Origin of the sequence: Kibdelosporangium persicum, from assembly GCF_013280595.1 — a bacterium.
In the GTDB taxonomy this organism is placed as follows: domain Bacteria; phylum Actinomycetota; class Actinomycetes; order Mycobacteriales; family Pseudonocardiaceae; genus Kibdelosporangium; species Kibdelosporangium persicum.
On the sequence record NZ_JAAATY010000015.1, the window covers coordinates 1 to 220,948 of the forward strand.

199 protein-coding genes are annotated in these 220,948 nt (G+C 69.0%); 118 read left to right on the forward strand and 81 right to left on the reverse strand.

The window, feature by feature from the left end; genetic code table 11:
• Nucleotides 1-163 precede the first annotated feature (163 nt).
• Nucleotides 164-1,633: a bifunctional phosphatase PAP2/diacylglycerol kinase family protein gene (locus tag GC106_RS25030; RefSeq protein WP_173135463.1), complete on the reverse strand. Its 1,470-nt coding sequence runs from the start codon at nt 1,631-1,633 to the stop codon at nt 164-166.
• A gap of 121 nt (nt 1,634-1,754) precedes the next feature.
• Here GC106_RS25030 and pafA point away from each other — a divergent pair, with 121 nt between their 5' ends.
• The 13 genes from pafA to GC106_RS25095 all read left to right on the forward strand — a co-directional run bounded on the left by pafA (nt 1,755) and on the right by GC106_RS25095 (nt 14,725).
• Complete coding sequence (gene pafA / locus GC106_RS25035) at nt 1,755-3,113, forward strand: Pup--protein ligase (protein WP_173135466.1); 1,359 nt, start codon at nt 1,755-1,757, stop codon at nt 3,111-3,113.
• Between the two features lie 147 nt (nt 3,114-3,260).
• Entirely contained in the window at nt 3,261-4,232 is a 972-nt protein-coding gene (locus tag GC106_RS25040) for a helix-turn-helix transcriptional regulator (RefSeq protein WP_173135468.1), read from the forward strand.
• Nucleotides 4,229-5,191, forward strand: coding sequence for a helix-turn-helix transcriptional regulator (locus tag GC106_RS25045; RefSeq protein ID WP_173135471.1), 963 nt, complete (start codon nt 4,229-4,231; stop codon nt 5,189-5,191). The genes GC106_RS25040 and GC106_RS25045 overlap by 4 nt, the downstream gene beginning before the upstream one ends.
• 19 nt (nt 5,192-5,210) lie before the next feature.
• Nucleotides 5,211-5,438, forward strand: a complete 228-nt coding sequence (locus GC106_RS25050) for a bacteriophage holin (protein ID WP_173135474.1) — start codon at nt 5,211-5,213, stop codon at nt 5,436-5,438.
• A 48-nt stretch (nt 5,439-5,486) separates the two neighbouring features.
• Nucleotides 5,487-5,849: a Sec-independent protein translocase subunit TatA gene (gene tatA / locus GC106_RS25055; RefSeq protein WP_173135477.1), complete on the forward strand. Its 363-nt coding sequence runs from the start codon at nt 5,487-5,489 to the stop codon at nt 5,847-5,849.
• 93 nt (nt 5,850-5,942) lie between these two features.
• Nucleotides 5,943-6,839: a twin-arginine translocase subunit TatC gene (gene tatC, locus GC106_RS25060; RefSeq protein WP_173135904.1), complete on the forward strand. Its 897-nt coding sequence runs from the start codon at nt 5,943-5,945 to the stop codon at nt 6,837-6,839.
• Complete coding sequence (locus tag GC106_RS25065) at nt 6,839-7,756, forward strand: diacylglycerol/lipid kinase family protein (protein ID WP_173135480.1); 918 nt, start codon at nt 6,839-6,841, stop codon at nt 7,754-7,756. Before tatC ends, GC106_RS25065 begins: the two co-directional genes overlap by 1 nt.
• A gap of 38 nt (nt 7,757-7,794) precedes the next feature.
• Complete coding sequence (locus GC106_RS25070) at nt 7,795-10,545, forward strand: DEAD/DEAH box helicase (RefSeq protein ID WP_173135483.1); 2,751 nt, start codon at nt 7,795-7,797, stop codon at nt 10,543-10,545.
• Between the two features lie 109 nt (nt 10,546-10,654).
• Nucleotides 10,655-11,341: a DUF4333 domain-containing protein gene (locus GC106_RS25075; RefSeq protein WP_173135486.1), complete on the forward strand. Its 687-nt coding sequence runs from the start codon at nt 10,655-10,657 to the stop codon at nt 11,339-11,341.
• Between the two features lie 45 nt (nt 11,342-11,386).
• Complete coding sequence (locus tag GC106_RS25080) at nt 11,387-12,607, forward strand: GNAT family N-acetyltransferase (RefSeq protein ID WP_173135489.1); 1,221 nt, start codon at nt 11,387-11,389, stop codon at nt 12,605-12,607.
• A 119-nt stretch (nt 12,608-12,726) separates the two neighbouring features.
• Nucleotides 12,727-13,533 (forward strand): SAM-dependent methyltransferase, encoded by an 807-nt coding sequence (locus GC106_RS25085; RefSeq protein ID WP_312872829.1) that lies wholly within the window; start codon nt 12,727-12,729, stop codon nt 13,531-13,533.
• A 158-nt stretch (nt 13,534-13,691) separates the two neighbouring features.
• Entirely contained in the window at nt 13,692-14,294 is a 603-nt protein-coding gene (locus GC106_RS25090) for an RNA polymerase sigma factor (protein ID WP_173135492.1), read from the forward strand.
• Nucleotides 14,294-14,725: a carboxypeptidase-like regulatory domain-containing protein gene (locus GC106_RS25095; protein ID WP_173135494.1), complete on the forward strand. Its 432-nt coding sequence runs from the start codon at nt 14,294-14,296 to the stop codon at nt 14,723-14,725. Before GC106_RS25090 ends, GC106_RS25095 begins: the two co-directional genes overlap by 1 nt.
• Before the next feature lie 192 nt (nt 14,726-14,917).
• Here the strand turns inward: GC106_RS25095 and GC106_RS25100 are convergent, their stop codons facing one another.
• From GC106_RS25100 to GC106_RS25120, 5 genes are all read right to left on the reverse strand, one after another.
• Nucleotides 14,918-15,259, reverse strand: a complete 342-nt coding sequence (locus tag GC106_RS25100) for a cupin domain-containing protein (protein WP_173135497.1) — start codon at nt 15,257-15,259, stop codon at nt 14,918-14,920.
• A 35-nt stretch (nt 15,260-15,294) separates the two neighbouring features.
• On the reverse strand, nt 15,295-15,567 hold the full coding sequence (locus GC106_RS25105) for a hypothetical protein (RefSeq protein WP_173135500.1): 273 nt from the start codon (nt 15,565-15,567) through the stop codon (nt 15,295-15,297).
• A 63-nt stretch (nt 15,568-15,630) separates the two neighbouring features.
• On the reverse strand, nt 15,631-17,208 hold the full coding sequence (locus GC106_RS25110; RefSeq protein ID WP_173135503.1) for a phytoene desaturase family protein: 1,578 nt from the start codon (nt 17,206-17,208) through the stop codon (nt 15,631-15,633).
• Between the two features lie 70 nt (nt 17,209-17,278).
• Nucleotides 17,279-18,208, reverse strand: coding sequence for a 5'-3' exonuclease (locus GC106_RS25115; protein ID WP_173135505.1), 930 nt, complete (start codon nt 18,206-18,208; stop codon nt 17,279-17,281).
• A gap of 10 nt (nt 18,209-18,218) precedes the next feature.
• The gene (locus GC106_RS25120) at nt 18,219-19,202 is read right to left on the reverse strand and encodes a LacI family DNA-binding transcriptional regulator (RefSeq protein WP_173135508.1); all 984 of its coding nucleotides are present in this window, start codon (nt 19,200-19,202) and stop codon (nt 18,219-18,221) included.
• Between the two features lie 172 nt (nt 19,203-19,374).
• Between GC106_RS25120 and GC106_RS25125 the strand changes: the two genes are divergently transcribed.
• Nucleotides 19,375-20,274 (forward strand): dihydrodipicolinate synthase family protein, encoded by a 900-nt coding sequence (locus GC106_RS25125; RefSeq protein ID WP_173135511.1) that lies wholly within the window; start codon nt 19,375-19,377, stop codon nt 20,272-20,274.
• A 70-nt stretch (nt 20,275-20,344) separates the two neighbouring features.
• Here GC106_RS25125 and GC106_RS25130 read toward each other — a convergent pair whose 3' ends face one another.
• Together GC106_RS25130 and araD are read right to left on the reverse strand one after the other, a co-directional pair.
• Entirely contained in the window at nt 20,345-20,482 is a 138-nt protein-coding gene (locus GC106_RS25130) for a hypothetical protein (RefSeq protein ID WP_173135513.1), read from the reverse strand.
• A gap of 151 nt (nt 20,483-20,633) precedes the next feature.
• Nucleotides 20,634-22,346, reverse strand: a complete 1,713-nt coding sequence (gene araD / locus GC106_RS25135) for an L-arabinonate dehydratase (RefSeq protein ID WP_173135515.1) — start codon at nt 22,344-22,346, stop codon at nt 20,634-20,636.
• A 124-nt stretch (nt 22,347-22,470) separates the two neighbouring features.
• Between araD and GC106_RS25140 the strand changes: the two genes are divergently transcribed.
• From GC106_RS25140 to GC106_RS25155, 4 genes are all read left to right on the forward strand, one after another.
• Nucleotides 22,471-23,709 (forward strand): MFS transporter, encoded by a 1,239-nt coding sequence (locus tag GC106_RS25140; RefSeq protein WP_173135517.1) that lies wholly within the window; start codon nt 22,471-22,473, stop codon nt 23,707-23,709.
• 9 nt (nt 23,710-23,718) lie between these two features.
• Nucleotides 23,719-24,855 (forward strand): M24 family metallopeptidase, encoded by a 1,137-nt coding sequence (locus GC106_RS25145; protein ID WP_173135519.1) that lies wholly within the window; start codon nt 23,719-23,721, stop codon nt 24,853-24,855.
• The gene (locus tag GC106_RS25150; RefSeq protein ID WP_173135521.1) at nt 24,852-25,310 is read left to right on the forward strand and encodes an Lrp/AsnC family transcriptional regulator; all 459 of its coding nucleotides are present in this window, start codon (nt 24,852-24,854) and stop codon (nt 25,308-25,310) included. Before GC106_RS25145 ends, GC106_RS25150 begins: the two co-directional genes overlap by 4 nt.
• Nucleotides 25,311-25,387: 77 nt before the next feature.
• Nucleotides 25,388-26,704 (forward strand): nucleobase:cation symporter-2 family protein, encoded by a 1,317-nt coding sequence (locus GC106_RS25155; RefSeq protein WP_312872830.1) that lies wholly within the window; start codon nt 25,388-25,390, stop codon nt 26,702-26,704.
• Here GC106_RS25155 and GC106_RS25160 read toward each other — a convergent pair.
• Nucleotides 26,699-27,766: a GDSL-type esterase/lipase family protein gene (locus GC106_RS25160; RefSeq protein ID WP_173135523.1), complete on the reverse strand. Its 1,068-nt coding sequence runs from the start codon at nt 27,764-27,766 to the stop codon at nt 26,699-26,701. The genes GC106_RS25155 and GC106_RS25160 overlap by 6 nt on opposite strands.
• A gap of 56 nt (nt 27,767-27,822) precedes the next feature.
• On the opposite strand from GC106_RS25160, the gene GC106_RS25165 reads away from it, so the two are divergent.
• A complete protein-coding gene (locus GC106_RS25165; RefSeq protein ID WP_173135526.1) occupies nt 27,823-28,338 on the forward strand; it encodes a GNAT family N-acetyltransferase in 516 nt (171 codons plus the stop codon).
• Here GC106_RS25165 and GC106_RS25170 read toward each other — a convergent pair.
• Complete coding sequence (locus GC106_RS25170) at nt 28,307-29,449, reverse strand: hypothetical protein (protein ID WP_173135528.1); 1,143 nt, start codon at nt 29,447-29,449, stop codon at nt 28,307-28,309. The two genes, GC106_RS25165 and GC106_RS25170, sit on opposite strands and share 32 nt — an antisense overlap.
• Nucleotides 29,449-30,534 carry a helix-turn-helix domain-containing protein gene (locus tag GC106_RS25175; RefSeq protein ID WP_173135531.1) on the reverse strand — a complete coding sequence of 362 codons (1,086 nt, stop codon included), beginning with the start codon at nt 30,532-30,534 and terminating at the stop codon, nt 29,449-29,451. The genes GC106_RS25170 and GC106_RS25175 overlap by 1 nt, the downstream gene beginning before the upstream one ends.
• A gap of 296 nt (nt 30,535-30,830) precedes the next feature.
• Between GC106_RS25175 and GC106_RS25180 the strand changes: the two genes are divergently transcribed.
• The gene (locus tag GC106_RS25180) at nt 30,831-31,460 is read left to right on the forward strand and encodes a nucleotidyl cyclase domain-containing protein (RefSeq protein WP_173135534.1); all 630 of its coding nucleotides are present in this window, start codon (nt 30,831-30,833) and stop codon (nt 31,458-31,460) included.
• On the opposite strand, the gene GC106_RS25185 is transcribed toward GC106_RS25180, so the two are convergent.
• From GC106_RS25185 to GC106_RS25195, 3 genes are all read right to left on the reverse strand, one after another.
• On the reverse strand, nt 31,442-32,194 hold the full coding sequence (locus GC106_RS25185) for a thioesterase II family protein (RefSeq protein ID WP_173135537.1): 753 nt from the start codon (nt 32,192-32,194) through the stop codon (nt 31,442-31,444). The two genes, GC106_RS25180 and GC106_RS25185, sit on opposite strands and share 19 nt — an antisense overlap.
• On the reverse strand, nt 32,191-32,910 hold the full coding sequence (locus GC106_RS25190; RefSeq protein ID WP_173135539.1) for a TetR/AcrR family transcriptional regulator: 720 nt from the start codon (nt 32,908-32,910) through the stop codon (nt 32,191-32,193). The genes GC106_RS25185 and GC106_RS25190 overlap by 4 nt, the downstream gene beginning before the upstream one ends.
• A gap of 76 nt (nt 32,911-32,986) precedes the next feature.
• Entirely contained in the window at nt 32,987-34,306 is a 1,320-nt protein-coding gene (locus GC106_RS25195) for a peptide ABC transporter substrate-binding protein (RefSeq protein ID WP_173135542.1), read from the reverse strand.
• A gap of 82 nt (nt 34,307-34,388) precedes the next feature.
• Here GC106_RS25195 and GC106_RS25200 point away from each other — a divergent pair, with 82 nt between their 5' ends.
• The 3 genes from GC106_RS25200 (at nt 34,389) to GC106_RS25210 (ending at nt 38,115) form a co-directional block, all read left to right on the forward strand.
• On the forward strand, nt 34,389-35,765 hold the full coding sequence (locus GC106_RS25200; protein WP_312872831.1) for an LVIVD repeat-containing protein: 1,377 nt from the start codon (nt 34,389-34,391) through the stop codon (nt 35,763-35,765).
• 131 nt (nt 35,766-35,896) lie between these two features.
• Nucleotides 35,897-37,750 (forward strand): SpoIIE family protein phosphatase, encoded by a 1,854-nt coding sequence (locus GC106_RS25205; RefSeq protein WP_173135545.1) that lies wholly within the window; start codon nt 35,897-35,899, stop codon nt 37,748-37,750.
• Nucleotides 37,751-37,815: 65 nt separating this feature from the next.
• A complete protein-coding gene (locus GC106_RS25210; RefSeq protein ID WP_173135548.1) occupies nt 37,816-38,115 on the forward strand; it encodes an iron-sulfur cluster biosynthesis family protein in 300 nt (99 codons plus the stop codon).
• 151 nt (nt 38,116-38,266) lie between these two features.
• Here GC106_RS25210 and GC106_RS25215 read toward each other — a convergent pair whose 3' ends face one another.
• Nucleotides 38,267-39,244 (reverse strand): acyltransferase family protein, encoded by a 978-nt coding sequence (locus GC106_RS25215; protein ID WP_173135551.1) that lies wholly within the window; start codon nt 39,242-39,244, stop codon nt 38,267-38,269.
• Nucleotides 39,245-39,291: 47 nt separating this feature from the next.
• Here GC106_RS25215 and GC106_RS25220 point away from each other — a divergent pair, with 47 nt between their 5' ends.
• The 4 genes from GC106_RS25220 to GC106_RS25235 all read left to right on the forward strand — a co-directional run bounded on the left by GC106_RS25220 (nt 39,292) and on the right by GC106_RS25235 (nt 41,601).
• Nucleotides 39,292-39,750, forward strand: coding sequence for a DUF1707 SHOCT-like domain-containing protein (locus GC106_RS25220; protein WP_173135554.1), 459 nt, complete (start codon nt 39,292-39,294; stop codon nt 39,748-39,750).
• Nucleotides 39,751-39,925: 175 nt separating this feature from the next.
• On the forward strand, nt 39,926-40,711 hold the full coding sequence (locus GC106_RS25225; protein WP_173135912.1) for a helix-turn-helix domain-containing protein: 786 nt from the start codon (nt 39,926-39,928) through the stop codon (nt 40,709-40,711).
• Nucleotides 40,708-41,067 (forward strand): VOC family protein, encoded by a 360-nt coding sequence (locus tag GC106_RS25230; RefSeq protein ID WP_173135557.1) that lies wholly within the window; start codon nt 40,708-40,710, stop codon nt 41,065-41,067. The genes GC106_RS25225 and GC106_RS25230 overlap by 4 nt, the downstream gene beginning before the upstream one ends.
• A 15-nt stretch (nt 41,068-41,082) precedes the next feature.
• Nucleotides 41,083-41,601 carry a methylated-DNA--[protein]-cysteine S-methyltransferase gene (locus tag GC106_RS25235; protein WP_173135560.1) on the forward strand — a complete coding sequence of 173 codons (519 nt, stop codon included), beginning with the start codon at nt 41,083-41,085 and terminating at the stop codon, nt 41,599-41,601.
• On the opposite strand, the gene GC106_RS25240 is transcribed toward GC106_RS25235, so the two are convergent.
• Entirely contained in the window at nt 41,525-42,784 is a 1,260-nt protein-coding gene (locus tag GC106_RS25240) for a GGDEF domain-containing protein (RefSeq protein WP_312872832.1), read from the reverse strand. The genes GC106_RS25235 and GC106_RS25240 overlap by 77 nt on opposite strands.
• Before the next feature lie 302 nt (nt 42,785-43,086).
• Here GC106_RS25240 and GC106_RS25245 point away from each other — a divergent pair, with 302 nt between their 5' ends.
• Nucleotides 43,087-45,948, forward strand: a complete 2,862-nt coding sequence (locus GC106_RS25245) for a carbohydrate-binding protein (protein ID WP_217280935.1) — start codon at nt 43,087-43,089, stop codon at nt 45,946-45,948.
• Nucleotides 45,949-46,006: 58 nt separating this feature from the next.
• On the forward strand, nt 46,007-47,113 hold the full coding sequence (locus GC106_RS49745; RefSeq protein WP_376777763.1) for a ThuA domain-containing protein: 1,107 nt from the start codon (nt 46,007-46,009) through the stop codon (nt 47,111-47,113).
• A gap of 103 nt (nt 47,114-47,216) precedes the next feature.
• Here GC106_RS49745 and GC106_RS25255 read toward each other — a convergent pair whose 3' ends face one another.
• From GC106_RS25255 to GC106_RS25265, 3 genes are all read right to left on the reverse strand, one after another.
• A complete protein-coding gene (locus GC106_RS25255) occupies nt 47,217-48,143 on the reverse strand; it encodes a trypsin-like serine peptidase (protein ID WP_173135565.1) in 927 nt (308 codons plus the stop codon).
• Between the two features lie 114 nt (nt 48,144-48,257).
• Nucleotides 48,258-48,932 carry a FadR/GntR family transcriptional regulator gene (locus tag GC106_RS25260; protein WP_173135568.1) on the reverse strand — a complete coding sequence of 225 codons (675 nt, stop codon included), beginning with the start codon at nt 48,930-48,932 and terminating at the stop codon, nt 48,258-48,260.
• A 109-nt stretch (nt 48,933-49,041) separates the two neighbouring features.
• Complete coding sequence (locus tag GC106_RS25265) at nt 49,042-49,521, reverse strand: YflT domain-containing protein (RefSeq protein WP_173135571.1); 480 nt, start codon at nt 49,519-49,521, stop codon at nt 49,042-49,044.
• 93 nt (nt 49,522-49,614) lie between these two features.
• Between GC106_RS25265 and GC106_RS25270 the strand changes: the two genes are divergently transcribed.
• On the forward strand, nt 49,615-50,583 hold the full coding sequence (locus GC106_RS25270) for an LLM class flavin-dependent oxidoreductase (RefSeq protein ID WP_173135574.1): 969 nt from the start codon (nt 49,615-49,617) through the stop codon (nt 50,581-50,583).
• Here the strand turns inward: GC106_RS25270 and GC106_RS25275 are convergent.
• Nucleotides 50,562-50,936, reverse strand: coding sequence for an SgcJ/EcaC family oxidoreductase (locus tag GC106_RS25275; RefSeq protein WP_173135577.1), 375 nt, complete (start codon nt 50,934-50,936; stop codon nt 50,562-50,564). The genes GC106_RS25270 and GC106_RS25275 overlap by 22 nt on opposite strands.
• A gap of 85 nt (nt 50,937-51,021) precedes the next feature.
• On the opposite strand from GC106_RS25275, the gene GC106_RS25280 reads away from it, so the two are divergent.
• On the forward strand, nt 51,022-51,648 hold the full coding sequence (locus GC106_RS25280; RefSeq protein WP_217280937.1) for a TetR/AcrR family transcriptional regulator: 627 nt from the start codon (nt 51,022-51,024) through the stop codon (nt 51,646-51,648).
• Here the strand turns inward: GC106_RS25280 and GC106_RS25285 are convergent.
• From GC106_RS25285 to GC106_RS25295, 3 genes are read right to left on the reverse strand one after another with little or no spacing between them, the layout of a single operon-like run.
• Nucleotides 51,645-53,579, reverse strand: coding sequence for an ABC1 kinase family protein (locus GC106_RS25285; protein ID WP_246366698.1), 1,935 nt, complete (start codon nt 53,577-53,579; stop codon nt 51,645-51,647). The genes GC106_RS25280 and GC106_RS25285 overlap by 4 nt on opposite strands.
• Nucleotides 53,580-53,637: 58 nt before the next feature.
• Complete coding sequence (locus GC106_RS25290) at nt 53,638-54,075, reverse strand: hypothetical protein (RefSeq protein ID WP_173135583.1); 438 nt, start codon at nt 54,073-54,075, stop codon at nt 53,638-53,640.
• Nucleotides 54,072-54,233: a hypothetical protein gene (locus GC106_RS25295; protein ID WP_173135586.1), complete on the reverse strand. Its 162-nt coding sequence runs from the start codon at nt 54,231-54,233 to the stop codon at nt 54,072-54,074. Before GC106_RS25295 ends, GC106_RS25290 begins: the two co-directional genes overlap by 4 nt.
• A 197-nt stretch (nt 54,234-54,430) precedes the next feature.
• On the opposite strand from GC106_RS25295, the gene GC106_RS25300 reads away from it, so the two are divergent.
• Entirely contained in the window at nt 54,431-55,678 is a 1,248-nt protein-coding gene (locus tag GC106_RS25300; RefSeq protein WP_312872833.1) for a sensor histidine kinase, read from the forward strand.
• A 10-nt stretch (nt 55,679-55,688) separates the two neighbouring features.
• Complete coding sequence (locus GC106_RS25305; RefSeq protein WP_173135592.1) at nt 55,689-56,339, forward strand: response regulator transcription factor; 651 nt, start codon at nt 55,689-55,691, stop codon at nt 56,337-56,339.
• Here the strand turns inward: GC106_RS25305 and GC106_RS25310 are convergent.
• The 3 genes from GC106_RS25310 to GC106_RS25320 form a co-directional block, all read right to left on the reverse strand.
• Nucleotides 56,336-57,775, reverse strand: a complete 1,440-nt coding sequence (locus GC106_RS25310) for an aminotransferase-like domain-containing protein (RefSeq protein ID WP_173135595.1) — start codon at nt 57,773-57,775, stop codon at nt 56,336-56,338. The genes GC106_RS25305 and GC106_RS25310 overlap by 4 nt on opposite strands.
• 172 nt (nt 57,776-57,947) lie before the next feature.
• On the reverse strand, nt 57,948-59,636 hold the full coding sequence (locus tag GC106_RS25315) for an EAL domain-containing protein (RefSeq protein ID WP_173135598.1): 1,689 nt from the start codon (nt 59,634-59,636) through the stop codon (nt 57,948-57,950).
• 33 nt (nt 59,637-59,669) lie between these two features.
• The gene (locus GC106_RS25320; protein ID WP_173135601.1) at nt 59,670-60,764 is read right to left on the reverse strand and encodes a lycopene cyclase family protein; all 1,095 of its coding nucleotides are present in this window, start codon (nt 60,762-60,764) and stop codon (nt 59,670-59,672) included.
• Between the two features lie 63 nt (nt 60,765-60,827).
• On the opposite strand from GC106_RS25320, the gene GC106_RS25325 reads away from it, so the two are divergent.
• Together GC106_RS25325 and GC106_RS25330 are read left to right on the forward strand one after the other, a co-directional pair.
• Nucleotides 60,828-62,381, forward strand: coding sequence for a deoxyguanosinetriphosphate triphosphohydrolase family protein (locus tag GC106_RS25325; protein ID WP_173135604.1), 1,554 nt, complete (start codon nt 60,828-60,830; stop codon nt 62,379-62,381).
• A gap of 234 nt (nt 62,382-62,615) precedes the next feature.
• On the forward strand, nt 62,616-65,432 hold the full coding sequence (locus tag GC106_RS25330; protein WP_173135607.1) for a S8 family serine peptidase: 2,817 nt from the start codon (nt 62,616-62,618) through the stop codon (nt 65,430-65,432).
• 36 nt (nt 65,433-65,468) lie between these two features.
• On the opposite strand, the gene GC106_RS25335 is transcribed toward GC106_RS25330, so the two are convergent.
• Nucleotides 65,469-66,680 (reverse strand): low temperature requirement protein A, encoded by a 1,212-nt coding sequence (locus GC106_RS25335; RefSeq protein WP_173135610.1) that lies wholly within the window; start codon nt 66,678-66,680, stop codon nt 65,469-65,471.
• A 279-nt stretch (nt 66,681-66,959) separates the two neighbouring features.
• Here GC106_RS25335 and GC106_RS25340 point away from each other — a divergent pair, with 279 nt between their 5' ends.
• Together GC106_RS25340 and GC106_RS25345 are read left to right on the forward strand one after the other, a co-directional pair.
• The gene (locus tag GC106_RS25340; RefSeq protein ID WP_173135613.1) at nt 66,960-68,588 is read left to right on the forward strand and encodes an ABC-F family ATP-binding cassette domain-containing protein; all 1,629 of its coding nucleotides are present in this window, start codon (nt 66,960-66,962) and stop codon (nt 68,586-68,588) included.
• Nucleotides 68,589-68,759: 171 nt separating this feature from the next.
• Complete coding sequence (locus GC106_RS25345) at nt 68,760-68,969, forward strand: helix-turn-helix domain-containing protein (protein ID WP_033391619.1); 210 nt, start codon at nt 68,760-68,762, stop codon at nt 68,967-68,969.
• Nucleotides 68,970-69,006: 37 nt separating this feature from the next.
• Here the strand turns inward: GC106_RS25345 and GC106_RS25350 are convergent, their stop codons facing one another.
• Nucleotides 69,007-70,266, reverse strand: a complete 1,260-nt coding sequence (locus GC106_RS25350) for a glycosyltransferase 87 family protein (protein WP_312872836.1) — start codon at nt 70,264-70,266, stop codon at nt 69,007-69,009.
• A gap of 80 nt (nt 70,267-70,346) precedes the next feature.
• Here GC106_RS25350 and GC106_RS25355 point away from each other — a divergent pair, with 80 nt between their 5' ends.
• Nucleotides 70,347-72,236 (forward strand): ABC transporter ATP-binding protein, encoded by a 1,890-nt coding sequence (locus GC106_RS25355; RefSeq protein ID WP_173135616.1) that lies wholly within the window; start codon nt 70,347-70,349, stop codon nt 72,234-72,236.
• Here the strand turns inward: GC106_RS25355 and GC106_RS25360 are convergent.
• From GC106_RS25360 to GC106_RS25370, 3 genes are all read right to left on the reverse strand, one after another.
• Complete coding sequence (locus tag GC106_RS25360; RefSeq protein ID WP_173135619.1) at nt 72,201-72,917, reverse strand: sugar isomerase domain-containing protein; 717 nt, start codon at nt 72,915-72,917, stop codon at nt 72,201-72,203. The two genes, GC106_RS25355 and GC106_RS25360, sit on opposite strands and share 36 nt — an antisense overlap.
• Before the next feature lie 140 nt (nt 72,918-73,057).
• Nucleotides 73,058-73,612, reverse strand: a complete 555-nt coding sequence (locus GC106_RS25365) for a nucleotidyltransferase family protein (protein WP_173135622.1) — start codon at nt 73,610-73,612, stop codon at nt 73,058-73,060.
• Nucleotides 73,605-74,441 (reverse strand): alpha/beta fold hydrolase, encoded by an 837-nt coding sequence (locus GC106_RS25370; RefSeq protein ID WP_173135625.1) that lies wholly within the window; start codon nt 74,439-74,441, stop codon nt 73,605-73,607. Before GC106_RS25370 ends, GC106_RS25365 begins: the two co-directional genes overlap by 8 nt.
• Nucleotides 74,442-74,639: 198 nt before the next feature.
• Between GC106_RS25370 and GC106_RS25375 the strand changes: the two genes are divergently transcribed.
• From GC106_RS25375 to GC106_RS25385, 3 genes are all read left to right on the forward strand, one after another.
• Nucleotides 74,640-75,260, forward strand: coding sequence for an alpha/beta hydrolase (locus GC106_RS25375; RefSeq protein ID WP_312872837.1), 621 nt, complete (start codon nt 74,640-74,642; stop codon nt 75,258-75,260).
• Between the two features lie 99 nt (nt 75,261-75,359).
• A complete protein-coding gene (locus GC106_RS25380) occupies nt 75,360-76,517 on the forward strand; it encodes an LCP family protein (RefSeq protein ID WP_173135631.1) in 1,158 nt (385 codons plus the stop codon).
• Nucleotide 76,518: 1 nt separating this feature from the next.
• Nucleotides 76,519-77,040, forward strand: coding sequence for a GNAT family N-acetyltransferase (locus GC106_RS25385; protein ID WP_173135634.1), 522 nt, complete (start codon nt 76,519-76,521; stop codon nt 77,038-77,040).
• Nucleotides 77,041-77,056: 16 nt separating this feature from the next.
• Here GC106_RS25385 and GC106_RS25390 read toward each other — a convergent pair whose 3' ends face one another.
• Together GC106_RS25390 and GC106_RS25395 are read right to left on the reverse strand one after the other, a co-directional pair.
• Entirely contained in the window at nt 77,057-77,413 is a 357-nt protein-coding gene (locus tag GC106_RS25390; protein ID WP_173135637.1) for an STAS domain-containing protein, read from the reverse strand.
• A gap of 9 nt (nt 77,414-77,422) precedes the next feature.
• Nucleotides 77,423-77,962, reverse strand: a complete 540-nt coding sequence (locus GC106_RS25395; RefSeq protein ID WP_173135640.1) for an ATP-binding protein — start codon at nt 77,960-77,962, stop codon at nt 77,423-77,425.
• A 154-nt stretch (nt 77,963-78,116) separates the two neighbouring features.
• Here GC106_RS25395 and GC106_RS25400 point away from each other — a divergent pair, with 154 nt between their 5' ends.
• Nucleotides 78,117-78,926 (forward strand): NAD(+)/NADH kinase, encoded by an 810-nt coding sequence (locus tag GC106_RS25400; RefSeq protein ID WP_312872838.1) that lies wholly within the window; start codon nt 78,117-78,119, stop codon nt 78,924-78,926.
• A gap of 99 nt (nt 78,927-79,025) precedes the next feature.
• Here GC106_RS25400 and GC106_RS25405 read toward each other — a convergent pair whose 3' ends face one another.
• The 3 genes from GC106_RS25405 to GC106_RS25415 are packed head-to-tail and all read right to left on the reverse strand — an operon-like array spanning nt 79,026 to nt 80,795.
• Complete coding sequence (locus GC106_RS25405; RefSeq protein WP_173135642.1) at nt 79,026-79,424, reverse strand: ChaB family protein; 399 nt, start codon at nt 79,422-79,424, stop codon at nt 79,026-79,028.
• Nucleotides 79,408-80,328, reverse strand: a complete 921-nt coding sequence (locus GC106_RS25410) for a glycosyltransferase family 9 protein (RefSeq protein ID WP_173135645.1) — start codon at nt 80,326-80,328, stop codon at nt 79,408-79,410. Before GC106_RS25410 ends, GC106_RS25405 begins: the two co-directional genes overlap by 17 nt.
• Nucleotides 80,325-80,795 (reverse strand): SRPBCC family protein, encoded by a 471-nt coding sequence (locus GC106_RS25415; RefSeq protein ID WP_173135648.1) that lies wholly within the window; start codon nt 80,793-80,795, stop codon nt 80,325-80,327. The genes GC106_RS25410 and GC106_RS25415 overlap by 4 nt, the downstream gene beginning before the upstream one ends.
• Before the next feature lie 147 nt (nt 80,796-80,942).
• On the opposite strand from GC106_RS25415, the gene GC106_RS25420 reads away from it, so the two are divergent.
• From GC106_RS25420 to GC106_RS25460, 9 genes are read left to right on the forward strand one after another with little or no spacing between them, the layout of a single operon-like run.
• Nucleotides 80,943-81,497: a D-glycero-alpha-D-manno-heptose-1,7-bisphosphate 7-phosphatase gene (locus tag GC106_RS25420; protein ID WP_173135651.1), complete on the forward strand. Its 555-nt coding sequence runs from the start codon at nt 80,943-80,945 to the stop codon at nt 81,495-81,497.
• Nucleotides 81,494-82,528, forward strand: a complete 1,035-nt coding sequence (locus GC106_RS48070; RefSeq protein WP_173135654.1) for a glycosyltransferase family 9 protein — start codon at nt 81,494-81,496, stop codon at nt 82,526-82,528. The genes GC106_RS25420 and GC106_RS48070 overlap by 4 nt, the downstream gene beginning before the upstream one ends.
• The gene (locus tag GC106_RS25430) at nt 82,525-83,445 is read left to right on the forward strand and encodes a glycosyltransferase (RefSeq protein WP_173135657.1); all 921 of its coding nucleotides are present in this window, start codon (nt 82,525-82,527) and stop codon (nt 83,443-83,445) included. The genes GC106_RS48070 and GC106_RS25430 overlap by 4 nt, the downstream gene beginning before the upstream one ends.
• A complete protein-coding gene (locus tag GC106_RS25435) occupies nt 83,442-84,659 on the forward strand; it encodes a glycosyltransferase (RefSeq protein ID WP_173135660.1) in 1,218 nt (405 codons plus the stop codon). The genes GC106_RS25430 and GC106_RS25435 overlap by 4 nt, the downstream gene beginning before the upstream one ends.
• The gene (locus GC106_RS25440; RefSeq protein ID WP_376777764.1) at nt 84,656-85,267 is read left to right on the forward strand and encodes a D-sedoheptulose-7-phosphate isomerase; all 612 of its coding nucleotides are present in this window, start codon (nt 84,656-84,658) and stop codon (nt 85,265-85,267) included. Before GC106_RS25435 ends, GC106_RS25440 begins: the two co-directional genes overlap by 4 nt.
• A complete protein-coding gene (locus tag GC106_RS48075) occupies nt 85,264-86,124 on the forward strand; it encodes a bifunctional heptose 7-phosphate kinase/heptose 1-phosphate adenyltransferase (protein WP_173135663.1) in 861 nt (286 codons plus the stop codon). Before GC106_RS25440 ends, GC106_RS48075 begins: the two co-directional genes overlap by 4 nt.
• Complete coding sequence (locus GC106_RS25450) at nt 86,121-86,801, forward strand: SDR family oxidoreductase (RefSeq protein ID WP_173135666.1); 681 nt, start codon at nt 86,121-86,123, stop codon at nt 86,799-86,801. Before GC106_RS48075 ends, GC106_RS25450 begins: the two co-directional genes overlap by 4 nt.
• Nucleotides 86,792-88,225, forward strand: a complete 1,434-nt coding sequence (gene rfaE2, locus GC106_RS25455) for a D-glycero-beta-D-manno-heptose 1-phosphate adenylyltransferase (RefSeq protein WP_173135668.1) — start codon at nt 86,792-86,794, stop codon at nt 88,223-88,225. The genes GC106_RS25450 and rfaE2 overlap by 10 nt, the downstream gene beginning before the upstream one ends.
• A 15-nt stretch (nt 88,226-88,240) precedes the next feature.
• Nucleotides 88,241-88,834 carry a flavodoxin family protein gene (locus tag GC106_RS25460; RefSeq protein WP_173135670.1) on the forward strand — a complete coding sequence of 198 codons (594 nt, stop codon included), beginning with the start codon at nt 88,241-88,243 and terminating at the stop codon, nt 88,832-88,834.
• Nucleotides 88,835-88,950: 116 nt separating this feature from the next.
• Here GC106_RS25460 and GC106_RS25465 read toward each other — a convergent pair whose 3' ends face one another.
• Nucleotides 88,951-89,514 carry a type 1 glutamine amidotransferase domain-containing protein gene (locus tag GC106_RS25465; RefSeq protein ID WP_173135672.1) on the reverse strand — a complete coding sequence of 188 codons (564 nt, stop codon included), beginning with the start codon at nt 89,512-89,514 and terminating at the stop codon, nt 88,951-88,953.
• A 72-nt stretch (nt 89,515-89,586) separates the two neighbouring features.
• Between GC106_RS25465 and GC106_RS25470 the strand changes: the two genes are divergently transcribed.
• Nucleotides 89,587-89,952, forward strand: coding sequence for a DUF6292 family protein (locus GC106_RS25470; protein WP_173135674.1), 366 nt, complete (start codon nt 89,587-89,589; stop codon nt 89,950-89,952).
• A 46-nt stretch (nt 89,953-89,998) separates the two neighbouring features.
• Here GC106_RS25470 and GC106_RS25475 read toward each other — a convergent pair whose 3' ends face one another.
• Nucleotides 89,999-90,526, reverse strand: coding sequence for a hemerythrin domain-containing protein (locus GC106_RS25475; protein WP_173135676.1), 528 nt, complete (start codon nt 90,524-90,526; stop codon nt 89,999-90,001).
• An 83-nt stretch (nt 90,527-90,609) separates the two neighbouring features.
• Here GC106_RS25475 and GC106_RS25480 point away from each other — a divergent pair, with 83 nt between their 5' ends.
• Nucleotides 90,610-91,605 (forward strand): LLM class F420-dependent oxidoreductase, encoded by a 996-nt coding sequence (locus GC106_RS25480; RefSeq protein ID WP_173135678.1) that lies wholly within the window; start codon nt 90,610-90,612, stop codon nt 91,603-91,605.
• Nucleotides 91,602-92,114 (forward strand): hypothetical protein, encoded by a 513-nt coding sequence (locus GC106_RS25485; protein ID WP_173135680.1) that lies wholly within the window; start codon nt 91,602-91,604, stop codon nt 92,112-92,114. The genes GC106_RS25480 and GC106_RS25485 overlap by 4 nt, the downstream gene beginning before the upstream one ends.
• 11 nt (nt 92,115-92,125) lie before the next feature.
• Here the strand turns inward: GC106_RS25485 and GC106_RS25490 are convergent, their stop codons facing one another.
• Nucleotides 92,126-92,524 (reverse strand): anti-sigma factor antagonist, encoded by a 399-nt coding sequence (locus GC106_RS25490; RefSeq protein WP_173135683.1) that lies wholly within the window; start codon nt 92,522-92,524, stop codon nt 92,126-92,128.
• Between the two features lie 206 nt (nt 92,525-92,730).
• Between GC106_RS25490 and GC106_RS25495 the strand changes: the two genes are divergently transcribed.
• Nucleotides 92,731-93,309 carry a DUF6328 family protein gene (locus GC106_RS25495; protein ID WP_312872839.1) on the forward strand — a complete coding sequence of 193 codons (579 nt, stop codon included), beginning with the start codon at nt 92,731-92,733 and terminating at the stop codon, nt 93,307-93,309.
• A 59-nt stretch (nt 93,310-93,368) separates the two neighbouring features.
• Nucleotides 93,369-93,896, forward strand: coding sequence for a hypothetical protein (locus GC106_RS25500; protein ID WP_217280941.1), 528 nt, complete (start codon nt 93,369-93,371; stop codon nt 93,894-93,896).
• Here GC106_RS25500 and GC106_RS25505 read toward each other — a convergent pair.
• The 3 genes from GC106_RS25505 to GC106_RS25515 are packed head-to-tail and all read right to left on the reverse strand — an operon-like array spanning nt 93,880 to nt 98,005.
• Entirely contained in the window at nt 93,880-94,602 is a 723-nt protein-coding gene (locus GC106_RS25505; RefSeq protein WP_173135686.1) for a DUF2306 domain-containing protein, read from the reverse strand. The genes GC106_RS25500 and GC106_RS25505 overlap by 17 nt on opposite strands.
• A 38-nt stretch (nt 94,603-94,640) precedes the next feature.
• Nucleotides 94,641-97,664 carry an ATP-binding protein gene (locus tag GC106_RS25510; protein ID WP_173135689.1) on the reverse strand — a complete coding sequence of 1,008 codons (3,024 nt, stop codon included), beginning with the start codon at nt 97,662-97,664 and terminating at the stop codon, nt 94,641-94,643.
• Complete coding sequence (locus tag GC106_RS25515; RefSeq protein ID WP_312872840.1) at nt 97,664-98,005, reverse strand: winged helix-turn-helix transcriptional regulator; 342 nt, start codon at nt 98,003-98,005, stop codon at nt 97,664-97,666. Before GC106_RS25515 ends, GC106_RS25510 begins: the two co-directional genes overlap by 1 nt.
• 82 nt (nt 98,006-98,087) lie before the next feature.
• On the opposite strand from GC106_RS25515, the gene GC106_RS25520 reads away from it, so the two are divergent.
• A complete protein-coding gene (locus GC106_RS25520) occupies nt 98,088-98,930 on the forward strand; it encodes an NAD(P)-dependent oxidoreductase (protein ID WP_173135692.1) in 843 nt (280 codons plus the stop codon).
• 70 nt (nt 98,931-99,000) lie between these two features.
• Nucleotides 99,001-99,594, forward strand: a complete 594-nt coding sequence (locus GC106_RS25525) for an alpha-ketoglutarate-dependent dioxygenase AlkB (RefSeq protein WP_173135931.1) — start codon at nt 99,001-99,003, stop codon at nt 99,592-99,594.
• A gap of 72 nt (nt 99,595-99,666) precedes the next feature.
• Here GC106_RS25525 and GC106_RS25530 read toward each other — a convergent pair whose 3' ends face one another.
• Nucleotides 99,667-100,476 carry a universal stress protein gene (locus GC106_RS25530; RefSeq protein ID WP_173135695.1) on the reverse strand — a complete coding sequence of 270 codons (810 nt, stop codon included), beginning with the start codon at nt 100,474-100,476 and terminating at the stop codon, nt 99,667-99,669.
• Between the two features lie 194 nt (nt 100,477-100,670).
• Here GC106_RS25530 and GC106_RS25535 point away from each other — a divergent pair, with 194 nt between their 5' ends.
• A complete protein-coding gene (locus GC106_RS25535; protein ID WP_173135698.1) occupies nt 100,671-101,618 on the forward strand; it encodes an NsdA family TPR-like regulatory protein in 948 nt (315 codons plus the stop codon).
• Here the strand turns inward: GC106_RS25535 and GC106_RS25540 are convergent.
• Together GC106_RS25540 and GC106_RS25545 are read right to left on the reverse strand one after the other, a co-directional pair.
• A complete protein-coding gene (locus GC106_RS25540) occupies nt 101,613-102,356 on the reverse strand; it encodes a DUF3800 domain-containing protein (RefSeq protein ID WP_173135701.1) in 744 nt (247 codons plus the stop codon). The two genes, GC106_RS25535 and GC106_RS25540, sit on opposite strands and share 6 nt — an antisense overlap.
• A gap of 19 nt (nt 102,357-102,375) precedes the next feature.
• The gene (locus tag GC106_RS25545; RefSeq protein ID WP_173135704.1) at nt 102,376-103,476 is read right to left on the reverse strand and encodes an ABC transporter substrate-binding protein; all 1,101 of its coding nucleotides are present in this window, start codon (nt 103,474-103,476) and stop codon (nt 102,376-102,378) included.
• 186 nt (nt 103,477-103,662) lie between these two features.
• Between GC106_RS25545 and GC106_RS25550 the strand changes: the two genes are divergently transcribed.
• The 6 genes from GC106_RS25550 to GC106_RS25575 are packed head-to-tail and all read left to right on the forward strand — an operon-like array spanning nt 103,663 to nt 107,986.
• Nucleotides 103,663-104,049 carry a hypothetical protein gene (locus tag GC106_RS25550; RefSeq protein WP_173135706.1) on the forward strand — a complete coding sequence of 129 codons (387 nt, stop codon included), beginning with the start codon at nt 103,663-103,665 and terminating at the stop codon, nt 104,047-104,049.
• Nucleotides 104,046-104,945, forward strand: coding sequence for an FAD:protein FMN transferase (locus GC106_RS25555; RefSeq protein WP_312872841.1), 900 nt, complete (start codon nt 104,046-104,048; stop codon nt 104,943-104,945). The genes GC106_RS25550 and GC106_RS25555 overlap by 4 nt, the downstream gene beginning before the upstream one ends.
• Nucleotides 104,942-105,481, forward strand: coding sequence for a ferric reductase-like transmembrane domain-containing protein (locus GC106_RS25560; protein ID WP_173135709.1), 540 nt, complete (start codon nt 104,942-104,944; stop codon nt 105,479-105,481). The genes GC106_RS25555 and GC106_RS25560 overlap by 4 nt, the downstream gene beginning before the upstream one ends.
• On the forward strand, nt 105,478-106,734 hold the full coding sequence (locus tag GC106_RS25565) for an NADH-ubiquinone oxidoreductase-F iron-sulfur binding region domain-containing protein (RefSeq protein WP_173135713.1): 1,257 nt from the start codon (nt 105,478-105,480) through the stop codon (nt 106,732-106,734). Before GC106_RS25560 ends, GC106_RS25565 begins: the two co-directional genes overlap by 4 nt.
• Nucleotides 106,731-106,937: a ferredoxin gene (locus GC106_RS25570; protein WP_173135716.1), complete on the forward strand. Its 207-nt coding sequence runs from the start codon at nt 106,731-106,733 to the stop codon at nt 106,935-106,937. Before GC106_RS25565 ends, GC106_RS25570 begins: the two co-directional genes overlap by 4 nt.
• Nucleotides 106,938-106,984: 47 nt before the next feature.
• On the forward strand, nt 106,985-107,986 hold the full coding sequence (locus GC106_RS25575) for a LacI family DNA-binding transcriptional regulator (RefSeq protein ID WP_173135719.1): 1,002 nt from the start codon (nt 106,985-106,987) through the stop codon (nt 107,984-107,986).
• An 83-nt stretch (nt 107,987-108,069) separates the two neighbouring features.
• On the opposite strand, the gene GC106_RS25580 is transcribed toward GC106_RS25575, so the two are convergent.
• Nucleotides 108,070-108,984, reverse strand: coding sequence for a glycoside hydrolase family 25 protein (locus GC106_RS25580; protein ID WP_173135722.1), 915 nt, complete (start codon nt 108,982-108,984; stop codon nt 108,070-108,072).
• 490 nt (nt 108,985-109,474) lie between these two features.
• Here GC106_RS25580 and GC106_RS48080 point away from each other — a divergent pair, with 490 nt between their 5' ends.
• From GC106_RS48080 to GC106_RS25640, 12 genes are all read left to right on the forward strand, one after another.
• A complete protein-coding gene (locus GC106_RS48080; protein WP_173135725.1) occupies nt 109,475-109,738 on the forward strand; it encodes a PqqD family peptide modification chaperone in 264 nt (87 codons plus the stop codon).
• Nucleotides 109,739-109,879: 141 nt separating this feature from the next.
• Nucleotides 109,880-111,340 (forward strand): benzaldehyde dehydrogenase, encoded by a 1,461-nt coding sequence (locus tag GC106_RS25590; protein WP_173135728.1) that lies wholly within the window; start codon nt 109,880-109,882, stop codon nt 111,338-111,340.
• A gap of 403 nt (nt 111,341-111,743) precedes the next feature.
• Nucleotides 111,744-118,229 carry a type I polyketide synthase gene (locus tag GC106_RS25595; RefSeq protein ID WP_217280942.1) on the forward strand — a complete coding sequence of 2,162 codons (6,486 nt, stop codon included), beginning with the start codon at nt 111,744-111,746 and terminating at the stop codon, nt 118,227-118,229.
• Nucleotides 118,217-122,158 (forward strand): beta-ketoacyl synthase N-terminal-like domain-containing protein, encoded by a 3,942-nt coding sequence (locus tag GC106_RS25600; protein WP_173135731.1) that lies wholly within the window; start codon nt 118,217-118,219, stop codon nt 122,156-122,158. Before GC106_RS25595 ends, GC106_RS25600 begins: the two co-directional genes overlap by 13 nt.
• Entirely contained in the window at nt 122,151-122,435 is a 285-nt protein-coding gene (locus tag GC106_RS25605) for an acyl carrier protein (RefSeq protein ID WP_173135734.1), read from the forward strand. Before GC106_RS25600 ends, GC106_RS25605 begins: the two co-directional genes overlap by 8 nt.
• Entirely contained in the window at nt 122,428-123,213 is a 786-nt protein-coding gene (locus GC106_RS25610; protein WP_173135737.1) for an alpha/beta fold hydrolase, read from the forward strand. Before GC106_RS25605 ends, GC106_RS25610 begins: the two co-directional genes overlap by 8 nt.
• Nucleotides 123,210-124,337 carry a glycosyltransferase gene (locus GC106_RS25615; protein WP_173135740.1) on the forward strand — a complete coding sequence of 376 codons (1,128 nt, stop codon included), beginning with the start codon at nt 123,210-123,212 and terminating at the stop codon, nt 124,335-124,337. The genes GC106_RS25610 and GC106_RS25615 overlap by 4 nt, the downstream gene beginning before the upstream one ends.
• Complete coding sequence (locus tag GC106_RS25620) at nt 124,334-126,139, forward strand: methyltransferase domain-containing protein (RefSeq protein ID WP_173135743.1); 1,806 nt, start codon at nt 124,334-124,336, stop codon at nt 126,137-126,139. The genes GC106_RS25615 and GC106_RS25620 overlap by 4 nt, the downstream gene beginning before the upstream one ends.
• A complete protein-coding gene (locus tag GC106_RS25625) occupies nt 126,136-127,011 on the forward strand; it encodes a GHMP family kinase ATP-binding protein (RefSeq protein ID WP_173135746.1) in 876 nt (291 codons plus the stop codon). Before GC106_RS25620 ends, GC106_RS25625 begins: the two co-directional genes overlap by 4 nt.
• A 79-nt stretch (nt 127,012-127,090) precedes the next feature.
• Complete coding sequence (locus GC106_RS25630) at nt 127,091-127,930, forward strand: SAM-dependent methyltransferase (RefSeq protein ID WP_173135749.1); 840 nt, start codon at nt 127,091-127,093, stop codon at nt 127,928-127,930.
• Between the two features lie 35 nt (nt 127,931-127,965).
• Nucleotides 127,966-128,817 (forward strand): RNA polymerase sigma factor SigJ, encoded by an 852-nt coding sequence (sigJ, locus tag GC106_RS25635; RefSeq protein ID WP_173135752.1) that lies wholly within the window; start codon nt 127,966-127,968, stop codon nt 128,815-128,817.
• Nucleotides 128,814-129,275 (forward strand): carboxymuconolactone decarboxylase family protein, encoded by a 462-nt coding sequence (locus GC106_RS25640; RefSeq protein WP_173135755.1) that lies wholly within the window; start codon nt 128,814-128,816, stop codon nt 129,273-129,275. Before sigJ ends, GC106_RS25640 begins: the two co-directional genes overlap by 4 nt.
• On the opposite strand, the gene GC106_RS25645 is transcribed toward GC106_RS25640, so the two are convergent.
• Both GC106_RS25645 and GC106_RS25650 read right to left on the reverse strand, forming a co-directional pair.
• Nucleotides 129,267-130,862, reverse strand: a complete 1,596-nt coding sequence (locus tag GC106_RS25645) for a monocarboxylic acid transporter (protein ID WP_173135759.1) — start codon at nt 130,860-130,862, stop codon at nt 129,267-129,269. The two genes, GC106_RS25640 and GC106_RS25645, sit on opposite strands and share 9 nt — an antisense overlap.
• A 2-nt stretch (nt 130,863-130,864) precedes the next feature.
• Nucleotides 130,865-131,224 (reverse strand): DUF485 domain-containing protein, encoded by a 360-nt coding sequence (locus tag GC106_RS25650; RefSeq protein ID WP_173135762.1) that lies wholly within the window; start codon nt 131,222-131,224, stop codon nt 130,865-130,867.
• 336 nt (nt 131,225-131,560) lie between these two features.
• Here GC106_RS25650 and GC106_RS25655 point away from each other — a divergent pair, with 336 nt between their 5' ends.
• The 10 genes from GC106_RS25655 to GC106_RS25700 all read left to right on the forward strand — a co-directional run bounded on the left by GC106_RS25655 (nt 131,561) and on the right by GC106_RS25700 (nt 142,445).
• Nucleotides 131,561-134,029 carry a nitrate- and nitrite sensing domain-containing protein gene (locus tag GC106_RS25655; RefSeq protein WP_173135765.1) on the forward strand — a complete coding sequence of 823 codons (2,469 nt, stop codon included), beginning with the start codon at nt 131,561-131,563 and terminating at the stop codon, nt 134,027-134,029.
• Nucleotides 134,026-134,457, forward strand: a complete 432-nt coding sequence (locus tag GC106_RS25660) for a roadblock/LC7 domain-containing protein (protein WP_173135768.1) — start codon at nt 134,026-134,028, stop codon at nt 134,455-134,457. Before GC106_RS25655 ends, GC106_RS25660 begins: the two co-directional genes overlap by 4 nt.
• Before the next feature lie 14 nt (nt 134,458-134,471).
• Complete coding sequence (locus GC106_RS25665) at nt 134,472-134,957, forward strand: DUF742 domain-containing protein (RefSeq protein WP_173135771.1); 486 nt, start codon at nt 134,472-134,474, stop codon at nt 134,955-134,957.
• A 178-nt stretch (nt 134,958-135,135) separates the two neighbouring features.
• Entirely contained in the window at nt 135,136-136,578 is a 1,443-nt protein-coding gene (locus tag GC106_RS25670; protein ID WP_173135774.1) for a purine-cytosine permease family protein, read from the forward strand.
• Nucleotides 136,575-137,282, forward strand: a complete 708-nt coding sequence (locus GC106_RS25675; protein WP_173135777.1) for a GntR family transcriptional regulator — start codon at nt 136,575-136,577, stop codon at nt 137,280-137,282. Before GC106_RS25670 ends, GC106_RS25675 begins: the two co-directional genes overlap by 4 nt.
• A gap of 102 nt (nt 137,283-137,384) precedes the next feature.
• A complete protein-coding gene (locus GC106_RS25680) occupies nt 137,385-137,792 on the forward strand; it encodes an HIT family protein (protein ID WP_217280943.1) in 408 nt (135 codons plus the stop codon).
• 1 nt (nt 137,793) lies between these two features.
• Entirely contained in the window at nt 137,794-138,807 is a 1,014-nt protein-coding gene (locus GC106_RS25685; protein ID WP_173135785.1) for a D-cysteine desulfhydrase family protein, read from the forward strand.
• A gap of 65 nt (nt 138,808-138,872) precedes the next feature.
• Nucleotides 138,873-139,775 (forward strand): hypothetical protein, encoded by a 903-nt coding sequence (locus GC106_RS25690; protein WP_173135787.1) that lies wholly within the window; start codon nt 138,873-138,875, stop codon nt 139,773-139,775.
• 461 nt (nt 139,776-140,236) lie between these two features.
• Complete coding sequence (locus GC106_RS25695; protein WP_173135789.1) at nt 140,237-141,784, forward strand: DHA2 family efflux MFS transporter permease subunit; 1,548 nt, start codon at nt 140,237-140,239, stop codon at nt 141,782-141,784.
• Nucleotides 141,785-141,878: 94 nt separating this feature from the next.
• Complete coding sequence (locus tag GC106_RS25700; protein WP_173135791.1) at nt 141,879-142,445, forward strand: DUF3558 domain-containing protein; 567 nt, start codon at nt 141,879-141,881, stop codon at nt 142,443-142,445.
• A gap of 5 nt (nt 142,446-142,450) precedes the next feature.
• Here GC106_RS25700 and GC106_RS25705 read toward each other — a convergent pair whose 3' ends face one another.
• Together GC106_RS25705 and GC106_RS25710 are read right to left on the reverse strand one after the other, a co-directional pair.
• On the reverse strand, nt 142,451-145,054 hold the full coding sequence (locus GC106_RS25705) for an ATP-binding protein (protein WP_173135793.1): 2,604 nt from the start codon (nt 145,052-145,054) through the stop codon (nt 142,451-142,453).
• On the reverse strand, nt 145,029-146,237 hold the full coding sequence (locus tag GC106_RS25710; RefSeq protein ID WP_173135795.1) for a DUF1015 family protein: 1,209 nt from the start codon (nt 146,235-146,237) through the stop codon (nt 145,029-145,031). Before GC106_RS25710 ends, GC106_RS25705 begins: the two co-directional genes overlap by 26 nt.
• A 67-nt stretch (nt 146,238-146,304) precedes the next feature.
• Between GC106_RS25710 and dprE2 the strand changes: the two genes are divergently transcribed.
• A complete protein-coding gene (dprE2, locus tag GC106_RS25715) occupies nt 146,305-147,033 on the forward strand; it encodes a decaprenylphospho-beta-D-erythro-pentofuranosid-2-ulose 2-reductase (protein WP_173135797.1) in 729 nt (242 codons plus the stop codon).
• 20 nt (nt 147,034-147,053) lie between these two features.
• Here dprE2 and GC106_RS25720 read toward each other — a convergent pair whose 3' ends face one another.
• Genes GC106_RS25720 through GC106_RS25740 form a run of 5 tightly spaced genes read right to left on the reverse strand, consistent with a single transcriptional unit; the run spans nt 147,054 to nt 152,096 of the window.
• Complete coding sequence (locus GC106_RS25720; protein WP_312872842.1) at nt 147,054-148,184, reverse strand: NAD(P)/FAD-dependent oxidoreductase; 1,131 nt, start codon at nt 148,182-148,184, stop codon at nt 147,054-147,056.
• Complete coding sequence (locus GC106_RS25725) at nt 148,181-149,716, reverse strand: aldehyde dehydrogenase family protein (protein ID WP_312872843.1); 1,536 nt, start codon at nt 149,714-149,716, stop codon at nt 148,181-148,183. Before GC106_RS25725 ends, GC106_RS25720 begins: the two co-directional genes overlap by 4 nt.
• A gap of 5 nt (nt 149,717-149,721) precedes the next feature.
• The gene (locus GC106_RS25730; protein WP_173135801.1) at nt 149,722-151,152 is read right to left on the reverse strand and encodes a flavin-containing monooxygenase; all 1,431 of its coding nucleotides are present in this window, start codon (nt 151,150-151,152) and stop codon (nt 149,722-149,724) included.
• Between the two features lie 9 nt (nt 151,153-151,161).
• Nucleotides 151,162-151,929: an LmeA family phospholipid-binding protein gene (locus tag GC106_RS25735; protein WP_173135804.1), complete on the reverse strand. Its 768-nt coding sequence runs from the start codon at nt 151,927-151,929 to the stop codon at nt 151,162-151,164.
• Nucleotides 151,926-152,096 carry a hypothetical protein gene (locus tag GC106_RS25740; protein ID WP_173135807.1) on the reverse strand — a complete coding sequence of 57 codons (171 nt, stop codon included), beginning with the start codon at nt 152,094-152,096 and terminating at the stop codon, nt 151,926-151,928. Before GC106_RS25740 ends, GC106_RS25735 begins: the two co-directional genes overlap by 4 nt.
• Before the next feature lie 49 nt (nt 152,097-152,145).
• On the opposite strand from GC106_RS25740, the gene GC106_RS25745 reads away from it, so the two are divergent.
• Complete coding sequence (locus GC106_RS25745; protein WP_173135810.1) at nt 152,146-152,649, forward strand: hypothetical protein; 504 nt, start codon at nt 152,146-152,148, stop codon at nt 152,647-152,649.
• Nucleotides 152,650-152,757: 108 nt separating this feature from the next.
• Here GC106_RS25745 and GC106_RS25750 read toward each other — a convergent pair whose 3' ends face one another.
• Nucleotides 152,758-152,979: an antitoxin gene (locus GC106_RS25750; RefSeq protein WP_376777765.1), complete on the reverse strand. Its 222-nt coding sequence runs from the start codon at nt 152,977-152,979 to the stop codon at nt 152,758-152,760.
• A gap of 253 nt (nt 152,980-153,232) precedes the next feature.
• Here GC106_RS25750 and GC106_RS25755 point away from each other — a divergent pair, with 253 nt between their 5' ends.
• Nucleotides 153,233-154,297, forward strand: a complete 1,065-nt coding sequence (locus tag GC106_RS25755) for a C40 family peptidase (protein WP_173135813.1) — start codon at nt 153,233-153,235, stop codon at nt 154,295-154,297.
• Here GC106_RS25755 and GC106_RS25760 read toward each other — a convergent pair.
• The gene (locus GC106_RS25760) at nt 154,294-155,478 is read right to left on the reverse strand and encodes an ROK family transcriptional regulator (protein ID WP_173135816.1); all 1,185 of its coding nucleotides are present in this window, start codon (nt 155,476-155,478) and stop codon (nt 154,294-154,296) included. The genes GC106_RS25755 and GC106_RS25760 overlap by 4 nt on opposite strands.
• A gap of 107 nt (nt 155,479-155,585) precedes the next feature.
• Here GC106_RS25760 and xylA point away from each other — a divergent pair, with 107 nt between their 5' ends.
• Nucleotides 155,586-156,755, forward strand: a complete 1,170-nt coding sequence (gene xylA / locus GC106_RS25765) for a xylose isomerase (RefSeq protein WP_173135819.1) — start codon at nt 155,586-155,588, stop codon at nt 156,753-156,755.
• A 47-nt stretch (nt 156,756-156,802) separates the two neighbouring features.
• On the opposite strand, the gene GC106_RS25770 is transcribed toward xylA, so the two are convergent.
• Complete coding sequence (locus GC106_RS25770; protein ID WP_173135821.1) at nt 156,803-158,002, reverse strand: cysteine desulfurase-like protein; 1,200 nt, start codon at nt 158,000-158,002, stop codon at nt 156,803-156,805.
• Nucleotides 158,003-158,052: 50 nt separating this feature from the next.
• Between GC106_RS25770 and GC106_RS25775 the strand changes: the two genes are divergently transcribed.
• Both GC106_RS25775 and GC106_RS25780 read left to right on the forward strand, forming a co-directional pair.
• Nucleotides 158,053-158,652, forward strand: a complete 600-nt coding sequence (locus GC106_RS25775; protein WP_173135823.1) for a TetR/AcrR family transcriptional regulator — start codon at nt 158,053-158,055, stop codon at nt 158,650-158,652.
• The gene (locus GC106_RS25780; protein ID WP_173135825.1) at nt 158,649-160,256 is read left to right on the forward strand and encodes an acyl-CoA dehydrogenase family protein; all 1,608 of its coding nucleotides are present in this window, start codon (nt 158,649-158,651) and stop codon (nt 160,254-160,256) included. The genes GC106_RS25775 and GC106_RS25780 overlap by 4 nt, the downstream gene beginning before the upstream one ends.
• Nucleotides 160,257-160,353: 97 nt before the next feature.
• On the opposite strand, the gene GC106_RS25785 is transcribed toward GC106_RS25780, so the two are convergent.
• From GC106_RS25785 to GC106_RS25795, 3 genes are all read right to left on the reverse strand, one after another.
• Nucleotides 160,354-160,590, reverse strand: a complete 237-nt coding sequence (locus GC106_RS25785; protein WP_173135827.1) for a hypothetical protein — start codon at nt 160,588-160,590, stop codon at nt 160,354-160,356.
• A gap of 156 nt (nt 160,591-160,746) precedes the next feature.
• Entirely contained in the window at nt 160,747-161,403 is a 657-nt protein-coding gene (locus GC106_RS25790) for a 4'-phosphopantetheinyl transferase family protein (RefSeq protein ID WP_173135829.1), read from the reverse strand.
• A complete protein-coding gene (locus tag GC106_RS25795; RefSeq protein WP_312872844.1) occupies nt 161,400-162,245 on the reverse strand; it encodes a metallophosphoesterase family protein in 846 nt (281 codons plus the stop codon). Before GC106_RS25795 ends, GC106_RS25790 begins: the two co-directional genes overlap by 4 nt.
• 121 nt (nt 162,246-162,366) lie before the next feature.
• On the opposite strand from GC106_RS25795, the gene GC106_RS25800 reads away from it, so the two are divergent.
• The 6 genes from GC106_RS25800 (at nt 162,367) to GC106_RS25825 (ending at nt 170,160) form a co-directional block, all read left to right on the forward strand.
• Complete coding sequence (locus GC106_RS25800; RefSeq protein WP_173135833.1) at nt 162,367-164,016, forward strand: glycosyl hydrolase family 28-related protein; 1,650 nt, start codon at nt 162,367-162,369, stop codon at nt 164,014-164,016.
• A gap of 103 nt (nt 164,017-164,119) precedes the next feature.
• Complete coding sequence (locus GC106_RS25805; protein ID WP_173135835.1) at nt 164,120-166,156, forward strand: HAD-IC family P-type ATPase; 2,037 nt, start codon at nt 164,120-164,122, stop codon at nt 166,154-166,156.
• Nucleotides 166,157-166,160: 4 nt separating this feature from the next.
• Nucleotides 166,161-166,757, forward strand: coding sequence for a hypothetical protein (locus GC106_RS25810; RefSeq protein ID WP_173135837.1), 597 nt, complete (start codon nt 166,161-166,163; stop codon nt 166,755-166,757).
• A gap of 103 nt (nt 166,758-166,860) precedes the next feature.
• Nucleotides 166,861-167,508: an acyl-CoA-like ligand-binding transcription factor gene (locus tag GC106_RS25815; protein ID WP_246366701.1), complete on the forward strand. Its 648-nt coding sequence runs from the start codon at nt 166,861-166,863 to the stop codon at nt 167,506-167,508.
• The gene (locus GC106_RS25820) at nt 167,505-169,067 is read left to right on the forward strand and encodes an MDR family MFS transporter (RefSeq protein ID WP_173135839.1); all 1,563 of its coding nucleotides are present in this window, start codon (nt 167,505-167,507) and stop codon (nt 169,065-169,067) included. Before GC106_RS25815 ends, GC106_RS25820 begins: the two co-directional genes overlap by 4 nt.
• 61 nt (nt 169,068-169,128) lie before the next feature.
• Nucleotides 169,129-170,160, forward strand: coding sequence for a CobW family GTP-binding protein (locus GC106_RS25825; RefSeq protein ID WP_173135841.1), 1,032 nt, complete (start codon nt 169,129-169,131; stop codon nt 170,158-170,160).
• Here the strand turns inward: GC106_RS25825 and GC106_RS25830 are convergent.
• Nucleotides 170,098-171,558, reverse strand: a complete 1,461-nt coding sequence (locus tag GC106_RS25830) for a peptide MFS transporter (RefSeq protein ID WP_173135843.1) — start codon at nt 171,556-171,558, stop codon at nt 170,098-170,100. The two genes, GC106_RS25825 and GC106_RS25830, sit on opposite strands and share 63 nt — an antisense overlap.
• A gap of 98 nt (nt 171,559-171,656) precedes the next feature.
• On the opposite strand from GC106_RS25830, the gene recD2 reads away from it, so the two are divergent.
• Both recD2 and GC106_RS25840 read left to right on the forward strand, forming a co-directional pair.
• Nucleotides 171,657-173,870, forward strand: coding sequence for an SF1B family DNA helicase RecD2 (recD2, locus tag GC106_RS25835; protein WP_173135845.1), 2,214 nt, complete (start codon nt 171,657-171,659; stop codon nt 173,868-173,870).
• Nucleotides 173,871-173,919: 49 nt separating this feature from the next.
• Nucleotides 173,920-174,312: a cold-shock protein gene (locus GC106_RS25840; RefSeq protein WP_173135846.1), complete on the forward strand. Its 393-nt coding sequence runs from the start codon at nt 173,920-173,922 to the stop codon at nt 174,310-174,312.
• 27 nt (nt 174,313-174,339) lie between these two features.
• On the opposite strand, the gene GC106_RS25845 is transcribed toward GC106_RS25840, so the two are convergent.
• Entirely contained in the window at nt 174,340-174,702 is a 363-nt protein-coding gene (locus tag GC106_RS25845; protein ID WP_173135848.1) for a DUF1304 domain-containing protein, read from the reverse strand.
• A 519-nt stretch (nt 174,703-175,221) separates the two neighbouring features.
• Between GC106_RS25845 and GC106_RS25850 the strand changes: the two genes are divergently transcribed.
• Nucleotides 175,222-176,145: an ArsR/SmtB family transcription factor gene (locus tag GC106_RS25850; protein ID WP_246366702.1), complete on the forward strand. Its 924-nt coding sequence runs from the start codon at nt 175,222-175,224 to the stop codon at nt 176,143-176,145.
• Here the strand turns inward: GC106_RS25850 and GC106_RS49435 are convergent.
• The 3 genes from GC106_RS49435 to GC106_RS25865 all read right to left on the reverse strand — a co-directional run bounded on the left by GC106_RS49435 (nt 176,049) and on the right by GC106_RS25865 (nt 178,556).
• Nucleotides 176,049-176,759 (reverse strand): AraC family transcriptional regulator, encoded by a 711-nt coding sequence (locus tag GC106_RS49435; RefSeq protein WP_173135852.1) that lies wholly within the window; start codon nt 176,757-176,759, stop codon nt 176,049-176,051. The genes GC106_RS25850 and GC106_RS49435 overlap by 97 nt on opposite strands.
• A 133-nt stretch (nt 176,760-176,892) precedes the next feature.
• Nucleotides 176,893-177,900, reverse strand: coding sequence for an inorganic phosphate transporter (locus GC106_RS25860; RefSeq protein ID WP_173135854.1), 1,008 nt, complete (start codon nt 177,898-177,900; stop codon nt 176,893-176,895).
• Nucleotides 177,900-178,556, reverse strand: a complete 657-nt coding sequence (locus tag GC106_RS25865; protein WP_246366703.1) for a DUF47 domain-containing protein — start codon at nt 178,554-178,556, stop codon at nt 177,900-177,902. The genes GC106_RS25860 and GC106_RS25865 overlap by 1 nt, the downstream gene beginning before the upstream one ends.
• Nucleotides 178,557-178,591: 35 nt before the next feature.
• Here GC106_RS25865 and GC106_RS25870 point away from each other — a divergent pair, with 35 nt between their 5' ends.
• Both GC106_RS25870 and GC106_RS25875 read left to right on the forward strand, forming a co-directional pair.
• Complete coding sequence (locus GC106_RS25870) at nt 178,592-179,965, forward strand: NADP-dependent succinic semialdehyde dehydrogenase (RefSeq protein WP_173135856.1); 1,374 nt, start codon at nt 178,592-178,594, stop codon at nt 179,963-179,965.
• A gap of 39 nt (nt 179,966-180,004) precedes the next feature.
• On the forward strand, nt 180,005-182,875 hold the full coding sequence (locus tag GC106_RS25875; RefSeq protein WP_173135858.1) for an AfsR/SARP family transcriptional regulator: 2,871 nt from the start codon (nt 180,005-180,007) through the stop codon (nt 182,873-182,875).
• Here the strand turns inward: GC106_RS25875 and dacB are convergent.
• Nucleotides 182,862-184,385, reverse strand: a complete 1,524-nt coding sequence (gene dacB / locus GC106_RS25880; protein ID WP_173135860.1) for a D-alanyl-D-alanine carboxypeptidase/D-alanyl-D-alanine endopeptidase — start codon at nt 184,383-184,385, stop codon at nt 182,862-182,864. The two genes, GC106_RS25875 and dacB, sit on opposite strands and share 14 nt — an antisense overlap.
• Before the next feature lie 177 nt (nt 184,386-184,562).
• Complete coding sequence (locus GC106_RS25885) at nt 184,563-185,426, reverse strand: peptidoglycan recognition protein family protein (protein WP_173135862.1); 864 nt, start codon at nt 185,424-185,426, stop codon at nt 184,563-184,565.
• A 227-nt stretch (nt 185,427-185,653) separates the two neighbouring features.
• Here GC106_RS25885 and GC106_RS25890 point away from each other — a divergent pair, with 227 nt between their 5' ends.
• The 3 genes from GC106_RS25890 to GC106_RS25900 all read left to right on the forward strand — a co-directional run bounded on the left by GC106_RS25890 (nt 185,654) and on the right by GC106_RS25900 (nt 190,731).
• On the forward strand, nt 185,654-186,442 hold the full coding sequence (locus GC106_RS25890) for a class I SAM-dependent methyltransferase (protein ID WP_173135864.1): 789 nt from the start codon (nt 185,654-185,656) through the stop codon (nt 186,440-186,442).
• 14 nt (nt 186,443-186,456) lie between these two features.
• Nucleotides 186,457-188,529 (forward strand): NACHT domain-containing protein, encoded by a 2,073-nt coding sequence (locus GC106_RS25895; RefSeq protein ID WP_173135866.1) that lies wholly within the window; start codon nt 186,457-186,459, stop codon nt 188,527-188,529.
• A 105-nt stretch (nt 188,530-188,634) separates the two neighbouring features.
• Nucleotides 188,635-190,731 (forward strand): transglycosylase domain-containing protein, encoded by a 2,097-nt coding sequence (locus GC106_RS25900; RefSeq protein WP_312872846.1) that lies wholly within the window; start codon nt 188,635-188,637, stop codon nt 190,729-190,731.
• Here the strand turns inward: GC106_RS25900 and GC106_RS25905 are convergent.
• The gene (locus GC106_RS25905; protein ID WP_173135868.1) at nt 190,724-192,298 is read right to left on the reverse strand and encodes an MFS transporter; all 1,575 of its coding nucleotides are present in this window, start codon (nt 192,296-192,298) and stop codon (nt 190,724-190,726) included. The genes GC106_RS25900 and GC106_RS25905 overlap by 8 nt on opposite strands.
• Before the next feature lie 104 nt (nt 192,299-192,402).
• On the opposite strand from GC106_RS25905, the gene valS reads away from it, so the two are divergent.
• Nucleotides 192,403-194,889 (forward strand): valine--tRNA ligase, encoded by a 2,487-nt coding sequence (valS, locus tag GC106_RS25910; protein WP_173135870.1) that lies wholly within the window; start codon nt 192,403-192,405, stop codon nt 194,887-194,889.
• On the opposite strand, the gene GC106_RS25915 is transcribed toward valS, so the two are convergent.
• Together GC106_RS25915 and GC106_RS25920 are read right to left on the reverse strand one after the other, a co-directional pair.
• Nucleotides 194,863-195,615, reverse strand: a complete 753-nt coding sequence (locus GC106_RS25915) for an EI24 domain-containing protein (protein WP_173135872.1) — start codon at nt 195,613-195,615, stop codon at nt 194,863-194,865. The two genes, valS and GC106_RS25915, sit on opposite strands and share 27 nt — an antisense overlap.
• A gap of 181 nt (nt 195,616-195,796) precedes the next feature.
• Complete coding sequence (locus GC106_RS25920) at nt 195,797-196,366, reverse strand: TetR/AcrR family transcriptional regulator (RefSeq protein WP_173135874.1); 570 nt, start codon at nt 196,364-196,366, stop codon at nt 195,797-195,799.
• Nucleotides 196,367-196,541: 175 nt separating this feature from the next.
• On the opposite strand from GC106_RS25920, the gene GC106_RS25925 reads away from it, so the two are divergent.
• From GC106_RS25925 to GC106_RS25935, 3 genes are read left to right on the forward strand one after another with little or no spacing between them, the layout of a single operon-like run.
• Nucleotides 196,542-196,994, forward strand: coding sequence for a (2Fe-2S)-binding protein (locus GC106_RS25925; protein WP_173135876.1), 453 nt, complete (start codon nt 196,542-196,544; stop codon nt 196,992-196,994).
• Entirely contained in the window at nt 196,981-197,931 is a 951-nt protein-coding gene (locus tag GC106_RS25930) for an FAD binding domain-containing protein (RefSeq protein WP_173135878.1), read from the forward strand. The genes GC106_RS25925 and GC106_RS25930 overlap by 14 nt, the downstream gene beginning before the upstream one ends.
• Nucleotides 197,931-200,102, forward strand: coding sequence for a xanthine dehydrogenase family protein molybdopterin-binding subunit (locus GC106_RS25935; RefSeq protein WP_173135879.1), 2,172 nt, complete (start codon nt 197,931-197,933; stop codon nt 200,100-200,102). The genes GC106_RS25930 and GC106_RS25935 overlap by 1 nt, the downstream gene beginning before the upstream one ends.
• 90 nt (nt 200,103-200,192) lie before the next feature.
• Here the strand turns inward: GC106_RS25935 and GC106_RS25940 are convergent, their stop codons facing one another.
• The 5 genes from GC106_RS25940 to GC106_RS25960 all read right to left on the reverse strand — a co-directional run bounded on the left by GC106_RS25940 (nt 200,193) and on the right by GC106_RS25960 (nt 204,839).
• Nucleotides 200,193-201,332 (reverse strand): epoxide hydrolase family protein, encoded by a 1,140-nt coding sequence (locus GC106_RS25940; RefSeq protein WP_173135881.1) that lies wholly within the window; start codon nt 201,330-201,332, stop codon nt 200,193-200,195.
• A gap of 34 nt (nt 201,333-201,366) precedes the next feature.
• Entirely contained in the window at nt 201,367-201,831 is a 465-nt protein-coding gene (locus GC106_RS25945) for a hypothetical protein (protein ID WP_173135883.1), read from the reverse strand.
• 201 nt (nt 201,832-202,032) lie between these two features.
• Nucleotides 202,033-203,040, reverse strand: a complete 1,008-nt coding sequence (locus GC106_RS25950; RefSeq protein ID WP_173135885.1) for a polyprenyl synthetase family protein — start codon at nt 203,038-203,040, stop codon at nt 202,033-202,035.
• 119 nt (nt 203,041-203,159) lie between these two features.
• Nucleotides 203,160-203,906: an SDR family oxidoreductase gene (locus GC106_RS25955; protein WP_173135887.1), complete on the reverse strand. Its 747-nt coding sequence runs from the start codon at nt 203,904-203,906 to the stop codon at nt 203,160-203,162.
• A 69-nt stretch (nt 203,907-203,975) separates the two neighbouring features.
• Nucleotides 203,976-204,839: an RNA polymerase sigma-70 factor gene (locus tag GC106_RS25960; RefSeq protein WP_173135888.1), complete on the reverse strand. Its 864-nt coding sequence runs from the start codon at nt 204,837-204,839 to the stop codon at nt 203,976-203,978.
• 187 nt (nt 204,840-205,026) lie between these two features.
• On the opposite strand from GC106_RS25960, the gene GC106_RS25965 reads away from it, so the two are divergent.
• Complete coding sequence (locus GC106_RS25965; RefSeq protein ID WP_173135891.1) at nt 205,027-206,034, forward strand: LacI family DNA-binding transcriptional regulator; 1,008 nt, start codon at nt 205,027-205,029, stop codon at nt 206,032-206,034.
• On the opposite strand, the gene GC106_RS25970 is transcribed toward GC106_RS25965, so the two are convergent.
• The 3 genes from GC106_RS25970 to GC106_RS25980 are packed head-to-tail and all read right to left on the reverse strand — an operon-like array spanning nt 206,012 to nt 209,680.
• Nucleotides 206,012-207,460, reverse strand: coding sequence for a flavin-containing monooxygenase (locus GC106_RS25970; RefSeq protein WP_173135892.1), 1,449 nt, complete (start codon nt 207,458-207,460; stop codon nt 206,012-206,014). The genes GC106_RS25965 and GC106_RS25970 overlap by 23 nt on opposite strands.
• Nucleotides 207,457-208,302 (reverse strand): SDR family NAD(P)-dependent oxidoreductase, encoded by an 846-nt coding sequence (locus tag GC106_RS25975; protein ID WP_173135894.1) that lies wholly within the window; start codon nt 208,300-208,302, stop codon nt 207,457-207,459. The genes GC106_RS25970 and GC106_RS25975 overlap by 4 nt, the downstream gene beginning before the upstream one ends.
• A gap of 58 nt (nt 208,303-208,360) precedes the next feature.
• Complete coding sequence (locus tag GC106_RS25980; protein WP_173135896.1) at nt 208,361-209,680, reverse strand: cytochrome P450; 1,320 nt, start codon at nt 209,678-209,680, stop codon at nt 208,361-208,363.
• A 104-nt stretch (nt 209,681-209,784) separates the two neighbouring features.
• Here GC106_RS25980 and GC106_RS25985 point away from each other — a divergent pair, with 104 nt between their 5' ends.
• The 3 genes from GC106_RS25985 (at nt 209,785) to GC106_RS25995 (ending at nt 214,494) form a co-directional block, all read left to right on the forward strand.
• Nucleotides 209,785-210,366: a TetR/AcrR family transcriptional regulator gene (locus GC106_RS25985; protein WP_173135898.1), complete on the forward strand. Its 582-nt coding sequence runs from the start codon at nt 209,785-209,787 to the stop codon at nt 210,364-210,366.
• A 172-nt stretch (nt 210,367-210,538) separates the two neighbouring features.
• Nucleotides 210,539-213,040, forward strand: coding sequence for an alpha-L-arabinofuranosidase family protein (locus tag GC106_RS25990; protein ID WP_312872847.1), 2,502 nt, complete (start codon nt 210,539-210,541; stop codon nt 213,038-213,040).
• 2 nt (nt 213,041-213,042) lie between these two features.
• A complete protein-coding gene (locus tag GC106_RS25995) occupies nt 213,043-214,494 on the forward strand; it encodes a family 43 glycosylhydrolase (RefSeq protein WP_173135900.1) in 1,452 nt (483 codons plus the stop codon).
• 58 nt (nt 214,495-214,552) lie between these two features.
• On the opposite strand, the gene GC106_RS47095 is transcribed toward GC106_RS25995, so the two are convergent.
• Nucleotides 214,553-216,994: a pectate lyase family protein gene (locus GC106_RS47095; protein ID WP_217280946.1), complete on the reverse strand. Its 2,442-nt coding sequence runs from the start codon at nt 216,992-216,994 to the stop codon at nt 214,553-214,555.
• Nucleotides 216,994-217,953, reverse strand: a complete 960-nt coding sequence (locus GC106_RS26010) for a pectate lyase family protein (RefSeq protein ID WP_246366704.1) — start codon at nt 217,951-217,953, stop codon at nt 216,994-216,996. Before GC106_RS26010 ends, GC106_RS47095 begins: the two co-directional genes overlap by 1 nt.
• 226 nt (nt 217,954-218,179) lie before the next feature.
• Here GC106_RS26010 and GC106_RS48920 point away from each other — a divergent pair, with 226 nt between their 5' ends.
• From GC106_RS48920 to GC106_RS26020, 3 genes are all read left to right on the forward strand, one after another.
• Nucleotides 218,180-219,166, forward strand: coding sequence for a WD40/YVTN/BNR-like repeat-containing protein (locus GC106_RS48920; protein WP_281368609.1), 987 nt, complete (start codon nt 218,180-218,182; stop codon nt 219,164-219,166).
• Nucleotides 219,103-220,449 (forward strand): WD40/YVTN/BNR-like repeat-containing protein, encoded by a 1,347-nt coding sequence (locus GC106_RS48925; protein ID WP_281368610.1) that lies wholly within the window; start codon nt 219,103-219,105, stop codon nt 220,447-220,449. The genes GC106_RS48920 and GC106_RS48925 overlap by 64 nt, the downstream gene beginning before the upstream one ends.
• 310 nt (nt 220,450-220,759) lie before the next feature.
• On the forward strand, nt 220,760-220,948 hold a 189-nt coding region (locus GC106_RS26020), incomplete at its 3' end, for a hypothetical protein (protein ID WP_217280947.1).

Below are 220,948 nucleotides of genomic sequence, written 5' to 3' on the forward strand. Positions count from 1 at the left end.
CCTCACGACCCGGTCCCGGCCGCCCCGCCGGGATACCCAACCACCAGCCCGCGCCACGCCACGACGTCCACACCATCACCAGCACAGACAAACAGAAACCCAACCACAGCAAGAAAACCAAATCCACCAACCCACGACCCCGCCGAACAGGTTAAAACTCAAGCTAGCGGTACACGCTGAGGGCCGCGGGCTGGGCGCTGAACCGGAACCTGTTGCCCAGCGGGCCGACTTCGCCGTCGGTGGCGATCCGGATCGGCCTGCCGTGCACGACCACGTCCAGCTCGCGGACCTCCCGGTGCCGGTACGTCTTGCTGCGGTGCAACGCGCCGAGCACGGCTCCGAGGACGAACCGCAGCCGGGAGAACGGCACGTCCGCCCGGATGTACCGGACGTCCATCAGGCCTTTGTCGAGCTCGGGCCGGGTCGTCGGGGCGAAGCCCTTCGGCCGGTAGGAACCGTTGCCGACGAACACCATCCACACGAGGTGCCGTTCGTTGTTGATGGTCAGCCGGAGCGGCATCGACTTGGCCAGCACGCGGACGAGCGCGATCGCCCCGGCCGGCCACTTGCCCCAGCGCTTCGTGAGCTTCTCCCGCAGCCGCACCATGTCGGGGTAGCCGCCGAGGCTCGCGGTGTTGAGGAACCAGCGCGGCCTCAGGTCGTCCACGTCGACGTGGCTGAGGTCGACGCGCACGCCGTCCCCCGAGGCCAAGGCGTCGGCGACGCTCTGGATGCCGTCGATCCCGACGTCGCGGGCGAAATGGTTCAGTGTCCCCGCGGGCACGAGGACCAACGGCAGTTGCCGTTCGGCCGCGACCGCCGCGACCGCCGCCACGGTGCCGTCGCCGCCCGCCACGGCGAGGGCTTTCGGCGGCACCTCGGCTTCGTCGATCGCCTCGTGCAACTGGTCGACCAGGTTGTCGCCGTCCGGATAGATCACCGTGGCCTTGGGCCAGTACGAGGTGATCTGCTCGGTCGGGTCCTGCCCGTCGATGCCCGAACCCGGGTTCACGAGCGCGAGCAGGCCGTCGCCGTTCTCGATCGCCGGGAGCGTCGAATGCGGGTGCGCGCTGGCAGGTTCGTCCGCGCCGGCCGGCCACCACCGGCGGGTGGCGAGACCCGCGGCGACACCGATCGCCGCGCCCGCGGCCACGTCCGTCGGCCAGTGCACGCCCGTGTGGACCCGGGAATACGCGACCGCTGCCGCCAAGGGCAGGACCGCGACGCCCAGCGCGGGGCTCTCCATCGTCAACGCGGTCGTGAACGCCATCGCGGACGCGGAATGCCCGGACGGGAACGACGAGGACGTCGGCCGTTTGGTCAGTCGGCGGTAGGTGGGCAACAACTCGGCGGCGGGCCGGCGCCGTGGAAAGAGCTGCTTGCCGATCAGGTTCGCGCTGAAGCTCGCGAAACCGATGGCGACCACTCCGCGTAACGCGGCCCGGCGTGTCCTGCCTTTCCGTACCGCGAGGACGCTCGCCACGCCGAACCACAACACGCCGTGGTTCGCCGATTTGGTGAGATCTTTCAGCGCCCGGTCGACCGTGGTCTCCGGCAACTCCGCACTGCGGCGGACCAGTCGTTTGTCCACCTGGCTCGCATCGCGCAGGGATCTTCGGACACGTCGGAACACGTGTTGAACGGTAGCGACAGAGCCGTCCGGGCGCCGATCGGATGTCTCATTTCGGGTAGTTGACCTATGTCGCCCCGAACGGCGCACGGTAGCCGGCGCCGAGACCGCCTAGGCTGAAGGGATGCAGCGGCGGATCTTCGGCATCGAAACCGAGTTCGGTGTGACCTGCACCTTCCACGGGCAGCGCAGGCTCAGCCCGGACGAGGTGGCCAGGTACCTGTTCCGGCGGGTCGTGTCGTGGGGACGTTCATCGAACGTCTTCCTGCGCAACGGCTCGCGCCTCTACCTGGATGTCGGGTCGCATCCGGAGTACGCCACGGCCGAGTGTGACGACCTCGTGCAGCTGGTCACGCACGACAAGGCCGGCGAGCGGATCCTGGAGGACCTGCTCGTCGACGCCGAGCGGCGTCTGGCCGACGAAGGCATCGGCGGCGACATCTTCCTCTTCAAGAACAACACCGACTCAGCGGGCAACTCGTACGGCTGCCACGAGAACTACCTGGTCACCAGGGCGGGGGAGTTCTCGCGGATCGCCGACGTGCTGCTGCCGTTCCTGGTCACGCGCCAGCTGATCTGCGGCGCGGGCAAGGTCCTGCAGACACCACGCGGCGCCGTGTACTGCCTCTCGCAGCGCGCCGAACACATCTGGGAAGGCGTGTCCAGCGCGACGACCCGCTCACGCCCGATCATCAACACCCGCGACGAACCGCACGCCGACGCGGAGCGCTACCGCAGGCTGCACGTGATCGTCGGCGACTCGAACATGTCCGAATCGACGACCCTGCTCAAGGTCGGCAGCGCCAACCTCGTGCTGGAGATGATCGAGGAGGGCGTGCAGTTCCGCGACTTCAGCCTGGACAACCCGATCCGGGCGATCCGCGAGATCAGCCACGACCTGACCGGCCGCCGCCTGGTCCGGCTCGCGGGCGGCCGGGAGGCCTCGGCACTGGACATCCAGCGCGAGTACTACGCCAAAGCGGTGGAGCACGTGGAGCGCAGGGGCGCCGACCCGGTCGCGCGGCGCGTGATCGAACTGTGGGGCCGCACGCTGGAGGCGGTCGAGCAGGAGGACCTCAGCCGGATCGACCGGGAGATCGACTGGGCGATCAAGCACCGGCTGGTCGAGCGCTACCAGGCCAAGCACAACCTGGAGCTGTCCAGTGCCCGGGTGGCCCAGCTGGACCTGGCGTACCACGACATCCGCCGTGGCCGCGGCATCTTCGACCTGCTGCAGCGCAAGGACCTGGTCGCGCGGGTGACCGAGGACGGCGAGATCGAGGCGGCCAAGGACACCCCGCCGCAGACCACCCGGGCCAAGCTGCGCGGTGACTTCATCGCCGCGGCCCAGGAAGCGGGCCGGGACTTCACCGTGGACTGGGTCCACCTGAAGCTGAACGACCAGGCCCAGCGCACAGTGCTGTGCAAGGACCCGTTCCGGGCGGTCGACGAGCGAGTGGAGCGGCTGATCGCCTCCCTGTAATCCCAGCTCAGTCCTCGTGAGTGGTTATCAGGGTTAGAACCCGGATAACCACTCACGAGGGGGGAAACCGTACGAACGGTCCGTTCGTACGCACTCGTTGGCGCGTTGAGTGTCAGGTGTGGCGGGGGTGGCGTTAAGGTCGGTGTCGTGTCCATCGCCCGTGCGGAACGCCTGGTGAACCTGGTGCTCTGCCTTCTGTCCACCCGGCAGTTCCTGTCCGCTGACCGGATTCGCGCGATCGTGCCCGGTTACGCCGACGCGCCGAACACCGAGGCCTTCTCCCGCATGTTCGAGCGGGACAAGACCGAGCTGCGCGAGCTGGGCATCCCGCTGGAGACCGGGCGCAACACCGGGTTCGACGGCTTCGACCCGGTCGACGGGTACCGCATCGCGCGCCGGGACTACGAGCTCGGTGACATCGACCTCGAGCCGGACGAGGCCGCGGCGGTCGCCCTCGCGGCCCGGCTGTGGGACTCGCCGGAGCTGACCGGCGCCGCGCACGGCGCGATCATCAAACTGCGGGCCGCCGGGGTGGACGTGGACCAGTCGTCGCCCGCGATCGTCGAGCCCAAGGTGCGCACGGCCGAGCCGTCGTTCAGCCCGTTGCTCGCCGCGGTCCAGGAAGGCAAAGCCGTCACGTTCTCCTACCGCCGACCGACTCCGGCCGAGTTGCGGACCCGCACGATCGAGCCGTGGGGCGTGGTGTCGTGGCGTGGCCGGTGGTACGTCGTCGGCCATGACCGCGACCGCAAGGCGCCGCGCTGCTTCCGCCTGTCGCGCATCGTCGGTGACGTCAGGATCATCGGCCGGGCCGAGCAGCCGCGTCCGGACGACATCAACCTGCTGGACTTCGTCGCCACGACAGGCAACGAGCCGATGCACACGGCCATGGCCAGGGTGTGGGTGGCCGAAGGCAAGGCCGCGGGCGTCCGGCGCCGGGCCAAGGTCCTCGGCAGCCGCCGGATCGGGCACATCCAGGGCGACGAGGTCGAACTGGAGCTGCGGTTCCCCGAGTCGGCCGCGTCCTGGCTGGCCGGGTTCGGCCCGGACGTCCTGGTCCTGGAACCGGAAGTGCTGCGCAAATCGGTGTACGAGCGGTTGCTGGAGGCGGCGAAATGAGCGACCGGCTGCCCAGGCTGCTCGCGCTGGTGCCGTACCTGCTGGCCAGGCCCGGCATCCGGGTCGAGGACGCGGCCGCGGACTTCGGGGTGACCGAGAAGCAGCTGCGCAAGGACCTCGAGCTGTTGTGGATGTGCGGTCTGCCCGGTTACGGGCCCGGTGACCTGATCGACCTGTCCTTCGAAGGCGACACGATCACGGTCGCGTTCGACGCGGGCATGAGCCGTCCGCTCCGGCTCACCGGCGCCGAGGCGACGGCGTTGCTCGTCGCGCTCAGGGCGTTGGGGGAGACCCCGGGCGTCGTGGACGGCGAGGCCGTGCGGCGCGCGGTGGCGAAGATCGAAGCGGCCGCGGGCCTGGCCCAGCCGGCCGGTGTGGTCGTCGGGCTCGGCGTGCGGGAAGGCGAGGACACCGCGGAGGTGCGGCGGATCGTGCAGAACGCGCTGACCGCCCGGAAGGCGTTGCGGATCACGTACTACACCGCGTCGAAGGACCAGATCACCGAGCGGACCGTCGACCCGATGCGGCTGCTGATCGTGGAAGGCCGCTCGTACCTCGAAGCGTGGTGCCGTCGTGCGGATGCCGTGCGGTTGTTCCGACTCGACCGCATCGACGAGGTGACCCAGCTCGACGAGCGCGCCGCGCCACCGCCGTACGCGGAACCGACAGACGTCTCGAGCGGCTTGTTCACACCGCAACCCGACCAGTTGGTCGCGACGCTGGTGCTGGAGCCGGACGCGCGCTGGCTGGCCGAGTACTACCCGGTCGAGAGCGTGGAAGAGCTGGAAGGCGGCCGGGTCAGGGTCCGGATGCGGTACGCCGACCGGGCGTGGATGGTGCGGCTGCTGCTCGGCCAGGGCGGCGAGGTGCACGTCGAGTCCCCGACCGACCTGGCCGAACAATTGCGGACACGTGCTCGTCAGGCACTTGAACTGGCCGGCAACCTCGCGTCAACCTGATGCGGTTACGCTTCCGCGCGTGCAATACATACCGGCCGTAGTGCTGCTGGTCATCGGCCTGGTGGTTCTCGTTCTCGTGCTGCTGAGGCTGGCCAGGTCGGCACGCAGGCTGGCCGTGACGCGTGGTCACGTGAGCGCCGAGGTGGGCGCCTCTCTGGGCATGCTGAAAGCCCGGAAGGCCGCGTTGCGAATCGCTGTCCGTGAGCGCTTCCGGCGCGCGGAGATCGATAAGTCCACGGAAGCGTGATGACAGGTAACATGCAGATGAGTTGTGCGACGCGTCAGGAGGAGTGCCGTGGGTAACCTCGGACCGACCGAGTTGATCATCATCGCGGTGGTGATCATCCTGCTCTTCGGAGCCAAGAAGATGCCCGACATGGCCAGGTCGCTCGGCCGCTCGATGCGCATCATCAAGGCCGAGACCAAGGGGATGAAGCAGGACGACCAGGAGGGGACCGCGCAGGCGGCCACCGCCACCACGGCCACCCCGGCTCCCGCCGTCCCGGCGCAGCTGCCGGAGGCCAAGCCGGTCGCCCCGGCCGCTCCAGCGGCCGCGCAGACGGACGTCGAGAAGATGCAGAAGCAGATCGACGACCTGCAGGCGCAGCTGAAGCCCAACAACCAGGCCGCTCCCACCCAGGCACCCAAGAACGCCTGACAACCCAGAGAGACGGTTCGCACGGTGGCGCGTGACCCGCACCGCCGGGAGTCGCGGCGGTCACGCAACCGCCGCCACAATCCCGACGGCACGATGAGCCTGAGAGATCACCTCTACGACCTCAGGTACCGGCTGACCCTGGCCATGGCCTTCCTGGCCATCGGAGCCATCTTCGGCTACATCTGGTGGAGCTGGGAGATCTGGCCGGGCGGTTCGCTGGGCAAGATCATGATCGCGCCGTACTGCGACCTGCCGGCGAGCGCCCGCCCGCCGGGGGAGTGCAAGTTGCTCCAGACCAACCCGTTCGAGAGCTTTCTCGTCCGGTTGAAGGTCGGTCTCGGCGCGGGCGCGGTGCTGACCAGCCCCTTGTGGCTCTACCAGATCTGGGCGTTCATCGCGCCGGGCCTGTACGCGAAGGAGCGCAAGTTCGCGCGCCGGTTCGTGCTGTTCGCCTCGGTCCTGTTCGTCGCGGGGGCCTTCCTCGCGTACTACGTCGTCCCGCAGGGCCTGCAGGTCCTGGTCGGTTTCGGCGGCGACGTGTTCACGACGTTCTTCAAGGCGGACGAGTACTTCTCGTTCATCCTGGCGATGCTGCTGATCTTCGGTGTCAGCTTCGAGCTGCCGCTGGTGATCATCATGCTGAACCAGACCGGCGTGCTGCCGTACGAGAAACTCAGGCACTGGCGCCGCGGGTTCTTCTTCGGCCTGTTCGTCTTCGCGGCCATCGCGACGCCGGGAACGGACCCGTTCTCGATGGTCGCACTGGCCGTGGCGATGGTGCTGTTGTTCGAAGTGGCGGTACAGGTCTCGCGAGTCCACGACAAGCGCAAGGCGCGGCTCGAAGCGGGCGGCGAGGAGGACTACTCCAAGCTCGACGACGACGACGTGTCGCCGTTGAACCTCGACAACCGCCGAGCCGAGGACGACCAGCCGAGCCCGACTCCGGCTTCGCCGCCCAAGGACAAGCCTGGCTACGACGATGTGACGTAATGCGGGCCGCCCTTGTCGTCTGCCCGGCATCGGGGCTGGGCACCGCGGCCCGTGTCGCGGGCACGGTCTCGGCGGCACTGCGCGATTCGGTCGATCACCTCGGCCAGCACGTGCCGACCTCCGCTGACGAAACCGTCGCGGTCCTGCGGAGCCTGGTGGCGGACGGGACGGACGCGGTGGTGGTGCTCGGCGGTGACGGGGCCGCGCACGCGGGCGTCCAGGCATGTGCCGGGACCCAGACCACGCTCGCGATCGTTCCCGCGGGTACCGGCAACGACCTCGCACGTGCTCTGGGGCTGCCGCCCAAGGACCCGATCGCCGCGGTGACAGAGGTGGCCCAAGCTCTGGCCGAAGGCCGGACCCACCGTATCGACCTGGGCAAAGTCGAGGACGGCGCGTGGTTCGCGACGGTGTTGTGCGCGGGTTTCGACTCCGCGGTGAACGAACGCGTGAACCGGACGCGCTGGCCGCGCGGCCCGCGCCGCTACGACATCGCGATCCTCGCCGAACTGGCCGCGCTGAAGTCCGCCCGGCTGATCGTGCGGACCGAGTCGGAGACCCTGGAGCTGGCCGCCAACTCCGTCGCGGTCGGCAACACGCCGTACTACGGCGGCGGCATCCCGGTCTGCCCGGACGCCGATCCGGCCGACGGCTGGTTCGACGTGACGGTCGTCGGCCAGGCCCACCGCCGTGACCTGGTGCGGATCCTGCCCGGCCTGCGGACTGGTTCGCACGTCGATCACCCGGCGGTGACCACGCTGCGGGCGAAGTCGATCAGCCTGGCGGCCGACGGCGGGTGGATCGGGTACGCGGACGGTGAACGAATCCGCGAACTGCCGCTCGACGTGCGGTGCGTGCCCGGCGCGTTACGCGTTGTCCCCGGCAGGTCGTCCCAGCTCAGAGGTCTTGACCAATAGATGCGACGACTGTCGTGGGTATTGGTTACTGTAGTGACGTGGCCGCACGCCCTTCGCGTACGCCGGCTGAGGCTTTCCAGGCGGCCAAGCGCCGTTCCGCAAGCCCCGAGCTGGCCGAATTCACCTCCGTGCTCTCCTTCGAGCTCGATCCCTTCCAGGTCCAGGCGTGCGAGGCGCTCGAAGCCGGGCATGGTGTGCTCGTCTGTGCCCCGACCGGCGCCGGGAAGACCGTGGTCGGCGAGTTCGCCGTGCACCTCGCCCTGGCCGAGGGCCGGAAGTGCTTCTACACGACGCCGATCAAGGCGTTGTCGAACCAGAAGTACGCCGACCTGGTGGCGCGCTACGGCGCGGGCAAGGTCGGTCTGCTGACCGGGGACACCTCGGTCAACGGCGACGCGCCGATCGTCGTGATGACCACCGAGGTCCTGCGCAACATGCTGTACGCGGGGTCGAACGCGCTCAAACGCCTGCAGTACGTCGTCATGGACGAGGTGCACTACCTGGCCGACCGGTTCCGCGGCGCGGTGTGGGAGGAGGTCATCCTGCACCTGCCGGACCACGTCCGCCTGGTCAGCCTGTCCGCGACGGTCAGCAACGCCGAGGAGTTCGGCGAGTGGCTGGTCGAGGTGCGCGGCGACACCACGGTCGTGGTCGACGAACACCGGCCCGTCCCGCTCTGGCAGCACATGATGGTCGGCCCGCGGATGATGGACCTGTTCGAGGGTGAGGACCCGCGGGGCGAGCCGCGGATCAACTCGCAACTGGTCCGCCGGATCGACGACACCACGCGGATGCACGCGTGGCAGTCGGCCGGCCGGGGCAAGCGGCGGCCGCCGGTGAACCGGACCCGGTTCAAGCCGCCGTCGCGGATCGACATGATCCAGCGGCTCGACGTGGCCGGGCTGCTGCCCGCGATCGTCTTCGTCTTCAGCCGCGCGGGCTGTGACGCGGCCGTTGTGCAGTGCGCGCGTTCCGGGGTGCGGCTCAACACCGACGCCGAGGTCACCGAGATCCGCCGGATCGTCAACGCCAGGACCCGTGACCTGCCCGAAGGCGACCTCGGGGTGCTGGGCTACTGGGAGTGGCGGGAGGCGCTGGAGCGTGGTTTCGCCAGTCACCACGCCGGCCTGCTGCCCGCGTTCAAGGAGACCGTGGAGGAGCTGTTCGTCCGCGGCCTGGTCAAGGTCGTGTTCGCCACCGAGACGCTGGCACTGGGCATCAACATGCCAGCGCGCACGGTCGTGCTCGAACGGCTGGTGAAGTACAACGGCGAGGCCCACGTCGACCTGACGGCGGGGGAGTACACCCAGCTCACCGGCCGTGCCGGGCGTCGCGGCATCGACATCGAGGGACACGCCGTCGTGCTCTGGCAGCCGGGGGTGGACCCCAAGCAGGTCGCCGGGCTGGCGTCGACCCGGACGTACCCGCTCAAATCGTCGTTCAAGCCCGGCTACAACATGGCGGTCAACCTCGTCGCCCGGCTCGGTTCGGAGGCCGCACGCGGCCTGCTGGAGCAGTCTTTCGCCCAGTTCCAGGCGGACCGCTCGGTGGTCGGCGTCTCCCGCCGGATCGACCGCAACCGCGAGGCGCTCGAAGGCTACGCCGAGTCGATGACGTGCCATCTCGGCGACTTCACCGAGTACGCCGAGCTGCGGCGCAAGCTCACCGACCGGGAGAAGTCCCTGGCCAGGCAGAACTCGTCGGCCCGCCGGGCGGAGGCGGCCGCGTCGCTGGAACGGCTGCGCAAGGGCGACGTGATCGCCGTGCCCAGCGGGCGCCGGTCCGGGCTGGCGATCGTCATCGACCCGGGGCTGGACCCGATGGGCGAACCACGCCCGCTGGTGATCACCGAGGACCGGTGGGCCGGGCGGCTGTCGGTCTCGGACTTCCCGCACCCGGTCGAGTCGCTGGGGCGGGTGCGGCTGCCCAAACAGGTCGACATCCGGTCGCCGCGGTCCCGCCGGGACCTCGCGTCCACCTTGCGCAGCACGGGAATCACCGCTCCCACACGTGGCAAGCGCCGGGCCGGACCGGACGACGACGCGGAACTGGCCGCGCTGCGCCGGGCGTTGCGCGCACACCCGTGCCACGGTTGCCAGGACAGGGAAAGCCATGCGCGCTGGGCTGAGCGTTACTACCGGCTGAAGGCCGAAACCCAGCAGCTGGAACAGAAAGTCGCGGCCACGACGCACTCGCTCGCGCGCAACTTCGACCGGATCCGCAAGCTGCTCACCGAACGGGACTACCTGGCGGGCAACGGCACGGAAGAAGTCACCGCGCACGGCCGCCGGCTGGCCAGGCTGTACGGCGAGTCGGACCTGCTGGCCGCGGAGTGCCTGCGGCACGGCGTCTGGGAAGGGCTCAGCCCGGCCGAGCTCGCCGCGGTCGTGTCGGCGCTGGTCTTCGAGGCGCGCCGGGACTCGCCGTTCGAGGCCCGCGTGCCGCAGGGTGCGGTGACCGAGGCGCTGGCGCAGACCGCGCAGCTGTGGGCGGGGCTGAACGAGGACGAGCGACGGCACAAGCTGGAGCGCACCCGGCAGCCGGACGCGGGCTTCGCGTGGCCGGTGTACCGCTGGGCACGGGGCGAGTCGCTGGAGCGGGTGCTCACCGCGGCCGAGTCGGCGGGCGCCGAGCTGACCGCGGGCGACTTCGTCCGGTGGTGCCGTCAGGTGATCGACTTGCTCGACCAGGTCAAGGACGTGGTCGGCGGCGACTCCGACATCGGCGCGACCGCGGCACAGGCCGTGTCGGACATCCGACGCGGCGTGGTCGCCGCGGGGACCACGTGACGTGTGTTCGGCCACGGCTCGGACAAGGTTGCCGGGTCGAGTGGGGAAATCACCACGACCTGTGGTTGGATCGCGCGGAATGGCTGCATAAGGACACCGGAGGCAAAGCATGAGCAGCCCGTACGGGCCCGGCGGGAACGATCCGCAGCAGTGGGGGCAGCAACCTCAGCAACCCTACGGCCCGCCGTCGGGCGGCTTCCCGGCCCAACAGCCAGGGGGCTACCCCCAGCAGCCGGGACAGCAGCCGCAGTACGGCGGTTATCCCCAGCAGCAACCGACGGCGCCGTATGGCCAGCCGCAGGAGCAGTCGCCCTACGGTCAGCCACAGGACCCCAACACGCCTGGCAGCGGCGGTTTCCCGGCGCAACAGTCGCCATACGGCCAGCAGCAACAGCAGTACCCGGGTTATGGCCAGCAACAGCAGCAGCCCTACGGCGGCGGCTACCAGCAGTACCCGGGTCAGGAGCCGCCGAAGAAGAAGTCCGGCGCGATGCTGTGGGTGATCGTGGGCGTGGTGGTGCTCGCGGTCGCGGCGGTCGGTGTGCTCGGGTTCGTGACCCCAGGGTTCTTCAACAAGAAGGTCCTGGACAACAAGGCGGTCCAGGACGGGGTCGTGAAGATCCTCAAGGAGCGCTACCAGGAGAACGCCACGGACGTGTCGTGCCCGGCCGACCAGGAGGTCAAGGCCGGTCACTCGTTCGAGTGCACCCTGAAGGTCGACGGTGAGTCCCGCAAGGTGACCATCACGGTGAAGTCCGAGGACAAGGCCGAGTACGAGGTCAGTCAGTCCAAGTAGAAATTCGGTCGATCGGCGAAGTCGGCCATGACACGATCCGCGGTCATGGCCGACTTCGCTGTCCGGGTCCTGACGCAGGATTCCGAGCTCCGCGCGGCGCATTCGTTGCTGCGCGTGGCACTGCACTCCCCGCCGATGACGGATTCGGACTGGGCGGCCACCAAGCCGACCTACAAGCCGGACCGCTTCTTCGGCGCGATCACCACCGACGGTGTCACGGTCGGCTCCGCGTACGTCTACGACTCCGAGGTGGCCGTGCCGGGCGGCAAAACCGTGCCGATGTCCGGGCTGACGCGTGTGGGCGTGCGAGCCGACCACCGCAGGCGCGGGGTGCTGACGGAGCTGATGCGCTTCCAGTTCGCCGACGCCAGGGCCAACGGCCAGATACTGTCCACTTTGAACGCGACCGAGACGGGCATCTACGGCCGGTTCGGCTACGGCATCGGCACCCGCGCCAGGGAGATGCACCTGATCAAGCCCCGGCTCCGGTCCGGCGTGCCGCAGTCGGGTCGTGTGCGGATGCTGAGCTCGGCCGAGGCGCTGGCGCTGACCGCCGCGTTGTACGAGCGGATCGGCTTGTACCGCACGGGAATGATGACCCGGGGACGTGACTGGTGGGCGGTCCACTTCGACCGTTCGATGCGGGAGGACGAGCCTTATCTCGTCGCCGTTCACTCAGGACCGGACGGCGGCGACGACGCGTACGTGATCTACAAGGCGAGCTCCAACGAGGACCATGTGAGCACTGAATACGGTGCCACGCTTCACGTTTACGACCTGCACGGCACGACTTTGGCTGCCCGTAACCAACTGTGGCGGTTCCTGATCGAAATGGACCTGGTCAACGAGATCCACGCGCACGATCGCCCGGTGGACGAACCCGTCGAGCTGTTGCTGGAGAACCCGCGCGCCTGCATCACCCGCAACATCGGCGACGACGCGTGGGTGCGTCTGGTGGACGTTCCGGCCGCTCTGGGCGCGCGGACGTACACGGACGCGGAACCCGTTGCCATCGCGGTGAACGACGCCTTCCTGCCGGAGAATTCCGGGACATACCTGGTTTCGGGTGACGGTGTCGTGCGCACGTCGGCGCCTGCCGACCTGACGCTCGGCGTGGACACGCTGGGAATGCTGTACTTCGGCGCGTGGACGCCGTCCGCGTTGGCGGCCGCCGGTCGCGTGCGGGTCAGCGACCCCGTGGCGCTCACCAGGGCCGACCGGTTGTTCCAGACCGATTCGATCCCTTGGTGCGGAACCGGTTTCTGACGTCGCCGCGTGAGACTGGTGCGATCGAGTCAATCCGCGGTCCGGTTGGTCTCGACTTGGCCTGACACCGCTAGTCTCACTCCCGACGGCTGTCCACGAGCACGGGGGTGAGCTTCGGCGTGACCGACGCGATGACCGATTGGGTACCGACCGGCGTTGACGAGGAAGTGCCCAGCGCGGCACGCGTCTACGACTACCTGCTCGGCGGCGGGCACAACTTCAGTGCCGACCGCGCGCTCGCCGAGAACCTGCTGAAAGTGCTGCCCGCCCGGGACATGGCGAGGCTGAACCGGCAGTACCTCGACCGTGCCGTGCGCTTCCTCGTCGGCGAGGGCGTCACGCAGTTCCTCGACCTGGGCTCGGGGATTCCCACGGTCGGCAACGTGCACGAAGTGGCGCAGAAGCTCAACCCGGCCGCCCGCGTGGTGTACGTCGACAACGAGTCAGTGGCCGTGGCGCACAGCGAGTTGATGTTGCGTGACAACCCGAACGCCGCCGCGATCGAGGCGGACATGCGTGACCCGGAGGGCATCCTCGGGCACGAGCGGGTCCGCGGACTGCTCGACTTCTCGCGGCCGGTGGCCCTGCTGATGGTCGGTGTCGTGCAGTTCATCCCGGACACCGACGACCCGTGGGGGATCGCCGAGACGTTCCGGGCCGCTCTCGTGCCCGGCAGTCACTTCGCCCTGTCCGCGTTCACCTGGGACAACGCTCCCGAGGGCATGCGCGCGGCGATCGAGGTGTTCAAGAACAGCCGTGACCCGATCTTCCCCCGCGGCCGCGAGGAGATCCTCCGGATGTTCGGCGACTTCACCCTGGTCGAGCCCGGCCTGGTCTACACCCCGGAATGGCGGCCCGATCGGGCCAGCGCCCTGGCCGACGCGTCCCGCTCCAACCTGTACGCGGGGGTCGCCCGCAAGAACTGACACGTTTGGACCGTTCTGCTGGTTCGTTGCTTCTTGACATCGTGACCGCACTAGGCTCCATTGGAGTCAGTGCGCATGGAGTCGGGGCGCATTCACGGCTGCCGGTGGGTGTTCCGGCAGGAGCTGGCGACGACAGTGGCCAGGTGAGGGGCGTAGTGGTGACCAGCGTTCGAACCACAGACGAAGACCCTCCATGGGAGGGCTTGCACGGCGCTGAGCGATACGCGGCATGTATGCGTGCGGCGCGGGCGGGCAACAGAGTCGCGCGCGCGACGCTGGTCAAGGACCTCACCCCGCTGGTCTGGCACGTCGCGCGAGGCCACGGCCTCGACCGTGCGCTGGCCGAGGACGTCGTGCAGACCGTCTGGCTCGCCCTGTTCAGTCACATCGATTCGGTGGCCGAGCCGAAGGCGCTGGCCGGCTGGCTGATCACGACCACCCGCCGGGAGGCTCAGCGGGTCCGTGGCAAGGCCACTGACCTGCCGTTGACCGACGAGATGGCCGAGCAGCTGCCGAGCACCCAGCCGCAGCCGGAGGACGAGGCGCTGCGGGCCGACCGGGACACCCGGTTGTGGCGTGCGTTCCGGGAACTGCCGGACAAGTGCCAGGAGCTGCTCCGACTGACCGTGCTGTCCGGCCGCAGCGAATATCGCCTGGTCGCCGAGGCCATGCAGATGAAGCGTGGCAGCATCGGCCCGACCAGGGGCCGGTGCCTGGACACGCTGAGGCAGCTCTTGGACTCCGAAGGGGGCGGGGACTGATGGACGACAAAAGGGTGCTCACCGAGCTCGACAGACTGATCGACGAGTTCGACCCGCCGCCCCCGGGCCTGGTGGAACGCGTGCAGTTCGCCGTCGAACTGGAGGACCTCGACGTCGAAGTGGCCCGCTGGGAACGCGCGGACGCGCTGACCGGCGTCCGCGGCGACCAGGGCACGATCACGTTCACCGTCGGCGACCTGATGGTGATGATCAACCTGACCCGGATCGGCGAATGCCACCAGATCGACGGCTGGCTCGTCCCTCCGGGCCAGCACGCGGTCGAGGTCCGCGTCGCCGGCCACGGCTCCCACGACACGACGGCCGACGAGGACGGCCGGTTCGTCGTGGACAACGTGCCGAGGGGGACGACACAGCTCGTCGTCCAGTTCGACGGCACTCGGACCGTCGTGACACCAACGGTTCTGCTTTAGGTCGTGTTTCGAATGTCCCGGTCGATGAGAGTCGGGATCGGGGCGGTTCCTGGCGTCGCCGCGGGATCGCCGCGAATACTGGTTGTCTTTGGGCGGTCCCGCGGTGGCGTCAGGGGCCGCATCCGGCCCGGCTATCGCGATCGGGCATTTGAAACACGGCCTAGTCGTCAGCGGGGAAATGCTGACGAAGGGTCAGTGAGCGGGCACCGAAACGCAGACCATCGTGGTGTCCTCCAACGCCTCGACCATCCCCGGCGCCTGCTCCGGGACGTGCACGAAGTCTCCCGCGCGCACCGTGACGGCCTCGCTCGCCGCGCCCACCCGAAGGGCGCCGCTGAGAACCACCCAGAGTTCCGCATAGGGCGCCGGCAGGTCGGCCCGCGCTCCCTTGCGGAAGAACGACGTATAAGCGCTCATCGCCTCGCTCTCGTGCTTGCCGAGAGCGGGCGCGATGACGATCCCGTCGCCGAAGCGGATGGCATCGGGGCCGATCGTCGAGGTGAACTTCCTGGCATGTGACGGCGGGACGGCCATGTGGGCACCTCTCCGTGCCGGGATGACGGATGTGATCACGAGTCGTACTCGGCCGCGGCCACAGCGTGCACGGGAGGCGCCACGAGCGCGAGCTTCCGTGCGATCGCCGGGATCTCAGGATCGGCGAGAAACCCGGCGTAGTCCTCCGCGTCCCAGTCGAAGACCGCCCACACCCGCTGGTGATCGTCGGGATCAAGGAACACCCGAGCGCCCCGGCAGCCGTGCTCCCGGCGCTTGACCTTCCCCTTGGTCGCGAAGACCGCCAAGAACTGGTCAAGGTCGGTGACCTTGACGACGGTGACAATCACGCCCTCTGCCCCCTTCCCGGTACGGACAGCATCAAGCTTTCAGCCTGGCACCTCAAGTCGACTTCAGGTCAAGGGCGGGTGTTCGAGCAGGCTCTGTGCGACGGCCCGGCCGGACGATCCGCTGACGCTGGCGCCCGGCCAGCTCGCGGCGCCGATCAGGTACAAGCCGGGGACAGCGGTCGCGTATCCACCGCGATGCGCGGGGATCGGCCGGTGCGTGAAGGCTTGGGACAGCGCGCCGTGGCCAGCCGTGTGGTCGCCTGGACCGGCATTCGGGTTGAGCCTGCTCAGGTCCGCGGGCGTGAGCACGTGCCGCGCCAGGATCAACTCCTCCAGGCCTTTGAAGTGCCTGCTCGCCTCGGCGACGATCCTGTCCGCGTAGCGCTCGGCGACCGATTCGGTCCACTGTCCGTTCGCGTCGATCTGTCCCGCGGCGTCGCCGATCGGAGCCAGGGGTGCCTCCATGATCTGCATGCGCACCACTGCCTTCCCGGCGGGTGCACGGCCGGGGTCCACCGCCGTCGCCTCGTGCCAGGAGATGGACGGGTGTTCCGGCAGATATCCGGTGTCCGCCTGGTGCACCGAGCCGAGCAGGTGGGCGACGCTCCGGCCGAGATTGATCGCACCGCCTTGATCCAGCCGGGAGTCCAGGAACTGCGGGCGTGCCGACAGCGCGAGGCTGATCTGGAAACAGCCGCGACGGTACCGATAACGTTTGGCTTGCTGGCGTACCGACTCGCTGACGCCGTCGGCATCGCGCAACAGGCGCCCGTACAACAGATCCGGCGTCGTGCTCGCGACGACGGTCGTGGCGGTGATGACTTCGCCATCCGAGGTTCGGACGCCGACGGCACGTCCGTCCTTGGTCAGGACGGCGTCCACATCGACCCCTGTCCTGATTTCGGCGCCGTGCTCGCGGACCAGTGCCGTGAGTGCCTCAGCCAGTTTGCCGCTGCCGCCGACCGGTTGCGGATTGCCGTGGGGGAGCAGCGCGGCCAGTACGGCGGTCCACAGCGCGCCGCCCGCGTCGAACGGGCTCATGCTGAAGTGCAGCAGCCAGGGCAGCAGCACCATCCGCAGTTCCTCGGCGCGGAACCGGTCGGTGACGAGGTCGTAGCCGTTGCCAGCCAGTAACGCGGAGAACGGTAACGCGGATGTCGTGTCCTGATGCAACTGCGCTAGTAGCTGAGCGGCCTCCGGTGTCGTCAGGTCCATACCCATCAACGGCAGCAGCGTCCCGATGAGCCCGGACACGTCGGTCAACAGGCCGTTCCACGCGTCGCGCTCACCAAGGCGGTCCAGTTCCTCTTGCCACGCCGCCGGATCCGTCTCGATCACGGCGGACTGTCCGTCCGAAAGGGACGAACCGGTGCTCACTCCGCCCTGGGTGTACCGCAGGCCGTGCCTGGTGAGATCCTCACGCAGGTCGGCGAAGACGGGACCGCCCACAAAAACGGGATGCACCGCGGAGAACTTGTCGTGCACGAAGCCGGGCAGCGTCAGTTCTTCGCTGCGCACGAAGCCGCCGGGGACGTCACTCTGGTCCAACAGGCACACGCTGCGCCCGGCTTTGGCGAGGTACGCCGCGGCCACGAGCGCGTTGTGCCCCGCACCCACGAAGACCACATCGAAGCTGATCATGACCGCAGGCTAGGCATGCCGGGCCGCGCCCGCGACGGAATTCCGGTCAGTGGACCATGCCGGCGACCGGTCAGCCGGTGATCGCCTTGAGCAGCCGGTCCACCGAGGCACCCAGGTCCCACTGCTCCTGCAGGCCCCTGACCCGGTCGAGGTCGGCTGCCGCCGAGGGCAGCTTGTCGTCACGGTCGAGCACGACGGGCGCGTCGACGGCCACCGCCACGACCGTGGGCGCGGCCGCTAGGTACTCCGCGGAGGCGAGCAGGTTCGTCTGTGCGCGCTTGGGGATGCGCTTGTCCCCGGCGGCGGCACCGGCGATCAGCGCGGGCAGTGAGCCGAACTCGCGGATCAGTTTGGCCGCGGTCTTCTCGCCGATCCCCGGCACGCCGGGCAGGCCGTCCGACGGGTCGCCACGCAACACGGCCATGTCGGCGTACCGCGGGCCGGTGTCCTCGCCCGGCAGGTCGTACTTCTCGGCCAGCTCGGCCGGGCCGACCACCTCCACCTTGTTCCACCCACGCCCGACGTACCAGACCGTCGCGGGCGTCGGCTTGTGCCGCACGACCTGGAACATGTCCCGGTCGCCGGAGATCACCTCGACGGGATCCGTGGTCTCCCGATGCACCAGCGCGCCGATCACGTCGTCGGCCTCGTAACCGGTGGCCTCCGCGGTGCACAGGCCGACCGCGTCCAGCAGGTCGAGGATGATCGGGACCTGCGGGGAGAGCAGGTCGGGCACGTCCTCCTCGATCCCGTCGCCCTCCTCGGCCACCCGGTGCGCCTTGTACGTCGGCAGTGCCTCGACGCGGAACGCGGGCCGCCAGTCCGCGTCCAGACAGGCCACCAGGCGCGTCGGTTTCCGGTCGGTGATGATGCGCGCGATCGTGTCGGCGAAGCCGCGCACGGCGTTCACCGCTGTGCCGTCGGGCGCCCGCATGGAGTCGGGCAGTGCGTAGAACGCGCGAAAGTACAGACTGGCGGAATCGAGCAGCGCGAGGGTCACGGGGAGCAGCTTAGGCCGGAGGTGGTGATGTGGTGGCGCGGACGATGAGCTGCGTGTCGAGATCGACGTGGCGGACCTCCGCCGAGTCCGAGTTCAGGCCGTCGAGCAGCAGGTCGACCGCCAGCGACCCGGCCGTCGCCAGTGGCATCGCCACCGTGGTCAGCGGCGGCGAGCAGAGCTCGGCGAACATGAGGTCGTCGAAGCCGGTCACGCTCACGTCGCCCGGCACGCCGATCCCGCGGTCCCGCAACCGGGCGAGCACGCCGAGAGCCATGATGTCGTTGTACGCCATGATCGCGGTCGATTTGGTGGCCAGCGCCAGATCGCACGCCTGCAAACCGCCTTCGTAGCGCGGCGGGAACGGGCCCAGTTCGATCAGCTCGACGCCGTGCTGCTGGGTCGCCAGTCGCAGGCCGCGGCGGCGTTCCCTGTTGGACCACGACGTCCGGGGACCGTTGAGGTACACGAGTTTGCGGTGCCCGAGCGCGACGAGGTGGTCGACCACCTGGCGCATGCCCGACGCGCTGTTCATCAGCGCCGCCGGGACGCCGCGCAGCCGCCGGTTCAGCATCACCAGCGAGGTGATGCCCGCTGCCTCGTAGAGCTGGGTGTCGTCGATGCCGGGGGAGCAGACGATCACGCCGTCCACCTGCTTGGCCATCGCGCGCACCAGTTGTTCCTCGGTCGCCCGGTCCTCGTCGCTGTCCGCGACGAAAACCGCGTAGTCGGCCTGCCGGGCGCGGGCCTGCACGCCTTTGAGCACGCCGGTGAAGAACGGGTTGTTCAGGTCGGGCACGACGATGCCCATGTTGCCGGTGCGGCCGGTGATCAGGCCGCGGGCCGCGCGGTTGGGCTGGTAGCCGAGCTGGGCGGCGGCCGTGAGCACACGCTCACGTGTCGCGGGCCGGACCAGATCGGGTGACGACAGCGCCCGCGAAACCGTGGCAACGGAGACTTGAGCCTCCCGCGCGACGTCGCGGATGGTAACCGCCACGGGGTGCACCTCCACTCGTCGCTTTCGCCAGATCGTACCGGCCGATGTAACGCGGGACCGGTACCGGGGCAACGGCGTGGCGGTTCCGACGTGCGACGCGTTGACCGCGCGGCCTGGCTGATGGAAACATGACGAAAACGTTTACATCTTTTTGTGGTGGAAGGGAAGACGTATGGACGCGCTCCGCTCGGTAGTGTTGATCAACGCGACGCCGTTCGACGACGACGGGGCGGTGGCCGCAAAGGAGTACGCGCGGGTCCTCGACCACGCGGTGACCGCCGGAATCGGCGTGGTCACCCCGAACGGCAACACGAGCGAGTTCTATTCCCTGACCCCGGACGAGCTGGACACCGCGCTCGCCGTCACCATCGAGACGGTCAAAGACCGTGCGACGGTCATCGCCGGAGTCGGCCACGAGCTCGACCGGGCGATCCGGATGGCCAAGTCCGCACAGGCCGCCGGTGCCGAGGCGATCATGGTGCACCAGCCCGTTCACCCCTACCTGACGGAAGAAGGCTGGGTCGCCTACCACCGTGCGATCGCCGACGCAGTGCCGTCCCTCGGTGTGGTGTGCTACCTGCGAAGCCCGCACATCGGGCCGTCTGCCGTGCACAAGCTCGCGGTCGGGAGCCAGAACGTGGTCGGCGTGAAATACGCGGTGCCGGACGCGATCGCGTTCGCCGACATCGTCACACAGACGGCATCCGGTGGTGCGGAACGGCTCGTCTGGGTGTGCGGGCTGGCGGAGTCCTGGGCACCGTTCTTCTGGGTCGCGGGCGCGGAAGGCTTCACGACCGGGCTCGGCAACGTCGCCCCCGAACTGTCGCTGCGGCTGTTCGGCGAACTCGCCGCGGGCAACCCGGGTGCGGCGATGCGGTTGTGGCGCAAGCTCAAGCCGTTCGAAGACCTGCGTGCCCGGCACGGCAACGCCTACAACGTCTCGGCTGTCAAGGAAGCGTTGGCGCAGTTGGACCTCTGCCGGCGTGACGTCCGCCCGCCGATCAGCGAGCTGCCGGAAGCGGAACGCGCGGAGGTCGGCGAGATCCTCCGCGAATGGGGGATCGGCGGCTGACCATGGCGAGTGGCCCGCCGCTCCCCCCAGGGGCGACGGGCCACTCGTGCCGTCTGTCCGGCGACCTGTGTCAGTGCCTGCCGATCTTGTTCCCGCCACGGCTGTCGATGCAGCCGTCGGCGAACCGCCCGCCGATCTTGCTGCCCATCACGTTGCCGCCGCGCATGTCAGCGGCCACCGAGCTGGTGACCGCGCATGGTGCCACCACGCCCGCCGATCTTGTTCCCCATCACGAGTCCGCCGCGCATTTTCGCGTCCCTCCCGGTTGTGCACCCTGTGTGCGGACGGAACGTTATTGGGGCGGTGAACCCTTGCCCAGCGTAGAAGTACTCAGAACTCGATGGTGCCTTCCCACCGGTTCAGGTCGCGTCGGGTTCCGGAATTTCCCCTGGCGCGGCGAGGAAGTCGAAGTCGCAGCCCTCGTCGGCCTGGGTGATGTGCCTGGCGTGCAGGGCGGCGTAACCGCGGGGGAACGGTGTTTCCGGCGGTGTCCACCCGGCCCGGCGCCGCTCGAGTTCCTCGTCGGAGACTTCCAGGCGAAGCGAGCGGCCGGGCACGTCGAGCGTGATCATGTCGCCGTCGCGGACCAGGGCCAGCGGCCCGCCGACGTGCGACTCCGGCGCGACGTGCAGGACGCACGTGCCGAAGCTGGTACCGCTCATCCGCGCGTCGGAGATCCGGACCATGTCACGGACCCCTTGCCGCAGCAGGCTTTTCGGAATCGGCAACATGCCGTGCTCCGGCATGCCCGGCCCGCCGAGCGGCCCGGCGCCACGCAACACCAGCACTGACGACGCGGTCACCGGCACCGAGTCGATCTCGCGCTGCATCTGCGCGTAGGAGTCGAACACCACCGCCGGACCCGTGTGCCGCAGCAACGAGGGATCCGCGGCGATCGGCTTGATCACCGCGCCGGACGGCGCCAGGTTGCCGTGCAACACGGCCAATCCGCCTTCCGCGGCGAGCGGGTTGTCCACCGGACGGATCACCTCCGGGTCGTATACCTCCGCTCCCGCAAGGGAATCCTCCAGTGTCGCGCCGGTCGCGACCGGGCGCGGCAGATGCAGCCACGGCTTGAGCCGGGCGAGCAACGCCCGCAGGCCGCCCGCGTAGTAGAAGTCCTCCATCAGGAACCGGCCGCTCGGCTGGATGTCCGCGAGCACCGGCACGGGCCGGTCGAAGTCCGAAAGCGACAGTGGCACGCCCGCCCGCCGGGCCATCGCGATCAGGTGGATGACGGCGTTCGTCGAGCCACCGAGGCCCAGGATCGTGACGACCGCGTCGGCGAAGGCCTCGGCGGTCAGGATCTTGGCCGGAGTGAGGTCCTCCCACACCATGCCGACGATCCGCGCACCGCTGGCGGCGGCCATCCGCGAGTGCGCCGAGTCGACGGCCGGGATCGACGCCGCACCGGGCAACGTCATCCCGAGCACCTCGGCGACCGACGTCATCGTGGACGCCGTGCCCATCGTCATGCAGTGGCCGGGGGACCGGGCGAGGCCCTCCTCCAGTTCGGTCAGCTGCCGGTCGTCCACCAGGCCCGCGCGCTTGTCGTCCCAGGCGCGCCACATGTCGCTGCCGCTGCCGAGAGTCCTGCCGCGCCAATGGCCGCGCAACATCGGCCCGGCCGGGACGAAGATCGACGGGATGCCTGCCGAGGTCGCGCCCATCAACAGTGCTGGCGTGGTCTTGTCGCAGCCGCCCATCAGCACCGCACCGTCCACCGGGTAGGACCGCAGGACCTCCTCGACCTCCATGGCCAGCAGGTTGCGGTAGAGCATCGCGGTCGGCTTCTGGAACGTCTCCCCGCACAACGCGCTGGCCGGCAGCTCGACCGGGTAACCGCCCGCCTGCCACACCCCGCGTTTCACCGCTTCGGCCCGCTCGCGCAGGTGCAGGTGGCACGGGTTGATCTCGCTCCACGTGTTCACGATCCCGATCACCGGCTTGCCGGTGTGCTCGTCCGCACCGATGCCCAGCTGCCGCGTACGGGTCCGATGGCTGAACGACCGCAGCCCTTCGCCGCCGTACCAACGGTGGCTGCGCAGCTGGTCAGGGGACTTGCGGGTCATCGCACCTCCACGAGAGAACAGTAAACCTTTTCAAGATTTCTGTAACACATAGTTGCATGACGAACGATCGTTGCCGAAGTCACAGCGCCGTGGTGCAGTGGATCGTTGGTCGTGAAGGAGGGAAATGGGACGGCGCCTGCCGCTGGTCGCCTTGCTCGGCGCGTTCGGGATATCGCACGCGGGATCGGTCATGACGTTGCTCGCGATCCCGTGGTTCGTCTTTCAGACCACGGGAAGCGGCGTCCAGACCGGTGTGGTGACGGCGGCCGAGACGGTGGGCCTGCTCGCGTCGTCCATTCTGTCCGGACCGGTGATCGACCGGGTCGGCGCACGCGGCATCAGCGTGCTCGCCGACATCGCCGCGGTGATCGCGGTCGGCACGATTCCGCTGGCGGACGCCACTGTCGGACTTTCGCTCCCACTGCTGACCGTCCTGGCCGGACTGGCGGGGCTGACCCGAGCGCCGGGCGACACCGCCAAACGAGTGCTCTTGCCGGGCGCGATCGCGTTGGCCCGCACGACACTGGAACGCGGGTCGGGCGCGGCCGACGCCATGATCCGCCTGGGCCGCACCCTGGGCGCCCCGCTCGCCGGCACGATGATCATGGTGATCGGCGCGCCGGGCGTACTGCTGCTCGACGCGGCGACGTTCCTGGTCGCCGCCTTGCTGATCGGCGTCTGTGTCCGTGTGGACGAAGCAGTGCTGACCGAATCCGGCGGGTACTTCGGCTGGCTGGCCACCGGTCTGCGGTACGTCCGGCGCGACCGGCTGATCCTGGCCATCATCGGCACAGTCACCATGATGAACGCGTTGGACGCCGGGCTGAACGCCGTCCTGCAACCGGCATTCGCCGCGACCGTCCGGGGCAGCAGCGTGCTGCTCGGTGAGCTGATGGGCGTTTTCGGGCTCGGCGCGGCGGCGGGCAGCGTGATCTACGGCTGGCTGGGCTCACGCTGGAGCCGGTGGCCCACGTTCGCGGTGTGCGCGCTGCTCGCGGGCGCGCCACGGTTCCTGCTGCTGTGGATGGAACCGTCCGTGCCGTTGCTGCTGTTCGGCTTCTTCATCTGCGGGCTGGCCGCGGGCAGCCTCAACCCGGTGCTGGTCACCGTCGAGCTCGACCGGATTCCGGCGCACCTGCGCGCCCGGGTGCTCGGTGCGGGGGAGGCGGGCGTGCTGGCGATGATGCCCGTCGGCGCGCTGGTCGCCGGTGTCCTGCTCGACGGGATCGGCCTGGAGGCGACGTTGCTGGCGTTCGCCGCCGTCTACGCGGTGACGACCTTGTGCCCGGTGGCGTTCCGGGTGTGGCGGCAGATGGACGAGCGCCCGATCCCGGCCCCGGCGCCACAACCCGTGGCGGTTTAGGCTCTCGCCATGTCGTCAACCGCCGCACCTGTGCCCGCACCCGAGATCCTCCGCAGCCGGCTGGAGCGCGCCGCCGCCGCGGCCGCCGACGCGGGTTTCGACGCCCTGTTCGTGACGCCCGGATCGGACCTGCGCTACCTGATCGGCGCGGTCGGCGGGTCGTTCGAGCGGCTGACGTGCCTGGTGTTGCCGGTGTCCGGGAAACCGACCCTGGTCGTGCCCAAGCTCGAACTGCCCGGCTACGAGAACGTGCTGGTCGACGAACTCGGCGTGCAGGCCGTGACCTGGGTGGACGGCGAGAACCCGGCCGCACTCGCGGCGGGGCTGCTCACGTCGCCGGCCCGGGTCGCGGTCAGCGACTTCACCCCGGCGCTGCACGTGCTCGGCCTGCGGGACGCGTTGTCCGGCGTCGAGCAGCAGCTGGCCGGACCGGTCATCCGTGAGCTGCGGATGCGCAAGGACGCCGGCGAGATCGACTCCCTGCGTCAGGCGGGCGCCGCGATCGACCGCGTGCACGCGCGGATGGGCGAGTTCCTGCGGGCGGGCCGGACCGAGAACGAGGTCGCCGCGGACATCTCCGCCGCGATCGTCGAGGAGGGCCACGCGGTCGCCGAGTTCGTGATCGTCGGCTCCGGCCCGAACGGCGCCAGCCCGCACCACGGCTCCTCCGACCGCGTCATCGAACAGGGCGACGTGGTCGTGATCGACATCGGCGGCCCGGTCGCCGAGGGCTACAACTCCGACTCCACCAGGACGTACGCCATCGGCACGCCGCGCGACGAGGACGTGGCCAGGACGTACGCCGTGCTCCAGGAGGCCCAGCAGGCCGCTGTGGACGCCGTCCGGCCGGGCGTCACCGCTCAGGACATCGACCGGGCGGCCCGCAAGGTGATCGACGACGCGGGCCTCGGCGAGTACTTCATCCACCGCACCGGCCACGGCATCGGCCTGGACGTGCACGAGGAGCCGTACATCGTCGAGGGCAACGACCTGCCGCTGGAGCCGGGCATGGCGTTCAGCGTCGAGCCAGGCATCTACCAGCCTGGCCGGTGGGGCGCGCGGATCGAGGACATCGTGGTCGTGACGGCCGACGGCGTCGAGTCGCTGAACAACCGGCCGCACGAACTGGTGGTGCTCGGCGAGTGAGCACACCCCAGCACCTGGAGCCGCTCGACCAGGCGATCGTGCGTGAGCTGTCCGCGGACGGCCGGTGCAGCTTCACCGACCTGGCCGAACGCGTCGGCCTGAGCGTGTCCGCGGTCCACCAGCGGGTGCGACGGCTGGAGCAGCGCGGTGTGATCCGCGGGTACACCGCCCGGCTGGACGCCGAATCGATCGGGCTGCCGCTGACCGCGTTCGTCTCGCTGACCCCGATCGACCCGGCCGCGCCGGACGACTACCCGCAACGGCTCGCGCACATCCCGGCGATCGAATCGTGCTATTCGGTCGCCGGGGACGAGTCGTACATCCTGCTCGTCCGGGTCGGCACGCCAGCCGAACTGGAGGACCTGCTGCGGCAGGTGCGGGAGGCCGCGAAAGTGTCCACTCGCACCACCGTGGTCCTCTCGACACCCTACGAAAACCGCCCACCGGCCCTCTAAACCCCTCGTGAGTGTTTATCAGTGTTAGAACACGGATAAACACTCACGAGGGGTGGGGGACCTGCGAAGATGCGCCGGTGTTCCGAATCAAACGTTCCGGCCACCCGGTGGACCAGGTGCCGCCGATCGGTCAGACCGCCGCGCTGGGCCTGCAGCACGTGCTGGCGATGTACGCGGGCGCGGTCGCCGTGCCGCTGATCGTCGGCAGCGCGCTGGGCATGTCCAAGGCGGACATCGGTTACCTGATCAACGCGGACCTGCTGATCTCCGGTGTGGCCACGCTGATCCAGTGCCTGGGGTTCTGGCGGTTCGGCGTGCGGCTGCCGCTGATGCAGGGGTGCACGTTCGCCGCTGTCACACCGATGGTGCTGATCGGCACGAGCGACGGGATCACCGCGATCTACGGCGCGGTGATCGTGTCCGGTGCGGTCGTGATCCTGCTGGCGCCGCTGTGGGGGAAGCTGCTGCGGTTCTTCCCGCCACTGGTGACCGGCACGGTGATCACGGTCATCGGGCTGGCGCTGATCCCGGTCGCGGTGAACTGGGCCGCCGGTGGCGTCGGCTCACCGGGTTTCGGTGCCCCGAAGAACCTCGCGCTGGCGCTCGGCGTGTTGCTGCTCGTGCTTGTGGTGCAACGGTTCGCGCCACCGGTGCTGAGCCGGATCTCGGTGCTCGCCGGCATCGTGCTCGGCACGCTGATCGCGATTCCGTTCGGCTTCACGGACTTCTCCGACGTCTCGGACGCGCCGGTCTTCGGCATCAGCACCCCGTTCCACTTCGGACTGCCGACGTTCGACGCCGCCGCGATCATCGCGATGGTCGTGGTCATGCTGGTCACGATGACCGAGACGACCGGCGACATCCTCGCGGTGGGCGAGATGACCGGACGCCCGGTCGACGGCAGGCGGCTGGCCGACGGCCTGCGGGCGGACGGGCTGTCCACTGTGCTCGGTGGCGTGTTCAACACGTTCCCGTACACCGCTTTCGGGCAGAACGCCGGTCTGGTCGGGCTGACCAAGGTGTACAGCAGGTTCGTCGTCGCGGTCGGCGGCGGCATCCTGGTGCTCCTCGGCCTGTTCCCGATCCTCGGCGAGATCGTCGCCCGCGTTCCCGCGCCGGTGCTGGGTGGCGCGGGCATCGTGATGTTCGGGACGGTCGCCGCCATCGGCATCACCATGCTGGCCAAGGTCGCCTTCGACAACAACGGCAACCTGATGGTGGTCGCCGTGTCGCTGGGCCTCGGCCTCATCCCGACCGCGGTGCCGAACATCTACGAGCACTTCCCGAACTGGTTCCGCACCATCATGGAATCGGGCATCACCGCGGGCGCGCTGTCCGCCGTCGTGCTGAACCTGCTGTTCAACCACTTCCGCGGCAGGCGCGAGGCGTCATGAGCCGACGGTCGGTGCCGCGTGCAGGTTGCCGTCCGGGCCGGCCAGGCAACTGGCCGACTGGGAGGCGATGGTGAGGAACTCGCCGAGGCACCGGCCGAACTGCTCGTGACCGGCGGCGTTGGGGTGGAAGGACTCCTGCAGCGCGTGGTTCGCCCGGTCCTGCGCGCGCAGGTCCGTCCACTGCACTGCCAGGCGCCGGAACCATTCCTTGTTCGGGTCGGTCGACGAACACGCCTCACGCCCGGTGCCCGCGCGGGACAGGTCCAGGAACCGGGCGCCGCCGTCCCGCGCGGCCCTGCGCAGACCGGCGGTGAGCGTGGGCACCGCGGTGTCCCTGACCCACTCCAGATCCTCTGTCCTAAAGGGACAGCCGGACAGGTCCTGCAGGCTGTCCAGCAGGTTGGGGGAGACCGGGGAAGCGTACGACTGGAGCACGAGCTGGTAGTCGCTGTCCTGGTATCCCGCGCCGGACATCACCTTCCTGATGTCGCTGAGGACCTTGGTGACCTTGGGCGTCATCGCGTCGATCCGGCGCTGCCAGTCCTTGCCGACGCCCTGGCTGCACGCCGGTTTGCCGCTGTCGAACCACGCCTCGACGCAGCTGTTGAGCGAGTTGGCGAAGGACGGGTCGTCGTTCGCGCCGGCCGCGACGACGACGGCGACCACGCGCTGCTGCCGTGCGACCACGGCCAGCCTGCCTGCCTGGGACGGCTCGGTGTACTGCTTGGCCTCGCCGAGCCCGACCTGCGCGCTGGACGCACCCGAACACGCCAGGCTGATCGTCATCGCGATGTCGGTCATACCGGTCTTGTGGATCGAGGCGTTGCGCGACCGGTGGCACCAGTCGCCGTTCTCGCCGTTCGTGCCTGGCTCGTAGTCCCCGGCACCTTCGCCCGAGATCGTGCTGTCACCCATCGCGACCAGCACACGCGGCGCGTTCTCCGGCGGCCGCAACCCCGGCTCGGGTGGTTGTTGCTGGTCCCCGCCGAGGACGAAGACCGCGACCAGCGCGACTGCGAGCAGTCCCGCGAGAGCCATGAGGTGCCAGCGCCACTTTCGCATCCCTGGTAAGTCTAGTGCGACGTTGACGAGCGTTCGCCCGCCCGGGAGGGGAGCCCATGAGCGACGTTGGGATCAGGCCGGCGGCCGAGGCCGACTTAGCCGCGCTGATCAGCACGTTCGGCGACGAGGACTTCTTCACCGACCGGTTCGCCAGGCAGGAACGCGGCGGCGGTGTCCTGCTGACGGCCTGGGCGTACGACAAGCCGATCGGGCACGTGTACCTGTGGCTGGAACGGGCGGAGGAGCCCGAGGTCCGCGAACACCTCCCCGGGGTCCCGCTGCTCAACCGTGTCGAAGTGCGCTCCGAGCACCGTAACCGGCGTATCGGCACCAAACTGGTCAGTGCGGCGGAGAAACTCCTGACCGGACGCGGCTACTCCCAGGTCGCCCTCGCCGTGCGGATCGACAACCCGGACGCGTACCGCCTGTACGAGCGCCTCGGCTTCGTGGAGTGGCCGTATCCGCCGGTCGAGTGCATGTACGAGGTGAGATTGCCGGACGGCAGCCGCAAACGCTGCTCGGAGACGTGCCACATGATGGTCAAACCGCTGCCGTCTGATAGCAGTGCATGAGACCGATGTCGGCCAGCAGCTTCTGCAGGCCGCCTCGCCGGTACCGGCCGGCGACCGAGACCACGTGCCGCTGCCAGGTCCTCCGGTCGGCGCGCCACGCGTCCAGGTAGTCGACGCAGAACCGCGGTTCGATGAGACGGTTGCGGCCCCTGGCCGCCTTCAGCGCCTCGATCATCCGGCTGCGTTCCGCCGGGGGCAGCGGGGCGCACGCGGCCATCTCGAGGACCTCGTCGATGAACGACCTGCGCTTGGCCAGGAAGTCACGCCAGTAGCCCGCGGTGGCGGCGGTCAGGTCCCTGCCGTGGCCCAGCAGACCGAACAAGCCTTCCGCCAGGGTGTCCCCGAACTCCTCGGACCGGGCACGGTCGCCGTCCCGGTACGGGTCGTACGGCGCCTGGATGACCCGGCCGGTCATCGCCGACGGCCGCAAGCCCTTGTCGTCCAGGAGGAAGAACCAGTCCTCGTTGTAGATGTTGGGGAAGAAGGAGCCGTACGCCTTCGGGCCGACGGCGAGCGCGCCGCCGCCGATGAACGTGTCCTGCGCGCCGCCGGAGTCGCGGAAAGCGTGGCACACCACCGAGTTGTCCCAGAATCCGTCGATCGACAGGCCCACTCCGGCGTAGTCGTCCAGCAGCCCGGCCGCGTCGTTGAGGTCCCCGACCTTGGGTACGCTGATGTCGTCGTCCAGGAACAGGATGCGTTCCCAGCCGGCCACCCTGGCCAGCAGCAGCCCGAGGTTGCGTTTCATGCTGGTGTCGGTGGGCCGGTGGAACCTGGTGCCCCGTAGCAGCGCCGAGGTCCGGAAACCGGGCAGCAGGCGGGCGTTCAGGTCGGGGACGTCGACCGCCAGCACCTCGGTGCCTTTGCTCTTCGCGAGCCGGAAGGCGGCCTCGGCCGACGCGCGTTTGCTGCACAGCGCGACGAGCACGCACCCCTGCGCTCCGGCCAGGTCCACCGCTGTCCGGAGGTAACCCAAGGTGCGGGCGGTCGGCACGATGATCGCGTTGATCGTCGCGGGCTTGCCGACCGCGTCCGCGGTGACCAGCTTGCGGTGCGAAGGGATGTGGTTGGCGGTCTCGCCGCCTGCCTCCGCGTCACCGGCGGCGGGCATCAGACGTCCTCCACCCATTCGTGCAGCCGGTGGTCCGGGTCGGTCCAGTCAGGAGTGAGCACCCTGCCGCTCACCACCGAGACCCGCGTGATGATGCTGAAGGCCGGCGCGTTCTTGAAGTGCTGGGCGAGGAACGCCTCGTTGCGGTCACGGAACCGGCTGTCGGTCAGCGCGCGGACGACGCCGTAGGTGCCCCGCCCGAACATGCCGTTGCAGATGGTGACGGTGCGCTTGGCGTTGAACGGGTTGGGGCCGCGGTAGAAGTGCCCGACGTCCTCGAGCAGCTGGCCGTTCTCGTCCAGCCGGGGAGCGATCAGCTCGCTCTGGTCGCCGCGCCGCACCTCGAAGCCTCCGATGTCGCTCTCGTCGGCTCTCGCCACCTGCTGGACCGGGAGCTCCACCCGGTTGAGCAGGTCGCGGGTGACGAAGTTCCAGTCGACGCCGCCGAGCAGCACCAGATGGGAGGTGTAGTCGTCCTCCGCCAGTTCCGGAGCGGTCTTGAAATGCACCTGCGTGGCCGGGTTGGCCGCACGGATGTGACCGTACAGTTCGATCAACGCGTCAAGATCGGCGTATGTATAGAGCGCCACGTAGTCCGGGCTGGTCCGGTCGGCGTAGCTGAAGCCGCGCAGCAGCGAGTCCGGCAGCTGCGCGCAGACGATGGTGACGATCTTCTTGTCGCCGAAGTGCCAGAAACCGGAGACCGGCGGCTCCGGCTCGGTGTCGGGGACGGCGGGCTCGGCCACCGCCTGCTCGCGCAGGCGCAGCAGTTCGTGCCGCAGCGTTTCTCGGTCCGCTCGTTCCGCGTCGGTGAGCTGGCTCGGCGACAGCAGGCGGTACGGGATGGTCTCCACCGACCGCATTGTCGCGAAGAAGGTCGCATACGCCTCAAGACGCCGGGGCGGAGGAACAGTGGGCTTCGTCAGGTTCTCCCACGAGGAGATCAGCGAGATGCTCAACGGTTTGCGCCCGGCGCCGAACGCCTCCGCCAGCTGTGACTGCGTGATTCCCAGGCCTGGCCAGTGTTCCTCGCGCAGCGATCGCAGGCGGCGGGCCAGTGCACGGCGCGGGTCATCGGGGAACACGGCACTTAACCTTTCAGTGAACTTCAGTTAAGTACTAAAGCAGTGAGTGTACCGCTGCGGTCATGAGGTCTGGGAACCCCTGTCTGTGGCAAGGGGAAGGCGGGTGGCGACGGATATTGTGGTTACCAGATGCAGGGCTTACGCTGAAGCTTAGCAAAATCGAGGCAACTTTACTGAAGTTTCTGAAATTCAGTAAGACGCGAGTCGGTCTCGGTTCGCGCACCTTCGCAGGCAGGGACGGAGGACACCAGCAGACACGCCGACCGGCGTGGCACAACGAACCGGAGGGGGTCGTCATGACGACAGCATCGCCACCTACCCCTGTGCTACCTCGTCACCGGGCGATAGTCGCGGTGGACATCGAGGGATCCACCACACGGACCAACAAGGCCCGTGCGTTGCTCCGCAACGCGATGTACGACCTGCTCGAGGAAGCACTGCTGCAAAGCGGGATCAAGGAACAGCACCGTGACATGATCGACCGCGGGGACGGGGCGTTCATCCTGATCCACCCGGTCGACGACGCGCCGAAGACCGTCCTGCTGACCATGGTGATCCCGACGCTGGCCGAGCTGCTGGCGCGGCACGAGCCCGAACGGCCCGACCACAGGTTCCGGCTGCGAGCCGCCGTGCACGCAGGCGAAGTGCACTACGACAACCGCGGTTGGTACGGCGAGGACCTCGACGTCACCGCGCGTCTGCTGGACGCGCCGCAACTGAAGCGCAAACTCCGCCAGACCAGGGCACGGCTGATCGTGGTCGTGTCACAGCACATCTACCGGTCGGTCGTGCTGCACGGCTACGACGGGATCGACGACACCAGCTACGAGCAGATCGTTCAGGTGCAGATCGGCAGGCGGCGGCAGCGCGGGTGGGTGCAGATCCCCGGCGCCACCGGCTACCACGGTCAGGACCTGACGGCCTGATCCGCCTCGATGTGCTCGGCGATCGCGCCGATCACCGCGTCGGCGTTGGTGTCGATGTAGAAGTGGTCGCCGGGGAAGCTGCGGAACACGAACCGCCCGGTCGTGTGCTCGGCCCACGCGCGGGCCTCGTCCTCGTCCACCTTCGGGTCCGCGGTGCCGGTGAACGCGAAGATCGGGGTGGTCAGCTTGGGTCCGGGGGTCCAGCGGTACGTCTCCGCGGCGCGGTAGTCACCGCGGATCGCCGGCAGCACCATGCTGCGGATGTCCTCGTCGTCGAGCAGGTGCGAACCCGCTCCGCCGAGCCGCTTCACCTCGGCGATCAGGCCGTTGTCATCGAGGGTGTGGACGCGTTCGTCCCGGTTGCGGCTGGGCGCGCGCCGGCCTGATGCGAACAGGGCCGTCGGCCGGACGCCCGCGTCTTCGAGCCTGCGGACCAGCTCGAACGCCACCGAGGCACCCATGCTGTGGCCGAACACCGTGAGCGGCTTGTCGGTCCACGGCTTGAGGGCGGCGAACACTCCGTCGGCCATCTTCTGGCACGTCTCCAGACAAGGTTCGGAACGCCGGTCCTGCCTGCCCGGGTACTGGATGGCCAGCACCTCCACCTTGGGTGCCAGCGCCTTGGCCACCGGCAGGTAGTAGCTGGCCGCGCCACCCGCGTGCGGCAGGCACACCAACCGGGCCGTCGCCTCCGGCGCTGGACTGAACCGTCGGATCCACCGGTCGTCGGTCATGGCTTCCTTTCCCACTCTCTGAGGTGCACGAGGCGTTGTTCGAGCCCGTCGAGACAGCGTTGCACGGCGTACTGGAACAGGTCGGTGAAGAAGTCGGCGACCCCGTGGGGATCCGCGGCCAGGTCCGCCACGAAGGTGCCGACCGCGGCCAGGCCCGGCAGGTCCGTGCGGCCCCGGAAGGCCAGGTACTCCTCGGCGTGCGCGCTACGCACGGCGGCGATCCGGCTCGGGTAGTCCTCCAGCGAGATGTACTGGCAGGCCGTCGTCATGACGACGTTGTACGCAAGCACGCTGTCCGCGCCGAACCCCGCTTCCTGTAACAGCCGCACACCCATGTCGATGATCGGCCCGCCACACGACGCCGGGGGACCGTGCATGGCCAGCCGGTAGGCGACACCGGGATAGCGGCGCAGCACATCGCGGTAGTCGTCCAGCAGCAGGCTGAACCATTCGCGCCACGGCAGCGTCTCCGGCGGCACCGTGAACTGGCGCACGACGTGGTCGAGGACCAGGCTGACGACCGCCTCCCGGTCGCCGACGTGGTGGTAGACCACCGCGGGCGAGGCCTCGATCCCGGCGGCGAGCTGCCGCAACGTCCAGTTGTCCAGTCCGTCCTGCGCGGTCAGCGCGACGGCCTGCGCCACGATCCGCTCAGCGGTGACCGCGGGCGGCCGTGTGCCGTTGCGCGAGCGCGCCCGCTGCCGCGGAATCCCCATGGCCCGACAGTAGCGTTTCGCACGCGCCTGGCCGGGCGGATCGAACAGACTCAGGGGTGGGGCCAGGCCTTCTGTCTCACACTGTGATCGAAGTGAGGTCGACGCCGTGGGCCGCGGTGGCGGTGACGTCCCGGACCCGTTCGGCCCAGACCGCGTGCCCGTGCTCCGTCCACAGTGGAAGAACCGGCAGTTCGCGCAGGATCTCGTTCTCGACCAGCCGGTAGTTCTCCGCCCGCACGACCGGGTCACCGGATGCCGCGGCGGCGTCGAGGAACGGCTTGACCGCCGGGAGGTCCAGGCCTTCGAACAGCTGGTGCGGACTGTCGAAGGTGAATCGCTGGTCGCGGATCTCGACCGCCGGGCCGTCACCGGTCGTGACGCCGAGGTGGGTGCGGACCTGGTTGTTCACCGCGTCCAGTTCGCCCTTGCCCCCGTCTGCGAACCGCACCGCCTTGAGTCCGGCCTGGTCACCCAGGGCCTTCGCGCCCCCCGCGTCGAAATTGCAGGCACGGCACACGTCCGCACGCTCGCCGGGTGCGACGGCCGGCGGGTAGAGCCTGGTCGCCGGGTCGAACTGGTTGTCCAGCGGTCCCGTCGCGACGGTCTTGCGGTCGATGGACAGGGCGATCGCGTACCGGGCGGCGGGATCGGGCAGGTCCGGGCCGAAGAGCAGGTAGCTGGCCCGTGGCTTCGGCCAGACCGCGTGCCGGTTGGCGAAGTCCTGGTGCATCGACTGGTGCCTGCTGCCCGGGAAGTCCACCACCAGATCCAGCCTGCCCGCCTTGACCTCGTCGAACGCGGCGGCGAGATCCTCGTGCACCCGGAGGTCGATCTGCCGCGCCTTGCTCCCGACCGGGTTGACCCGGACCAGCCTGCCGCCCTTCTCGTTGTCCCACGGGCCCTCCAGCCGGAACGGGCCGTTGCCGGCCAGCTCCTTGCCCGCACGGACGGGCAGCGCCCACACCGACGCCAGGAAAGCGGGCACGTAGCTCGCGGGCGACTTCGTGGTCAGCCGGATGGTCAGGTCGTCGACGGCATCGATCCGGTCGAAGGGGATCGGCTGCCCGGCCACCTTCCGCCAGGCGTCCACATAGGAGCCGGCGGTCACCGGGGCGCCGTCGTGGTACGTCCCCGGGCGCAGCTTGATCGTCCACGTGATCTGGTCGGGAGTGCCGGTCACCGACTCCGCGGCGCGCGGGGTGATCTTGCCGGTCGCCGGGTCGTGGTCGATCAACGGCGTGTACAGCGCGTTGCTGATCATTCGGTCCTGCCACGGTGACGCGACAGCACCGATGCCCACGCTCAGCACACCGGGTTGCGCGGGAGCGGGTTCCGGGGTGGTGCTACAGCCGGTGATCATGACGGCGACCGTGAGCAAGATCGGCGTGACGCGCATGCCCAGTTCCTAGCAGATGAGGGTCTTACCAGCGACGAACGGCCATTGTGTCCTGTTCGGTAAGGGCTTTAGGGTGACCGGGGTGCGTAGGTGGTTATACGGTTCTACAGTCGCAGTGTCCGCGGTCGCGCTGATGTTCGTCAGCACAGTGCCCGCTCAAGCTTGCGGTGACGAGGTTTTCGGAAACCCGTCCAGTGCCGCACATGCCGGCCATACCGGGCCCCGGGCCGAGGGAGTGGCCGCGACCAGCGCGGTCAAGAACGTCGAACAGGTGGCGAACCTGCCTGACGCGACCGGTGCCACCTCGGTGCGGTTCCTGAAGTACGGCCACAAGGACGTGCTGTTCATCTCCGGCAGGTTCGGCCTCAAGTCGTACGACGTCGACAACCCGCGCAAGCCCAAGCTGCTCAGCGAGGTCTCCCTGCCCGGGTTCTGGCAGGGCGAGGACACCGAGGTCGACGAGAAGCGCAAGCTTGTCTTCCTGGCCCGCGACCCGCGCGCGTACGGCGGCACCACGAACACCGGTGAGTCCGGCGTCTACACGATCGACGCCAAACGCCCGGACAAGCTCGAGCTGATCAGCTACGTGCAGGTCCCGGCGGGCCACACGACCAGCTGCGTCAACGACTGCCGGTACCTCTGGACCGGTGGCCCGGCCAAGGCCGACAACCAGCCCGCCGACTGGGGCGGCCGCCCGATCTGGGTGACCGACATGAAGGACCCGCGCAAGCCCAAGGTCTTCCCGAACCCGATCGACCTGTACCGCAACGACGGCAAGACCGACTACGCGCATGACGTCCAGGTCGACGCCATGGGCATCGCGTGGTCGTCCGGTCGTGGCGGTGTGCGTGGTTACTGGACCGACGGCTGGCACCGTGACCCCGTCGCGGGCAAGTTCCGCAAGGCCACGGCGCTCGACCCGGTTCCGTACGCCGGCGGCGGTGTGTCCGAGCTGACCGCCCCGTCGAAGTTCATGCACAACAGCTACCGCCCGGTCGGCTGGCGCTCGAAGGACGGCGGCGACCACGAGCGGTTCGGCCGCACCGGTGACCTGATCTACGCCACCGAGGAGTCGTTCATCCAGAACAGTTGCGCGGCCGACGGCATCCTCGTGATCGCCTCGCTCAAGGGCTCGTACAACGGTGAGGGCTGGCGGTCGACCCCGGAGAAGCCGTTCCGGCTCAAGACCATCGGCAGCTGGAGCGTGGCGGGCCAGGAAGGCAGCATCGAGAGTGACGACTGCTCGGCGCACTACTTCGACGTGCAGGGCAACGTCCTCGTGCAGTCGTTCTACGCGCAGGGCACGCGGTTCCTGGACATCAGCGACCCGACCAACCCGCGGCAGATCGCGTACCACCGTCCGGGTGACGGCCGGTCCTGGTACCCGATGTGGCACAAGGGCCTGGTGTACGTCGCGGACAACGTGCGTGGCGTGGACATCCTGAAGCTGTCACGCTGATCCGCCAGCAGCACGGCGCCCCTGGTGGATCCACCGGGGGCGCTTCGCGTGGCGAGGTTTAGGGCCACGTCGCCGGGGGTAGCCCGCTTCGGGGCGTGTGCATCGCCCAGGCAAGAGGGAGTGAGCCTCTCGTGGGACGTGCGATCGGGGGCGATCCGGCCGACGTGGCACGCGCCTTCGAGCACCTGCCGGCAGTGGTGTGGTTGCTCGAAGGCCCTGAACACATCGTGGTCGCCGCTAACCGTGCCGCTCGGGCGAGCGTGGGTGATCTGGATCTGATCGGGATGCCGATCCGGCTGGCGGGCAAGGCGCTGCCGGGTACGCGGCTGCTCGACATGCTCGACGAGGTGTACCGGGAAGGCCGGACCCTGTCGGTCCAGGAGCCGGACGCGCTGGTCACGGTACGGCCGTTAATCGACGCCTATGACGTCGTCACCGGGCTCGTGGCGCAGGTCGTGGTGCTGGCCGACCAGCCGCCTCCCTTTCGTCGCGACGAGCACGAAGTCGCGCTCGACTTGCAGCTGGCGGTGCTGCCGCACGGGCTTCCGGTGCTGCCGGAGATCAGCATGGCGGCGGTGTACCTGCCCGCGGGCGCCAACGACGCGGCCGGTGGGGACTGGTTCGAGGTGGTCCCGATGCCGGGCGGCAGGCTCGGGCTGATCGTCGGCGACGTCGTCGGGCACGGTCCACGGGCGTCCGCGATCATGGGGCAGCTGCGGGCGATCGTGGCCGAGCGGATGCTGCTCGGCGGCGAACTCAGGGACGTGGTCAACGCGTTGGACACGTTCGCCCGGAGTGCGCCCGAGGCCAGGGGCACGACGGTCTGTGTGGCCGTCCTCGACAGGCAGAACGGCTCGTTGGCGTACTGCACGCGCGGCCATCCGCCGCCCCTCGTGGTCGGCGCGAACGGCGACACGCGGGTGCTCCCGCAGCCGAGCGGACCGCCGCTGGCGTTCGGCGACGGCGAGTTCATGTTCGCCGACGACGTGCTGTGGCCAGGCGAGACGATCGTGCTGTACTCCGACGGCGCGGTGGAGCGGCCGGGCCGCACGATCGTCGAGGGAATCGGCGAACTGGCCGCGTGTGCGGCGCAGGTCGTCCGGGTCAACGGGACCGGGCAACGGGCCCTGGCGGACCGGATCTGCCAGAGCGGCCTGCAGCTGATCGAGGACGGCCACGCCCCGCACGACGACGCCAGCCTGCTGGCGGTGACCGTGCTGCTGCCGTTCGTCGACCCGCTGGTGATGGCGGTGCCCGCGAGCCCGGAGAAGCTCACCGACGTGCGCCGTGAACTGGGCCGGTGGCTGACCGACCTGCGGCTGATGGAGGAGGATCTGGTCGCGGTCGAACTGAGCGTGATCGAGGCCGTCACCAACAGCATCGAACACGCGTACGCCGAGCCGGGCGGAACCGTGCAGGTGGAGGCGTCACTCGACGACATCGGCCGGCTGCACATCGAGGTGTCGGACACCGGGACGTGGAAAAAACCGGACGACGAACCGGGTTTCCGCGGCCGCGGCATGCTGATGATGCGTGAGTCCATGGACGAGATGCGGCTGGCCACCACGTCGAAGGGCACCGTGGTGGAGATGTGCAAGACGGTGCGGCGCCCGGTGCGTACCGGCGCGACCCGGGTCGCGCCCGCTCGTGACGAGGACCTCGACGACCTGCGGATCGACATGATGAGCCTGCCGGACTCGCTGTGGCTGACGGTTTCCGGAGCACTGGACGGCAGCTCGGCCGCTCGGTTGCGCAGCGCGTTACTCGAAGCCGCACGCGGCGGCAGCAGGTTGCCGATCACGCTCGTACTCGACGACGTGACCGCTCTCGGCAGCGCGGGCCTGCGGGTTCTGACCGAACAGGGCAGGCGCCTCGGGGACGCTGGCCGTGTGCTTCGCGTTGTCGCGTCGCCGAACAGCCCAGCGGGGAACGTGCTGTCGATCAGCGGTGTGGACATGCTGTTGGACGTGCGCTCACACGCCTGATCTGCGGAGCGGCGCCGTAACCCATAGGTTGGGGACTTGCGAGAACCAAACCGGAAGGAGCGGACATGCTCGCGGTCACGGATGCCGCCGCCCAGGCGATCGAGGCACTGACGAGTCAGAACGACGAGTCGCAGGTCGAAGGCGGGCTCCGGTTCAGTTTGCAGTCCAGCGACGACGTCGGCGCGCAGCTGGCGCTCGCGGTGACCAAACAGCCGGAACAGGGCGACCAGGTCGTCACCGCCGACAACGGCGCGAATGTGTATCTCGAACGCGGGGCCGCCGAGTTCCTTGACGACAAGGTGCTTGACGTGCAACGCAACAGCGAGGGCGAGATCGCCTTCGCCCTGGCGCCGCAAGGGGTGTAGAAGGTCGGGCTGAAGGCGGGCGTGGCGGTCGCCTTCAGCCCGGCCACTCAGGTGCCCCTCTTCGCATACGTTTGCACCGGCTGTAGATCAAGGTATGACCCGCGTACCGGCCCGGCCATGACGAATATGACCTAGGTATGGCGAAGAACCCCTAGTGGTTCCGTGTCCGTCCGAAAGGGACTGTACACAACACGAACAGGGTCGCCGTGAACACGGGCAACCACGCCAGGCGCAGCAGTGGCCACATCGGATCATCCGGTGACGTGTGCAGACCGGGCACCACGCCGAAGGCCTGCGCGGTGAGCACGACGATCAGCAAAGCACTCTGGTGCACCAGGAAAAGCATGAGCGCCCGATCGTTGATCCATCGCGTCAGGCGCGAGTTGGCCCGCCTCACGGTGAGCGATGCCGCTCCGACCTGCGCGGCGGCCAACGCCAACGCCGCCGGTGAGGGCGGCGCGAGATTCGACCGCGCCTCGCCCGTTCCCCCGACCGCGCTGACCGGATAGCCCGCGTACCGGACGAGCAGGAAGTACGCCAGAGCCCCGCCCAGCAGCAACGGCAGACCCCACCGCAAACCCGCGCGGGCGGCGAGGATTCCCGCCTGCCACGGCGCCCACCAGACGGTGATCACGGTGATCTCGTTGACCGTCAGTTCGCCGACGACCGTGAGCACAACCGGGATCGTCAACGCCCATGCCCGGAGTTTCCCGTCCAGCCACGACATGGCAGGGGTGAGTGCTTGCAGGACGACGTAGACACCGAGGAACCACAGGGGAGAGGTCACCAGGTGGATGACTGTCTTCGAGGTCTCCCCGGGCATCCCGCTGACGACGATGATCAACGCCCACGCCGCGAGCAGAACGGCGACGGGGACGGCGAGCCTGGTCAGTTTGTGCCACAACCCCGTTTTCGATCGCGCCGCGGCGAACCCGCCGGCGAAGAAGAAGAGACCCAGCGTCTGCAGAACCCAGCTCAGCGGTGCGAGATCCGGCATGTGCCGCAGCGGACTGTCCACTGTGAGGCCGGCGGGACCGGAGACCAGCGCCGTCACCAGCCAGTGACCGGCGATGACGCCGACCACCGCGACGGCCCGGACGGAGTCGATGGTCGGGTCCCGGCCAGGCATGACCAGATTGTGACTCAGCGGGGTGAATCCGCTCATAGAATGCCGCCATGGGGAAGGGTGACGGCACCATCCGGATCAGCGACGCGGAACGGGAGGCGGCCGTCGCCACACTCGGCGTGCACATGTCCACCGGCCGCCTCGACCTCGCCGAGTACGAGGACCGCTGTGGCCTCGCCGCGGCGGCGCGGACCAGGGCGGACCTGGAGGCGTTGTTCGAGGACCTGCCCGCACCCCACCCGGACCTCAGCTCGGCGACCCGCCCGGCCGACCTGGTGAAGCGGACCGGTCAACTGGTCAGCCGGTCGACGGGCAGGCAGGCCGAGACTCCCGCCACCGCGGCACTGGACGCCGTTGCCGGGCTGGCGTTCATGCTCGGCATCCCGGGCGCCATCCTGTTGACGATCTTCCTCGGCATGTGGTGGGTGTTCATCCCGGTCGCCGCCGTGCTGGTGATCGCGGGCAGCCTCAGCGACGCCGCCAAGAAACGGTCCCAGATCTCCGAATAGGGGCGCCTCGGCAGGCTGATGATTCGGTGTTGATGTCCGGGCCGAAGACCAGCGCCTGAACCTGGGTCTCGTGGCCGGGCAGCAAGGCGTTCTGGCGGGGGAGTGAAGGGCCGGCCACGTCGAAGGCCCGGCGAGACTGTCGGACCCCTCGGCTACTGTCCGGGCTGTGCGGACGATGACTGTGCTGGCGCGGCGGCCCGGGTTCGGGGTCGACGTCGTGACCTGCGCGGATGACCACACCCGGTGGTCGAAGCCGGAAGTGCGGACGGGCTTCGGCTTCGTGCTGGCCTGGCGGGGGCGGTTCCGGTTGTCGTCGCGTGGCCGTGAGGTCGATGTGGACTCGACCGTCGGTTACGTGAGCGTTCCCGGTGCCGAGGAGCGGTTCTCCCATCCGGCGGGCGGCGACGTGTGCACGTCGGTGACCGTCGCGCCGGAACTCTGGCGTGGTTCGGATGGTCCCGCCCTGTACGTCGACGCCCGCACGGACCTGGCGCACAAGCGACTGCTCGCTGCCGTGCGGGGCAGGGACATCGACTACGAGGCCGCCGAGGAGTTACTGGACCTGCTGGCTGGTCGCGCACCCGTGCTCAAGGGGCCGAACGACGGCGCGATGCTGGCGGCCGCCCGTGAGGCGATCCTGACCGAGGACCCTGGCGGTCTGTTACCGCTTGCCGAGCGGCTCGGTGTCTCGCCGTACCGGCTGAGCCGGGCGTTCCCGCGTGAGCTCGGAGTCTCGGTGACCCAGTACCGCAACCGGGTCAGGGTGGGCAAAGCCCTTGACCGGATCGCCGAGGGGGAACGGGATCTCGCGGGGCTCGCGGCCGACCTGGGGTTCGCCGACCAGGCGCACCTGTCCAGGGTGGTCCGCGCGCACCTCGGGCGCACGCCAGGGGTGCTGAGGCGGCTCCTGCAAGAATCTTCAAGACCCGCGCGGCCGGGAAGCCGAGACTCGCCGGCATGAGCAGAACGTTGACGACAGTGGTGATCGACAGTGCCGCGCCGCCGACCCTGGCGAAGTTCTACCAGGCGGTGACCGGGTGGGAGCCGGCTTCCGGCACGGACGACTTCGCGAGTCTCACCGGCGGGCCGGTGGTGCTGGCGTTCCAGTACGTTCCGGACTACCGGGCCGCGGGCTGGCCGGACAACGGCAAGCACATCCATCTGGACTTCGAGGTGGACGACGTGGCCGCGGCCGTGCGGGAACTCGTGGCCGCGGGCGCGACCAAGCCGGAGTTCCAGCCCGGCGGCGACGACTGGACAGTCCTGCAGGACCCGGAAGGCCACGTCTTCTGCCTGGTGCCTGCCGCGACCGCATAGGGGAGAACAGACCGCATGATCGCTGTGGGTTCGCTGGAAACGCCGGTCGGCAGGCTGCACGTGGCCGTGACCGACGTCGGGCTGGTCGGCGTGAGCTGGGGCGAGCCCCGGGTCGATCTGCCCGTTGTGGACGATCCCGCGCGCGTCGAGCCCGTGCTCACGCAACTGGCCGAGTACTTCAAAGGCGAGCGCACACGGTTCGACGTCGCCATCGACTGGCGGCTGACCTCCTCGGTCCAGCGCGAGGTGCTGCGGACCCTTTACTCCACTGTGGACTACGGCTCCGCGGTCACCTACGGGCAACTCGCCACGCGCAGCGGGGATCGTGTGCCCGCGCGCGGTATCGGGTCGATCATGGGGTCCAATCCCGTCCCGATCGTCGTTCCGTGCCACCGGGTCGTCGCCGGCGACGGCCTGGGCGGCTACAGCGGGGGATCGGGACGGGACGGTCTCGCCGTCAAGCAGTGGCTGCTGATCCTGGAGGGGGCGTTGCCGCCCACGCTCGGCTGGGATCCCGAGCGTCTTGAGCTCTGACCACCTGGTTGCGGCCCTGGTTCTTCGCGCGGTACATGGCCCGGTCCGCGGCGGCGAGCACAGTGTCGAGCGTGTTGCCCGCGTCGGGGTGGACGGCCACACCGATGGAGACCGAGATGCTCCGGACGACCACGTCGGAGTGGGGCACCTCGAGTCGTTCCACGGCCTGGCGAATCCGTTCCGCGACCCGCACGGCGTGGTCGTAGGAGGCCGTGGGCAGCAGGACGACGAACTCCTCGCCGCCGAACCGGCCGACGAGGTCGAACGTGCGCACCTCGCGGCTGATGGTCGTCGCGATCGCCCGCAGCACGGCGTCGCCCGCGAGATGACCGTACGTGTCGTTGATCCGTTTGAAGAAGTCCGCGTCGATCATCAGCACGCCGCACGGCTGGTCCCCGCGCCCGAGTTCGGCGTCCGCGCGTTTCTCCCACTCGCCGCCGGTCAGCACGCCGGTCTTGTGATCGTGCTCGGACATCACCTGTAGCTGACGGCCCAGTTCGCCGCGCGGCAACGTCACCACCGGCAGCAACATCAGCGCGACCAGCGCGGGATGCTCGGTCAGCAGCACCGCCGTGATCCCGCCAAGGCACAACGTGGTCGCTTCGAGCACGTTCTCGGCCCACGAACCGAGCAGCGACTCGAACGTCCGGGACGGGTGGTGCAGCCGGAACCCGATCACCACGAGCACGCAGTTGACGACCATGTACGTCGCGCCGCTGGCCACGTACGACAACGATCCCAGCGGCAGCATCAGTACGGCTTGAGCGGCGGCGATGGACAGCACGACGGTGGCCGCCGAGCACACCGTCCGGTACAGCCGCACGCGCGGCACCGCCTGCCAGATCCGGAGCCACAGGTGCGCGTAGATCAGGACAGCCAAGACGCAGGCGATGCTGTACGGCAGCAACAGCGCCCCGGCGAACAGCCAGACCGACGTCATGTTGACATGCGGGTTGCTGGTGAAGAACCGGCGCATCCGCTCCACCCGCACCGACAACTCGGCCTGCAGGACGGCCGCCGCCAGCAATACACCGAACCAGCGCCAGTCCTGGTCGGTCACGGCACGTCCGGGCACCAGCAACGGCGACAGGACGGCCGCGAACTCGAGCGTGAGATAGTACGGCAGGACACCGCGTGGCGCGGTGAGCAGCCGGGCACCCCTGGAATCGCGTGAGGTATCCACCAGTCCTCCCCCGAGAGTGGATATCAGCCCAGCGTAGCCGATTCGCCACGCTCCGAACAGGTGAATCCGCCTACCGGCTGAGTCCAACCGGACCGGGCCACCGCATTTATTTAGTATGTGAACTATTTAAAGTCCTGTACGCACAACGGAAACCTGTCGTTGACATGAGCACGCACGCCGGGTGACACTCAGCCCGGGAGAGCGCTCCCTCACTGGATACCGGACCACGCCCCGCCGCCAGCGCTGGCCGGATCCGCCCGTGCCCACCCCTGCCCGCACGGGCCGATCTCGGAAGGAGAACCGTGAAATCCGGTTACTCTGGTCTTTCCGCGCGCCCAAAACGGCTGTTCGCAGCCGGTTTACTGGTCGCGGCAACCGTCACCGCCGGACCGCTGGCCGCCTCCGGCCAGGCCGCGCCGCCGGTCAACCCCGCTGACTACCAGCAGATCACGCTGGCCAAGGGTGAGCCGGAGATGGGCGAACCCATGTCGATGACCGTGCTGCCCGACCGAACTGTCCTGCACACCGCGAGAAACGGCACGATCCGGGCCACCGACGCGGCGGGCAACACCCGGATCATCGGCACCATCCCGGTGTACAGCCATGACGAAGAGGGCATGCAGGGCATCGCCGCGGACCCCGGCTTCGCCACCAACCGGTTCGTCTACGTCTTCTACGCGCCACCGCTGTCCACGCCGGCCGGGGACGCCCCGATGAACGGCACGGCCGCCGACTTCGCGCCGTTCAACGGCGTCAACCGGCTCGCGCGCTACACGCTCAACAGCGACCTGACCATCAACATGGCCAGTGCCCGCACCATCCTCGACGTTCCCACCAGCCGTGGCCTGTGCTGCCATGTCGGCGGTGACATCGACTTCGACGCGGCCGGAAACCTGTACCTGACCACAGGCGACGACTCCAACCCCTTCGTCGACGGGTACGCCCCGCTGGACGACCGGCCGAGCCGCAACCCCGCCGTCGACGCGCAGCGCAGCTCCGCGAACTCCAACGACCTGCGCGGCAAGCTGCTGCGGATCAAGGTCAACGCGGACGGCGGCTACTCGATCCCGGCGGGCAACATGTTCCCGCCCGGCACGGCCAACACCCGGCCCGAGATCTACGCCATGGGTTTCCGCAACCCGTTCCGGATGAACGTGGACAAGGCGACCGGCACGGTCTACCTCGGCGACTACGGCCCGGACGCGGGCACCACGACCAACCGTGGACCCAGTGGCCAGGTCGAGTTCAACCGGATCACGGGTCCGGGCTTCTTCGGCTGGCCGTACTGCACCGGCAGCAACACGGCGACCGAGACGTACGCGCAGTACAACTACGACACCGGCGCGGTGGGTGCCAAGTTCAACTGTGGTGGCGCGGTCAACAACTCGCGCAACAACACCGGTATCCGCACCCTGCCGCCCGCACAGCCCGCGTGGATCAAGTACGCCGGTGACAGCGGTTCGCCGCCGGAGTTCGGCGGCGGCTCGGAGTCGCCGATGGGCGCGCCGGTGTACCGCTTCGACCCGAACCTGCAGTCCGCGGTCAAGTTCCCGCAGTCGCTGGACGGGCACGTGTTCGCCACCGAGTTCGGCCGCCGCTGGATCAAGGACATCGAGGTGCTGCCGAACGGCACCCGCGGCACCATCCAGCCGTTCCCGTGGACCGGCACGCAGATCATGGACGCCCAGTTCGGCCCGGACGGTGCACTGTACATTTTGGACTACGGCACCGGCTGGTTCAACGGTGACGCGAACTCCGCCGTCTACCGGATCGAACACCGGCCGTCCGGCAGCCGTCCGCCGGTGGCCGCGGCCGGCGCCAACCGCACATCCGGGGCGGCTCCGCTCACGGTGAACTTCTCGTCCGCCGGGTCGTCCGATCCGGACGGTGGTCCGCTGGCCTACCGCTGGACCTTCGGTGACGGCGCCACGTCGACAGCGGCCAACCCGTCGCACACCTACACCGCGAACGGGACCTACACCGCGCAAGTCACCGTGACGGACAACCAGAACCTGACGGCGAACGCCAGCGTGATCATCAACGTCGGCAACACCGCCCCGACGGTCACGGTGGAACTGCCCGCCAACGGCCAGGTCTTCAACTTCGGCGACACGGTTCCGTTCCGTATCAGGGTGACCGACCCGGAAGACGGCACGATCGACTGCAACCGCGTCAAGATGACGTACATCCTGGGCCACGACAGCCACGGCCACGCGATCACGTCGCAGAACGGTTGCACGGGAAGCATCGCGACACCGTTGGACGGCGAACACGACACGTCCGCGAACCTCTTCGGTGTGTGGGACGCGGAGTACACCGACAACGGGGCGAACGGCCAGCCGCCGATCACCACGCACTCGCAGTCGGTGACCCAGCCGCGCACCCGCCAGGCCGAGCACTTCAAGGCCATGCAGGGTGTCGGCGTGATCGACAAGGCCGCGGCCAACGGCGGCAAGACGATCGGCAACATCGAGAACGGTGACTGGGTGTCGTTCGATCCCTATGTGCTGCAAGGAGTTCCGAACTTCACCGCCCGGGTGTCCTCCGGCGGCGCCGGTGGGCAGTTGCAGGTGCGGGCCGGCTCGCAGACCGGCGCCCTGCTCGGCGCGGCGACCGTGCCGAACACCGGTGGCTGGGAGACCTTCGTGACCGTGACCGCGAACCTGTCGAACGCCCCGGCCGGGACGACCAAGTTGTTCCTGGTGTTCACCGGCGGTGCCGGTGCTCTGTTCGATGTGGACGAGTTCACGCTCGGCGGGTCCGGCACACCGCAGCCCGGACTGCTGTCGGCAGGCCGGCCCGCGACCGCGTCCTCTTCGGAGAGCGCGACATATGGCCCTGGCAACGTGACTGACGGCAACGCCACGACTCGCTGGTCCTCGCAGTTCGCCGATCCCCAGTGGCTTTCGATCGACCTCGGCCAGGCCCGGTCGGTGTCGCGGGTCCGGCTGAACTGGGAGGCGGCGTACGGCCGCGCCTACCGGATCGAGACGTCGTCCGACGGAACCGTCTGGAACAGCGTGTACTCAACGACGGCGAGTGACGGCGGCATCGACGACGTCAGCTTCACCGCCACGAACGCGAGGTATGTCCGAGTCCACGGAATCGCCCGAGCCACGGCATGGGGCTACTCCTTGTGGGAGATGGAGGTCTACGGTGCATAACACTGTGCGCAGGGCCGGTCTGGGGATTGTCCTTGCGGTGTCACTTATGGTCTCTCTTGTGACAGGTGTCAGTCAGGCGGCCGACCCGCCATACCGGATCATGGTCTTCTCCAAGACAGCGGGCTTCCGGCACGACTCGATCCCGGCCGGAATCCAGGCGCTGCGGGAACTGGGCAGTGCCAACAACTTCACCGTCGACGCCACGGAGGACTCCGGGCAGTTCACCGCTGCGAACCTGGCCCAGTACAAGGTCGTGGTGTTCCTCAACACGACTGGCGACGTGCTCAACGCGACCCAGCAGACCGCGTTCGAGCAGTATATCGCCGGCGGCGGTGGATACGTCGGTGTGCATGCCGCGGCGGACACCGAGTACGACTGGGCGTTCTACGGCGGCCTGGTCGGTGCGTACTTCCACTCGCACCCGGCGATCCAGCAGGTGACCGTGCGCGTGGACGACCAGACGCATCCGTCCACAGCGCACCTGCCCGCGGCGTGGGTCCGTACCGACGAGCTGTACAACTACCGCACCAACCCGCGTGGGGCCGTCAAGGTCCTTGCCAGGCTTGACGAATCGACCTACTCCGGCGGCAACATGGGTGCCGACCACCCGATCGTCTGGTGCCAGAACTACCGTGGCGGCAAGGCCTGGTACTCGGGCCTCGGGCACACCCAGCAGTCGTACACCGAAGCCAACTTCCGGACCATGCTGCTCGGCGGAATCCGTTGGGTGGCAGGCATGGTCCGGGGCGACTGTGCTCCGGACACGCAGCCGGGGCCGACGTTGTTGTCCCGTGGCCGTCCGGCCGCGGCGTCCTCCGTGGAGAACGCGTCCTACGGCGCGGGCAACGCGGTGGACGGCAACACCGGCACCCGTTGGTCGTCGCAGTTCGCCGACCCGCAGTGGATCTCGGTGGACCTCGGCCAGACCCGGTCGGTGTCCCGTGTGCGGTTGCAGTGGGAGGCCGCTTATGGCCGCTCGTACCGGATCGAGACGTCGGCCGACAACGTCACCTGGTCCACTGTGAACACACAGTCGGCCGGTGACGGCGGCACGGACGACATCTCGTTCACCGCGACGAACGCGCGCTACGTCCGGGTCTTCGGTACCGCCCGGGCGACGGCGTGGGGTTACTCGTTGTGGGAGTTCGAGGTCTACGGCACCTGATCGGCAAGGAGACGAAGGGCCCGCTCGCCGCGGGCCCTTCGCCATGGTGCGGGCCCCGGACCAGCCCTCGCGGCAGGGACGGGGGCTGACCCGGTGCCGGGGATCAACTCGCCTGTGCGGAGTTGTAGAGGTTCTGGGCGTCGGTGCCGAAGTACGGGCCGAACATCCAGTTGGGGAAGAAGTTGTACTTGAAGCTGTTCACCGAGTTCTGCACACCCGTGCCGGTCGCCTCGCTGAACGACAAGAACCAGGGGCCGCCGCTCGAGCCGCCGGTCTGGTTGCACGTCATGCCGATGCCCTGGGACAGCAGGAAGTCGTTGAACACCTGGCCGCTGCAGTAGATCAGCTTCGAGCCGTCGTACGGCGCCGCGGCGGAGTAGCCGAAGGCGTACATGTTCTGGCCGCGCGGCTGGTTGAACGCGATTCCCTGGGAACCCACCACGTCGGTCAGGTTCTGGCCGTTGAGCGGGTTCACCACGGCCGCGCCGATGTCGTAGTTGATGTCCTCGCTGGCCGCCCACTGTGGGGTCGCGTGCGTGCTCTTCGCCGTCCACGTGCCGTACGGCGTATTGCCGCTGTCGTAGCCGGGCACGAACACCCAGTTGGTGTGGAACGCGCCGTCCAGCTTCACGCAGTGGCCCGCCGTCATCACGGTGTTCTTGTTCGCGCTGGTGACCGCGTTACCGCTGCACGAGGCGGTCCTGCCCTGGTAGGTGAAGAACACGCGGCCCGCGGTCCTGGTGACCGCGCCGCCGCCCGTCCACACGGCACCGCCGTTGGGGAAGGACTGCGGGACGATCGCCGGTAACCCACGGGCGACGTCCTTCAGCGACTTCGGTGCGACGTTGATCAGGTCAAGCGGCTGGGCGGAACGCATCCGCTCGGGCGTCCAGAACGCCGTCACGGCCCTCGCCGCGTCCGCGGTCGTCGCCGCGAGATGTGTCGTGGCCACGCTCTTCGCCTGTGCGGCGGGTGTGGTGAACGCGGCCACGGCCAATCCGGTCACGGCTAAGACGAGTACACGCTTCATAGCCAGCTCTTTTCCGGTGGGGAGCAGGGTTACTCGAAAGTAACTCGCGATCCGGCCGGAAACCAGCCTGAAACGGTTCAGTGCTGCTGAACGGGTGAATCAGCGGCGACCTGGTCAGCCCAGGTCGCGCAGCCACTGCTCGACGCCCGCGACGTGCACGGTGGCCCATGAACGAGCGAGCTCGGGCTGACGCGCCTCCAGCGCCGCCACGATCGCGCGGTGCTCGGCCACCGTCCGGTCGACCGCGCCGCCCTGGGAGATGCCGCGCCAGATCCGTACCCGCACGGTCGGGCCGGCCAACGTGTCCATCAGCTGGGCGAGGTAGTTGTTGCCCGCCGCCGCCACGATCCGGCGGTGGAACTGCAGGTCGTACTCGACTAGTTCCTCGACCGAACCGGCCTGCTCGGTGGCGTCGCACAGCTTGCGGAGGGCCTCGATGTCCTCGTCGCCGACCGACAGCGCGGCGGTCGCGGTGGCGGCGGGTTCGAGAATCCGGCGGACCTCCAGCATCTCCAGCACCGACTCTTCGCTGCGGTGCAGGTCCAGCACGAACGACAGCGCGCCCAGCAGTTCGCCCGCGCGCAGGCTGGAGACGTACGTGCCGTCGCCCTGCCGTACGTCGAGCACCCTGACCAGGGACAGCGCCCGTACGGCCTCGCGCAGTGAGTTGCGGGACAGACCGAGGCGATCGGCCAGGTCGGCTTCCCGCGGCAGCCGGTCGCCCGGCTTCAGCTCGCCGGACATGATCATTTCCCGGACCCGCAGGATCGCGTCGTCGGTTACCGCCACGCCTTACCCCTCATCAGACATCGGATGTCTAGAGGTCCAGTATGCGGCATGTCAAGCCTCGTGAGTGTTTATCAGGGTTAGAACACTGATAAACGCTCACGAGGGGCCTTCAGTCGAGCTGGTGGTATCGCGTGGCCGCTGAGGCGTGGGAAGCGTCGACGTAGACGTCATAGCGTTGTGCCCGCAAGGTCATGACGCTGCTGAAGTCCCGCCGTCCGAGCGTCGACCAGTGCGCCACGAAGCCGAAGACGGCTCCCCACACCGCGCCGATCAGCAGGCTGCCGAACAGCACCCACAACCATGCCGCGCTGACGGTGAACACGGCGAACAGCAAGCCGAACAACAGGCCGAACCACGCACCACCGGACGCACCCGCGACGGCGGCTCTGCCTCTCGTCATGCGCCCGGTGACCTGCTCGACCGTCCGGACACCGTCGCCGATGATCCGGACGTGCTCGACCGGGAACCCCTCGTCGGACATCCGGTCGACCAGTCGTTGCGCGTCGAGGTAGTCGGCGAAGCTCGCCAGCCGATGCTCGGCACCTGCCGGAGACGCCGCCGGGGTGGGCGTGAACTTGGGTTCTGTCATCGTTTCTCCAGAGGTGGGATGCGGTTAGAACCTGGCGTTACCCATCTCGTCACCGCGCGAAACGATTCCTGTCCCCACGGGACACTTGATCCCATGAGACTGGGTGTGTTCCTGCTGGCCGGTCGTTTCCCTGGCCAGGACGACCGTGACGCGCTGCGGCGCGCTTCCGACGCTGTGGTCTGGGCGGAGCGGGCGGGGTTCGACGACGCGTGGATCGCCGAGCACCACTTCATGTCGTACGGCGTGTGTCCCTCGGCCATCACGTTCGCCGCGCATGCCTTGGGGCGTACGGAAAGGATCACCGTCGGCACGGCCGTCAGCGTGCTGTCGACGACGCATCCGGTGATGCTGGCCGAACAGGTCACCATGCTGGACCAGATGTCCGGCGGACGGCTGCACCTCGGCGTCGGCCGTGGCGGGCCGTGGCGTGACCTCGAAGTGTTCGGCACCGGGCTGGACCGTTGGCAGAACGGCTTCGCGGAGAGCCTCGACCTGCTGATCGAGTGCCTGACCGAGCCTCAGGTCAAGAGCACCGGCCGGTTCGAGTTCCGGGAGGTGCCCATGGTGCCCCGGCCCGTCACCCGCCCTCGCCTGACCGTCGCGTGCACCTCGCCCGGCACGGTCGAGATCGCGGCCCGGCGGAACCTGCCGATGTTGCTGGGCATGGATCTGGACGACGCCGGGAAAGCCGCCATGATCTCGTCGTACGAACAGGCGGGCGGACAGTCGACCGAGCACATCGGCGCGGTGCTCGCCCATGTCGGCGACAGTCGGGCGCAGGCGGCCGACGAGCTCAGGGCGGTGCTGCCGCAATGGCTGGAGCCGGGCCTGAAAGGCTATGTGGCGGTGGACGATCGGCCGCGCAAGCCGCGTGATCCCGTGGAGTACGCCGAGCACCTGATCGGGATCAGCCCGGTCGGCACCGCGGAGGACTGCCTGGATCACCTGCGCCGCACCACGTCCGGCATCGGCCACTACATCCTCATGGTGGACGGGTGCGGCGATCCCCAGGTCACCCGTCGCACCATCGAGCGGATCGGTTACTTGACGGGCGTGGTCTGAACCGAGGCGATCAACCACTGCTCGTCCTGTCTGGCGAGCACGAACGTGACCGCGCCCTTGTCGGGCAACGGAGCGTTGGGCTCGGCCCGTTCGTCCGAGACGTGCTTGGTCGCGGAAACGACGGCGACGTCCGGTCGCACCAGCCACGCGTCGTGGATCTCGATCCTGGTCCGCACCTGAGCCAGCTGTGAGGCCATCGCCTTGCGGTAGGCGGCGCGGACCGTCTCGCGGCCGTGCAGCCGGTGGCCCGCGATGTTGACCAGGTTGACGTCCTCGGTGAGCAGGTCGGCGAAGCCGTCCGGGTCGTCCTGCAGTGTGTCGCTGTTCAGCACGACCTGCTTGATGTCGTCCATGACCGCATCCCTTCGTAACGGAGTGTTTCGCTCCGTTAGGCTAGGGCCGGAGCGTTTCGCTCCGCAACCCACTATGATCGGCGTCATGCCCAGGCAGGCCGAAGCCGAACGCAACGACCGCGCGCTGCTCGAAGCGGCGCGTGAAGTCCTCGCCGTGGACGGCGCGCACGCGTCCGTCGCGTCGATCGCCGCACGAGCGGGCGTCGGCATCGGCAGCCTGTACCGCCGGTACCGGTCGAAGACCGAACTGTTCCAGCACCTGGTGGAGATCGCGCTCGACCAGTGGACCGAGATCGCCGAGCGCGGCCTGGCCCACGACGACCCGTGGGACGGGCTCGTGCACTACGTCACCAGCGCGGTCGGTATCGGCTCGCTGGCGCCCTTGGCCGGGATGGTCACCATCACCGACGAGATGGCCGAGAAGAACGCCCGGTCCGACAAGGCTTTCGCCGCGCTGATCGACAAGGCGCACGAGGCGGGCGTGCTGCGCGCGGACGTCACCGCGATCGACGTGCTGCTGCTCGTCGAACAGCTCGGCAAGTCCCCGCTGATCGAGCAACTCCAGCGCCAGGGCCGGGAAGACCTGCTCGAAGCGGCCCGCGACGCGCGACGGCGGGTGATCGCCATCGCCTTGGACGGGCTACGTCCCAGCGATCACCCGTTGCCGGGAGACCCGCCCGGCATGGACCTCTTCAGCGAACGTTGGGCCTAACGCTGGTTGCGGAAGACGGTGAACAGCAGCCGCAGTCCGAGCAGGACGCTGATCACCAGCAGGTTGTAGCCCATCACCTGGTACAGCGTGATGTCGTTGATCAGCCGCGGGCCACCGGTCGTGCCGAGCAGCACCACGGCCATGATGCCGGTCGTCGCGCCGATGAACGCGAGCAGTCCCTGGTGCACGATGGTGGTGATCAGGCGCCGGTCCCGCTCGTCGGCGAACAGCCGGACGTTGACCGAAAGCCGGCCTTCCTCCACCGCCCCGCCGATCCGGTCGATCCGGCGTGGCAGCCTGCGCAGCACCGGCAGCAACGTCATCAGCTCGTCGGTCATCGTCTTGCGTAACGACGCCGGATCCATCTGCTCGGTCAGCCGGACCGAGGCGTACGCGCGGGACTCGACCACGATGTTGAAACCCGGTGCCAGCCCGGCCAGCGTGCCCTCCATTGTGGCCAGTGCGCGGAACACCGCCGCGATCTCCGGCGGCACGCTCAGGCCGTACGTCGTGACCAGCCTGAACAGGTCGGTGAACATCTCCACGTCCGGGGCGGCGCCGCCGGCGAAGTGCCGGGCGATGAACTGGCCGAGGGCTCGTTCGAGTTTCAGCTCGTCGATGTCGTCCGGCCGGGACACCACTTCCAGCAGCCCGTCCCGCAGTGCCGCCGCGTCCCCGCGGTCGATGGCCACCAGGAGGTTCTGCAGCCCGGTGCGCAGCGACCCGTCGAGCCTGCCGACCGACCCGAAGTCGAGCAGGCCGACTGTCCCGTCCTGCAACAGCATCACGTTGCCCGGATGCGGGTCGGCGTGGAAGACACCGTTGCGCATCACCTGACGCAGCAGGCAGTGCAGCAGTGACCGTGCCAGTTCCATGCGGTCGAGTCCGCGTGCGTCGATCTCGGCGCCCGCCGAACCCAGCGGCGTGCCCACGAGCCGGTCCATGACCAGGACCCGCGTGGTGGCCTGGTGGACGGTGGGAACGCGGACCGTCGTGTCGGCCGCGATGGCCTGGATGTTCTTGGCCTCGACCCGGAAGTCGAGCTCTTCCAGCAGGTTCTTGGCGAATCCGTCGGCGAGCGCGAGAACACCGAGCCGCTGGGCCCACTGGGTTCGTTCCTCCAGCGTGCGCGCCAGGCGGTACATGATGTCGAGGTCCCGTTCGACGATCGCGCGGATGCCCGGCCGCTGGACCTTCACGACCGCGTCGGTGCCGTCGATCAGCTTCGCCTTGTAGACCTGGGCGACCGACGCGCTGGCCAGCGCGGTCGTGTCAATCTCGGCGAAGACCCGGTCGACCGCACCGAGTTCGTCGGCGAGCACCTGGTCGATCTCGTCCCGTGGCGCGGGGGAGACCTGGTCCTGCAGCCTGCTCAGCTCCTCCACGAACTCCGGCGGCAGCAGGTCCGCTCGCGTGGACAGCACCTGACCGAGCTTGACGAACGTGACCCCGGCTTCTTCCAGCGCCTGGCGCAGGGACCTGGCCAGCTGCGCCCGCTTGACCGGATCACCGGTCCGCAGCCGGCCACGCAGGGCCGGGCCGAGCCCGTGCTTGAGCGCGATCCGAGTGATCCGCGAGTACCGGCGGGCCCGGCTGAACCGGCCGGGGATCGACCGCAGCCCGCCGACGAACCACATCCCGGTGCCGGACGGCTTCATCACCTCCAGCACGAACAGCATGGCGACCGCGACCAGCAGCGTCCCGCCGAAGATGGGGATGATGAACAGCAGGGCGATCTGCTCCTTGCCCTGGGTGACCGCGGGAAGCTGGCCCCCGATGAACCCGGCGACGCTCCACGCCGCCAGGGCCGCGATGATCGCCCGGATCGTGCCGACCCGTACCCCCAGAACTCTCCTGGCGCCCGCGATCAGAATCCACGCGGACAGTGCGAGCCCGATCAGGCCTACGATGCTGAACAGCCAGTACCCCATGCCGCAGACCCAACCAGACTCGCGCTCGGGCCGATCAGGGCCCCATGTCACCCGGTCGTCACGTGTACGGGTTGTCCACGCGCGGCCCCCAGGCGCAGGAGTTCGGCCCGGTGTGATCCGTGCACGCCTTCAGGCGCATGTCGGTCAACCGGGCGGTCCCGCCGCCGGTCCAGGAGATGTCGTTGAAATACCCGGTGTTCCCGCAGCCGCCTTCGTAATGCCGTTCCCCCACCTCGACTTCCGTGCCATTGGCGTATCGGACGTAAATCTCGAAATAAACCGACGCCTGGTCGCAGGACATGTCGGTCAGCCGGATGTCCATATCGGCGAACGACCGTGCCGACGTCCACGTGACGGTTCCGTTCGCGGACGCCCCGGCCTCGTTGGCGTAGATCGGCGTGTTCCCGGCCGACGCCGGACTCGCCAGTGCCGCGACTCCCACCACGGTCGCACCGAGAACGGCCGCGGCCTTCCGGCGGATCGATCGGCTGCTCATGCGCCCACCGCCCGCTTCGTCACCGGACGGGACGACAGATCGTCCCGCACGTCACCGGGAACCGCGTGCGCCGGAACCGCGGTCCGCGGACCGAATCCGACCAGCCCGGAAACGGCGACTGCCGTCAGCCGCCGGGCCCGGTTTCCGACCATGTTCACTTTTGTTCCTTTCCCTCGATTTCGCGTGCGGTCGCAGCGGCCAAGCTAGGTTCGGCGGGATTGTTCAGCAATGCCAGGCACACTGGACAAACAAAACCGCGAATGCCGGGTGGCGTGCCGGTGCCCGGCCTGGCGAGATGACCCGGTTCACTCCCGGGAGTGAACCGGGGACGTCCCGGACATGCCAGGATCGGGCTGTGGCGGGTGTGTTCAGTGCCGTGTTCGGCCCGGTGGGCCGGCGGCTGACGTATCGGCGCTGGACCTATCTGGTGCTGGGGGCGACCTTGATCGTCCCGTTCACGTTGGCGGCCGTGGCGATCGTGCCGCCGGTGTTGCGGCTGCTGCTGCCCGCCGACACCGCCGAGCAGCCGCTGGTCCTGGCGGCCACGATGGTCCTCGCGATCATCGCCTGGGCGGCGGGCACGTCGTTCATCCCGGCTGTGCGGGTCGTCGAGGGCACCGCCGCGCGGGAACTGCTCGGCGCCGGTGTGCCCGCGCAGGCGTCGGCGCGGGCGACGAACCTGGAGGCGCGCTGGAAGACGTGCCAGTGGTTCCTGGTGCACATCCTGATCGGCGCGGTGATCGGCGGGTTCACCCTGTATGTGCCGATCGGGCTGCTGCAGTCGTTCGCGGCGCCGTTCACGGGCGAGTGGCTCGTCATCGACGACACGCACGTCCGCGTTCCCACGGGTTGGCAGTCCGCATGGATCCCCGTGGTCAGCGTGGTGGCCACCGTCGTGCTGGTACACGTGGTCAACCTCGCCGGAGTGGGCCTGACCAGGCTTTCGCAGGTGTTGCTGGGCCCCACACCCGCGGACCATCTCGCGGAGCTGAAACAGCGCGCCGAACGACTGGCCGAGCGCAATCGGCTGGCCCGGGAGCTGCACGACTCCGTCGGGCACGCGCTGAGCGTGGTCACCATCCAGGCCAGCGCGGCCGGTCGTGTCCTGGAGAAGGACCCGACGTTCGCCCAGCGCGCGCTGACCGCGATCGAGGAGGCCGCGCGGGACGCGCTCGCCGACCTCGACCACGTACTGGGTCTGCTCCGGGAGGACGAGCCGGGCACGAAGCCACAGCACACGCTGGCCGACCTTGACGAGTTGCTCGGCACGATGCGGCTGGCCGGGGTGAACGTCGAGACCAGGATCACCGGCGATCTGCCCGGCCTGCCGTTCGCGGTGTCGACCGAGGCGTACCGGATCGTGCAGGAGTGCCTGACGAACGCGTTGAAACACGCGGGCAAGGTCACCGTGACGCTGGCGGTCAAGGCGGGCCACGACGCCCTGGAGGTCGACGCGGTCAATCCGCTGACCGGGCAGGCACGGACCGGCGGGGGTGGGCGTGGCATCGCGGGCATGCGCGAGCGTGCGACCGTCCTACGTGGACAGATCAACGCCGGCCCGCAGGACGGCGCGTGGCGGGTGAAGGCGAGAATCCCCCTGTGAGGTCGCAACTGTGAGTGTGAAGGTGCTGCTGGTCGACGACGAGGAGCTGATCAGGGCGGGACTTCGGGCGATCATCGACGCCGAGCCCGACCTGGAGGTGGTCGGCGAGGCCGAGGACGGCACCGAGGTGCTGCCGCTGGTCACCCGGCTCGCGCCGGACGTGGTGCTGATGGACGTGCGGATGCCCGTGGTCGACGGAATCCAGGCCACCCGGCACATCCTCGACCGGGTGCCGGCCGCGCCCAAGATCATCGTCGTGACCACGTTCGAGAACGACGACTACGTCTACGACGCGCTGCGCGCCGGTGCCAACGGTTTCCTGCTCAAACGGGCGAGGCCGGCTGAGATCGTGCGGGCCATCCGGGTCGTGGTGGCGGGGGATTCCCTGCTGTTCCCGGAGAAGATCCGGCTGCTGGCCGGGCGGCACGGGCTGGAGCCCGGCCGGTCCGGCCTGCGGGAGGCGGGGCTGACCGACCGGGAGGCCGAGGTGCTCCGGCTGATGGCCACCGGACTGTCCAATGTGGAGATATCGGAGCGGCTGTTCGTCAGTGTGCAGACGGTGAAAACGCACGTGGGCAACGTGCTGTCGAAGCTGCACGCCCGGGACCGCACCCAGGCCGTGATCACCGCCTACGAGTCGGGCTTCGTGACGCCCGGTTAACGCTTCGCTTCCGCCCAGGCCCGGCTCAGGCGGTTGACCAGTTCGGTGAGGATGTCGTCGGGGAACGCGAACGGCAAGCGGATGTGGTTGTCGTGCGCACCGGTCGGGTCGGTCGCGGCGCCGGGCACGACCTCGACGCCGTGCCGGAGCGCGACCTGGCCGAAGATCCGGGCGTCGGTGCCGGGCAGCTCGATCCACAGCGCGGATCCGCCATCCGGTGTGCGCCAACGCCATTCGGGCAGGTTCTGGGTGAGCAGCTCACGCACCCGGCCGAGCCGGTCCCGCAACTGCGTGACCCGGGCCGCGGCCAGTTCGGGCAGTTGCGGCAGCAGCCGTGCCGCCAGTGCCTGGTCCAGTACCGGGCTGCCGAGATCGGCCAGCGCCTTGTGCCGGGCCAGCCGTTCGGCCGTCTCGATCGACGCCCGTACCCAGCCGATCCGCAGGCCTGCCCAGACGGACTTGGCCAGCGAGCCGATCGTGAGCACTTCCGCGTTGCCGGTGGCGAAAGCGCCGATCGGCGGGGGAGCGCCTTCCGCGGCCCCGACGGTGTAGGCGTGGTCCTCCACGACCGGAACGGCGTACCGCGCGGCCAGTTCCACGATCCGGCGGCGCCGGGCCGTGGACATCAGCACCCCGGTCGGGTTGTGGTAGGTGGGCATGACGTACAGCAGGTCCGGCTGGTGCTCGGCCATCGCACGGGCCAGCTGGTCGGCCCGGATGCCCTCGTTGTCCAGCTCCACCCCGACCAGTCGGACCCCGGTCGCCCGGAACACGTCGAGACAGCCCGGCCAGCTCGGTGTCTCCACGACCGCCGTCCAGCCGCGCCGCAGGTACATCTGGGTGATCAGGCCGATCGCCTGCTGCGCCCCGGTGGTGATCACCACCTGTTTCGGTTCGGTGGGCAGCCCGGTGGCGGTCAGGTGCCCGGCGACCGCCGAACGAAGCTCGGGCAGCCCGGCCGGGTGGTAACCCGAGCCGTTGAGCAACGCGGGTAAGTCCGCGTGTACGAGGTCCAGCAACGCCCCACGCAGATGCGGCGCGCCCGGGTCGTAGGCCCTGGCCAGCGAGATGATGTCGCCTGCTCCGTCGTTGGTGCGGTTGATGATCGGTGCCGCCCGGCCAAACACCCTGCCCTCGACGCTCGGCCGGAACCCGGGTGGCCGCACCACCCGCGTGCCGCTGCCTCGCCGGCTGTCGACCAGGCCGATCGAGCGCAGTTCGTCGTACGCGGACACCACGGTCGCGCGGCTCACGGCAAGAGCCCGCGCCAGATCACGCTCGGACGGCAACCGCTCCCCGGCATGCAGATCCCCTGCGTGGATGGCTCGGCGCACAGCCTCAGCCAACCGCCGGTACAGCGGTGCCCGCCCGGCTGACGTGCTCGTCCAGTCGCCGAGAACCTCGACGAGGTCGGAGCCGTCGGTCAAACGGTCCATTGCTCCCCCTGAATGGCCCGCGATCCAGGCCAAAACTCCCTTTGCTCGTGCCAACCTTTTCCACACTGATCGGTTTTCTGGTGGCTTCGTTAGCACTTCACGAGCAGACTTCTCGTGCGTGTTTTGCCGGGTTCTGACCCGGCTAACCGCTCACGAGGGGTGACCAGGGGTTTCAGGCGACGGGCTGCTGGGCCTGGGTCTGCCCGCGCGCGGCCCGGCCACGCAACACGTCCACCCGTTCGGAGCCTGGACGGCCGAGTACCCAGCTCGAGCCCGGGACGGCCTTCGCCTGCTTCTTCAGCGGAGCCAGCCGGGCGGACGCCTCACGGTAGGACGAAACGCTGTTCACGCCGCAGACCAGGGCCGCCAGCGAGACGGTGACCGGCATGCCCTCGGCCGACCACTCGGTGTCCAGCAGCACCCCGGCCAGCGCGGAGATCTCGTCCAGGTCGGTGACCAGCAGGAAGTCGTCCCCGCCGACGTGCCCGACCAGGACGTTCGGCATCGCCGCCGCCGCCTCGCCGATCGCCCGGCCGAACATCCGGATCAGGTCGTCGCCCGCGGCGAAGCCGAGCGAGTCGTTGACGGCCTTGAACGCGTCCACGTCCAGCCAGGCGATGACGAACATCTCGCCGTCGGCGATCCGCCGGTCGACCTCACGCGCCACCGCGTCGGTGCCCGGCAGCCGGGTCAGCGGGTTGAGTGAGACCGCCTGCTCGACCTTCATGTCCGCGACGCCACGGATCACGTCGCTGGCCCGCACGACGCCGACACACCGGCCGCTCTCGTCGGTGACCACCACGTCGTCGCCCGTGCGTTCCCAGTCGGTGTCGCCGACGAGTTCGAGCAACTCCATGCCGGTCGCCTCACGGTCGATCAGCAACGGCTTGTCCGCGTGCCGTGCCGCCGCCCGCTTGGCGTGCAACGCGTGCCCGTACGGTCCGGCGACGATCAGCAGGAAGCGGCTGCGGTCGATCGACCACTGCGGCCGCCACATGTCGTCGACCAGCACGACACCGTTGACGTCCGGGCGTTCGGCCAGCGTCGCACGGACCTCTTCGGCGGTCGCGGTGTCCGGGAGCATCAGCGCGGGGTGCAGGAAGTCGGTGACCTTCGGCGGCTTGACCGCCGTGACGCGCCTGCCCGCGGCCTCGGCCAGTGCCTGGGTGCGTTTCGGGTCGGCGATCGACTCGGCGAGGTACTCGCCCTGGGCGACCCGGACGCCGAGCCGGCTCAGCGTGACGAGCTGGTTGTCGTTGGTCACGTTGACCGCGGCGATGCGTGACTCGGTGCGGGACGCCAGGGGCACCAGCGCGTCGAGCATGGCGGCGGTGACCGGGTCGTCGGGGTTCGCCAGCAGCTTGGAGTGCACCTTGAACATGTCCGGCGCGGCCTCGGCCAGCAGGGCGAGCGGTACGTCACCGTCGCCGATGCCGTCCAGCGCGATCCGGAACCCCTCGGCCCGCAGCTTGGCGATGCCCGCCAGCAGGTCCACCCGGCGGGCCTGGCAGAACGGCGTGCCGATCTCCAGCACCACGTCCCGGCTGTGCCGGTCGGTGTGCCGCAGCACGGGCAGCAGGTAGTGCAGCAGTTCGTCGGTGCGTGCCGCGGTCGACGCCAGGATGTTGACGTGCAGCGGGATGTCCGGGTCCTGGTCCTCGGCGGCGAGCAGGGCGTGCCCGGCCAGCGCGATGTCGGTCTGGGTCAGCTGCCCGGCCCGGCTGGCGGCCTTGAACAGGCTGTGGATGGTGCCGGAGGACGGCAGGGGCAGCGCCTCGACAGCGATGACTCGGCCAGTACGGGTACTGAGCAACGGCTGGAACGCGAAGCTCACATCTTGCGTCGCCGACACGCACTCCATACTGCCTAACGGGTTCCGGTTTCGGCAATTTCGTCACCCGTTGTTCATGTTGTGCGTGCGAATAATCACCGATTTGGCGCAGATCAGGCGCATCCGGCTGGACGCGGAGCGGAAGATCCGTATCATGGCGGCCATCGTCGCGGCCGGATCGTCCCGCCCGGAAAGATATCCACGCTGCGCGTCCGGTGGCAGGTCGAAAAACAACTCGAAGAACGCCCGCGTCTCGGCGGCGGACAACGACAACACCATTTCCAATCCCCAGTGCCGCAGGAAGTGCACCAGCCGCGCACGAGCCGGCCACAGCGCCGGCCACGCGTCCTCACCTGCGGCGATCGCCGCGGCGATGCGCGGCGCCAGCCGGAACGCCTCGCCGACGCTGTACCCGGACGCGGGGTGCACGAACCCGGCGGCGGCGCCGAACGGCAGGACCTGGTCCCTTTTCGGCCTCGGCACATCCAGTGGGAAACGCACACGTTCGGCATCCGTGTTGTCGATCTTTATCCCGTACGGAGCGAGGCGTTGCCGTAACGCTTCGCGCAGTGTCTGGAAATCCATCGCCGGGCGGCGCGCCAACGCGGTCTCCTCGAGCAGGACTTTGCCTTGGCCGAGCGGCATCGCGTACAGGAATGTGTTGTGCTCGGTCCGCCAGTCCATGAAGATCGCCTCGCCCGGCGCGACGATCGGCGCGGCGACTTCCTCGGGCACGATCACGCCGTACGCGGTCTGCTCGGCCGTGCCTCCGCGTGAGCCCATGGCGTTGACGACGGTTCTGGCCTTGAACGTGCGGCCGTCGGCCAGCTCCAGCCCGTTCTCGGCGGTGCCGGCCACCCGCCCGGTGATCACGGCGACGTTCTTGGCCAACGCCGCCAACAGCCGGTCGTTGTCGAGGATCGCGTACCGCCGGGCCACGACGTGGGGCTTGTTGGTGTAGGCCCGCACGACCTTCGGCTCCGCGGCCGTGACGTCCGGCGGCAGCATGGCCAGCTCGTCGCCCCACAGCCCGTAGGTCGCCGGCCAGGTCCTGAGGGGACGTGGCGCCACGACCGCGGTCTCCAGGCCGAGCCGGGCACAGTGCGCGGCGAGCGCCCACCCCGACGGCCCGGCGCCCGCGATCAGGACATCGGGCATATCCCGATTGGACCATGGTCGTGCCTGGCCACGGGCCGGGGGATGGCCGAGTACCGTGCTGCCATGAGTGATCCGAGGGAGGAGCGGCGTTCGCACGGAGCGCCGGCGGCAACGTTCGACCTGGCGGCGAGCCCGTTCCGGGTGGACCGGGACCGGGTCGCGGGATCGCCCTTCTTCGCCCGGCTCGGCGGCGTGACGCAGGTGGTGAGCGCCAGCGGCTCGGGCCTGCTGCACAACCGGCTGACCCACAGCGTGAAGGTGGCCCAGGTCGCCAGGGCCATCGCCGAACGGCTGTGCTCCTCGCCCGAGTACGCCGCGGTGATCGACGCCCTGGGCGGCTGCGACCCCGACGTGGCCGAGGCCGCGGCATTGGCCCACGACCTGGGGCATCCGCCGTTCGGGCATCTGGGCGAGCAGGTGCTCGACCGGCTGGCGCGGCACCGCTTCGGCCTGGCCGACGGCTTCGAAGGCAACGCGCAGTCGTTCCGGATCGTCACGACCACGGATGTCGGCGGTCCCTCGGCGGTCGGCCTGGACCTGACCGCCGCGGTGCGGGCCGCGATGCTGAAGTACCCGTGGACCCGGCTGCACCACCCGGAGCCGCATCCCCGGTTCATGGCCGAGCCGCCTCGCGGCGCCTCCGAGCCCGCGGACGCGCCGGGCACCGGGTCCGGCAAGTTCTCGGCCTACGTGACCGAACTGGACGATCTGGAACAGGCGCGTGCGCCGTTCGAAGGCCGCCTGGCCGACTGGCAGCAGACCATCGAGGCGTCCGTGATGGACACCGCGGACGACATCGCCTACGCGATCCACGACATCACCGACTTCCACCGGATCGGCGTACTGCAGCACGCGCCCGTGTCGGCGGAGCTCGGCCAGTGGCAGGCGAACTCGGCGACGCTGGCGTCGCTGTCCGATGAGGAGGTTCGCGGTCAGGAACGGCTGCCCGGGCGGTCCTTGGAGCTGTTGCGGCGCCGGATGCACGAGAAGGACTCGTGGATCGTCAACGACGACGCCTTCCACGCCGCCGTGGCCCGGGTCCGGGCCGAACTGGTGGACGAGCTGCTGGCGGCCCCGTTCGACGGCTCGGTCGAGGCGGAGCAGGCGGTCGCCCGGTTCTCCATGCGCTGGACGTCCCGTCTCGTCGAGGAGATGTCCGTGGTGCTGAAGCCGCCCACGCGGTCGGGACACGTGATGCTGGGTGGCGAACAGTGGCACGAGGTCCAGGTGCTGAAGTTCCTGCACCGGCGGTTCGTGTTGCTGCGGCCGGATCTCGCGTTGCACCAACGTGGTCAGGCCCGGCTGGTGTCGCAACTGGTCGAGGCCTTGGACCAGTGGCTCGGGGACCGCTACGAGGCCGACCGCCTGCCCCGCCGGCTGCATGACCTGGTGGAGCTGGCGACTTCGGAGTACGAGGCCCTGGCCCGCTCCGAGCCGGCCGTCCTTGTCGGCGCCACGGGAGACGCGCCGCAGGGCCGGGATGCCGTGCACGCCTTGGCCCGTGGCCGCGCTGTCATCGACTTCGTGGCTTCCTTGACCGACAAGCAGGCCGTGACGCTGATGGACGCGCTGTCGGGCCGTAGCGCCCAGCCGTGGTCTGACGCCTTTGTTCTTTGACGGGCATCGGGTTCGAAACAGTGTCGTAGCCGGGCGACCGCCGTCGTGAGTGCCGAAATCGGCCTACCGACGAAAGTATGGTGCTGTCAGCGAGTGACGGCTGTTGGTGACCGAGTCACTCATACGGCTGCTATTCCCTGAGTAGTCCCTGGCCATAACGTCTGCGCGATCCGGGGTCGACCCGGGCTCGTCCGCGTGTGTCGGGGCACGCGTTGAACCGCTGGGAGGGGACTAGTGCGTGCGCCCATTCGGCCGAATCGAAGATTGTTGGCCGCCTGCACGGGAGTTTTACTTTCGCTGAGCATCGTCACGCCTGCCGTGGCCGGACCGGATCCGGCGAGCAGGGCCGCTGACAACGCCGCCGCTCAGATTTCGGCGCTGCAGGAGCTCAAACGCTCGCAGACGCCGGTGGAAGCCAAGCTGGACACCACGTTGCTCGTCGCCAAGCGCGGCGCGGAAGCGGCCGGCCGGGGGCTGCGGGCCGCTGTTCCGGCGCTGCAGACCGGTGTCCCGGCCGACAAGGTCACTGTGGACATCCGGGGCAGCGCCTCGCCGGACCTGCTCGGTCATCTGCGCAAGGCCGGCGCCGAAATCCGGGCGGTGTCCGAACACTACGGCTCGGTTCGCGCCGAAATCCCGGTCAGCGCGATCGAATCCATCGCCGCCCGCAAGGACGTGAAGTTCGTCGAGCCCGCAGTCGGGGCGATGACGGCACGGCAGCTCGCCACGCCCGCGGACGACAAGGCCAAGAAGCCGGGCAAGGACGACAAGGCCAAGCAGGTCGCCGAGCGGACCAGGCAGGCCCTGTCGGTCAAGGCCGAACCCGTGGTCAGCGAAGGCGACCGCGCGCACAACGCCGACAAAGCGCGCCAGCAGTTCGGGGTCACCGGCGTCGGCGTGAAGATCTGCGCGCTGTCCGACGGCATCGACTCGCTCGCGGCCTCCCAGGCCGCGGGCGAACTGCCCGCTGTCGACGTCCTGCCTGGTGAAGCCGGTTCCGGTGACGAGGGCACGGCGATGCTGGAGATCATCCACGATCTCGCGCCCAACGCCCGGCTCGGGTACGCCACCGCGTTCCGGTCGGACGCCAGTTTCGCCGACAACATCCGGAAACTGCGGTTCGACGCCAAGTGCGACATCATCGTCGACGACGTCATCTACTTCAAGGAATCGGTGTTCCAGGACTGGATCATCGCCCAGGCGGTGAACGACGTGACCGCGGACGGCGCGCTGTACTTCTCCTCCGCGGGCAACGAGGGCAACGTCGGCGACGGCACGTCCGCGCACTGGGAAGGCGACTTCGTCGACTCCGGTCTGGCGGTCGGCAAGTGGGCGGGCACCGCGCACAACTTCGCGGGCGCCAACGGCGTGCAGATCTACCAGCCGATCTCGGACGCCTCCTCGCGCAACATCCCGGTCCTGCTGAACTGGTCCGACCCGATCGGTGCCTCGGCCAACGACTACGACCTGTACCTGTTGGACCGCAACGGAAACGTCGTCTCGGCCAGCCAGAACTTCCAGGACGGCACGCAGGACCCGTACGAGCGGGTGCAGACACCGCTGGCCGGCGGGACCGGCCTGCGGCTGGCGATCGTGAAGTTCAAGGGCGAGAACCGGTACCTCTCGCTGTCCGCGTTGCGCAGCCGGTTCAAGGACACCGCGGGCGTGCTGACCGCGTACACCACTCCCGGTGAGATCTTCGGCCACGCGGCGGCCAAGAACGCCTTCGCGGTCGCGGCGGCCCCGGCCGCCGACGCTTTCGGCCGTGACCTCGAGCCCGGCGACCCGGCCAACCCGGCGGGACCGTTCCCCGGCTCGTTCGGGCCCGGTTCCCAGGTCGAGCGGTTCACCTCGGACGGCCCGCGCCGGATCATCTACCACGCCGACGGAACCCAGATCACGCCGGGCAACGTCTCCTCGACCGGGGGTGAGGTGCGGCAGAAGCCTGATCTCACCGCGGCTGACGGCGTGGCCACGACAGTGCCGGGGTTCGAGCGGTTCTACGGCACCTCCGCCGCGGCTCCGCACGCCGCGGCCATCGCGGGCCTTGTGCTGTCCGGAAACCCGGGCCTCGCGCCGGCCGATGTCCGGGAGGCACTGATGAACACGAGTGTCGACATCGCACAGGCCGGGTTCGACAACCGGGCCGGTGCCGGAATCCTGGTGGCCGACCGGGTTCTCGGCTACACGGGCGCGAGCCCGCAGCCGCTGGCCAAAGCGCAGGCGCCTACCGTGCGCGCCAACGACGGCGGCAACTTCCTCGACCCGGGCGACACCGCGACGGTCACCCTGCCGGTGACCAACCGTGGTGACGGTCTTGCCGCGTCGACGAGTGTCGTGCTGACCTCGCCCACGGCCGGTGTGACGATCTCGCCGCGGTCGAAGTACTACGGCTCGATCGACAAGGGGCAGACCGCGGTCAACAACTTCACGCTGACCGTGCCGGCCGGCCACCCGCTGGGCACCCCGGTGGTGCTGGACGCCAAGGTGACCTTCGCCGGTTCGCAGTCGCCGACGACGGCCAGGTTCCCGGTGAAGATCGGCCAGCCGTCCACTGTGGTGCACGACTTCGCCTACACCGGTGGGCCACTGGCGATTCCGGACAACGACCCGACCGGCGTGACCGTGCCGGTCGAGGTTTCCGGCATCGGTCCGGCCAGCCGCGTGACGTTCTCGATCGACGGCACGCAGTGCACCACCGACCAGGGCGCGACCGGAGTCGGCATCGACCACACCTTCGTGGGCGACCTGGTCGGCACGTTGCGTTCACCGACTGGTGCCACGGCGACGTTGTTCTCCGGCAACGGGTCCAACGGCAACAACATGTGCAAGGTGGTCTTCGACGACACCGCCGCACAGGCGTTCCGCGGCGTCGTGGCCGACCAGGCGCCGTACACCGGCAGCTGGCGGCCGAACCAGCCGCTGGAGGGCGTGCTGGGTGCCGCCGACGGCACGTGGACGCTCCATCTGCGGGACACGGCCGGACAGGACACCGGCTCGCTGCGTGCGTTCTCACTGCACGTGTCGGGTTTCGTGACCGCCGGTAGCTGATCACCGGGTGGGGCCAGGTTTGTCCTGGCCCCACCCTCAGTGGTGTTCCGCGTGCCGAATCTCGTCACGAAGGTCGCGGTACTTCACCCATTCGTAGACGATCAGGCCGGCCATCAACGCCGTCAGCACAGCGAGGCTCGCCATGGCGGGCAGGTTCGCGACCAGTGGGACCAACGCCAGCAGCACCACACCGAGGATCACCCGCTGTGCCTTGAAGGTGCGGATGCACCGCCACGCCACGGCCGCGTAGCCGAACATGAACAGCGAGACGCCGCCGTACATCGCCCACAGCGGCGGTCCGTAGAGCGGATCGGCCAACGTGTGGCCGTTCTCGCCGCCGACGTAGCCGACAACCTTCTTCAGGCCCAGTGCGAGCATCACGATGCCGACCAGCAGCGGCAGGTGCAGGTAGGTGAACGCGGTACGGCCCATGCTCACCCGTTCTTCGCCCTGGGCATCGGACAGCGCGCGTTCGCAGATCATCACGTGCGTGTCGAAGTACGACCACCACAGCGACGCGGCGATGGTCAGGCCGAGGATCGCCGCCACGATGATCGGCCAGGAGATCGCCAGGTGCGTCACACCGACACCGATCGCGACGATCGACTCACCCAGCGCGATGATGATGATCAGCCCGTGCCGCTCGGCGAAGTGCTTGGCCGAGTTCAGCCGCCAGCCGGACGCGCCGATCAGGAACGTGCCGCCGTAGTCGGCCAGCACCGCGGCCGCCCACAGCGCCGTCTGGGCCGCGCCGGACAGTTGCGAGCCGATCGCGAGCAGTGCGGTGCTGCCGATCACAGAAGGCACGAACCGGACGATCTGGGCACGCAGGGCCGTGTCGTCGTCCGCGGCGATCCAGAACAGCCAGACGTGCACCGCGCGGACCAGCAGGTAACAGAACGCCAGCACCAGCGGGCCGTCCAGGCCGCCGGGCAGGTCGTCGAACGCCTCGGGGATGGCCAGCGCGAGCAGGAACATGGCGGCCATCGCGACGAGCATCGCGGTGCGCGCGGGCCCCTCGTCCGCCTTGACCAAATTGGACAGCCACGAGTAGCCGACCCACGACCACCAGATCACGCTGAGCAGCAGTGCTCCGCGCAGCAGCCCGTGCCACGTCGGCGTCTCCGCCATCAAGGCCGTGACCTGCGTCAACGCGAACACGAAGACCAGGTCGAAGAACAGCTCGAGATTGGTCGCGGTGGAACTCTCCTCGTTGCGTTCCATCCGGCGGCGCAGCGGCTTGTTCATGGCCGAAATAGTGACATGAACCGGATCAGTGCGACCTCCGGTGTGATGATCTCGGGACCCGCCGGGGCGGCGCGGTTCGCGCTCCGGGCAGGGGCGGCCGTGAACTCGCTGGCGCTCCGGCGGCCGGACCGATCTGTCCACTGTGGACGTTCTTGCTCCGGTGGTCGCTGTGACCTGGCCGGGGAGGTGCTGATCGTGGCCGGGGAAACTCGTTAGCCCGGGTCAGTACAATGGGACTGTGGTCGCCACCGCGTGCCACCCGTCTATGGAGCCTTACTGGTGATCACTGCTATCGATCTGGAGCTGCGTGCTGGCTCACGCATCCTGCTCTCGGAAACGACGCTGCGAGTCCAGCCTGGCGATCGGATCGGGCTGGTCGGCCGCAACGGCGCGGGCAAGACCACCTCGCTGAAGGTGCTCGCCGGCGAGGGCCAGCCCTACGGCGGCACGGTCCGGCGCACGAGCGAAGTCGGCTACCTGCCGCAGGACCCCCGTGAAGGTGACCTCTCCGTCACCGCCAAGGACCGTGTGCTCTCCGCGCGTGGCCTCGACCAGTTGCTGCGCGAGATGGAGAAGGCGCAGACAGCGATGGCCGAACTGGTCGACGAGCGCGCCAGGGAGGCGGCGGTCGTCAAGTACGGCAGGCTGGAGGAGCGGTTCGCCGCACTCGGTGGGTACGCCGCCGAAAGCGAGGCCGCGCGGATCTGCAGCAACCTCGGCCTGGCCGACAGGGTGCTCGCGCAGCCGTTGCGCACGCTCTCCGGTGGTCAGCGCCGCCGGGTGGAGCTGTCCCGGATCCTGTTCGCCGCCTCCGATGCCGGTGCGGGCGGCAAGTCGAGCACGATCCTGCTGCTGGACGAGCCGACCAACCACCTCGACGCGGACTCGATCACCTGGCTGCGCAGCTTCCTCAAGTCACACGACGGTGGACTTGTGGTCATCAGCCATGATGTAGAACTTCTTGACGCCGTGGTGAACAAGGTCTGGTTCCTCGACGCCAACCGCGGCGAGCTCGACCTGTACAACATGGGCTGGAAGAAGTACCTCGAAGCCCGTGCCACCGACGAGAAGCGCCGCCGCCGCGAACGCGCCAACGCCGAGAAGAAGGCCGGCGCGTTGCTCGCCCAGGCCGACAAAATGCGGGCGAAGGCAACAAAGGCCGTCGCCGCGCAGAACATGGCCAAGCGCGCGGAGAAGCTGCTGGCCGGTCTGGAGCAGGAACGGCAGGCCGACAAGGTCGCCAGGATCAAGTTCCCGGAACCCGCGCCCTGCGGCCGGACTCCGTTGACCGCCGAGGGCCTGAGCAAGTCGTACGGTTCGCTCGAGGTGTTCACCGGAGTCGATCTCGCCATCGACCGCGGCTCCAAGGTCGTCGTGCTCGGCCTGAACGGCGCGGGCAAGACAACGTTGTTGCGGCTGCTCGGCGGGATGGAGCAGGCCGACGCCGGGACTGTCCTACCGGGACACGGGTTGCGGCTGGGCTACTACGCGCAGGAGCACGAGACGCTCGATCACGACGCCAGCGTGTGGCAGAACATCCGGCACGCCGCCCCGGACACCCCTGAGCAGCAACTTCGTACGCTGCTGGGCACATTCCTGTTCTCCGGTGAGCAGTTGGACCAGCCCGCGGGGACGTTGTCCGGCGGTGAGAAGACCCGGCTCGCGCTGGCCGGCCTGGTGTCCAGCGCGGCCAACGTGTTACTGCTCGACGAGCCGACCAACAACCTCGATCCGGCCAGCCGGGAACAGGTTCTGGACGCGCTGCGCCGGTATTCGGGCGCGGTGGTGCTCGTCACCCACGACCCCGGCGCGGTCGAGGCGTTGGAGCCCGAGCGCGTGATCCTGCTGCCGGACGGCACCGAGGACCATTGGTCGGCAGACTATCTCGAGTTGGTCCAGTTGGCCTGAATCCCGCCCTGGTGCGCCCCGATCATCGGTGATCCACTCGGATGGAGTAGTGCGAGTGGGCGACTTCATGATGATTTTTCCAACTCGCCTGGCGTTCCGCGCTTCCGTGTTCGATCATTGCGGTCGCAGGGGTCGCTGTGACCCTAGTTACTCGCTACGGAAGGCGGAGACGTGGCTGACCTCAAGAAGGGCGCGCGCATTACTGGAAGTACGCGCGACAAGCTAGCCGCTGATCTGAAGAAGAAGTACGAAAAGGGCGCCAGCATCCGCGCTTTGGCGGAGTCGACGGGGCGGTCGTACGGATTCGTGCACCGGGTTCTGTCGGAGTCCGGGGTGCAGTTGCGTGGCCGAGGCGGCGCCACGCGTACCAAGAAGAAGTAGCGACTGTCTGGTTGTTCAGCCAGCGCACTCGTGTGTTTCACCGAGCCGGGACTGTGTCCACATCCCGTGGTTCGGCCGATCGGGACGCGGCCCGTTCGGCCACCGCGAACGTCATCGCGGCTCCCCACAACACGAGTGGGTAGACCAGGTAGCCATAGCGGCTGGCCGGGACCATCAGGATCGCGGCGCCGAGGCCGATCGCGGCCTTGAGCATCGTGGCCGAGCCGGTCGCCGGTGGGCGCACGAACAGCCAGATGGTCAGCGCCAGCGCGATGAGCCCGAGCAGGACGAGTGCGACCACGTGTCCCACTTGGCCGGTGCTCGCGATCAGATGACCAGGCAGCGGGCTCGCCGCTGGTGACGTGATCATACCCGTCCCGGACGGGAACTTGATCACGTGCTCGACGAAGGCTCCCGGGTGGACGATCAACACCGGGACGTTCAGCAGCGCGGTGACCCCGATGATCGCGGTGCCGAACCCGAGCAACGACGTGCGGCCGGCCCTGGTGGTGACCACGTAGAAGATGATCACCACCACGGCCGGCAGCGCGCTGAGTTTCATGCTCACCACGACCGCCAGCACGGCCGCGCACCAGAGGGACTTCCCGCGCACGGCCAGCGCGCCCGCCAGGACGATCAGCCCGATGATCGCCAGGTCGGGGCCCGCGACGGCGAAGGTCAACGCGGTGAGCGGGCTGACCACGGCCAGATGCGCCGCTCGGACCGGCACTCGCGGCCGGCCGAGCAGCCGGAGGCTGATCATGATCGTGACGAGGGTGACCAGCGCGAACATGATCCGCGCGTCGGTGATCGCGCCGGAGCCCAGCAGTGCCCTGGGGAAGCCGAAAACCGTCATCGCGGGCCCGTAGGGCGTGTAGTCGTTGACCTCGGGCGGCCTGGGCAGTGCCGCGATGTCCACATAGGGTGTTCCGGTGTCGAACAGCAACTGAGCCGACCGTTCGATCACCCAGACCTCCGGCTGGGCGGCCCACTGGAACGGTCTGATCACCCAGTCCGAGCCGGTCAGCCTGCGGAGGACCAGCACGACCAGCGGCGCGACCATGCCGACGCCGCCCACCACGCCGACCGGGATCCAGCGGGACCGCAGTCTGCCGCCCCGGGCGCTGGTCAGCAGGAAGATCGCGTGCGCGGCGCCGAACACATAGGCGACCGAGGCGAAATTGCCCCAGATCCGATAGCCGTAGAACTCCGACCACAGCGCCGTCGGGATGGCGAACGCGGCACAGCCCAGGTAGATGGCGATGTCCATCCCGAGCACCCTGCGCCGATCGCCCACAGCGAAAACTCTACCGATCCGGGAAGTGACGGCCGTTCACGGGTGTTGAGTCCGCCAGAGCAGCGTGAGGAGTGGGCGGCGTGGACGGAACCTGGGGTCTGATGATGGGCGCGGCACGCAGTGCCGACGCACCAAAGGGCGTTCGGAAAGGCACAGTACGGCGCGTCCTGCGTTTTGCGAAACCGCACCGGAAGCTGCTGATCGCGTTTCTGGCGTTCACCGTCGCCTCGGCAGTGCTCGCGGTGACGACGCCTTTGCTGGCCGGTCGTGTGGTGGACGCGATTGTCGGTGGTCAGGACGCTTCTCTGGTGATTTGGCTGGCCGTGGTGATTGCCGCGCTGGCGGTGCTGGACGCGGGCCTGGGATTGGTCGAACGGTGGCAGTCGGCACGAATCGGAGAGGGTCTCATCTTCGATCTGCGCCGGGCGGTTTTCCGGCACGTGCAGCGGATGCCGGTGGCGTTCTTCACGAGGACCAGAACCGGTGCCCTGGTCAGCAGGCTGAACAACGACGTCATGGGGGCGCAGCGGGCGTTCACGTCGACGCTGTCGGGCCTGGTGGCCAACGTCATCCAGCTCGTGCTCTCGCTCGGCGTGATGCTGACGCTCTCCTGGCAGGTCACCGCGCTGGCCCTGGTGCTGCTGCCGGTGTTCGTGCTCCCGGCGCGCCGGGTCGGCCGCAGGCTGGCCGACCTGCAGCGCGAGGCGTCCGGCCTGAACGCCGCCATGACCACGCAGATGACCGAAAGGTTCTCCGCGCCCGGCGCGACTCTGGTGAAACTTTTCGGGCGCCCGAAAGCCGAGGCCGAGGAATTCGGGACAAAAGCAGGACGAGTACGGGACATCGGGGTCAGGAACGCGATGGCCGCCCGGTGGTTCATGACGAGCCTCACATTGGTGTCCGCGCTCGCGCAGGCCCTGGTGTACGGCCTCGGTGGCTTGCTGGCGATCCGCGGTGAGCTCGCGCCGGGCACCGTGGTGGCGTTGGCCCTGTTGCTGACCCGGCTGTACTCGCCGTTGACCGCCTTGGCCAACGTGCGCGTCGACGTGATGACCGCGCTCGTGTCGTTCGAGCGCGTGTTCGAGGTGCTCGACCTGCCGCCGATGATCACCGAGAAGCCGGATGCCCGCTCGGTGCCCGCCGGTGGCGTCTCGGTCGAGTTGCGGGACGTGCGGTTCGCCTACCCGGCGGCCGAGAAGGTCTCGTTGGCCTCACTCGAGGACGTCGCGGCGCTCGACACCCGTGGCGGCAAGGAAGTGTTGCACGGCATCAGTTTCCGTGCCGAGCCCGGCCAGATGGTCGCGCTCGTGGGCTCGTCCGGCGCGGGCAAGTCGACCATCGCGTCGCTGGTTCCGCGACTGTACGACGTGGACAGTGGGACCGTCCGCCTGTCCGATGTGGACGTGCGGGACCTGTCGTTCGACTCGATCAGGGACACCGTCGGTGTGGTGACGCAGGACGGGCACCTGTTCCACGACACCATCCGGGCGAACGTGGCGTACGCCCGCCCGGACGCGACCGACGAGGAGATCACCTCGGCCCTTGAGCGGGCGCGGCTTTCCGAGCTGATCGCGTCGCTGCCGGACGGCCTGGACACGGTCGTGGGGGAGCGCGGCTACCGGTTGTCCGGCGGCGAGCGTCAGCGGTTGACGATCGCCCGGCTGCTGCTGGCCAACCAGCGCGTGGTGATCCTCGACGAGGCCACCGCGCACCTGGACTCGGAATCCGAGGCCGCGGTGCAGGAAGCACTTGTGCACGCGCTGGAAGGCCGGACAGCGATCGTGATCGCGCACCGGCTGTCCACGATCCGTGCCGCGGACCAGATCCTCGTGGTCGAGGACGGCCGGATCGTCGAACGCGGAACGCACACGGAACTGCTCAACCGTGACGGCCGGTATGCCGAACTGCACAACACGCAGTTCAACCGGGGTTCGTCAGAGTTGCGGGACCCGGGGGCCGTAGAGGTCTAGATAACGCTGGTTGGCCTCGTCACCGCCGGGCACGTTCGAACTGCGCCACAACGGGATCTCGACGCCTTTCGCGGCGCCCTTGTCGACCAGGCGAGCCAGGATGCCGGCCCACAGGAACGCGTTGGCCACAGTGGACAGCGCGGCGGTGACCGGGGCCTCCGGCGGGTAGCTGGAGTCCCCCGGTGCGACGAGGGTGTCGAGCACGATCGAGGCGTTCTCGGCGAGCGTGGTGTCGGCCCGGCGTGGCGCGACCGCGTTCGCCGGGCTCGAGGTGACCGCGACGACCGGCATGCCGGCGTTCTGGGCGGCGATCGCGAGCTCGACCGGGTACGGGTTGACGCCCGAGGTGGAGAAGACCACGAGCACGTCGTGGCCGCTGAGCTCGACCTTGCCGAAGACCTCGTCTGCCAGGCCGGTGAGCCGCTCGGCGCTGGTGGAGGCCCGGCCGCCGTGCAGCGGCTGGATCTGCGGGTGGTACAGCGGATACACGCAGGCCAGACCGCCCGCGCGGTAGAACGTCTCGGCGACGGCGGCCAGACTGTGGCCCGCGCCACCGCTCAGGATCAGCCCGCCCGCCTGGATGCTGCCGAGGAAGAGATCGGCGACGTTGTCCAACGCGTCGGCGTTGTGCTTCTCCACCTGGGACAGGTGATCCCTGACCAGGTTGCCGAATACGGCCATGCTCGCGGTACCTCCTCGGTTGACCTCGCAATGGTCTATACCACTGAGGAGGGGGCGTCAAGAGGCCACCTTCCGGGGCGGTCCGGGCCGTCCCGCGCCCCCTCGTGAGTGTTTATCAGTGTTAGAACACGGATAAACACTCACGAGGGCAGCTGGTCCGGCCTGTCCACATCGGAGCCGTCCGAAACGTCTTCGCACGCCACCAGTTCCGGCTTGTGCCTGCGCAGGTACTCCCTCGCGCCCGCGTCACCGGTCGCCAGTTCGTACACGCCGTCCCAGTGGTTGCGGCCGATCAGCACGGGGTGGCCCGGTTCTCCGTGGTAGCTCGCCCTCAGCAACGCGTCCGGGCTCGCCATCGCTCTCAGTCGCTGGATCGCCTCGGCGCGTATTCCCGGTGTGTCGACGGGGAGCACGATCACCGCGTCGCCCGTGATCGCCTTCAGGCCGACTCGCAGTGACGATCCCATGCCTTGTGGCCAGTCGGGGTTGTCAACGGCGTTGAGGTCCGGTGACTCCGCGCGCACGATGTCCGCGTCCGCTCCCAGCACTGCCAGCACAGGCGAGCAGCCGCCCTGTTCGAGGACTTGTACTGCTCGCTCGACGAAGAGCCGGCCTTGGAAACGGACCCGGGCCTTGGGCATGCCGTAGCGGCGCCCTGCTCCGGCCGCCAGGACCAGGCCCGCGACGTCAGCCATGCTGGGACAGGTGTTCCAGCAGGAGGCGGCTCAGGCCTTCGTCCGCCTGCTCGGGCAGCCAGTGGGAGATGTCCTGGAACATCTCGAAGCGGTAGGGGCCTTCCACCCACTCCCCGGTCGACAGCGCCGCCGTCGAGCCGAATGCCACGTCCTCGGTGCCCCAGACGTAGAGCGTGGGCACCTTGACCTTGTCGGTCCGGCCGCTGAACCTGATGCCTCGGTACCAGTTCAGTGCCGCGACGAGCGCGCCCGGTTCGGCGAGGCGTTCGACGTACTCCCTGACGTGATCACGGGGGACGACACCTTCGTACAGCTGCTTCAGCGCTGCCGCGTTGTTGGCGAGCAGCTGCTTCTCCGCGCCGCGGACGTTCTGCAGCGCCGGGATGTAGGAGGAGCGCTGCTGCTGGTCTTCGTCTTCCCGCACGGCTCTGGCGTAGGCGCCTGGGTGCGGTGTGGAGACCGCGGTCAGCGTCCGGACCCGCTCGGGATGTTCCGCCGCCGTGTGCCAGGCGACGTTGCCGCCCCAGTCGTGGCCCACCAGGTCGAACGCCGGCCAGCCCAGTTCGTCGGCGATCCGCAGCACGTCGCCGGTCAGGTCCTCGATGCTGTAGTCCTCCGGCCGTTCCGGGCGGACGTCGGGGGAGTAGCCGCGCTGGTCCGGCGCGATCGCCCGGTACCCCGCCGCGGACAGCGTCGCCAGCTGGTGTTCCCACTCCGTGGACGCCTCGGGGAAGCCGTGCAGCAACAGCACGCCCCGGCCGTCCTCCGGGCCCGCCGCCAACGCGTCGAACCGGCCCTGATCCGTGCTGATCCCGATGTGCTCGATCACACCCCGAGTATCCCGTACCCCACCCCCACCCCCGTGTCCACCTTTCCAGCACCCCGAGTTACACATTCCGGCACCCCGAGTTACACATTCCGGCACCCCGAGTTGCGCATTCCGGCACCCTGAGATGCCCGAGCCCGGCCGGAGGGGGAACTTCGGGGTGCCGGAAAGGTGGACACGGGGATGATTAGGGTGGCCAAGGTGTCCCGTCCTCACCTGCGTCAGCTCGGTTCCCGCACGCCACGTGCCGTTGTGCTGGTGCTTCACGGTGGCCGTGAGGTCGGTGAAGGGCCGGTTCCCGCGCTGGGCCTCGCCTATCTGCGGATGGTGCCGTTCGCCCATGACCTGGCTCGGCAGCGGGACCTGGCGGTGTTCCTGCTGCGCTACCGGGTTCGTGGGTGGAACGCGCCTCGGCTGGACCCTGTTCAGGACGCTCGCCGGGCGCTGGAGGAGATCCGCCGGCGCCATCCCGGCGTGCCGATCGTCCTGCTCGGTCATTCGATGGGCGGACGGGTGGCGTTCCACGTCGCCGACGACCCGGCGGTCACCGCCGTGTGCGCGCTGGCGCCGTGGTGCACGCCCACTGATCCGGTGGGGCAGCTGGCCGGGCGGTCGGTGTTCATCGCACACGCGAAGCAGGACCGTGTCACCGATCCGCGGGCGTCGCTGGACTACGCGCGGCGGGCCGAACAGGTCACCGAGCGTGTCGATCTGCGCTGGGTCGACGGCGAGACCCACGCGCTGCTCCGCAAGCCCCGGATATGGCATGACCTGGTGCGGAGGTTCGTCGTTGATCAAGTCGAACGTTCGCGCGAGGCGTGACCGTACAACTCCGTAGGGTATGACCACGCAACCTCGGCCTGCGGTCTCACGTCCTTGTGAGCATCCTTGACAAGTCGGGGGACGGATATGAGGACGAGGATGAGCTACGGGCAGCCGTACGGTTCCAGGGACGGTCAGACGCGCGCCTACCCGATACCCGGGCAGGCGCCGCCGGAGTACGACCAGCGTCGTGACCACCGGCAACAACCGCACGGTGGATACCGGCAGCCGCCGCCACCGTACGAGCCACCCGGCCAGCAGGTGCCGCCGCCCGGCGGCCGCCCGCCGCGCCGCAAGCGCAAGGCCGGCCGGATCCTGCTGATCATCCTGTTGGCGGTCGTGGTGCTGATCGCGGCGACGTGGATCTACCTGGAGTCGGCGTTCAACCGGGTCGCCGCGCTGGAGGACTACCCCGGCCGCCCCGCCGCGGGCGCGGGCACGAACTGGCTCATCGTCGGTTCGGACTCGCGGGCCGGGCTGGACACCGAGGACCAGGAACGACTGTCCACCGGCGACGCCAAGGGGCAGCGCACCGACACCATGTTGCTGCTGCACCTGCCGGACAACGAGGAGAAGCCGACGCTGGTCAGCCTGCTCCGTGACTCCTATGTGGACATTCCGGGCAAGGGCAAGAACAAGTTGAACGCGGCGTACGCGCTCGGCGGCCCGAAGCTGCTGGCGCAGACCGTGGAGAAGAACACCAACCTGCGGCTGGACCACTACATCGAGATCGGCTTCGGCGGGTTCGCCAGCGTGGTGGACGCGGTCGGCGGCGTGGAGATGTGCCCGGCCAAGCCGATCAAGGACCCGCTCGCCGGGATCGACCTGCCCGCGGGCTGCCAGGAACTCGACGGCGCCAACGCTCTGGGCTACGTGCGTACCCGCGCGACGGCGCGGGCCGACCTCGACCGCGTGGACCGGCAACGGGAGTTCATCGCGGCGCTGATGGACAAGGTCGCCAGCCCCGGCACGCTGATCAACCCGTTCCGGATGATCCCGCTGCTGGCCGACGCGCCGGACGCGATCACCCTGGGTGAGGACGACCACCTGCACAACCTGCCGGGCGTCGCCTTCGCCATCGCAGGCGCCAGTGACGGCTCGACGGTCAGCACGAGCGTGCCCGTCGGCGACACGCCCACCATCCCGAAGATCGGCTCGGTGGTCCGGTGGGACCAGAAGAAGTCCAAGACACTGTTCGACGCGCTGCGCAACGACACCGCGCTGCCGTCCAGCGTGATCACGCTGCCGGGCGGCTGACATGCTGACGACTGATCGCCTGGTCATCCGGGCGTTCCACCGGGACGACACGGCCGCGTTGGCCGCGTACCGGTCGGACCCCGTGGTGGCCAGGTATCAGTCGTGGGAGACCCCGCTCAGCCTGAAGGACGCCGCCAAGGCGGTCGCCGAGTACGCGGCGGACGATCCGGACATGAACGGCTGGTACCAGTGGGCGATCGACCTGAACGGCGTGCTGATCGGGGACATCGGCGTGAACGTGCACGACAACTGCATGCAGGCCGAGATCGGCTTCACCCTCGCGGCGCAGTACCACCGCAGGGGATACGGAACCGAGGCCGTCGAACGGATCGTCGAGCACCTGTTCGCCGACCGGCGCCTGCACCGGATCTCCGCCGAATGCGACGCCCGGAACGTGGCGTCCGCCCGATTGCTCCGCAAAGTCGGTTTCCGGCAGGAAGGCCTGTTGCGCCGCAACACGTGGACCAAAGGCGAGTGGACCGACGACATGGTCTTCGGACTACTGGAGACCGACCCCCGGTAGAGCCGCCCGCCGGTCCTCAGGCCAGCGCGCCTGCCAGGTCCGGGTAGATCGGCAGCATCTCCTGGACGCCGGCGATCTCGATGGAGCGCAGCACCGGACGCCCGTCGGCCACCAGCCTGATCTCAGTACCCGCCCGCTCACCGCGCTGTCTGGCGTCCAGCAGCACGGCGAGCCCGGCGGACCCGAAGAACGTCACGTCGGTCAGGTCGACGACAACCCTGCTCCCGGTCCCCGCGATCGCCTGGTCGCACGCTTCCGCCAGCACGGGTGCGGTGCTCATGTCGATCTCGCCGGTCACGTGCAGGACGACCGCCGGGCCTTCCACCCGCCGGTCCACCCGCAACGAGTCGTCGGATGTCGAACCTTTGCTCACAGCGGTGTTCTACCGCAGCCCGTGCGGGCCGCTGTCCTGGGGTGGCTCGCCCGCCCGGTTCAGCTTCGACAGCAGCCGCTCGAAGAACTCGTCGTCCACGTCCGCCGTCTCCGGCTCGGCCGGCCCCGCGCTGGCCGGCGGCTTGCGGCGCTCCCGGCGGGGCAGCGGGACCGCTGAGGCGTTCATGCCCGTCGGCAGGCCCAGTTCACACCAGATCAGGTTTCCGCCGCCCTGGAGCGACATCACACCGGCCTTACGGCCTTCCAGCGTCTCGGGCAGCACCGGCGGCATCAGCGCGGCGTCCTCGACCTCGATCACGAGGGCGTCGCCGTGCAGTCGTAACCGCAATGTGATGAAACCGGGTACCTTCGAGTCGTCCTGCTGCACCACGGCGTGCACCAGCTCGCACGCCACGTGGCTCGCCTCGTCCTGCAGTTGCCGCAGCGACCACTCGGTGAGCGCGAACTTCACGAACATGTCCGCGCAGTTCACCGCCGTTGGTAACGCGACCAGTCGCAGGTCATCGACCTGCGTCGTCTGCGGGTTCACCCTGCTGCCTCCTCGCGCGCGTCACCCGAACGGCCGTATCTTGCCAACATAAACTCGCGTTGCGGTAGCCAGGGTTATCCAATTCTTGCCGAGGTGATCGGTTTTGATCCGCGCCATTGGTCTTGTGCTGCACCCCCGCCGGGATTGTGTCCCGGTGATCGAGACGATCACTTCGTGGGCACGGGCCCGGCAGACCGAGGTGTTCGGCCTGGCCGAGGAAGTCGTCCGGGCCAACGGCTTGGTCAAGCCGGTGACCGAGGACGAACTGCCCGAGCGGGCGGATCTTATCGTCAGCCTCGGCGGCGACGGCACCATGCTCCGTGCCTTCCGGCTGGGCGGCAGAATCCCGGTGCTCGGGGTGAACCTGGGCAGGCTGGGTTTCCTGGCCGAGGTCGACGTCCCCGAACTGGGCGGCGCGCTGAACGCCATCGACGACCACCGGTTCACCGTGGAGACCCGGTCCGGGCTGTGCGCGACCATGGGGGACCAGGACATCGTCGCCTTCAACGACATCGCCCTGGTCAGGGTGCCCGGTCAGGGCATGACCGAGGTGGTGCTGCACGTCGAGGGACATCCGTTCGTGGAATATGCAGCGGATGCCGTAGTGGTGGCCACGCCGACCGGTTCGACGGCGTACAGCTTCGCCGCGGGCGGCCCGATCGTGTCGCCGAGGGCGGAGGGCCTGCTGGTCACCCCCGCGGCGCCGCATTCGGCGTTCAACCGGGCGCTGTTCCTGTCGACGAGCGAGAAGCTCGCGCTGGAGGTGGCGCCGGGCAGCGGCGAGGTGGCGCTGGAGGCGGACGGCAGGCTGGTCGGCCCGGTCCAGCCGGGCACGATGATCGACCTGACGGCGCTGCCCGGCGCCGCCCGGGTGGTGCGGCTCGGCCGGACCACGTTCTACCAGCGCACCCAGCGCAAGTTCCGGCTGATCGGCTCGGCCACGAGCGAGGACTTCATCTGCTGAGCCGCTTTGGTCACGGCTTGTCGAACACCAATGTCACTTATGGTGTTCACTTCGCTACCGTAGGTACACGCTCACCTCGGTGAGCGGTGAGTACGCGTGCTACGACCGCGCCTTGGCGGTGGCGCGGTCGCTGGCCTTGCGCACCGCTTCGACCAGTTCGTCCTTGCTCATCCTGGAACGCCCCGGCACGTCAAGGCGTTTCGCCAGTTCGTACAGGTGTTCCCTGCTGGCGTTGGCGTCCACGCCACCCGCGCTCTCGCCCTCGCGTTCGCGGTAGCCCGCGGCGGCCTGCGGGTCCGACGGGCCCTTCTCCTGCTTGGGCTCCCAGTGGTCGCCGACCTTCTCGAACGAGTGCTTCAACGCCGCGAAGGCCGTGCGGTGGGCACGTTCGCCCTCGCCGTACGTCTCGACGGCCGAGTCGTGCGCCGCTACCCAGGTGTCCTGCGCCTTCTTGGGCGACCTGCGCACCGTGCTCGGCAACTCATCCTTGCCGGGCATGGGTTTTCACCTCCATCAACTGCCACGCCGCGGCGAGCACCTCGTCGGTGGTGACGCCCAGCAGCGCTGGGTCCGGGTCGTCGGCGAACGGCTCGCCACGGCGGAGATCTGCTCGTGTCAGAGCGATGTGCGGACCGCCGGCCGGTGGCCCCCACCGTTGCGGTCCCAACGGTCCGAAGAGGACGACGGACGGCGTCCGGTACGCGTAGGTGAGGTGGGCGATCCCCGTGTCGGCGGAGATCACCAGGGACGCCTGCGACACCAACGCGGCCAGTTCACGCAGTGACGTCGTCAGCACGACCGCCGGATCCAAAGAGGACATTTCGGCCAGCTTGCGGGCAAGGGGCCGTTCGGCCTCGGAGCCGGTGATCACGACCTTGCCGCCGAAAGCACGAGCGACTTCGGCGTAGCGGTCAAGCGGCCAGTGCCTGCTGCCGTACGCGGCGCCGGGGTGGATCACCACCGCGCCGGGCGCGGGACTGTCCACGGGCGGGCGCCGCAGGTACAGGTCCGCGGGGTCGGTCCGAAGCCCGGCGGCCGCCAGCATCCGGCACCACCGGGCGCGTTCGTCCATCTCCTCGACCCACCGAGGGCCACGCCAGCCATGGCCGGCGTGGCCGATTCGGTGCGCGGGTCTGAGGTTGTCCAACAGGATGTTGCTCTGCGGTCCCGCGCCGTGCAGGTTGATCGCCACGTCCGGGCGATAGGCCCGTCGGCTCAGCGGGACCAGGCCGGGAGTGGGCAGCAGCTCGTCGGCACAGCCGGTGAGTTCCACCAGCTGCCGCAGCCACTCGGGTGCGGCGAGCACCACCCGTTGGGACGGCCAGTGGCCGCGGATCGCGCGGAGCGCGGGCACGGCCACCAGCAAGTCGCCCAGCTTCAGGGCACGCAGGACGAGGATCATTCGCCCCGCTGCGGCGCGCGGTCGACGTCACCACGCCACGCGCCGGTCTCCTGACCCCGGCTCTCGATGAACTCCTTGAACCGGGCCAGGTCGCCCTTGACCTTGCGGTCGATCACGCCGAGCCCGGCGCCCACCTTCTCGGTGAACGTGTCCGGGTCGTACTCCATCTGCACGTTCACCCGGGTGCTGGTCGCGTCCAGGCGGTGGAACGTCACCACACCGCCCTGCTGCTGGCCGTCGACGGCCCGCCACGCGACGCGCTCCTCCGGGTGCTGCTCGGTGATCTCCGCGTCGAACTCCCGCTTGACGCCGCCGATGTTGGTCTCCCAGTGCGTCATCGTGTCCGTCACCTGGACGACTCGTTCGACGCCATCCATGAAGTACGGGAACGACTCGAACTGTGTCCACTGGTTGTACGCGGTGGAAACCGGGACGCGCACGTCGATCGATTCCTGAATGGTCGTCACTTTCCAGTGCCTCCAGTGTTGTCCATTTCCCCTACCTCTGTGGGCTACCCGATCGCGGCGGGTTCACACCGGCCGCCTGGCGAACACGGAGAGTAGTAGTAACGCCGGTCTGGTTTACCCACTACTTCTCCGGAAACCACCGTCTGCATGGGACCGGAAAACACCTCGCGGGTCACCGCGGTGCTGTTCGACCGCGACGGCACGTTGATCGAAGACGTGCCGTACAACGGCGATCCGCGGCGGGTGAGGCCGGTCCCCACGGCCGCGTCCGCGCTGGCTCGGTTGCGCCGCAAGGGAATTCGTGTCGGCGTGATCACCAACCAGTCGGGGGTGGCCCGCGGGTTGGTCACCGCGGACCAGGTGGCGCGGGTCAACGCGCAGGTCGAAGCGTTGCTCGGGCCGTTCGACACGTGGCAGGTCTGCCCGCACGGCCCGGCCGACGGGTGTGCCTGCCGCAAACCCGCACCAGGGATGGTCCTCGCCGCGTGCGCGGCGCTGAAAGTGCCCGCCGAGCAGGTCGTCATGGTCGGGGACATCGAGAGCGACATGGTCGCCGCGCGCGATGCCGGTGTCCGGTCGGTGCTGGTGCCGACGCCCGTCACACGGGTCGAGGAGATCCACCGCGCCCCGGTCACCGCCTGTGACCTGGCAGCCGCCGTCGACTGGGCCCTGACTTGGGAGATGTCGGAGGCACTGACATGACCGAGCGTGTTCTGGTCGTACGCCTCGACAGCGACGGTGACGTCCTGGCGAGCGGACCGGCTGTCCGGGCGGCGGCGGCCGGGCGGGACGGCAGGCCCGCCGAAGTCACGTTCCTGTGTGGACCGCGTGGCCGCCAGGCGGCCGGAATGCTGCCGGGCGTCCGGCACATCATCGAATGGGTGTGCCCGTGGATCGTGCCGGATCCGCCCGAGGTCTCCCGGGACGACATCGAGGACCTGGTCGGCCGGCTGGCCGCCGGACGGTTCGATGTCGCGCTGGTGCTGACGTCCTTCCACCAGTCGCCCTTGCCCATGGCGCTGCTGCTGCGCCTGGCCGGCGTGCCCCAGATCGCGGCGATCTCGCCGGACTACCCGGGATCGTTGCTTGATCACCGCATCCGGCCGGGCCGGGACATGGACGACGACCAGCCGGAACCGTTGCGGGCACTGCGGGTCGCCACCGAGGCAGGGTTCGCTCTGCCGGCCGGCGACGGCGGCAAGCTGAAAGTGCTGCCGTCGCCGGAAGTCCGGTGGCTCACCGGCGAGGAACCTTATGTGGTCCTGCATCCGGGAGCCTCCGTGCCCGCACGGGCTTGGTCTCCCAGCAGATGTGCCGAAGCGGTGGCGAAACTGCGCGCCGACGGCTGGCAGGTCGTCGTCACCGGCAGCAAGAGCGAGCGGGAACTGACCGCCTTCGTGTCCGGATGCGACGCGGTCGATCTCGGCGGACGCACAGCGTATGCCGAATTGGCCGGTGTGTTGGCCGGCGCGCGAGCCGTGGTGGTCGGGAACACAGGCCCCGCACACCTGGCCGCCGCTGTCGGCACGCCGGTCGTCTCACTGTTCGCGCCTGTGGTGCCCGCGAAACGGTGGGCGCCGTACGGCGTGCCCGTCCGGTTGCTGGGCGACCAGCAGGCGGCGTGCGCGGGCAGCCGCGCGACCCGGTGCCCGCTCTACGGGCATCCGTGCTTGAACTCCATCACGGCCGACGACGTGGTCGCGGCCGTCAACAGCTTGGTAGGAAAGCGGTGAACATTCTTGTCTGGCACGTGCACGGCTCGTGGACGACCTCGTTCGTCCACGGACACCACAGGTACCTTCTGCCGGTCGGCCCGTGGGGCGGTGGCCGGATGGGCCGTGACTGGCCGCCGGACGCGGTGGAGATCCACGCGGACGAGCTGAGGAACACCGACGTCGACGTTGTCGTGGTGCAGCAACCGGACCAGATCGAGCTCGCTGAGAGCCTGCTCGGCCGCCGTGTCCCGATGGTCTACGTCGAGCACAACACTCCTAAGGGGAACGTTCCGGAAACCCGGCACCCGATCGCCGATCGCGACGACATTCCCCTGGTGCACGTGACCCACTTCAACGACCTGATGTGGGATTCGGGAGACGCGCCCACCACGGTGATCGAACACGGGGTCGTCGACCCGGGCGAGCGGTACACCGGTGAGCTCGGGCGGGCCGCGGTCGTGATCAACGAACCGGTCCGGCGGGGCCGGGTCACCGGGACCGACCTGCTCGGCCGCTTCGCGTCCGTGGCACCGCTGGACATCTTCGGCATGGGACTGGCCGGATTGGACATTCCGTCGGTGCACCCGCGGGGCGATCTGCGGCCCGGAAAGTTGCACAGCGAACTGGCGGAGCGACGCGTGTACGTCCACACGACACGCTGGACTTCGTTGGGGCTGTCGCTGATCGAGGCGATGCACCTCGGAATGCCCGTGGTCGCGGTGGCCGCCACCGAGGCATTGCGTGCCGTGCCACCGGAAGCCGGCGTGCTGTCCACCAATGTGGACGAGCTGGTCGACGGACTGCGCTGGCTGGTCGACGAACCCGAGGCGGCGCGGCGGATGGGCAAGCAGGCGAGGCAGTACGCCCTGGCGCACTACGGATTACCGCAGTTCCTGGAGAGGTGGGACGAGCTACTGATGGAGGTGAGTTCATGAGGATCGCGATGGTGTCCGAACACGCCAGCCCGCTCGCGGCGCTGGGCGAAGTGGACGCGGGTGGCCAGAACGTGCACGTGGCCGAGCTGTCCGCGGCCATGTGCCGCCAGGGACACGAAGTGACTGTCTTCACCCGGCGTGACGCGGCCGGCCTGCCGGACGAGGTGACGACTCCACAGGGATACCGGGTGGTGCACGTCGCCGCGGGACCGGCACGTCATGTCGCCAAGGACGAACTGCTGCCGCACATGGGCGACTTCGCCACCGTGCTGTGCGACTACTGGCGGCAGGATCGGCCCGACGTCGTGCACGCGCACTTCTGGATGTCCGGCGTCGCCGCCCTGCTGGCCGCCCGCGACCTCGATCTCCCTGTGGTGCAGACGTTCCACGCCCTGGGCACGGTCAAGCGCCGCCATCAGGGCAAGGCCGACACCAGCCCCCGGGAACGGATCGCGTTCGAGCGGATGATCGGCCGCGAGTCCACCCGCGTCGCGGCCACGTGCACCGACGAGACGGACGAACTGACCCGCATGGGTGTTCCCCGCTCGCGCATCTCCATCGTGCCGTGTGGCGTCGATCTGACCACCTTCACCCCGAACGGCAAGAAGGCGGCGCGCAAGTTTCCCCATCGGATCGTCACGGTGGGCAGGCTGGTGCCGCGCAAGGGTTTCGACACGGTGATCGCCGCGCTGACGCACCTGCCCGACACCGAGTTGCTGATCGCGGGCGGCCCGGCGCGCAAACGGCTCGGCGAGGACCCGGAAGCCCGCGCGTTGCTGGAACAGGCCGAACGGCTGGGGGTGGCCGACCGCGTCCGGATGACCGGTCAGGTGTCCCGCAAGGCCATGCCGGAGATCCTGCGTTCCGCCGACGCCGTGGTCTGCGTGCCGTGGTACGAGCCGTTCGGCATCGTTCCGCTCGAAGCCATGGCGTGTGGTGTTCCCGTTGTGGCGTCGGCGGTCGGCGGACTGACCGACACTGTTGTGGACGGTGTGACCGGGATTCACGTGCCTGCCAAGCATCCGGTGGCCTTGGCCAACGCGGTGCGGCCGTTGCTCGACGACGAGGTGATGCGCGGCAGCTTCGGCATGGCGGGGCGGGATCGCGTGGTCGCACGCTACTCGTGGGACCGTGTCGCGGCGGACACGGTACGCGTCTACGACCGGACCGCGGCTGTCCCGGAAGCCGCCTCGCTGATCGGGGAGGGACTGTGAACCTCGTACACGAGCACGTCGAAGCCTTGCGGACAACGCTCGACGCGTTGCGGGACCAGTCCGACATGATCACGCGGTGGGGACACGAGATGGCCCTGCGTCTCGCCTCCGGCGCCCGCCTGCTCGCGGCCGGGAACGGCGGCTCCGCGGCCGAGGCCCAGCACCTGACGGCGGAACTGGTCGGCAAGTACGACAAGGACCGCACACCGTATTCGGCCATTGCCTTGTGCGCCGAGTCCTCCAGTGTCACCGCCATCAGCAACGACTACGGGTACGAAGAGGTGTTCGCCCGTCAGGTCGTCGCCCACGGCAGGCCGCAGGATCTGCTGATCCTGCTGTCCACTTCGGGCCGCAGCGAGAACCTGTTGCACGCGGCCAAAGCCGGTGCGCAGCAGGGGATGACGGTGTGGGCGATGACCGGGCCGAAGCCCAATCCGCTGGAGAGCCTGGCCGACGAGACGCTGGCGTTGCCCGGCAGTTCCTGCAACGTCCAGGAAGCCCAGCTGATCGCCGTGCACATGCTGTGTGAGGTGTTCGAGGCCTCGTTGGCGGCGGCCCAGCGGACGACGGTCCAACAGACGGCAGCCCAGCGGCGGAGGGCGTCGTGAACCTCGTCGTGGTCGGGGACTGCCTGCTGGACACCGACCTGGTCGGCACCTCGACCAGGCTGTGTCCCGACGCGCCGGTGCCCGTGCTCGATGTCGAGGACGAGCTCGTCCGGCCCGGGGGCGCCGGGCTCGCCGCCACTCTCGCCGCCACTTTCGCCGACGCGGACGTCACGCTGGTGACGGTGATCGCCGACGACGCCGACGGCGACCGGCTGCGCAAAGCGTTGAACGGCACGCCTTTGGTCGCGGGCCCGAGCTGGACTCCGACACCCGTCAAGACACGGCTGCGCAGCGGCGGTCAGTCGATCGCCCGGATCGACCGCGGCGGCAGTTCGGGCAACCCCGTGGTGACCGGCGAGATGCTGGACGCCATCCGGTGTGCCGACACCGTGCTGGTCTCCGACTACGGCCGTGGCCTGGCGGCGAACCAACAGGTGCGGGACGTGCTCAGCTCGATCGCGGACGAGGTCCCGGTCGTCTGGGACCCGCATCCGCGCGGGCCCCGGCCGATCCCCGGCGCACGGCTGGTCACCCCGAACACCTCGGAGGCCATGAACGCCAGCGGTTGTGCCACTCACGAGGATGCCGCCGCCGAACTGCGACGCCGATGGCTCGCGGACGCGGTCGTGATCACCCTGGGTTCCCGGGGGGCACTGTTGGACGCGGGAACCGGCCCGGTGCTGGTTCCCGCGCCCACCGTCCAGCTCGTCGACCCGTGTGGCGCGGGTGACTGTTTCGCCGTGACCGCCGCGACCCGGCTGATGGCCGGGGACGACCACTTCGCCGCCGTGTTCGCGGGCGTGGTCGCGGCCAGCCGGTTCGTCGCACAAGCTTTCGCAGAAGGAGATTCGTTGTGAAGACCGTGGTGATCACGGGTGGTTCGTCCGGCCTCGGTGCCGCGGTGGCGTCGGCCGTGCTGGCCGACGGCGGCAAGGCGATCGTGCTGGACAAGGCCGCGCCGGGCAACGAGGTGACCGACTTCCTGCCGGTGGACCTGACCGACAGCGCGGCGGCCGAACGCGCGGTGACCGACGCCGCCGAGCGGCACGGTGGCCTGGATGGAGTGGTCACCGCCGCGGGCATTGACAGCTGCGGCGCGTTGTCCGACGTGTCCACATCGGACTGGGAACGTGTCGTGCAGGTGAACCTGTTCGGCACAGCGGCTGTCGTGCGGGCGGCTCTGCCGTACCTGGAACGGTCGTCGGGTCGCGTCGTCACTGTGGCGTCGACCCTTGGGCTGCGTGCTTTGCCTGAGGCGACTGCGTACTGTGCGTCGAAGTTCGGCGTCGTCGGATTCACCAGGGCCCTGGCCGCTGAGACAGCGGGCCGCGTCGGTGTCACGTTGATCGTTCCGGGCGGGATGCGGACGGCGTTCTTCGACGGCCGCGACGAGAAGTACCGGCCGGCGGACATGTCACAGCTCAACCCGCCGGAGAACGTGGCCGCGACGATCATGTTCGCGCTGAACCAGCCTGCCGGGTGTGAGCTTCGGGAGCTGGTCACGTGTGCGTCAGGGGAACCGTCATGGCCCTGATGGTCGATTTGCCGGGCATGCTCGCGCAACGCAGGCCGCGGATCGTGGTGCTCGGCGACGTCATGGTCGACGGCTGGACGACCGGGCGTTGCGACCGGTTGTGCCGCGAGGCGCCCGCGCCCGTCGTCGACGTCACCGCGGATTCGACCGCCCCCGGCGGTGCCGGCAACACGGCCGCCAACCTCGCCGCGCTCGGCGCCGAAACGGTGATGGTGTCGGCCCTGGGCGACGACCAGACCGGGCAAGCGCTGCTGGAATCGTTGCGCGACGCCGGTGTGCACACCGATCACGTCCTCCCGGTCGTCGGCCGGGTGACCACGACCAAACGCCGGATCATCGCGTCGGATCAGGTGATGTTGCGCCTGGACGAGGGCGACCGCAGCCCGTTGCCGCCGGACATGGACGAGCGCTTGGCCACCGAACTCCGCCGGGCGCTGCATGGGTGTGACGCGGTACTGGTCGGTGACTACGGCACGGGCGTCATCGGACCAGCCGTGAAGCAGGTCCTCCGGCAGGCCCGGCGGGAGATCCCGCTCCTGGCCGTCGACGCGCACGACCTGGAGGCCTGGCGCGAACTGCGGCCGTCCGTGGTCACCCCGAACGCGGCCGAGGCCACCGCCCTGCTGGGCCACAAACCGGACTCGTTCGAGTCGTACGGCGAGCAACTGCGTTCGAAGACCGGAGCCGCGGCGGTCGTTGTCACGCTGGACCGCGAGGGAACGGTTCTGCTGGCACCCGGCGTGCCCCCGCACCGGACTTCGGCTGACCCGGCGCCGGACAACCACGCCACGGGCGCGGGGGACACGTTCGTCGCGGCGCTGACGATGGCCGCCGCGTGCGATGTCCCGCTCACCACGGCGGTCTCGCTGGCCCAGGCGGCGGCCGACGTTGTCGTGCACCGGCCGGGCACCTCCGTGTGCGGCCAGGCCGAGCTGGTCGAACGACTCGGCAGGCACGAGAGTCCCAGCGCGCACGAGGCACTGGCCAGGATCGTGGCCGAACACCGCACGGCCGGCCGCCGGATCGTGTTCACCAACGGGTGTTTCGACGTGCTGCACCGCGGGCATGTCTCCTACCTGGAGCAGGCCAAGCGGCTGGGCGACATCCTGATCGTGGCGATCAACGACGACGCGAGCGTACGGCGGCTGAAAGGCCCTGAGCGGCCGGTGAACACCGCCGCCGACCGGGCCGCGGTGCTCGCCGGACTGTCCTGTGTGGACTACGTGACGCAGTTCGCCGACGACACCCCGGCCGCGCTCATCCGGCTGCTGCGGCCGGACGTCTACGCCAAGGGCGGCGACTACAGCGAGAACATGCTCCCGGAGACGCCGATCGTCCAGGCCTACGGCGGCGAGGTGCGGATTCTCGACTACATCGCCGACCACTCCACCTCGGCCGTGATCGACCGGATCCGGTCAGCCTGAGCAAGGAGGTGCCTTGTGCGCGCGGTCGTGTTGAACTGCACGCTGAAGAAGTCCCCGGCCCAGTCCAACACCGAGCTGCTGGCCCAGCCGGTCGCCGCGGGACTGCGGGACAAGGGCGTGGCGGTCGAGACGCATCGGGTCGTCGACTACGACGTCCCGCCCGGCGTCGAGACCGACATGGGCGAGGGCGACCAGTGGCCCCGGTTGCACGAGGCGCTGCTGAACAGTGAGATCCTGGTGATCGCGTCGCCGACCTGGGTCGGTCACCCGTCCTCGGTCGCCCAGCGGGTGCTGGAACGGATGGACGCCATGATCTCCGAGACCGACGACCAAGGCACTCCGGTGGCGTACAGCAAGGTCGCGGGCGTGGTCGTGACCGGCAACGAGGACGGCGCCCACCACGTGATCACCGAGATCGCCGGCGCGCTTGGCGACATCGGCTACACGATTCCCGGGCAGGCATGGACCTACTGGAACATGGGACCGGGACCTGGCCCGAGCTACACCGACACCGAGCACGGCCATGAGTGGTCGCACAAGACCGCGCAGACCATGGCGAACAACCTCTTCGCGGTGGCGAGCGCGTTGCAGCAGAACCCGATCAGCTGACGCGGACGGGGTCGGAGCAGGTCCTCCCAGGACCTACTCCGACCCCGTCTCGATCACGTGCAACCAGCCGGAACTGACGGCGAGCCCCACCGGCCCGCCTGGGGCTGATGCTGTGGTCACGCTGTGACGTGCTGTCGCCCTTCCGCGAACTGGGTGACGATCGCCTTGCAGAACGCCGGCAGGTCGTCCGGGTTGCGGCTGGAGGTGATGTTGCCGTCGACCACGACCTCCTGGTCGACCACACGGCCACCGGCGTTGCGGATGTCGGCGCGGACGCTGGGCCAGGACGTGAGCGTCCGGCCGCGGACCACGTCCGCCTCGACCAGGGTCCACGGCCCGTGGCAGATCACCCCGACCGGCTTGCCGGACTCCACGAACGACCGCACGAACGCGACCGCGGCCGAGTCCATCCGCAACTTGTCCGGATTCGTGGTGCCACCAGGCAGGATGAGCGCGTCGTAGTCGTCCGCTGACGCTTCGGAGACCTGCCTGTCGACCGGGAACGTGTCCGCCATCTCCACGTCGTGGTTCATCGCCTGGATCGAGCCGTCCTTGATCGAGAGCAGCTCGGTCGCCGCGCCTTCCCGCCGGACGGCCTCACGCGGCTCGACGAGCTCGACCTGTTCGACGCCGTCGGTCGCGAGGATCGCGACCCGGCGACCACTCAATGCATTGGTCATGACACCCGGCTACCCGCACATACGTGACGTAACACAGGTTTGGCGGAGTGCGGAAATGTTCATCCTGTAGCCGTGATCGATGAGCTCAGGGACTATCTCACCGCGGTGACCGCACACCTCGGTGTCGGACTGGAGTCGTGCTGCTGGGGCTCGGACGCGCCGGCATGGGCATATGTGGCGTTGGACTGGCGCTTATCCGGCCGGGACGTCGCACTGGTCTGGGACGCCGAATCCGGCTGGTCGATCGCGACGGAACCGGATATCGGCCGCGACCTGGACGTGGTGGCCAGACTCGACGGCGAGGTGACACCCGAACCCGCAGCGGTGGCCGACTTCGTCGCCACACTGCGGTCGGCAGTGCGTCAGCCACCCTCCGCCGGCAGCGCCGTACCGACCACAGTGTCACCCGTGACGGTGTCGACGACGACCGCCGCATGAGTTAGTTTCCTCCCCCAACACCAACCCCCTGTAGGCCTGGCCCGCATCACTTGCCGAGGGCCTTCTTCACTTCCTCGATCAGCCGCGCACCGGGATCGAGTAACAGGCCCGCCGCGGGCGCGTCCGGTGCGGCCGGATGCGGCGCCCGCGGCGCGATCTCGTTGGCGGCCAGTACCTTTTCGCCCAGCTCTGTACGTTCCCGCTCGGTCAGTGACGTCCCCAGCGCCGGCAGCACACGGGACTCCACCTCACCGATGTGCCTGCGCACACCGGTGATCAGTTTGTTCACCAGCAGTTCGAAGTCCGGATCGGCGGGCGACCTGTTCTCCAGTTCGGACATCGTGCGCTCGGCCTCGGCGAGGGTGCCGTCACCGTCCGCGCCGATCGCCTGGTACAGGTACCTGTGTTCGACCACGGTGTGCCGGACGACTTCGGTGATCAGGTGATCGGCCAGCTGCCGCCGGTGTTCCGGTGTGGTGACCGAGGTTTCCAGCTCGTAGCACACGCTTTCCAGTGTCTGGTGGTCCTGCGTGAGCACGTCGGCCAAGTCCGTGTTGCGTCGCGTGGCGGTCATGATTTTGTGCATACCCGGCCACCTGGCCCGATAACCGTGAACAGAAGTGGATTGCGGGCAAACCGGCCGGGTACACGACAGGCATGGTCAGCATCGGATACTTCCTCTCCAGCGAGGAGTTCGGGCCGCGTGAGCTGGTCAGGCAGGCCAGAACGGCCCAGCAGGCCGGTTTCGAGCGGCTGTGGATCTCCGACCACTTCCACCCGTGGAACGGCGAGCAGGGCCAGAGCCCGTTCGTCTGGTCGGTGATCGGCGCGCTGGCCGAGGCCACCGATCTGCCCTTGGCGACCGCGGTCACCTGCCCGACCGTGCGGATGCACCCGGTGATCGTCGCGCAGGCGTCGGCGACCGCGGCCGTGCAGCACGAGGGCAGGTTCACGCTCGGCGTCGGCAGCGGGGAAGCGCTGAACGAGCACATCCTCGGCGACCGCTGGCCCGCGGCGCCGGTCCGGCTGGCCATGCTGGAAGAAGCCGTCGAGGTGATCCGAGCCCTGCACACCGGCGAGGAAGTGACCCATTACGGCAAGTACTACACGGTGGAGAACGCCAGGATCTACACCGTGCCCCCGGAACCGGTGCCGATCTACGTCTCCGGGTTCGGGCCGAAGGCCATCGAGCTGGCGGGCCGCATCGGTGACGGCTACTCGTCGGTGATGCCGGACTCGTCGATGGTCCGTAAGTTCCGCGAGTCGGGCGGTGGCACCAAGACCGTCCAGGGTGGTTTCAAGGTGTGTTACGCGTCCACGGTCGAGCAAGGCGTACGCACGGCGCACCGGCTGTGGCCGAACGAGGGACTGCCCGGCGAACTGGCCCAGGTCCTGCCGACGCCACGGCATTTCGAGCAGGCGTCCACTTTGGTGACCGAGGAGACGATCGCGCGGAGCGTCCCGTGCGGCCCCGATCCGGAACCGTACATCGAGCGCGTCCAGTCCTTTGTGGATGCGGGATTCGACCAGGTGCACATTCAGCAGATCGGCCCGGGACACGACGAGTTCCTCGAGTTCTGGGCCACCGAGATCCGGCCCGCGCTGCGCACGGGCGTGCCGGCCCGAGGGTTTGGGGTGAACCACAACCGATGAGTGAGCACAATGCGCGGTTGCAGGCCAGGAGGCTGGTCGGCGTGATGCGCGCGGGTGACGACGAGAGCCTGGTGCTGGAGATGGCCCGGCTGACCGCCGATCGCGCGAACGGTGGCCGCGAGTCGCATCTGATCGTCGGCGAGCTGATCGTCGCGCTGGCACAGATGATGCTGACCGCGGCGGGCCCGGCCGAGGACGGCGACCGCGCCTACGGGCTCGAACTGACCGGAGACGACGACAACCAACTCGACATCGACCAGACCAGCCCGCCGATCCGGGCGGCCGTGCGCGCGTTGCTGGCGCAGCTCAACGACCACGCCGACGAGGCACAGTTCCAGGTGGATCTCGCGCTGTGCGAGGACAACTTCAAGGTGACCATCGAGGTGATGGCGCACGTTCTGCTGTGGACGATCGGGATGATCGACTGGTGCGACGAGCACGGCGTCGCCAGGCCGCTGTGGCTGGGCGACCTGGCGTCGGCACGCCGGGGCGGGCCGTCGGGGGGATGACGGCCAGCCGGTCAGCCTGTCACGGCGTCCAGTGCCGCCGGAACGGTGTCGAAGATCGGCAGGATGGTCAGCAGACCGGTGATCTCGAGTGGGCGGGTGACCGTCTGCCGTGCGGCGACCACGGCCCACTTGAGGTTCTGGTCCTCCATCTGCTGGCGTAGGTCCACCAGCACCGCCAGGCCGGCCGAGCTGAGGAAGTCGACGCCGTCCATGTCCATGACGAACTTCTGCCGTTGGGCGACCTGTTCCTGAACCGCCTGTTGGAGCACCGGGGCCGTTGCCAGGTCCACGTCGCCGAGCACGCGCAGGAGGGGAATGCCGCGGGGGTGTGGCTGGACGTCAACAGTCAGCAGCTTGCTCGCGGACGCGGCCTCGCTGCCGTTGCCGTTGTGTCGGTGTGCAGTGCTCACGGCAATCCTTCCGGTTGTGAAACACGTCAGCGCGGCTGTGTTTTCAACCGTGGTGATGCTCCAACCGTACGGAGCTCACTACTTCGGCACAACCTGGTGAGAAAAGTGGTTAGAAGAGGTCGCGAGTGGGTAACCATAGGCCCGCGTCGCTCGTTTGTGCAGGTCAACCGCGATTGTGGAGACGAAGTCGAGGGTACCCGATCGGGGTGAGTGATGCCGAGGAATCAGACCAGGAGCGCTTAGCGAGAAATCTCGCCGAGCTGCTGCAGGAGTTGCGTGTCGCACAGGCCGGAGTGCAGATCCTCTTCGGTTTCCTGTTGTCGATCGCTTTCACCCAGCGCTACGCGGAAGCGGACGACTACATCAGGACGACGCATTTCGTCACCGTGTTGTTCGCTACCGCGGCCACCGCGTTGCTGACCGCGCCGGCGTCCTGGCACCGGATCCTGTTCCGGCACGGACGCCGCGAGCACATCATCAGCGTGGCCAACAAGCTCGCCGTGAGCGGGCTGGTGTGTCTCGCTTTCGCGGTCACCGGCACCGTCCTGCTGATCGGCGAGATCGTGTTCGGTGGGTGGCCGGCGGTGCTGTTCGCCGTGCTGACCGCGATCGGGTTCAGTCTGTTGTGGCTGATCGTGCCCTGGCGGGAACGGTCCCGCGGTCCCGCCCCGGAACGCGTGAACGGCAACGATCCCGAGTCGTGCCCGGCGACCCCGGAGTCGTCCTCGTCGGCGCGATCGGCATCAACACGGCCAACACAGTCAACACAGTCGTCTTCGAAGTGACGCCAGCAGTTCGAGCCGTTCCCGGATGGGTAATCCCGGGGGTGGGAAAGGAGTTCGCCGTGCCGGAATCGATCGTCGTCCAAGGTCCCCCAGACGCCCCCGAGACCATCGTCGTGCTCGACCCGTCGGGTGCCGCGAGCCACGGCGAGTTGCCCGCCACGTGGCGTGAACTCACCGATCGGTGGAAAGTGGTCTGGTGCCGCCTGCCCGCCGACGACGCGGCGTCGCAGCTGGCCGAGTACATGCGGACTGCCAGCGGCACTGTCGACGTTGTGGCGTCGGGAGCGTCGTCGGTCGCGGCGATGGCACTGGCAGGCAAGCACCACGAGGTGGTCCGGTCGGTTCTGCTGGTCGACCCGGCGTCGGGCGAGGCTCCGGTCGACCCGGCGACCGCCAAGACCGCCGACGAGCTGTGGATGCGGCGCGAGGCGTCCCGGGTCGACGCGCTCGCCGAACAGGGTGTCCTGGTCCGCGTGATCGCGCACAGCTTCGACGGCGACCGTGACCGGCGCGAGCCACCGCTGCCGCTCGGCCATCCCGACGTGGTGAAGGTTCTGCGGGCGCAGCTGGTCAGCCAGTCCTCGTAGCCCTGGCCTTGCGCTTGGCCACCTCGTCGCGCTGCAGCCACCACTCGGCGATCAGCAGCGGGATCACCCAGCCGAGCCACGTCGTGGTACCGGCGAGTGAGTAGAACACCAGCTTCTCGTCACCGTGGAACGTGGTGTCCAGCTGCGGCATCAGCCAGATGCCGAACGGGATGCCCCAGATCCGGTTGGTGATGATCGACATGGTCAGCGCGAAGCTGCGGATCATCCACTTGCGGTGGTCGATGAAGCGGCGTTGCCGTGCGGTCCGGTAGCCGTTGTACGTGAAGACCAGCCACAGCGCCGCCATCAGCACGTTGCTGGACATCGCCGCCGGGCCGAACGGTGTGATCACGCCGATCACGAAGGCGCTTACGCCCGCGGGCAGCACGCCGCCGAACACGTAGACCCGGCCGGCCAGCCGGTGGACGTGCCGGTACCGCGCACGGAACCACGGCCACACCTGCGGGACACTGGTCAGCATGGCGACCGACGCGAACACCACGTGCGTCACCAGCAAGGGATAGTGCCAGCTGAACTCCGGTTGCTGGACCTGGGACAGTGTGCGGTCGCCCGTCAGGTACCGCGGCAGCGAGAACGCGACGAACGCGACGGCGACGAAGCCGAGGGGCACGATCCACGGCTTGCGCCACCACTTCCGGCTGGGCGTGGGGCTGGGGCTGATGGTGTTGTCGAGCAGGTTTGTCATGGCTTGTTCCTCCCGGCCATGACGGTGGCGCACCGCGCTTACCGGTCACGCACCAACCGCTGACCGACCAGTCGCAGCGCCTCGTCCTGGCACATCCCCGCACCCCGCCCGAAGGCGTCCGCGAACGCGTCTTCGCCGGTCAGCGCCTTGACGTCGGCCATCAGCCCGGTGGCTTCCGGGTCGACGGTCCTCGGCATGCCGCGGATCGCGGTGCTCGCGCCCAGCAGCAACGCCGCCAGCCACCCGTCGCCCGAACGCGCCGCCAGGCTCGCGAGGCCGGCCGCGGCCTTGGCCACGAACGGCTGTGACCGGCTCGCCGTGGCGGCGGTGATCGCCTCTTCGTAATGGCGCCGGGAAGCGACGTCGTCGCCGTCCGTCTCGGCGAGCTTGGCCAGTGCGATCAGCACGCGCGCCTCGTACTCGCGGATACCGAACGGGCCGGTCGAGCACTTGCTCAGGGCGAGTTCCTGCAGCCGCCGCGCCTCCACCAGGTCGCCTCGCAGTCGCGCGATCTCGCCGAGGCCGCTGTAGGCCCACGCCAGGTGGTCACGCCTGCCGGAGCGCCGGGCCAACGTCACCGCCTGCTCGTAGTCGGCGCGTGCGGTGCCGAGGTCGCCGTGGCGAGCCAGGTTCTCCGCGCGGCGGCACAACAAGGACACGGTGTCGTCGATCGAGCCGAGCTGGCCGACCAGTTCCATGGCCTCGGTGAGCACGGCCACGAACGCCTGCCGGTCGCCCCGGCTGTCGGCGAGGGTGATGAACCCGTCCAACGCCAGTACCAGGCCGAGACGGTCGCCGACCTGCCGGAAACCCGCCAGTGCGCGCTCCAGGTCGCGCTCGCACTCGGCGATGTTGCCGTCGAACATGTGCAGCAGTCCGCGGCCGAGCTTGGTGAACGCGTCCGCCCACACGTCGTCGTCCAGCAACGGCCGCGCCGGTTCGCCTTCGGGTGGTCCCGTCGCGGCTGCCCACAGGAACGCGGTATGCGCTCGTCGCAGGGCGCCGCGCGGTTGGGTCATGCACTCTTCGGCGTGCTTGAGGTGGTCGTGCCACTCCGGCGCGTCGAGATCACCCCAGGCCGCGAGCAGCACGCAGAGCACGTACTCCTCGTCGAGTTCGTCCGGCGGGTGCGTGCCGATCCTTTCGAGCAGCGCCACAGCCAGGGGCGCGGCCTGCCCGCGCAGCCCACGCAGGTACCAGTAGAGCGAGAACGCGCCGATCATGCGCAGTGCCAACGTGGTGTCGTTGGCGACCGCCCAACGCAGGGCCGCCTGGATGTTGCCGTGGTCGGCGTCCAACCGGTCCAGCCACGCCACCTGTTCGGCGCGGCGCAGATGCGGATTGGCCGTTTCACCCAGCTCGTGGAAGTACTGGGCGTGCGCGGCTTCCAGAGGCTCGGTTCGCCGCTCGGCGCAGAACGCGCGGATGGTGTCCGCCATGCGGTAGCGGCCGCCCGCGTGCTCCACCAACGACTTGTCCACCAGGCCTGCCAGCAGTTCCGCCGTGCCGGGCACCTGGCAGACCTGCTCGGCGGCCGCCAGCGTGGCGCCGCCCGTGAAGACCGTCAGCCGGGCGGCGAGCTGTTGCTCCTGGGCGTCCAGCAGGTCCCAGCTCCACTCCACGGCGGCCCGGAGCGTCCGGTGCCGTGGGGCGGCGGTGCGGTCTCCGCGGGACAGCAGGGCGAACCGGTCGCCGAGACGGGCCGCGATGTCGGTGATCTCCAGTGCGCGCAGCCTCGCCGCGGCCAGTTCGATGGCCAGCGGCATGCCGTCGAGAGCCGTGCAGATGCTCGCCACGGCTTCGGCGTTGTCCACGGTGATCCGGAATCCGGCGGACACGGCCGCGGCCCGGTCGGCGAACAGTTCCATGGCCTGCGCCGCGGGCAACGACGGCAGCGGGCAGAGGCGTTCGCCGGTGATGCCCAGCGCCTCCCGGCTCGTCGCCAGGATGTGCACGTCCGGGCACGCGTTGAGCAGCCGTCTCGTGAACGTCGCCGCTTCGTCGATCACGTGCTCGCAGTTGTCCAGGATCAGCAGGAGCCGCCGGTCCTCGACGGCGGCGATCACCCGGTCCACCGGGTCCTGGGCCGCCGAGGTCAGCAGGCCGGTGTCCCGGACGCCCAACGCCACCAGCGCGGCCTGGGGGATGTCAGCGCCGTGGGTCAGGGCCGCGAGGTCGGCGAAGCAGGTCTCCCTGGCCTGCTGTCCGGCTGCCTCGATGGCCAGCCGGGTCTTGCCCGCGCCGCCCGGCCCGGTGATCGTGACCAGTCTCGTCCTGGTGAAGAGGCCGGCGATCCGGCTCAGTTCCGGTGTGCGGCCGACAAAACTGGTCAGCTGGGCGGGGATGTTGGAGCGTGGCCGGGACTCGTCGCGCAGCAGCGCCAAGTGGATGGCGGCCAGCTCGGCGGACGGGTCCGCACCCAGTTCCTCAGCCAGCAGGCGCCGAGCGTTCTCGTACTCCGCGAGGGCTTCGGCGGTGCGACCGGCGGCGTGCAGCGCGAGCATCAGTTGACCGCGTGGACGCTCGCGCAACGGGTGCCGTTCGATGTGCGCACGCAGTTCGGGGATCAACGCGGTGTGCTCGCCGAGCGCGAGCCGGGCGTCGGCCAGGTCCTCGGCCGCGGAAAGCCTGAGCTCCTCCAGCCTGGGGTCAGGCAGGGGGAGTGGGCCACGCCAGAGGGCCATGGCCTGGGTGAGCGTGCCGGCCGCTGTGCGGGCGTCGCCGTTGGCGAGCGCTTGTGCACCCTGGCGGGCGAGGTGCTCGAACTGGTGCGCGTCCACGGTCAGCGGGTCGACCGCGAGCCGGTAGCCGCTCGGGTGGAACTCGATCAGGCCGTCCGGCAGGCCCCGGCGCAACCGGGACACCTGGGACTGCAAGGCGTTCGCGGCGCCGTTCGGCGGTTCGTCGCCGTACAGGCCGGTCAGCAGGCGGCCGACCGAGACGACCTTGCCGGCGTCCAGCAGGAGCAGGGTGAGCAGCGCGCGTTGCCTCGGCCCGCCGACCGGGATCGATTCGCCTTGCGCCGAAACGATTTCGACGTCCCCCAGGATGCCGAACCGCACTAGTCGCCCCGCTCCAGCGCCTCGATGGTGGCCTGGTGCCGCTCGCCCCACTCGCCGAGCGGCGTCATCGCCTTGATCAGCGACTGGCCGAAGCCGGTGAGCGAGTACTCGACCTTCGGCGGAACCTGGTGGTACAGCTCGCGATGCAGCAGACCGCACTTCTCCAGTTCACGCAGCTGCAGGATGAGCACCCGCTCGGAGATGCCGGCCACCCGGCGGCGCAGCTCGCCGAAGCGCAGCGGGCCGTCGATCAGCTCCCAGAGGACGAGGGCCTTCCACTTGCCGCCCATGATGTCCAGCGCGGCATCCAGCCCGCACGTGTACGTGCGCCGCTTCAGCACCGGTCCCCCTTACAAAAATGTCGGTACCCGGCAAAATTGTAGGTACTTGAAGGAATGTCTGTAAAGCGGCCATGATCGCGGCATGGATCAACGGACATCGGTCACCGTCGTCGGACTCGGCTCAATGGGCAGGGCGTTGGCGGAGGCGTTCCGCGAAGCGGGGCATCCGGCAACCGGCTGGAATCGGACGCCCGGCCGGGCGGAGTACCAGGTCGAATCGATTTCCTCGGCCGTGTCGGCGAGCCCGCTCGTGATCGCCTGCCTGACGACGTATTCGGCCACCCGGTCGGTGCTCGAACCCGCCGATCTCACCGGCCGTACCCTGGTCACGCTGAATTCCGGCGACCCGGCGGGAGCCCGGGAAACGGCCGCCTGGGCCGAGGAACGCGGGGCGGCGTACTTGGACGGAGCGGTGAAGAACGTTCCCGCGGCGGTCGGCGCTCCGGACACCTTGGTGTACTACAGCGGCCCTCAAGCCGTTTACGACAAGTATTATCCGGTGCTTCGGGTTCTGGGCGGCGACACCGTTTATCTGGGCCCTTCGGTGGATTTGGCGGCGTTGTACGAAATGGCCGTCGGCGGGACATTGCTGCCCGCGTTGATGGGATTCTTCCAGGGCGCGGCGATGGTCACCGCACGTGGGCTGCCCGCGCAGAGCATGGTCGGGTTCACGGCGAAGTGGCTGGAGATGATCGCGTCCGTCCTGCCGACGCTGGCGGCGGAGATCGACTCGGGCGACTACGGCGATCCGGCGTCCGCGGTGGGCCTCTTCGAGGAAGGCATCGCCCACGAGCTGTCGGTGGCGGCCGAGTTCGGCATCGACGTGTCCTGGCAGTCGGGCATGCACGAGGTGATCCGCCGCGCGGTGGAGCGCGGGCACCGTGGCGACAGCATCTCGGCGCTGATCGAGGTGCTCCGGAAATGAGCCGGAACCGACTCGAACGAGTGTTCGAGTCCGGTGTACTGTGGTCGGCGTGCAGGGTTCACTCTTCGACATGGCCGACACCATCGGTCTGCGCCCGCTTGACGGCGTCCAGCGCACGATGCTGAGCCACGGCGCCTGGGTCGACCTCCTGCCCGGCTGGCTGACCGGCGCGGACGAGCTGTTCACGCGCCTGGCGGCAGACGTGCCGTGGTACGCCGAACGACGCCAGATGTACGACCGCGTCGTGGCCGTACCGCGCCTACTGTGCTTCTATGCCGAGCGCGACGCCTTACCGCACCCCGTGTTGGACGACGCCCGCACCGCGCTGACCCAGCACTATGCGGCGGAACTCCGAGAGCCGTTCCGTACTGCCGGACTCTGCTACTACCGCGACGGCCGCGACAGCGTCGCCTGGCACGGCGACCGCATCGGCCGAGGCGCCACCGAGGACACCATGGTCGCGATCCTGTCCGTCGGCGACGCCCGCGGCCTGTGGTTACGCCCGCACGGCGGCGGCGAAACCGTCAAGTTCTCCGTCGGCCACGGCGACTTGCTGGTGATGGGCGGCTCCTGTCAGCGCACCTGGGAACACGCGGTCCCCAAGAGCACGAAAGCGGTCGGCCCACGAATCAGCATCCAGTTCCGCCCCCAAGGCGTCCGCTGACACCCGTGCGCGGGTTGGTGTGAAGACAATGATGCCCTCAACGCCGGGGGCGTCGGGGGCATCGGAGTGGGCCTAAGGTCTGACGACCAACACCGGGCAAGGGGACAGGTGTAGTGCGGTCCGCGTGATGGGGGAGAGCCGGCCGGGCTGGCTGCCTGGGCCCATCACCAGGAGGTCGCTGCGCGTGCACGTCTCCACGGCCTCGTGCGGGCGGCTCCGGACCAGGTGCAGGCTGGGCGTCAGCGTCGGCGCGAGTTTGCCGACCAGGCGGCGCGCGCGGTCCAGCACGTCGTTGGGATTCGTGGACTCTGCCGCCACAGCCCGGGGGCCGGGCAGCGGCCACGCGTGCACGATGCGCAGGCCGTCGCGATAACGCGTGGCGATCTCGGTGGCGCGGCGGATGACGACTTCGTCATGTTGGCCGCCGATCGCCGCTGTCACCCAGCCGTGTTCGGCGCGGACGGCTCGTGGCTCTCCGCGCACGACCACCGTGTCGCACCGGCTGCGGCTCACCACGGGGAGGACGAGGTGACCGACGCCGAGGTTGTGGTGGCCGTGCCCGTGGTGGCCGAGCACCAGCAGGTCCGTCTCCGCGCTCGCGGTCAGCAGCGTGTGTTCCGGGGTGTCGTCCGAGGTCGTCACCGAGGCGTGCAGCCAGCGGTAGACGTCGAGCCGGCGGGCGATTGCATGGTCATCGCTGGTTTTCGCCGAATAGACCTTCAGTCCGGCGTTCACCAGCCAGGCGTGCCGCAGCGCCCACTCCAGCGCGGCGTCACCCCAGGTCGATCCGTCTGTGCCGATCGTGACACGGGAGCGGTGCCGTGCGGACGATTGCTGTGCCGGAACGGCCACTGCGGGCGTCACGGCCGAGGTAGCTGTCATCGAGCCTCCTGAACTGGCCCCAGGAATGCCGCGGTCCACGGTAGTCCTGTCGGAATCCTAGCGATAGGGCCGGATGCGTGTTCGACCCGATCGGTCAATAGTCCAACGTGGACTTTTCCGCGAGGTTGCCCGCCGTTTACGGTCCGCACACGGTGGCAACTCCTTAGAGGGACGACCCCCACTTTGGAGGTGTCATGTACCGGAGCCGTCCGGCTGGTGCACCGGCCCGAATCGGGATCGCGGACGTCGAGGGCGTCGAACAGGCGGCCCGCGAGTTCAGAGCGTTGGACTACCAGTACGGCGGCGGCAGTTGCCACCGCTCGGTGTTGTCGAGGCTGCCGAAGGCCCGAGCACTGCTGGGGGCAACGGTGCCGGTCCGGCTGACCCGCAGGCTCGACACGGCGGTGGCCGACATGCACAACGTCGCGGGCTGGACCTTGTTCGACAGCGGCTCGATCACCGAAGCCCTGCACCACTTCGCGGCCGCACTGGATCTCGCCACGCGCGCGGGCAACAAGGAACTGGTGTCTAACGTCCACTATCGGATCGGGCGGGTGCACCTGCACCACAACTCCGCCGGGCAGGCCCTCTGGGAGTTCGAGCGCGGGCTGCGGGCCGCGCGGGCGGCCAACAGCACGCTCGCCGCGGCGATCCTGTCGGCCAACCAGGCGTGGGCGTACGCCAAACTCGGCCGTGCCGAGGAGGCGGTCGCCGCGCTGGCGACGACGCGCAACGAGTTCGAGGCCGCGGACCTCAGCACGGTCCCCAGCTGGGCGGCGTTCTTCACGGAGACTGACATGACCGCGACGATGGGCTCGGTCTACACCGACCTGGCCCGGTTCGTGGACGCCCGCTTCGCCAAGCGCGCGGTGCCCTCGCTGGAGGTGGCGATCCGGTCGTACGGTGACAGGATGGCCCGCAGCCGGGCGTTCTGCCTGATTTCGTTGGCGGTCAACCGACTGCTGCTGCATGACGTCGACACGGCGGTGGACATCGGCCGGGACGCGTTGGTACACGGGCGTTCCGTCAAGTCCAGCAGGCTCCGGGACCGCCTTGCCCCGCTGGAGAACGAGGCGCGCCGGTGGAGCGGCGCGGACGAGCTGACCTACGAGATCCGGACGATGATGCCTGCCGCGTCATAACAAGCGGCTCGCGGAATCGTTCCAGACGGACGCCGGGTCGACGTACGGCCGGAGCGCCTCGACGAGTTCGCTGTCACCGTGGCCGTTGAGCTCGTCCGACGCGATCCGGCGGGCCACGCCCGCGAGGAAGTCCGCGATCTGCACGCGTGCGTCGTCACGGGAATCGACGAACCGCACGCCGGCCAGCCGGTCGCCGAGGATCTGCCCGAGCAGGCCGATCCGGTGCTCGGTCAACAGGTTCTGCTGGTCGTGCACGATGGCGACCGGCCCGTCCGTACCCCACTGGCGCACGGCCCGCACGATCGCCGGGATGTGCAGATCCAGATGATCACGGTGAGCGTCCCGAAGCACAGCGTTGTAACTCCGCAGCACGGAGCGGTCCGCGTGGTAGATCGTGGCCGCGTCCAGGTGTGGTTCGAGCAGTTCGGCGACCTTGCCCGCGACAAAAAGGGCTTTGTCCGTCAGGTGCACTCTGGCATGTCCGAGGATCGGCCCGTCCTGGCCGAGCAACCAGAGCAGGACCGCCCGGTGCTTTTCGCGCAGCAGGTGATTCGCCTTGTACTCCAAGGCGGGTGAGCGTATTCGTTCGCGTAACCGGAGAACGCACTCCTGGGCGGATTCGGGCGGAAGCAGGACGCTGGCGTGCGCGAAAACGTCGGTTGTCGCGTCGATGAGATTGCCGCCCTCCGAGCCGGACTCGTCGCAGGCGACCTCGACAGTGAACCCGTTCCCGCGCATGGGCGGCCTCCGTGCGTTCTCAGCCGGCGTGCCGAACCCGGAAACGGCCGGGTTCCGCCGGATCCCGGTCCACGACCTGGACCGGCGGCCAGGCCCATTGCCGGACGCTGATGCCGGGCGGGCGAGAGAACCGAATCTGCCCGCGAGTGCCTTCGACCGCAACACGCGACCAGGATTCGGCGATGCGCGCCCGATCCGTGCCGTGCTTACGGAGAACATCGGCGAGAACCACGACCGTGTCGTAGCCCTCGAACGCGACGAAGGAGGGCGCTTCCGCCAGCCGCTCACGCAGGGCCGTCCCGACTCGTGCGCCGAGCGTGCTGAGGCGCTCGGGCAGGTAGCGCAGGAACGGGACGGCGGCGCCGTCGTCGCCCAGCGACTCCGCCCAGTCGGCGAACTCCGGTTGCCCCGCCGGAGCACCGATCAGGATTTCGGCAAGGCGCTGGTCACGGCGGACCGACTTGACGATCGGCACGGCCGGTTCGGGGAAACCGACCAGCAGCAGGACTGCGGTCGCGTGGTTGTCGGCGAGTTCGTCGCACAAGGCCGCGGGAGTCAGAGCGCGCGCATCGAGTTCGGTCACGGTGCCGCCGCGTGCCGTGACGTAGTCCCGGAGGATGCCGGTTCCTGACGCCCAGTAGACACTTGGTTCGGTCGCCACGGCGATCCGGCGGTGGCCCGCGCCGAGCAGGAAGTCCGCGTAGATCCGCCAGCCGTGTGACTGCGCCGGGGCGAGGCGCGCGACCCATTCCGTCGGCTGTTCGGTGAGCGCGTCGAGAACCGCCGACGAGCACAGGAACGGCACGCCGAGCGCGTCGGCCCTGGCGGCAGCGGCGCGAGCGACGACGCTGTGATACTCCCCGGCCACCGCCACCACGCCCAGCCGGACCAGGTCGTCCACCGCCGCGGTGGCGTTCCCCGGGTCAGCGGCGGTGTCCCGGACCACCAGCTCGAGCGGCCTTCCGTCGATCCCGCCCGCGTCGTTCACCTCGCCGGCGGCCAGCTCCAGGCCGGCCAGCAGGTGCCTGCCCGCCTCCACCCAGCCGGGCCGGGTCAGCGGAACAAGAGCACCGATCCGGACGGCTGGTCGCGGCCCGGGCCGCGATGGTGGCGCGTTCATCTGCTGTGTCTCCCCGTGTGACGGTCCGGCTGCCGTGAGCCCAAGATCCAGTGTCGCAGCTCGGCGCTCCGCGCGACCGCCGAATCGCCTGCTCGACCGCCGCCCGTCGCGAACGTTGAACCCCGCGCGCCCTGGCTACGTGTGACCAGCAAGCGCGACGAGGATGCCCTGGGAGGCGACAGGACCATGGCGCAGCGACTGAATCCAGCCGCACGGGACTCGGCGGTCGGCCGGGTCAGGATGATCACGACAGGCGTGGTGGCGCTGGGCCTGGCCGGCACGATGGGCCTCGGGTTCACCATCGCCGAACAGGTCAAGGCCGACAAGGCGGCCAAGGCCCAGGCCCAGGTCACCGAGGACACCACCGAGGTCGCCCAGGAGGAGCAGCTCCCGCAGGACCAGGTTCCCCAGGCGCAGGTTCCCCAAGAGCAGGTACCCCAAGAGCAGGTACCCCAAGGCCAGGCCACCCCGCGGCAGACGCCGCGGAAACAGGCCACGCCGGGCACGACCACACCCGCGCCCAAGCCGAAGCCGACCCCGAAACCACCGGTCACCTCGTCGGGTGGATCGTGACCGCCGGGACGAAGTTCGCGGCCATCGGCACCACCGCGCACGTGCTCGTCACGCGGCCGGAGACGCTGCCGGCGGCCGGGACGATCCTGCGCTGGTTCATCGGCGAGCTCGATCTGGCGTGCAGCAGGTTCCGGGACGATTCCGCGCTGAGCGAGCTGAACCGCACGGGATCGGCCACGCACCCGTTGCTGGCCAAGGCGGTCGAGGTCGCCTTACGGGCCGCGGCGGACACCGACGGCCTGGTCGACCCGGCACTGGGCACGTACATGGTGACCCTCGGCTACGACCGGACTTTCGCCGAGGTCCCCCGCGAAGCGGCGGTCAGCGTGACCATCGACCCGCCGGTGGGGCAGGCGTGGCGCGACATCCGGATCGCCGGTGACACCGTCACTGTTCCCCAGGGAATCACCGTGGACCTGGGGGCGACCGCGAAGGCCTGGGCCGCGGACGTCGCGGCCCGCCGGATCGCGGCGGAGACCGGCGCGGGCGTGCTGGTCAACCTCGGCGGCGACATCGCGGTCGCGGGCCCGGCACCGGACGACGGCTGGAGCGTGCGCGTCACGGCGGATCACGCCAGCGACGAAGGCGGCCAAGTCATCGCCATCGACTCAGGCGGCCTCGCCACGTCGAGCGTGACGGTCCGGTCGTGGCGACGCGGTGACAAGCGGCTGCACCACGTCCTGAACCCGATGACAGGCCTGCCGGCCGCAGGGATCTGGCGGTACGCGACGGTTTCGGCGGCCACGTGTGTCGCCGCGAACACTGCTTCGACCGCCGCGCTCGTGCTCGGCGACCGTGCACCGGACTGGCTCGCCGCGCGCCGGCTCCCGGCGCGCCTCGTGGCAACGGGTGGTGCCGTCACCACTGTGGCCGAATGGCCCGAGGAGGAGTCATGACGTTCCTGGGCGAAAGCACGTACTGGTACCTGGCAAGGGGAAGCGGGCTCGTCTCGCTGGTGCTGTTCACCGCGGCGTTCTCGCTCGGCCTGCTCACCGCGGGCCGGGTCAGCTCCCGGTTCTGGCCGAGGTTCGTCACGGAGTCGTTGCACCGCAACGTCTCCATGGCGTCACTGATCTTCCTGGCCATCCACGTCGGGACGATCGTGCTGGACACCTACGTGTCCATCGGCGTCCTGGAGATCTTCGTGCCGTTCATCGGGACGTATTCGCCGTTGTACCTCGGTCTCGGCGCGATCGCGCTCGACTTCATCCTCGTGCTCGTGCTGACCGGCGTGCTGCGCACCCGGATGCCGTACCGGGCATGGCGACTGATCCACTGGGCGGCGTACATCAGCTGGCCGGTGGCCGTCATCCACACGATCGGCATCGGCTCGGACCAGCTGTGGTCGCTGATCACTATCGGTGCCAGCGTGGCGCTGGTGCTCGGCTGCGGCAGCCTGCGTGTGGCGTCGCTGCGGAGGCGGTCACTGTGAGCGCACCCCAGCAACGGTATGACGGCCGCCCTCGCCTGCTGACCAAACAGGCGCGTTCCATCACCGAGCACGCCCGGACGGTCGGCCCGCTGCCCACGAGCGTCGTACCCCAGCTCATCGACATGGTGACGGCCTCAGGACTGCGTGGCCGAGGCGGCGGCTGGTTTCCCAGCGGTCGCAAGATGGCGTCCGTCGCCGGCCGCGACAACCCGTACGTCGTCGTCAACGGCATGGAGAGCGAACCGGCCGCCGGCAAGGACAAGCTCCTGCTGCGGCTGGCTCCGCACCTGGTCCTGGACGGTGCCGAACTGGCCGCGCTCGCGCTCGGCGCCGACCGGATCACCGTGGCCGTGCACCGCGGCACCGGCCTCGCGGAACACCTGACGGCCGCGATCGCCGACCGCGTCGCGGCTGGGTGGGGTGAAGTCGAGATCGACGTGGCCGAACCGCCCAGCTGGTACGTGTCGAGCGAGTCGACCGCGGTGGCCGGTTTTGTCGGCGGGGGCGAGGCGAAGCCCAAGGCCGACTCCGCCAGGGTGGCCGGCGTCGGCGGGCGGCCCGCCCTGGTGTCCAATGTGGAGACGTTCGCGCACGTCGCCCTGATCGGCCGGTACGGCCCGAACTGGTTCAGGCAGGCCGGGACCGGCGAGGCACCCGGCACGGCGTTGTTCACGGTCAGCGGCGCGGTCCGGTCGCCGGGCGTCTACGAACTGCCGGTCGGCATCACCGGCGAGACGATCCTGCGGGTCGCCAACGGCATCCGTGAGCCGATCTCCGCGCTGCTGGTCGGCGGTTACGGCGGCGCCTGGATTCCGCCGACCCAGCTGCACCGGCCGTTCTGCCCGGAAGGACTCGAACCGCTCGGCGCTTCTCTGGGCGCGGGAATCGTCGTGGCCCTCCCGGCGCGCACGTGTGGCCTGTTCGAAACGGTCCGCGTGGCCACGTGGATGGCCGGGCAGACGGCGAGGCAGTGCGGCCCGTGCTTCCGGGGCCTGCCCGCGATCGCCGAGGACTTCGCCATGATCGCCCGGGACGGCTCGCGCAAGGCGTACGAGCGTCTGCGCTTCCGGCTCGGCGTGATCGACGGCCGGGGCGCGTGCGCGCATCCCGACGGTGTCGTGAAGTTCGTCGGCTCGGCGCTCAAGACGTTCGCGCTCGACATCCGCCGCCACCTGTCCGGGCAGCTGTGTCCCGGTGGCCCGCGTGTCCTGCCGCTGCCGGAACCGCCTGACGAAAGTGAGGGCTGGCGATGACCGAACGCCTGAAGGTGGACATGATCGCCTGCGACGGGCACGGTGTCTGCGCGGAGCTGGTGCCCGAGCTCATCGGCCTGGACGAGTGGGGCTATCCGATCCTGGCCGACGCCCCGGTCCCCGGCGAACTGCACAAGCACGCGCGCAAGGCCGTCTCGCTGTGCCCGAAACTGGCGTTGAGCCTGGCGCGTACGCGGTCGTGACGGGCAAGCTCGCTGGTCACGGCACTGGCGGTTGATACGATTCGGCAATGGCGCCGAGTATCAAGGATGTCGCTGTCCGGGCGGGAGTCTCGATCGGCACGGTGTCCAATGTGCTCAACCGGCCGGACAAGGTCGCCGACGCGACGCGGGACCAGGTGCTCGCCGCCATTGCCGAGCTCGGGTTCGTGCGCAACTCGTCGGCCGCGCAGTTGCGCGCGGGCACCAGCCGCTCGCTCGGCTTGATCGTGCTGGACATGGCGAACCCGTTCTTCCACGACGTGGCCAAGGGCGTCGAGGACGTGGCCACCGAGCTGGGCTACGCGGTGGTGCTGTGCAACTCCGACGAACAAGCCACGCGCGAGGACCGTTACCTGCAGGTCCTCGAGGAACAGCGGGTCAGGGGAGTGCTGATCACGCCCGTCGAGGTCAGCTCGGAACGGCTGGACGCCCTGCGCAGGCGCGGGACGCCGACCGTGCTGGTCGACAGGCACGACCCGCGGGTGAACTGCTGCTCGGTCGCGGTCGACGACGTGGCAGGCGGGGAACTCGCCGGCAGTCACCTGACGAAGAAGGGGCACGAGCGGATCGCGTTCTTCACCGGCCCGCTCACCATCCGGCAGTGCGCCGACCGGCTGGAGGGGTTGCGCGAGACTGTCGCCGCGGCGGATCTCGATCCCGACAAGGCGATCGAGGTGATCGAGCTGCCCGCGCTCAAGGCCAGGATCTCGTACGAAGCCGCCCGTTCCCTCTTCGAGCGGGCGACCGACGTCACGGCGGCTTTCTGCGCCAACGACCTGCTCGCTCTCGGCCTGCTGCGCGCCGCCGTCAGCACCGGCCGCCGGGTCCCCGACGACATCGCGATCATGGGCTACGACGACATCGAGTTCGCCGTGGACGCGGCGGTCCCGTTGTCCTCGATCCGGCAGCCGACCCTCCAAATAGGACGCAACGCGGCCCAGTTGCTGCTCGAGGAGTGCGACCACCCGGACACCCACGCCCACCAGCAGGTCATGTTCAAACCGGAACTCGTAGTACGCGAATCAACCTGACCCACCAGCCCCTCGTGAGTGTTTGTCCGGGTTAGAACCCGGACAAACACTCACGAGGGTTACGCTGGGGTTTCCGGGGTTTGCTAGGCGTCCGGCTGGGGCGGCTCGGTCCGGATGAAGCGCCGGGCGATGGCGACCGCCATCGCGTCCGGGTCCATCTGCCCGCTCTGCCTCGACATTTCCTCCTTCAACGGCTCCGCGATCACCTCGGCCAGCCGCCGCACGGCCTCCTCCGGGTCCGGCGCCGGCGGGAACGGCCTCGTCGCGGCCTCCCAGGCGCCCATGTTGGCGCCGACCAGCCACACCCACATCGGGTTCATCACCGACCAGTCGTGCAGCAGTGGGCGATGCTGTTCCCACACCGCGTTGGCGACCCGGTTGACGTCGTCTTGTGTCAGTGGCATATCCGCTCCTGGAAGCTCGGTGAGGGACTCGTTCAGGTCGACCCGCCCGCTGATGCCCGGCACGCCACCCACCGACGTGTACTGGTGGATGTTGGCCCGGCCGTTGTAGCGCAACGGATGCCGGACGCCGTTGTTCGGGCCGTACTGGGCGGCCCAGACGATCGTGTTCGGCACGCCGATGGTGTCCGCGGTGATCCCGGTCAGCATGGACGTGTTTCCGTACAACGTCACTGACTGGAATCCGTTGTTGCGCAACTGGTTGAGGAACCGGAAGGCGAAGTCGCGGGCCGCGGGGCCCGGCCGGTGCGGGTCCTCGAGGTCCAGCGCGGGCGGCAGGCCGGTGGCGTCGAGCCTGCGGACCTCGGCGGTCAGCACGTTCGCCTGCGCCTCCGGGCTCGGCGAGAGCTGGGCGTAGTGGTAGAGACCGACGGGCAGGTCGACGCTCTGGGCGCCACGCACTTGCGCGTCGGCACGGACCAGGGCCGGTCCGCCGCCGTCGGTGCCTTTGACGTACACGAACCGGACACCGTGGTTGCGCACCGCGTTCCAGTCGGTGACGGTCTGGTAGCGGTAGATATCGATTCCCAGTGCCATGGGCATCACCTCGGGTGACCGGTTACCCAGAAGCCGGTCCGCTCAGTCGCTGTTTGACATGCGTCGCAGACGTACCACCGCGCGGCGTAGTAGATCAACACCTATTCAGTTCCGTCATACCCGCCGATCGACCGAAAATCGCTGTCGTACTGTGTCGATTCAGGTCCCGGTTGGCGTGTTCACGCCGATCGGGGTGCCTGGCCTTGATCGCACGCCGCGTGTCCTGTTGTGATGGTGAAACACGGAGGTGCACGGCGTCCGTGGTACTGGCGCGACGTGCCATGTGGAACTCCGCCCGCGCCGTCCACTGTGGATGCGGTTTCGTGGAGCCTGGTTGATGTGGTTCCGGACTTGCCGGGCCAGGGCGGCGGCGGATGTGACCGTTGTTCCGTGCCGGATCACCCGGCCGCTTTCAGCGAGGAATGAAACAGGGGATTCGTCGGCCGCTCAGGGGTGGCGCGAATGCTGATCGTGCGGCTCTAATTGAGGTGTGCCAGTTCGGCCGGAATCATGGGTGCGGGCCGCGGTGTTCGCCGACGGCCGGATGGAGCTGTCCGGTGACGGCACGATCTTCCACTGTGGACCCGTCGGGACCGCAATGTGGGTCGCCCTGTGTCAGCACGACTGGCAGATCGACGCGGCCGCCGACCTGCTCGCGGGCCTGTGGCGGCTGGACGTGGAGAACATGCGGACCGATCTTGTCATCTGGGTGGATGAGTTGTGGGACGCGGGTGTGCTCAGACATCACTCGTGAGCACCGCTGGCCGGTCGGCGGCCCGCACGCCGCGGCCAGGACCGCTCCGGTAACGTGCTTCCGTTGAGTGGAAACCCGGGCTGACGCGAGTGCGGGCAAGCGGTAATTGTCTGGCTTCTGACGAGACGGGAGCAGACGGCGATGGCGTTTCTCAGCGACGAGACCTGGCGTGGACGAGTCTTCACCGGTTCGTGGGTGACGCCGGGCGGCGGTGATGCCGCGGTGGTCGAACCGGCCACGGGCCACGAACTCGGCCGGATCGGAATCGCCACACCACACGACGTCGCGCAGGCCGCGGCCGTCGCGGCGGAGGCACAACGTTCCTGGGCCGCAACGCCTTTCCAGCAACGAGCGGCCGTGTTGCGCAAGGCGGCCGGGCTGTGGAAAGCGCACGCCGCCGAGATCGGCTACTGGCTGACCCGCGAGTCCGGCAGCACCGGGGGCAAGGTCGGGTTCGAACTGCATGTGGCCGAACAGGAATGCCTGGAGGCCGCGACGCTTCCCGGTCGCCCCAGCGGATCGGTGCTGCCGAGCGAGGCGCCGCGGCTGAGCATGGCCAAGCGGGTTCCTGCTGGCGTGGTCGGCGTGATCGCGCCGTTCAACGCACCGCTGATCCTGTCGATCCGTTCGGTGGCACCGGCTTTGGCGCTCGGCAACGCGGTGATCCTCAAGCCGGACCCGCGCACCGCGGTGTGCGGCGGAGTGACTCTGGCGCGTGTCTTCGAGGACGCCGGTCTGCCGCCCGGCGTGCTGCACGTGCTTCCCGGCGGCCCGGACACGGGCGAGGCCCTTGTCACCGACCCGAACGTCCGCGTCATCTCGTTCACGGGTTCCACCGCGGCGGGCAGGAAGGTCGGCGAGGCCGCGGGCCGTCATCTCAAGCGGGCGCACCTCGAACTGGGCGGCAACTCCGCGCTGATCGTCACCGAGGACGCCGATCTGCGGCAGGCGGTCGGCGCCGCGGCGTGGGGGTCGTTCTTCCACCAGGGCCAGATCTGCATGACCACCGGGCGGCACCTGGTGCACGAGTCGATCTTCGACGAGTACGTCCGGCTGCTCGCCGAGAAGGCCGACAGCCTGACCGTCGGCGACCCCGCGACGAGTGAGGTCGCGCTCGGTCCGGTGATCGACGCCGGGCAGCGCGACAAGATCCACGCGCTGGTCACGGAGTCGGTGGACTCGGGCGCGATCCTGGTGTCCGGCGGGACCTGTACGGACCTGTTCTACCGTCCCACCGTTCTCAGCGACGCGACGGCGAGCTGCCGGGCGTATCGCGAGGAGATCTTCGGCCCGGTCGCGGTGGTCACGCCGTTCGCCTCCGAGGACGACGCGGTGAAGCTCGCGGCCGACAGCGAATACGGCTTGTCGCTCGGAATCCTGACCGGCGACGCGATGCGTGGGCTGGCGTTGGCCGAACGGATTCCGACGGGCATCGTGCATGTCAACGACCAGACGGTGAACGATGAAGCACATGTGCCTTTCGGCGGTGTCCGTGAGTCCGGCACCGGGTCGCGGTTCGGTGGTGCCGAGGCCAACATCGAGGCGTTCACCGAGACCCGCTGGGTGACCGTGCGCGGCGACATTCCCAGTTTCCCGTTGTAGGAACCGTCACACCGTCACGAAGGGACCCGGCCACGGCCGGGTCCCTTCATCGTTTCAGCCCACTGCCTGCACTCACTTCGGTGAGTGCGAAGCGACGCGGATGCTGTCGCCGCCGGACAACCATCACGCATGGCGTGAGAAATTTTCACAAAACTGTGGACGGGACTCGGGTTTGTTTGTACCGTGATCGACGTGCGACAGACCGTCACTGGTCGATCCGCCATTGTGACGGGCATGCCGGACAGGAGGCGAGCAATGGCCCGAACATTTTCGTTGCGACGAAGTTAACCCGCTGAAACGGTTGTAAACGGTCCGGAAACGCCCCGCCGGGGTGGCGCTCCGGTTGTTCACCACTGGTTTCCTTTCACATCCCTTGCCCTGTAGGTGTGGAGAAGGAATCACCTTGAGCGCATTTTCCTGTCGTGACCTGGTCATCGGTGTGAGCCCGCTCGGTGTGCCCAACGCCGCGCTCGTCGTCGCCGTCGAGCGAGCGGGTGGCCTGGGCGTGCTCGACCTCGGCCGCGATCGTGCGCGGGCGTTGGCCGAGCTGGCTGCCGTGCGGCGCAGGCTGGGCGGGCCGTTCGGCGCCCGGCTGGCGTCCGACTGTCCACTGAGGCCGGACGAACTGCCGGATGATATCGACGTAATCCTTACGCCGCAGCTCCTTCCCCGTAACGGCCGAAGACTGCTCGTCGAAGTGACGTCGGTCGACGAAGCCCGCGCCGCGGTACGGCATGGTGCGGACGGGCTGGTCGCCCGCGGTTGCGAGTCGGGCGTACGCGTCGGCGAACCGACCACCTTCGTGCTCCTGCAGCGGCTGCTCGCCGAGTTCGGTGTCCCTGTCTGGGCGGCGGGCGGAATCGGTCCGAACACCGCCGCGGCGGCCGTCGCCGGCGGCGCGCGCGGTGTCGTTCTGGACAGCCAGCTCGCGCTCGTCACCGAAGTCCGTGATTGTCTCGATGTCGAGGTCGTGGCCGCGATTGAGGCGATGGACGGCGCGGACACCACTATTGTCGACGGCCGCAGAGTGCTGACCCTTCCCGGCGCCGGTTATCCCATCCCGATCGGTCAAGACGGCGCTCTGGCGAACGGATTGCGCCAATTGGGCGGAACGGCGGGTGGCGTCGTGCAAGCAATTCACAAAACTGTGAAGCGCAATCTGGAATCGGCCTTCCGGAATCCCGCGATCCGCCAGGGCGGGCGTTTCTGTGAGCGCGCCGGCGGGCCGCGCTACCCGCTCGCGCAAGGCCCGATGACGCGCGTGAGCGACCAGCCGGCCTTCGCCGAAGCGGTCGCCGCGGCAGGAGGGCTGCCCTTCCTCGCCCTTGCCCTGATGAACGGCGAGCAGACCAGGCAGCTGTTGGCCCGGACGGCCGCACTTCTCAGCGGCCGTCCGTGGGGTGTCGGGATTCTCGGCTTCGCCGAGCCTGAGCTCAGGCAGGCCCAGCTGGCGGAGGTGCTGGCGGTCAGACCGCCGTACGCGATCGTCGCGGGCGGCAACCCGGCGCAGGCGCGCACGCTGGAGGACGCGGGTATCGAGGCGTTCCTGCACGTGCCGTCACCCGCTCTGCTGCGCAACTTCCTCGACGACGGCGCGCGCAAGTTCGTCTTCGAAGGCTGGGAATGCGGCGGCCACACCGGCCCGCGCTCCAGCTTCACCCTCTGGGAACAGCAGATCTCCGTGCTGTCCGGCAGGGCCTCGCTGGCGGGCGTCAGCGTGCTGTTCGCGGGCGGCATCCACGACGAACGCTCGGCCGCGATGGTCTCGGCGATGGCCGCGCCCCTGGTCGACAAGGGTGCGGCTGTCGGCGTCCTGATGGGCACGGCCTACCTGTTCACCCGAGAGGCCGTCGAGCACGGCGCGATCACGCCGGTGTTCCAGCAGGTCGCGCTGGAGTGCGCACGGACCGCGCTGCTGGAGACCTCGCCGGGGCACAGTGTCCGGTGCGCCCAGTCGTCCTTTGTGGACATGTTCGAGGCGGCGAAGGCCGAGCTGGCCGGCGCGCCCCGGCAGGACGCCTGGCAGCAGCTGGAACAGCTCAACCTCGGCAGGCTGCGGATCGCCAGCCGCGCGGTCAAGCGGGACGGGCCGGATCTCGTCGCGGTCGGCGAGGACGAGCAACGCCGGACCGGGATGTTCATGATCGGCCAGGTGGCGACCCTGCGGTCCGAGCTGACCGATCTCGCCACCCTGCACGAGCAGGTCACGAGGACCGAGTTCCTCCAGGCCCGGTACGCCGAACTGGCCGAAGAGCCCGAGCCGCCGGCGGCGGAGCCGCTCGACATCGCGATCGTCGGGATGGCCGCGATGCTGCCCGGCGCCGGTGACGTGGCCGAGTACTGGACCAACATCGTCGCGGGGGTCGACGCGATCACCGAAGTTCCGGCCGACCGGTGGGACACCGGGCTGTACCAGGACGCCACGCCGTCGCGGTGGGGCGGGTTCCTCGACCCGGTGCCGTTCGACGCGCTCGCGTACGGCATCCCGCCCGCGTCGCTGACGTCGATCGAGCCCGCGCAACTGCTTGCTCTGGAAGCGGCCGCCCGGGCACTGACCGACGCCGGTTACCGGACCAGGGAGTTCGACCGGGACCGCACTTCGGTGATCTTCGGAGCCGAAGCCGGTGCGGACCTTGCCAACGCGTACACCGTCCGGTCCGCGCTGCCCGCGTTGTACGGCAGCACACCGGAAGGCCTTGACGACTACCTGCCCAAGCTGACCGAGGACTCGTTTCCCGGCGTGCTGGGCAACGTGATCGCGGGCCGGATCGCCAACCGGCTCGACCTCGGCGGCGCCAACTACACGGTCGACGCGGCCTGCGCCTCCAGCCTGGCCGCGCTCGACGTGGCGTGCAAGGAGCTCAAGGCGGGGACCAGCGACATGGTGCTGTGCGGTGCGGTGGACCTGCACAACAGCGCGCACGACTACCTGATGTTCGCCTCGGTGCAGGCCCTGTCGCCCAGCGGCCGGTGCGCCACCTTCGACTCGGCGGCCGACGGGATCGCCCTGGGCGAAGGCGTGGCGTGTGTCGTGCTCAAGCGCTTGGCCGACGCCGAACGCGATGGCGACCGGATCTACGCCGTGGTCAAGGGAATCGGGGCGTCGAGCGACGGCAAGTCCTTGGGGCTGACGGCCCCGCGTGCCGACGGTCAACGTCGTGCGCTGCAACGGGCCTACGGTTCGGCGGGCGTGTCGGCGAAGGAAGTCGGGCTCGTCGAAGCACACGGCACGGGCACGGTCGTCGGTGACCGGACCGAACTGGCCGCCTTGACGGAGATGTTCACCGAGGCCGGGGCGGACCCGGGCAGTTGCACGATCGGATCGGTCAAATCCCAGATCGGGCACACCAAGTGCACAGCGGGCCTGGCCGGGCTGATCAAGGCCGCCACCGCGGTGCACACCGGCATCCGGCCGGGCACCCTGCACGTCACCAAGCCCAATCCGTACTGGAAACCGGAGACCAGCCCGTTCGCCTTCGGCCACCGCACCTGGTCGGCCCCTGCCGAACGGCGCACGGCCGGGATCAGCGCCTTCGGCTTCGGCGGAACCAACTTCCACACCGTGATCACCGGTTACGGCGGCGCCGACGAGCCACGGCACGGCCTGCGGGACTGGCCCGCGGAACTGTTCGTGTTCCGTGGCGCGGACCAGGCCGCCGTCCAACGCGTAGCCGACCGGGTCGCCCGGCTGGTGCGGGCGAACGACGCCGCCGGGCGGCCGTTCTCCCTGCGGGACATGGCGATGACTGCGGCCGGCATGTCGCCCGGACAGCCGGTCCAGGCCACGGCCGTGGTGGAGGATCTCGAACACCTGCCGGACGTCCTGGCCGATGTCCGGGCCTGGCGGGCATCCCCGGCAGTCCGGCTGCGCGACAGCGGCGACGTTCCGAAGATCGCTTTCCTGTACCCGGGCCAGGGCAGCCAGCGGCCCGGCATGGTGCTCGACCTGTTCACCGCGTTCCCCCGGCTCCAGGAGACCTTGCGGCTCGCGGGCGGACGCTACGAGGACGTCATGTTCCCGCCCGCGGCCACGACGCCCGAAGAGGCTGACCGGCACCGTGCCGCGATCACCGACACGACCGTGGCCCAGCCGACACTGGGCATCGCGGGCCTCGCCGTGACGGAACTGCTGGCGTGGCACGGCATCCGGCCGGACATGGCGGGCGGGCACAGCTACGGCGAGCTCGTCGCGCTGACCGCGGCCGGTGTCTTCGAGCCCGGGCAACTGCTGGAACTCAGCGAGGCACGCGCCAAGGCGATCGTGCGGGCCGTCGGCGACGATCCCGGCGCGATGGCCGCGGTCACCGGTTCGATCGACCAGATCCGCGGGATCGTCCCGGACGACGTCGTGGTGGCCAACCACAATTCGCCGACCCAGGCCGTGATCTCCGGTGGCACGCGGGCGATCGCCGAGGCCGTGCGGATACTCGCCGAGGCAGGGCTTTCGGCGCGGACGATCCCGGTCGCCGCGGCGTTCCACAGTCCGCTCGTCGCGCGGGCCGAACAGCACTTCGCGGAAGTTCTCGCCTCGCAGGAGGTCCGCGAGGCGACCATCCCCGTGTGGTCCAATGTGGATGCCCTGCCGTACGGGGACGTCCGGGCGACCCTGGCTCGCCAGGTCGCCGCCGAGGTCAGGTTCGTCGACCAGATCGAGGCCATGTACGCGGCCGGTGCCCGGGTGTTCGTCGAGGCCGGACCGGGCGGCGTGCTCACCGGCCTGGTCCGCAAGATCCTCGGCGACCGGCCGTACACCGCCGTGGCGTGCGACGCGCCGGGCCACCACGGCATCAGGACCTTCCTGAACACGCTGGCCGAACTGGCCGTGGCCGGGGTGCCGGTGGACGTGGCCCCGCTTTTCACCGGACGGGCCCACCGGGTCCGGCCGGAGGACATCCCGGCTCGCCCCCAGTGGTTCGTTGATGGAGGACTCGTGCGTGACGCCCACGGCAAGGCCCTGACCGGTGGCCTGCGCCCGGCCACCGAGGCGCCCCGGCTGAGTGCGCCCGCCGGACTGAACCGGGACGCGATCGTCAAGGAATTCCTCGACGGCATGCGGGAAGCAGTGGCCGCGCAACGTGACGTGCTGCTCGGCTATCTCGGAACCACCCCGGCCACCCCGGCGCCCGCCGCGCGGACGGCCGTCGTCCCGGAAGCGGTGACACCCGCGCCGGTGCGGGAACCCGAGAAGACCGTGGACGTCGCCGCCGTGGACGTCGGCACGGTGGTGCTGGAGACGATCAGCGCCCGCACCGGCTATCCGCCCGAGATGCTCGAACCAGGGCTGGATCTCGAAGCGGACCTGTCCATCGACTCGATCAAGCGGACCGAGATCATCGGGGAACTCGCGAGCGCGCTCGGCGTGACCGGCGACGGGTCGGCCGTCGAGGCACTGACCGGGATCAAGACCATCGAGGGCATCGTCAGCTGGTTCGGGCAACGGGAGACGGCCGCCGCGCCCGTTCCACGGCAGCACGAGGTGGTCGTCGAAGGCGGCCGTCCGGTCCGCCAGGTGCCCACGGTGGTCACTCTGGACGCCTGCCCAGAGCCGACGTCGCTGACAGGGCGACGAATCCTGATCGTGGACGACGGCGGTGACGTGGGGCTGGAGCTGACCGACCGGATCGAGCGGCTCGGCGGCACGGCCCGCACCGTCGACCAGATATCCACTGTGGACGCCGACTACGTCCTCTACCTGAGCGCGCTCCGGTCGACCGGTGAGCCCACGTTGCCCGAGGCCTACGAGGAGCTCCGGACGTGCCTGACGGCCGGGATCAAGGGTCTCATCGTGGCGACCGCGGGCGGCGGGACCTTCGGGCACGGCGCCGCCGAGGACGACCACGAACCGCTCGACCTGGGCATGCACGGTCTGATCAGGACGGCCGCCCTGGAGTACCCGGACCTGCGCGTCCGCGCGGTCGACGTGAGCCCGAAGGAAAGCCACCGGCTGATCGCGGCGTCACTGCTGGCCGAACTGACCACAGTGGACGGACCGGCGGTGGTCGGGCACGCGTCCGGCGAGCGTTACGCCATCGAACTGCGCACCGCCGAGCTGGACGGGGACGGACAGCCGGACCTGGATCAGGACAGCGTCGTGGTGCTGACCGGCGGTGCCAGGGGCATCACGGCCCTCGCGGCGATCGAGCTGGCCGAGCGGACCGGGTGCCGGATCGAGCTGATCGGCCGGACCGCGCCGCCGAAAGGCCCGGAGGACCCGCGTACCGCCACGGCCACCAGCGAAGCGGAACTCCGCCGGGCCCTCATCGAGACCGGCCTGAAAGACCGCGACGAGATCGCCGTGCGGGCGCGCAGGATCCTGGCCGAAAGAGAAATCCGGCAGACCATGGACGCGCTGCGGTCGTCCGCGGCGTCCGTCCGCTACCACGCGTGTGACGTCCAGGACGTCGACGCAGTCCACGCGGTGCTCAACGACATCGTCGCGAGATTCGGCCGGATCGACGGTGTGGTGCACGGCGCGGGCGTGCTGGACGACAAGCTGATGGCCGACAAGACCCCCGAGGGTTTCGCGCGGGTCTACCACACCAAGGTCGGCGGCGCGCGGGCGTTGGCGAAAGCGCTGCGGCACAACCCGAAGTTCGTGGTGATGTTCGGCAGCATCAGCGGTGTGCTCGGCAACCGCGGGCAGGCGGACTACGCCGCGGCCAACGACACGCTCGACCGGATCGCCCGGTTCTGGGCCGGCCAGACCGGCGCTCGCGTGGTGAGCGTCGACTGGGGGCCGTGGGCGGGCAGCGGGATGGCCGCGGACCTGGCCGAGGAGTACGCCCGCCGTGGCATCCGGTTGATCGATCCGCGTGCGGGCGTCGAGGCCTTGCTGCGGGAGATCGCCGTCGGTGACGCGGTCCAGGTGGTCTACCAATGCGGCCGGTAGACGTCGCGATCGTCGGCATGGGGGCGTTGTTCCCCGGTGCCGGTGACGTGCCGGCGTTCTGGCACAACATCGTCGGCTCGGTCGACGCGATCGGCACGATCCCGGCACAGCGCTGGGACCCGGACGTCTACTACGACCCGGCAGGCACTCCGGCGAGCGACCGGTTCTACTGCCGTCGCGGTGGTTTCCTGGACGAGCAGGCGACGTTCGACCCGGCCGGGTTCGGCATCATGCCGTCCACAGTGGACGCCGCCGAGCCTGACCAACTGCTTGCTCTGGGCGTGGCGGCGGAGGCGATCGCCGACGCCGGGGGCGAGCAGGCCCTGCCGGACCGGGCGAAGGTCGGCGTCGTGGTCGGCCGCGGCGGGTACCTCACCCCCGGCTGCGCCCGGCTTGACCAGCGTGTCCAGATCGGGCAGCTGATCTCGGCCGTCAAGGACCTGATGCCCGGCGTCGACACCGCCGCACTGCGCGATGCCCTGCGCGATGCCCTGCGCGAACGCCTCGGGCCCGACCAGCCGGAGGCGTCCATCGGCCTGGTGCCGAACCTGGCCGCGTCCCGGATCGCCAACCGGTTCGACCTGCTCGGCCCGGCGTACACAGTGGACGCCGCGTGCGCGTCGGGCCTCGTCGCGGTCGAGCACGCGGTCCGGGAGCTCGTCTCCGGCCGGTGCGACGCGATGCTGGCCGGTGCCGTGCACGTCTCGCATCACCCGACCTTGTGGAGCGTGTTCACGCAACTGCGGGCGCTGAGCCCGACGGAGCAGATCCGGCCCTTCGACCGTGACGCCGACGGCACCTTGCTGTCCGAAGGCGTCGGCATGGTTCTGCTCAAACGAGCCCAGGACGCCGTGGCCGACGGCGATCGGATCTACGCCGTGATCCGCGGTGCCGGCACGGCGAGCGACGGCCGAGCCACCAGCATGATGACGCCGAACCCGGACGGCCAGCTGCTGGCGGTGCGACGGGCCTGGCAGGAAGCCGGACTGCGGCCCGGCGACGGCCTCGGCCTGATCGAGGCGCACGGCACCGCGACCCCGGCCGGTGACGCCGCCGAACTGGCGACGGTGATCAAGGCCTTCGGCGCGGCCGGTGCCCAGGTCGGGATCGGCACGGTCAAGTCGATGATCGGCCACGCGATGCCCGCGGCCGGGATGGCCGGGCTGATCAAGGCCGCGCTCGCGGTGCACCACGCGACCCTGCCGCCCACGCTGCACATCGACGACCCGCATCCCGCCTTGGCCGGCACCAGGTTCGCACCCGTGCTGCGGCCGGGCACATGGGAAGGCGTTCGCCGCGCCGGCGTGAACGCGTTCGGCTTCGGCGGCATCAACGCCCACGTCGTCCTCGAACAGGCGGACGATTCCGCCGCCGTGCAGGCGAACCTGTTGGCGCCCGTGTTGTTGCTGGCGGCGGACTCACCGGAGGAACTCGAACGGGACCTGCTGGCCGACGACGCCGATCTGCTCAGCCGTGCGGCCCGGCGGACGCGGCCGGAGGACAAGCCGTGCCGGTTGGCGATCTGGCAGCCGGACGCGCGCAGGCTCAAGCTGGCCCGGCAAGTCGTCGCCCGGGGCAAGAAGTGGACCGGCAGGCACGACATCTGGTTCTCACCAACGCCGTTGCTGACCCGGCGCGACCAGATCGCGTTCCTGTTCCCGGGATTCGAACAACGCGGCACAGCCGAGCTCGCGGGCGAGCAGTCCGTGGTCGAGCACGCGCTGGCGTTGCTCGGCGCGGGCCGGCGCCAGGCGCACAAGCTGCGGGCGGCCGGGATCGTGCCCAGTGTGATGGCCGGGCACAGCATGGGGGAGTGGACCGCGATGATCGTCGCGGGCATCTACCCGACGATCGACGAGTTCGTGGAATCCCTGCGTCCCGGCATGGTCGCGGTCGCCGACGTCGTGTACGCCGCGCTCGGCTGTTCGGCCGGGAAAGCGCAGGAAGTGCTGGACGAACTGGCCGTCGACGTGGTCGTCAGCCACGACAACTGCCCGCACCAGTCGGTCATCTGCGGGCCCGCGAACGACCTGGCCAAGGCGATGGAAAGGCTGACCGGCAACGGTGTCCTCGCGCAGGTCATGCCGTTTCGCACCGGCTTCCACACGCCTGCGCTCGCCCCGCACCTGGAGGCCGCGCGGGCGACAGTCCACGCGCTCGCCGTGCATTCGCCGTCGATCCCGGTCTGGTCCGCGACCTCGTTGGCACCCATGCCGGACGACCCCGCCGCGATCCGTGAACTGGTGCTGAGGCACCTCGTCGAACCGGTCCGGTTCCGGCCTTTGCTGCGACGCCTGCACGATCACGGCATCCGTGCCTTCGTCCAGGTCGGCCCGGGCAGTCTGCCGGGGTTCGTCGAGGACACCCTCAGCGGCGAGGAGTTCGTGGCCGTCGCCGGTGATTCCGAACACCGGGCCGCGGCCGCGCTGTGGGCGTTCGGGCACGACCGCGGCTCGAAAGGACGGCGGCTTTCCCTTGGCCTGACGCCGTTGCGGCTCGACCCGATCACCGTGGACCAACCGGCACTTGTGGACACCACCACGCCCGTGGGAGCCGCGCTCAGCGCGGTCCTGGCCGAGACCACGGCGGTCGCACGGGAAGTGGCGAACGCCCTCACAGCCCCCCAACCCACCGAGGTCGAACTGACCCGGGTGTTCTCGTTGCGGACCATGCCGCACCTGATCGACCACTCGGTGTTCCCCCAGCCCGAAGGTTGGCACGATCCCTCCGACGGGTTCCCGATCGTGCCGATCACCGGCCTGGTCGAGGTGATCAAGGACGCCACCCGTGCCGTGGTCCCCAGCGGTGCGCTGACCGCCGTCGAGTCGGTCAAGGCGATGCGGTGGCTGGAAGTCGAACCCGCCCAGGAAGTCCGGATCACGGCCGGACCGGACGGTGACCGGGTCCGCGTCCGTGTCGGTGACTTCGCCGAAGGCCTCGTCCGGTTCGATGCCGCGTACCCGAAGCCCGAGGACCGCACGTACCCGCCGTTGCGGGCACCTCGGCCGGCACCGGTGAAAGCCAGTGAGCTTTACGACGCGGGCTGGATGTTCCACGGCCCCCGGTTCGCCGGGGTCAGCGAGATCACCACCTTGGCGGAGAACGGGATCACCGGTGTGCTGACCGTGCTGCCCGCGCCGGGCGCGTTGCTCGACTGCGCCGGTCAGCTGATCGGCCACTGGATGCAGGTCAGCAGGAACGTCGACCAGACGGTGCTGCCCACGGGGATCGGCGCCGTCCGGTACTACGGCCCGGACCCCGAGCCGGGAACACGGATCGCCTGCCACGCCTGGATTCGGGAGGTCACCGCCGAGTTCATGCGCGCGGATGCCGAACTGCGCACCGAGGACGGCGGGCTGTGGTGCCGGATCGACGGCTGGACCACCCGCCGGTTCACCACCGACGACCGGATCTGGCAGGTCAAGCTCCGCCCCGGGCACAACACACTGGCCGAGCCGCAGGACGGTGGCTGGGTGCTGGTGACCGAGAAGTGGGCCGACGACAGCGCCGCTCGCGAGCTCATGGCGCGCCGGTACCTCACAGCCGACGAGCGAGCCGGCTACAACCTGCTGGACCTGCGCACCAGGCGCCAGTGGCTGCTGCGCCGGATCGCGGCCAAGGACGCGGTCCGGCGCTGGCTGTGGAACCGGGGCGCCGGTGCGATCTTCCCGGCCGAGCTGACCGTGGCCGACAACGGCACAGAGGTCCAGGTCCGTGGCGCGTTCGCCACGCCCAGGGTGTCGGTCGCGCACTGCGCCGATCCCGGCAAGCCGTCCGCCCCGGGATGCGCCGTGGCGGTCGCCGGCGAGGCCGACGTCGTGATCGGCATCAGACCCGGTGCCACGGCCCCGCCCGGAGCCACCGTCGTCACGGACCAGGGAACGTCCTATGTGGTCGAAGTGAAGCGGACAGGAGTGCGGCATGTCTGAGTCAAGTGTGCTCGACGAGGTGGTCAGGCTGATCGCCGAGGTGGTCGGCGAGGATGTGCTGCTGGGCATGGAGATCACGCCGGAGACCACGTTCAGCGACGATCTCGGCCTGGAGAGCATCGAGTTCGTGGCGCTGGCCGACCGGCTGCGCGAGCGGTACGGCGCTCAGGTCGACCTCGTCGCGTTCCTGGGCGACATGGACATCGACGAGATCATGGCCATGACCGTCGGCCAGCTCGTCGACCACATCCAGTCCCAGCCCGCGGCCCATGGCTGACGTCACCGCCCGCGGCCTGCGGTTCCACGTCCAGCAGCTGGGTTCGGAGAACACCGGGCCCACGGTGGTGTTCGTGCACGGCCTGGTGATGGACAACCTGTCCAGCTTCTACTACACCCTCGCGGCACCGTTGGCGCGCAACGGAATCCGGACGATCCTGTTCGACCTGCGTGGCCACGGCTTGTCCGCCCGCCCGGAGACCGGCTACACACCGCAGGACAGCGCACTGGACCTGCTGGCGATCCTCGACGAACTGGGTGTCGAGGAACCGGTCTACTTGCTGGGCAACAGCTACGGCGGCGTGGTCGCGATGCACGCGGCACTCAAGGCCGCGCACCGGGTGGCCGGTGTCGTGCTGGTGGAGGCCGCGTGCGCGGGCCAGTCCGGTGAGCTCTGGGTCGAGGACATCGTCAACACGTTGAGCGTGGCCGCGCTCGGCCTGGAGTTCGACCGGACCGGTGAGCAACTGCTGAAGCTCGGCCAGCGCAAGGTGGCCAAGCTCGCCGGCAACGCGGACGCCCTGCTGAACCGGACCTCGTTGATCGACGACCTCGTCTCGGGCGCGCTGCTGTCCGAATCGGACCTCCGGCAGGTCGCCTGCCCGGTGCTGGGCGTGTTCGGCGCCGAATCGGAACTCGCCGGGGCGGCGAAGGACCTGGACCGGCTGGTGCCCGGCTGCGAGACACACGTGATCCCCGGGCTCGGGCACACGGTGCTGCGCGAGGCGACCGGGGAGCTGATCAAACGAGTGCTCGCCTGGCTGGACGCGGTCCGATGAGGTTCCTGTTCGTGGTGCCGCCGCTGACCGGCCACATCAACCCGACCGTCGGCGTGGGCGAGGAGTTGCGCAGGCGGGGGCACGACGTGGCCTGGGTCGGGCATCCGGCCACGCTCGAAGCCCTGCTGCCGGAGCAAGCCACGGTCTTCCCGGCGTTGGACGACCGGCTTGAGGCGGACATCCGGCGGGCCCGGCTGCGCTGGCTCGAACTCAAAGGCTTCGCGGTGCTGAAGTTCCTGTGGGAGGAGTTCCTGATCCCGCTGGCACACGCGATGATCCCGGGCGTCCAGGACGCGGTGAAGGAGTACCAGCCGGACGTGCTGATCGCCGACCAGCAAGCGCTTGCCGGGCCGGTGGTCGCCCGTGAGCTGGGCATCCCGTGGGTGACGAGCGCGAGCACCCCGGCCGAGCTGATCCGTCCACTGAGGACCATACCGAAGGTCGAACAGTGGGTGCTCGGCCAGCTGCGTTCCCTGTCCGATGTGGATCCCAGGTTCTCCGAGATCCTGGTGCTGGTGTTCAGTTCGCCCGCCCTGGTCGGAGGTTGCTTCCCGCCGAACCACGTCTTCACCGGCCCGGTTCTGGAACACCGGCCGGAACGCGGTGACTTCCCGTGGGACTGGCTGGCCGAGGGGACGCGGAAAGTCCTGGTGTCCCTGGGAACGTTGAACGGACCGGCCGGGCGGCGGTTCTTCGGCGAAGTCGCCCATGCGGTCACGGACATGCCGGACGTGCAGGTGGTGATGGTGGCGCCACCACTCGACGCACCGCCGAACGTCCTTGTGGTGGACCGGGTCCCGCAGTTGGCCCTGATGAAGCACATGGACGCGGTGGTCTCGCACGGCGGCCACAACACCGTGTGCGAGACGCTGGGGCACGGGCTTCCGTTGGTCGTCGCCCCGATCCGCGACGACCAGCCGATCATCGCCGAGCAGGTCGTCTCGGCAGGCGCCGGGGTGCGCCTGAAGTACCAGCGAGTGCGGGCACCGGAGATCCGCACCGCGTTGCGGAACGTGTTGCAGGACCCGGTGTACGCGGTCAACGCGCGCCGGATCCAGGAGTCCTTCCGGCTCGGCGGCGGTGCCCGCACCGCGGCTGATCATCTCGAGGCGGTGGTGGCATGATCGCGTGGATCCTGTTCGGCCTGGTAGTGGCCTGCCTGGTGGTGGACACCCTGCGCCTGCGTGGCAGGGCGAGCGGGTTGCGGGTGCTGCCCGAGGCAGCCGGGGACTCCGAGGACTTCCAGTCCTTCCCGGCGCGGTTGCCCGAAGACGTGCGGCAGTCCGCCGTCGAGTTCGCCAGGGCCGAGGATCTCGGGCTGGTCGACCTGATCCCGGCGAACCTGCCGACCATCGCCGCGCTCGACCTGCTCAACCAGGTCGAGCCCAAGACCTACCGCGGTGACCGCTGGGTGCGGGGGATCAGCGCGGGCGAGGCGATCGTCTTCAGCAGCAAGGCCGTGGACAAGCTGGGCATCAGGCAACCGGCCGATCCCACGGAGTTCGTCACCGTCGCCCGGCGGGTCAAGGACCGGGAAGGCGTGTACGTCGACCTGGCCGTCGCGCCGACCCTGCCGTCAGGGCCCTATGACCTGTCGAAGCGTGCCGCGCGGCTGCGCAAACTCGGCAAGCGACCGGCGTTGTCGACCTCCGCGTCGGTGATCGGATACCTCGCGGTGCTGGGTGTCACCTTGTGGACATGGCCATGGGGTTTGATCGCGGCCGGACTCTACAGCCTCCAGCCGGTGCTGGCGTTCGCCGGAACACCCCTGCGGCCCAAGGATCTCTGGCTGACGTCCGTGCTGCGTGCGGTCTACCAGCCGTACCTCTGGGTCCGGACACTGGGCGGACGGTGGCGCACTGCGGCGGAAATCCAGCAGGAGCAGGAGATGCTGGCGTCGGTGCCGTCCTATCAGGAGGAGATCGACCGCGGCGTCGACCGGTTCTTCGAGCCGCGCCGGGAGAGTTGCCCGACATGCGGCTCGGCGGACCTGGAGCAGCTGGTCCGTGCGGTGGACCTGGTGCAGCGCAAGCCCGGTGAGTTCCGGATGGACCGGTGTGTCTCCTGTGGACACGTCTTCCAGAACCCGAGGCTGTCCACGGCCGGACTCGACTTCTACTACCGTGACTTCTACGACGGCCACGGCGCCGGCGCGGCCGAAGCCGTGTTCGCGGGCAAACCGGACCCGTACTACGACCGGGCCAGGATGGTCCAGCCGTTCACCACACCACGGAACTGGCTGGACGTCGGCTCCGGGCACGCGCACTTCTGCCTCGGTGCCAAGGAGATCCTGCCGGACACCCGCTTCGACGGCCTGGACCAGGGAGCGTCCATTGAGGACGCCGTCACGCTGGGCCGCGTCACGGCGGCCTACCGAGGGAACTTCAAGGACTTCGCCGACCAGCTGCGCGGCCGCTACGACGTGATCAGCATGCACCACTACCTCGAACACGTCCGTGACCCGTGGGACGAGCTGGACATCGCCGCGGACACGTTGCCCGACGGCGGCTACCTGCTGATCGAGGTGCCCGACCCGGAATGGCGGCTCGGCAGGCTGTTCGGCAAGTACTGGATGCCGTGGTTCCAGCCGCAGCACCAGCACATGCTGCCGATCGCCAACCTGAAGCAGGCGCTGGCCGAGCGCGGCCTGCGGCCGGTCGCCGAAGAACGCGGCAAAGCCCATCTCTGCAACGACTTCGTGCTCTCCAGCTACCTGTTCCTGGCCAGTATCGCGCCTCGCTCACCGGCTCCGTGGCGCCCGGCCGAGCCCAGGCTCAAGGCGCTGCGCAGCGCGCTCGTGTGGTCGGTCGGCATCCCGTGGCTGGTCGTGGCGGGGCTGCTGGACAAGACCGTGAACCAGGCCATCGCCCGGCGGACCGACCGCGGCAACGCGTACCGCGTGCTGGCCCGCAAGGAGAGCACATGATCGACCTCGCCGACCGGCCGGACGTCGCCCCGGAACTTCGTCTCGTCCCGCACGCGTTCCGGGAGGCGTACGGCCGTTCGGCCGAAGGTGTCTGGTACGCGCCGGGCGTGGTGAGCCTGATGCCTGGCCTGGCCGTGTGCGGCCGCTGGGGCGCGATCGTCGCGGCGGGGCGGCGGGATGACGGGGTCGTGGAGCTGGCGTCCATCAACAAGCCCGCTGAGCCCGTTGTCCTTCCCGCGCGGGACATCCCCGCGTGGGCGAGGCCGGTGGTCCAGGTGGCCGAACGGTTGCGGCCGGCCGGAGTCACCCTGCTGTGCAGTGTGGACCTGCCCGCGGGTGCCGGGTTGTCGTCGCAGACCGCGTTGGCCTGTGCGGCGGCCTTGGCGCTACGAGACCTCTGCGAGCCGGACATGCCGCTCGACCATCTGGTCGACGTCCTCGTGCGATCGCAGCCGCGATCCCGTGTGGAGGCCGCATTCGCGGGATATCAGGTGGGTCTCGACATCGGCGACACCAGGCTGCTCGTCGTCGATACCAGGCTGCGACGCGACACGCCGGTACGGCTGACCGGCTTCCCCGGGCGCGGGCACGAGTCGATCGAGCAGCTGGGACGGGCTTTGACGGATTTCCACCGTGCGCAGGACGCCGAGGACGAACAGGACATCGCGGTGCGGGCCGCGCTGGACGGCGGTGCGCTCGGCGCAACGATGCTGGTGGACGACCCCGGACGGCCCGTTGCCGCGCTCGTCGCCCCGGATCGTGTCGCGAAAGTCCGCGCCCATGTGTCCGATGCCTTCCGCCGCAAGGAGCGCACCGCGCCCAGGTATCTGACCATCCGGCCGTCCGCCGGAGCCCGCCGGATCACCGGATAAATTTCCGTATGCCACTCGTGGCGTTACGTGAACCCGTAATGTAGGAGGCGATCGGCGGCGGACAGACGGGACCAGGCGGATGACTCGGGGTGATGAATCGTCGGACGTCCGCGACACGCCTGTCCGGATCGACACGACGAGAGCCAGTGTCACCCGGGTCTACGACGCCCTGCTCGGCGGCAAGGACAACTTCCAGGCCGACCGGGACGTGCGGGCACGGTTCCTGGAACTGGACCCCGACTTCACCCGGGCGGTGCTGGACCGGCGCGAGTTCATGATGCGCGTCACGCGCTACCTCGCCGGCGAAGTCGGCATCGCCCAGTTCCTCGACCTCGGCGCGACGCTGCCCGAGGCGGAGAACACCCACGAGATCGCGCAGCGCCTCAACCGCGAGTCCGCCATGGTGTACGTGTCGCTTGATCACGGCGTGCTGGCCCACGGGCGTGCGCTGCTGGCCGACAACGACCGCACGCACATGGTCGAGGCCGATTTCCGCAAGCCACGTCAGGTGATCGAGCATCCGACCGTCGCCAAGCACCTGGACTTCGGCCAGCCGATGGCGGTCTTCCACGTCGGCACCATGCAGCACGTGCGTCCCGAGCGTGATCCGGCCGGGATCATCGCCGCCTACATCGACGCCCTGGCGCCCGGTTCGTACCTGGTCTACGGGCACCTGCTCGACCCGGGACCGGACCACGAACTGGCCGAACTGGCCAAGGGGGTGCGGGACGTGTACCTCGAAGCCGGTGTCGGTCTGTGGGTGCGGACCCGCGCGGAGATCGAAGGCCACCTGTCCGGGCTCGACTTGCTGCCACCCGGTCTGGTCAGGCTCGCCGACTGGTGGCCGGACGGTCCGCGGCTGCACCCGCTGGGCCCTACCCAGCAGATCGCGCTCGGCGCGGTGGGCCGCAAGCCCTGATGTCACAACCGTGAGGCCTGTCCCGTCCTAGTGGTGTGCGGGAGTTCCTCGAAGCCAAGGACCGGCTGCTGGGCATCGCCTACGGCATCACCGGCGATGTCGGTGCGGCCGAGGACATCGTCCAGGAGGCGTGGCTACGGCTGAGCCGGGCCGAGGGCGTCGACGACGTCACCGGCTGGCTGGTGGTGGTCACGTCCCGGCTGGCGCTGGATCACGTGCGGTCCGCCCGGTTCCGCCGTGAGCACTACGTCGGGCCGTGGCTGCCGGAACCGTTGGTGGACGGCCCGGAAGACCGGGTGACCATGGCGGAGTCGGTGAACATGGCCCTGCTCGTGGTCCTGGAGACGCTGTCCCCGGCGGAGCGGACCGTTTTCGTGCTGCACGAGGTGTTCGGCATGCCGTTCGCCGAGGTGGCCGAGGCAGTCGGGCGGTCGCCCGCTGCGGTGCGTCAGCTGGCGGCCCGGGCACGCAAACACGTCGGCGCCAGGACACCGCGCTTCGACCTGGACCACGTCCAGCAGAAGCGCGTGGTCGACGCGTTCGCCAAGGCGTGTGACGGCCGGGACATCGACGGGCTGCTGCGGCTGCTCGACCCGGACGTCGTGCTGCACACCGACGGCGGCGGCCGGGTCAGGGCCGCCCGCAGGCCGGTGTACGGCGCCGACAAGGTCGCCAGGTTCCTGGTCGGCATCTCCCGCACGGTCGCGGTGGACCACCGGCTGGTCCAGGTCAACGGCTGGACCGGGCTGCTGCGGTTCACCGAGACCACGTTGCACAGCGTCGTGGCACTCACCACGGCGAACGGCCGGGTGACCACGATCGACATCGTGGCCAACCCGGAGAAACTCACGCGCGTGCGCGCTGTGATCCACGGAAAGGACAAATGACTGTGGGACCGCGGATGGAAGCCCCCGCCGAGGTGTACAAGCACATGTTCGCCCTGGAGCGGTGGGAACAGGCCAGCGCTCTGCCCGAGGACCTCCGGCTGCTGGTCAAACTCCGGGTCAGCCAGCTCAACGGGTGCGCCTTCTGCGTCGACATGCACGCCCACCACGCCAAGGCCGAGGGGGAGACCGACGAGCGCCTCTTCAGCCTGGTCACGTGGGAGGAGACGCCGTTCTTCACCGAGCGGGAACGGGCGGCGCTCCGGCTCGCCGAGGAAGGCACCCGGCTGACCACCGGCCGCGTGTCCGACGACACCTGGGACGAGGCCAAGAAGCACTTCACCGACGAGGAACTGGGCGCGCTCGTCGTGACGATCGCGACCATCAACGCGTGGAACCGCTACGGGGTCATTCTCGAGAAGGTCCCGGGCTCCCTGCGTAAGGCGAACGCGTCAGCCTGAGCCGATCCCGGTCATCGACCGGACCTCCAGCTCGTCACGGCGATCGGGGTCGTCGACGCCTTTGCGCTCACCGACGAAGGTGCCGGCGATCCCGAGCACGAACCCGAGCGGGATGGACACGATCCCCGGGTTGGACAGCGGGAACAACGCGAAGTCGATGCCGCTGATGATCGAGGTCTCGGTGCCGGACATCACCGGCGAGAACACGATCAGCACCAGGCAGCTCGCCAGGCCGCCGTAGATCGCCCACAGCGTGCCGGTGGTGTTGAACCTGCGCCAGAACAACGTGTAGAGGATGGCGGGCAGGTTGGCCGACGCGGCCAGCGCGAAGGCCAGCGACACCAGGAAGGCGACGTTCTGGCCGATGGCCAGGATGCCGCCGCCGACGGCCAGGCAGCCGACCACGACCGCGGTCAGCCGGGCGACCCGGACCTCCGAGCCCGGCTCCGGGTTGCCGTGCTTCATCACGTTCGCGTACACGTCGTGCGCGAACGAGGCCGACGCGGTCAGCGTCAGACCGGCCACCACGGCGAGGATCGTGGTGAACGCGATCGCCGAGACCAGGCCGAGCAGGGCCGCGCCACCGATGTGGAACGCGAGCAGCGGCACAGCGGAGTTCTCGCCGCCGGGCGCGTCGAGGATCGCGTCCGTGCCGACGATCGCGCTCGCGCCGTAACCGATGAGCAGCGTGCTCAGGTAGAACAGCACCATGGCCCAGATGGCCCAGACGACCGAGCGGCGGGCCTGGTGGGCGTTCGGCACGGTGTAGAAGCGCATCAGCACGTGCGGCAGGGCTGCGGTGCCGAGCACCAGGGCCAGCGACAGGGAGACGAAGTCGAGCTTGGCCGTCTCGGTCCGGCCGTAGCGCGCGCCGGGTTCCAGGATCAGGTCGCTCAGCGCGTTCTTCTCGGCGGCCCGGCCGAGCAGCGACCCGAGGTCGAAGCCGAACTTGCCGAGGATGAACACGCTCATCAGGCTCACGCAGACCAGCAGCAGGACCGCTTTCACGATCTGCACCCACGTGGTGCCCTTCATGCCGCCGACCAGCACGTACAGCACCATGATCACGCCGACCACGGTGATCACCAGTGCCTGCCCGCTCGCGGTGTGCACGTCCAGCAGCAGCGCCACCAGGCCGCCGGCACCTGCCATCTGGGCGAGCATGTAGAAGAACGAGATCACCAGGGTGGCGTTGGCCGCCGCGGCGCGCACCGGGCGCTGCTTCATGCGGTAGCTGACGACGTCGCCCATGGTGAACCGGCCGGTGTTGCGGATCCGCTCGGCGACCAGCAGCAGCGGGATCAGCCAGGCGACCAGGAAGCCGACGGAGTAGAGGAAGCCGTCGTAGCCGTAGACCGCGATGGCGCCGGAGACGCCCAGGAAGGACGCCGCGGACAGGTAGTCCCCGGACAGCGCGATGCCGTTCTGCCTACCGGTGAACCCGCCGCCCGCCGCGTAGTAGTCCGCCGCGGTGGTATTCCTCGTGCTCACGCGATAGACGATGAACAGCGTTATCGCGACGACGGCGACGAAGATCGTGACATTAAGGGTCGGATTACCCGCGGTTGCCGCCAGATTAACCGTCATCTTCAGTTCGCACCCACCCGGTCGCGCAAGTGCTTCACCTGTGGATCGATACGGCGTTTCGCGAAGATCCGGTAGCCGATCATGATCGCGATCGTGGTCACGAACTGGGACAACCCCAGCAGAAGGCCCACGGTGATGTTGTCGGTGACCCGCCGGCTCATGAACTCCGGAGCGTACGCGGCAAGCAGGACATAGCTCAGATACCACGTGAGGAACAACAGGGTCATCGGGACGACGAACCGTCGTACCTGCTTGCGCAGCCGGACGAATTCCGCGCTCCGGGCGATCGCCGCGAAGTCGGGTTGACCGTCGTCGTGCTCCGCGAAATCATGCTCCCGTGAAAAGGACGGCATCGTTTTCATCGGGGTTGTCCTCCGCGGGGATCTTGTCGGCCTGGATCGATACCGGGGTGAGCGGGCCGGTGGCGGAAGTCAAGCTAGGCTGTCGTCCCTACGACGTCAAGCGGCATCCCAGGAAGGTTTTGACTCAGTGCTCACACGGTGTGAAAAGTTCCAACGTGGTTACTGGTCTGAATGCTGAGCCATTGACCGACCGTACCGGGATCGTGGCGTATTTGATACTTGAACAAATGGGCGACAGTTACCTAGGTTATCCGCGATGTCCTATTTGTATTTGAGGTTCTCGTGACCGCACGGCGCTCTTGGTCCAGGGTGACCGTCCAGTGGCGGAACTGGCCTGTGCTCGTCAAGATCGGCGCCGTGCTGGTGGTGCCGGTCCTTGGCGCGATGACGCTCGGCACCCTCCGGGTCCAGGCCGACCTCGAGCTGGCCGACTCGTACGCCGAGGTGGAACGGCTCGCCCAGCTGCGTGAGGAGCTGGTTCCCACCCTGGGGCTGCTCCAGGGCGAGCGCAACCTGGCGATGGAGACTCCCGGCGACGCGTACCGCGCCCAGTGGGCCCGGACGGACACGCTGATGGAGACCGTGGACTGGATGGTGCGCAACACCCCGGACCTCGGCCCGACGGCGACGGCGGGCTACGAGAAGCTCAAGCGCGAGATGGGCTCCCTGCCCGCCCTGCGCCAGCAGGTGCTCGCCAACACCGACAGCCAGGTCGTGCTGTCCGGCTACGCCACGCTGACCCAGGCGATGCTCGACTTCGACCGGTCACTGGTCAGCAAGTTCCCCGACCAGGAGCTCACCGGTGCGTCCACCGCGCTGTTCGACCTGCAGGTGGCGCGTGAGCAGGTGTCGTTCCAGCAGTCGATGGTGCTGGTCGGCATCCGCCGGGGTGAGCTCAGCGGGCCGGAACGTGAACGCCTGATCGAGGCGGACGTCCGGCTCGCCGACGTGATCACCGACATGCGCTCGGTCGCCCCGCCGCACCTGTGGCAGCAGTACGTCGACACGGTCGCCGGTTCCGAGGTCGCCCAGCGCCAGGACTACGTGCGGCAGGCCCGCAGCGAGGTCCCGCAGACGCAGCGTCGCCAGGGTGTCCGGCCGACGATGCCGTTCACCGCGGCGGACTGGACCCGCACCTCGGACCAGACGACAGCGCTGATGACGTTCGTGCTCAAGGCCGCGGCGACCGAGCTGCGCAACGGCGCGACCCGCCTGCAGGACGAGACGAGCAGCCGCGCCGGCACGCAGTCCGTGCTGCTGCTGGCGATGGTGTTGCTCGCCGCCGCCATCGGTGGCGTCGTCGGCCGGTACCTGTTGCGCTCGTTGAGTTCGCTGCGCAACGCGGCGCTGGACGTCGCGTCCAGCAAACTGCCCGCGGCCGTGGCGGACATCCGGGCGGGCCGTCCGGCGAAGCTCGACCCGATGCCGGTGAAGACGACCGAGGAGTTCGGCCAGCTGGCCCGTGCCTTCGACACCGTGCAGAACCAGGCGGTGCGCTCGGCGGAGGAAGAAGCCGAGCTGCGCGGGAACCTGCGCAACATCTTCGTCAACCTGTCGCGCCGCAGCCAGGGCCTGGTGGAACGGCAGCTGCGGCTGATGGAACAGCTGGAGCAGAAGGAGAACGACCCCGACCAGCTGGCCAACCTGTTCAAGCTGGACCACCTGGCCACCCGGATGCGGCGCAACAACGAGAACCTCGTCGTGCTGTCCGGTGCGGAGCTCGGCCGCCGGTTCACCGAACACGTGCCGCTCGCGGACGTGCTGCGGGCCGCCGTGTCCGAAGTGGAGCACTACGAGCGGGCCATGGTCCGGTCGGTTCCGCGCGTGGAGGTGCTCGGCTACGCCGCCGGTGACCTGGTCCGCTCGGTGGCCGAGCTGGTGGAGAACGCCACCGCCTTCTCACCGCCGGACTCCCAGGTGGTCATTCAGACCTCGATCAGGGACGACCGGTCGGTGCTGATCGAGATCATCGACGACGGCATCGGCATGGGCGACGCCGAACTGGCCGAGGCCAACGCGCGTGTGGGCGCGAGCGGCGACGTCGACGTCCCGGTGTCCCGGCAGATGGGTCTGTTCGTCGTCGGCAGTCTCGCCAACCGGCACGGCATCGGTGTGCGGCTGGCGCGCCGGGAGAACGGCGAGGACGGACTGGTCGCGTCCGTCACCGTGCCGCCCGACCTGATCACCAGCGTGGTGCCCGTCCCGGCCGGTTCGCCGGAGGAGACCGTGCTGATGGAGCCGGTCACCGTCGAGCCGGTCAGGGCCGAGCCGGGACTGACCGGCAGGCTCAGCTCGGTCGGCATTTCCGTGCGGCTGCCTGACCTGCCGGTGGCGAGCTCGCCCGCGTCGATCCTGTTCCGGTCGCACAAGCCGGTGCCCGAACCGGAGCCGGAACCCGTGGCGGTCGCGGCCCAGCCGCAGGCACAACCGCAACCGCAGGCACAACCGCAACCCCAACCGCAACCGCAGCACCGAGACGAGTTCGCGTGGCTGGGCGGGCCCGGTGGCGGCGCCACCGGAGCTCCGGCCAAGCACGCGGCACCGTCGGTCCCGGCACAGGCCAGGCCAGCAGCACCACCTCCGCCGCCGCAGAAGGAAGGGGAGCTGCCCAAGCGGGTTCCCAAAGCGCAGTTGTTCGTCCCGCCGATGACCGACCAGCCCAGCGCCGGGCCGGGCAACGGCAAGCGCGCCGCCGTCCAGGCGAAAGGGCCGGGCAACGCCGAGCGCGCCAGGGGATTGCTGAGCAGCTTCCAGGCGGGTATCCGCCAGAGCACGACCGATGATCAGGGGGAGGAGAAGTCATGACCGAGACTCCGATGAAGGGTCGCCAGATCAGCCGGTTCGGCTGGCTGGTGGACAACTTCGCCGAACGTGTGCCCGGCGTGGCGCATGCCGTGGTGATCTCCGTGGACGGACTGTTGCTCACCGCGTCCAAGAGGCTGCCCCAGGACCGGGCCGACCAGATGGCCGCGATCGCCGCGGGCATCCACAGCCTGAACATGGGGGCGGCGAAATGCCTCGGCGCGGAAGTGGTGAACCGCGCGATCGTGGAGATGGACTACGGCGTGCTGTTGCTGACGTCCATCAAGGACGGTTCGTGCCTCGCTGTGCTCGCCCGTCGTGACAGCGACATCGCACAGATCGCGTATGAGATGACCGTCCTGGTCGACCAGGTCGGTCAGATGTTGACTCCGGAACTGCGTGCCGAGCTGAGTGGGTCAGTCCGGCGATAAGCGAGGTGATCGGCATGAGCACTGAGGATCAGGGATTCGCCGATGTGCTCAACGGATTCAGCCTGAACTTCCGTTCAGGCGCCCGTCGGACCGCGCCACCCGCTGAATCGATAACGCCGAAGCCGGCCGCCGCGCCGGCCGTCGAGCCCGACTACCCGGTCGAGCAGGCGGCCAGCGTCCGGGCGTACGCCTGGACCGGCGGCCGGACCCGGTCGAACCACCGGCTGGAGATCGAGACCCTGGTCTCCACCAGCGCACGGGCGCTCGACCGGATGTGGGAGCTCAAGGGCGAGCACCAGGAGGTGGCCGAGCTGTGCCGCCAGTCCAGGTCCGTCGCCGAGGTCGGCGCGATGCTGAACCTGCCGCTCGGCGTGGTGAAGGTGCTGCTGGGCGACATGGCCGGGCTCGGCCTGGTCGTGGTCCACGAGAGCACGTCCACCAGCCCGGACATGGAACTGCTCGAACGTGTCCTGAGAGGACTGACCAACCTCCGGACCTGACCCAGCCCCCAAACCCCCTCGTGAGTGTTTATCGGTGTTCTAACCCTGATAAACACTCACGAGGGATGAGCAGGGGTTTTTGTGGATGCTGGCCCTGTCGGCGCGACCTTGACGGGGCAGGGGCCGGGGCCTAGCGTCCACAGGCAGTTGAACAGGTCTGAACCGGATCGGGTGGGCCATGGCGCACGAGGTAGCGGCCGGGAAGAAGCCGTTCCAGGTCGAGGCGAACGGCATCAACGTGATCAGCGACGCCGAGCGCAAAGGCACTCCGCGCCAGCTGTTCTGGCCGTGGTTCGCGGCCAACGTGTCGGTGTTCGGCCTGAGCTACGGCTCCTTCGTGCTCGGCTTCGGCATCTCCTTCTGGCAGGCCGCGATCGTCGGGCTGATCGGCATCACGGTGTCGTTCCTGCTCTGCGGGCTGGTGGCGGTGGCGGGCAAACGCGGGTCCGCGCCGACCATGGTGCTCTCACGCGCGGCCTTCGGCGTGCGCGGCAACCGGCTGCCGTCGTTGATCTCCTGGATGCTCACGGTCGGCTGGGAGACGGTGCTGACGATCCTGGCGACGTTCGCGACGGCGACCGTGTTCGAGCGGCTCGGCTGGGGCGGCGGCACCCCGACGAAGATCATCGCGCTGATCGTGGTGACCGTGCTGACCATCGCCGGTGGTGTGCTCGGGTTCGACCTGATCATGCGGATGCAGACGTGGATCACGGTGATCACCGGTGTGCTGACGGTCGTCTACATCGGGTTCGTCGCCCACCGCGTCGACTGGTCCGCGGTCTCCGCCCTGCCCGCGGGATCGGCGCAGAACGTGATCGGCGCGCTGGTGTTCCTGATGACCGGCTTCGGGCTGGGCTGGGTGAACGCCGCCGCGGACTACTCCAGATACCTGCCGCGCGGTACGTCCGGGCGCGCGGTCGTCGGCTGGACCGCGTTCTCCTCGTCGCTCGCGCCGATCGTGCTGCTGCTGTTCGGCCTGTTGCTGGCGGGGTCGTCGGCGGACCTGAACGAGTCGATCGCCGCCGACCCGATCGGCGCGCTGGCCGCGATCCTGCCGACGTGGTACCTCGTGCCGTTCGCGCTGGTCGCCGTGCTCGGCCTGGTCGGCGGTGCGGTGCTGAACATCTATTCGTCCGGCTTGACCCTGCTCGCGCTCGGCGTACGAATCCCGCGTTACGCGGCGTCCTTCGTGGACGGCATCGTCGTCGTGGTGGGCACGGTGTACGTGGTGTTCTTCGCGGACACGTTCTTCGGGCAGTTCCAGGGATTCCTCATCACACTCGGTGTGCCGATCGCGGTATGGTGCGGCGTCATGTTGGCCGACATAGCTCTGCGTCGACGCGACTACGCGGAGGAAGACCTCTACAAGCCGTCCGGACGGTACGGCGACGTACGCGCGTTGCCCATCGTCACGGTGCTCGCCGGGACCGCGATCGGCTGGGGACTGGTCACCAACGCCAACGCGGCTTGGCTTGCGTGGCAAGGGTATCTGCTGTCACCGTTGGGCCTGGCGGACGGCTGGTCCGGTGCCAACCTCGGCGTGCTGGTGGCCTTGGTGGTCGGCTTCCTCGTCACGGTGCTGTTCAGCCGCCGCCGGGTCAGGGCGCAGGAGCAGGTGTGAGCGACCGGGTCGGCAGGCTCAAGCACGAGCGGATCGTCGAGCAACTGGCCAAGGAGATCCAGTCCGGCAGGCTGGCGCACGGCGCGCGGTTGCCGGGGGAGAACGCGCTCGCGGCGAGGTTCAGCGTCAGCCGCAACACTGTCCGGCAGGCGTTGACGCAGCTGGGCAACCAGGGCCTGATCGCCACGCATTCCGGCAAGGGCTCGTTCGTCACGTTCGACGACCGCCCGATAGACGACCGTCTCGGCTGGACCCGTGCGTTGGCCGACCAGGGCGTGCGGACCGCGGTCGTGCGCGTCGACCTGGTCGAGGACGTCGGCCTGGCCGAGTGGGTGGGCGGCCTGGAATCGGCCGAGTTCGTCGCGGTGGACCGGCTGCGCTCCACTGTGGATGGATCGCCGGTCTCGTTCGAGCGCAGCCGGGTCCCGGCCATCGGGACGTTGCGCGAGCTGCCGTCCCGTGGCCTGGAGGGCTCGTTGTACGACGAGTTGCGCGCGGTCGGCCTGGTACCCGACTCGGGCGAGGAGTGGTGTGATCTCGCCCGGCTGTCCGCGGCCGACGCGCAACTGCTGGGACGGCCGGAAGGCGAACGTTTCCTGCGCACCCGGCGGCTGACCCGGGACGCCAACGGGCAGTTCGTGGAACACGTGGAAAGCCTGCTGGACCCCGACAGGTTCCGCCTGCACCTGGTCTTCGGCGGCTAGATAGCGGCTACATCGCGACAGTGCCACAGGCGACGGTGCGGGCGATCATCGGAGACCAGGCGCCCCACCGGCTTCAGGACCACGCGAGACTACGCTGGCCCGGTGGCCTGCTTGTTCTGTGAGATAGTCGCCGGGCGTGAGCCCGCCTTCGTCGTCGCCGCCGAACCGGCCGGAACGGCGTTCCTCGACACCAGACCGGTCTTCAAGGGGCACACGCTCGTGGTGCCGCCCGTCCACATCGAGACCCTCGCGGATCTGCCGGTCGCGGATCTCGCGGGATACTTCGGCTTCGTGCAACGAATAGCGGTCGCCGTCAAGGAAGGCCTCGGCGCCCAGGGCACCTTCGTGGCGATGAACAACACCGTCAGCCAGAGCGTTCCCCACCTGCACACGCACGTCGTGCCCCGCACCAAGGGCGACGGCCTGCGCGGATTCTTCTGGCCACGAACCAAATACGCCGCCGACGAGGAAGCCGAGTCCTACGCCGCCGACATCCGAGCGAAGGTGTGACATGCCGATCGACCTGTCCGGACAGCCCCGAGTCGGCCTCGGCCACTGGCCGACCCCGCTGGAGGACTGCCCACGGCTGACCGAAGCCCTCGGCGGCCCGCGAATCCTGGTCAAGCGCGACGACGTCAACGGGCTCGGCGTCGGCGGGAACAAGCTGCGCAAGGCCGAGTTCCTGCTCGGCAAGGCGCTTGCCGAAGGCGCGGACACCGTCATCACGTTCGGTGCCGTCCAGACCAACCACGGACGTCAGATCGCAGCCGCCTGCGCCCGTCTCGGCCTGCGCTGCGAGCTCGTGCTGACGAGGTCCGTGCCGATGTCCGGGGAAGCCTACGAACGATCCGGCAACATAGCCCTTGACGGCTTGTACGGCGCCCACGTGCACGTGTGTGACACGCCGGAACAGGCCGGCGAGGTGTACGACAAGGTCGTCGCGGCTGCCAGGGCGGACGGCCGCAAAACCGCGACGTTTCCCGTCGGCGGCTCCAACGGTGTCGGCGTGCTGGGCTACGTCGCCGCCGTGGACGAGCTGCACACCCAGCTGGACGGCACCAAGGTCAACCGGATCGTGGTGGCCGTGGGCAGTGCGGGGACCGCGGCCGGGCTGGCCGTGGGGATCGCCCTGCTCGACTGGCCGGTGGTGCTCGACGGCCAGTGCATCTCGCACACGGCCGGCGAATCCCTCGCCGACATCCGCAGGCTCGCCGGTGAGGTCTCGGACGTGCTCGGCACGCCGGTAGGAGACCTGGCGCACGTCCAGGTCGGCGATGGCGCGGTCGGCCCTGGTTACGGCGTGCCGACGGCCGAAATGTGGGAAGCGCTGCGGCTGTTCGCCCGGACCGAGGGGATCACGCTCGACCCGGTCTATTCCGGCAAAGCCGCCGCGGCTGTTGTGGCTGGTGTGCGCAGTGGGGCGATTGGGGCTGACGAAACGGTGGTCTTCCTGCACACGGGCGGTTTGCCGGGTCTGTTCGCCTATGCTCCGGAACTGGTTCGTTCGAGCGAAAACCAGCCGTAGGTATCCCGCGCGAGCACGCGAGCCGGGAACATGGGCCCGGGTGGGGCTGACGAAAGGCAGGTCCCATGGGGCACAGTGACAAGACCCGGTTCGCCTTGTTGTCGGCGGTGCTGACGACCATTGTCGTATTGGCGTTGAGCCTGGTGTTCCCCGGACCGGTGTGGTTGTGGGCGGCGATCTTCGTCAGCGCGAACGGAATTGCCGTTCTGGTGGCCAGACGAGTGGTGCACAGGCGGGAGCAGGCCGAATTGCGTAAAGCGATGGAAGAACAGCGCGCGGCCAGGGACGCCGCCGAGGCAGTCGCCGAACACCAGGGGCAGTCCGGGGCGCCGGCGGAACCGGAGCAGCCCGCGCACGTGCAGTACCCGGTTTCCGCCGTGCCGTTGCCCAGCTCCGAGGTGGACTACCGCTTCCTGTTCTCGGCGACCGTGTGCTGGCGCCAGACGAGCCCGAAGGCCACGGTGCCGCACGCGAGCCCCGGTGACCTGGCCGTGCACTGGATCCTGACGCGGGCCCGCGAGCTGACCGTGCTGGAGAAGCCCGAGGACTACCGCGTCGTGCAGCACCGGCTGGCGGTCGCGTTGGGCACGGCACTGGCCGAGCCGTACGGGCACGTGGTGGCCTGGGCGGTGGACGTCTCACTGGCCATGTCGGACGAGGACGCCCGGCGCCTGGAGCGCCTCGCCGAGCTGCGGAAACACGAGCGCATGTGGGAGCAGGAACGGCGGATGGAGATCAGCATGCGCCGCTACCTCAGCGAGGACGTGCTGAAGGACACCGGCAGCGCGGTGGTCTGGTGGCTGGCCCGGCACACCGACCAGATCGAGGACAGCGTGAAGATGATCGGCCACCTCGCTCAGCTGACGGCCGCGGCCAACAGCAGGGAGATCCCGGGGCCCGATCTGATCCGCGCGATCCAGGCGGCCGAGAACGGCAGGCACATCAACGGCTCGGCGCAGGATCTCTGACGCGCCACACCGAGCCGGGCCAGTTCGGCGTCCCGGCTCACGGCCGAGCCGCTGGGCCTGCACCGCGGACGCCGGTCTCTTCCGGCTGCGCCACCTCGATCAGCGCCGCCCGGCGCGATCGGGGCCGTCGGCCTGATCCTGCCGTGGCGACCGGGATCGTCGAAGCGCGCACGCCGCTCACGGCGGCCGGACTCGGAGTGTGCGGATTCCGGCGGGAGTCGTGCGCGCCCGGCGAAGCGGGTTCGAAATTCCCGCCTGCCAACGTGATTCGCTCCCTGCCGGTATTTCTGTTGCCATCGGCCGGTTTGCGACCGTGTGATCATGAATGGCAGCGGTCCGTAGTGTGAGCGCGGACACCCGGTATTGCCTTTGGTCACAAGGATGTGCCACGGATAGGGTTTCGGTCGTCTGACCCGCGCACGGGGGCGGCGGGTGATCCATGAACTCTGGGGAGATTCCTCGTGACCAACTCGGCCCTGCCTGGGACCGACAAACTCGACGCCGGCGTGCTCAAGATCGCCGGTGTCGTCATTCTCGGCGCCGTCATGGCGATTCTGGACACCACCGTCGTCAACGTCGCACTGCAGGCGCTGGCCCTGGAATTCCAGACCTCGTTCGACACCATCCAATGGGTCGCCACCGGCTACATGCTGGCGCTGGCGACCGTCATCCCGGTCACCGGCTGGGCGTCCGACCGGTTCGGCACCAAGCGGCTCTACATGCTCGCGATCGTGTTGTTCCTGGCCGGTTCCGTGCTCGCGGGCATGGCGTGGGACATCACGTCCCTGATCGTGTTCCGGGTGGTGCAGGGCCTCGGCGGCGGCATGCTGATGCCCGCGGGCATGACGATCATGACGAAGGCCGCGGGCCCGCAGCGGGTCGGCCGGGTCATGTCGGTGCTGGGCGTGCCGATGCTGCTCGGCCCGATCGGTGGCCCGATCCTCGGCGGCTGGCTGGTCGACGAGGTCAGCTGGCGCTGGATCTTCTACATCAACGTGCCGATCGGCGCGATCGCGCTGCTGCTGGCGTGGCGGCTGCTGCCCAAGGACGACCCGCAGCCGGCGGAGCGGTTCGACTTCGCCGGCATGCTGATGCTCTCGCCCGGCCTGGCCGCGCTGATCTACGGCGTGTCGAACATCCCGTCCGCGGGCGGCGTGGGGGAGACCAAGGTCTGGCTGCCGACCATCGCGGGCATCGCGCTGATCGTGGGCTTCGTCCTCAGGGCGGCCAGGGTCGAGAACCCGCTCGTCGACCTGAAGCTGTTCCGCAACAAGAACTTCTCCGTCTCGGTGCTGGCGACGGCGTTCTTCGCGGTGGCCTTCTTCGGCGCGATGCTGCTGTTCCCGACGTACTTCCTGCTGGTCCGCGGGGAAACCGCGCTGGACGCCGGGCTGTTGCTGGCGCCGCAGGGCCTCGGCGCGATGCTGACCATGCCGATCGCGGGCGCGCTCGCCGACCGGATCGGTGTCCGCAAGGTCGCGTTGCCAGGTCTTGTCCTGATCGTCGCGGGGATGGTGATGTTCACACAGATCGGTGCGGACACTCCTTACTGGCAGATCCTCACCGCGCTCTTCGTGATCGGTCTCGGCATGGGTGGCACGATGATGCCGATCATGTCGGCGGCGTTGCAGACGCTCACCCAGCGCACCGTCGCCCGGGCCTCGACCGCGATGAACATCATCCAGCAGGCTTTCGGCGCGATCGGCGGTGCGGTCATGTCGATCATCCTGGCCGCTCTTCTCGCCGGGAAGTTCGGTGTGCCGACGCAGTTGGGCCAGGTCACCGCGACGGCGGCGATCGCCGACCCGCGCACGCACGACATGGCCGCCGCGGCCGCCGCGGACGCGTTCGCGTCGACGTTCCTGTGGGCGCTTATCCTGATCGCCGTGTGTGTCGTGCCCGCGATGTTCCTGCCCGGGGCCCGCAAGCAGGTATCGTCGGGCCCAGCGGGTGACAGCGGCCGGCAGGGAGAGGACGAGGGCACCACACCGGTGATGCTCGGGCACTGACGGGGCCATGCCTGGGCTGGATATCCCGATCGGCCGAAGGTCGTTGTGTGATATCGAGGTGTACGAACGTCCCGGCTAAGGGAGCGCGGAGGAAATGATCCGGATCGGTCTCGGCGTGATGGCGTGCATAGTCTTGCTGGGTGGCTGCGCTTCGCGTGACACCCAAGGCATCACCATGGCGACACCGCCGCCGAGCCCGAGCCGGCTCGCCCCGGAAATCCCCCTGCCGCTGGACATCGAGCAGTACGCCGACGCCCCCTGTTCGATGCTCAAGCCGGGCCAGGCGATCACCAGGGACCTGGCCGAAGGCGTCAACGAGGGCGGCAACACGTGCACGTGGCGCGCGAAGACGCCGCAGCAGCCGCAGATGACCGCGACCATCGACCTGGCCTCCGGCGGCCTGGAAGGCCTGTACCGCAAGCGGGTCCGGCTGCCGTACTTCGAACCGACCGACGTGCGGAACTACCCGGCGGTGCGTTACGACCCCGACCGCTCCGTGCCTGACCAGGGCCGCTGCACGGTCAGCGTCGGGGTGGCCGAGAACGCGTTGCTGACCGTGACCACGACGATCGCCGACCCGAAGACCCTCAACTACCCCGTTCCCTGCCCGGACGCGGAGTTGCTGGCCAACGCCATCATCTCGGACATCGCCAGGAGCTGACGGGATCAGGCCAGGTTCTCCGCGCCCCACCTGGCCAGGGCGACCCGGGAGCCCAGCCCGAGCTTCGCGTAACTGTTCCGCAGGTGGGTCTCCACGGTCCGCTGGCTCAGAAACAGCCGGGCGGCGATGTCCGCATTGGACAAGCCCTCGGCGAGCAGCCGTACGACATCGGTCTCCCGTGTGGACAACGGGCCGGCCACGCGGAGCCCAGGGATTCGTACGCCCAATGACCGGGCGAGCCGACGGGCACGGTTGGCCCAGGGGACGGCCCCGGCCCGCTCGAACACCTCCAGCGCCCGCACGGCGGCGCGGGAATCCCGGTTCCGCTCGGCCACGTCCAGGCGCGTCTGGGCGGCGAACAGGACCGCCCCCATGGACTCCAACCGCTCGGCATCGCGGTCGGTTACGGCGATCGCCAGGTCCGCTTCTGGTCCGAACGCACGCAACGCATCCGTCGACCGGGTGAACACCGGTCGCATCATGGCCGTGTACGGATCGCAGAACAACGAGAAGAACCGGAAGTCGCCGGCCTCGGCAGGCCGGTCCTGGTGCACGGCGATCACGGCCTCCGCCAGCCGGATCGCCTCGATCGCGCCGAGATCGGGCGCCGGGCACACTTCGCGGGCCCTGATCAGCACTGCCGAGGCTTCGGTGAGTTTTCCCTGCTCGGCGAGGAGGAACGCACGCAAGGCCGAGACGCGGGCCTGATATCGCGGCAGCTCCGCCGCCGACGCCAGGGCCATGTCCGTTTCCCGGAGCGCGGCGGCGATGTCGCCCGACAGATACCGCGCGCAGGAAAGCACGTATCGCGAATAGCACGTGTGCGTCGGCGTTTCGATCGAATACGGGGAACGCACTGCCGCCAGCGCGGCGTCGATCGCGCCGGAAACGTTTCCCGTCAACGCTCGCAAGGGGCTCAGCACAAGGCTCGTGTACTGCACGTGGATCGGGTCCTCGGCTTCGCAGAGTTCCGCTTGGGCGACGGCCTGTTCGGCCTGCGCGAGCGCGGCGTGGAACCGCCCGTCGAGCATCGAGCGGATCGCCGCGCCCAGATTGCCCACCGCTTGGGCGGCACTGGGCCGGTCCGGTCGCGCGAGCGCCGCCATTTTTGTGGTCACCGCACGCAGGTCCGCCTCCTGCTCGTGCCGCATGACGAAGGCGAAGTGGTGCGCGGCCGCCTCGGGGAAGTGCGGCTGGATCGCCGCCGCCTCGGCGGCGAGGTGATTCACGGCGGCGTCGCTGCCCTGGCGTTCCGCGTTGAGGACGGCCAGGTGGAAGCGGAGCTTGCCGGCGATGGCGGCCAGGTCGTGCCGACGGGCCGCGACGAGCCCGGTGGTCCAGGCGTCGACCGCGGCGTCGAACTGGCCGAGCGCTTGGTGTGCGAGGCCGAGACCATCGAGGAGCACCGGCACGTCCTCCGGCGCGGCGATCTCGGCGGCCGGGCGAAGGTAGCGGATCGCCTCGTCGGGCGCGCGCATCGCCAAGGCACGCCAACCGGCCTGGCCCATGATCCGCGCCGCCCGGCCGCGGTCGACGAGGTCACCGGCCTCCCGGTAGTGCGGCGCCAACGTGAGCACGTCGTCGGGGTGGACCCGCTCGATCGCCCTGATCACCGCCGCGTGCAGCGCCCGCCGATCACCGAGCGTCATCTCGGCGTAGGCGACCTCGGCGTACAGCGGGTGCGCCACCCGGTAGGCCAGCCCACGACCGGCCGTGTGCTCGGTGATCAGACCTGCGGTGATCAGCTTTTTCAGCACGGCCGGGGCGTCGCACACCGCTGCGAGCACTTCACTCGTGGCGGCTTCGCCTGCCACCGCGACGGTTTCGACGAGCCGGCGTTCGGGAGCCGTCAGCATCCGCAGGCGGTCGAGCACGACGTCACGGACGATCACCGGAACCGTGCCGGAGCGGTTAAGACCACTGTGGACAAGGGCGGTGACGAACAGCGGGACACCCTTGGCGCGCCTGGTGATGTTGTCGAGCAACGAAGGCGCCGGGGTCTGCCCCAGCAGATCTCCGGTCAGCCGCGCGACGGAGTCGTCGGTCAACGGCGGCAACGCCAGTTCGGTCCCGGTCCGCCGGACCGCGGCGGCCAGGTCGTCGAGTGCCGGATTGGCTTCACCCGGCCGGTATGCGGCGAGCACCAGCACGCGCTCGGTGTTGCGGCCGAGGTAGTGCACCAGTTCGATCGTGCCGCGGTCGGCCCAGTGCAGGTCGTCGACGAAGAACACGGCCGGCGCCAAGTGCTGGACGAGCCGTGTCACGGCCTCGAACATCCTCGTGCGGTTGAGGTCCGGGTCGCCGCCCAGCGGAGCGATCGGGGTCTGCCGGGAAGCGAGCAACTCGCCGATGCCCTCGTCCGGCAACGCGTCCGCGAACGGCCGGATCGCCTCGACGATCGGCGCGTACGCCAGCCCGGCGTGCAACGGGTGAGCCTGCCCCCGCAGAACGGTCAGGCCTTGGGCCGCCGCGAGCTCAAGGGCGTGCTGGGCCAGCGCCGACTTGCCGATTCCCGCCTGCCCGCGCAGCAGAATCGTCCCGCCCGGTCGGTCCAGCGCTCGCGCGAGCGCCGCGAGCTCCGGATCACGCCCGATGACCTGGGATTTCATCAACCCCTGAGTCTACTCGCGGAGTCGACGGGATATCGGCCAGCAACAGCCCACTGCGCGGTTTGGGCGTGAAGTACGTGGCCTTGCGGGGCATCCGCCGGCCGGCCGCGTGCACCGCGAGCACGTCGGGCAACGGCACGGGCGCGATCAGCAGGACGGCGTCGGCATCCGACCGTGGCGGACGGCCCTGCGGCAGCGGCCGTACGTTGGGCCCGGCTGGGTCCAAACCCAACGCACGCTCGATCATCAGCTGTTCGACCAGCCGGTGGTCGAGGTCGTCACCGGGCAGCTTCACCTGCACGGCGTCTGGCCCCGCGACGGCCACGACTGTCCCCGGAGTCCGTGGGGCGGTGCGCTCACCGGTCGGCTGGACGTCCAGCCCCGCCTGCCGCCAGCGGCCGGCCAACTCCGCGAGACCGAGGCCGGTGCCGGTGAGCACCCGGTGGATCGGGCCGATCCGCAGGTCAGGACCTGCGGTGATGAGCGCGAGCAGCGAACCGTGCCCGGCTCGCGTGGCCGCGGCGACCCGATGGTTGCCGTCGGCCACGAGCAGGGACTGCGCACACGCGGCCTCGATCAGCGTGTCCTGCAAGTCGCCCTGCCCGGCCAGCCACATCCGGCTCCGGCGGCCCGACGCATCGGTCAGCGACACGGTAGGCGCGCCGAGTCGCGCGACAGCGTCACACAACAGCCGCGTGAACTGCTCACCGCCATCCGTGGGTACGAGCATCGCCGCACTTGTCGCGCACCGCAGCCCGCTGAGCACCGCGGCTCGTTCGGCCACGACGTCCGGGTAGACCTCCTCGGTGTGGCGCACGAACGTCAGCCCATCGGCGTTCACCGCGGCGGGATCGACCACGCACATCAAGCCCAGCGCGGATCCCTCCGGCCCGTCACCCCACGCCACCCCGACGACATCCGTGACCTGGTCGTAGTGGCTGGCCCGCAACTGGTCCAAGGCGGTGTGCGCGATCGGCAACGCCTCCCGCAGCGCCAGTCCCTGCCTGCGGGCGGCCGGAGTCCGGTGCGGATGCTGCACGGCGAGCAGCGTGCCGTCCGCGGCGCCGGGCTGGGCCAGGGCGGTGATCACCTGGTCGGGTTCGGCGAACTCGTCCACGTCCGGGCCGGGCACGGTGTCGCGTACCACCCAGCCGTGCCGGACCGGCGAAACCCAGGCGTCCATACCGATCAACGGTATACCGCTTCCGGCCCGGCGAACCCCCGTGCATACGCCCTGTAAGAATCGCCGGGTGACCGTACTCGTACTCGGCGGACGTAGTGAGATCGGTGTGGCAGTGGCCCGGCGCCTCGCGTCCGGCACAGTCGTGCTGGCCGCCCGGCGTAGCGCTTCGCTCGATGCGCAATCGCAGGCGCTCCTGGACGCCGGAGCGTCCCGGGTGGAACGAGTGGAGTTCGACGCGGACGCCCTCGAAACCCATGGCCCGTTGCTCGAGGACGTCTTCTCCCGGTTCGGCCCGGTGTCCGTTGTGGTCACCGCGTTCGGCGTCCTCGGCTCGCAGGAGAAGGCGGAAGTGGACGCCGTGCACGCGGTGTCGATCGTCCACACTGACTACGTGGCGCACGTGAGCGTGCTGACTCACCTGGCACGGCTGATGAAGGCGCAGGGGAGTGGCACGATCGTGGTGTTCTCCTCGGTCGCCGGTGTCCGGGTTCGCCGGGCCAACTACGTCTATGGTTCGGCCAAGGCCGGATTGGACGGATTCGCGTCCGGGCTGACCGACGCCTTGCACGCGAGCGGTGTCCGGGTGCTGACCGTGCGGCCGGGCTTCGTGATCGGCCGGATGACCGAGGGGATGGCCCCCGCGCCGTTCTCCAGTACGCCGGACCAGGTCGCTGACGCGACGGTGAAAGCGTTGCGGCGCAAGAAGCCCGAGGTGTGGGTGCCCGGAATCCTCCGGTGGGTCTTCGCGGTCATGCGGCTGGTGCCCCGAGCCGTCTGGCGGCGCATGCCGAGGTGACCGGCGGTGGCCCAGGACGGTCAGACCACGTTGTGCTCCCGCCGTACGGCTTCGGTCGCGAACCGCGTCACGTCCAAAGAGGACACGTCGACCACGGGAGTGCGGCCGAGGACGAGGTCACGCAGTACTTCGCCGATGGCCGGTCCCTGCAGGAAACCGTGACCGGAGAACCCGGTCGCGTACAGGAACCGGCTCACCGTGGCGGATTCCCCGACGATGGCGTTGTGATCGGGCGAGACCTCGTACAACCCGGCCCAGCCGCGTGCGATTCCCACGTCGGTCAGCGCGGGCGCACGCCTCGTGGCCGCGGCGCCGAGCCGTTCCAGCCATTCGTCGGACACCCTTGTGTCGAAGCCGAAGTCCTGCTCCGGATCGGACATCCCGATCAGCAGTCCCGGGCCTTCCGGGTGGAAGTAGAACGTGCTGCCGAAGTCGATCGTGAACGGCAGATCCGGCGGCACCGGCATCGGTCCGGTGACCCGGATCTGCCTGCGCAACGGCCGGACCGGCAACAAAACCCCGGCCATCTCGCCGATCGCCGCGGACCACGCGCCCGCCGCGCACACCACGGTGGAAGTCCGGACGAACTCCTGATCGGTCTGCACGCCGACGATTTCGCCGTCCTCGACACGGATTCCCGTGACCCGGCAACGCTGCCGGATCGTGGCACCCAACCGCCGGGCGGCCCGCGCGTAACCCTGCACCACGGCTTCAGGTGTGCAATGCCCGTCACGCGGGGAGAAAGCCGCGCCGAGCAGGCCCTCGGCCGAGATCAAGGGCGAGAGCTCACGCGCCTCCTCGACTGAGATCATCCGGCTCGGCACGCCGAGCGAGTTCTGCAGCCGCACACTGGTTTCGAACGCCGCCACGTCGTCCGCGTCGTCCAACAGGAACAGATAGCCGTGCTGCCGCAGGTCGATCTCGGCGCCCGGCCGCGTGCCGAACCGTTCGAACGCCTCCAGGCTCCGCAGCCCCAGCGCGATGTTCACCGGATCGGAGAACTGCGCACGCACCCCACCCGCCGCACGGCTGGTGCTGCCGGAGCCGAGCGTGTCCCGCTCCAGCAGCACCACGTCCACGCCGGCCTCGGCGAGATGGAACGCGGTGCTCACACCCATCACGCCACCGCCGATGATGACGACCTCGGTCACAGCCGGAAGCTCTCGTCCGGGTCGATCACGGCGACGTCCATCTGCGCCTTCTGCAGCCTGCCGGAGAAGTCCCAGTTCATCGACTGCCACCGGGTGAACTGGTCGAGCACCCAGATCCCGGACTGGCGGCTGCCGTTGCCGGACTTGCCGTTGCCGCCGAACGGAAGGTGCGCCTCGGCGCCGGACGTCGAGTTGTTCACGCTGACCATGCCGGCGCCGATGCCCTGCCGGAAGCGGAAAGCGGTCGCCGGGCTGGTGGTGTAGACCGAGGCGGACAGCCCGTAGCCCGGCTTGCCGGCCAGCTCGATCGCCTCGCCGAACGTGCTGTAGGTGGTCACGCCGACGATCGGGCCGAACGTCTCCTCCAGGAACACCCGGTCGTCCGGCCGGACGCCGTCGAGGATCACCGGGTGGTAGAACAGACCCTTCTCCGGGTCGCCCACGAAGCCGTCACGCGGGTTGTCCGCGGTGATCCGGCCGATTCCGGTCGAACCGAGCACCGTGTGGTGCTCGCCGATCCATCCCAGGTACCGCTCGTAGGACTCGGCGAACTTCCGGTCCAGCAACGGTCCGAAAAGGACGTCGTCGTCCGGTGCGCCCGCCTTGGCGGCACGAACCGCGGCGTCGAACCGGCGGACGAACTCGTCGTGCACGCTCTCGTGGACGATGACCGTGCCGAGCGACGTGCAGCGCTGACCGGCCGTGCCGAACCCGGAGAACAACGCGCCTTCGACAGCCAGGTCGAGATCGGCGTCCTCGGTGATCACCATCGGGTTCTTGCCGCCCAGTTCCAGGCACGGCGACTGCAGGTGTCGTCCGCACAGCTCGCCGATCCGCGCGCCGACCGCGCTCGACCCGGTGAAACCGACCTTGTCGACCAGGCCGGCGCCGAGCGAGTCCCGCAGACCGTCGAAAGTGGACTGTCCGTCGGCGAACACCAGGTTCAGCACGCCTCGCGGCAACCCGGCGTGCCAGATCAGGTCGGCGAACGCCCGCGCGCTCGCGGCCGCGTACTGCGCCGGCTTCCACACCACGGCGTTGCCGCACAGCAGGGCGGGCACGAGGTACCAGGAGGGCACCGCGACCGGGAAGTTGCCCGCCGTGATGATCGTGGCGACACCGACCGGCACCCGGAACGTGAACAACTGCTTGTCCGGCATCTCCGACGGCACGGTCTGGCCGTAGAGCCGCCGCCCCTCGCCGAGGAAGAAGTCGCACGTGTCCACGATCTCCTGCACCTCGCCGCGGGCCTCGGCGATCGGCTTGCCGATCTCCCGGGTGACCAGCCGCGCGAGCGTTTCCTTGTTGGCCGCGACCAACCGGCCGAGAGCGGCGACGAACTGGCCGCGGACAGGCGCCGGTACGGCGGCCCATTCGCGTTGCGCCCGCCTGCCGGATTCGGCGGCGGCCCTCAGGGCGTCCGGGCCGGCCAGCCGGACCGTCGCCACCACGTCGTCGAGATTCGCGGGGTTGAGCGACTGGTAGTCGGTTCCCGCTGACCAGGTTTCGCCTGCGATCGTCGTTTCGAGCACGGATCTCACGTTAGGACATAGGACCCCATGTCCGCGGTCTTCGTCCGGCGGTCGTACTCGGCCACCAGACCGGGCCAGTTGCTGACCACACGCCCGGAAGCGGTCCGGTACCAGCTACCGCACGAGGTCCAGACCGTGCCGGCGAGCCGTTGCCGCATCTCGTCGTCGAAGCGCTCGGCCACGTCGGCGCGGACCTCGATCGCCTGCCCCGGCCGCATGGCGCGGACGAGTCGCGCGATGTACCGGGCCTGGCGTTCGATCATGTAGATGATCGACCCGGCGCCCAGGTTGGTGTTCGGGCCGTACATCAGGAACAGGTTCGGGAATTCCGGCACCGAGATTCCCAGGTACGCGCGAGCGCCCTCGGCCCACGCGTCCGCCCGCAGGTCCCGGCCCGTACGGCCACGGATGTGCAGCGGGGCAAGGAAATCGGTGGTGTCGAAACCGGTTCCGTAGATGATCGTGTCGGCCTCGTGCACGGCCCCGTCCACGGTTCTGACGCCCCGGGGCGTGATCTCGGCGATCCCGGTGGTCTCCAGGTGCACGTTCGGCCTGGCCAGCGTGGGGTAGTAGTCGGTGGCGAACAGGATCCGCTTGCATCCGGCCGGGTAGTCCGGGGTGAGCTTCTCCCGCAGTGCCCGATCCTTGACCTGAATCGTCAGGAACGTCAGGGCCGTGCGCTGGACGGTCCTCGCGATGGCCTGGTTGCCGACCAAGCCTTTGGTCAGCAGCTCGCAGACCGCCCAGATCCCGCCGCGGCCGGCTGACTGCACCGGTGGCACACGCCGGAACAGCTCGTGGTGCCACCACCGGTACTGCCGGTCGAGCCTCGGCAGCAGGTACGGCGCCGTGCGCTGGAACAGCGTCAGTGACCGGACCAGCGGCTGGATCCTTGGCACGAACTGGATCGCGCTCGCACCGGTGCCGATGACCGCGACACGTCTGCCGCTCAGGTCGTGGTCGTGGTCCCAGCGCGCGGAGTGGAAGCTGTGGCCCTGGAACGTGTCCGTCCCCGGGATGTCGGGCATCGCGGGACGGGACAGCTGGCCGACGGCCGGGATCAGCACGTCGAACTCGAACGTGTCGCCCGATGCGGTGGCCACGCGCCAGCGGCCGTCCCACTCGGCCGCGGTGACCTCGGTGTTGTACCTGATGTGCTCGTCGATGCCGTACTTCTTCGCGGTGGCCCTCAGGTAATCGTGAATCTCCGCCTGGGTGGAGTACCGGCGTGGCCACGTGCGATGCGGCTCGTAGGAGAAGCTGTACAGCGGCGACGGGATGTCGCAGGCCGCGCCCGGATACGTGTTCTCGCGCCACACCCCGCCCAGTTCGGCGGCCTTCTCCAGCAGGGTGACGTCGGTGACCCCGGCTCGCCGCAGCTCGATGGCGACACCGATTCCGGCGAATCCCGACCCGATGATCCCAACCTTGGTCATCCGGCGACGTTAACGGCGTCCAGGGAAAGCCGGAAGAGTGAACGTGGCTGCGGCTGTCGCGAGCCAGGTCAGCAGGTCGATCAGCGGGATTCGCTCGTGCCACCGCTCGGCCTCGCCCCGCAGCACGAGCCGGCTCTCGCCGAGCTCGACCCCGGTGAGCCGCAGCCCGCGCGGCAGATCCGGGATCTCCACGACCGCCGGCCGCAGCCGGTCCACCGCCCGGAACCGGAAGTTCCTGACCTGCAACACCTTCGGCCGCAGGTGCACGCCGCCGCCGGCGACGACCGGCTCGACCTCGACGTGGCCCCACGAACGGCGCGGTGCCCAGCGCACCCGCATCACGCTGTCGTCGCCGATGTCCACGACCAGATCGGGTTGCAGCTCCGCGACCTTGGCCCGGACCACGTCAGCGGCCAGCGTGATCTCCACGGACACCTCGTTGGCCTGCACGCTGGGCATCGGCAACGACTGGAACCGCACGTCGCTCGCGGTGACCGCGAGCAGCTGGACCGGGGTGCCCGGCCAGGTCACGTCCTGGGCCACGACCCGCAGCCACGGCACCTGGCCGAGCGCCAGCCCGACCGTGTCCAGTTCGGTGTCGATCTCGACCGGGACGAGCGTGACGTCCGCGTCGGCGACGCGCATCGTCACCTCGCGGCCGATGACCCGGTCACCCGCGGCGCGGACGGCGGCCTGCAGCACCGTCGCCGGGCTGCCCGGCACCAGGGCCTTCCCGGCGGCGAACAGACCTTCCAGCTCGCGCCACGGCCACGTCACTCGGCCGGGTCCCGGGGTTCGTCCGGCTTGCGTGCGCGCGGCCGGATGCGCACGACGCCGGAATCCAGGTCGAGCGGGCCGTGCTCGAACCGCTCGCCGTCGCCCTGGTCGTCGGAGCTCTCCTTGCGCAGCTTCGGAGCGCCGAACAGTTCGCCGAACTGTGCCATCCCTCTACCGTAGCGATTGTCGGCGGCTCGTGCGGGGTACCCGTGCGCCGTGGAGGACGACAGAAACTTACTCGACCGGGCGCGAGCCGGCGCCCGGGAGCTGGTGCACGTGGCCAGGGAAGGGGACACGGACGGCGTTTTCGAAGCGCTCCGCAGGCTCACCGGCCACCAGGGCGTCGTCGGGCCGGACACCCGCCTGATCGTCGGGCAGTTGGTCTCCGCGTCGGCTCAGATGATGTTGTTGCGAGTGGGCTCGCCGCCCCCGGACGTCACGTACGCGGTGGATCTGCGTGACGACGACGAGTTCGCGGTGCCGATCGACGAGCTGGAACCTCCGCTGCGGGCCACCGTCAGGGCCCTGCTGGCCGAGCTGAACGGCCGGCCGGAGGAGGCCGATTTCCAGCTCGACCTGGCTTTGCGTGAGCGGACCGTGCCCACCACCCTGGATGTCGTCGTGCATTCGCTGCTGTGGACCATCGGGCTGCTGGAGTGGTGTGAGGCCGAACGGCAGCCCGCTCCCGAGTGGTTGTCGGCCGGCTGGTCCTGCAACTAGCGCCGGTCACCTTCCAGCGTGGGGTCGTGAGTGTTTATCCGGGTTCTAACCCTGATAAACGCTCACGAGGAAAAGGGCGGCCCGGAGGCCGCCCATCGCCGAGGCTGATCAGTACGGACTCTGCCCAGGCGCGCCCGGACCCGGACGACCCTTGACCTTACGGACCGCGTTCTCGATCTGGTGGTGGTACTTGCCCTTGGTCTGCCGGTCGACGAACTTGCCGGCCTTGTCGGCCATCTGCGCGACCTTCTCCGGGTTCTTCTTGGCGTACCGTCGAGCGGCCTCCGCCGCACCGGCAAGCACGGTCAGCTTTCGGAACATTCGGGCCATGACGAACCTTTCGCAAGCGGTGCTTTCGTCCTCTCAACGTCTGAGGTACCCACTGCCGTTCCCGTCAAATCGCCCGTTCGGCGGTATTGATCATCCCGGCGGGCCGGTGCGGCTCTCACCCAGCGTCATCGGCACGGACTTCACATCGGACTCAGACCGGATCTGGCAGGCTCTGGGCCGAAGGTCGGTGCCACGGACCGGGTTGATCGGGAACAATGGCGCGGGCGGAGACGGTGAGGCAAGGGGGACGACTGTGGGAGTGCTGGTCCGGTCGGGTGGCTGGCGGGGTGCCTTGGTGCGCAAGGTCATGCTTGCCGCGCTGGGGACCCTGATCGCCGGTCTGCTGAGCGCGGTGCCCGCAGCGGGGGACGAGAACGAACAGCCCACCACTGTCGCGGGTCTGCTCGGCCACTACAAGGACCTGAGCAACAAGGCCGAACGTGTCAACGAGGAACTGCTGCGCATCCAGGAGGAACTGGAGGCCAAGCGCCAGGAGTCCCGCGGAGCGGGCCAGCGTGCCGACGCCGCCCGCAAGCAGGCCGACGACTTCCGCGCCCGCGTGTCCCAGGCGCAGCAGGACAAGTCACGCGTCGACGCGTTATTAGGCGGTACCGGCGACCTGAACGCGATGAACGCGTTCCTCACCGGCAGCAGCCGCGACGACGTCGTCTCCCGGATGCAGGCCGCCAGCATGGCCTCACAGCTCAGCGGGACCGCCGCGGAGCAGGGCCGCAAGGCGATCGTGGAGGCCGAGCGGGCCGCCAAGGACGCGGCCGCCGCGCAGAACGACGTCCGCCGGTCCGAGGCGGCGTTGCAGGCGGGCGCCACCCAGGTGCAGCGCTACCGCGACGAGCTGGCCAAGCAGATCGAGCAGGTCAAGGCCGCGATCGACCGGCTGACGCCCGAGCAGAAGGCGATGCTGTCCGACAACGGCGACAGCGCCAGCACGGTCCGGATTCCGGACGGCGACGTCGGCGCCGTGCTGCGCTACGCGCTGGCGCAGATCGGCCGCCCGTACGTGTGGGGCGCTGTCGGGCCGGAATCGTTCGACTGCTCCGGGTTGATGATGACCGCGTACCGGGTCGCCAACGTCAACCTGCCGCGGGTGTCGATCCAGCAGTCCGCCGTGGGACAGGCGATCCCGCGCGACCAGGTCCGCCCTGGCGACATGATCTTCTACTACACCCCGGTGCACCACGTGGCGATGGCCATCGACGGCAACCGCGCCGTGCACGCGCCCAGCGCGGGCCAGAACGTCAAGATCGCGCCGATCGACTCGATCGGTCCGATCACCGTGATCCGGCGCGTGATGAACTAGCCCACCGAGGCCGTGATGAACGGGTCCGGGTCGGCCACGATGGCCCGGACCGCCGCCGAAGCCGCGCCGCGGACGGCCGCTTCGGTGCCGAGCGTGGAACGCAGGACTTGTACTCGCGACCAGGCCGCGCTGACCACGCGCAGGTTCAGTTCGTCGAGCAGCAGCTCGTGCAGCCACGGTTCGAGGCGAGCGTAGGTGCCGCCGAGCACGATCGTCGGCACGTCCAGCAGGTTGACCACATTGGACAACGCGGTGCCGAGCCACTTGGCCACCGAGCGGGCCGCGCTGATCGCCTTGCGGTCGTTGGCTTCCAGCCGCAGTACGAGCGTGTCCACGTCCGGCACGCCGGCCTGCCGCAGGATCGCGTCCTGGCCCGCCATCGCCTCCAGGCAGCCGCGGGCACCGCAGGAGCATCGCGGGCCTTTGGAATCCACCGGCAGGTGACCGATCTCGCCGCCGAAGCCACGGACTCCTTCGAACAGCACGCCGTCCATCACGATGCCCGCGCCGATGCCGATCTCGCCGGACACGTGCACGAAGTCGCGCAGGTCCTCGTGACCGCCGCCCCACAGCTCGCCGAGCGCGGCGAAGTTCGCCTCGTTGCCGACCATGATCGCGCTGTCGCCCAGGTCGGTCCGGTCGCGCAGCTCCGCCCGCACGTCCACGTCGCGCCAGCCGAGGTTCGGGGCCGTGCGCAGGAAGCCGCTGGACGAGTCGACCAGGCCGGGAACGGCGACGCCGACGCCGCCCACCCGGGCGGGCAGTTCGGCGACCGCGGTCCGGATGGCACGGGCCACTTTGACCAGCACGCGGTTGGCCGGCTGGGACCGGTTGTCCACTGGTCGGATGCGTCGGCTCGCGACCGAACCGGTCAAATCGACCAAGCAGGTGGCGATGTAGTCGACGCCGATCTCCACGCCGAGTCCGTGCGGGCCCGCGGGCGACAACGACAACGCCGTGCCGCGCCTGCCGGGGCCTTCGCGCCGTGCCGGCTCCCCGTCGACGACGAGGTTCGCCGCGATCGCGCGGTCGACGAGGCTGGACACGGTGGCCTTGGTCAGTCCGGTTCGTGCGGCGACTCCGGCACGCGAGATACCGGGGGAGTCCGCGATCGCGCCGACGACGAGCGCGGAGTTGTGCCGGCGGACGGTGTGCTGGCCGGCTGGCCTCGGCTGGGTCACGCCGTCATGCTAGTGGGGACAGGTGTGCGCCAGCGGTTGCCTCACCAGTGTGACGCAGATAAGTTTAGGCATCGAACTATTAACGGCTCGATCCCGGGAGACACACCGTGACAGACTCGCCTACTCGTGCGGACAGGTTCAGCTTCGGCTTGTGGACCGTGGGGTGGCGGGCGGTCGACCCGTTCGGCGAGGCGACCAGGCCCGCGCTCGACCCGGTCGAGACCGTGCACCGGCTTGCGGAACTGGGCGCCTACGGCGTCACGTTCCACGACGACGACCTGATCCCGTTCGGCTCCGACGACGCCGAACGTGACCGCCACATCAGCCGGTTCAAGCAGGCGCTGCAGGACACCGGTCTCGTCGTGCCGATGGCCACGACGAACCTGTTCAACCACCCGGTGTTCCGCGACGGCGGCCTGACCAGCAACGACCGTGCGGTCCGGCGGTACGCGCTGCGCAAGATCATGCGCAACATGGACCTCGCCGCCGAACTCGGCGCGCAGACGTACGTGCTGTGGGGCGGACGCGAAGGTTCGGAGACCGACGCGGCCAAGGACGTCGCGGCCGCGCTGGACCGGTACCGCGAAGGCATCGACCTGCTCGCGCAGTACTCGATCGACCAGGGGTACGGCCTGCGGCTGGCGCTGGAGCCCAAGCCGAACGAGCCGCGCGGCGACATCTTCCTGCCCACGATCGGGCACGCGCTGGCGTTCATCTCGACGCTGCAGCACCACGAGATCGTCGGCCTCAACCCGGAGGTCGGGCACGAGCAGATGGCCGGCCTGAACTTCGTGCACGGCATCGGCCAGGCGCTGTGGCAGGGCAAGCTGTTCCACATCGACCTCAACGGCCAGAAGGGCCCGCGCTACGACCAGGACCTGATCTTCGGGCACGGCGACCTGCTGTCCGCGTTCTTCCTCGTGGACCTGTTGGAGAACGGCGGATACGAAGGCCCGCGGCACTTCGACTACAAGCCGCTGCGTACCGAGGACATCGACGGCGTCTGGGCGAGCGCGGCCGCGTGCATGCGCAGCTACTTGCTGCTGCGTGACCGTGCCAAGGCCTTCCGGGCGGACCCGGAGGTGCAGGAAGCGCTGGCGGCCTCGCGCGTGCCGGAGCTGGCCGTGCCGACGCTGTCTTCCGGGGAGACCTGGGAGCAGCTGCGCGCGGACCGTTCGGCGTACGAGGACTTCGACCCCGAGAAGGCAGCCGAGCGCGGCTACGGCTTCGCCCGGCTGTCGCAGCTGGCCTTCGAGCACGCGGTCGGCGCCCGCTGAACCACCCCCTCGTGAGTGGTTGTCCGGGTTCTAACCCGGATAACCACTCACGAGGGTTTCAGGTCGTGGATCGCGGTGATCAGCCTGTCTACATCGGACTCGTCGGTGTACGGGGCGATCCCGGCGCGCACGGCGCCGCCCTCGGCGAGCCCCAGGTGACGTGCGCACTCCAGTGCGTAGAACGTCCCCGCCGGGGCATTCACGCCACGGACCGCCAGTTCCTTGTACACCGTCGCGGACGGGACGCCGTCCACTGTGAACAACGCGGTCGGCGTCCGGTCGCGCCGGGGTGAACCGTACAGGCGGGTCACCCCCGACAGGCCTGCTTCCAGGCGTTTGAGCATCGCGCTCTCGTGCTGCTCCAGGACCTGCATCGACTGGGCGAGCCGCGTCCGGCGCGGTCCGGTGCCCGGGGTGAGGTCCGCGAGGAAGTCGATGGCCGCGGTCGTCCCGGCGAGCAGTTCGTACGGCAGGGTGCCGTACTCGAAACGTTCCGGGACCGCGTTCGACGCGGGCAGCAGCTTGTCCGGCCGCAGGGATTCCAGCAGCGCCGGACGGGCCGCGACGATTCCCAGGTGCGGGCCGAGGAACTTGTACGGCGAGCACGCGTAGAAGTCCGCGCCCATCGCCTCGACGTCCACCCAGGCGTGTGGGGTGAGGTGCACGCCGTCCACGTACACCAAGGCGCCAGCCTCATGGGCGCGTGGCGTGATACGGGCGATGGCCGGCCTGGTGCCCAGCAGGTTCGAGGCGGCGGTCACCGCGACGACGCGGGTCCGCTCGGTGAGCAGGCTGGTGACCGCCGAGACGGGCAGCTCGCCGGTGGTCCGGTCGAACTCGGCCCACCGGACGCGGACGTCGTGCGCTTCGGCGGCCTGCACCCAGGGGCGCACGTTGGCGTCGTGGTCCAGCTTGGTCACGATCACCTCGTCGCCCGCGCGCCACTGCTTGGCCAGCGTGCGGGACAGGTCGTAGGTCAGCTGGGTCATGCTGCGGCCGAAGATGATGCCGGCCGGCTGGGCGCCGAGCAGGTCGGCCGCCGCCTGCCTGGCCGTCGCGACGACGAACTCCGCTCTCAGTTCGGAGGCGGTGACGGAACCCCGGTTGGAGATCCCCGACCGCAGGGTGTTCGCCACCGCGTCCGCCACCACGTCGGGGACCTGGGATCCGCCCGGTCCGTCGAAATGGGCGACGCCCTCCTGCAAGGCCGGGAAATGCGCACGCACAGCCGCTACGTCGAATGGCACATCCGCGAGAGTACTTGCGTGAAGATGTGAATCACTGGTTCACTTCTTGGGTGCCGTACCGCCGGACCCCGCGAGTGCAGGCGCGCATGGACAACCTGCGCGCCGCGATCCTCGCCGCGGGCGTGGAACTGCTGGCTGAGCAGGGCTACGCCGGGTGTTCGGTGGCCGCTGTGGCAGCGCGCGCGGGCATCGCCACCGGGAGCGTCTACAAGCACTTCGCGAGCAAGGCCGAGCTGTCGGTCGAGCTGTTCCGATTCGTGGTCAACCACGAGGTCGACGCGGTCGCCAAAGCCGCCGCGCAGCCCGGTGACCTGGTGGACCGGATCGTCTCGGTCGCCGTGACGTTCGCTTCGCGCGCCCTGCGGTCGCCGCGGCTGGCGTACGCGTTGCTCGTCGAACCGGTGGATCTGCCGGTCGAGCAGGAGCGGCTGGTGTTCCGGCGCGCGTTCCGGGACATCGCCGCCGAGCGGATCGCGCACGCCGTCGACGCCGGCGCCCTGCCCGCGCAGAACCCCGAGTTCACCGCCGCCGCGCTGATCGGCGCGATGAGCGAGCTGCTGGTCGGGCCGTTGGCCGAGCGGGCTTCCGAAGCCGACGTCCTGCCTGCCCTGACCACATTCTGTCTGCGTGCTTTGGGAGGTCATACGTGAGTGCCACACACGAGGTCACCAACCAGGTCCCGCCGCTCGTCGGCCACGACGTGGCCGAGGACCCGGTGCTGCTGGAGGCGTTGCACCGGGAAGGGGCCGGCTGGGCCGAGCCCGACCTGCGCGCACTGGGCCGGTTGGCGGGCAGTGAACAGGCTCAGGAGTGGGGCCGGGTCGTCAACGACAACGAACCCGTTCTGCGCACGCACGACCGGTACGGCAACCGGATCGACGAGGTCGAGTTCCACCCGTACTGGCACTCGTTGATGACGGTCGCGGTCGAGAACGGCATGCATGCGACGCCGTGGACGGACCCGACGCCCGGCGCGCACGTCGCCCGCGCGGCCAAGATGTTCGTCTGGACCCAGGTCGAGGCCGGGCACTCGTGCCCGATCAGCATGACCTACGCCGTGATCCCGACGCTGCGCTCGAATCCCGAGCTCGCCGCGCGGTACGAGCCGTTGCTCACGGCCAGGCAGTACGACTTCGGCCTGCGCGTGCCGACGGAGAAGCGTGGCCTCATCGCCGGCATGTCCATGACCGAGAAACAGGGCGGTTCGGACGTACGGGCCAACACTACCCGGGCCACTCCGGCAGGCGACGGGACCTATCGCCTGGTCGGCCACAAGTGGTTCACTTCGGCACCGATGTCCGACGTCTTCGCCACGCTCGCGCAGGCTCCGGGCGGACTGACGTGTTTCCTGCTGCCTCGCGTGCTGCCGGACGGCACCCGCAACCGGATGCACATCCAGCGGTTGAAGGACAAGCTGGGCAACAGGTCCAACGCGTCGGCCGAGCTGGAGTACGACGAGGCGGTCGGCTGGCGGCTCGGCGAAGAGGGCGAGGGCGTGAAGGTCATCCTCCGGATGGTCAACAACACCCGGCTCGACTGCCTGCTGAGCAGCGCCGCCGGGATGCGGTACGGCGCCGTGCAGGCGATCCACCACGCTCGCCACCGCGGCGCGTTCGGTTCGGTACTGATCGAGAAACCGTTGATGCGCAACGTGTTGGCGGACCTCGTGGTGGAGTCCGAGGCCGCGACCCTGGTCGGCATGCGGCTGGCAGGCGCGACCGATCGCGGCGAGGAGGTCATCCGCCGGATCGGGCTCGCGGTGAGCAAGTACTGGGTCTGCAAGCGTGGCCCGGCGCACGCCGCCGAGGCGCTGGAGTGCTTCGGCGGCAACGGGTACATCGAGGAGTCCGGGATGCCGCGGCTCTACCGCGAGGCGCCGCTGCAGTCCATCTGGGAGGGCTCGGGCAACGTGGCCGCGCTGGACGCGCTGCGGGCGATGGCGCGGCAGCCGGAGACCGTCGAGGCGTTCTTCACCGAGGTCGACCAGGCCTCCGGTGCCGACCCCAGGCTTGACGACGCGATCGAGGGACTGCGCAAGGAACTGTCCGACCTGGCGGACATCGAGTTCCGGGCGCGCCGCGTCGTCGAGACCATGGCGTTGGTGTTGCAGGGTTCCCTGCTCGTCCGGCACGGCTCGGCCGCGGTCGCCGACGCGTTCTGCGCGTCCAGGCTCGCCGGTGACTGGGGCGTCGCCCTCGGCACCCTGCCGTCCGGCGTGGACACCGAAGCGATCATCGCGCGTGCCGCGGTGTGACCAGGCCGATCCGCCCGTGCTCGTGACGGTCACCGACCGCGAACACCTGGCGAAGCGCAACGCCCCCGGGAGGTGAGTCCCGGGGGCGTTCGCGACATCAGCCGCCGCTGCGGCGGCTGGTGAAGTTGCGGTGGGTCGGCGTCGGCTGGCTGCGCAGGTTCTGCACCTTGCCGTACGTCTTGGCCTGCGGTTTCGCCGCGCGGCGTTCGGCCCGGCTGAGCTTGGGCGCCTCGTCGGCGTCGGCGCGCTGCTCGATCGGCTTCATGAACGACAGGCCTTCGGACGCCTGCTTGTCCGCGGACTTCTTACCGTTCTTCTTGGCGTTGGCAGCCATCAGGAACCTCCAGCGAGGGTGAATGGGGGGATGCCACGCGGCGGCAACTCAGCCTGCGATGGCGTGGAAAGTCAAGGAGAATGCGCGATCCGCGCGGAGGTTCTCAGATGCCCATGGCAAGACCATAGCAGCGCCCCTCGCGGGGCGCACCCCCATTTAGCCCACCGGGATCGCGATCGCGGTGATGACCAGGCCGTCGCCGACGAGCCAGCGGCCGGTGAAGCCGTCCACCTGCTCCCCGGCGATCACCGGGCCGGGCACCAGCAGCTTGGCCTCGAACGTGCCGTCGCGGCCCAGCGTGATCGACGCCTCCTCGAACCCGAGCCACTTGTGCGTCAGCGGATACCAGGCCTTGTAGACGGTCTCCTTGGCGCAGAACAGCATCCGGTCCCAGTGCACCGCGCTGTCCGCGGCCGTCAGCTCCGTGAGCCGGACTTTCTCCTCGTCACGGGCGATCACGCCGAGGACGCCGTCGGGCAGCGGGCCGTGTGGCTCCGCGTCGATGCCGAGCGTGTGGACGTCGCTCGAACGGGCGACGACCGCGGCTCGATAACCGGCGCAGTGCGTCATGCTGCCCACGACTCCCGTGGGCCATTGCGGCGCTCCGCGTTCGCCGTTGAGCAGCGGCGCGGGCGGGATGCCGAGCTCGGCGAACGCCTGGCGGGCGCAGTGCCGGACCGTCGCGTACTCGCGCTTGCGCTTGTCCACGGCGTTGGCGACGCGCTCGGCCTCCTCGGGGAACATCGTCGACTCGGGCACGTCGGAGAACGTGTCGCGGCCGACCACGCCCGCCGGCATCAGCTTCTCGATCACGGTGCCACCCTCACCGGCAGAACGGGCTTCAGGAGCTTCTCCGGCAGGCCACGCGGCTTCCACTCACGCGGGTAGCCCAGCGAGACCTCCTCGAACGGCACTCCGTCGTACACGGTGTGCCGGGGGATGTGCAGGTGGCCGTACACCACGCTCGCGGTGTTGAACCTGGTGTGCCAGTCGGCTGACAACTCGGTGCCGCACCACTGGGCGAACTCCGGGTACCGCAGGACCCGCGTGGGCTGGCGGACCAGCGGCCAGTGGTTGACCAGCACCAACGGCACGTCCGGGTCGCACGCGGCGAGCCTGCGTTCGGTGTACTCGACCCGTGCATGGCACCAGGCGTCGATCGACGGGTACGGGTCGGGGTGCAGGAAGTACTCGTCGGTGCACACGATCCCGGCCTCGTGCGCGATGGCCAGCGACTCCTCCTTGGTGGTCGCGCCGTCCGGCCGGAACGTGTAGTCGTACAGCGCGAATAGCGGCGCGATCCGCACCGGTCCGCCGTCACCGGTCCAGACCGGGAACTCGTCCTCGGGTGTGTGCACGCCCAGCCGGCGGCATATCTCGACCAGGTGCTCGTAGCGTTGGACGCCACGCAGCTGCACGGGGTCCTTGGTCGTGGTCCACAGCTCGTGGTTGCCGGGCACCCAGATCACCGTGTCGAACCGCGACTTCAGCAGCGACAGCGCCCACTCGACGTCCGGGACCGTCTCGGCGACGTCGCCCGCGACGATCAGCCAGTCGCCCGGGTGGCCCGGCCGCAGGCCCTCGACGATCGGCCGGTTCTCGGCATGGCCGACGTGGATGTCGCTGATGGCCAGCAGTTGTGGTGTCGCGCTCACCTGACCGAGCTTAGCGAGCGTGATCGCGCCGGAAGCGCCTTTCGCTGTGACGCCCGCCTCTGGTAGACCCGTGAGGACGTCCGACGCCGCCGCCACCGACATGGATGTGAGGACTTCCCCGATGGCGTTCGACCGGCGGAATTTCCTGGTAGGCAGCGCGGCGACGGCCGCGTACCTGGCGACAGCGGGCCAGGCGGAAGCGGCGGCACCCCAGGTGTGGGACGAGTTCGTCGCCAACCCCTATGACCACCCCCAGATCCCCAACATCGCGTACGCCGGCTACCGGATGGGCGACAAGCCGCCCGTGAGGCCCGCGCGCACCAACGTCCTGCGGTACGGCGCGAAGCCCGACGGCTCCGCGGACGCCTCGGCCGCGATCAACCAGGCGATCGAGGACGCCGGCCGGGCCGGCGGCGGCGTGGTGTTCGTGCCGGCCGGCACGTTCCGGATCGACGACATCGTCGAGATCGGCTACGACAACGTCGTGCTCAGGGGTGCGGGCAGCGACCGGACCACGCTGTTCGCCCCGCGCTCGCTCGAACAGATCGTCGGCGTCAACCGCAGCCGTTACGGCGGTGAGAGCTCGGCGTGGAGCTGGTGCGGCGGCCTGGTCTGGGTCTGCCACCGTGACCGGCGGCGTCCGCTGGTCGACGCGATCAAGGCACGCGAGTGGCCGCTGGAAGGGTGGATCGGCAACGAGGGCACCGATGGCAGCGTGATCACGTCGGTCGTCGGAGCTGTGCCGCGTGGGTCGTTCACGGTCACCGTCGCGGACACCAGTGGCCTCGCGCCGGGACAGCGGGTGTTGTTGCAGGTCGACGACGATCCGGGGCACGGGCTGCTCAAGCACATGTGCGGCGACATCCCGGGCACGTCGTCCTATGTCTGGACCGACAAGACCAAGCTTCTGTCGTACAAGCCGTTCATGTGGCCGGTGCGTGTCGCCGCCGTGCACGGCTCTGAGGTGACGCTCGCCCAGCCGCTGCCTGTGGAGCTACGGCCGGAGTGGAACGCCCGGCTGACCACGAGCGCGCCCGCGATCACCGGGGCGGGGGTGGAAGGGCTCACCATCCGGATGGTCAAGACCGTCCGCCCTGCCCACCTGCGGGACAAGGGCTACAACGGCCTGGTGTTCCAATGCGCGTGGGACTGCTGGGCCGACGACGTGTCCGTTGTGGACAGTGACAACGCGTTCCTGCTGGTCTCGGCCAAAGGCGTGACGCTTTCCCGGACCCGGGTGAGCGGCCGCGGCCAGCACCATTCGTACGCGTGCCGCGAGCAGTCGCACGACAACCTGGTCGAGGACTTCGCCATCGGGAAGTTCACCGAGCCGCCGACGCCGGGCTCCGGGCACCACGGGATCAACGTGGAAGGCCTGTCCTGTGGCAACGTCTGGTCGCGCGGCCGGATGGCGGCGGGCACGTTCGACACGCACCGCGGGCTGCCGTTCGGCAACGTGCGGACCGAGATCGAGATCTTCAACGACGGGTCGCACGGCGGCAGCGCCGACGCGGGTCCGTTGTACGGCGCCCGATTCGCGCACTGGAACATCACGGTCACCAACGAGCGGGCGGGCTGCGTCAAGATCGACCACGTCGCGCCGCGCAGCGCGACCGTTGGTATTTCCCCGGTTCGCGAGTTCGGCCAGATCGACCGGCCGGACTTCACCGGACCGCTTGAGTCCAAGCTGGAGAGCTACGGGTCCACCGCGGTGCACCCGCCGAACCTGTACCGCGCCCAGCGAGCTTTGCGAGGTTTCATCCGGCCGTAGCGTGGAATTGGTCTGAAAAGATCACCGCATCGGTTGTGCCGGACACCGGTGTGCGGGTACCTCTATGGGATAGAGGCTTTTTGCTACAGCTGGGAGATCCGGCATGATCACCGCTCCGGACCGCCAACCATGGCGGCTGATCAGCGTGCCCGCGCTCGTCGCGGCCGTCCTGCTCGCGGTGCTGGCTGGTCTGCTGTGGTTACTCGGCATGCCGGACGCCTCTCTACTGTGGACGATCGCGGCGGTGGCCGGGCTCGCCCCGCTGACCGTGTGGGCGGCCGAGGACGTGGTGCTGGATCGCCGGGTGGGCGGGGCGCTGCTGACCCTCCCGGTGATCGCGGGCGCGTTGCTGGTCGGTGAGCACGAAGTCGGTACGGCGGCGGGGATGCTGGCGTGCGCGATGCGTGGCGCTGAGACGCTGGTGCGCAGGCGGGCGAGCCGCGAGGTCGCCGCGGTGGCCCGTGCCGCGGACGAGACCAGGATCCACACCGGTGACCGGGTCAGGGTCGCGACCGGCGAGGTCGTGCCGGTGGACGGCAGGCTGCTGCACGACGCCGTGCTCGACGAGTCGCCGCTGTCGGGCGACCCGATCCGGGTGCGGCGCAAGGAAGGCGAGCCGGTCCGCAGTGGTGTGATCAACGCGGGGGAGCCGGTCGAGGTGATCGCGGCGGTGCCCGACACTGAGGGAACGTGGGCCGCGATGGCACGCCTCGCGCACCGTGCGGTGACCGATGGCGCGGGACCGCTGCGTCGCGCCAACCGTGCCGGGTTGGTGTTCGCGTCCTTGGCGATCGTCGCGGCTGTGGTGGTGTGGCTCGTCACCGCGAACCCGCTGGCCGCGTATGGTGTGCTGGTTGTGGCCGCCGCTGGTCCGGTGCTGCTGGCGGTGCCGTTGTCACTGATCGCGGGGCTGACGAGGGCCGCTCGGCAGGGTGTGGTGGTCGGCGACGTCGGTGTGCTTGAACTGTTGGGCCGTGCGAAGGTCGGCGTGATCGACGCGTCCGGCGTGGTGTACTCGGGCACGTTGTCGGTCACGGAGGTGGTGGCCGCGCCGGGCTGGCTGACCAACGACGTGCTCGCGTGCGCGGCGTCGGCGCAACGCCTGCGGCCGGACGCGTTCGCCGGAGCCGTCGCGCGCGCCGCGAAAGCCGCCGGCCTGGGGATCTGCACCCAGCCGGGCAAAGTGACGTTCGCCGAGACCCAGCCCGACGGGGCACATGACTGGGTGAAGGTGGCGTTGGCCCGGGCGAGCCTGGACAACGCGAGCGTCGCGTGGGTGACCGTCGACGGCCAGCCCGTCGGAGCCTTGCTGGTCCGTGACGAGGTCCGGCCGGAGGCGGCGAAGTCGCTGCGGGCGCTGCGGCGCGCCGGGATGCGGCGGCTGGTGCTCGTCATGCGCGGGCACCTCAACGATCCCGAGGATGTCGGCGCTGTCCTGGGCGTCGACGAGCTGTGGACGCGATGCGGCACGGCGGACAAGGTCGAGCGCGTGCGTGAGGAACGCCGTCGTGGCCTGACGTTGATGGTCGGTGACGATCCCGCCGTCGGCGCGGCCGATGTCGGTGTCGCGTTGAGCGGCCGGGGCGCGTGCGTCGCCGACGTGATCATCGCCGATGGCCAGGTCGCACGCCTGGCCGACGCGATCCGGACGGCCCGGCGGACCCGGTGGATCGGGCTGGTCACCACGGCTGTGGGGCTGCTCGTGATCGCGGCCGGGATCGCTGCGTCGGTGATGGGCTGGCTCGCGCCGTTGTTCGCGGTGCTGATCCGGACCGGCATCGACGGCCTGGTCATGGCTTCCGCCCTGCGGGCCTTGCGGCCCGGCCGCCCCGCCGGTGGTCCGTACATGCCCGAGCCGGACCACCTCAGCCCGGTGCGGCACGCCGTGCGCCAGGCCGCCGACGACCTGTCCACCGGACTGACCCCGCAGGCCCAGCAGTCCGTGCTGCGGGCCTACCACCTGATGTCCGACCACCTGGTCCCCGCGCAGCGAATCGTCGAGATCGAGCGTCAGGTCCGGCGGCTCGGCGCACACCTGACGGCACCGGACGCCCGGGTGGACGACCTGCGGGCGACCTTGTACGGCCTCAACGCGGTGCTGAACGAACGCCTGATCGCGTCCCGGCGCGGACGGCTGTAGACGCATGCCGAACCTCGACTTCTACGCCACCGGCGAAGACTGGTCCGCGGTCCTGGAGGCGGTGTTCGAGCTCGGCTCGTTCCGTGTCTTCGAGGCTTACTCGGCGCCGGACCACGAACTGCGTGAGTTCCACGCCGCCACGGAGATCCCCGAGGGCAGGGCCGGGCGACACCTGCAACTGCTGGTGATCGGTGCCGGCCCGGACCCCGTCGCGAAGCGGATCGATGTGCTTCCGGGAACGCTGGGCGACGCGACCTTCCGCTACTGCTGCGAGGGCTGGGGACTCGTCCAGCTCCAGCACGGTGTGCCGGACGGGACGCGGGAGCTGCGATGGAGCCATACGAACCACAACACCGAGAAGCGCGCCCGGGCGTGGTCGGGCACACTGTCGCGGCTCGGTGATCCCGCCGAGTGGGACTGGCGTGCGATTACCAGTGCGTCCGGGCGGCTCAACCGTGCCGTTCGCCGGATGGCCGTGAGCAAGATCGGCTCCCACCCCGTTCTGCCGCATGCCGCGCGCTTCATCGCGGACGCCGGTTTGCGGTACGAGTACGGCAGGGGCATCCACGCGACTCGCGCCTTCGGCGCGACTCCCCGCTGACATCGCCGCTGTCGCGGCTCGGCTGACCACGGTTACCCCGGAGCGACTCACTTCACATTCTGAAAGTTTGCAGGCTCTGCAAGATCCTCGGTAGCCTGGCGTCATGACCGAGGGGGAACCGCCGTTGGGCCTGCGCGAGCGCAAAAAGCGCGAAACGCGGGCCAAGCTGGTGAAGATCGCGATCCGCCTCGCGGCCGAGCGGGGGCTGGAGAACGTCACGGTCGACGACATCGCGGCCGAGGCCGGAGTGTCCGCGCGGACCTTCTTCAACTACTTCCCGGCCAAGGAAGACGTCATCCTGCACGCGGACCCCGATCCGATCGGGCAGACGCGCCGGATCGCGGCCGCGCTGCTGGCCGCACCCGCCGGGCTGAGCCCGGTGCGGGCGGTGGCCCACGCGATGCGTCCGTACATCGACGAGGTCGACGACGACCGGGACCAGTGGCTGGCCCGCATCACGATCATCGAACGGGATCCGGCGCTGATGGTGCGGATGTTCGCCACGCACAAGGAGTCCGAGCGGATCCTCGTCGACGCCGTCGCCGAGCGGACCGGCCTCGACGCGTCCGGGGACTTCTATCCGATGTTGCTGTTCAAAGTCGTTGGCGGGGCCATGCAGGCGGCCACCCAACGCTGGCATGAGCTGGGGGGCTCGGTCCGGCTGGCCGAGTTGTTCGACGCGGCGATCGAGACGATCGCCGCGGGATTGCCCGTGCCCGTGGGCACGGCCGTTCTCGAGGGGAAAACATGACAGTCACGGCAGATCCGCCGGTCGACGGCGTGAAACCGAGCCGTGCGCAAGTGGTGCAGGCGCTGTCCGGCCTGATGATGGGCATGTTCGTGGCCATCCTGGCCTCGACCGTCGTGGCCAACGCGCTGCCGCGGATCGTCGCGGACCTGGGCGGCTCGCAGTCGTCCTACACCTGGGTGGTCACCACCGAACTGCTCGCGATGACCGCGACGGTTCCGCTCTGGGGCAAGCTCTCCGACCTCTACAACAAGAAGCTGCTGATCCAGCTGTCGCTGGGGATGTTCGTGGCCGGTTCGCTGGTCGCCGGGTTCTCCGGGGACATCGGCACGCTGATCGCCAGCCGGGTCGTGCAGGGCATCGGCGCGGGCGGCCTGACCGCGTTGGCGCAGGTCGTCATGGCGGCCATGGTGTCGCCGCGGGAACTGGGCCGCTACATGGGCATCTTCGGCGCCGTGTTCGCGGTCGGCACGGTGGCGGGCCCGCTGATCGGCGGCCTCATGGTGGACACCTCGTGGCTCGGCTGGCGCTGGTGCTTCTTCCTCGGTGTCCCGTTCGCGGTCCTGGCGATCCTGCTGCTGCAGCGAACCCTGAACATCCCGACGGTCCGGCGGGAGGGCGCGAAGGTCGACTACCTCGGCGCGTTCCTGATCATGCTCGGCGTGTCTACGCTGCTGGTGTGGACCACGCTGGCCGGCCACCAGTTCGACTGGCTGTCGGGCTGGACGTTCTTCCTGGTCGGCGGCGGTGTCGTGGTGCTCGCGCTGGCCGTGTGGGTGGAGTCGCGGGTGGCCGAGCCGATCGTGCCGCTGAGCATCTTCCGCAACCGCACGATCTCGCTCACCACGATCGTCAGCTTCCTCGTCGGTATCGCGATGTTCGGCGGCACCGTCTTCCTGTCCCAGTACTTCCAGCTGTCGCTGGGCAAGTCGCCGACCGTGGCCGGGCTGATGGGCCTGCCGATGATCTTCGGCCTGCTGGTCTCCTCGACCCTGTCCGGGCAGATCATCAGCCGGACCGGCAAGTGGAAGAGTCATCTGATCATCGGTGGCGTGTTCATGATCGCCGGGTTCGCGTTGCTGGCCACGATCGACCGCGGCACCAGCATCGTGGTGCTCAGCGGGTACATGATCGTGCTCGGCATCGGCGTCGGCATGCTGATGCAGAACCTCGTGCTGGTCGCGCAGAACGACGTGGCCGCGCAGGACCTGGGCGCGGCGACCTCGGTGCTGTCGTTCTTCCGCAGCCTCGGCGGCTCGATCGGCGTCAGCGTGCTGGGCGCGGTCCTGGCCAACCGGGTGACCGGTGAGATCACCTCGCACCTCGGCCCGCTGCCGGGCGGCTCGTCCACGTCCGCGGTGCCCGACCTGAGCACCCTGCCCGAGCCGATCGCGACCGTGATCAGGGACGCGTACGCCGTCGCGACCAGCGAGATCTTCCTGTACTGCCTGCCGTTCGCGGTGCTGGCGGTGGCGTTGATCTTCTTCCTGAGGCAGATCCCGCTCAAGACCCAGACCGGCGCCGAGCGGCTCGCCGAGGAAACCGCAGGTACCCCCTCGTGAGTGTTTATCAGGGTTAGAACCCTGACAAACACTCACGAGGGTGAGCAGTACAGTCGGGGGCGTGATCCCGGTTGTACTGCTCACCGGCTTCCTCGGCTCCGGCAAGACCACGCTGCTCAACCACCTGCTGCGCAGTGCGCGCGGCACCCGGATCGGCGTGATCGTCAACGACTTCGGGCAGATCAACGTCGACGCGATGGCCGTCGCCGGCCAGGTCGACTCGATGGTCTCGCTGAGCAACGGCTGCCTGTGCTGCGTGGCCGACACCTCGGACATCGACGAGATGCTCGGCAAGCTCGCCGGCGCCAAGCTGGACGTGATCGTCATCGAGGCCAGTGGCCTGGCCGATCCGCAGACCATGGTGCGCAAGCTCCTGGCCAGCACCGACACCCGGGTGCGGTACGGCGGGCTGGTCACGGTCCTCGACGCGGCCGAGTTCACCAGGACCCACGCCGAGCACCCGGAACTGGTCAAGGCGCTGCGGATCGCGGACCTGCTCGTGCTCAACAAGATCGACCGGGCCGGGGCCGCCACCGAGCTGATCGACACGATCCGCACGCACAACGGCGTATCACCGATCATGCCGGTGAGCCACGGCCGGGTCGATCCCGAGCTGCTGTTCGACCGCGCGCCGGAACTGCCGGTCGCGCGGCAGTTGTCGTTCGACGACCTGGACGATCACTCGGACCACGCGCACGCCGTGTACGACACGGTCACGTTCACCTCGGCCGAGCCGATGCACCCGGTCCTGCTGATGGACTTCCTGGACAACCGGCCGGCCGGGCTGTACCGGATGAAGGGCTTCGTCCACTTCGGACTGCCCGGCCACACCGACCGGTTCGAGGTCCAGACCGTCGGCAACTACCTGCGCTTCCACCGTTCACCGTGGCCGCGTGGCAGCACACCGCGGACCGAGCTCGTGCTCATCGGCAAGGACGTCGACGCGACCGCGGCCGACTGGCTCGAAGCCTGCCGGCAGACCGGGCCGGTCGACGTCGACGACATGCTGTGGGTGACGCGGTATCTGGACTCAGTGGACGCCGTGCATGAACCGCCGGAGGACGGGCCGCAGGCCGAGCAGGACGAGACCTAGCACGATCGCCGCACCGCCGAGGATGCCGAAGTAGCCCGGCTCGTTGTCGGCCGAGTAGTAGGCGGCGAGCTCACCCGCGACCGACGAGCCCAGCGCGATGGACAGGAAGAACAACGCGACCATCTGCGCGCCGAACGCCTTGGGCGCCAGTTTGGTGCTGACCGACAGGCCGACCGGCGACAGGCACATTTCCGCCATCGCGAAGACCACCAGGATCAACGCCAGCAGAAGCGGGTTCACCGCAGGCCCGGACCCGGTCGCGCTGACCGCGACCATCAACAGGAAAGCAACGCCCATTCCGATCACGCCGAGCGAGAACTTGACGGTCGTGCTCGGCTGGCGTTCGCCCAGTCTGGTCCACAGATAGGCGAACAACGGCGCCAGCACGATCACGAACGCCGGTTCCACCGAGTTGAACACCGCGGGCGGGATGGGGAAACCGAGCGCGTCCAGGTCGACCCGGGTGTCGGCGAAGATCGGCAGCACGGTGAACTGCTGCTGGAACAACGCCCAGAACCCGAAGCTGATGACGAAAAGCGGGATGAACGCGAACACCCTGCCGCGTTCCACCGAGGTGATCTTGCGGCTGGACAGGATGACCGCGAAGTAGGCGATCGCGGCCGCCAGCACCACCCACGTGACGACCGTGGGCAGGTTCTCGGGTGTGATCGCGCCGAAGATCACCAGCAGCGCGACCGCGACGACACCGGCGGCGATGATGACCAGGGCCCGCACGCGCGCCGCGCCGGTCAGCGGGTTGGGCACGACCCGGGCGTCCGGGCCGAGGTTGCGGCGGCCGAGCACGTACTGGACCAGCCCGGCGGCCATGCCGACGGCCGCCGCGCCGAAGCCGAGGTGGAAGCTCACGCTGGTCTGCAGCCAGCCGGTGACGATCGGGCCGAACATCGCCCCGAGGTTGATGCCCATGTAGAACAGCGAGAACCCGGCGTCCCTGCGGTCGTCGTCCTTGGCGTACAACGTGCCGACCAGCGCGCTGACGTTCGACTTCAGCCCGCCGGTGCCGATGATGACCAGCACCAGCCCGATCGCCACGCCGGCCAGGCCCGGGATCAGCGCCAGCGCGATGTGGCCGCACATGATGAACACGCCGCCGAAGAACACGGTCCGTTCCGCGCCGAGCAGCCTGTCCGCCACCCACGCCCCGCCGACCGAGGCCAGGTACACCAGACCGCCGTAGGCGCCGACGATGCCCGCGGCGGTCGCCTTCGGCAGGCCGAGACCACCCTCGGTGACGCTGTAGTACAGGTAGAACGCCAGGATCGCCTGCATCCCGTAGAAGGAGAACCGTTCCCACATCTCGGTGCCGAACAGGTTCGCCAGCGCACGGGGATGTCCGAAGAATCCGCGTTGTGGTGTTTCAGTAGACGGCGATGTCACGGTGAGTCACCTTACGCCGAACGGTCTAGACCTGCTCAACGGCCGTTCGTAGGTCATCCGCCGACCGCGGCGGCCGCGCCTTGTGATAACCCTGTCGGGTGGGTACGAACGAGCCGTTCAGGGGTGCCGTACTGGAAGCGGTCCTGGAGCGGATCACCTACGCCAACGAGGACACCGGCTACACGGTCGCCCGTGTCGACACCGGGCGGGGCGGTGACCTGGTCACCGTCGTCGGCGCCCTGCTCGGCGCGCAGCCGGGGGAGTCGATCCGGATGCGCGGCCGATGGGGTTCGCATCCGCAGTACGGCAAGCAGTTCCACGTCGACGACTACACGACTGTGCTGCCCGCGACCGTGCAGGGCATCCGCCGGTATCTGGGATCCGGGCTGATCAAGGGGATCGGGCCACGGCTGGCCGACCGGATCGTCGAGCACTTCGGCGTCGACTCGCTCGACGTGATCGAGCAGAACCCCGAACGGCTGATCGAGGTGCCCAAGCTGGGCCCCAAACGCACCAAGCTGATCGCCGCGGCGTGGGAGGAGCAGAAGGCCATCAAGGAGGTGATGGTCTTCCTGCAGGGCGTCGGCGTGTCGACCTCGCTGGCGGTGCGGATCTACAAGCAGTACGACGACAAGTCGATCGACGTGGTGCGCACCGAGCCCTACCGGCTCGCCTCGGACGTGTGGGGGATCGGGTTCCGTACCGCCGACACCATCGCCAAGGCCGTCGGCATCCCGCACGACAGTCCACAACGGATCAAGGCGGGCCTGCAGTTCACCTTGTCGGAGTCCACCGGTGACGGGCACTGCTACCTGCCGGAGCAGCGGCTGATCGCCGAGGCGGTCAAGATCCTCCAGGTGGACACCGGCGCCGTGATCGACTGTCTCGCCGAGCTGGTCGAGGAGGAGGGCGTCGTGCGCGAGCTGGTGCCCGGCGAGGACACCGAGGTCGACGAGGTGGCGATCTACCTCGTGCCGTTCCACCGCGCCGAGATCTCGTTGGCGGGGCAGCTGACCAGGCTGTTGCGCTCCGAACAGGACAGGATGGCGGCGTTCGCGGCCGTCGACTGGGACCGTGCGCTCGCCTGGTTGCGCAAGAGGACCGGCGCGGAGCTGGCGCCGGAGCAGGAACAGGCCGTCAAGCTGGCGCTGACGAGCAAGGTGGCCGTGCTGACCGGTGGTCCCGGCTGCGGCAAGAGCTTCACCGTCCGGTCCATTGTGGAGCTGGCGACGGCGAAGCGCGCTCGTGTCGTGCTCGCCGCGCCGACGGGCCGTGCCGCGAAGCGGTTGAGCGAACTGACCGGGCACGAGGCCAGCACCGTGCACCGCCTGCTCGAACTCAAGCCGGGCGGCGATGCGGCCTACGACAAGGACCGGCCGCTGGAGGCCGACCTGGTGGTCGTGGACGAGGCGTCCATGGTGGACCTGCTGCTGGCGAACAAACTGGTCAAGGCGCTGGCGCCGGGCACACACCTGCTGATGGTCGGAGACGTCGACCAGCTGCCGTCGGTCGGCGCCGGCGAAGTGCTGCGTGACCTGCTCGCCGAGGGCACGCCGATCCCGCACGTCCGGCTCACGCACATCTTCCGCCAGGCCCAGCAGTCCGGTGTGGTCACCAACGCGCACCGGATCAACGCGGGCGAACACCCGCACACCAAAGGGCTCGACGACTTCTTCCTGTTCTCCGTCGACGACACCGAGCAGACCGCGGCGCTCACAGTGGACATCGTGGCCAACCGGATCCCCCGCAAGTTCGGCATCGATCCGCGCCGTGACGTGCAGGTGCTCGTCCCGACACACCGCGGCCCGGCCGGTGCGGCGGCGCTGAACACCCTGCTGCAGGAGGCTTTGACACCGTCCAGGCCGAACCTGCCGGAACGGCGGTTCGGCGGCCGGGTGTTCCGGGTCGGCGACAAGGTCACCCAGATCCGGAACAATTACGACAAAGGTGAGAACGGTGTGTTCAACGGCACCATGGGCGTGGTGACCGGCCTGGACGCCGAGGAACAGACGCTGACGGTCCGGACCGATGAGGACGAAGAGGTCGGCTACGAGTTCAGCGAGCTGGACGAGCTGACCCACGCCTACGCGGTGACTATTCACCGGTCGCAAGGAAGTGAGTACCCGTGCGTGGTCATCCCGATCACCACGAGCGCGTGGATGATGTTGCAGCGAAATCTGCTGTACACGGCCGTCACCAGGGCGAAGAAGCTGGTCGTGCTGGTCGGTTCGGCCAGGGCGATCGGGCAGGCGGTGCGCACCGCCAGTACCGGGCGCCGGTACACCGCCCTTGACCACCGGCTTCGGGCGTGATGTTGTAGCCTGCGTTCAGGTCTGCTTGTTGTTGCTGGTGAGGTGTGCGGTGATCTCTGGCAAAGTGTTGCGGTTCGATGATGTTCGTGGATATGGCTTCATCGCCCCGGATGACGGTGGCGAGGACGTGTTCATGCATGCGAACGACCTGCGTGACGAGAAGTTCCTGTTCACGCCGGGGACCGCGGTGGAGTTCGACGTCGTCGAGGGGGACCGGGGCCTGAAGGCCTCGTCGGTGAAGATCCTCGACCGCGGTCAGGCCAGAACGGCGGCCACGCAGGACGACGAGGTGCTGTGCGACGTGCTGTCACCCCGCGAACTGATGCAGGAGCTGACCGAGGCGTTGCTGGAGGCGGCCCCCACCCTCACCGCGGCCCAGATCGTCCAGGTGCGACAGCGCATCGCCAAGCTCGCGCACGCCCACGGCTGGCTGGAGAGCTGACCGTCGCGGAGTGGACAGCGGCGTGAGTCAGTGGGCGAGCAGCACGAGAACCAGGCCGATGGTGGCCGGAACCGTTTGCACGAACAGGATCCGCTTGCTCGCGGTGGCCGCGCCGTAGAGGCCCGCGATCATGACGCAGATCAGGAAGAACACGGCGAACTGGTAGCCGGCCGTGCCGCCGGCGATCAGCGCCCACACCAGACCGGCGGCCAGGAAACCGTTGTACAGGCCCTGGTTCGCGCCGAGCACGGCGGTCTGTCTGGCGAACTCCGGTGTCAGGCCGAAGGCCTTCCGGCCGCGTGGCGTCGTCCACAGGAACATCTCGAGCACCAGGATGTAGGCGTGGATCGCGGCGACGACGCCGATCACGATGTTCGCGGCCACCTGCATCGGAGCTTCCTCCCACATCCCGGCTAACGGAGAACGCCTCCGATTCGCGCGCATCTTACCTGGTCGAACGGCGTCTTGCCGGGTCGCCGCGACTTCGTTCGTGACTACGACCACCGTTATAATCAGTGTGACGAAACGGCAAGCTGGATTGCGCACGTGCCGGGGCATCCGGCAGAGGTGGAACCGCGCTGCGGGAGGCACTCGCGGTCAACGTTTGTGTCCATCCGCGACTGTCCACTCACGTCAACCCTCGTGAGTGTTTATCGGTGTTCTAACCCGGATAAACACTCACGAGGCTTATCAGGGCTTTCGGCGGGGATCACGTCGAGTTGTCGCTCTTGAGGTTGGCGCTGAACGGATATCCGCTCCGACCGCGACATGACAGCATCGGTGTGCACGACTGGCTGTGCTACACCGGGGGACGATGTGCTGCGCATTCATTTCACTGCGGCGGATTTGATGCGTGTTCGCATCAGGACCGAACCAGATCCGTTATGGGAGGTGCTACTCAGTCTGCACATGCTGCAGACCCGGCAGGGCGCCGTGGAGTTCGACGGCTGGCGCAGGCAGGTGCGGCGGCAGTTGCGGCCGTCGGTGAGCCTGCTGACAGCACTCGCGCGGCCGAGCGGTTACTCACCGGATTTCCTCACACCTGACTGTGACAGCGCGGATATCGAGCACGGATTGGACCTCATGCTCGCCACTCCGCCGCACGAGCTTCGCACGGACATCCTCAAGCTCGCCGCGCAATCGCCTGTGCCGCAGTGGACTTCGTCGCTGGCGGACGGTGATCTCGGGGTGCTGAAGGACATCGTGGCGGCGATCAGGGTGTATCACTCGATCGCGTTACGACCGTACTGGGCGAGTATCAGGACACACATCCGTGCGGATCGTGACCGGCGTGCGGATCTGGCGACCGACCGCGGCTTCGAGACTGTGCTCGGCACCCTGCACCCGGGGATGCGGTGGCGGCCACCGGTGCTGGAGGTCGACTACCCGGTCGATCAGGACCTGGACCTCAAGGGACGCGGCCTGGTGCTGGTTCCGTCGTTCTTCTGCTGGCAGAAGCCGATCAAAACGGCCGATCCGGCGCGGACACCCGTCCTGGTGTACCCGGTCGACCGGACGCTGGACTGGATGACGACCGGTGGTGGCGACCACAGTGTGGCATCGCCACGACCGGAATCGTTGACCGCGTTGATGGGCCGCACCAGGGCGACCGTGCTCAAGGCCATCGCGGACACGCCGTTGCTGAACACGTCCACCCTGGCCAAGACGACGGGAATCTCCCTGTCGGGTGCCTCGCAGCACGTCACGGTGCTGCGAGACGCCGGTCTTGTGGTGACTCACCGGCACAACGGCGCCGCGGTGCACAAGCTGTCGTCGCGTGGCGCTGTGTTGCTGGGCGCGGCCCGCAAGGTCTGGACCGGCGAGTGCCCGTAGGTCCGGCGGTACTGCGCGGCGAACCGGCCGAAGTGCGCGAACCCCCACCGGGTCGCGACGTCGGCGACAGTGCCTTCGGCGTGGCCGGCGGCGATGGCCTGTAGATCGTGGTGTGCTCGTCTGAGCCGGACGCGTTGCAGGTACTCGAGCGGGCTCATGCCGAGGTATGTACGGAACATCCGTTGCAACGAGCGCACGCTGGTCCGTGCGGCGTGTGCGATGTCCGTCGTGGTGATGGGATCGCCGGCGTGGTCGGCGCAGAAGCCGACCGCGCGCCGGACGGTGTCGGGTAAGGCGTCCGCCTTGTCCACCAGCGCCTCCGGTTGGCTGTCCAGCAATCCGTGGATAAGGACCTGCTCGAAGTGCGCGGCCGCCAGCGCGGATCGCTGGAACAGGCCGGCCGCGTCGCCTTCCCTGAGGGCGAACGCGGTCGCCAGCCACGCCTGGCCGACGGAGCGGCGGGCTCGTGGAGCGCGCGTGCGGCCACGCCTGCCGACGGCCTCGGCGACGGCGGCTCGGCTGACGTGCAGCTCGACCGTCCGTCCTGATCCGGATTCGCTGGTCACCGACACGCGCACGGCGACGTCGTCCGGCTCTTCCCCAGTCTTGGACACAGGTGTGGTCTCCCCCCGCGACTTCGAGGAACAGCCACAGGTGAAACATCCCGCCGTCGGTTGACACTGTTCCTCGTTGATCTCGTCCGCCGATACTGGCCAACAGCGTCTTCAGTTCGGCAACAGCTCGGTTTCAGCCGCCGAAGTGCCCGGTCGCCAGCCCGGCGAGCAGGTACGCCGCGGCCGCGATGCCCGCCGAACCGGGGAAGGTCAGCACCCAGCCCTTGACGATGTCGCCGGCGACGGCCCACCGGACCGCCGAGCGGCGGTGGGTGGCGCCGACGCCGAGCACGGCGGACGTGATCACGTGCGTCGTGGAGATCGGCGCGTGGAAGACGAACGCGGTCAGGTAGAGCACGCTCGACGCGGACAGCTCCGCCGCGAAGCCGTGCGGGGGAGTGAGGTGGAAGATCCGGCGGCCGAGCGTGCGCATGATCCGCATGCCGCCGGAGTACGTGCCCGCCGCCAGCGCGACGGCGCACACCAGGATCACCCACAGCGGCACGTGGTAGCCGGTCTGGTTGCCGCTGATCACCAGGGCCAGCACGATCACGCCCATGCTCTTCTGGGCGTCCTGCAGGCCGTGGCCCAGGGCGAGGCTCGCCGCGGACGCGATCTGGGCGCGCCGCATCGCCCGGCCGACGCGGTGCGCGTTGGCCTTCCGGAAGAGCCACATGATCGTGGTCATCAGCAGGTAGCCGAGGCCGAAGCCGACCAGCGGCGAGATGATCATCGGCAGGACGACCTTCTCGAGCACGCCGTCCCAGCGCACACTCGTCGCCGACGCCAGCGCCGCGCCGACGAGCCCGCCGATCAGCGCGTGTGACGACGAGGACGGCAGGCCGAAGTACCAGGTGGTCACGTTCCACACGATCGCGCCGACCATGGCCGCGATGACCACCTGTAGTCCGTCGTCGGGTCCCGGCGTCGAGATGACACCGGCCGCCACGGTGACCGCCACCCCGGTGCCGAGCAGGGCACCGATCAGGTTCATCACGGCCGCGAGCGCCAACGCGGCCCGCAGGCTGAGCGCACGCGTGGACACCGCCGGTGCGATGGCGTTGGCCGCGTCATGGAAGCCGTTGGTGAAGTCGAACACCAGAGCCAGCACGATCACCACGAGCAGCCCGGTGGTCAGCATCAGGATTCCTTGACCGCGATCGTGTGCACCACGTCGGCGACGTGCTCGAACGCGTCGGCCGCGGACTCGAGCATGTCGATGATCTCCTTGAGCTTGATCACCGTGAGCGCGTCGAGATCGCCGTTGAACAGGGTGGACAGCAGGCGCCGGTACACCTGGTCGGCCTCGTTCTCCAGCTCGTTCACCTTGACCCAGTACTGGGTGAGGTCGTTCGGTGTGGCCAGGCGCGGCATCGCGTCGGCCGTCAGGCTGGCGGCCTGGCACAGCAGGTCGACCTGGGCGTGCACGCCCTGCGGGAGCTCGCCGACGTTGTAGAGGGTGGCCAGGTCGACCGCGGCGTCCATGTCGTCGACCACGTCGTCGAGCCGCCCGGCGAGCCGGTAGATGTCCTCGCGGTCGAACGGCGTGACGAACGACCGGTCGAGGTGGTCGATGATCGCGTGCGTGGCCTCGTCACCCGCGTGCTCGGCCTCGTGCATCCGGGCCGCGAGCGCCGGGCGCCGGTCGACCGGCGCGGCGACGAACTCGCGCAGGATCTCGACGCTGTGGCCGATGTTGCGGCCCGCGTCGGCGAACAGTTCGAAGAACCGCTTTCCCGTCGGTTTCCTGGAGATCTTCATCAGTACCGGCGGATACCCGTTCCGCCCGGTGGTCATGCGTGCGCCCGGCCATTCAGGGGTAACCCGCCGGTATGGCCATCGCGACGACCAACCCGGCGACCGGTGAGACGGTCGAGGAGTTCCGGGCATTCGACGCCGAGGAGATCTCCGCGCGGATCGGCAGAGCGGCGGAGGCCTTCGAGGAGTACCGGCGGACCACGTTCGCCGAGCGGGCGGGCTGGGCGCGGGCGGCCGCGGACGTGCTCGACGGCTCGGCGCGGGCGATCGCCGACGTGATCACCCTGGAGATGGGCAAACCCGTCAGACAGGCCCGGGCCGAAGTGGCCAAGTGCGCCAAGGCGCTGCGGTTCTACGCCGGCAAGGCGGAGGGCTTCCTGGCCGACCAACCGCTGGACGGGAACGCCGTCGGCGCCGCCAGGGCGTACGTCCGGTGGCAGCCGCTCGGCCCGGTGCTGGCGGTGATGCCCTGGAACTTCCCGCTCTGGCAGGTGATCCGGTTCGCCGCGCCCGCGCTGCTGGCGGGCAACGTCTGCCTGGTGAAACACGCTTCGAACGTGCCGAAGACCGCGCTGCGGCTGCAGGACGTGTTCCTCGACGCCGGGTTCCCGCCGGACGCGTTCCAGACGCTGCTGGTCGGGTCCGAGGCCATCGACGGCATCATCGCCGACCCGCGGGTGGTGGCCGTGACGCTCACCGGCAGCGAGCCCGCGGGCCGGTCGGTGGCCGAGGCGGCCGGCCGGCGGATCAAGAAGACCGTGCTGGAGCTGGGCGGCAGCGATCCGTTCATCGTGATGCCGTCCGCTGACCTCGACCGGGCCGCCGAAGTGGCGACCACGTCACGGACCCAGTGCAACGGGCAGAGCTGCATCGCGGCCAAGCGGTTCATCGTCCACCGGGCCGTCGCGGCCGAGTTCCGGGAATTGTTCATAAAGAAAATGACGTCGTTGACCGTCGGCGATCCCGCGGACGAAGCGACCGACGTCGGCCCGCTCGCGACCGAACAGGGACGGCGGGACGTCGAGGAACTGGTCGCCGACGCGGTCGGTCAGGGCGCCGAAATCCTGTGCGGTGGCAGGAAACCGGATCGCCCCGGCTGGTTCTACGAGCCGACCGTGATCACCGGTGTGACGCCGCGGATGCGGATGTACCGCGAAGAGGTCTTCGGCCCCGTCGCCCAGCTCCACGAGGCCGAGGACATCGGCGAGGCGATCCGGCTGGCCAACGACACGGACTTCGGACTGGGCTCGAACGCGTGGACCACCGACCCGGCCGAGCAGGCCCGGTTCGTGGAGGATTTGCAGGCCGGGCAGGTTTTCGTGAACGGCATGACGACCTCGTACCCGCACCTGCCGTTCGGCGGGATCAAGCACTCCGGGTACGGGCGCGAGCTGGCCGATCTCGGTATCCGGGAGTTCTGCAACGCCAAGTCGATCTGGGTCGGGTGACGACGTCGTCCCGCCACGACGCACGTGGACACTCACCGTGTGACGGGTCACAATGACGCGGATGCGTACGCCGACGACCCGACGAACCACGCCATGAGCGAAGAAGCGGTGCGGTTCGGCGTTCTCGGTCCGCTGCGGGTCTGGCGCGGCCGGCGGGAGCTGGATCTCGGCCCGCCCCGGCAACGGCTGATCCTCGCGGTTTTGCTGGTCCGGCCCGGCGACATGGTCAGCGCCGACGATCTGGTCGACGTGCTGTGGGACAGCGCCGCGCCGGCCAGCGCGAAGAACCTGATCCACCGGTACGTCGGGGCGTTGCGCCGGGTGCTGGAGCCGGATCTGCCGCCTCGGGCCGCCGGGCGATGGCTGGTCCGGCAAGGGCCCGGATACGTGCTGCGGGCCGGCAAGGACAGCACGGACATCGCCGCGTTCCGCGACCTGGTGGCCACGGCGAGGACCCAGAGCGACGCGGAGGCGTTGCCGACGTACTACCAGGCACTGGAGATGTGGAGCGGCGAATGCGCGGACGGCCTGGCGCTGACGCCCGCGGCTGAGGCCCTGTTCGCCTCGGTCAACAACGAGTTCACAACCGCGGTCGCGGCCATGGCCGACGCCGCGTTCCGCGTCGGCCGCGCGCCCGAAGCACTTCGCGCCCTGCACTGGGTCAGCCCGCAGGTCCCGCTCAACGAAGGGATTCAGGCCCGGCTGATGCTCGCGCTGGCCGCGTCCGGCAACCAGACGGAGGCGCTGCAGGTCTACCGTGCCACCACCGAACGCCTCGCCGACGAGCTGGGCATCGATCCAGGCCAGGAACTGCGGGCGGCGTACGCCCAGGTACGGCAGCAGGTGGAGCAGCCCGGTGACGCGTTGGGAACGAGGCCCGCGCAGTTGCCGATGGACCTCTCCACGTTCGGCGGCAGACGGGCCGAACTGGACTATCTGCGATCTCTGCTGGAATCCGGCGACCCGCCGGTGACGATCGTCGCGATCGACGGCATGCCGGGCGCGGGCAAGACGACCACCGCGGTGCACCTCGCGCACGAGATCGTCGACCGGTACCCGGACGGCCAGCTCTACGTGAACCTGCGCGGCTTCGACCCCAGCGGACTCGCCGTTTCGCCGTCGACCGCGTTGGTCGGATTCCTGACCGCACTGGGGATACAGGGCGACCGCGTGCCGCCGGACGTCGCGTCACAGTCGGCGTTGTTCCGGACGTGCTTGGCGGGCAAGCGAATGCTCGTCGTGCTGGACAACGTGCGGGACCGCGAACAGGTTCTGCCGTTGCTGCCCGGGGCACCGAGCTGTCTGGTCATCGTGACCAGCCGCAACCGGATGACCGGCCTCGTCGCGATGGAAGGCGCCCGACCGTACACTTTGGACCCCGTGCCGGTCGAGGAGGCACGCGAGATCCTTGCCCTGCGGCTGGGTGCGCGCGGACGTTCGGACGCGGCGGTCGACACGATCGTGGACGTCTGCGGCGGTCTGCCCCTGGCGCTGGCCATGGTGGCCGCGCGGGCGGCGACCTACCCTGACCTGCCGCTCAGCGCGATCGCCGAGGAGCTCCACTCCGGACACAGCAACCTGGACGCGCTCAGCCACGACGAAGCACGCGGAGTGCGTGCCGTGTTCTCGTGGTCCTACGAGGCTTTACGGCCGCAGGCGGCGTTGCTGTTCCGGTTGTTGTCCTGGCATTGGGGACCGGACATCTCGGTGCGCGCCTGCGCCAGTCTGCTGGGTGTTCCGCTGCGGGAGGCGCAGGCCTCGCTGGCCGAACTGAACCGGACCCGCTTGGTGACCGAGCACGTTCCAGGACGGTTCCTCATGCACGACCTGGTTCGCGCGTACGCCATGGAACTGAGCAGGGAACTGGACCCGGCTGAGGTTCGCGAGCAGGCCGTGCGCCGCGTCTTCGACTACTACGTGCACTCCGCGGTCGCGGCCAGCCTCCCGCTGATGCCCCACCGGCCCGTGCCGCTTGAGCCGCTGTCGCCGGGCGTCACACCTGAGCAGGGCTTCGACGACGCCTCGGCCTGCCAGTGGTTGGGCGCGGAGTACGCGGTGTTACGCACGTCGGTCGGTCAGGCGATCGAACGCGGCGACGCGGGGACGGCCTGGCGGATGGCCTTGGCGTTGCAGATCTTCCAGCACTACATGGGATACCTGCGGGACTGGGCGAGCACGGCACGAGCCGCGCTCGAAGCGACCCGTGCCGCGGGGGACCAGCGCGGTCAGTTGTTCGCCGAACGCAGCCTGGCAGGCGCCTACTACATGTTGGGCGAGGGGCAGTCCGCGCTCCACCACCTGGGCAACATCCTCGAGTTGATCACCGCGGCCGGCCTGGCCGACGAGGAGAGCGCGTACGTCGAACGCAACATCGGCGAGGTGCTCTCCATGGGAGCCCTGGACATCGAGCCGGACTACCGGGCCGCGACCGAGCACTTCGAGCGTGCCCTGACGCTCTACCGGCGGATGGACCACCCGCAAGGCGTCGCGTACTGCCTGGAAGGCATGGCCGTCTGCGCGGTGAAGCTGGGCGCGGGCGAGCGCGGCATCGAGCTGCTCAACGCGGCGATTCCCTTACACCGCCGGATCAACGACCGTGTCGGCGAGGGCTACGCGTACGCGAAGCTGGCCGAGGCCTACCTCCAGCTCGGCCGGCTCGACGAGGCCGCGACCTGGCTGGACCAGGCGATCGACCTGCACAGCAAGGGCAACCACCGGCCGATGCAGATGGACGACCTGGTGCTGCTCGGCGACATCCGGATCGCCCAGGACGATCCGGACGGCGCGAGGGAGGCCTGGCAGAAGGCGCTGAGAGTGGCCGAGGAGCACGGCGTGCCCTACAGCGTGCCCGAGCTACAGGCCCGGCTGGCCGCCTTGGCGGGCGATCAGCAGCAGGTCAGCAGGCCTTGATCCAGCTGCACTCGACGTCAGCGGGAACGGCGGCGACAGGGAGTCGCGCTGTGCGTGCCGCTGTTGTCTCGTCGGCACGGTACTCGGCCAGCCGGACCGCGACGGCGTCCTCGACCGGTTTGGCCGTTCCGATGAAGTTGTTGCTCAGCATGGCGAACACGAGTGGCTGCCCGTCGGCGGACGTCACGTAGCCGGACAGTCCGCTGACGCCGGTCAGGGTGCCGGTTTTGGCGTGCACGTTGCCCGCGGCTGCCGTGCCCGCCATCCGGCTGCGCAGCGTTCCGCCGACGAGCCTGTCCGAGATCCCGGCGACCGGCAGTGAGTTGTACCAGGTGGTGAACCACGGCTTGGTCCGCACGGCGCGCAGCAGCGCGACCACTTGTTCCGGCGAGATCTGGTTGAACCGGGACAACCCCGACCCGTCAGCCAGATAGGCGGTGCTCGCGTCGATGCCAAGGCCGCTCAGCCGTTGCCCGAGCGCGGTAAGCCCGGCCTGCCAGGTCCCGGCGCCGGACACCGCGCGTCCCATGCTCTTGATCAGGATCTCGGCGTGCATGTTGTTGCTCAGCTTCATGAACGGCACCAGCAACTCCGCCAACGGCATCGACTTGTGCTCGGCGACAAGCCGCGCGCCCGCGGGTGTGGCGCCGGTCTGCGTCGGCCCGGCGACGTGGACTCCGTGACGTTTCAGCGCTTCGCGGAACAACGCCGCCGCCAGGCCGGTGGGTTCCTTGACACTGGTCCATTTCCGCACCGGTGACGCCTGGTGCGGGATGCTTCCGCTGACCCGTACGACGGCGGAACCGTGCTTGCGCTCGACCGCGATGGTGTTGGCGGTGCCCGGCGCACTGGTCACCGTGGCGTTCTCGATGGTGACGTACTTGTTGTCGGGCTGCATCGACACCACAGCGGCCTTGCCGGGCGAGCCGGGCTGGACCGCCACGATGACGCTCCCGGCGTCGTAGTCGGTGTCCGGGGAGACAGTCAGCGCGGACGTCTCGGCGCTGTAGTAGAAGGGCTCGTCGTCCCACGCCCAGCCCTTGCCGAGGCGGGTCGCGTCGAACCAGGTGTCGTCGGCGATCAGCTTGCCCGGAAGGGTCTGGACGCCGCTGGCGGCGACGTTCGCGGCAAGGGCGTCGTAGTCGGCCGCGAGCACGGTCGGGTCGCCCGTGCCCTTCAGGTAGAGGTCCCCGCCGGACTCCAGCACGGACGTGGTGAACCGGTGATCAGGACCGAGCACGTCAAGCGCCGCGGCGGAGGTGAGCAGCTTCATGTTCGACGCCGGCTGGCGCCTGGCCTCGGCGTTGGAGCTGAACAGAACCTGCCCCGTGTCGGCTTTGCGTACCACGAGACCCACGGTCGCGCCGCGCAGGCTGGGGTCGTGCACGAGTGCGTTCAGGTCCGTCACCAGCTTGCTGTCCGCCTGCGCGGAGCCCGACGCCGGTAATCCGGCCAGCAGCACTGCGGCTGTCGCCAGGCCACACCCCACGAGCACCCTGTTGCGGGTCATCGACACTCCGAACGAAGAGGAACAATTCCGGGCTGGATCGCACACCTTACTCACGGTGTCGTCGGACGCCAGGTCGACAGCCGCAACCGGCGTGATGGCCTTCCTGCTCGGGACTCGTGAGTGGAAAACCGTGTTCTAACCCCGATAACCACTCACGAGCCCTGAGCTGGGGAAGGGCTAGGACTCGTGGGCGAACCGGCCGGCTAAGGTCGAGTAGAGCTTGCGCGCCGTGGCTTCGGACAGCCCGTTGAGCAACAGTTCGGTCTGCTCGTCGGTCAGGTCGACCTGAGTCGCGTCCCTCCCGATGGCGGCCAGCAACGTGGCCTGGTCGGTCGTCAGGCTCCCCGCCATCGAATCCAGTTTGGCGTTGGTGACGGCCGTGTTGTTCGCGGCGATCCAGGCGGCGTAGTTGGTCCACATCACCCAGTCCCGGGCCTGGATCGTGGTGACTTTGCCGTCCGGGGCGGTGAACGTGAGGTTCTCGGTCCAGGACAAGTCGTCCTCCTCGGTGATCGCGGTGATCGGTGGCCCCGCCGCCAGCGAGTTGATCAGTCCGATGGCGGCGTACGCGTGCTGCCCCGGGCAGCTGGTGGCCTTCACGTCCCGGTGGCCGCCGTTGAGCCGCGCGTGCCTGATCCAGCCGTGGCGTTGGGCTTCCTGCAATACCCATGCCGCAGCCTGGATCTGGGCGTTGGTGGGACGCTGCACGTCGTAGTTGCCGATGAAACAGATCGCCCGGGCGATCGAGTTGCGGCCGCCGGTGTGCGCGCCGAGCCTGCCGACGGAATGGCCTTCGAAGATCAGCCCGGATGGCGTGATCGCCCATGTGTAGGAGATGCCTCTGCCGAACCGTTGCTCGCCGACGGCCTCCAGTGCGCGGACCGCCGCGTAGTCGTCGTCGAACGGCGCCACCACGTCGGGTGCGATCGTGACCGAGTGGTGCAGCCACATCTCCGACGCGGGCAGCGGGGCCGAGCCGCTGCCGTTGTCGTGTGCCGCGCCCCATTCTCCGCGAAGGATGATGCGCGGTGTTCTGGCCATGCTTCACCTCGCTGATCGTCGACCAGTCGGTTACCCGCGGCAGGCGTTGCTCTAAAACACGTATCGGCCGGTCCGCCGGTTCACTTGACCGGATTACCCCAGTTGGCCGTACGCCCCCTCGTGAGTGTTTATCAGGGTTAGAACACCGATAAACACTCACGAGGAGTCGCGGCCAGGGACGTGTGCCGCGCGGGGATCGTCGGCCGCGCGCGGGCACACTGTCACCCATGGCCGACCACAACGAGGCGATCCGCGCTCAGTTCCGGATCCAGGCCGCGACCTTCGACGACACCGGGTTCGCGGTGGCCGGGCTCGACTGGATCGTCACCGGGCTCGAACCGTCACCGACGGACATGGTGCTCGACGTCGCCGCGGGTGCCGCGCACGTGGGCCGCGCGCTGGCTCCGCACGTGGCCCACGTGAGCGCCCTCGACCTCACGCCCGAGATGCTGCACCAGGGACAACGCCTGGCCGTCGGCGCGGGGCTGCGCAACATCGCCTTCCTGACCGGTGACGCGGTCGCGCTGCCGTGGCTGGACGGCCAGTTCGACCTCACCGTGTGCCGGCTGGCCCTGCATCAGGTCGCCGATCCCGGGGCGGTCGTGCGCGAAATGGTCAGGGTGACCCGGCCGGGCGGGCGGATCGGCGTGATCGACCTGACAGCGGTGGACGATCCGGCTGCTGCCGCCGAGGCCGACCGGATTGAGCGCCTCCGTGACCCGAGCCACGCGACAACCCTGACGGCGCAACAGATTCACGACCTGCTTGGCCGATCCGGCGCTGAGGTCACGTCGGTGACGGCGCACGATCAACCTGTTGAGGTCGAAGACTGGATGGAACGCACACGCACCGAACCGGTTGTCCGCGACGTCATCCGGGCACGCTTCGACGAGGAGTTGCGCGGCGGGCGGCCCAGCGGCCTGCGTCCGTTCCGCGACGACACCGATGCGCTCTGGCTGACCCACACCTGGACCATGACTGTCGGGCGCAAGACATCGGACGGATCACCGGCGTGAGACGATGACCCGTCATGGGGAGGTCTCAGACGCGGGCCGTTGTCCTCGGCGTCGTCTGCGTGGGGTTGCTCGGCGTCGTGACGAATGTCGCCACGGGTGCGTTGCCTGAATCGTGGAATCCGTACTTGTGGATCGCGTGGCCACTGCTCCTGGTGGTGCTCGGCGTGCTCGTGACGATGGAGATCAGGCGGGTTCGTCCCGAACAGAACCACCTGCACTCCAGTCCCCGGTCTCGGGAGTTGTTGATCGACCGGGTGCGGCGCTACTGGATCCGTGGCGTTCTGGACGGATCGCTCTACCAGAAGGCCCGCATCGAACTGGGGCTTCAGCTGAGGATCGACGCGCCGCATCCCTGGCAGGCCCTGGTGGCGCGACCCGGAAGTACCGCACGGGCCGTTCCGCCGGGAACGAGCGTCACCACCGTCTTCGACGAACTCGACCAGCTCATGCTGATCCGTGGCGCGCCCGGTGCCGGCAAGACCACGATGCTGCTGGAGCTGGTTCGCGACCTCCTGCAACGCGCGACTGACGACGCCCGGCATCCGATCCCGGTGGTGCTGCCCTTGTCGACGTGGGCACTGACCCGTGAGCCGCTGGGCGAGTGGATCGTGCGCGAACTGGCCGGGCAGTATGAGATCCCCCGCGCGGACGTGGTCCAGTGGCTGGCGACCGACCAGGTGATGCCGATGCTGGACGGGCTGGACGAGGTCGCGGCCGAACACCAGGACGCGTGCGTCGAGGCGATCAACAAGTTCCGGGCGGACCGTGGGACCACGCGGCTGGTCGTGACGTGTCGCAGTGAGGACTACGAGCGGATGAAGCGGCCGCTTCGGACGTACGGCACGCTCACCATCCAGCCGCTGACTCGTGACCAGGTGCGGGAGTTCCTGGAGACGACCGGCCCGCAGCTGGCGGCCGTGCGGCTGGCGCTGAGCCAGGATCCCGTGCTGTGGGAGCTGCTCGAATCGCCGTTGAACCTGAGCATCATGGTGCTGGCGTACGGCGGCGTGAAGGAAGGCAGCATCCAGACCGGCGGCACGGTGGCCGAACAGCGTGAACGGATGCTGGCGACATACGTGCGAACCATGCTGCGCCGTCGTTCCCACGTCAGGTTCCGGCCTCGGCGGACCGCGCGGCGGATGGCCTACCTCGCCGCACAGCTCAGCGGAAACGACCAGACCGTGTTCACGTTCGACCAGTTCAACGAGTTCAGCGTGCCGTTCAGGGGAGCCCCGCTCGGTACGGCCGGTTCGCTCCTGCTGCTCGCCGGTGCCCCGCTGGCCGGGGCCGGCTATCTGACGCTGGGTTTCCCGGGCCTCGTGCTGGGTGCCGCGGCGGCCCTCGCGTTCGCCCTCGGCGCCGGGCTCGAACTGATCGACAAGATCGACGCGTTCTGGTTCAGGGACCCCTCGAAGCTCAGCGAGATGTCTCATCTGCTGTCCGGGAGGTTCTCCAGCGACGACGTGTTCTCGTACCACGAGATGCGTGGGATAACGGCCATTGTGGCTGGTGCGGGCAGCGGGCTTCTGTTCGGGTTGAGCCGTGAACTGGACATATGGGCGACTGCGGCCTACGGGCTCAGCGTGGCGGTCGCCGTGGTGATCGTCGGCTGGGTCTGTGAGGGCTTCACCATGGGCCTGATCTATCTGCAGTCGCGGGACACCCATCATGAGCTACCCACCTCACGGGCACGTACCATCGCGAGGCGAGGTCTGGTCATCGCGCTGGGAGTCGCCGTGCTTGCCGCACTGGTGCCGACGATCCTCGTGGGGCTGACGGAAGACCTGGCCGCGGGAGTGACCTATGGCGGGTTGTTGGCCGTGTGCGCGGGCGTGTACACGTTCCTGTGGCTCGGCGGGTATCTGATCGCCGAACAGGTGGTCATCCGGGTGATGTTGCATCTGTCCAAGGTGTTCCCCTTGCCCGGCCGGCCCTTCCTGCACTACGCGACCCAGTGCTTGTTCCTGCGCCGCGTCGGTGACTCGTACATGTTCCACCACCTGTCCCTGCAGGAGTACTTCGCCGGCATGTGGCCGAGCCAGCACCAGATGCGTGACATGGTCGACGAGAGGCTGCCAGGGCTCTGATCGAGTTGCGTGGATCACGCCCCGGGTATCGGAAGCAACGTTACGGGGTACTCGCGCATCTGTATCCATGGGGAAAGACGGAGATCATCGGGATTGGGGTTTCGTGTGGCCGCCTCTCAGGCGAAGGCGTTGGGCAAGTTGCTGGCGTTGTGTGTCACGGCAGGAGTGGTTCTGGCGGCCATCCTCTTCCCGTACGTGGGCGGGATAGGAGTCGCCGCGAACCGGGTGAGTGACACGATCGCGGCCGTGCCCGCGGATCTGGTGACCGCCCAGCTGCCGTTGGGCAGCACGATCCTCGACCGCAACGGCAACCCGATCGCGTACCTGTACGACCAGGACCGCGAGATCGCCAAGCCGGAGGAGATCTCGCCGTACATGCGCAACGCGATCGTCGGCATCGAGGACCACCGGTTCTACCAGCACAACGGCGTCGACGCGCAGCGCAGTCTCAAGGCGGTCGGCGGCTTCGTCGCCGGTGAGTCCGCGGGCGGCGGGTCGACGCTCACCCAGCAGTACGTGAAGAACTACCTCGGGTACGTCGTCGCGCGCGACGAGGCGGGCCGCAAGGAGGCCATGGCGCACAGCCCCGCGCGCAAGATCCGGGAGGCCAAGCTGGCGCTCGAGGTCGAGCGGCTGATGGGCAAGGACGACATCCTGGTCCGGTACCTCAACCTGGTTCCCTTCGGCGGCAACGTGTTCGGCGTCAAGGCGGCGGCACGCACGTACTTCGGCACCACGCCGGACAAGCTGACGCTCGCGCAGGCCGCGTTCCTCGCCGGCCTGGTCAACAAGCCGAGCTCGCTGCTGAAGGACCCGAAGGAAGCGCTCAAGCGGCGCAACCTGGTGATCGACCGGATGCTGGAGACCGGCTTCCTGCCGGAGGGCCCGCAGGCGGCCGAGGCGGCCAAGAAGGAACCGCTCGGCATAGCCCAGCCGCTCAACACCCGGCCCAACGACTGCGGCAACCTCGACGGCGGCACCACCACCGGGTTCTTCTGCGGGTACGTGCTGGACTACCTGGCCAAGGCCGGGGTGTCCAAGGACGACCTCAAGCGGGGCGGGTACGTCATCAGGACCACGATGGACCCGGTCGCGACCGAGGCCGCGAAGCGCGCGGCGGAGAACCAGGTTCCCAAGGACACCAAGGGAATCGCCAACGTGATGGCGGTCGTCGAGCCGGGCGCCGGCAAGCACCCCGTGCGGGCGCTGGCGGCCAACCGGGACTTCGGTATCGACGCGTCCAAGGGCCAGACCGCCTACCGGCTGCCCAGCACGATCACCCGGTTCGGCGCGGGCTCGATCTACAAGATCTTCACCGCGGCCGCCGCGCTCGACCACGGCATCGGCGTCAACGAACAGATCGACGTGCCCGCGTCGCACACGTCGAGCATCTACAAGAACGGCAACAGGCCCTACACGGTCACCAACGACAGCGAGGGCGGCGGCGGCAAGATGACGCTGCAGGACGCGCTCGCGCACTCGCCGAACACCGGCTTCGTGATCCTCGAGGAACGCGCCGGGCTGGACAAGGTCGTCGACATGTCGGTCCGGCTGGGCCTGCGGGAGAGCATGAAGTCGGTCAACCGCGGCGGGGAGAAGCCGGACCCGGACGCCAAGGACCCGTCGCTGCGAATCAGCCAGGAGCAGTGGGTCAAGGACGGCAAGATCGGCTCGTTCACCCTGGGCGTCACCGTGACCAGCGTGCTCGAACTGGCCAACGTCGGCGCGACGATCGTCGGCGACGGCAAGTGGTGCCCGCCGAGCCCGATCGAGCAGGTCCTCGACCGGGACGGCAAGCCGGTCGCGATCAACGAGGCGCCCTGCGACCAGGCTGTCGAGCCTGGCCTGGCACGCAGCCTCGCGCAGGGCATGGCCAAGGACACGACCGAGGGCACAGCGGCGCAGGCGGCGCGCAACGTGAACTGGGACCGTCAGATGATCGGCAAGACCGGCACCACCCAGATCCACCAGTCGGCGGGTTTTGTCGGCGCCACCCCGGGGCTGTCGGGCGCCGTGCTGACGTTCAGCGACAGCGACACCCCGAGGCCGATCTGTGACGGTGACCGGCCGTTCCTCTGCAAGACCGGCAACATCTACGGCGGCAAGGTGCCCGCACGGACCTGGTTCGAGGCGATGAAACCGCTGCACAAGGACATCCCGCCGACCCCGCTGCCGCCGGCCGACCCGAAGTACCTCAACTAGGCGGACCGGCCCAGATCAGGTGCCGGACCTGGGGGTTGTCGACGGCCAGGTCCCGTGCCGCCTGCTGAACCGTGGCGTCTACGGCAGTGCCTCGTTCGAGGTGCTGCCGTAGATGCTCCTGCCAGGTCGCGAGCACGAACGTCTCCAGGTACAGCTCCGGGTCCGCCGAGTCGCGGAACAGACCCCACATGGACGCGCCGGTACGCCTGCGGGACCGCCCGACCCGTTGCATCGCCTCGACGAACGCCGCCGAGTTCTCCTCGTCCACCCGCCATTCCAGCGTGACGAGAACAGGCCCGTCGTCGCTGTCCGGGCCCTCGGGCGGCTCGTCCCAGACCGCGGCAGGCGTCACGTCGAGTTGCCGTTCGGTCAAGGGCAGCTTGACGACCGCGTACAGGGCGATCAAAGCCATCAGGGCTGCGGGGACCACCATCGCCCAGCGCAGATCCAGCAGGTCGGCGATCGCGCCCCAGACGATGGCGCCGATGGCCTGGCCGCCCATCAGCATGAGCTGGTAGTACGCCAACGCACGGGCCCGCGTCCACGCAGGCAGCAGCACCTGCGCCGTGGCGTTGAGCGTGGACAGTACGGCGATCCAGCCCGCACCGGCCATGAGCATCGCCAGGATGGCCAGCGTGATGGACGTCGTGATCCCGCCGATGGCCGTTGCCGCCGCGTAGGCACACGAGGCGATGGTGATCACGACGTTCTTGCCCAGGGTCCGCAGCAACCGGGGCACGAGGAACGCGCCGCCGATCGCTCCGGCGCCCACGCTGCCGAGCAGGGCCCCGTAGCCGCCGGCGCCCAGCCCCAGTGGGCCACGGGCGATCGCGGGCAGCAGCGCCCACAGCGCGCTGCCGAAGAGGACAAAGAGGACACACCGCACCAGGACCCGGGAGAACAGCGGTGAGCTGCGGACGTACCGCGCGCCGCTGCGTACCGCGGTGAGGACGTGTTCCGCTCCGAGTGGACGGTGGTCAGGCGGGCGCCGCCAGAACCCGAGCACCAGCAGCACACCGACGAACGACACCGTGTTGAACGCGAAGGTCGCCTCCGGGCCGGCCGCCGCGATCAACGCACCGCCGAGCGCGGGACCGATCGCCCGGCCGACGTTCATGTTCACCCCGTTGAGCAACGCGGCCTGCGGGATCTCCTCCCGTGGCACGAGTTCCGGCTGGATCGCCTGGAACGACGGCATCGACGCGGCCTGGCCGACCCCCATCAGCGCGATCAACGCCAGCAGGACGTTCGGCGTGGTCACGTCCCTCGCGGTGAGCACCATCAACAGGCCCGCACCGGCCAGCATCAGTGCCTGGCCGAACATCAGCACCTTGCGCCGGTCCAGGATGTCGCCCAGCGCGCCCGACGGCACGACCAGCAGGAACACCGGCAGGGTGGTGGCCGCCTGGACCAACGCGACCTGCAGCGCGGTACCGCCGAGGTCACCCATCAGCCACTGCGCGCCGACGGTCTGCGCCCACGTGCCGATGTTCGACGCGAACTGGGCGATCCACAGCGCACGGAAGGCGTTCCGGCGCATGGGCGCCCACGGGGACGAAGCGGTCATGGCCTGAATCTTGCCCCGCGCGCCTCATATTCACTCGGCCCGCCACGATCGCGGGGCTAACCTGAGCCTTTCACCCGACCCGACCGAGCGGAGCGGTAATCCGGATGAACGTCCCAGAACGACCGTCGTTGGACGGCCTGGCCGAGAAGTGGGCAGCACGGTGGGAGGACACCGGGCTGTACAGGTTCGACGCCCCTGGGGATCGTTCCGTCGTATTCTCCATCGACACGCCACCGCCGACGGTCAGCGGGTCGTTGCATGTCGGGCACGTGTTCTCCTACACGCACACGGACATCATCGCCCGGTACCAACGGATGCGGGGCAAGCACGTTTTCTACCCGATGGGGTGGGACGACAACGGCCTGCCGACCGAACGCCGGGTGCAGAACTACTTCGGCGTGCGCTGTGAACCGTCGCTGCCGTATGACCCGTCGTTCCAGCCGCCCGAGCCGGGGTCGAAGAAGGTCGTCGACGTGTCCCGGCGCAATTTCGTGGAGCTGTGCGAACGGCTCACGATCGAGGACGAGAAAGCGTTCGAGAACCTGTGGCGGCGGCTCGGGCTGTCGGTCGACTGGTCGATGACGTACACCACGATCGGCCGTCGCTCGCAGCGCGTGTCCCAGCGGGCGTTCCTGCGTCAGCTGCGCGCCGGTGAGGTGTACCAGGCCGAAGCGCCGACGTTGTGGGACGTCGGTTTCCGGACCGCGGTGGCGCAGGCGGAGCTGGAGGACCGTGATCATCCCGGTGCGTGGCACCGGATCGCGTTCCACACGCCGGCGGGGCCGAAGGTCTTCATCGAGACCACCCGGCCGGAGTTGCTGCCCGCGTGTGTCGCCCTGATCGCGCATCCCGACGACGAGCGGTACCAGCCGTTGTTCGGCACCACGGTGACTTCGCCGGTGTTCGGTGTGGAGATTCCCGTCCTGGCACACCAGGCCGCGGAACAGGAGCGCGGTGCGGGCATCGCGATGTGTTGCACGTTCGGCGATCTGACCGACGTGCGGTGGTGGCGTGAGCTGAACCTGCCCACCCGGACGATCATCGGCCGGGACGGCCGGGTCCTGCCGGACGCGCCTGAGGGCGTCGATGCCGAGGCGTACCAGCGGATCGCCGGGGCGACCGTCCACACGGCACGCGAACGGGTGGTGGCCATGCTGCGGGAGTCCGGTGATCTCGACGGACAACCGCGGCCGATCGTCCGCCCGGTGAAGTTCTACGAGAAGGGCGACAAGCCGCTCGAGATAGTCGCGAGCAAGCAGTGGTTCATCCGGTCGGTCGCGCACCAGGAGGTGTTGCTGCGCCGCGGGGAGGAGCTGCGGTGGCACCCGCCGCACCTGAAAGTCCGGTACGACGACTGGGTCCGTGGCCTCAACGGCGACTGGTTGATCTCCCGGCAGCGCTACTTCGGCGTGCCTTTCCCGGTCTGGTACGCGGTGGACCAGAACGGCGAACCCGGTGAGCTGATCCTGCCGCGCGAGGAGACGTTGCCCGTCGACCCGTCCTCGGACGTGCCGGACGGCTACACCGCGGACCAGCGTGGCAGGCCCGGCGGGTTCGTCGGCGAGACCGACGTGATGGACACGTGGGCGACCTCGTCGCTCACCCCGCAGATCGTCTGCGGCTGGGACGAAGATCCTTCGCTGTACGCCCAGACGTATCCGATGGATCTGCGGCCGCAGGGCCACGACATCATCCGGACCTGGCTGTTCGCCACGATCCTGCGGGCCGAGCTGGACTCGCACACGCTGCCGTGGCGGCACACGGCGCTGTCCGGCTGGATCCTCGACCCGGATCGCAAGAAGATGAGCAAGTCCAAGGGCAACGTGGTGACCCCGATGGGCCTGCTCGACCAGTACAGCCCGGACGCGGTCCGGTACTGGGCGGCCAGCGGCAGGCCCGGCACGGACACCGCGTTCGACCAGGGCCAGATGAAGATCGGCCGCCGGCTGGCGACGAAGTTGGTGAACGCGGCCAAGTTCGTGCTCGGCTTCCCCGAGCCGTCGGCGGGCGCGAGCGTCACCGATCCACTGGACCTGGCGATGCTCGCGGTGCTGGACGACGTGGTCGGTCAGGCAACGGAGGCGCTTGAGGCGTTCGAGTACACGACCGCGTTGGAGCGGACCGAACGGTTCTTCTGGCAGTTCTGCGACGACTACCTCGAACTGGTCAAGCAGCGCGCGTACGGCGACGTCAGCGAGGGCAGTCCGGAGTCCGCGCGGCTCGCGTTGCGCACCGCGCTGGACACCATCATCCGGCTGCTCGCGCCGTTCCTGCCTTACAGTGCCGAGGAAACGTGGTCGTGGTGGCACACGGATTCCGTGCACACCGCCGCATGGCCGGTCGTTCGTGGCTCCTCGGCTGACGGCGTCGCGCTGGACCTGGCCAGTTCGGTGATCACGGCCGTCCGGCGGGAGAAGTCGGCCGCGAAACTGTCCATGCGGGCCGCGGTGCACGCCGTTCGTGTGCACGTTCCGGCCGATCAGCTCGAAGTGCTCAGGGCGATCGGCCCGGACCTGCGTGCGGCGGGCAACATCGCGTCGCTGGACGTCCAGCCGTCCGGCGAGCTACGCGTCGACGTGACTCTGGCTTAGGACTTCGCGGGCGACGAGCACGCCGCCGACGAACGCCACCGGCATCACGATGATCGCCAGCAGCGGGATGGCGCAGAGCAGTGACGCGGGCAGCCCGAGCCCCAGCGTGAGCATCCGGCGCTTACGCATGTGGGCACGGCGCTGCCGCAGCGCCATCCCGCGCCGGTAGAACGGCACCGCGACCAGTTCGAGCGCGAGGAACCACGCGGCCACCATCGCCATCAGCACCGGCACCACGAACTGCCCGACGACCGGGATGAAGCCCGCGACGAACAGCGGGATCGTGTACAGCAACGACCAGAGCACCAGGATGATGCCGTCCCGGATGCCCATGCCCAGCAGCCGCCACCACGGCAGGTCCACCGCGTCCGGCACGCCGCCGAGGTCGTCCTCCACCTTCTCGGCGATGTACTCGTAGAACGGCGCGCCGATGGCCAGCGTCAAGGCCGAGAACCCGATCAGCCCGATGGTCACGGCCGCGGCGAACAGCGCGACGCCCGCGGCGATCCGGATCGTGGTCTGCCAGCCCGCCGACCAGTCGTCGGCGAACGGCGTGACCCAGGTGGCGAGGTCGTCGATCCACGTCACCAGCGCGATCATCCCGCCGAGCAACAGCAGCGTGGTCAGTACCGCCGGAATGGCCCCGAGCAGCAGCAGTTTCGGCCGCCGCAGCAGAATGCCCAGCCCTTGTCCGAACATCCGGACGCCCTTGAGGAAATCGCGCACCGGGTATTTCTATCAGCGACCCGATTGCCCGATTTGGGCGGAGCATCCGCTCGGCCGTGCGGCGCCGCCGGCCGGCGAGAAGACGACAGCTGTCTGGAGTCGCCCGCGTGGGGAGACTACCTTCGGGCGCAGTCGCTTCAGCGGAGTGTGGTCGATGAGGACATGCGGTGCCGGGGGCGGCTCAGTCGGTGCGCATGCCGCGCCACACCAGGTCGAACAGCTGATCGGTCTCGTTCTGCCAGTCGCCGTCGGGATCGAGGAACATCACGCCGCCCAGCGCGCGCAGCACTGTTTCCGGGTCGAGGTGGGCGCGGATTTCGCCGGCCTCCACATTGGCGTCGAGCAACGTCGACACAGTGCTGAGGATCGCCTCGTACGACTTGGCGGCCACGCCTTCGTACGCGGTGCGGGAGGCGGCCTGCAGGGCCGAGGCGAGACCGTGCTTGGTCATCATGTACCTGGCCAGGTGACCGGTCCACGTGCGGAATGCCTGGTGGGGCGGTTTGTCACGCAGCAGCGCGTGCGCCCGGTCGACGAGCGTGCGGACCTCGCTCTGGTACACCGCCAGGACCAGCGATTCCGGGGTGGGGAAGTGCCGGTACACCGTGCCGACGCCGACTTCGGCCTTCTTGGCGATGGCGTTGTACGACACCTCTCCGGTGCAGGTGAGTGACTCCTTGGCCGCCGCGATGATGCGCTCGTTGTTGCGCCGGGTGTCCGCGCGCCGGGGGCTCACGGATCCCGTGGTCATCGTTCCTCCCCTGGAGTGTCGGTCGAGTGGGGCTCACCCACTGTCTGAAATGTAGTGCACGACCGGCCAGACCTGCAGTGACTCCAGCTCGTTGCCAAGCGGATAAAAATCCGGTAGCGTCGGTTGAAACGGATATCTATCCGGTTCCCACCACACTATCTCTCCGGGGCCAAGAGTGGACATCTCCCTCGAAATCAATGGCAGGACCGAACAACTGAGCATCGATCCCGGCGTGACCCTGCTGGACGCGTTACGGGAGCGCCTCGGGATCACCGGTCCCAAGAAGGGCTGCGACCGTGGCCAGTGCGGTGCGTGCACGGTGCATGTCGACGGTCGGCCCGTCCTTTCGTGCCTCACGTTGGCCGCGACGGTGAAGCGGCCGGTCACGACGGTCGACGGGCTGGCGGACGGCGAGACCCTGCACCCCGTCCAGCAGGCGTTCGTCGACCAGGACGCGCTGCAGTGCGGGTTCTGCACGTCCGGCCAGATCATGTCGGCGGTCGCCGCGGTGCGCGACGACGTCGAGGACGTCCGGGAGTTCATGTCCGGCAACATCTGCCGGTGCGCGGCCTATCCGAACATCGTCGCGGCCGTCGAGCAGGCAAGGCGGGCCGATGCGACCGTTTGAGCTCACCGCGCCCGAATCAGTGGCCGACGCCGTGGCGTCACCGGGGACCTTCCTGGCGGGCGGGACCACGCTCGTCGACCTGATGAAGCTCAATGTCATGACGCCCCAGCGGGTTCTGGACATCAACGCGCTGCCGCTGCGTGGCATCGACACCAGCGACGGCCTGCGGATCGGCGCGCTGGAACGGATGAGCGACATCGCCGCACATCCCGGCGTGTACCCGGTCATCTCCCGCGCCTTGCTGCAGAGCGCGTCGCAGCAGTTGCGCAACATGGCCAGCATCGGCGGAAACCTGTTGCAGCGCACCAGGTGCGGCTACTTCCGTGACGTCAACATGCCGTGCAACAAGCGGCAGCCCGGCAGCGGATGCTCAGCCATCAACGGGGTCAACCGGATGCACGCGATCCTGGGCACGAGCGATTCCTGCGTGGCGACGCACGCCAGTGACGTGGCCGTCGCCTTCGTCGCGCTGGACGCGGAGATCACGCTGGCCGGCGCCTCCGGCACGCGCACGGTCAAGCTCGACGACTTCTACCGCGTGCCGGGCGACACGCCCGACGTCGAGAACGACCTGCGGCCCGGTGAGCTGATCACCGAGGTCGTGGTTCCGAGGCTGGACTGGGCGCGGCGTTCCACCTACGTGAAGGTGCGGGACCGGCAGTCGTACGAGTTCGCGCTGGCTTCCGCCGCGGTCGCCCTGGACATCCAGGACGGACAGATCGCCGATGCCCGGGTGGCCGCCGGCGGCGTGGCGACCAAGCCGTGGCGGCTGACCGCCGTCGAGGAGGCGTTGCGCGGCAGGCCCGCGACCACGCAGTCCTTCGAAGATGCCGCGTCGGTCGCGGCCGACGGAGCCAAGCCGTTGTCCCACAACAGCTTCAAGCCTGCCTTGCTGAGGCGGACGGTGGTCCGCGCGCTGATCGAGGGGAGTCGTTGATGACCAGCAGGCTGGACGGTCCGCTCAAGGTCACCGGCGGGGCGAAGTACGGCGCCGACAACCTGCTGCCCGGCATGGTGCACGGCTACGTCGTGGTGAGCACGACCGCCCACGGCGAGATCACGGCCATGGACGTCACCGCGGCCAAGGGCGCTCCGGGCGTGATCGCGGTGTACTCGCCGTTCGACTCGCTCGAAATGCGCCCGGCCGAGACGCCGCTCTTCGGCACCACATGGGTTCCCTTGCAGGACAGGGAGGTCACGTACTACGGCCAGCCGATCGGCCTGGTCGTCGCCGAGACGTACGAGCAGGCACGGGACGCGGCGATGCTGATCGAGGTCTCCTACCAGGAGCGGCCTGCCGTGACCTCGTTCGAGAACGGCATCCCGACCGCGGAGATCGCGCCGGCGCCCAGGCCCGGGGTCGAGGCCGAGATCACCGTCCTCGCGGACGGCGTCGAGTCCATCGAGGACGCTCTGGCGGCCAGCCCGGTCGTGGTCGAGGCCACGTACTCGACCGCCACGCAGAACCACGCCGCGATGGAGCCGCATTCGGCGGTGGCGGAGTGGACCGCGGACGGGCTGATCGTCTACAGCGGCAATCAGGCCGCCTACATCCAGGCGGCGGAGCTGGCCAGTGCGCTGGAGATCGACGTGGAGTCGGTGCGCTGCGTGAACCCGTACGTCGGCGGGGCGTTCGGCGGCAAGGGCCGGACCTCGGTCACCGCGTTCCTGGCCGCGGCCGCGGCCCGAGCGCTCGACCGGCCGGTGAAGGTGGTGCTGACCAGGGAGCAGGTCTTCACCGCGACCGCGACCCGGCCGGCCACGCTGCAGAAGATCGCGCTCGGCGCGGCCGAGGACGGCACGCTGACGGCGATCCGGCACGACTCGTGGTCCAGCACGGCGATGGACCGGTCGTTCGTCGAACCGACCTCGCACGGCACGTCCCGTGAGTGGTACGCCACCCCGAACCTGGCCGTCAGCCAGCGGATGGTGCCGCTGAACGTCCCGCCGGTGACGTACATGCGGGCGCCGGGGGAGGCCCCGGGGTCGTTCGCGCTGGAAAGCGCGATGGACGAGCTGGCGATCGCGCTGAACATGGACCCGATCGAGCTGCGCCTGCGCAACAACTCGACCGCGCCGCCCGGCCACGACCTGCTGTGGTCGAGCAAGCACCTCGACGAGTGCTATCGCATCGGAGCCGACCGGTTCGGCTGGGCCGAGCGTTCCCCGGACGGGCGCGCGGACGGCGACTGGCTGGTCGGCATGGGCACCGCGACGGCGATGTTCCCGGCCATCCGGTTCCCGGCGACGGTCCGGGTCACGCTGCGGGATGACGACACCGCCGAGGTCGGGACCGCTGGTGCGGACCCGGGCACCGGCCTGTGGACGGTGATGTCGCTGGTGGGCGCGGAATCGCTGGACATCGCGCAGGACCGCGTCATACCGTTGCTCGGCGACTCGGCCCTGCCGCCGGGTGGCCTGTCCGGCGGGTCGACCGCGACGGCGAGTGTGGGTTCGGCGATCATGGCCGCCGCGACGCAGGTGATCGACGACCTGACCGCGCTGGCCTCGTCCGCCGGCGCGCCCTTCGAAGCGCTCGAAGTGTCCTACGAGGACGGTCGGGTGCTCGCCGGCGGACGGTCGATGAGTTTCGGCGAGTTGTTGCGGGCGACCGGGAACACGACGATCTCGGCGACCGCCACGTCCGCGCCCGGCGAGGAGCTGACCAAGCACTCGTTCAGCTCGTTCGGTGCCCAGTTCGTCGAGGTCCGGGTGCACAAGTGGACGCGTGAGGCCCGGGTGTCCCGCATGCTCGGCGTCTTCGACGCGGGCCGGATCATCAACGAGAAGACCGCCCGCAGCCAGATCATGGGCGGCATGATCTGGGGCGTGTCGGCGGCCCTGCACGAAGGCCTGGAGATCGAGGCGAACGGCAGGTTCGCCAACGCCGACCTGGCCAACTACCTCGTCCCGGTGAACGCGGACATCCCGGCCGTGGATGTCCACTTCGTCCAGTACCCGGACACGCTGCACAACCCGGTCGGTGCCAAGGGGCTCGGCGAGATCGGCACGGTCGGCATGGCGGCGGCGGTGGCCAACGCGATCCACAACGCCACCGGCATCCGCGTGCGGCACATCCCGATCGTGATCGAGGACCTCATCGACTGACGTTCTCGATGCGGCTGAACAACGTCATCCTGGCCGTCGCCGCTGCGGCGGCCGGGATGACGTCCCAGGCGAAGAGGCTCGTCGTCTGTCCTAATCGGTCACTCTCCGGAAGAACGCCCGGACGTCCGCGGCGAACAGGCCCGGCTGTTCGAACGCCGCGAAGTGCCCGCCCTTCGCCGGTTCGTTCCAGTACCGGATGTCGGTGAACCGCTTCTCGGCCCAGCGCCGCGACGGCCGTTGGATCTCCTTCGGGAACACCGAACACCCGGCGGGCACGTCCAGCGTGGCGTCCACCTCGCCGGAGATCCACTCGTCCACCTGCCGGATGCTCTCCCAGTACAGCCGGGCGGACGACGCACCGGTCCGCGTCAGCCAGTAGAACATCAGGTTGTCCAGCAGTTCGTCGCGGCTCAACGCGTTCTCCGGGTGGCCGTCGCAGTCGGTCCACGACCAGAACTTCTCGATGATCCACGCGCACAACAGCGCCGGTGAGTCCACCAAGCCGTAGCCGATGGTCTGCGGGCGGGTCGCGTGCAGCCTGGAATAGCCGGACTCCCACTCGGCGGCGTGCTCCAGCGTTGCCAGCGCGGCCCGTTCGCGGTCGGTCAGCGAGCCGAACGTGGCCGGATCGGGCGGCGCGAGCGGCGGAACCAGGTGCATCCCGATGAGCGATTCCGGATGCAGCCGGGCGATCTCGGTCGAGACGCTCGTTCCCCAGTCACCGCCCGACGCGCCGAACCGGCCGTACCCGAGTCGTCGCATGAGGACGGTCCAGGCGCCGGCGATCCGGCCGATGCCCCAGCCGGGCTGCTCGGGCCGGTCGCTGAAGCCGAATCCCGGCAGCGTGGGGCACACCACGTGAAAGGCGTCCCTCGGATCGGCCGGGTTGGTCAACAGGTCGATCACCTTGAGGAACTCGATGATCGAGCCGGGCCAGCCGTGTGTGAGGACCAGGGGCGTCGCGTCCGGCTCGGGCGAGCGGACGTGCAGGAGGTGAATGCCGAGACCGTCGATTTCGGTGCGGTACTGCGGTATCGCGTTCAGCCGGGCCTCGGTCGCACGCCAGTCGTACTCCTCGGCCCAGTACTCGCACAGTTCGCGTACGTAGTCCAACGGCACGCCCTGCGACCAGTCGTCGACCGTCTCACGCTCCGGCCACCGCGTCGAACGCAGCCTGGCACGCAGGTCGTCCAGTTCTTCCTGAGGGACGTCGATCCGGAACGGCTCCATCACCGCACCATAAGGCCGTCGATCCCGGACCCGCTCACCCCCGTGCTTCCTGGACGATGAACTCGTAGGTGATCGCGCGGCCAAGGGTGGTCATGCCTGCCGCCAGTTCACGGGAGAACTGGTCTCCGGCGGGTAATGCGTGCCCGAGCCATGCCTCGGCCCGCTTCAGATGCCCCAGGACGGCGCCGGACGACAACCCGTGCGCCACGGCGCCGTGCACGAGCGGTGTCAGCTCGCGCATCAGGAACGTGGGGATGACGTGCACGCCGCTGAGCCGCACCACCGCCCACAGCGAGATCGTCTCGCCGAAGCGTTTGGGCAGCCGCAGGTCCAGCGCCATGTGCCAGCCGGTCTCCAAGGCCCAGGCGGTGGCGTCCGGCCCGGCGAAGACGGTGGTGCCGGCGGCGAGCCGGTGGGCGGGCGGCGCCGCCGGATCTCTCGGCCGCAGGCCCGTCAGCAACGGGGTGCCGACTGACCAGTCGGGCAGCGTGGACGTCAAGGCAGTACCTCCGAGCAGTGGCGGACCCGCGTGCCGTCGGCATGGGGTGTGCGGAGCGCGGCTGCCTGTTGTTTGTTATCGGTGTTTACAGGCGACCGGTGAACCCGGTCAAGCGACATGCATGAAGCTGCTCGGGGAAGGCGCCGTCCATGCGGCACCTCTCGGCCGGGGCGGGGAGGTGGTGTGTCCGGTCTGTGCCGTCTAGAAACGCCTGCCGGTGACGAACCCGGCCAGTTCCCGCAGTTCGTCCCGCACGTCGTCCGGGATCGCCGCGGCCCCGAGGTTCTTCTCGGCCGCGGCGATCTGCCTGGCGGCTTCGTCCTGCGCCCAGTCCCGGCCGCCCAGCCGCTCCACCAGCCCGGCGACGTGGTGCACCTCCCCCTCGGTCAACGGGTCCGGCCGCAGGTACAGCGACCTCAGTTCCGCCGAGCCGGGTGCGGTCAGTGCGGCCACGACCGGCAGCGAGTTCTTCCGGGCCCGCAGGTCGGCCCCGGCCTGCTTGCCGGTGCGGGCCGGGTCGCCCCAGATCCCCAGCAGGTCGTCGATCAGCTGGAACGCCAGTCCGATGTGCTCGCCGAAATCGTTCAGACGCTGAACCAAGTCGGCCGGGGCGCCGACCAGGCTCGCACCGAGCGAGCAGGCACACGCCAGCAGCGCGCCGGTCTTGTTGCGAGCCATCCGCACACACTCCGGCAGCGTCACGTCTCCGCGCCGCTCGAAGCGGACGTCCGAGGCCTGTCCGCTGATCATCCGCTGGGTCGCCGCCATCAACGACTTCGCCGCGGGTGCGGCACCGGCCGCACGGCTGTCGAGCAGGACCGTGGTGGCCGCCGTCAGCAGCGCGTCACCGGCGAGGATCGCCTGCGGAACGCCGAACAGCGTCCACGCCGTCGCCCGTCCACGGCGGGTCCGGTCGCCGTCCATGATGTCGTCGTGCAGCAGCGAGAAGTTGTGCACGAACTCGATCGCCACACCCGCCGCGACACCGTCCGCCGCGGTGGCGCCGGCGGCCTGCGCCGACAGCAGAGCCAGGGCGGGACGCAGCAGCTTGCCGCCCCGGGCCTCGGCCGGCCTGCCGGACGCGTCGGTCCAGCCGTGGTGGTAGCGGGCCACGGCCGCGATCTCGGGGCACAGGTACTTGTCGACGGCCGCACGCAGGGCAGGGCTCACCGTGGTGACGGCTGTGTCGAGGGTCGAGGGCAGTGTCATGGTCAGGAGGATCGTACCTCCGTCCCGAGGTCCACAGTGGACGACCAGACCCCCTGCTCAGCCCTCGTGAGTGTTTATCAGGGTTAGAACACCGATAAACACTCACGAGGGGGAGGGGGCTACTTGGTGGCCAGCCAGTCCTCGAAGCGGGTCTCGGCGAGGCGTGCGCCGGGACCGGGCAGCAGCGAGTCGTGCTTGAGCACGGAGCCCCAGTACGGCGCCTGCGGGTCGGTGATGACCTCGCGGGGATCGCCGAAGTGCGCCAGGCCCTTGCGGACCAGGTCGTCCATTCCGAACACCTCCGGCCCGCCGACCTCGACCGGGCCGTTCGCCGGCTCGGCCACCGCGACCTTGGCGATCGCCGCCGAGACGTCCGCGGCGGCCATCGGCTGGATGCCCGCGTTCGTCACCCGGATCGCCGGACCGTCGGCGACCGAGGTGTCGGCGATGGTCTTGACGAACTCGAAGAACTGGGTGGCGTGCACGATCGAGTACGGCAGACCCGACTCCTTGATCAGGTTCTGCTGCGCGACCTTGGCACGGAAGTAGCTGTTGTCCGGCAGCCTGTCCGTGCCGACGACCGACAGGGCGACGTAGTGGCCCACTCCGGCGTCGGCCGCGGCCGCGAGCAGGTTCGTGGTCGAGGTCGTGAAGAACTTCAGCACCGCGTCCGGCTCGAACGACGGCGAGTTCGTCACGTCGACGACCGCCTGGGCGTCCCGCAGGACCTCCTTCAGGCCTTCCCCGGTGAGGGTGTTGACGCCCGTGTTCGGTGACGCGGGCACAGCCTCGTGGCCGTGCTCGGTCAGCTTCTCGACGACCTTCGACCCGATCAGGCCGGTTCCGCCGATGACGACGATCTTCATGGTGCACCTTTCACTGTGCTTCAGGCCGGGCACCAGCTAGGACAAGGCCGCTGCCCGAACTGTGACAGGTCAGGCCGAGATCGCGTCGAGTTTGGCCGGGTTGAGCATCCAGAACACCCGGTCGATACCTTCGTCCGACGCCGACACCGTGACGGCGGCGAACGCCACACCGTCCTTGCGCAGCACGACCGCGGCCTGGCCGTTGGCCTCCACCGGCGCGATGTCGACACCCTCCCAGAACCGGCCGGCGAACGCCCGGATGTACTTGGCCACGCGCTCCCTGCCGAGCACCGGGATCTTCGTGGCACGCGCCACGCCGCCGCCGTCGGAGTAGCTCACGACGTCCGCGGCGAACAGTTCTTCCAACGCGGCCAGGTCGCCGGTCTTCGCCGCGGTCACGAACGCGTCCAGCAGCCGCCGCTGTTGCTGCGAGCTGACCGGCGCCTTGCGCTCCGCGGCCAGGTGCTTGCGGGCCCGGCTGACCAGCTGGCGGGCCGCGACCTCGCTGACCTGGACGATCTCCGCGATCTGCGAGTACGGGTAGTCGAACGCCTCCCGCAGCACGTACGCGGCACGTTCGGTCGGCGGCAGCTTCTCGAGCAGGAGCAGCACGGCGACCTCGAGCGCGGCGTTGCGCTCGGCGCCCAGTGCCGGGTCGGCGGAGGTGTCGACCGGCTCGGGCAGCCACGGACCGACGTACGTCTCGTGCTTGACCCGTGCGGTCTGGCCGGCGTTGATCGCCAGCCGGGTGGTCACCGTGGCCAGGAAGGCCGCCGGGTTCTCCACCTTGGTGTGGTCGTAGTTCTGCCACCGCAGCCAGACGTCCTGCAACAGGTCCTCAGCGTCCAGCGCACTGCCGAGCATGCGGTAGGCGATGCCGAACAGGCGGGGCCGCACCTCGGCGAAGACCTCCACGGCGTGATCAATGGCCACAGAGCCACTTTAGGTGATGCCACCCCCGTGACCCGGTGCACATCGCGGGCCCTGGCCGTAACCTCCACGGCGGGCTCGCGATACCCAACCCGACCGGACCGGCTCGGCGGACCGCACCACCCGCTGACCGGACCGGCGATCTTGGGTAGGCTGGGAAAGCGGTTTCCACCTAGTACGGAGGTCGGGCGTGGGGTCACAGGTCACCCTCGCGCAGGTTGCCGAGCGGGCCGGGGTGTCGTTGGCGACGGCGTCCAGGGTCGTGAACGGCAGTGAGCGGGTGGTGGGTGCCCGGTTCCGGGAACGGGTGCTGGCCGCCGCCGAGGAGCTCGGCTACACGGCGAACACCTTCGCCCAGGCGGTCGCGCGAGGCCGCAGCGACGTGGTCGGCCTGGTCGTCCCGGACATCCAGGACCCGTACTTCTCCGTGATCGCGGCGGCGGCGATGGCCGTGGTCGAGCCGAGCGGCGAGATGATGCTGGGCACGACCCTGCGGCGGCAGGAACAGGAACTGCGCTACGTCAGCACGATGCGGGCGCGCCAGGCGCGGGCCGTGATCATGGTGGGCAGCCGGACCACGGACAACACGCACACCAGGCAGCTCGCCGAGGCGATCGCCGAGTTCGTGGCGGGCGGTGGCCGGGCTGTCGTGATCGGCCAGGACAAGCTGGGTGCCGACACGGTCCTGCCGCTCAACCGCGCCGGCGCCAAGGACCTCGCGCTGGCGCTGGTCGACCAGGGACACCGGTCCTTCGGCATCCTGGCAGGCCCGAGCACGCTGCTCACGGCGAAGGACCGGGTCGACGGATTCATCGACGGCCTGGCCAGGCGAGGCAGGCGGCCGAGTGTCATCCTGCACAGCGACTTCACCAGGGACGGCGGCTACCAGGCCATGTCCCAGCTGCTGGACCGCAGGACGACGCCCGGGTGCGTGTTCGCGGTGAACGACGTGATGGCGATCGGCGCGATGGCGGCGGTGCGGGAGCGCGGTGTGAAGATCGCCGTCGCGGGCTTCGACGACATCCCCACGCTCCGGGATGTGGCGCCGTCGCTGACCACGGTCCGGCTGCCGCTGGAGGACATGGGCAGGATGGCCGCGTCCATGGCGATGGACGAACCCGGCGAGCGCCGCCGGGTCATCCGCGTCAAGGGCGAGGTCATCCTGCGGGACAGCACTACGCTCGTGCGAAACGCATAGCGCCGTCGTCGATCTTGCCGTAGCGCAGGGTGACGACATCGTGGGCGTAGCTCATACCGAGTTTCCACGGTGCACGCGAACCGGCCTTGGGGAACTCGTGGATCGCGCGCAACACGTACCCGGCCTGGAAGTCGAGCAAGGGCTGCTCGGTGACGGACGGGTCGTCGTTGGTCGGCACGCACCGCGTGTAGCCGTTGCGATACATGTGTCGCAGCAGCCGGACGGTGTATTCGCTGACCAGATCGGCCTTGAGCGTCCATGAGGCATTGGTGTAGCCGACCGTGAACACGAGGTTCGGCACGCCACTGAGCATCATGCCCTTGTAGGCCATGGTCTCCGGCAGTTTGACGTCGTTGCCGTCGATGATGAGCCGCATGCCGCCGAACGCCAGCAGCCGCAGTCCGGTCGCGGCGACCACGACGTCCGCGTCCAGCGTCGCGCCGGATTCCAGGCGCAGCCCGGACGGCGTGAACTCCTTGATGTGGTCGGTGACCACGGACGCGCGCCCGCGCCGGATCACCCGGAAGATGTCGCCGTCCGGCGCCAGGCACAGACGCTGGTCCCACGGCTGGTAGCGCGGGTTGAAGTGGGTGTCGACGTCGTAGCCACGCGGCAGTTGCTTCTGGACGGCCTTGCGCAGCAGGGATTTCATCACGCCAGGGCGGCGACGGCTCAGTTGGTAGAGCAGCGTGGCAAGCGCGACGTTCTTCCACCGTGTGATCGCGTACGCCCGGCCGTCGCCGAGCAGCCGCCGCAGGCGGTTGGCGATCTTGTCCTCACCGGGCATCGAGGCGATGTACGTGGGGGAGCGTTGCAGCATCGTCACGTGCCCGGCATCGGCCGCCAAGGCGGGCACGAGCGTCACGGCGGTCGCGCCACTGCCGATCACGACGACCTTCTTGCCCGCGTAGTCCAGGTCCTGCGGCCAGTGCTGCGGGTGCACGACCGTGCCGCCGAACTTCTCGATTCCGGGGAACTCCGGCATGTGCCCGGCGTCGTAGTCGTAGTAGCCCGTGCACAGGTACAAGAAGGACGCTGTGATCCGCACGGGCTTGCCTTTGTGTTCCGCGGTCACCGTCCACCTCGAATCCTGAGTGGACCATGAGGCCTGTACGACCTTGTGCCCGAAGCGGATGGCGCGCTCGATCCCGGCATCTTCGGCGGTCCGCCGGATGTACGAGAGGATCGACGGTCCGTCCGCGATGGACTTCGCCTGCGTCCACGGACGGAACCGGTAGCCGAGGGTGTGCATGTCCGAATCGGACCGCACACCGGGATAGCGGAACAGGTCCCAGGTACCGCCGATGGCGTCGCGGGCCTCCAGGACCGCGAACGTCCGGCGCGGGAAGGCCGACTGGATGTGGTGCGCCGCACCGATACCGGACAGGCCGGCACCGACGATCAGCACGTCGACATGACCGGTCACTTCGACTCCTTCCGCCGCGACCGGGACGACTGCAGCCGTGCCATCACGGAGTAGTAATGCGTGGGTGCGATCCGGGCGAGCGCGTCGAACACGTACGCGTCCGGGCCGACGAGAATCCGTGCCTTGCCGCGCTCGACGCCGCGATGGATGATCTCGGCGGCCTTGTCCGGTGAGGTCATCGTGATCGCCGCGAAGTCGGCGGCGATCTGCTCCTTGGTCCGGCCGCGGCCGTCCGGGTCCTTGCGGAAGCGGCCGTTGCGCACGATGTTCGTGTTGATCCCGCCGGGATGCACGTTCACCGCGCGCACGCCCGTGCCACGAAGTTCCTGACGCAGCGAGTCGGTGAACCCGCGCACGGCGAACTTCGCGGCGCAGTACGCACTCTGGTTCGGCATGCCGACCAGGCCGAACACACTGGAGGTGTTCACGATGACGCCTTCGTCCTGTGCCACCAGGATCGGCAGGAACGCGCGCGTGCCGTTGACGACGCCGTGGAAGTTGATGCTGTGCAGCCACTCGTCGTCCTCGGGCACCGCGTCGAGCACGCTGCTGGAGATCGCCACGCCGGCGTTGTTGAACACCGCGGCGAGCGGGCCAGGCAGCCACTCACGCACCTCGTCGGCGAACCGGTACTGGTCGGCGGCGTCGCTCACGTCGAGCACACGGGTGAGCACCATGCCCGACAGTGAGGCCGCGGTCTTCTCCAGCTCGGTCTCGTTGATGTCGGCGATGGCCACCGGCGAACCCAGCCGGGACAGCCGCTGCGCGAGGCTGCGGCCGATGCCGGACGCCGCACCGGTGATCATCACCGGGCGGCCGGTCAGCTCAGGAAGTGGGCGCATCGGTGCTCCTTGCCGCGTGCCGGTCGATGAGGTCGAGCAACAGTGCTCACGTCTGGGCTCAAGAGTGTGCTCCCGCCGTCGTCGTCTCGGTTTCCGTCGCAACAGGACGGACGCGGCGCCGCACCACCGCGAGACCGCCTTGTTCAGGCGCGTTGGCGATCCCACGCGAATGCCACCGCTCGCCCGGTTCGGTGGTCGGCACCAGCGTGAAGTCCCGCAGCAGGGTGCGCAGCACGACGTTCATCTCCATGTTCGCGAACGCGGCGCCGAGACACCGCCTGGTGCCGCCGCCGAACGGAATCCATTGGGAGAAGTCGGGTTTGGCGGTCAGGAACCGGCCGGGGTCGAAGGCGCGCGGGTTCGAAAACAGCTTCGGGTCCTGGTGCACCAGCGAGATGCTGACGATGATCGAGTAGCCCTTCGGCACGGTCCACGGCCCCAGCCGCAGGCTCTCCGCCTTCACCTGGCGGCCGACCAGGTCGATCACCGGGCGAATTCGTTGCACTTCCAGGACAGTCGCCTCGCGCAGTGCCTTTCCGCCCGCGTCCACCTCGGCGACGAGGTCGCTCAGTACCTTGGGGTGACGGCGAAGCCGCTCGACTGCCCACGCGAGTGTGGTCGCCGTGGTCTCGTGTCCCGCTGACAGCAACGTGAGCAGCTGGTCCGCGATGTCGCTGTGGCTCATCGGCGAGCCGTCGTCGTAACGGCTCTGCAGCATCATCGCCAGCACGTCGTCCCGGCCGTCGAGGTCTTGTGCCTTGATGATCAGCCGTTCCACGATGGCGTCGTACTCGCGGCGCATGGCCCAGAACTTGCGCCACGGACCCCACTTGCCCTGCGGGATGGGCAGAACCGCCAGCCGGGAACCGTATTCGACGAACCTCGGCAGCAGGTCGCGCAGTCGCTCGAACTCGGCACCCTCGGCGCCGAACACCGCGCGCAGGATCGCGTTCAGCGTGATCCGCATCATCGACGGCATGACCGGGAACGGGCGGCCCTGTGGCCAGGTGGCCAGTTCGCGCACGGTCTCGTCTTCGATGATCTTCTCGTACGCCACGAGGCGTCGGCCGTGGAACGGCGGCACGAGCAGCTTGCGCTGCTTCTGGTGCTCCGCGCCGCGCAACGCGAACAACGAGCCCGGGCCGAGCACCCGCCCGAGGTTGCGTTCGATGTTGTCGACCACGTCCGTGCCCGCCGTGAACACCTGCTTGATCTGGGCGGAATCGCTGATCACCACGGCCCGGCCGAAGATCGGCACGTTGATGCGGAACGCGTCGCCGTAGCGCTCGCGCATCCGCCGCATCCCGCGTTGCGGTCTGGTCAGCGCGTAGGCGCCCTGCACGAAGCGCGGCACACCCGGGCCTGGAGGAAGCGTCATCGGTGTCCTTCCGCCGTGGTACGTGACCGTACCACGGTGACGGTACGCTGGCGTACCATTCGGGTGCAAGGGTTCGGCGGCGGAAGGCGTATACCGTGGCAGTGGTGACGACTGTCGAGGACACATTCCGCCAGCGCCTGCTCGACGGGCTGGCCGCCTCGATCGTGCAGGACGGCTACCGCAACACGACGGTCGCCGACATCGTGCGCCGGGCCCGCACGTCACGTCGGACCTTCTACGAACACTTCGCGAGCAAGGAAGAGTGTTTCTCGGCCCTGCTGACCGCGGCGAACGCGGAAATGATCCGGTACATCTCCGCGGCCGTCGACCCGAAGGCCCCGTGGCAGGACCAGATCAGGCAGGCGGTCGAAGCGTGGATCGCGTGCGCGGAGTCCACCCCGGCGATCATGGTCAGCTGGATTCGTGACCTGCCCTCGCTGGGCGCCGCGGCCCGCCAGTTGCAGCGGGACATGATGGAAGCCTTCGTCGAGATGGTGCAAACCCTGTGCGACACCGACGAACTACGTGCCGCGGGAGTTCGCCCGGTGTCCCGCCAGGAGGCGGTCATCCTGCTCGGCGGGCTGCGTGAACTGATCGCGACGACCGTGGAGGACGGCGGCCGTCCCACGGACATCGCCGACGTGGCGGTCCGCTCCGCCATCGCCCTGCTCGGCCCACACGCCTGACCAGTCAAAAGCCCTCGTGAGTGGTTGTCCGGGTTCTAACCCCGATAAACACTCACGAGGGGTGGGCTGGGTGGTTAGCGCTAACAGACCATTGACGAACGGGCGGCGAGACTGCACGATCTGATGCTGTTCGCCGCTGATCCGTCTTCGCAACGGTGCGAAAGGATGTGTCGTGTCCACGAAGGTCATCATCCGTCCGTTAGTGTTAGCGCTAACACTCGGGTTGGTCCTCAGTCCCGGAGCCGCGGGGGCACAACCGACGGACTACACGCTCAACGTGGACTCGGCCGGCCGGGGCGCGTCGATCGACCGCACGATGTACGGGGTCTTCTTCGAGGACATCAACCGTGCCGCCGACGGCGGGCTCTACGCCGAACTCGTGCAGAACAGGTCGTTCGAGTACGACCCGGCCGACAACGCGTCGTACAACGGCTTGACGTCGTGGGCGCCGACTGGGGGAGCGGGATCGGTCCAGGTCGTGGACGACGACGGCCGGATGAACGAGCGAAACCGCCGCTACCTGCGGATGGACCTGCGCGGCGAGTACGGCATCGCCAACGCCGGCTACAACTCCGGGATTCGGGTCGAAAGCGGGAAGCTGTACGACTTCTCGGTCTGGGCACGCACCGACGGCATGCCGCTGACCGCCACCGTCACAGATCCCGCAGGCCAGGCGCTGGCCGATCCGCTCCGCATCCAGGTACGCGGCGACCGCTGGACCAAGTACACCGGCACCATCAGGGCACGGCAGACCAGCACCACCGGACGGCTGACGCTCAAAGCCAGCGGTACGGGCACGTTACGGCTGGACATGGTCTCGCTGTTCCCGCGTGACACCTACAAGAACCGGCCGAACGGGATGCGCGCGGACCTCGCGGAGAAGATCGCCGCGCTGAAGCCCGGGTTCGTCCGCTTCCCCGGTGGTTGCCTGGTCAACACCGGCAGCCACTACGGCTACGAGGCACCCAACTGGGAGCGGAAGCGTTCGTACCAATGGAAGGACACCGTCGGGCCGGTCGAACAGCGGGCCACCAACGCGAACTTCTGGGGCTACAACCAGTCCTACGGAATCGGCTACTACGAGTACTTCCAGTTCGCCGAGGACATCGGCGCGATGCCGCTGCCGGTCGTGCCCGCGCTGGTGACCGGCTGCGGCCAGAACCGTGCGACCGACGACCCCGCCTTGCTGCAACGGCACATCCAGGACACGCTCGACCTGATCGAGTTCGCCAACGGCCCCGTGACGTCGACGTGGGGCCGCAAGCGGGCCGAGATGGGGCACCCGGCGCCGTTCAACCTGACCCACATCGGAGTCGGCAACGAGGAGAACCTGCCGAACGAGTTCTTCGCGCGGTTCGTCGAGTTCCGCGAGGCCATCGAGGCCAGGTACCCGGCCATCACGGTGATCAGCAACTCGGGCCCCGACGACACCGGGGTTACCTTCGACCGGCTGTGGGAACTCAACCGCGCCGACAAGGTCGCGATGGTGGACGAGCACTACTACAACAGTCCACAGTGGTTTCTGCAGAACAACCAACGGTACGACTCGTACGACCGCAACGGTCCCAAGGTGTTCCTCGGTGAGTACGCCTCCCAGGACAACCGGTTCTACAACGCGCTGACCGAAGCCGCGTACATGACCGGCCTGGAACGTAACGCCGACGTGGTGAAACTGGCTTCCTACGCGCCGTTGCTGGCCAACACGGACTACGTCCAGTGGCGCCCCGACATGATCTGGTTCAACAACCACACCTCGTGGGGATCGACCAGCTACGAGACGCAGAAGCTCTTCATGACCAACGTCGGCAACCACGTCGTGCCGAGCAAGGCGTCCGCCACACCGACCACTGTCGCACCGATCTCCGGCGCGATCGGACTGTCCACATGGGCGACGAGCGCGTCCTATGACGACGTCAAGATCACGTCGGCGGACGGGACAAGCCTTTTCACCGAGGACTTCTCCGGCACGGACGCGCGCTGGACGAAGAGCGGCCGTGGTTCGTGGGCCGTCGTGGACGGCGCGTACGTGCAGTCCGACCAGGCCGCCGAGAACACCATGGTCACCGCGGGCGACCCGGCCTGGAGCGACTACGACCTGAACGTCAAGGCGACCAAGCTCGCCGGGCGGGAGGGATTCCTGATCGCGTTCGGCGTCAAGGACACCGGCAACTACTACTGGTGGAACCTGGGCGGCTGGAACAACACGCAGTCGGCGGTGGAGAAGGCGGTCGGCGGCGGCAAGGAGACCCTGATCCCGAACGGGACGACGATCGACACCGGCAGGCAGTACGACGTGCGGATCTCGGTCCGTGGCCGCCAGGTCGAACTCTTCCTCGACGGGCAGCGCTGGGGCGGCTTCACCGACGACAAGGTGGCCGAGCCGTTCCGTCAGGTGGTCACCCGGGACACGAGGACCGGCGAGCTGATCGTCAAGGTGGTCAACGCCCAGAATGCCGACGCCCGGACCCGGATCGACCTCGGCCGGAATGTCCACGTCGGATCGACCGCGCGGGTGACCACGCTGCAAGGTCAGCCCGACGACGTCAACACCGCCTACACACAGCCGATCCGGCCACGGGAGTCCCGGTTCACCGGCGTGGCGAACACATTCACCTACACGTTCCCGGCCAACTCCGTGACGTTCCTGCGGATCCAGGCCAGGGAGAGGAACTGATCATGCCCAGTCGTCGAAACGTGCTGCTGGCCGGTGGTGGACTGCTGGTCACCGGCGCGGCAGCGTCCACAACCGCCACGGCGAACGCCGCTGAGCCGGGGTCATCGGCCATCACCACCCGCAATCCGCTGATCGAGCAGCGTGCGGATCCGTTCATCACCAAGCCGGTGAACGGGATGTACTACATGACCGGCTCCGTCCCGGAGTACGACCGCATCGTCGTGCGCGGTGCGCCGACCATCGACGGCCTCGCGTCCGCCCGGGAACGCACGATCTGGCGCAGGCCGTCCTCCGGCAGGATGGGCGGGCACATCTGGGCTCCGGAACTGCACCGGATCGACGGCCGCTGGTACGTGTACTTCGCCGCGGGCGACTCCGACGACGTGTTCCGGATCAGGACGTACATCCTGGAGTCCGCGGCGGACGATCCGCGCGCGGACGGGTGGGTCCTGCGCGGCCAGATGATCACCAAGTGGGACACGTTCACGCTGGACTCGACGACGTTCGAACACCGCGGCAGGCGGTACTTCGCCTGGGCGCAGAGCGAACCGGGGATCGCCACCAACAGCAACCTCTACATCGCCGAGATGGCGTCGCCGCTGGCGATCAAGGGCGACCCGGTGCGGCTGACCGTCCCGACGTTGCCGTGGGAGATCCAGGGCTTCAAGGTCAACGAAGGGCCCGCGGTGATCATCCGCAACGGCCGCGTGTTCATGACCTACTCGGCCAGCGCGACCGACGCGCGTTACTGCATGGGCCTGCTCACCGCCGACGAACAGTCGGACCTGCTCGACCCGCGCTCGTGGACCAAGGCGCAGCAGCCGATCTTCACCACGAACGAGAACACCAAGCAGTACGGGCCGGGGCACAACTCGTTCACGGTCGCCGAGGACGGCACGGATGTGCTGGTCTACCACGCGCGCGACTACAGTGAGATCACTGGCGACCCGTTGTACGACCCCAATCGGCACACCCGCGTGCAACGGCTGTACTGGAACGAGGACGGCACACCGAGTTTCGGCGTCCCGGTGGGCAAAGGCGGGCCGGCGCTGCGATTCTCGCCGTTGGACGCGCCGAACCTGTACGTCCGGCACTATGATTACCGCCTGAGGGTGGACGGCGATGTGCGCGACCTCGCCGACTCGCAGTTCCGGATCGTCCCGGGCTTCCGCGATCCCGGCCGGGTGGCGTTGCAGTCGGTGAACTTCCCTGACCGGTATGTCCGCGTGGTCGATTCGGTGACCATCCGAGTCGACCCGTACGACGAGTCCGATGTGTACGGAAAGGCGGCCAGTTTTGTCCAGGTTCCCGGGCTCGCCGACAGCAAGGCGGTCTCGTTCCGGACGACCGGCGATTCAGCGGCCTACCTCGGGCACGACTCGGGCAGGTTCGTGGTCGTCCGGCCGGGCAGTGCTCAGCGCGACCGTCAGCGAGTGACGTTCCGGATCAGCTGAGACAAGAGCTTGCTCCTCGTGAGCACCCTGGCGGCGTGCTCACGAGGAGCTTCCCTACTCAGATACGGCCGGTACCGGCGCCACTGCGAACAATGGACGGAACGCCGGCCGCACTATCCGGAGAGTACTGGTAGAAGGTCCGTGGTTCGGCCACGCTGCCCGCGGCCTCACACGTCCCCGAACGGACGAAAACGTTGTCGCGCTGCACGATCCTGCCTGGATCCGACTCAGCGTAACCCACGTGACAAGGGAAGGCGACGTCCTCGAAGTAGTTGCCTTCGACGACGACACCCGCGTTCATCGTCGACGCGACACCGTAAAGGCTGTTGCCGCGGTAGTAGTTGTTGTACACGTGGACGGGGTCGCCGAACCGCACCCGGGGATGACGCTGTGCGGAGCCGTCGAAGAAGTTGTGGTGGTACGTGACCTTCAGGTGCCCGACGTCCGTGGTGTAGGTGTCGGAGTGCCCGAGCAACATGGACTTGTCCGTGCCGCGGAACCAGTTCCAGGACACCGTGACGTAGTTGGACCGGCGTTTGACGTCGACCGAGCCATCGGTTCCCGGCAGGAACTCGTTGTGGTCGATCCACACGTGGTGCGCGGAGTTGGTCACGCTGATCGAGTCGTCCGACGCGCCGCTGAACCTGATGTTGCGGATGATCACGTTGTTGCCCGGCCGGGTGGTCGAGCCGAGCTGCAGCCCGCCGCCGCTGATCTCGGCGTCGACACCGATGATGCTCTTGTTGGCCACGACCGTGATCATGTCGTCGAACTGGATGCGGCCGGACACCATGATCACGTACGGTCCGGGTCGGCCCGCGTAGTCCTCCAGCTGAGCGGCTGTGGTGACGGTGACCGTCGGTCCACCCGCACCGCCGGTCGTGCCGTTCTGGCCCAGGGCGTTGACGCTGGCCCAGCCATCGGCGGTGCTCGCCGCCATTGTGGCTGCGCCGATCTTGCCGACACCAGCGCCCGCCATGACAGTCGCCTTGACGGTGTTCGGGTCGTCCAGGGTGTAGGCGTAGTAGGTGCGTGGTTCCTGGACGGTTCCGCTGCATTCCGGTTGGCCGGATTCGCCGACGAACACGTTGTCCCGCGCCACACACCGGCCGGACGGCCCGGCGTAGCGGTTGCTGGCGGGCTCTTCGACGTTCTCGAAGTAGTTGCCCTCGATCACGCATCCGGCGTTGGCCTGGCAGGCGATGCCGACATCGGTGTTATGGAAGTAGTAGTTGTTGTAGACGTGCACCGGCTCGCCGAAGCGGACACGCGGGTTACGTTGCGGCGTCTCGTTGAACCAGTTGTGGTGGTAGGTCACCTTCAACCGGCCGACGTCCTGGGCGCTGTTGTCGTCGTCATGGCCAAGCAACATGTTCTTGGTGTGGTCGTGGGTGTGGTTCCACGAGACGGTGACATAGCTGGAGCCGCGCTTGACGTCGATAGCGCCGTCGTACCCGCTCGCCAGGTCGTTGTGGTCGATCCACACGTGATGCGAGAACATCTGCACGTTGATGGCGTCGTCGGCCCAGTCGCGGAACACAAGGTTGCGGATGATGACGTTGTGCACGGCGTCCGGCGGCGGCGCGGTCATGGCTTCGTCGACGGGCAGGCCGATGTTCAGACCACCGCCGGTCAGGCCCGACCCGGCGCCGATGCCCACGATCGTCTTGTCGGACGTGACGTTGTGCATGGGACCCGGCAGGGCGATCATCCCGCGGACACAGATGTTCAGCGGGCCGGACTGGGCGATCGCGGTGAGGAACTCCGTGGCGGTGTCCACTTCGACCTTCGGCCCACCGGCGCCACCGGTCGTGCCGTTCTGGCCCCACGCGTCGACCGAAGCGAAGCCGGTCGGTGTCCCCGACGTGTCGCAGGTGCCCGGCGGTGGCGGGTCCGGTGGCCCACCGGTGCCGGGGACGTCCGTGACGAGCATGTCGTCGAAGGCGGCGCTGGCGTAGTAGGTGGCGAATCCGGCGTTTCCGGAGCTGAACGTGCCGTCGTTAGCCGCCAGCACCTGCGTGCCGTTGACGAAACCACGGAGTGTCGTTCCGAACGCCTCCAACCGGACCGTGTACCACGTTCCGGTCGACACGGCCGCAGGCGCGGACGCCAGCGTGGTGAAACCGCCTGCCCGCTTGCCGAGCACGACGGAGCCGGTGTTGGACAACGCCAGGTAGTAGTAGTTGGTGGAGTTCTGCGCCCTGGCGGTGACTGCCACGTGCCGGTTCGTGCCGTTGAAGGTGGCCGGTTTGACCCGTGCTTGCACGGCTTGGCCGGACCAGCTCGCACCGACGCGTACCCGGGCGTCGGTGCTGGCTCCCGACTGGCGCAGGACCCGGGACCCGTCGCTGACCACCGACCAGCTGCCGCCGCTGGTGCTCCACCCTGTGGTGTTGCCGTCCTCGAAGTCGTCGGTGAGCAGTGTGGCAGCCGATGCCGCTGGCGCGAGCACCACCGATGCCGCGACCACTAAGCCCAGCAGCGCTGTGGGTGTTCTCATCACACTCTCCCCACGCCGACGCCTGCGGGTACGACACTCGGGATGGAAGCCGGGTCGTCGACGGTGTACGAGTAGTAGGTGCGTGGTTCGACGACCGTTCCCAGCGTCTGCGGGGTGCCGGACCCGACGAAGATGTTGTTGCGCTGGACCACACGGCCTGGATCGCTCTCGGCGTAGCCGGAGTAGATCGGGTACGGCACGTTCTCGAAGTAGTTGCCCTCCACGAGTACCCCGGCGTCCATTGTGGATGCGACACCGTACAGGCTGTTGCCGCGGAAGTAGTTGTTGTAGACGTGCACCGGTTCGCCGAACCGGACCCGGGGGTGCCGTTGGCGCGATCGGTCGAAGTAGTTGTGGTGGATGGTGACCTTGAGGTGGCCCCGGTCCTGGCTGGCGTTGCCGTCGGAGTGCCCGATCAACATGCTCTTGTCGGTCTGGTTGAACCAGTTCCACGACACCGTCACGTATTCGGCGCCACGGACGATGTCCACGGCGCCGTCGACCGGGGTGACGAACTCGTTGTGGTCGATCCAGATGTGGTGCGAGTTCTGGCCGACGTTGATCGCGTCGTCCTCGGCGTTGGTGAATCTGATGTTGCGGACGATCACGTTGTACGACCGGTAGAAGTCCAGGCCGCCACCGTCGATCACCGCGGACGTGCCCAGTCCGACGATGGTCTTGTTCGGCCGGACGCCCTGTTTGCTGGTGATGCCGATCCGGCCCTGGAGCTGGATCGTCATGGCGCCCACGGTGTCGATGTAGTCCAGGAACTGCTCGGCGGTGGTGGCTGTGACGACCGGGCCGCCCACACCACCGGTGGTGCCGTTCTGCCCGAGGGCGTTCACCGCGGCGAAACCGTCCGCGGTGGCGGCGGCCGCGGTGGCAGGCCGGGTGGTGAAAGCGCTTACAGCCACCGCTGCCGTTCCGGCGAGCAGGCTTCGGCGACGAAACTGGTTCATTCCCATTCTCCTCGTCAACAACTCTGTCCACAGTGGAGATGCGGATGCGGGCGTGGCCCAGCGCTGGAACGGCCACCGGAAAGCGCTTTCCCACCGTACGCTAGGCACTTCCCTCCCGCCTGTCAACGCCGAGGCGGCACAGTCTTGTCCTGATCGTCACCGTCCGGCTACGCTGCGTCTGGGAGCGCTCCCCGAAAAATCGACCATGGCGATCGGAGGCCTCTCAATGCGGAGAGCTCTTGCCGGCCTGCTCGCGGGCACCCTGACAACGGCTGTCCTTACCGTGCCGGCGGCGACCGCCACGGCCACCGCGGCGGAGCCGTACAGCTGGACCAACGTCGAGATCGCGGGTGGCGGCTTCGTGCCCGGAATCGTGTTCAACCAGACCGAGCGGAACCTGATCTACGCGCGGACCGACATCGGCGGCGCGTACCGCTGGAACCAGTCCACCGGCCGATGGATACCCCTGCTGGACCACATTGGCCGGGACAACTGGGGGCTCAACGGCGTGGCCAGCCTGGCGACCGACCCGGTGGACCCGAACCGGGTCTACGTAGCCGCCGGGATGTACACCAACAGCTGGGACCCGAACAACGGCGCCATCCTGCGGTCGAGCGACCGCGGCGCCACCTGGCAGCGGACGAACCTGCCGTTCAAGCTCGGCGGCAACATGCCCGGCCGTGGCATGGGGGAGCGGCTGGCGATCGACCCCAACCGCAACAGCACCCTGTACCTGGCCGCGCCGAGCGGCAACGGCCTGTGGCGCAGCACCGATTCCGGCGTCAGCTGGAGCAAGGTGACGTCCTTCCCGAATCCCGGTAACTACGCCCAGGATCCCAACGATCCCAATGGTTACCTCAACGACAACCAGGGCGTGCTCTGGGTGACCTTCGACCCGCGGACCGGAACGCGGGGAAACACCACGCAGACCGTCTACGTCGGCGTGGCGGACAAGCAGAACATCCTGTACCGCAGCACGAACGGCGGCGCGAGCTGGGAGCGGGTGGCCGGGCAGCCCACGGGATACCTGCCGCACAAGGGCGTTCTCGACCCGGTCAACGGCATGCTGTACCTCGCGACGAGCGACACCGGCGGGCCGTACGACGGCAGCAAGGGTGATGTCTGGAAGTTCGCGACGGCCACCGGGCAGTGGACTCAGGTCAGCCCGATCCGTCCGCCAGTTCCGACAACTACTTCGGCTACAGCGGACTGACGCTCGACCGCAGTAGGCCCGGCACGGTGATGGTCTCCACCCAGGTGTCGTGGTGGCCCGACATCATCCTGTTCCGCAGCACGGACGGCGGCGCGACCTGGACCAGGATCTGGGACTGGGCAAGCTATCCGAACCGGTCGATGCGCTACACCCAGGACATCTCGGCGGTTCCGTGGCTGACCCTCGGTGCCACCCCGCAACCGCCGGAAGTGACGCCGAAGCTGGGCTGGATGACCGAGGCGATGGAGATCGATCCGTTCGACTCCAACCGGATGATGTACGGAACCGGCGCCACGATCTACGGGACGACCAACCTCACCGCGTGGGACAGCGGCGGCAAGATCACGATCAGGCCGATGGTCTCCGGGCTTGAGGAGACCGCCGTGCTCGACCTGATCAGCCCGCCGAGCGGCGCGCCGCTGATCAGTGGCCTCGGCGACATCGGCGGATTCCGGCACGACCGGCTGGACGTGGTGCCCGGCAAGGTGTTCACCTCGCCGGTGTTCACGAATACCACCGGCCTCGACTATGCCGAGCTGAACCCGGCCTCGATCGTCCGGGTCGGGAACTTCGACAAGGCGGCGCGGCCGAACGACACCAGGATCGCGTTCTCGACCGACGGCGGCTCGAACTGGTTCCAGGGCGCGGAACCCGCTGGGGTGACCGGCGGCGGAACGGTCGCGGCGGGCGCCGATGCGAGCCGTTTCGTCTGGAGCCCAACGGGAACAGGCGTACACCACGCCTCGGGGTACGGCAGTTCATGGACCGCGTCGACCGGAATCCCGGCAGGTGCGAAGGTGGAAGCCGACCGGGTCAACCCGCGGAAGTTCTACGGGTTCGCGGCAGGCCGGTTCTCCGTGAGTGTCGACGGCGGCGCGACCTTCACGGCCAGCGCGGCGACGGGTCTGCCGACCAGCGGGCACTTCAAGGCCGTGCCAGGGCGCGAGGGCGACATCTGGCTGGCCGGCACGGGTGGTCTATGGCGTTCAACGGACTCCGGGACGACGTTCACCAAACTGGCGACAGTGCAGGAAGCCGACAACATGGGGTTCGGTAAAGCCGCACCTGGCAAGACCTATCCAGCCTTGTACGCGATAGCGCGCATCGGTGGCGTGCACGGTGTCTTCCGGTCCGACGACACCGGCGCCACCTGGGTACGGATCAACGATGACAAGCACCAGTACGGCAACATCGGCGACGCGATCACCGGTGACCCGCGCGTCCACGGCAGGGTCTACTTGGGAACGAACGGCCGCGGCGTGATCCTCGGCTCACCGTCCTGAGAACTCCTGACAGAGTTGCAGGTTTGACCAGTCGGCGGAAGCAGATGATGGCGCACCCCAGGCGCAGGAACGCCTCGCGGAGGTCGTCGCGGATCTCCCAGCGATGCGTAGCCGGCGGGCCAGAAGCGCGACAGCGCACGGAAAACCTTCGTGCTCTGTTCCTCCCGCCCGGCCTGGGCGAATGCCCGACCATGCGTGTCAAGGGGTCGGCCCACGCAGGTTCTGTCAAGGAAACTCGGGTTTGTCCCCCTATCGTGTGATCGTACTGATGTTCGAAGACTTTCATGTTTTACCGGCGTATCCTGGACGTATGGGGCAGATCGCTTCCACACCACTCTGGCAGCTCGGCAACCGCGAGCTTGTCACCCGGCTCACCGCCGTACACAGGCGGATACTCCGGGACTACGCCGAATACTTCGACATCCTGTCCGAAGTAGACGGCCGGGGAGCCGCGTACGAGTTGGGCTACAGCAACACCGCCGCACTACTCGTCCACACC

What these genes read in the sequence shown, in the direction of transcription:
- pafA (WP_173135466.1), top strand. Translation starts at nt 1,755, where the DNA reads ATGCAGCGGCGGATCTTCGGCATCGAAACCGAGTTCGGTGTGACCTGC.
- GC106_RS25045 (WP_173135471.1), top strand. Translation starts at nt 4,229, where the DNA reads ATGAGCGACCGGCTGCCCAGGCTGCTCGCGCTGGTGCCGTACCTGCTG.
- tatC (WP_173135904.1), top strand. Translation starts at nt 5,943, where the DNA reads ATGAGCCTGAGAGATCACCTCTACGACCTCAGGTACCGGCTGACCCTG.
- GC106_RS25065 (WP_173135480.1), top strand. Translation starts at nt 6,839, where the DNA reads ATGCGGGCCGCCCTTGTCGTCTGCCCGGCATCGGGGCTGGGCACCGCG.
- GC106_RS25075 (WP_173135486.1), top strand. Translation starts at nt 10,655, where the DNA reads ATGAGCAGCCCGTACGGGCCCGGCGGGAACGATCCGCAGCAGTGGGGG.
- GC106_RS25080 (WP_173135489.1), top strand. Translation starts at nt 11,387, where the DNA reads ATGGCCGACTTCGCTGTCCGGGTCCTGACGCAGGATTCCGAGCTCCGC.
- GC106_RS25095 (WP_173135494.1), top strand. Translation starts at nt 14,294, where the DNA reads ATGGACGACAAAAGGGTGCTCACCGAGCTCGACAGACTGATCGACGAG.
- GC106_RS25100 (WP_173135497.1), bottom strand. Translation starts at nt 15,259, where the DNA reads ATGGCCGTCCCGCCGTCACATGCCAGGAAGTTCACCTCGACGATCGGC.
- GC106_RS25110 (WP_173135503.1), bottom strand. Translation starts at nt 17,208, where the DNA reads ATGATCAGCTTCGATGTGGTCTTCGTGGGTGCGGGGCACAACGCGCTC.
- GC106_RS25125 (WP_173135511.1), top strand. Translation starts at nt 19,375, where the DNA reads ATGGACGCGCTCCGCTCGGTAGTGTTGATCAACGCGACGCCGTTCGAC.
- araD (WP_173135515.1), bottom strand. Translation starts at nt 22,346, where the DNA reads ATGACCCGCAAGTCCCCTGACCAGCTGCGCAGCCACCGTTGGTACGGC.
- GC106_RS25140 (WP_173135517.1), top strand. Translation starts at nt 22,471, where the DNA reads ATGGGACGGCGCCTGCCGCTGGTCGCCTTGCTCGGCGCGTTCGGGATA.
- GC106_RS25145 (WP_173135519.1), top strand. Translation starts at nt 23,719, where the DNA reads ATGTCGTCAACCGCCGCACCTGTGCCCGCACCCGAGATCCTCCGCAGC.
- GC106_RS25160 (WP_173135523.1), bottom strand. Translation starts at nt 27,766, where the DNA reads ATGCGAAAGTGGCGCTGGCACCTCATGGCTCTCGCGGGACTGCTCGCA.
- GC106_RS25165 (WP_173135526.1), top strand. Translation starts at nt 27,823, where the DNA reads ATGAGCGACGTTGGGATCAGGCCGGCGGCCGAGGCCGACTTAGCCGCG.
- GC106_RS25170 (WP_173135528.1), bottom strand. Translation starts at nt 29,449, where the DNA reads ATGCCCGCCGCCGGTGACGCGGAGGCAGGCGGCGAGACCGCCAACCAC.
- GC106_RS25180 (WP_173135534.1), top strand. Translation starts at nt 30,831, where the DNA reads ATGACGACAGCATCGCCACCTACCCCTGTGCTACCTCGTCACCGGGCG.
- GC106_RS25185 (WP_173135537.1), bottom strand. Translation starts at nt 32,194, where the DNA reads ATGACCGACGACCGGTGGATCCGACGGTTCAGTCCAGCGCCGGAGGCG.
- GC106_RS25190 (WP_173135539.1), bottom strand. Translation starts at nt 32,910, where the DNA reads ATGGGGATTCCGCGGCAGCGGGCGCGCTCGCGCAACGGCACACGGCCG.
- GC106_RS25195 (WP_173135542.1), bottom strand. Translation starts at nt 34,306, where the DNA reads ATGCGCGTCACGCCGATCTTGCTCACGGTCGCCGTCATGATCACCGGC.
- GC106_RS25210 (WP_173135548.1), top strand. Translation starts at nt 37,816, where the DNA reads ATGCTCGCGGTCACGGATGCCGCCGCCCAGGCGATCGAGGCACTGACG.
- GC106_RS25215 (WP_173135551.1), bottom strand. Translation starts at nt 39,244, where the DNA reads ATGCCTGGCCGGGACCCGACCATCGACTCCGTCCGGGCCGTCGCGGTG.
- GC106_RS25220 (WP_173135554.1), top strand. Translation starts at nt 39,292, where the DNA reads ATGGGGAAGGGTGACGGCACCATCCGGATCAGCGACGCGGAACGGGAG.
- GC106_RS25225 (WP_173135912.1), top strand. Translation starts at nt 39,926, where the DNA reads ATGACTGTGCTGGCGCGGCGGCCCGGGTTCGGGGTCGACGTCGTGACC.
- GC106_RS25230 (WP_173135557.1), top strand. Translation starts at nt 40,708, where the DNA reads ATGAGCAGAACGTTGACGACAGTGGTGATCGACAGTGCCGCGCCGCCG.
- GC106_RS25235 (WP_173135560.1), top strand. Translation starts at nt 41,083, where the DNA reads ATGATCGCTGTGGGTTCGCTGGAAACGCCGGTCGGCAGGCTGCACGTG.
- GC106_RS25255 (WP_173135565.1), bottom strand. Translation starts at nt 48,143, where the DNA reads ATGAAGCGTGTACTCGTCTTAGCCGTGACCGGATTGGCCGTGGCCGCG.
- GC106_RS25265 (WP_173135571.1), bottom strand. Translation starts at nt 49,521, where the DNA reads ATGACAGAACCCAAGTTCACGCCCACCCCGGCGGCGTCTCCGGCAGGT.
- GC106_RS25270 (WP_173135574.1), top strand. Translation starts at nt 49,615, where the DNA reads ATGAGACTGGGTGTGTTCCTGCTGGCCGGTCGTTTCCCTGGCCAGGAC.
- GC106_RS25275 (WP_173135577.1), bottom strand. Translation starts at nt 50,936, where the DNA reads ATGGACGACATCAAGCAGGTCGTGCTGAACAGCGACACACTGCAGGAC.
- GC106_RS25280 (WP_217280937.1), top strand. Translation starts at nt 51,022, where the DNA reads ATGCCCAGGCAGGCCGAAGCCGAACGCAACGACCGCGCGCTGCTCGAA.
- GC106_RS25285 (WP_246366698.1), bottom strand. Translation starts at nt 53,579, where the DNA reads ATGGGGTACTGGCTGTTCAGCATCGTAGGCCTGATCGGGCTCGCACTG.
- GC106_RS25290 (WP_173135583.1), bottom strand. Translation starts at nt 54,075, where the DNA reads ATGAGCAGCCGATCGATCCGCCGGAAGGCCGCGGCCGTTCTCGGTGCG.
- GC106_RS25310 (WP_173135595.1), bottom strand. Translation starts at nt 57,775, where the DNA reads ATGGACCGTTTGACCGACGGCTCCGACCTCGTCGAGGTTCTCGGCGAC.
- GC106_RS25315 (WP_173135598.1), bottom strand. Translation starts at nt 59,636, where the DNA reads ATGGAGTGCGTGTCGGCGACGCAAGATGTGAGCTTCGCGTTCCAGCCG.
- GC106_RS25320 (WP_173135601.1), bottom strand. Translation starts at nt 60,764, where the DNA reads ATGCCCGATGTCCTGATCGCGGGCGCCGGGCCGTCGGGGTGGGCGCTC.
- GC106_RS25325 (WP_173135604.1), top strand. Translation starts at nt 60,828, where the DNA reads ATGAGTGATCCGAGGGAGGAGCGGCGTTCGCACGGAGCGCCGGCGGCA.
- GC106_RS25335 (WP_173135610.1), bottom strand. Translation starts at nt 66,680, where the DNA reads ATGAACAAGCCGCTGCGCCGCCGGATGGAACGCAACGAGGAGAGTTCC.
- GC106_RS25360 (WP_173135619.1), bottom strand. Translation starts at nt 72,917, where the DNA reads ATGGCCGTATTCGGCAACCTGGTCAGGGATCACCTGTCCCAGGTGGAG.
- GC106_RS25365 (WP_173135622.1), bottom strand. Translation starts at nt 73,612, where the DNA reads ATGGCTGACGTCGCGGGCCTGGTCCTGGCGGCCGGAGCAGGGCGCCGC.
- GC106_RS25380 (WP_173135631.1), top strand. Translation starts at nt 75,360, where the DNA reads ATGAGCTACGGGCAGCCGTACGGTTCCAGGGACGGTCAGACGCGCGCC.
- GC106_RS25385 (WP_173135634.1), top strand. Translation starts at nt 76,519, where the DNA reads ATGCTGACGACTGATCGCCTGGTCATCCGGGCGTTCCACCGGGACGAC.
- GC106_RS25405 (WP_173135642.1), bottom strand. Translation starts at nt 79,424, where the DNA reads ATGCCCGGCAAGGATGAGTTGCCGAGCACGGTGCGCAGGTCGCCCAAG.
- GC106_RS25410 (WP_173135645.1), bottom strand. Translation starts at nt 80,328, where the DNA reads ATGATCCTCGTCCTGCGTGCCCTGAAGCTGGGCGACTTGCTGGTGGCC.
- GC106_RS25420 (WP_173135651.1), top strand. Translation starts at nt 80,943, where the DNA reads ATGGGACCGGAAAACACCTCGCGGGTCACCGCGGTGCTGTTCGACCGC.
- GC106_RS48070 (WP_173135654.1), top strand. Translation starts at nt 81,494, where the DNA reads ATGACCGAGCGTGTTCTGGTCGTACGCCTCGACAGCGACGGTGACGTC.
- GC106_RS25435 (WP_173135660.1), top strand. Translation starts at nt 83,442, where the DNA reads ATGAGGATCGCGATGGTGTCCGAACACGCCAGCCCGCTCGCGGCGCTG.
- rfaE2 (WP_173135668.1), top strand. Translation starts at nt 86,792, where the DNA reads ATGGCCCTGATGGTCGATTTGCCGGGCATGCTCGCGCAACGCAGGCCG.
- GC106_RS25465 (WP_173135672.1), bottom strand. Translation starts at nt 89,514, where the DNA reads ATGACCAATGCATTGAGTGGTCGCCGGGTCGCGATCCTCGCGACCGAC.
- GC106_RS25475 (WP_173135676.1), bottom strand. Translation starts at nt 90,526, where the DNA reads ATGACCGCCACGCGACGCAACACGGACTTGGCCGACGTGCTCACGCAG.
- GC106_RS25480 (WP_173135678.1), top strand. Translation starts at nt 90,610, where the DNA reads ATGGTCAGCATCGGATACTTCCTCTCCAGCGAGGAGTTCGGGCCGCGT.
- GC106_RS25485 (WP_173135680.1), top strand. Translation starts at nt 91,602, where the DNA reads ATGAGTGAGCACAATGCGCGGTTGCAGGCCAGGAGGCTGGTCGGCGTG.
- GC106_RS25505 (WP_173135686.1), bottom strand. Translation starts at nt 94,602, where the DNA reads ATGACAAACCTGCTCGACAACACCATCAGCCCCAGCCCCACGCCCAGC.
- GC106_RS25520 (WP_173135692.1), top strand. Translation starts at nt 98,088, where the DNA reads ATGGATCAACGGACATCGGTCACCGTCGTCGGACTCGGCTCAATGGGC.
- GC106_RS25525 (WP_173135931.1), top strand. Translation starts at nt 99,001, where the DNA reads ATGGCCGACACCATCGGTCTGCGCCCGCTTGACGGCGTCCAGCGCACG.
- GC106_RS25530 (WP_173135695.1), bottom strand. Translation starts at nt 100,476, where the DNA reads ATGACAGCTACCTCGGCCGTGACGCCCGCAGTGGCCGTTCCGGCACAG.
- GC106_RS25535 (WP_173135698.1), top strand. Translation starts at nt 100,671, where the DNA reads ATGTACCGGAGCCGTCCGGCTGGTGCACCGGCCCGAATCGGGATCGCG.
- GC106_RS25540 (WP_173135701.1), bottom strand. Translation starts at nt 102,356, where the DNA reads ATGCGCGGGAACGGGTTCACTGTCGAGGTCGCCTGCGACGAGTCCGGC.
- GC106_RS25545 (WP_173135704.1), bottom strand. Translation starts at nt 103,476, where the DNA reads ATGAACGCGCCACCATCGCGGCCCGGGCCGCGACCAGCCGTCCGGATC.
- GC106_RS25550 (WP_173135706.1), top strand. Translation starts at nt 103,663, where the DNA reads ATGGCGCAGCGACTGAATCCAGCCGCACGGGACTCGGCGGTCGGCCGG.
- GC106_RS25560 (WP_173135709.1), top strand. Translation starts at nt 104,942, where the DNA reads ATGACGTTCCTGGGCGAAAGCACGTACTGGTACCTGGCAAGGGGAAGC.
- GC106_RS25570 (WP_173135716.1), top strand. Translation starts at nt 106,731, where the DNA reads ATGACCGAACGCCTGAAGGTGGACATGATCGCCTGCGACGGGCACGGT.
- GC106_RS25575 (WP_173135719.1), top strand. Translation starts at nt 106,985, where the DNA reads ATGGCGCCGAGTATCAAGGATGTCGCTGTCCGGGCGGGAGTCTCGATC.
- GC106_RS25580 (WP_173135722.1), bottom strand. Translation starts at nt 108,984, where the DNA reads ATGGCACTGGGAATCGATATCTACCGCTACCAGACCGTCACCGACTGG.
- GC106_RS25590 (WP_173135728.1), top strand. Translation starts at nt 109,880, where the DNA reads ATGGCGTTTCTCAGCGACGAGACCTGGCGTGGACGAGTCTTCACCGGT.
- GC106_RS25600 (WP_173135731.1), top strand. Translation starts at nt 118,217, where the DNA reads ATGCGGCCGGTAGACGTCGCGATCGTCGGCATGGGGGCGTTGTTCCCC.
- GC106_RS25605 (WP_173135734.1), top strand. Translation starts at nt 122,151, where the DNA reads ATGTCTGAGTCAAGTGTGCTCGACGAGGTGGTCAGGCTGATCGCCGAG.
- GC106_RS25610 (WP_173135737.1), top strand. Translation starts at nt 122,428, where the DNA reads ATGGCTGACGTCACCGCCCGCGGCCTGCGGTTCCACGTCCAGCAGCTG.
- GC106_RS25615 (WP_173135740.1), top strand. Translation starts at nt 123,210, where the DNA reads ATGAGGTTCCTGTTCGTGGTGCCGCCGCTGACCGGCCACATCAACCCG.
- GC106_RS25620 (WP_173135743.1), top strand. Translation starts at nt 124,334, where the DNA reads ATGATCGCGTGGATCCTGTTCGGCCTGGTAGTGGCCTGCCTGGTGGTG.
- GC106_RS25625 (WP_173135746.1), top strand. Translation starts at nt 126,136, where the DNA reads ATGATCGACCTCGCCGACCGGCCGGACGTCGCCCCGGAACTTCGTCTC.
- GC106_RS25630 (WP_173135749.1), top strand. Translation starts at nt 127,091, where the DNA reads ATGACTCGGGGTGATGAATCGTCGGACGTCCGCGACACGCCTGTCCGG.
- GC106_RS25640 (WP_173135755.1), top strand. Translation starts at nt 128,814, where the DNA reads ATGACTGTGGGACCGCGGATGGAAGCCCCCGCCGAGGTGTACAAGCAC.
- GC106_RS25645 (WP_173135759.1), bottom strand. Translation starts at nt 130,862, where the DNA reads ATGACGGTTAATCTGGCGGCAACCGCGGGTAATCCGACCCTTAATGTC.
- GC106_RS25650 (WP_173135762.1), bottom strand. Translation starts at nt 131,224, where the DNA reads ATGAAAACGATGCCGTCCTTTTCACGGGAGCATGATTTCGCGGAGCAC.
- GC106_RS25660 (WP_173135768.1), top strand. Translation starts at nt 134,026, where the DNA reads ATGACCGAGACTCCGATGAAGGGTCGCCAGATCAGCCGGTTCGGCTGG.
- GC106_RS25665 (WP_173135771.1), top strand. Translation starts at nt 134,472, where the DNA reads ATGAGCACTGAGGATCAGGGATTCGCCGATGTGCTCAACGGATTCAGC.
- GC106_RS25670 (WP_173135774.1), top strand. Translation starts at nt 135,136, where the DNA reads ATGGCGCACGAGGTAGCGGCCGGGAAGAAGCCGTTCCAGGTCGAGGCG.
- GC106_RS25685 (WP_173135785.1), top strand. Translation starts at nt 137,794, where the DNA reads ATGCCGATCGACCTGTCCGGACAGCCCCGAGTCGGCCTCGGCCACTGG.
- GC106_RS25690 (WP_173135787.1), top strand. Translation starts at nt 138,873, where the DNA reads ATGGGGCACAGTGACAAGACCCGGTTCGCCTTGTTGTCGGCGGTGCTG.
- GC106_RS25700 (WP_173135791.1), top strand. Translation starts at nt 141,879, where the DNA reads ATGATCCGGATCGGTCTCGGCGTGATGGCGTGCATAGTCTTGCTGGGT.
- GC106_RS25705 (WP_173135793.1), bottom strand. Translation starts at nt 145,054, where the DNA reads ATGAAATCCCAGGTCATCGGGCGTGATCCGGAGCTCGCGGCGCTCGCG.
- GC106_RS25710 (WP_173135795.1), bottom strand. Translation starts at nt 146,237, where the DNA reads ATGGACGCCTGGGTTTCGCCGGTCCGGCACGGCTGGGTGGTACGCGAC.
- GC106_RS25730 (WP_173135801.1), bottom strand. Translation starts at nt 151,152, where the DNA reads ATGACCAAGGTTGGGATCATCGGGTCGGGATTCGCCGGAATCGGTGTC.
- GC106_RS25740 (WP_173135807.1), bottom strand. Translation starts at nt 152,096, where the DNA reads ATGGCACAGTTCGGCGAACTGTTCGGCGCTCCGAAGCTGCGCAAGGAG.
- GC106_RS25750 (WP_376777765.1), bottom strand. Translation starts at nt 152,979, where the DNA reads ATGGCCCGAATGTTCCGAAAGCTGACCGTGCTTGCCGGTGCGGCGGAG.
- GC106_RS25785 (WP_173135827.1), bottom strand. Translation starts at nt 160,590, where the DNA reads ATGGCTGCCAACGCCAAGAAGAACGGTAAGAAGTCCGCGGACAAGCAG.
- GC106_RS25800 (WP_173135833.1), top strand. Translation starts at nt 162,367, where the DNA reads ATGGCGTTCGACCGGCGGAATTTCCTGGTAGGCAGCGCGGCGACGGCC.
- GC106_RS25805 (WP_173135835.1), top strand. Translation starts at nt 164,120, where the DNA reads ATGATCACCGCTCCGGACCGCCAACCATGGCGGCTGATCAGCGTGCCC.
- GC106_RS25810 (WP_173135837.1), top strand. Translation starts at nt 166,161, where the DNA reads ATGCCGAACCTCGACTTCTACGCCACCGGCGAAGACTGGTCCGCGGTC.
- GC106_RS25815 (WP_246366701.1), top strand. Translation starts at nt 166,861, where the DNA reads ATGACCGAGGGGGAACCGCCGTTGGGCCTGCGCGAGCGCAAAAAGCGC.
- GC106_RS25820 (WP_173135839.1), top strand. Translation starts at nt 167,505, where the DNA reads ATGACAGTCACGGCAGATCCGCCGGTCGACGGCGTGAAACCGAGCCGT.
- GC106_RS25845 (WP_173135848.1), bottom strand. Translation starts at nt 174,702, where the DNA reads ATGCAGGTGGCCGCGAACATCGTGATCGGCGTCGTCGCCGCGATCCAC.
- GC106_RS25850 (WP_246366702.1), top strand. Translation starts at nt 175,222, where the DNA reads ATGCTGCAGACCCGGCAGGGCGCCGTGGAGTTCGACGGCTGGCGCAGG.
- GC106_RS25860 (WP_173135854.1), bottom strand. Translation starts at nt 177,900, where the DNA reads ATGCTGACCACCGGGCTGCTCGTGGTGATCGTGCTGGCTCTGGTGTTC.
- GC106_RS25865 (WP_246366703.1), bottom strand. Translation starts at nt 178,556, where the DNA reads ATGACCACCGGGCGGAACGGGTATCCGCCGGTACTGATGAAGATCTCC.
- GC106_RS25870 (WP_173135856.1), top strand. Translation starts at nt 178,592, where the DNA reads ATGGCCATCGCGACGACCAACCCGGCGACCGGTGAGACGGTCGAGGAG.
- dacB (WP_173135860.1), bottom strand. Translation starts at nt 184,385, where the DNA reads ATGACCCGCAACAGGGTGCTCGTGGGGTGTGGCCTGGCGACAGCCGCA.
- GC106_RS25885 (WP_173135862.1), bottom strand. Translation starts at nt 185,426, where the DNA reads ATGGCCAGAACACCGCGCATCATCCTTCGCGGAGAATGGGGCGCGGCA.
- GC106_RS25890 (WP_173135864.1), top strand. Translation starts at nt 185,654, where the DNA reads ATGGCCGACCACAACGAGGCGATCCGCGCTCAGTTCCGGATCCAGGCC.
- GC106_RS25895 (WP_173135866.1), top strand. Translation starts at nt 186,457, where the DNA reads ATGGGGAGGTCTCAGACGCGGGCCGTTGTCCTCGGCGTCGTCTGCGTG.
- GC106_RS25905 (WP_173135868.1), bottom strand. Translation starts at nt 192,298, where the DNA reads ATGACCGCTTCGTCCCCGTGGGCGCCCATGCGCCGGAACGCCTTCCGT.
- valS (WP_173135870.1), top strand. Translation starts at nt 192,403, where the DNA reads ATGAACGTCCCAGAACGACCGTCGTTGGACGGCCTGGCCGAGAAGTGG.
- GC106_RS25920 (WP_173135874.1), bottom strand. Translation starts at nt 196,366, where the DNA reads ATGACCACGGGATCCGTGAGCCCCCGGCGCGCGGACACCCGGCGCAAC.
- GC106_RS25930 (WP_173135878.1), top strand. Translation starts at nt 196,981, where the DNA reads ATGCGACCGTTTGAGCTCACCGCGCCCGAATCAGTGGCCGACGCCGTG.
- GC106_RS25935 (WP_173135879.1), top strand. Translation starts at nt 197,931, where the DNA reads ATGACCAGCAGGCTGGACGGTCCGCTCAAGGTCACCGGCGGGGCGAAG.
- GC106_RS25940 (WP_173135881.1), bottom strand. Translation starts at nt 201,332, where the DNA reads ATGGAGCCGTTCCGGATCGACGTCCCTCAGGAAGAACTGGACGACCTG.
- GC106_RS25950 (WP_173135885.1), bottom strand. Translation starts at nt 203,040, where the DNA reads ATGACACTGCCCTCGACCCTCGACACAGCCGTCACCACGGTGAGCCCT.
- GC106_RS25955 (WP_173135887.1), bottom strand. Translation starts at nt 203,906, where the DNA reads ATGAAGATCGTCGTCATCGGCGGAACCGGCCTGATCGGGTCGAAGGTC.
- GC106_RS25975 (WP_173135894.1), bottom strand. Translation starts at nt 208,302, where the DNA reads ATGCGCCCACTTCCTGAGCTGACCGGCCGCCCGGTGATGATCACCGGT.
- GC106_RS25980 (WP_173135896.1), bottom strand. Translation starts at nt 209,680, where the DNA reads ATGACGCTTCCTCCAGGCCCGGGTGTGCCGCGCTTCGTGCAGGGCGCC.
- GC106_RS25995 (WP_173135900.1), top strand. Translation starts at nt 213,043, where the DNA reads ATGCCCAGTCGTCGAAACGTGCTGCTGGCCGGTGGTGGACTGCTGGTC.
- GC106_RS47095 (WP_217280946.1), bottom strand. Translation starts at nt 216,994, where the DNA reads ATGAGAACACCCACAGCGCTGCTGGGCTTAGTGGTCGCGGCATCGGTG.
- GC106_RS26010 (WP_246366704.1), bottom strand. Translation starts at nt 217,953, where the DNA reads ATGAACCAGTTTCGTCGCCGAAGCCTGCTCGCCGGAACGGCAGCGGTG.
- GC106_RS48920 (WP_281368609.1), top strand. Translation starts at nt 218,180, where the DNA reads ATGCGGAGAGCTCTTGCCGGCCTGCTCGCGGGCACCCTGACAACGGCT.